This is a genomic window from Marinobacter profundi (assembly GCF_002744715.1).
In the GTDB taxonomy this organism is placed as follows: domain Bacteria; phylum Pseudomonadota; class Gammaproteobacteria; order Pseudomonadales; family Oleiphilaceae; genus Marinobacter; species Marinobacter profundi.
The window spans coordinates 173,014-403,699 of the sequence record NZ_KZ319367.1 but is presented as its reverse complement, the minus strand read 5'-3'; the positions used below and the strand labels follow the sequence as shown (position 1 = coordinate 403,699).

Sequence of the window (230,686 nt, the reverse complement as noted above, 5' to 3'; positions counted from 1 at the left end):
GCTATCTCTGCTATTCGCCGCATGCGGGACGCCCTCTATAAGCGCTGCGAACTGCCACGCACCCTGAAGGAAACCGGCAAGGTGCTGGAAAGCCAGCTGGACGACATCGCCCGCGCCGCACTGGATGACGGTGCCATCATGTTCAACCCGAAGGAGGTGAGCCTGGACGACGCCAAGGCCGTCCTGGCCCGCGCCTGGGCCTGATTTGCACCAATCCCGACCGCGGGGGCGATCACGATCGACCCCGCGGTTAACCAGGGCCAGCGGAATTAATCAAAAGGAGTTATTGAAAAGTATCATTAAACCGGTAACAATCCGGTGAAAGCGCTGGCAGGGAAGCGGCCGTTTCATCCATACGGTAACCGAGCTCAGAGCCCGTATCTATGCCCTTCTTGAACATCCGCCGCATGATCGGCGTATCCGCAATCCTCGCCCTGGCAGCCGCCTCCGGACTGACCCTGGCCTCCCCATCGGAGAATTCTCCGGCCGAATCCAGAACACTCAAGTTCAATGTCTCACCCAATGGCTATCCCCCTTACGTGATCGTGGGTGAGAACGACTACTCCGGCATCGTCTGGGACGTGGTTACCCACATCGCAGACCGGCTGGACTACAAGGTTGAACCCAGGAAGATTCCACGCAAACGGGTAGACCAGATGCTGCTCGATGGCTATATCGATGCCACACCGCGGGCTATCGAATGGACCGAAAACCCGGAGCAGTTTGTGTTTTCCGATCCGATCGTTCGGGTGCAGGAAGTCTTTTTTGTCCCGCTGGACTCCAGTTTCGAGTACAACTCGCCTGACGACCTGCGCTCAAAAACCCTGGTAACCCACCTCGGTTACAAGTATCCGGTACTGGAGCCACTGTTGGAGTCCGGCGAACTGCAACGGTTTGATGTCTCCGAAGACAGCGACATGTTCGATTACCTGCTTCACGGCCGGCGCTTTGATGCCGCGGTGGCAGACCGGCTGCTGGGGCAATGGATCATCCGGCAGGAAAACCTCCAGGGTAAGGTTCGCTACACCACCAACAACATCAGCGACTACGGCTTCCGGCTGATGCTCCGACCGGAATGGCAGCCCTTTGTCGATCAATTCAACGAAGAACTGGCCGACCTCAGGGCCAGCGGTAAACTGGAGCACATTCTTTCCAGCTACCGCTGACCGGCGATCCACCCGGGCGGGCCGTCACTCCAGCCGCCGTAGCAGCAGCATGGGTGATACCCGCAACACCGGGGTCAATTGCCAGCGGCCAAATACCGCCAGCACCAGCGCGCTGACCAGCGGAATGGCGACAACAACCGGCCAGTGCCAGCGGAAGCCAGCCTCGAACATGCGGAACTGCAACGCCCAGACCGCTCCCTCGGCGGCGATCACCCCCAGCAGTCCCGCCACGAACCCCAGTACCGCAAACTCGATCATGGTAGCGCGCACCAGCAGAGACTGCCTTCCGCCGAGGGTCCGTAGCAGCGCCCCTTCCCGCTGCCGGTCCTGCAGCGTGGCACTGACCACCGCCGCCATCACCACCAGGGCCGCAGCCAGGATCAGGGCCAGAATGGCTTCAATCGCCTGGGTTACCTGGCGCACGATGTCCTGAATCCGCTCGATAATATGATCCACTTCGAGAATTGACACAGTCGGGAACTCCCTGGAAAAACCGTTCAACTCCGTCTTGCGCTCCCGGGTCAGATAGAAGCTGGTTATCCAGGTTGCCGGCATGTTATCCAGGGCGCCACCAGGCGGGAATGCCATGTAGAAATTGGGTTTCATGCTGTCCCACTGCACGGTGCGGATGCTGGTAACCGGTTCGGCGATGGTTTGCGAGCCGATGGTAAAACCCAGCACATCCCCCACCGTAACGCCCAGCCGTTCCGCCAGCTCTGCCTCAATGGATACGCCGGCGGTTTCACCGGCGCCAAACCACTGGCCGGCCACAATCCGGTTGTCCTCCGGCAGGCTGTCCATCCAGGTCAGGTTGAGCTCACGATTCAGCGCATTGATCCGTTCATCCTTGCTGACCGCCTCCAACACGGGCTGGCCGTTAAGTTCGGTCAGCCGGCCGCGCACCATCGGATAGAGCTGGTCCAGCGGCATGCCCCGCTGCTCCCAGTAGGTCGCCACGTCATCCACTGCGTCCGGCGCAATGTTAATCAGAAAGTGGTTGGGCGCATCGTCGGGAAGCTGCCCCTGCCAATCGTCCAGTAACGACGTGCGCACGAGGATAAGAGTCGCCGCAAGCATGAGGGTCATGGCGAATACGGCAATCTGGGACAGGCTGGCCCGACGGTGCCGGTAGAGGCCTACCAGAGCCAACCGAAGCGCACTGCCACCGCCTGACAACCGGCGCAACCCGGCAACCATTCCCCACCCGAGGGCCGCCAGCACCAGCAACAGCAGCGCCAGGCCGCCGATGAGGGCCACCACCAGGTACAAGTCCCGGGCGTACATCCAGACCAGTCCGAATACCGCAAGCAATGCAATCAGCAGATCCGGCAGGGCCTCGCGGCCCGACTCCCCGGGCTGGCTGCGCAGAACCCGCATGGCGGGAACATGGCGCAACCGCCGCACCGGCGGGTAGGCAAACGCAAACAGCGATACCAGTGCAGTCAACAGGGCCGGCGTCAGTGCTGCCGGGTCCACGCCGTAATCCACCGGCCGCTCCAGCGCCTCCGCCAGCAGGCCGGATAACAGCCAGTACAGGGGAATGGCCAGTGCCAGCCCACCGGCAACGCCGAGCAGCCCCCAAACCGCAAGCCGGCGCAGATAGAGTCGCCCGACCTGCTGCCCGGAGACACCGAGGGTTTTCAACAACGCCACGGTATCCCGCTGGGCCAGCGCATACTGGCGGCTGGCCACCGCCACCGCTACCGCGGCCAGCAATACCGCGAGACTACCTCCCAGCAGCAGGAAGCTTTCTGCCCGCTCCAGCGACTCGGAGAGGGTTTCGCCGTCGCGAATGCTCTCCCACTCATGGCTGGGCTGGAGCTGCGGCTGCAGCCACTTGTAGTAGGCGTCGAGCCGGGCTTCATCACCGGCAAACAGATAGACATATTCGACCCGGCTGCCCTCCTGGATGACCCCGGTCGCCGGTACGTCATCCACGTGCATCATGATGCGGGGCGCCAGCGCGCTCATGCGGAAACCACCATCCGGCTCCCGTACCAGCAAGCCCGTTACCCGCAATGCCAGACTTCCCACTTCAAGAGGATCACCGACCTGGAGGTCCAGTAACCGCAGCAGTCGCGGGGTTACCCAGACTTCCCCCGGGGCGGGGCCGCCGGATCGCATCTCGCGGGGCGCATCGGGGGTGGCCTGGTATTCGATCTCGCCACGAAGCGGATAGTCACCACTGACTGCCTTCACGGCCACCAGCTGGAACCCTTCACCACCAAACACCATGGTGGAAAACTCGATCATCTGTGCGGTTGCCAGCCCGCGGCTGGTGGCGCCGGCAACCCAGGCTTGCGGCACGGGCCGTCCGTTTTCGGCCTCCAGCTGCCGATCTGCAGCCAGGAACGCACTGGCCGAAGACACCAGCGTGCGCTGTAACTGGCTGGCGAACAGGGCAATGGTTGCAACGGTGGCAACCGCAATCACCAGTGCCGCCAGGACAACCCGGACATCCCGCTGCCGCAGATCACGTCCCGCAGACGCCAGTTTCTGTGAGGCTGCCATCAGGACAGGGCCTCCCGGCGACGCTCGGCACCTGCAGGTTCGGACAAAACGCCTGCTTCAATGGAAAACTGGCGCTGACAGCGCGTCGCCAGGTGCTCGTCGTGGGTGACCATCACCAGTGTGGTACCCTGTTCACTGTTGAGCGCCATCAACAGGTCGGAAATGGCCTGGCCGGTGCGGTTATCCAGATTACCGGTGGGCTCGTCGGCGAACAGGATTACCGGGTTGGAGGCAAAGGCGCGGGCAATGGCCACCCGTTGCTGCTCACCGCCGGAGAGCTGACGGGGAGTATGCTGCAGGCGCTGTCCCAGCCCCACCCGCTCGAGTAACTCGCGGGCCTTGCGTTCCGGGTGTTCAACACCTCCCAGTTCCAGCGGCAGCATCACATTCTCCAGGGCGGTGAGCGCCGGCAACAGCTGGAATGACTGGAAGACAAAGCCGACCCGCTGGGCCCGCAAGCGCGCCCGCTCATCCTCGTTCAGGTCACTGACCACCGCGCCGTCCAGCACCACCGATCCTTCCGACGGGGTATCAAGACCGGCAAGTAACCCCAGCAGCGTGGTCTTGCCGGAGCCGGAGCGACCGACAATGGCTACGGATTCTCCCCGATTGATTTCCAGGTTGACCCCCTGCAGGATCGTCAGCGTATCATTGCCCAGTTCAACCCGATGGGTCAGCTCGCTGACTTTCAGCATCGGCGTGCCGGCAGTGGTGGTGGGACGGTTCGGGTCGGTCACGGGATCTCCAGCTGTTTCGCTTGTTACCGGGTTACTATTTAAAGGGTTACATTTCACAGGATTACATTTCACAGGACTACTATGGATACGGTGTTTTTCCGTCTGAGATCAATCATCTTTCTGGTTATGGTGGTGATTGCCGGCACTTTGCAGGCAAGCCCGAACCCCATCAACCAGAGCACTACCGGCCAGAACGCTCTCAACCCGAACACCCTGCTGATCATGGGCGACAGCCTCAGCGCCGCTTATGGCGTGCAGACCGAGAACGGCTGGGTATCATTGCTCCGGAACCGTCTCGAGGATAACGGTCACGACTGGACCGTGGTCAATGCCAGTATCAGCGGCGAAACTACCGACGGCGGACTTCGCCGCCTGCCCGATTTGCTGTCCCGCCATGCCCCGGCAATTGTCATCATCGAACTGGGCGGCAACGACGGGCTCCGGGGCTTCCAGCCTTCCGTTATCGAACAGAATCTCGCACAGATGATCGAGCTGACCCGGGACGCCGGTGCTCGCCCCCTGCTTGTTGGCATGCAGATTCCACCGAACTACGGGCCGAGATACACCTCGATGTTCGCGGCGATTTACCCGAAACTGGCTGACAGCCATGACACCGGTCTGGTTCCGTTTTTCCTCGACGGAATCTATAACCAGAACGGCATGATGCAGGAAGATGGCATCCATCCCAGCAGCCAGGCCCAGCAAAAACTGCTCGACAACCTTTGGCCGGCGCTCGAGCCCATGCTCTCAGACAGCTGAAGCCAGCGTCCCGCCGTCAGGCCTCGAGTGTACCAAGGAAGCTCACCGCCCGTCGCTCCGACCAGTAGACACCATCACTGGTGCGTTCGACGAAGCCCACATGGCCGCCCCAGCGGGGCGCTTCCAGCCGGACATGATGACCGAGCAACGAGCGGGACTCGGGGAAACAGGCGGGAGACAGGAAGGGGTCGTCCGCAGCATTAACCATCAGTGCAGGCACCCGGATATCCCGCAGGTAATTGATGGCCGAACACTGCCGCCAGTAATCCTCCGCATCCCGGAACCCGTGCAGTGGTGCCGTATAGCGGTCGTCAAACTGGCGAAAATTCCGAATCTCGTCAAAACCGCTGACATCTATCACCTCGGGAAAACGCCGGGCCTTTTCGGTCATCTTGGCCTGCAAGTCCCTCAGGAAACGCTGCATGTAAATGCGCCTGCTGGGCCGGGCCAGCATTTCGGCGCTGCCGGCAAGGTCACAGGGCACCGAGTAGGTCACGGCACCACGGATCCGCGGGTCCAGCCGCTCCCCCTGCTGCCCCAGATACACCAGCGTCAGGTTGCCCCCCATGCTGAAGCCGGACAGGGAAATGGCATCGTAACCCCGGGTCAGGGCGTGACGGACCACCTGGTCGAGATCTTCGGTTGCACCACTGTGGTAAAACCGTGGCTGCCGGTTCATCACCCCGCCGCAGGAGCGAAAATTCCAGGCCAGCACATCCCAGCCTTCCCGCAGCAGCGCCCGGGTGAGTCCCAGCATGTAGGGCCGGCGGCTGTGCCCTTCCAGGCCATGGGACAGAACGGCGAGCCGCCGGTTGCCTTGGCGGTACCAGTCCAGGTGCAGCTCGTCGTCGTCCGGGGTGGCCAGTACCGCGGTCTCCGGCTCGTCGAGTTCAATGCGCCGGAACAGTGTCGGCCAGACCGACTGCAAGTGGCCGCTCCGCAGCCAGCGGGGAGGATGATACGAATTGTCCATTTTTTAACCTTGCAATTCAGGGGGTTGACCCGGAGAAATAAAGCCCTTAATATGCGCGCCACATTGATGCTGTTCCCCGATAGCTCAGTTGGTAGAGCAACGGACTGTTAATCCGTTTGTCCCTGGTTCGAGCCCAGGTCGGGGAGCCACTTATTCCGAAAAGCCGCTGCGCCAAAACGCCAGCGGCTTTTTTTATGACGTTTTTTATGGCACTGCCCGACGCCGGATGGCGGAGCGACCCGGCTCGGCCAGGCCACCCCTCCCGGACAATCAGTTAACCGCATCCCATTGCATGAATTCCCGCAACACCTGGTACAGAGTATAGCTGTCCCTGGTGCCGGTCATTTCCCGCACCGAGTGCATACCCAACTGGGGCACGCCAATATCCAGCGTGGTTACCCCCAGGTTGGCGGCGGTCAGCGGGCCAATCGTGCTGCCACATCCCATATCACTGCGTACCACAAAGGTCTGGCACGGCAGGCCCAACTCGTCACTGATGTGGCGATACAGGGCAGCGGAGCGACTGTTGGTGGCGTAGCGCTGGTTGTGGTTCACCTTGATCACCGGGCCCTGGTTGATCAGCGGACCGTGGTTCTCGTCGTGCTTGTCCATGAAGTTGGGGTGGATGCCATGGGCGTTATCCGCCGAGACCATCATCGAACGGGCAATTGCCCGGCCGCGGCCGGCACCGCACCAGCGCTCCAGCACCGCACCGAGGAACGGCCCCTGCGCGCCTTCAGCCGACATGCTGCCCACTTCCTCGTGGTCATTACACACCAACAGGGCCGGCTTCTGACCTGAGGTATCCAGCAGCGATCGCAGGCCGATGTAGCAGCTCAGCAGGTTATCCAGCCGCGCGGAGGCGATAAACTCCTCATTCAGACCTATCAGTGAGGCGGGCTGGGCATCGTAGAAGCTCAGCTCGTAGCCCAGCACCTTACGCACATCCACGTCGGGCTGCTGCTTGCGAAGCTGCTGGATAAGCAGCTCGTTGAGAGTGGTCTGGTCGTTTTCCGGAACCTGCATCATCACCGGTGGCAGGTCGGTCTGGGCATTCACCGAACGGTTGCTGTTGGCTTCACGGTCGAGGTGAATGGCCAGGCTGGGAATGAAGGCGACGGGGCGGGCAAAGTTCACCAGCAGGTCACGCACCTTGCCCTCGCCATCCAGGCAGGTTACCCGCCCGGCGAGTGACAGGTCGCGGTCGAACCAGGGGTTCAGCAAGACGCCGCCATACACCTCCACGCCCACCTGGAAAAACCCCTTGCGCCGGAGTTCCGGATTGGGCTTTACCTTGAGGCAGGGGCTGTCGGTGTGGGCACCGACCATGCGGATGCCAGCCCGGGCCGGATCGCCCTTGCCAGTCCGGAAGGCCACCAGCGAGGACCCATTGCGCACCACGTAATAGCCCTGCCCCTCGTCGAGATGCCACTCCTCACGCTCGTCAAGTGCCTGGAAGCCGGCAGCGTCCAGTTGGCGGGTCATCGCCTGAACGGCGTGCCAGGGCGTGGGTGATTCGTTGAGAAAGTCGAGCAGGTTCTGATTAAAATCCGCGTGTTCCATGATGTCCTTAATAAGCTGATAATCGTGGATCTAGTATGGCATGATGCCCCACGTCCGGATAAGACCGGAGTTACCGTTATTCTACGCCGCCGGCCCGCCAGGAGAACACTGTGCCCCTACCCCGCTTCATGGATATTGAGTACTGCCAGACTGACGATGCCCTGTTCCCCACGGCCATCGCCTGGTCACTGGCGGACGGCCGGATGAAAACCGTGGTTATCGCACCGGACGAGTCCTGGCTGCCGGATGGCGAGGAGCTTCCCGACGTCGACCTGTTCTACCTCGAGGAGCAGGGTGTGCCGCTGATCGAGCTGGCCCATGAGTTGCACCAGGACCTGCCGGACCAGACGGTATACGTGGACGGCCTGGATCCCGATGAGATTCTCGTCGACAAGATCTTTGACGCGGTCGGCATGGACGCGCCTTTCGAAGTGGCGCCGGTAACGGATCTGCTGCCGCAACTGGATTCCGATGATATCGAAGAGCGGCGCCGCGCCATTCTGTTCGAGCACGGACTTGAACCCCAGTTACCCGAGAACGGCGTCTATGCCCTGCTGATGCTGGCCCGGGAAGCCCACCTGACGGACCGCTGAGAGGCCGCCCGGCGTACGACGAACTGTGACCTGAGTCGACGTAACAATCCGTTACAGACGGCACAATTCCGTTGACTACGCCGCTTGGCATCCCCTCTCAAGGTCAGGAAATCACACAATAATGAACCAGGTGCTGCGAACCCTGCTGTTGCCCGGACTGGTGTCGGTAATCACCAGCACGCCCGTCACTGCGGCCGACGACGTTCCCCGCGAAGAACTCAACTATGTCGGTATACTCGCCACCGCCCTCGAACACCGGGGCGTGGGCACTGTCACCGAAGAAGAAGTCTGGAGCAGTGCCGCAACCCTGGTGGTCGGCGGCCACATCACCGACCTGTTCCACGCCGAACTCCGCGCCGGCGGCGGTTACAAGGACGCCACCGTAGAGGGCCTCGCCCTGTCGGTAGACTATTTCGCAAGCTGGTATCTCGGCATGCACTACCCGCTGACCGACTACGCCAACGTCTATGGCCAGTTCGGTTTTTCCTACATCAGCGGCGAAGCGGAACTGGCAAATCCGGACGCGGCCGAAAACCGCCAGTTCAGCTACCTGGAAGGCGATTATCCTGACAGCAGCTTCAGCGTGAGCTGGTTGGCGGGCATGGATGTGGAAATACTCAGTAACACCTACCTGGTGCTCGAGGGCGGCCGACTGTTCAAGGACACGGGTAGCGACGTGAACACCTTCCAGTTTTCCGGTGGCCTGCGTTACGAGTTCTGATCTCTTGCCAGCTCCACGCCGGCCGGCGAGCCACCGGGTTCAGCCCCGGTGGCGGATATGCCAGCAACGATGAATCTTCGGGTTACGCTGGAAATCGCGGTCGATGGTAGACGGCGACACCTCCTCAACCTGAAACATTTCCGCCAGTGATTCGTCCAGCTTGAAGCGACGGAAGTTGTTGGAGAAGATCAGCAATCCCTCCGAACTCAGGCGGGCCATGGCCTGCTCGATCATCCGGCCGTGGTCGCGCTGCACATCCAGCACCCCTTCCATCCGTGCCGAGTTGGAAAAGGTCGGCGGATCCATGAAGATCAGGTCAAACACCTCACCGGCTTTTGGCCGTGCCTCCAGCCAGGCCAGACAGTCAGCCTGCTCAACCTGATGATAGCGCGGCGACGCCCCGTTCAGGGCCAGGTTCTCCCGCGCCCAGTTCACGTAAGTCTTTGACATGTCCAGGCTGAGGGAACGGGTTGCGCCACCAACCGCGGCATGCACACTGGCCGCACCGGTATAGCAGAACAGATTCAGGAAACGCTTGCCGCGGGCATGGCGCTGGATCCAGTGGCGCACCGGACGATGGTCCAGAAACAGCCCGGTATCCAGGTAATCCCGCAGGTTGACCTTCAACACACAGCCGTGTTCATGGACATTGAAAAACTCACCGCTGGTGCCCTGCTTTTCGTATTGGCTGGTTCCGGTCTGGCGCTGGCGCTGCTTGCACACCATCACCGCACGGTCCATTTGCAGGGCATCGGGAATTACCGCCAGCGCCTCCGCCAACCGCTCGCGGGCCGAGCGGGCATCAACGGTTTTTGGAGCGGCGTATTCCTGGACGTGAATACGCCCTTCATAGATATCGATGGCCAGGGCATATTCCGGCATATCCGCATCGTAAACACGGTAACAGCCAATTCCCTGCTTGCGGGCCCACTGGCCAAGGGTCTTCATGTTCTTCTTCAGACGATTGGCCAGCATGGCGGCACGCTCCGGATTGGCAATCCGGGGCATGACCTCGCTGGGTTCACCGATCTCCTTCGGCGCCACTTCGCTGTCCTTGTCGACATTGAACAGCAACAACTGCGCCGGCAGCTTGCCGTTGAACAAGCGGTACTGCTTGTAGCTCCGCAGGCCCAATGACTTGCCAAACTCGGGGACGCCGGTAAAAACACCGAGTCGCCAGCCGGTCAGGTTCTCCCGCACCACCTCACCCAGGCGGTGATACAGCGTGCCAAGCTGCTTGCGATCGCTCAGCCGTTCGCCGTAGGGCGGATTGGTCAGCACTAGCCCCTGCACCGCCCAGTCGCCCTCAAGGGCAAACCGGTCCAGTTCCCGACACTCCACATGGACAACGCCCTCAAGCCCTGCCCGCTGCACGTTTCGCGCGGCAGTCGCAATCACATTGTGGTCCTGGTCGTAGCCGGCAATGCGCGGACACTGGCCCTGACGACCCTCGTGGGCGCGGCGTTCCGCTTCCTGACGCAACGCCAGCCACAAGTCCGGCTGATGGCCGAGCCAGCGCTGGAAACCAAAGCCCTCACGTTTGCGCCCGGGTGCCAGGTCCAGCGCCATCATCGCTGCCTCAATCAGCAGGGTACCAGAGCCACACATGGGATCGATGAAATCGCCACCCTGTGCCGCCAGCTCAGGCCATCCGGCCCGGATCAGCAGGGCAGCCGCGAGGTTCTCCTTGAGCGGAGCCGCACCCTGTTCGGTGCGGTAGCCGCGCTTGTGCAGACTGTCGCCGCTGAGGTCGATCCCCACTGCCAGGGTTCCCCGGTGCAGCCGGGCCGAAATGGTGACGTCAGGATCTTTCGGGTTCACCGACGGCCGCCGGCCATCACCGGTACGCAGCCGGTCGACAATACCGTCTTTCACCCGCTGGGCGCCGAACTGGGTATTGCGGATGGCTTCGTTCTGGCCGCTGAAACTTACCTTGAAGGTGCCGCTGACCGCCAGGTGGTCCTGCCAGTTGATGTCCTGTACCCCCTGGTAAAGCTCATCCCCGGTGGTGGCACTGACATCGGCCAGGTGCAGGATGACGCGGTTGGCCAGTCGCGACCACAGACAGGCCCGGTAACCCGCTTCCAGGGTGCCGCTGGCCCAGACTCCGGCCGGCGCGTTGCGGAAGGGCTCCATGCCGAATTCCTTCAGCTCATCGGCCAGAAGATACTCGATGCCCTTGGGGCAGGTTACAAAAAAGTTAAGTTCAGCCAAGTTGAGCTCCCGAAAGTGTAACGGCCGGCTAACAATGCGGATTCGCGTGGTTTCCTATGGTAACCCACCGCGTGTTATTTCACACAAACATAAGAAAGCTGACACATATATGAAATAAATAGTGTACATCGGCGCAACCTTCGACTTACCTTGTAGGTGACGCGTCGTTCCCGGGGCCGAAAAAAGGCCTCCGGACAAAGGATCCTGACTGTCCTGACTGGTATTGGCAAGTGAGCAAATACCCGGGTAGAAATCCCGGCCAACCCTGCTCAGCCGGTACGTTCAAGGCAGATGTGTACACTTTGTTCTGTTAATCCATCAGTGAGGAACGGCATGAAAAGACAGAAGAGAGACATGTACGCTCGTGCATTCAAACGGGGATACCTGGCTGGCGTGTCCGGTAAACCAAAAGACAGCTGCCCGCTCGAGCAACCGGAAGTGAGACAGGAGTGGTTAAACGGGTGGCGTGAAGGCCGTACAGATCAGTGGGAGGGCATGACCGGCGTTTCAGGCATTCACAAGATGGCGAATGTCACAGCCTGACCGGCAAGCAAGTACCTTTAACCTGGATCAGGACCCCGAAAGTTTACTCTGGTCTTTGAAGCAACAGATTAACTGAAACCACACAACAGGGAATTTTCAACAGAGCAACCCAAACGGGTCCTCCCGACCCGTACCATGCGATAACTCGCCACGGGGTTCGTTCCCCGCCAGGGCCCGCTTAGCGGGCCCATCTTTTTTGCGGTACAGATATTTATCGCACCCCTTATCGCACCCCTTATCGCACCCCTTATCGCACCCCTCGCCTGACACCTCACCGATCCTGTTGCAGGGCACGAATGGCCTCGACGGCTTCGCCGATCAGCGCAGGGCCCCGGTAGATAAAACCTGTGTAGATCTGGACCAGCTTCGCGCCGGCACGGATCTTTTCCGCGGCGCTGGCACCGTCGGTTATGCCACCCACACCGATGATCGGCAGGGTGTCACCCAGCTCGGCATACAGCCCTTCGATGACTCGTAATGACGGCTGCCGCACCGGCGCTCCGCTCAGACCTCCTGCTTCCTGTGCATGACAGTGTCCGGTGACGGCCTCACGAGCAATGGTGGTATTGGTCGCAATGACGCCATCCATACCACTGTCCCGCAAAGCGGCGGCCACAAAACGAATACCCTCATCGTCCATATCCGGCGCGATCTTGACGGCTATCGGAACGTACTTGCCGGTTTCCCGCTGCTGGATACCCTGCTCGTCCTTGATGGCTTCCAGCAGGCGCTTCAGGGAGTCGCCGAACTGCAGGTCCCGCAATCCCGGCGTATTGGGTGACGACACGTTGACCGTGATGTAGTCCGCGCGGGTGTAGACTGCGGCAATACCCTTGCGGTAATCGGATTCAGACTCCTCATTGGGAGTATCCTTGTTCTTGCCGACGTTGATACCGAGTACACCTTTGTACTTGCGCCGGTCAACGGCTGCCAGCAGGTGTTGCAGGCCTTCGTTGTTGAATCCCATGCGATTGATGATGGCCTGATGCTCGGGCAAACGGAACATCCGGGGTGCCGGGTTACCGGGCTGGGCCAGCGGAGTGACGGTGCCCACCTCGATAAAACCGAATCCCAGCGCCCCCAGCGCGTCCACATGGTCCGCATTCTTGTCGAGACCCGCCGCCAGGCCCACGGGGTTGGGAAAGTCCAGTCCCATCACCGTAACCGGCAAGGGCCGGACTGCCGGAACAAGCATTTTCAATACCCCGAGCTTCTCGGCCAGGTCCAGCCCCGTTAAAGTGACGTTATGAGCGCGTTCAGGCTCCAGTGTGAACAACAGGTTACGGAGAAGACCGTACATGTTATAACTCCTCGGGTGATTTGGCGGGGCCGATTTCTGTGCGCAGGAGTATACCGAAAGTTTTCCACAGACGCTTTCTGCATAATCCGATGACAGCTAAATGACTGTAAGGTTAAGGTGTTGTGACCTTTTCCACGGAATCTGTGGATAACTCTGTTGAAAATGCCTGACCATCGTTTGCGATCCCTTGGGAAGTGCGCCGCCCTACAGATTGATCATTTTTTAACCAGTTATTATTTGCTGTTAAATCATGAAGTTAAAAAGCCGGAAATGGTAATCTAACAGCCATGTAACGTCCGCTTTACACATCGCCTCTTATTTGGCATGTGCATAAAACGGACAAACGTACCAGATCGTCCATAATAGAGACTGCCTCTCCGACACACTGCCAGGATCCGCTTGCATGTCTGAAAACACGTCATCCGTTCACCCCAGGTACCACGGGCTCGACAAGGAACGGGATGCTGCCACCCGGGTCACCGTGATCGGTATGATCCTGGATGCAGCGCTCGGTATTATAAAATGTATTGTCGGTGCATTATTCCACTCCCAGGCGCTGATCGTGGACGGCATCCATTCCTTTACCGATGTCGCGTCAGACCTCGTGGTCATAGCGGTCATGAAGGTATCCCGCCAGGCCCCCGATGAGAATCATCCTTACGGCCATCAACGCATCGAAACCATTGGCACCATGGTGCTGGGCAGCATTCTGATCGCCGTCGGCGGTGCTCTGGCGTGGGACAACATCCTGCGCATGCTGGCCGGGGGCGTGACGGAAGCTCCGGAATGGCCGGTTCTGGCGGCGGCTGTCGTCTCGGTTATCGGCAAAGAGTGGATCTTCCGCTACACCCGCCACATCGGGCAACTTATCCGTTCCGACTTGATCATCGCCAATGCCTGGCACAGCCGGACCGACGCGTTTTCCTCCGTCATTGTGGTGCTATCCACCGTCGGGGCCATGCTGGGCTACATCTGGCTGGATGCCCTGGCCGCCATCATCATCGCCGTCATTGTTGGCCGGATCGGCTGGCAGTTTACCTGGGACAGCGTGAGGGAACTGGTCGACACCGGGCTGTCGCCGGAAGACACCAGCATGCTCACCGACACGGCGATGAAAACCGAAGGCGTACGCAATGTCCACGAACTGCGCAGCCGCCGTATGGGGCATGACATTCTGCTGGATATCCATCTGCAGGTCCGGCCGGAGATCAGCGTGTCAGAAGGCCACCATATTGGTATGCAAGTGGTGGAAGGGATGCGCAAACAACTGGATAACATCCGCGATATCAATTTCCACATTGATGCGGAGAATGATGAAGATGCGATGCCAACTTCCGAGCGGCTGCCAACCCGGGAGGAGATCCGCGCGCTGCTGGCGGACTATTGCGACGCCCTGCCCCCGCAGAGCCGGATTCGTCTGCATTATCTGCGCAACAAGGTGCACATTGAACTGATGTTCGAGCTTCCGTTCAGTGATTCCGCCCCCCGGGCTGCCGATATCGAAGCTGCGCTATCCGACTATGCCTGGTTTGGCAGCCTGCGGGTCTGGTACAGCGCGCCCCATTGAGCCGGGCCGCAGTCGCCCACTCAGCGCCTGCGGTTCTCCTCCATGCGTGACAGAAACTCCTGCATGATCAGGGTGTACAGCTCACCGCCGAGAAACTGATCCTCCACGCCGGAGTCGATGCTGGGGTTGTCGTTAACCTCGATCACCGCCACCCGGTTACCAGACTGTTTGATGTCGACACCATACAGACCATTGCCGATCAGCCGGGTGGCGTTCAGCGCTGCCTGAATCACGTTCCGCGGCACCTCATAGGTCGGCAGGGTTTCAAAGCCGCCGCTCTCGACCTGGGAGCCACCATGCTGGTAAATCTGCCAGTGACCTTTCACCATCATGTACTTGCACGCAAAAATAGCACGGCCACCCAGTACCCCGATGCGCCAGTCGTAATCTGTGTACAGGTACTCCTGCGCCAGCACCAGAGCAGATTGCCGGAACAATGCCTTCAGGCCTGCCCGCAAGGTTTTTTCGTCCTCAGCCTTGGTAACCCCGCGGGAAAAAGCACCATCAGGGATCTTGATTACAACCGGAAACCCCAGCTCACTGACCACCCGCTCCACGGCGTCCTTCTGGTCCTTCGAGAGAATCAGCGTCCTGGGTGTCGGTACCTTGTTGTTCTTCAGCAGGTCTGCCAGGAACACCTTGTTGGTACAACGCAGAATGGACACCGGATCGTCAATCACCACCAGGCCTTCTGCTTCCGCTTTGCGGGCAAAACGGTAGGTGTGATGATCGATAGCAGTGGTTTCCCGGATAAACAGGCCATCGTATTCCGGAATGCGCATGTAGTCGCGGCGGGTTATCTGCTCCACATTGATTCCCAGCTTGCGACCGGCTTTTTCAAAGCGGCCCAGGGCAACCTTGTCGCTGGGCGGCAACTCTTCGTCCGGGTTTACCAGTATGGCCAGGTCGAAACGGTAACGGCGCCGGGTCCGCGGTTTGCGCCAGACAATGCTGCTGAAGCGGTCCAGCGCCGCGGCAAACAGATCCTGCTCCGGCTCGCTCAGGTCCGCCGGAGATGCCGGTTTCATGGACTCGATCTGCCAGGTTTTACGGCGACGGAACACCACCTCCAGGATCGGGCACGGGAAACGCTCAAACAGCGCGCGGGCCACCGGCTTAAGGTCAGGGTGCTGGGCCTGGCCGAAATAGCTGCGGATACGCACCTCGTGAGTCGCGTTGCGATCATCACTGCCCGGCTCGATGGCGGAGCCGGAGGCTTCCAGCCACTGGATCACACTGGCGTCGAGTTCTTCAAGCTCCAGCGAAAACAGTCCCTTGCGACTGAGATCGTTGAGCGTCATCACCGACGGCACCACATGATGCCCCCGGGCTTCCGCCAGCAGCGAGCAATAGTAGCCCCTGCTCAGGTACCTGGCGCTCTGGCACAGATTGATAACCCGCACCCGACTCGCCGCTGGCGCGGAAAACTGGAGGTATTGGTCAAAGGTGAGAACGTCTTCGCTGGGGTAGTACGGAGCCCAGTCCTTGGCGCGATCGACAACGATCAACAGGCGAGACATAAATGGCATTCCTCCATTGCGGTGCGAGTCCTGAAAAGCGGAGAATACGCCGGCCCCGGAAGCGGTACAATCACTCGCCCATGAGTGCTTTTACGCATCCTCGCAGCCCTGCTGCTGCCTTTCAGCTTTACCTTCTCTCAACCATAATAGCGGACAACCCTACCCGCAATCTTCCACCCGGAAACGCCGGAGCCCTGCATTATGGCAAACCCTGAACTTCGCCTGGCGACCAGTCACGACCTGGACGCCCTGGTGGCACTGGAGAATCACACCTTCAGTGAAGACCGCATCTCCCGCCGCAGTTTCCGGCGGTTTCTGGAGATGCCGCGGGACCGGCTGATTGTCGCGCTGACCGACGGCGCGATTGCGGGTTATTGTCTGGTGCTGATGAATGCCGCCACCCGCCTGGCCCGGATCTACTCCATTGCCGTCTCGCCGGCCGCTAGGGGCCAGGGCATCGGGGAACAACTGGTGCGACGGGCTGAACAGGAGGCGGTCGGCGCGGATCGGATTGTCATGCGCCTGGAAGTCCGCGAAGACAACCACGGCGCCATCAACCTGTATCGCAGGCTGGGCTATCGCCAGTTCGGCACCTACCGGGACTACTACGAGGACCACGGCAATGCCCTGCGGTTCGAGCGCCGGATCCTGTTCTACGCGCCATCACAAAAGTTCCTGCCGGTGCCCTATTACCCTCAGACCACGGAGTTTTCCTGCGGCCCTGCAGCACTGATCATGGCCATGGCGGCAGTGGATGAGCAGCAGCCCCTTACCACCCTGGACGAACTGAAAATCTGGCGCGAAGCCACCACCATTTTCATGCTGGCGGGCCACGGCGGCTGCGGCCCCCACGGCCTCGCACTGGCAGCCTGGAACCGCGGCTTCCATGCGTCCGCTTACATCAGCAAGGAGGGAGCGCTGTTCAAGGACACGGTGAGAAATGACGACAAGAAACGAGTCCTGGAACTGGTGCACGAAGGCTTTATTCATGACATCGGGCAGACCGATATTCAGCTCCATCACGACCCATTGACCCTGGACGCCATGGAGAACGCCCTCAAAGAGGGCAAGATTCCGTTGATCCTGATCAGCACCTGGCAACTCAACCGCAGCCGCGTTCCCCACTGGGTGACCGTCTGTGCAATCGATGACCGGTTTGTGTACCTTCACGATCCGGAAATTGATACCGACGCCGGGGAAACCGTGGCCGACAAGCAGTATTTGCCCATCGACCGCCGGGTCTTCGAGAAAATGTCCCGCTATGGCGGCAGCCAGCCCTTACAGGCCGCCGTCATTGTCGGCCCGAAAAAATGACTGCTGCCGCGGCAGCATGGCTCGAGGCCCTGAGCCGGTCAGCCGGTCCGCAGGGCCGCTTCTTTCAAACCGGCAATCTCGTCCCGTAACCGCGCCGCCGTCTCGAAATCCAGTTCTGCGGCCGCCTTGTACATCTCATCCTCAAGCCGCGACACTTCCTTGAGCACTTCGTCCGGCGACCTGCCGCCGGCCTTCAGGCGATACTGCTCGGCCTCTTCCGCAGCCTTCTCGCCGGGACGCTCCCCGCGACGCCGGCCGCGCCCGCCACCGGCAGCCCCCTCCATGATGTCGGCAATCTTCTTGTTGAGCCCCGTCGGGGTGATGCCATGCTCCTCGTTGTACGCCATCTGTTTTGCCCGACGGCGCGCAGTTTCATCAATGGCCTTCTGCATGGAACCGGTAATCCGGTCGCCATAAAGGATCGCCTTGCCATGCACGTTGCGCGCCGCGCGACCGATTGTCTGGATCAGCGAGCGCTCTGAGCGGAGGAAACCTTCCTTGTCCGCATCAAGGATAGCAACCAGTGAAACCTCTGGCATATCAAGACCTTCGCGCAACAAGTTAATGCCAACCAGCACATCGAACTCACCCCGCCTCAGGTCACGAATGATCTCCACCCGCTCCACGGTGTCGATATCCGAATGCAGGTAACGCACCTTGATGTCGTGCTCCATCAGGAAGTCGGTCAGGTCTTCCGCCATCCGCTTGGTCAGGGTGGTTACCAGTACACGCTCCTGCACCGCAACCCGTGCATGGATCTCCGACAACAGATCATCCACCTGGGTGGACGCTGGCCGCACTTCGATTTCCGGATCCAGCAGCCCTGTGGGCCGCACCACCTGCTCGACGATCTGGCCAGCGTGTTCCGCCTCGTAGTTGGCGGGGGTAGCCGACACGAAGATCATCTGGGGGGCAATCCGCTCCCACTCGTCAAAGCGCATGGGCCGGTTATCGAGGGCGGACGGCAACCGGAAGCCATATTCCACCAGGGTTTCCTTGCGGGACCGGTCCCCCTTGTACATGGCGCCAATCTGCGGAATGGTCACATGGGATTCGTCCACCACCAGCAGGGCATTGGGCGGCAGGTAATCAAACAGCGTGGGCGGCGCCTCGCCCGGGCGACGGCCGGACAGGTAGCGGGAGTAGTTCTCGATACCGTTACAGTACCCCAGCTCCATCATCATCTCGATGTCGTACCGGGTCCGCTCCTCCAGACGCTGGGCTTCCACCAGGCGATTGTTATCCCGCAACTGCTGGAGACGTTCATCGAGCTCTACCTTGATTTTCTCAACCGCATCCAGCACCGTCTGGCGGGGCGTCACGTAGTGAGACTTGGGGTAGATGGTTACCCGGGGAACCCGCCGCAGAACCTCCCCGGTGAGCGGGTCGAAATAACTGAGATTCTCCACCTCGTCATCAAACAGTTCGATGCGGATGGCCTCCTTTTCGGATTCCGCCGGGAAGACATCGATGACCTCTCCGCGCACCCGGTAATTGGCCCGGTGAAACTCGATATCGTTCCGCGTGTATTGCAATTCAGCCAGCCGGCGAAGAATGTCCCGCTGGTCGATGTGGTCACCGCGATCGAGGTGCAGCATCATTTTCAGATAGGACTGGGGGTCACCCAGGCCGTAGATCGACGACACGGTTGCAACAATAATGGCGTCCGGGCGCTCCAGCAGTGCCTTGGTGGCAGACAGCCGCATCTGCTCGATGTGCTCGTTGATCGAGGCGTCTTTCTCGATGAACGTGTCAGAGGAGGGAACATAGGCCTCCGGCTGGTAGTAATCGTAGTAAGAGACAAAATACTCAACCGCATTGTCCGGGAAGAACTCACGGAATTCCCCGTACAGCTGGGCGGCCAGCGTCTTGTTGTGGGCCATGATGATGGTCGGACGCTGCACCCGCTCGATGACGTTGGCAATGGTAAAGGTCTTGCCTGAGCCGGTTACGCCCAGCAGGGTCTGATGTGCCAGGCCCGACTCGATGCCGTCCACCAGCCCTTCGATGGCTTTGGGCTGGTCGCCGGCGGGGGCGTAGGGTGAATCGACCCGGAAAACCCCTTCCTTTTTCGGTGCTGTGGAATCTGTAGTGGCCATAACTGGCAAAGAACCTCCGGAATAGCGCTGGCAGAGTGCAGAGAAACTTATCGTTGCGCGGGCTTCATGATAACATCAGGCCCATCGACGGATGCCCGAAAAGTGAACACCTCTCGCCGTTCACCGGGCAGACGGAGCCCATCAGACGCAGCTTTCAAGGAGCGCAAGTTTGGACCTTCAACTTTCCAGCCGAGTACAGGCGATCAAGCCCTCTCCCACCCTCGCAGTCACCAACAAGGCCGCAGAACTGCGTGCCGCAGGCCAGGACATTATTGGCCTGGGTGCCGGTGAGCCGGACTTCGACACCCCCGAACACATCAAACAAGCCGCGATCGAGGCCATCAACAACGGCCAGACCAAGTACACCGCGGTTGATGGTACGCCTGCGCTGAAAAAGGCGATCATCGCGAAGTTCAAACGGGACAACGGCCTGGATTACGAAGCCAACCAGATCCTGGTATCCAGTGGTGGCAAACAGAGCTTTTTCAACCTGGCCCTGGCCATCCTCAACCCGGGTGACGAAGCCATCATTCCTGCGCCTTACTGGGTATCATACCCGGATATGGTAATTGTTGCCGAAGGCAAGCCGGTCATCATTGAAACCTCCGCGGAAACCCGTTTCAAGATCACCCCGGAGCAGCTGGAGAACGCCATCACCGAGCGAACCCGTCTGTTCGTGATCAACAGCCCGTCCAACCCCAGTGGCATGGCCTACACCCTGGAAGAGCTCAAGGCCCTCGGCGAGGTTCTGAAGAAGCACCCGCAGGTCATGGTGGCAACGGACGACATGTATGAACCGATCCTGTGGACCGGCAAGCCGTTCTGCAACATCCTGAACGCCACCCCGGAACTGTATGACCGCACCTTCGTGCTCAACGGCGTTTCCAAGGCCTACTCAATGACTGGCTGGCGTATCGGGTACGCTGCCGGCCCGGCGCGGGTGATCGGCGCCATGAAGAAGATCCAGTCCCAGAGCACGTCCAACCCGGCGTCCGTGTCCCAGGCCGCGGCCCAGGCTGCACTGGACGGCCCGCAAGAGTGCGTAGGCGAAATGGTCAAGGCATTCAAGCAGCGTCACGACTGGCTGGTGGAGGCGCTCAACGGCCTGCCCGGAGTCGACTGCCTGTATGGTGACGGCACCTTCTATGTGTTCCCGAGCTTTCAGGGCGCCATCGACGCCGACGACAGCGTCAGCAACGACGTGGAGTTTGCCGAGAAATTGCTGACCGAAGCCGGGGTTGCCCTGGTTCCGGGCTCCGCCTTTGGCGCCCCGGGCCACATGCGCCTGAGCTTCGCCACCAGCATGGATAACCTGCAGAAGGCGGTCGAGCGCCTCCAGAAAGCACTTGGCTAAAATTTTTTAGCGAGGGGTTGACGGGGCGGTATAGCCAACTTAATATACGCGCCTCGTCACATGACGACGTTCCCCGATAGCTCAGTTGGTAGAGCAACGGACTGTTAATCCGTTTGTCCCTGGTTCGAGCCCAGGTCGGGGAGCCACTATTCCAGAAGCCCGCTGATTCACTGAGTCAGCGGGCTTTTTTTTGTTCTACAGGCGCTGACGTTCCGAGCCGGCAATGACGCCCCTTACAGGGCGCTCACCTCCCCATGAATCGCCTCCAGCGCCGCCAGAGGATCGGCAGCCCGGGTAATCGGCCGACCGATCACCAGGTAGTCACTGCCAGCCCGAATTGCCTCTGCCGGCGTCATGATGCGCTGCTGGTCGCCCTTATCTGCCGTCAGCGGCCGGATGCCCGGGGTAACCAGCTGGAAGCCGGCGCCCTGCTCAGCCTTCAGGCGGGGAGCCTCCTGTGCCGAACAAACCACGCCGTCCAGGCCACAATTACGAGTCAGCGAAGCCAGCCGGGACACCTGTGCCTCCGGTGAGTCGGTGATGCCGATACCCGCCAGATCCTCCGCGGACATACTGGTCAGCACCGTCACTGCAATCAGCAGCGGCCGATCACTGCCAAACGACTCCAGGCGTTCGCGACAGGCCACCATCATCTTTTCACCACCTGACGCATGCACATTCACCATCCACACCCCGAGGTCTGCCGCTGCAGCCACCGCTGCCGACGTGGTGTTGGGAATATCGTGGAATTTCAGATCCAGGAACACTTCGAAGCCACGATCCTGCAAGGTGCGAACCAGCTCCGGCCCGGAGCGGGTGAACAGCTCCTTGCCCACTTTGAGACGGCACTTGGCCGGATCCAGCTGATCCGCCAGGGCGAGCGCCGGATCTCCGGACGGAAAATCCAGGGCAACAATGATGCGGGGGTTGGTAACGATAGTCACAATACAGGTCCTGCAAAGACAAATGGATTAATAAGCGGTTTACTCGGCTTCCACGCCCTGGATAGGGCGCACCGTTTCCCAGTTCTTGCAACTGGGACACAGCCAGTGCAGCTGCTGCCCGGAAAAACCGCAGTTGACACAGCGATAGACCGGCCGGTTGGCCAGCAACAAGTGGCCGATACGGCTGACCAGGCGGCCTTCATCCGTCGTCATGCCCTTCTCGTAACCGGCCATTTCCACCAGGCGCAGCAAACCCCGGACACTGGGGCGCACCTCCAGCTCCATGCGAAGCAGGTCAATCGCCGCTGGCCGGCCAGATGCACGCTCCACCGAGTCCACCAGCGCCAGCAATAAACTGGTACTGGGCCAGGTGGCATAAAGCTTGCGCAACTTCTTCACCAGTCGACCGATATCGCCATGCTCCCGCTCCAGCTTCATCAGCCGGTCAATCGCCTCGGAGCCGAACTCCGGGTTCTGCTCGAAAACCTTCAGACTCTGGCTGGCGGCATCCCGGAAACTGCCCTGCCGGATCAGCATGGTCATCCCGATAAAGGTGGCACGCACACAGGAGCGATCATACTCCAGGGCCTCTTTCAACAGCTTCTGGGCACCCCAGCGATCATCATGCTTAAGGGCCTCATCGGCTAGCTCACAGGTGATATAGGCCAGGGTCTTTTCCAGTTCCGGATCAACACCATCCTTCATCAGGGTTCTCGCCACCTGACCGGCCTTGCCCCATTCCCGCTCCTGCTGGTAAAGATCAATCAGCTGACTTGCCGCGCGCCGCCCGTAATCACGATCCCCCATCAACTGGTGCATCAGGGCTTCCGCCCGGTCGAGCAACCCCGCGTTCAGGTAATCAAGTGCCAGCTCAAAAGTAACCTGCGGGCTGAAGCGGGCAGGCAGTTCCGGACGAGCCAGCAAATTCTGGTGAATGACAATGGCGCGGTCGGTTTCACCCTTGTGGCGAAAATGGGCACCAATAGAAAGGTGGAGACTGACTGTATCCCGGTTAACCGCCAGGGACTGGACAAAGTTTTCGACCGCCTGGTCGGAGTAATTGGTAAACAGGAACTGGAGACGGTCGCGAACTGAGGTTTCGTCACTGATCACGCGACGACTACGTTCCGGAGAGCGGGAAAAACGACCGGCAAGCCAACCAGCAGCTACCGCTGCCGTTAACAGTAGCCACTGAAACACTATATCCATCAAAGAGTCCGGTCGTTCTCGGCCCTGGATTGCTCCAACTGCCGCTCCGCATGCGAGAGCCGCTTTTGCAGGTTACGCCGGGAAACGGAAGTTTTCACGGTTGCCAGCATAGTGATAAGAATTCCAACCAGCGCACCGATCACGAAGGCCATGATAATCCACACCGCAACACCGTGTGGCTGGGTTTCAAAAAGCAGGAAATTGAGGGATACGGCCATCTGATTGTTCAGGGAGAACACCAGCGCAAGCAGCACCAGCACCAGCACAACCAGGATAATCAGCACCTTCTGCAAACCGGCCATAGATCTCCCACTCCTCTAGCCCTGCACAGGAGCCCACACCGAAGTCGGGCCCTTTCAATCGCCGCAGGGGATTCAGAATCCCTTTTTCATGCTGTCGTTGACCTGTTCGCGCAGCTCCTTGCCCGGCTTGAAGTGCGGTACGAACTTCGCGGGCAGCTGAACAGCTTCACCCGTCTTGGGATTGCGCCCGGTTCTTGCCGCACGATGGTGCAACGAAAAACTGCCGAATCCGCGGATCTCAATCCGGTGACCATCCGCCAGGGACTGAGACATGTGATCAATAATGGTTTTTACTGCCAGCTCAACATCTTTCACGGAAAGCTGTGTCTGCTTGGAAGCAATCAGCTCAACAAGTTCAGACTTCGTCATGAGGCTAATCCCTCTTTCATTATTATCGGAAAGCCGGTTGCCAGCTCCATGACCCTAGTTTAGCCAAACCTGAAAAAAACACAAAAAAAACGGGCTGTTACAGCCCGTTTTTTTCATACCAAAAGGAAACTTATTCCTTGTTGGCGTTTTGCTGCTGCATCTGCTCCTTGATGAGATCACCGATGGTGGTCGCACCAGAAGTTTCAGCTGCCTTGCTACGAACGTTCTCAAGCGCCTGCTTGTCGTCCTCAACATCTTTGGACTTCACAGACAGGTTGATGATGCGGTTCTTGCGATCGATGCTGATGATCTTGGCCTCAACCTCGTCGCCTTCCTTCAGCGCGTTACGTGCATCTTCAACACGGTCACGGCTGATTTCAGAAGCTTTCAGGACCGCTTCAACTTCGTCGTTCAGGGCGATGGTTGCCGCCTTGGCGTCAACTGCAGAAACAGTGCCCTTAACAATGGAGCCCTTGTCGTTCAGCTGTACAAACTCGGCAAACGGATCGCTTTCCAGCTGCTTGATGCCCAGGGAGATACGCTCACGCTCCGGGTCAACAGACAGAATAACGGTTTCAACTTCGTCACCCTTCTTGTACTCGCGAACGGCTTCTTCGCCAGTCTCGTTCCAGCTGATATCAGACAGGTGAACCAGACCGTCGATGCCACCGTCCAGACCGATGAAGATACCGAAGTCAGTGATTGACTTGATCTTACCGGAGATACGGTCGCCCTTGTTGAAGTTGCCGGAGAAATCTTCCCACGGGTTGGATACGCACTGCTTGATACCCAGGGAGATACGACGACGCTCCTCGTCGATATCCAGAATCATCACGTCCACCTCGTCGCCCACCTGGACAACTTTGGACGGATGGATGTTCTTGTTGGTCCAGTCCATTTCGGACACGTGTACCAGACCTTCAACGCCTTCTTCCAGCTCGGCAAAGCAGCCGTAGTCAGTCAGGTTGGTAACACGGGCCTTGACCTTGGAACCTTCCGGGTAACGACCTTTGATATCAACCCAGGGATCTTCGCCCAGCTGCTTCAGACCCAGGGATACGCGGTTACGCTCACGATCGAACTTCAGGACCTTGACGTTGATCTCGTCACCAACGTTCACGATCTCGCTCGGATGCTTGATGCGCTTCCAGGCCATGTCAGTGATGTGCAGCAGGCCGTCAACGCCGCCCAGATCAACGAATGCACCGTAATCGGTCAGGTTCTTGACGATACCCTTGATTTCCAGACCTTCGGTCAGGGTTTCGAGCAGCGCTTCACGCTCGGCACTGTTCTCGGCTTCCAGAACGGCACGACGGGAAACAACCACGTTGTTACGCTTCTGGTCCAGCTTGATAACCTTGAACTCAAGCTCTTTGTTCTCCAGATGCAGCGTATCGCGGACCGGACGAACATCTACCAGGGAACCCGGCAGGAAGGCACGGATACCAGCCAGGTCGACAGTGAAGCCGCCCTTGACCTTGCCGTTGATCACACCCTTGACCACTTCTTCTGCTTCGAAGGACTTCTCCAGAACCTTCCACGCTTCTGCCCGCTTGGCTTTCTCGCGGGACAGACGGGTTGCACCGAAGCCATCTTCAACAGCATCGAGAGCCACGTCGACAACGTCGCCGATCTGGATATCCAGCTCGCCCTTATCGTTAAGGAACTGGGAAGCCGGGATAACACCCTCGGACTTCAGGCCAGCGTTAACAGTAACCCAGTCGTTGTCGATATCAACCACGGTTCCCTGGACAATGGAACCCGGTTGCATGTCAATTTCTTTCAGGCTTTCTTCAAAAAGATCCGCAAAGCTCTCGCTCATTATGTGTCCTATGTGATCAACGCAAGTTTACTCCGTGCTACCAGCGACACGGTCTGTTAGTCATGTCCGGATGCAGCCAGGGGCTGGCCGATAACGCCACATCCGGAATTTCAACGATAAAAAGGTGTAGTCAGGCCTGACCTGCTGCGGCCATACACCTGCCCAACACCTCTTCAATGCTTAACCCGGTAGAATCAATGACTTGCGCATCATCTGCCGGCTTAAGCGGGGCGGCTGAACGGTTCATATCCCGTTCGTCACGCGCCCGAATCTCTTCTAAAAGGGCGTCAATGTTAACACTGACCCCGGCATCCTTCAACTGATTGTAGCGTCGTCTTGCCCTTTCCTCGGCACTCGCTGTCAGGAAGATCTTGACCGGGGCATCCGGGAACACCACGGTCCCCATATCACGGCCATCGGCCACCAGCCCCGGCGCTTTGCGGAAATCCCGCTGGCGCTGCAACAATGCCGCGCGGACCGCCGGAATAACCGCCACCCGGGAGGCGTTGTCGCCACACTTTTCGGTACGGATCTCGGCCGTCACATCGTCGCCATCCAGCAATACCCGAACCGGCTCGCCCGGTGCGGTCGGCATGAACGTGACATCCAGCTGGCCGGCCAGTCCAACCAGCGCAGCCTCGTCAGCCAGGTCCACGCCGTTGCGCTCTGCCGCGAGGGCAGTCAACCGGTAGAGCGCACCACTGTCCAGCAGGTGCCAGCCCAGCTTGCGGGCCAGCATCTGGGTAATGGTGCCTTTACCCGAACCACCGGGGCCGTCCACGGCAATTACGGGAATCTCGGTTACTGCCATACCTCAGCCTTCCTCTGCCGTGATCTGGATTCCGGTGCCCTGCGCCAGTTCGACAAACCCCGGGAAGGACGTTGCCACATTGGCACAATCGGTCACCACGATCGGTGCCGACGCCCGCAGGGAGGCCACCGCAAAGGACATGGCAATTCGATGGTCTCCGTGACTGTCCACGGTACCACCGCCAATGGCCTGGCCGCCGCGAATGATGATGCCGTCGGCCGTTACGGTGGTTTCAACACCGACTGCAGCCAGGCCGTCTGCCATCACCTGGATGCGGTCGCTCTCCTTGACCCGCAACTCTTCGGCGCCACGCAGGACGGTTTCGCCCTCGGCACACGTGGCAGCAATAAACAGTACCGGGAACTCATCAATAGCAAGCGGCACCTGCTCTTCGGGAATATCGATACCCCGGAGTTTTGCTGACCGCACCCGCAGGTCCGCAACCGGCTCACCGCCGATTACGCGCTCGTTCAGCACCTCGATATCAGCGCCCATCAGGCGAAGGATGTTGATCACCCCTACCCGGGTCGGGTTCATGCCCACATGACGCAGGGTCAAATCGGAACCCTCGGCAATGCTGGCCGCCACCAGAAAGAAGGCCGCCGACGATATATCGGCCGGCACATCGATGGCGGTTGCGCTGAGGCTTCCGCCACCGGTCACACTGGCGGTCGCGCCATCCCGGTGCACAGGGTAGCCAAAACCGGCCAGCATACGCTCGGTATGGTCGCGGGTCGGTGCCGGCTCGGTTACCGAGGTCACACCTTCTGCATACAACCCCGCCAACAGCAGGCACGACTTCACCTGGGCACTGGCTACCGGCATTTCATAGTGGATACCGGTGAGCTTCTGGCCGCCGCGAATCCTCAGCGGAGGGCGACCACCCTCCGCGGTATCAATCACCGCCCCCATGGCCCGCAGCGGATCGGCCACCCGCCCCATCGGCCGCTTGGAGAGACTGGCATCGCCGGTCAGTTCGGAGTCGAAAGGCTGGGCCGCCAGCAATCCGGCGAACAGGCGCATGGCGGTTCCGGAGTTGCCGAGATAGAGCGGGCCCCGGGGCGCCTGCAGGCCGTTGATCCCGACACCATGAATACGCACGAAGCCGGCGTCAGGCCCTTCGATGGTCACGCCCATGTCACGAAATGCCTGCAGGGTGGCAAGACTGTCCTCGCCCTCCAGGAAGCCCTTTACTTCGGTAACCCCGTCAGCCAGGGCACCGAGCATGATCGAGCGATGGGAAATGGACTTGTCACCGGGCACCCGGATATCACCGGCAATGCTGCCGCCGGGCTGGAGACGGAACGTTACCTGATTCTGACTGTTGTTTGTCACGTAAGCCTGTCCTGAAAGCATCTTGGAAAAATGTTCCCGCGCCGCCTTGGCACGGCTGAAAACCCGTAGCAGCGTCGCGCCGTCCTGGTTGGCAATGGCGCTGCGCAGCTGATCCAGATCGTGCGTAAAATGGTCGATTACCCGTAACACCGCGTCACGATTCGACAAAAAGATATCGTGCCACATCACCGGGTCACTGGCGGCAATTCGGGTAAAATCCCGGAAACCACCGGCTGCGTAGCGGAAGATATCGAGATTTTCGTCCTCTCCGGCGAGGGTGTCCACCAGCGAGAACGCAATAAGATGAGGCAGATGACTGGTGGCCGCCAACACTTCGTCATGGTACGCCACCGACATGGTCAATACCGTTGCACCGCAATGCTCCCAAAGGCCGCGAAGACGGGCGAGCTGCGCCTGATCGACGTTATCCGGCGGTGTCAGGATGACCTTGTGGTTGACGAACAGCTGCGGATTGGCGGCGCGAACCCCGCTTTTTTCCGACCCCGCGATGGGATGGCCGGGTATCACATTGGGGTACCAGCCACCGAATACCGCCTCGACATCCTGCACAAAACCGGTTTTGGTGCTGCCGACGTCCGTCAGCAGTGCATCGGCCTCCAGCCAGGGCCGGATCTCTTCCAGTACCGCCCGGGTCGCCCTGACGGGAACGGCCAGCACCACGAGGTCACTGCCGGTGACGGCGTCGGCCACCGATGCCGCCACTTCATCAATAATGCCCAGCTCAAGGCCAAGGGCGAGCTCATCGCTGCGCTTGTCGAAACCCACCACAACGGCGGCCACGCCGCTGTTCCGTATTGCCGATGCCAGCGATCCGCCAATCAGGCCCAGACCGATAATCGCGACACGCTGAAAAAGGGCGCCGTCAGTTGTCACCTCAGCGCCCCTGCCCCAGACTTTCAAGGGTCTGCTTCAGAGCTTCGACGAAACGGGCATTTTCCTCAGGCAGGCCGATAGACACCCGCAAATGACGCGGCATGCCATAACCGCCGACTGGACGCACGATAACCCCGCGTTGCAGCAGCCCCTGGTAAACATCACCTGCCCGCTCGCCCACTTCGACGGCAATGAAGTTACCGGACGACGGAATATAAGGCAGCGCCATTTCGGCAAAGGCTGTCTCTAGCTGCTTCATGCCGGCGGCATTAACATCGCAGGAGCGCTTCAGGTAATCCTCGTCTGCCAGCACCGCCGTTGCTGCCGCCAGCGCAATGCTGTCAACGTTGAACGGCTGCCGCACCCGGTTCAGGATATCGGCGATTTCCGGCGAACTGATGCTGTAGCCTACCCGCAGGGCGGCCAGCCCCCAGGCCTTGGAAAAGGTGCGGCAGACGATCAGGTTGGGGAAGCGGGACAGCAACTCGACGCCGTCGGCGTAACCGTCGCCCTGCAGGTATTCACAATAGGCTTCATCAAGCACCACCAGCACCCGCTCAGGCACTTTCTCGAGGAACGCCAGCATGGCATCGCCATGATGCACGGTGCCCGTCGGATTGTTCGGATTGGCGACAAAAATCAGCTTGGTGCGATCGGTGACCGCGGCCGCCATGGCATCCAGGTCATGCCCCCAGTCCCTGGCCGGAACGGCAACGCCCCGGGCGCCGATGGCCTGGGTAACCAGCGGATAGACTGCAAAGGCGTACTGGGAAAAGATCACTTCCGCGTCAGCATCGGCAAAACAGCGGGCGATCACCTCGAGGATGTCGTTGGAGCCATTACCCAGGGTGATCTGGCTCATCTCCACGCCGAAGCGCTTTGCCAATGCCTGCTTCAGCTCAAAACCGTTCCCATCCGGGTACAGGCACAGGTCCGCCAAGGCTTCCCGGGCTGCTGCCAGGGCTTTTTCGCTCGGCCCCAGCGGGTTCTCGTTACTGGCCAGCTTGATGATCGCTGCCGGATCCAGCCCGAGCTCCCGGGCCAACTCCTCAATGGGCTTACCCGGCTGATAAGGCGACAACGCCTGCACGCCCCTGACCGCCAGGCTCTGGTAATCAACTGCCATCTGACTGCTCCTCAGAGTACGCCGATCGGGTAAGACCCGAGTCGCTTGAGTTCCACCGCTTCATCGTCAATTTCGGCCAGTACTTTACTCACCTGCGGATCATCCATGTGGCCTTCGAAATCGATGTAGAACACATAGGCCCAGGTTCCACTCGGCGATGGCCGGGTTTCAATCCGGGTAAGGCTGATGCCGTGGCGATGGAAAGGCTCCAGCAACGTGTAGAGCGCCCCGGGTTTGTTGCGCATCGACACCAGGATGGATGACTTGTCGTGACCGCTGGCCGGCACCTCTTCCTTGCCAATGATCAGGAAGCGGGTGGTGTTATCCGGGCGATCCTCAATGCTGTTGGCCAGTTTCTCCAGGCCGTACAGCTCCGCTGCCATGTCACCGGCAATCGCCGCGGTACCCGGCTCCTCGGCCGCCCGCCGGGCGGCCTCGGCGTTACTGCTCACGGTAATCCGTTCGATACCGTAACGATGGGTATCGAGCCATTGCCGGCACTGGGCAAAGGATTGCTGATGGGAATAGATGCGGGTAATTTCCTGGTCCTTGTTGGCGGGCGACACCAGCAGATGATGATGGATCCGCAACTGGACCTCGCCACAAATCTTCAGGGGCGACGACATGAACATATCGAGCGTGTGATTGATCATCCCCTCGGTGGAATTTTCCACCGGCACTACCCCGTAATGGGCAGCACCGGATTCCACTTCGCGGAAAACCGCATCAATCGCCGGCAGCGGGACGCTGATCACCGAATGACCAAAGTGCTTGAGCGCTGCCGCCTGGGTGAACGTGCCCTTCGGCCCGAGAAAGGCGATGTGCATCGGTTTTTCGAGGGCCAGGCAGGCAGACATGATCTCGCGGAACAGTCGTGCCATCTCTTCAGCGGGCAGCGGCCCGGGATTCTGCTCCTTGATTCGACGCAGCACCTGGGCTTCCCGCTCCGGGCGATAGAAGAAAACGTCCTCACCAGGATTGGCGGCCATCTTGACGTGAGCCACTTCCTGGGCGCATCGGGCCCGGGCACTGATCAGGTCCATGACCTGCTGGTCAATCCGGTCGATTTCGTCCCTCAGCTCGCCCAGCCGGGTCTGCTCGTCGCTCATGGTCAACCCCGCTCCTTCGCAAACTTGGTCATGTAGTCAATCAGGGCATCCACCCCGGCTTCCGGCATCGCGTTGTAGATGCTGGCGCGCATGCCACCGACGGACCGGTGCCCCTTCAGGTTGAGCAGGCCACGGGCATCGGCACCCTTGAGGAACTCACCGTTGAGGGCGTCGTCCGCCAGGGTGAACGGCACGTTCATCCAGGAGCGGAAGCGCGGCTCGATCGGGTTGGCGTAGAAGTCGCTGGCGTCAATGAAGCCATACAGCTTGCTGGCCTTGCGCCGGTTCAGTTCACCCATGGCCTGAACACCACCCTGCTCTTTCAGCCATTTGAAAACCAGGCCGGACAGGTACCAGGAGTAGGTTGCCGGCGTGTTGTACATGGAATCATTATCCGCGATGACCTGGTAGTTCATCATCGTGGGTGTTTCCTTGCGCGCCTTGCCAAGCAGGTCCTTGCGAATAATCACCACCACCAGGCCGGAGGGCCCGATGTTCTTCTGGGCACCGGCGTAGATCAGCCCGAACTTCGAGACATCCACCGGCCGCGAAAGCATGGTGGAGGACATGTCGGCCACCAGCGGAACGCTGCCGCTGTCAGGCACAAAGTCAAACTCGAGGCCGCCAATGGTCTCATTCGGCGTGTAGTGCAGGTAAGCCGCGCCCGGATCGGTATTCCAGGTGTCCTGCCCGGGTACCGTGGTAAAGCTCTGGGCTGCACTGCTGGCAACCACATTGACCGCACCATAGCGGGAAGCCTCGGCAATGGCCTTCTCGGACCAGATTCCGGTATTCACATAATCCGCCGACGTCTTGTCGCCCAGCAGGTTCAGGGGAATGGTCGAGAACTGACTTGAAGCTCCACCCTGCATGAAAAGTACGGCGTAATCATCTGAAATACCTGCCAGTTCACGCAGATCTTTCTCTGCAGTTTCGGCAATTTCGACAAACTCGTCGCTGCGGTGACTCATTTCCATCACCGACATGCCGGTACCGCGCCAATCCAGCATTTCATCACGTGCCTGTTGCAACACGCTTTCCGGCAAGGTTGCCGGGCCTGCACAAAAGTTATACGCCCTGCTCATGGTCCAGTGATCTCTCAAGTCTTACCAAAACTGTCTGCGGAACCGCCGGCTTATTCGTCGCCGGCGCCCTCTTCCGTGCTGTCGTTGTCAGCCACGGGCCCTTCTTCTGTGCCTGCTGCGCGGTCAGTATCGTCCGCCACCTCGGCATCGTCATCGTCGGTTTCGGCAATCCGCTCGACGCCGACCAGGCGCTCGTCTTCCTGGCTGAGCTTGATCAGGCGCACACCCTGGGTGTTACGGCTCAGCACCGAGACTTCATCGGTGCGGGTTCTGACCAGTGTGCCCTTGTCGGAGATCAGCATCATCTCGTCGCCTTCGAACAACTGGAGCGCCGTCACCAGGTTACCGTTACGCTCGGAGCACTGCATGGCAATTACCCCCTGGCTGCCGCGACCGTAGGTCGGGAACTCGTCCAGGGCCGTACGCTTGCCATAGCCGTTCTCGCTGGCGGTCAGAATCACCCCGGCTTCCTGCGGAATGATCAGGGATACCACATGGTGACCTTCCGGCATGCGGATACCGCGGACACCGCGAGCGGTCCGGCTCATCGGGCGTACCGCCTCCTCACTGAAGCGTACCGCCTTGCCGGCACTGGAGAACAGCATCACCTCGGCGGCGCCGCGGGTGATGGCGGCGCCCACGAGGGTATCGCCCTCGTCCAGAGACAGCGCGATCAGACCGTTACTGCGCGGACGGGAGAAGTTCGGCAACGGGGTCTTTTTCACCACGCCGGCGGACGTCGCCATCAGCACAAACTGGTCTTCGGGGTAATCCCGCACCGGCAGGAAGGTGGTGATCCGCTCACCGTCTTCCAGCGGCAGGATATTGACCATGGGCCGGCCGCGGGACGCACGGCTGGCGCGGGGAATCTCGAATACCCGCAGCCAGTACACCTTGCCACGGTTGGAGAAACACAGAATGGTGTCATGGGAATTGGCCACCAGCAGCTTCTCGATAAAATCCTCTTCCTTCATCGAGGTGGCCGCCTTGCCACGTCCGCCTCGCCGCTGGGCCTGGTAATCCTCAACCGCCTGGGTCTTGGCATAGCCGCCATGGGAAATGGTGACCACCAGGTCTTCCTCATCAATGAGGTCGGCGATCGTGAGGTCACGGCGGGAGCTGGTGATCTCAGTGCGACGCTTGTCGCCGTAATCGCTGACGATCTCCTGCAACTCCTCCCGGATGACCTGCAACAGCCGCTCCGGATCGGCGAGAATCTCCAGCAGGCCGGCGATCTTCTCGAGGATTTCCTTGTACTCGTTCTGCAGCTTCTCGGTTTCCAAACCGGTCAGGCGATGCAGACGCATATCCAGGATGGCCTGGGTCTGCTCGGGTGACATGAAGTACAGGCCGTCGCGCAGGCCATAGATCTCGGGCAGGTCGTCCGGGCGACAGGCATCTTCACCGGCACGTTCCAGCATCGCCAGCACGTCACCCGGAGCCCAGCCCCGCTCCATCAGCTTTTCTTTGGCCTCAGCGGACGTCGGCGACGCCTTGATCAGCGCAATCATCTCATCGATGTTGGCCAGCGCCACCGTCAGGCCTTCGAGAATGTGGCCACGCTCACGGGCTTTGCGCAACTCATAGATGGTCCGGCGCGTCACCACTTCGCGGCGGTGGCGCAGGAACGCATCGAGCATTTCTTTCAGGTTCAGGGTCTTGGGCTCGCCATTGATCAGCGCCACCATGTTGATCCCGAACACCGTCTGCAGCTGGGTGTGGGCAAACAGATTGTTGATGACCACGTCCGGGTTTTCCCCCCGACGCAGTTCGATCACCACCCGGATGCCTTCCTTGTTGGACTCGTCCCGCAGCTCGGAGATGCCCTCAAGGCGCTTTTCCTTGACCAGTTCGGCAATCTTCTCGATCAGCTTCGCCTTGTTCAGCTGGTAAGGCAGCTCGGTAATGATTACCGCGTCGCGGTTGGTCTTGTTGTCATGCTCGATCTCATGACGGGCACGGATATAGATACGGCCACGACCGGTCCGGTAGGCCTCGACAATGCCGGCACGACCGTTGATGATGCCCTCGGTGGGGAAATCCGGGCCTGGAATGTATTCCATCAGTTCGTCGATGGACATGTCCGGGTTGTCAATCAGTGCCAGGCAGCCGTTAACCACTTCCGTCAGGTTATGGGGCGGAATGTTGGTGGCCATGCCTACGGCAATACCGGACGACCCGTTTACCAGCAGGTTGGGAACCCGGGTGGGCAGCACGTCGGGGATGCGCTCGGTGCCGTCGTAGTTGTCGACGAAGTCCACCGTTTCCTTGTCGAGATCCGCCAGCAGGGAGTGGGCAATCTTCTCCATGCGAATCTCGGTGTAACGCATGGCTGCTGCGCTGTCACCGTCGATGGAACCGAAGTTACCCTGGCCATCCACCAGCGGATAGCGCAGGGAGAACGGCTGGGCCATCCGGACGATGGTGTCGTAAACCGCAGAGTCACCGTGGGGGTGGTACTTACCGATAACATCACCCACCACACGGGCGGATTTCTTGTAGGCCTTGTTCCAGTCGTTGCCCAGCTCGGACATCGCGAACAGGACACGGCGATGTACCGGTTTGAGTCCGTCCCGGACATCCGGCAGTGCACGCCCGACAATGACGCTCATGGCGTAGTCCAGGTAGGACTGTTTGAGCTCGTCTTCGATATTGACCGGCAGTATCTCTTTGGCTAACTCACCCATCGAGAAAGGTTCCTTTGGATTAGCTGGAAGTCGTTGCAGGGGCCTTCAGACGGGCCCCGTCTTTATTCTTCAACAAGCCGGCAATACTACCACAGTCACCCGGTTTACGGGGCACTGGCAGCACCTTGCCAGCCAGGACAGTCAGTCGAATACCACTGTCTTGTTTTCGTAGGTGATCACCCGGTCCTCGATATGGGACCGCAGGCCCCGGGCCAGCACGTTCTTCTCCACGTCCTTGCCCAGGCGAACCATGTCGTCGATGGAGTCGCTGTGGCTGATCCGGATCACGTCCTGCTCGATGATCGGGCCTTCGTCCAGGTCCTGGGTTACATAGTGGCAGGTCGCACCGATCAGCTTGACACCACGGCTGTAGGCCTGGTGATAAGGACGCGCACCGGCGAACGACGGCAGGAAGCTGTGGTGGATATTGATCACCTTGCCGGCGTATTTTTCGCACAACCCGGCCGGGAGGATCTGCATGTAACGCGCCAGCACCACTACATCGGTGTCGTATCCTTCGATCAGGCCGTCAATTTCGGCAAACGCCTCGTCACGGTTGTCCCGGCTCACAGGAATATGGTGGTAGGGAATTTCGTGCCATTCCACCATCCGCCGCAGGTCATCATGGTTGGAGATGACTGCAACGATCTCGGCGTTGATTTCCTTGCTGTGCCAGCGATGCAGCAGGTCTGCCACACAGTGGGATTCCTTGCTGCACATCAGGATCACTTTTTTCGGCCGGGCGGAATCAGCAATGTGCCAGTTCATATTGAACTCGCGGGCGATCGGCTCGAAGGCGGCGCGGAACTGGTCCAGGCCAAAGGGAATCGAACTGGCCTTGATCTCGTGCCGCATGAAGAACCAGCCAGTCTGGGTATCCGAATGGTGGCTCGCCTCGGTAATCCAGCCGTTGTAGGTCGAGAGGAAGTTACTGACCTTGGCCACAATACCCACCCGGTCCGGGCAGGAAATCACAAGACGATAGGTATGCTCCATGGAAGCCTTTCCTTAATCAATTCCGGGAAAGCAGGCGCGTCGGGAATCGGCCGACTGAACACGGCTCCGTTACGCACCCGTAAAAATGACCGGCTATGATAGCCTATCTCAGCGCCAGAAACGAGGAAGAAGCACATGGACAGATACCTGCACAGGGGGCACCCGCATCGCCCCGCCAGTGGCCGCTCACCGGCCTCACGATGGATGGTAGCCTGCGCGCTGCTGGTCATCGCCGGCACAGCCCAGGCCCAGGCCATTCTGGAAGGCGCCCGCCATCACCCGGCAGAAGGCCGCTACGGCATGGTGGCCACCAGTCACCACCTCGCTACCGACGTGGCCGTAGAGGTGCTGCAACAGGGCGGCAATGCCGTGGATGCCGCGGTCACGGCCGGCTTCGCGCTTGCCGTCACCCAGCCCCGCTCCGGCAATATCGGCGGTGGCGGCTTCATGCTCTACGCCCCCGGCGACGGCAAACCGGTCGAGGCCATCGATTACCGGGAGAAGGCGCCCGCCGCAGCAACCGAAACCATGTTCCAGGACGAGAACGGCAACGTGGTACAGAACCGGAGCCGCTTCACCCACCTGGCGGCCGGCGTACCCGGCACCGTCGCGGGCCTTGCCATGGCCCTGGAACGCTACGGCACCCTGACGCTGAAACAGGCCCTGGAGCCGGCCATCCGGCTCGCGCGGGACGGCTTTGTTGTACCCCGGCGCTTTACCGAAGGCCTGGAGCAGGCAAAAGACCGGCTGCAGCGCTGGCCCGCCACGCGGCAAACCTTTTACAAGGAGGACGGCTCCCCCTGGCAGCCCGGCGAACGCTTCCGCCAGCCCGAGCTGGCCGCCACCCTGCAGCGGATTGCCGACCAGGGAACTGGTGACTTTTACGAGGGCGAAACCGCGCGACTGATTGTTGAGGAAATGACCCGCAATGGCGGCCTGATCACTCTCGACGATCTGAAAAGTTACCGACCGACCCTCCGTCAACCGGTCCATGGCACCTATCGCGGCCATGACATCTACTCCATGTCTCCGCCCTCCTCCGGTGGCACGCACATCGTGCAGATCCTCAACATCCTGGAAGGCTTCCCCATGGCGGACTTCGGCCACAACTCCGCGGCGGCCATCCACCACATGGCAGAAGCCATGAAACTGGCCTATGCCGATCGCTCCGAGTATCTGGGCGATACCGATTTTGTCGAGGTCCCGCTGGCAGGACTGACCGGCAAAACCTACGCGGACGAGCTGCGCAAAACCATCCGGCCGGATCTGGCCAGGCCCGCCAGCGAGATCCGGCCAGGAACTCCGGCCGCCTATGAAAGCCCGGAAACCACCCACTTTTCGGTGGTCGATCGCTGGGGCAATGCGGTGTCGAACACCTATACCATCAACTTCAGTTACGGCTCCGGCATCACCGTGGCCGGCGCTGGCTTCCTACTCAACAACGAGATGGACGACTTCAGCGCCAAGCCCGGGGTGCCGAACGCCTACGGCCTGCTTGGCGGTGCCGCCAACAAGGTGGAACCGGGCAAGCGGATGCTCAGCTCTATGTCTCCCACCATTGTGCGCAAGTCCGGCCGCAACTTTCTGGTTACCGGCAGCCCCGGCGGTTCGCGGATCATTACCACTACGCTGCAGGTACTGCTGAACGTCATCGACTACGGCATGAACATCCAGACGGCAGTCGATGCCCCGCGCATTCACCACCAGTGGTTGCCTGACCAGATCCGGATTGAACAGGGCATCAGCCCGGACACGATCCGACTGTTGCAGGGCGCGGGCCATACCGTGGTGACCGACGCGGCCATGGGTGCCATCCAGAGCATACTGATTGATGAGAATGGCACGCTTTACGGCGGCGCCGACCCGAGGCGCAGTACGTCCTCTGCGAAGGGCCTGTAAGACCGACAAAACTGCTTATTTTATCAACAGCTTGCCGCCAGCCTTTCAGGCAGCACCAGGCCCCTGGAAAAAGCCTGAAAATAATGCTGGCGCAGCCCCCGATGTCGTGATAAATATCGCGCGAATACGGAGGGATCCACCACCGTTTTCCAGGATAAGCCTCAAAGGAGCTACCGGACGCCGGTCTGTTGACCCGCACCCGTGGCCTTCCCTCAGCAGACCTGCACAACACCGCGTGCGTCCGGCACGCTTCATATCCATCCCTTTTCATTGAGGGACTACATCCAATGTTGAAGTTGTGTAAGCCAGCGGCACTCGCCGCCGCTATTGCTGTGTCTATGGGAGCATCCTCGGCCTTCGCCGCTGAGGAAGTGCGTGTCTATAACTGGTCCGACTACATCGCCGAGGACACTCTGGCAAAGTTCACGGAAGAAACCGGCATCAAGGTCATCTACGACGTCTACGACAGTAACGAAGTGCTTGAGGCCGCCCTGCTTTCCGGCCGTTCCGGCTATGACCTGGTGGTACCCTCCAATCACTATGTTGCCAAGCAGATTTCTGCCAAGGCGTTTGTCGCCCTGGACCACAGCAAGCTGCCCAATATGGTTAACCTGCACCCGGACCTGATGGCCAACCTGGAAGCGGTTGACCCCGGCAGCCAGTTCTCCATTCCCTATCTGTGGGGCACCAACGGCTACGGTTACAACGAAGGCCGTATCAGCGAGATTCTGGGTGACGGCGCGCCGACCGATTCCTGGGCCCTGGTTTTTGACCCGGCAGTGACGGCCAGGCTGGCCGAAGCCGGCTGCGGCATCAGCATGCTGGATTCCGGCGAGGAAATGCTGCGCGCCGCCATGGCCTACGCGGGCCTCGATCCGAACAGCAACGAGCCGGCAGACATTGCCAGGGGTGGCGAGGTGATCAAGGCGGTGCGCCCGCACATCACCTACTTCCACTCCTCCCGTTACATTGCCGACCTGGCCAACGGTGACCTGTGCGTGGCTGCCGGCTATTCCGGCGACATCCTGCAGGCTGCAGCCCGCGCCGAGGAAGCCGGCAACGGCAACGTCATCCGCTACACCATTCCGAAAGAGGGCGCGGTGCTGTGGTTCGACATGATGACCATTCCGGCCGGTGCACCAAACGTTGAGAACGCCCACAAGCTGATCAACTTCCTGCTCAAGCCGGACATCATCGCTGACGTCACCAACTACGTCTGGTACGCCAACCCCAACCAGGCGGCCAATGAGTTCGTGGATGCGGAAATCCTCAACGACACGTCGATCTACCCCACCGACGACGTCATGAAAAAGCTCTACGTCATGGAAGGCCGGCCCCAGGCAACCCAGCGCCTGGTGACCCGCACCTGGACCAGCGTCAAGTCCGGACGCTGAGCCTGACTCCGGGGGCCACGACCGCCCCCGGATCTTTCTTTACCTACGCAGTCACCGGAGAACCTGCCAATGCCTGGATCCACAGGCGCCCCCAGCCATCCCGCCAGCGAAACCGCTGATGCCGGGGTGTTGCTGCATATCAAGGGCGTGAGTAAAACCTTTGATACGGTGCTGGCCGTCGATGACGTCAGCCTGGACATCCACAAAGGCGAGATCTTTGCCCTGCTCGGCGGCTCCGGCTCGGGCAAGTCGACCTTGCTGCGCATGCTGGCCGGATTTGAATCTCCGGACAGTGGTCGCATCATCCTGGACGGCCAGGACATTACCGACCTGCCGCCCTACCTGCGCCCGACCAACATGATGTTCCAGTCCTATGCCCTGTTCCCCCACATGACGGTGGAACAGAACATTGCCATGGGCCTGAAACAGGACAAGCTGCCCCGGGACGAGATTCGCGAGCGGGTGGCGGCCATGCTCAGACTGGTCAAGATGGAGCCTTACGCCCGCCGCAAACCCCAGCAATTGTCCGGTGGCCAGCAGCAGCGCGTGGCCCTGGCCCGTTCCCTGGCCAAACGTCCGAAACTGCTGTTGCTGGACGAGCCGATGGGGGCGCTCGACAAGAAGCTGCGCACCGAAATGCAGCTGGAACTGGTGGATATCCTCAACAACGTGGGTGTCACCTGCCTGATGGTGACCCACGACCAGGAGGAGGCCATGACCATGGCCAACCGGATTGCCATCATGTCCCATGGCCGGATCGCCCAGATCGGCTCACCGGTGGATATCTATGAGAGCCCGAACAGCCGGATGACGGCAGAGTTTATCGGCTCGGTAAACATTTTCGAGGCGGTCATCGAGGAAGACAACTCCGACAGCGTGGTACTCAGCAGCCCGTTGCTGGATGCTCCGGTATTCATCGACCGCGGTGTGACCACGCCGGCTGAAACCACCGAAACCCTGGTGGCCCTGCGCCCGGAAAAGATCTACCTCACCACCGAGCCGCCAGCGGCAGAGTGCAACTGGAGCATGGGCGTGGTGGACAACATTGCCTACCTCGGCGACATCTCCTCGTACTATGTCAAGCTTGGCAGCGGCAAACGGGTGCAGGCCACCCTGGCCAACGTCGAGCGTCGTGGCGAGCGACCGACCTGGGGCGACACCGTGTACGTGTCGTGGGAAGCCTCCAGCCCTATCCTGTTGTGGAACTGACGCCGTGGCCAAAGACCTGATTCCGCTGGCGGTGAAAGAGCGGGTGCGCAACGTACTGTTCCACCGCAGGATCGTATTCGGCATTCCCTTTGTCTGGCTTTTGCTGTTCTTCCTGCTGCCCTTTGCCCTGGTACTGAAGATCAGCTTTTCGTCGGCGGTGATGGCAATCCCGCCTTACGAGCCGGTGTTCACCCTGGTCGACAACACCTTTTCGGTGGTGGTCAACTTTGGCAACTACCTGTTCCTGCTGTCTGACAGCCTGTACGTGGCGGCTTACTGGGGCTCCCTGAAGATTGCGTTCATGGCCACCCTGGTGTGCCTGCTGATCGGTTACCCCATGGCCTACGCCATGGCCCGGGCACCCCGGCACGTGCAACTGGTGCTCCTGCTGATGGTGATGCTGCCGTCCTGGACCTCATTCCTGATCCGGGTCTACGCCTGGATGGGCATTCTGGGCAACCAGGGCCTGCTCAACAGCCTGCTGCTCTGGCTGGGGCTGATTGATGAACCGCTGAGGATGCTCAATACCAACTTTGCGGTGGTACTGGGAGTTGTCTACGCCTATCTGCCCTTCATGGTACTGCCCATCTACACCAACCTGGTTAAGCTGGACATCCGCCTGCTGGAGGCCGCCTCGGACCTGGGCTGCCGCAGCCTGACGACCTTCTGGCGCATCACTCTGCCGCTGTCCCGGGGCGGGATTATCGCAGGGGCCATGCTGGTGTTTATCCCCGCCGTGGGCGAATTTGTGATTCCCGAACTGCTCGGCGGCCCGGATACCCTGATGATCGGCAAGGTGCTGTGGGAAGAGTTCTTCAACAACCGGGACTGGCCGGTCGCGTCCGCACTCGCCATCGTGATGCTGGCCCTGCTGTTGATTCCGATCATCCTGTTCCACCGTTTCCAGAGCCGGGAGATGGAAAAACATGGTTAACGCCCGCAAAGTCAGTTTTTCCAAAGTCATGCTGGTCCTGGGCCTGCTGTTTCTTTACCTGCCAATGTTCGTGCTGGTGGTTTACTCGTTCAACGCGTCCCGCCTGGTTTCGGTGTGGGCGGGCTTTTCGACCCAGTGGTACGGCGCCCTGTTCCAGGACCAGCAAATCCTGGCAGCGGTGTGGATGAGCCTGCGGATTGCCTTCTACGCCGCCACCATGGCGGTGTGTCTGGGCACCATGGCCGCATTCATCATCACCCGGTTCCGCCGTATGCGCGGGCGCACCCTGCTGTCGAGCATGGTTACTGCGCCGCTGGTGATGCCGGAGGTTATTACCGGCCTGTCGCTGCTGTTACTGTTCGTGCAGATGGCAGAACTGACCGGCTGGCCGGGAGACCGCGGCCTCGCCACCATCTGGATTGCCCACACCACCTTCTGCAGCGCCTACGTTGCCGTGGTGGTGGCGGCCCGGCTGCGTGAGGTGGACCGTTCCGTGGAAGAGGCCGCCATGGACCTGGGGGCGCCACCGCTGAAGACCTTCCTGATCATCACGCTGCCGGTCATTGCCCCGGCCCTGGTGTCAGGCTGGCTGCTGGCATTCACCCTGTCGCTGGATGACCTGGTGATTGCCAGTTTCGTCTCCGGACCGGGCGCCACAACCTTGCCGATGGTCGTGTTTTCGTCGGTGCGGCTGGGGGTGTCGCCGAAAATCAACGCCCTGGCCACGCTGATCATCCTGGCGGTGTCGCTGATCGCCTTTATCGCCTGGTTCCTGATGCGACGCAGCGACGAGAAACGCCTGAAGGGAAACGCCTGACCCCAGGCTGACCGGGACGATCAGGGCGTGATGGCGACCGGCAGGCTGAGGGCTTCGAGAAACTGCTCGATGCCCTGCTGGCGAAACAGCCAGTCCCGGCGACTGCATACCAGCAGCGCGCCGTTGACGTCCCGCAAGGCCCGCAGCACGGCACGGTGGTCGTTATCGGGCAGTCTCACCAGCTGCACGGGCACCTGCTGCTGCGCTATCCAGTCCCGCATTCGCGGGTCAAGGGAGGCCGCCGACTGCTGATGGAGCACCGTTACCGAACGCCGGTGCTGGCGGGCCAGCTCGGCGGCGGCGTTGAGTTTGCCGAGGCTATCGTCAAAACCATCCGCCAGCACCACGACACTGCCCCGGGGCCGGATCTGGCCGGAGGTCCACAGAATGACAGTACCGGGCGCCCGCTGGATCAGCCCACGCGCCGTCGACCCCAGGCGGAGGCCCGGCTGGGAGGCCCAGCCGGCACGACCGAGCACCAGGACATCTTCGGGGCCGGCCAGCTCCAGCACCTCGGCAACCACACTGCCGCGGCAGATATTCAGGGAATGCCGCCCGCCCCGCGCCGCCATTGCCTGGCCCAGTGCCCGCCGGGCCTGGTCCGCAAGTCGGCGCATACGCTGCTCCATCAAGGCGGTATTCAACGGTCGGCTGGTGCCCGAAATGGCACCCACCTCCCGGGCAAAACCGTAACCGGCACTGCGCAACAGGTTCAGCTCCTCGACGAAAACCCCCAGCACGTCGGCGCCACGGCCGGACGCAATATCCGCCGCCGCTTCAAGCGCAGCAAAACTCATCTGAGAGCCGTCCAGCAGCACCAGCACCCGGCCCGCGCCGGGTTGCTGCGGTGGGTTAGCCGGGGCGGCGGGTGCGGCGAGGTTGTCAACCATGGTCACCTGCCCTCCCCGTTACCCTTGTCTTTGCCATCGTCCTTGCCGTTCCTATCCTTGCCGTTGCTATCCTTGTCGTTGCTATCCTTGCCGTTATCGTCGTTATTCCGGCGAGCGTCCGCACCGTTGTCGTCATCCCGGGCATGGCTGACCCTGGCAAACTCAGCCAGCCGGTCCGCAACCTTGCGGTTGAAACTGCCCTCCGGAAAGACACCGTTATCGTCCGGATCGCCGGCTTCAAGTCCGGTCAGCAAGCCGATGGCTTCGTTAATGTCGGTAATCGGGAAAATACGGAAGTGTCCGGCTGCGATCGCCTCGCACACATCCTGCCTCAGCATCAGGTGCTCCACGTTGCTGGCCGGCAGCAGCACGCCACGACCGTCCACCTGGCCGGCCTGTTTGCAGACATCAAAGAAACCCTCGATCTTCTCGTTCACGCCGCCAACGGCCTGGACTTCACCATGCTGGTTCATCGAGCCAGTCACCGCGTAGAACTGGCGCAGCGGCACCCGGGAAATTGCCGACAGCAACACACAGGTTTCCGCCACCGAGGCCGAGTCTCCTTCCACGCCCCCGTAGGACTGCTCGAACGCCAGACTGGCCGACAGGGACAATTCGCCATCGCCGGCATAGCGGCTGGCAAGGAACCGTGACAGGATCATCACTGCCTTGCTGTGGATCGGGCCACCGAGCTTGGCTTCCCGCTCGATGTCCACCACCTGCCCCTTGCCCGGCCGCGCCGTGGCGGTAATCCGGGTCGGCTGGCCAAACATCGAGGCGCCCAGCTGCCATACCGAGAGGCCGTTCACCCGGGCAACCTGCTCGCCCTCGGTGGCGAGCAGCACAATACCGCGACTGAACTGTTCGAGACTGCGGTCACGAACCCGGCTGGCCCGGTAGATCCGCTCGTCTATGGCCTGCTGGATATGGCCGGCGGTGATCACGTCTTCGCCGGCAACGTCGGCCCAGTGGTCCGCTTCCGCAATCAGGTCCCGGATCACCCGGTCATGACCGGTCAGCTTGCGCTGGTCGTTGGCCAGGCGACTGGCGTGCTCGATCACCCGTGCCACGGCGGACCGGTCCAGCGCCCGCAATTCCGCCTCCCTTGCCATGGTGGCAACCATCCGGGCATAGGTGGTGTAACACTCGTTGTCACGGTCCAGATCATCGGCGAAATCCGCCTCCACCTTGAACAGGTCGAGGAAATCCGGATCGTAATGGGACAACAGGTAATACAGGATGCGATCCCCCAGCAGCACCACCTTGACCGACACCGGAATGGCCTCCGGCTGCAGGCTGACCGTACTCACCAGGCCATAGAGATGTTCGAGGGACTCGATACGGATTTCATGGGAGAACAGGACCCGCTTCAGGCTCTCCCAGGCCATCGGCTGGGTCAGCACGCGGCGGGCATCCAGGATCAGGTAACCGCCGTTGGCACGATGCAGCGCACCGCCGCGCACCAGGGAGAAATCGGTGTGCAGGGCGGCCTGGCGGACCCGGTGCTCAATCAGCCCGGTCAGATGCTGGTGGTTGGGCAGATCCTCGTAGATCACCGGAGCCCCTACCGTATCCGCGTTATCCACCAGCAGGTTGACCCGATAGCGTCCGAGCAAGCCGGCCGGTGTGCCGCTGCCGTCCTCGTCACGGAACGCTTCGGCGTGACCAACCACGTCCTCCCGGACGGCATCGAGAAACGCCACCACGGCGTCCGAGTGACGCCACTTCTCGCGCAATTCGCCGATAGGTCCTCCCAGGGTCAGCTGGGTCATCTCCTCATTGAGGGCGTGGACCCGCTCACGCACTTCCTTGCGCAGGCGGGGAACCTGCTGGATGGTCTGCTGCAGCTTCTTCTGCAGATCCTCCACCTTGGCTTCAATCAGGGTGCGCTCATCATCCGACAGCTTCTGATATTCCTCCGGGTCCATGACCTCGCCGTCCTTCATCGGCGCAAAGGTAAAGCCCGCCGGGGTAGCAATCATGGCGATGTTGCTGCGATTGGCCTCTTCCTGGATGGCAAACAGCCCCTTGTGCTGGCGCTTTGACATCTCTTCCTGCAGCTCCTGCAGCCGCCCCTGGTATTCCTCGCTTTCGAAGGTCGCCGGGATGGCGGTGCGCAACTCATCCGCCAGGGTATTCATATCCGCCTTGAACTGGCGGCCCTCGCCTGCCGGCAATTCAATGGCGGTTGGCCGGTCCGGAAACTCGAAGTTGAACACGTAACACCAGTCCGGGGGTGCTTTTTCCTTCGCCGCGTGTTGCTTCAGGAACTGCGCCACCAGTTCGTGCTTGCTCGCGCCTGAGGGGCCAAGCACAAACAGGTTGAAGCCCTGGTTCTTCATCCGTGCGCCGAATTCCAGCGCCCGGATGACCCGCTCCTGGCCGCAAGGAAGGTCTAGGGGCTCGAGGGAGGCGGTAGTATCGAAGTCGAACTGGTCCGACGGGCAACGGTGGTAAACCTGATCCACAGTTAATGGAAGGGGGGTTGTCATCAAGGGCTCCTGGCGGCTCGTTTATACAGCAAAGCATAGACTTTAAGTGCCGGTGGGCAAATGATGCAGCGCAAAGGTACCCTGCGCCCCGGAGCGCGTCGGGGCGTCGGGTAACGGTCGTTTCAGTCTCCGCCGCGGGCAATCAACCGACGGACCTGGGCCAGGTTGTCGTTGGCCGTCTCGTGATAGCTGGGGGACACTTTGGCCGCTTTTCGGAAGAATTCTTCGGCCTGCTTGTAGTCGCCTTCGCTCATGCGGATATAACCCATGGTGTTCCAGGCATCGGCCTCGTCCATTGCCTTGCTGAAAACATCCAGTGCCTCGTCGTAGCGCCCAAGCCGGGTATAGAGCTGGCCCAGGTTACGCCAGGCACGTTCGTGCCAAGGATCAATACTGAGAGCGGCGTGGTACTGGTACTCGGCCCGGTTGTAGTGGCCGACCAGATACAGGGAATAGCCGAGGTTGTTATGGATACGGGCATTGCGGGGTGAAATGCCGAGGGCCTTGTCATAGTAATCCCGGGCTTCCGGGAAATCACCCCGCAGGTCTGCCAGGATACCGAGGCCGTTATAGGCCTGCCAGCGGCGGTCATCGGCCGCCACGGCGGCTTCCAGCATACCCCGGGCCTGCTCGTAATCCCGCTGCTGCATCAGCATCAGCCCCATGCCTTCCAGCGCGCCCGGATGTTTCGCATCCTGCTCCAGCGCCAGCCGAAAGGCCGAAGCCGCCTTGGTATGCGCCTGCTTGTGCAGGTTGATGGCGCCGATTTTGTAGAACACCTCCGCATTGTCCGGTTTCAACTCCAGTGACCGGATGTACTCGAACACGGCCTGGTCCAGATTGCCGCTGCGATACGCCGCATCGCCACGGACAATCGCCTCCTCCGCCGAGCTCACCGGCATCAGGGTGGAGAATGCTAGCTCAGACTTGCCTTCATACAATTCTGAATAGGGATTTTCGGTTACCGCCTGAGGCCCGCTGGCACAGCCGGCGAGGGCCAGCGCGGTAAATACCGCCGCAAGTCCTGAAACTCTGCGGCGCAGTCCGGGTTTGCTTGGTGCAGTCATGGTCATTACTCCAGGTTATTGTTCTTTGCCAGCAGCCTATCCTTGCAGTTCAGCCCGGCCGTTCAGCGTTGGAAATGATCCAGTAGACCGATCACCGCCGGCCCGATGGCTACCACGAAGAAGGCCGGGAACATGCACAGCACCAGCGGGAACACCATCTTGGTGGAAATGGTGCCGGCTTCCTCTTCGGCGCGCTGCATGCGTTTGTCCCGGAATTCCTCGGAATAGATCCGCAGGGACTCGGCAATGCTGGTGCCAAACCGCAGGCTCTGGCTGAGCAAGGCAACCAGGCCGGCAATTTCGTCCAGACCGGTGCGCTCGGCAAGGTTCTTGAGGGCGTCGACCCGGTCAACCCCGGCGCGCATCTCACTGTTCACCAGCGCCAGCTCCTCCGACAGATCGGGGTGTCCTACCACCAGTTCGTCCGATACCCGCTGCAGCGCAGGTTTCAGGCCATAGCCTGCCTCCGTGCAGACCACCAGCAGGTCGAGGGCGTCGGGAAAGCCGTTGTAAAGCCGGCGCTTGCGTCGCTCAATCCGTTTGCCAAGCACATAGTTCGGACCAATGGCGCCAACCAGTACGGCAACCGCGGCGGCCTGCAACACCTGCAGTGAGGTAACCCCGGGTACCCAGCGCAGGCCGAAAAATACCGCCAGCGGCAAGCCGATAATAAGCAGCGTCTTGATGGCATAGAAATTGGCCAGGGCGTTTTCGCCCCGATAACCGGCGTGAACCAGCCGCGCCCGGGTCCGGTTCCGTTCCTTGTCCTTTTTCGGCACCAGATAAGGAGAAAGGGCCTTCACCGCAGGCGCGAAAGGCCCTTCCTTCGGGCTGTCGCCAGCGTCGGGGGCGACCACGCTGTGCAGGCGGTTACGGACCGGGTGAAACAGGGTCGACATCAGGAACATGCCCGCCAACGCCAGGCAGAACACGGCGACTGCCATCAGCGCAATAAAGGTCATCTGCACCATCTGGGGGTCGTGAAAAAGGTTGTTGAGCACTCCGATCAGATAATCCATGGTCGTTCTCCCTACACCTTGATATTGAGGATCTTCTTGATCCAGAAAACCCCGACCACAATCAACACCAGAGCCAGCAGGATGATATCGCCGCCCCGGGGGCTCTCGGTCAGCATCGGCATGTAGTCCGGGTTCACCAACGAGATCAGCACAAACAGCACAAACGGTGTCATGGTGAGTACCCATGCCGAGATCCGGCCTTCTGCGGACAGGGTCCGGACCCGGCGCTGGAAGCGGAAACGGCCACGAATGACCGAGGCGATTTTCTCCAGCACCTCAGCCAGGTTGCCGCCGGATTCCCGCTGCACCAGCACCGCCGTAATCAGCGCCATGACCAGTACACTGGGCACCCGCTGCAGCAATCCGAACAACGCAGCACGAACGTCGCCGCCGTAATTGATCTCGTTGAAGGTGGTCTGGAACTCCTCTCGCACCGGGCTGGGCATCTCGGTGGACACCAGGCGAATCGCCTCGATAAACGGGTGCCCCGCCCGCAGCGCGCGGATGATAACGTCGACCACATCCGGCAACTGCTCTTCGATTCTGGCAATCCGTTTGCTGCGTTTGCTGCGCAGGTAGAGGAACGGAATCATCGCGCCCATGGGAGCCAGTGCCAGCGGCGCCCACAACACCTTGGTCAGGTTGTAGCCGACAAAGCCCGCCAGCACGGCCAGGGCCGCTGACAGCAGCAGCACCCGATAAGCCCGGGTGCGGTAGCCGCTCTGGGCGATCAGCACCACCAGGGGTTGCAGCATCGACATTGATTCCAGTCGTTTCTCCAGCGGGGAGAGATCCCGCAAGTACTGTTCCTGCAGCAGGGATACCCGGTGCTGGTCACCGTCTGCACTCGCCAGGTTTTGCATTCGCTGGCTCAGCCGTTTGCGGGCACCCCGGCTTTCGCCGAAGACCGGAATCACCAGCCCCTGGGACAGCAGGAATACCGCCACAAAGACCAGAGCAAGAAAAATCCAGAGTTTGTCTCCCAGCACGTCCATGGCTCAGCCCTCGAAGTCCGGATCATAAAGCGACAATGGCAGCGGGATACCCCGTTGCTGCAGATGCTCCTGGAAGCGGGGCACGATGCCGGTGGCCCGGTAACTGCCCTGCACGCGCCCCTCCTCATCACGGCCACGGCGGCGGAAGGTGAAAATCTCCGACATGGTGATGACATCCCCTTCCATGCCGTTGATCTCCTGGACACTGACCAGCCGGCGGGTGCCGTCCTCCTGGCGCTCCACCTGCAGGACCACGTCAATGGCGGAGGCAACCTGGGAGCGGATGGCCTTGACCGGCATGGTAGTGCCACTCATCGACACCATGTTCTCGATGCGGATCAGCGCATCCCGTGGCGTGTTGGCATGGAGCGTGGTCATCGAGCCGTCGTGGCCGGTGTTCATCGCCTGCAGCATGTCCAGCGCCTCGGCACCGCGCACCTCCCCTACGATGATGCGGTCCGGACGCATCCTCAGGCTGTTACGGACCAGGTCCCGCTGGGTCACTTCACCCTTGTTCTCGATATTCGGTGGCCGGGTTTCCAGCCGTACCACATGAGGCTGCTGCAGCTGCAGTTCCGCCGAGTCTTCAATGGTGACGATGCGCTCGTCGTCCGGCACAAAGCCGGACAATACGTTGAGCAAGGTAGTCTTACCGGAGCCGGTACCACCCGAAATCAGCACATTCAGCCGGCCCCGGACAATGCCTGCCAGCAGGTCGGCAATCGACTGCGTCAGGGTGCCCTTTTCCATCAGCGCTTCCATCGACAGCCGGCCGATGGAAAATCGCCGGATCGACAGCAGCGGGCCATCCACCGCCAGCGGGGGAATGATTGCGTTGACCCGTGAACCGTCCTTGAGACGGGCATCCACCATCGGTGAGGATTCATCAATCCGACGCCCCACACTGGAAACAATACGGTCAATGATGTTCAGCAAATGGGTATCGCTGTGGAAGGTGATGTTGGCCTTCTCGAGCTTGCCATTGCGTTCCACATAGATACTGTCGTGACCATTCACCAGGATGTCGGAAATGGTTTTGTCTGCCAGCAACGGCTCCAGCGGCCCCAACCCCAGGATATCGTCCTGGATCTGGCGGATGATGCGCTGGCGGGCCGTCAGCGACAGCGGCACCGATTCCTCGGCGATCAGCCGCTGCCCGATATCCTGCAACTGCCGCTCAGCCTCTTCCCGCCCGAGGGTGCCAAGCAGCGACAGATCCAGCACCTTCATCAGCTTCTGATGAATTTTCTGTTTCCAGACCCGTTCCTGCTCTTCTTCCACCCGCAGGGCGGTTGTTCCCGCAGCCTGAACCAGGGGTGGTTCCGGCTCTGCCCGGTTAAATTCGCTCATTCTGCCCAGTGCCATGACTGCCTCCTCAGGCGCCTGCCAGTTTGCGCCAGACCCGACCGAAGCCGGACTGTGCGGTTACGGTTTTCTTGCCACTCAGATCTTCCGCCAGCCGCACCATACTGCGGCTGACCGGAGACGCCGGCGCCACCTCGAGCAACGGGATTCCCAGGTTGGCGCTTTCCGCGACCTTCGCAAAATCGTTGGGGATGCAGGTCACGCCATCAATCCCCAACGCCTTCTCAATGTCACCGATGGTAAGCGCCAGGCGCTTGTCCCAGCGGTTGACCACCACCCCGATTCGCTCGTCTGCAATGCCCATGTAATGCCTCATGTAATGGAGCATCCGGCGCGCATCCTGAACGTGACAGATGCTCTGCTGCAGAACCAGCAGCACCCGTTCGGAGGATTCCAGTAGCAGTCCGGTCACACCGTCGATCTGGCGAGGCAGATCCACCACGGTGTGCTCATAGCGGGAACGCAGCAACGCCAGCAGCTTGTGGAGCTGGTTTTCATCTATATCACCGGGCACCAGCAGCTGGTCCGAGCTGTTACCCAACAGATGGAGGCCGCTTTTGTGCTTCATCATGTGGCCCTCCAGCGCCAGCCGGTCCATGCTGTCGGCGCGGAGGATGGCATCCACCAGTCCCCCCGCTTCCGGCAGATCAAAGTAGGACGCGAGGTGACCGAATTGCAGGTCCATATCCAGCAGGGCAACCTGCTGGTCGATCTTTTCCACCAGGCTGTGGGCCAGGGTCGCCGCAACCGTGCTGGCGCCGGAGCCACCCTTGGCGTTGATGACCGAGATCAGGCCGCCAGCCTCGGTACTGGCCGGTTGTAGCTCCCGGGCGATACGGTCCAGGGAATCAACCAGCTCCTGCCGCGGCACCGGAAAGCTGAAATAGTCCCGTGCTCCCACCCTCATGGCTGTGCGCATGACCTGGGTATTGTCAGGCCCGGTGACGACCGTGGGGACGCGACCGGACGCCGGTCGCGCATCCAGCGAGCTCAATTCGTCTTCCCAGGCAACCGTGGTGCAGAAGATCAGCGCATCCGGCAGGTCCACGATGTTGTACAGCGGATCGGAATGTCCATTGGTAATCAGCCGCGTGCTGAGCCTGAGGTCGGTCTGGTGCTCAAGTATGCGCTCAAGCTCCTGCAACTCCTGGGCATTGCGCCCCGCAACCAATACATTCATGCGTGCTTTCATAGACTCCCCCTTCCTTGCGCCGTCAGCTGACCGATCCGAAACAGCCGGTTCCCTCAGGTGACACGCCGAGGCTTTCCCGGGGTAACACCGTGATAAATGGCGGCAGTTCAAATTGCTGGAAAAAGAACGGAATGATCAGCTGGTGCTGAAAACCGCTGACTTCACTGCGTACAAAGGCAATGTCCAGGAAGTCACCGACCGGGTCTGCCAGCTCGGCGCCGGTCATTGCCAGATAATCAATGTTGATGTGCACTTCATTCAGGCCTTTCAGCACGGGGCTTTCTCCTGCCGAAACCGGAGCGTCAAACATTGCCACCCGCCGGATGGCGCTGTGCTCGATAGGACAGACCACCGCCACCCGTGCCGCCCGGCGGCTGGTTTCGTCCAGGGTGTTCCAGACGAACATCAGACGGCCGAACTCAATGGCGGCAAACAGCAGGATGAAAAACATCGAGCCGACAATGGCAAACTCCACCGTATGTAACCCGGATTGCAGTCTGATATTCATAGCGCCCTCATCTGCACAGTGCTCTGCATTGAAAAGGCCATGCTGACAGGCTCCCCGCCGTAGAACGCAGGGATCTGGCCAACCAGCGGGACATAGTTATAGGTGGCATTCACGGTGACATGGGAAGGGTCGGGGCTGGAGACCGAGATATCGCCGGCGGACCAGCCGGGCAACAGGGGGTCGCCGGCACCCAGGGTATTGCCGTAGACAACCAGATTGCTGGCTTCCTGAACGACGGCGCTGCTGAGAAAGATAAACCCCATGCTGTTGTTTATGGCATGGGAGGCCAGGTGCCGGGCGCCATCCCGCGCCGCCCGGGTCATGGTGTGATACTGGTGAAAGGCCCAGCCCAGCTCGCTCACCGCAATAACCACCAGCAACAGGAAGGGTGCGGTCAGCAGAAATTCCAGTGCCGCGATGCCCTGTTGTCGTTTGCCTGTCAGTCGATGTCCGTTCATGTCAGTTCCTTCCTTGCCACTTCCTTGCATCCCACTTCGTGCGCTGCGGCCTTTATGGCTGTCAGCTGTCGAACGTATCCGGATCCTTGTAAAGCTGGATGATGTGGGGCCCGGGGCCGGCACCGGGGGTCGGCCCCGGCGTGCCACTGCCACCGCAGTCATCCTTGAACTGACCATAGAACACGGCCTGACCTTGCTGTGTCATTTCATCCACCATGTAGAAGCAACTGAACCCCAACAGTTCCACGGAGTCCTGACCGTTGGCCAGGCCGTCGCAGTTGCCCACCGGCAGGGTCAGGATGCGCCGGCCGGGGTAACCGCTGGGGGGAGAATTCGGGTCCACGGCGGCATACTGGGCCAGGTACCAGTCCAGGTCATAGGCCGGCACTGTCTGGTTCTGGTAATCGGTTTCTGTATAGGGTTCATGTTGGGAGAACCAGTCCGGTGGGTAATCCGCCGCATTAACCGGGCCGTTATAGATCCCCAGCCGGGTATTGATGCCCTGGGCAAACGGGCCCACGGTGTTGCCGGGCTCGGTCTCGATATTGCCGTCCTCCCCGGTGCTCAGGCAGGCATCGAACTTGCCGGCGGCGGCTTCCCGCAAATCCGCGCCACCGGCGCTGCCATCCAGGCGGATCAGGTAGAAATTGCCATTACCCACCTCGGAACTGGTGCCGGAGCCAATTTTCAGCTGCTCGATCTCCCCCCAGCTGTAACCGAAGGTGGTACCGGGCGGGCTTTCCTCCTGGGGGGTACCGCAGGCCATCATCGGCACCACGTTGCAGGCTTTTTGCAGCGAAGGGCTGGGGCCGGCAACGGCAGTGCCGGCAATGGCCAGGTCGTTAAACCCGAAGACCGGCGCAAACCATTCAGCAATCCCGTAGCTGGCCACGCTCGCCCGCACATACTGGGCCGGCGTGGTGCCGGCAATAAACGGATTGAGCGTGGAGGAGAATTCCAGGGTCAGACTCAGGGTGCCACTGGCCATCGCCTCTCCCAGCCCACTGTTGCCAGGGGCTGCGGCATTGGCAGAAAACGTTGTCTGGCCGGCGGCATCCGCCAGCCCGACATTGCCGGTCTGGTCCAGCACCTTGGCCGCACTCAGGGCCGCCGCATCCAGCGCGTTCTGCAAACGGGTCTTCTCAAGATGCGCATTGCTCATATCGAGGGCCAGGGCCGCCATGCCCAGAATCACCAACAGCGAAATGGCGACCAGCGGCAGAATGGCGCCCCGCTGACGGTTGTTTGTGCCGTTAACCTGTTCCATGGCCGGCCCTCCCCGTTACCGTTACTGTTGCAGTCCGAGCCCGGCGCCAGTGCTCATGGCCGGCGCCATGCGATCTGGTCTGCCGGTATCCTTGCGATAGCTGTTATAGCCGGCTTCGGCTTTCTGGCCATCCAGCATGGGCATACCCGTTGCTTCCTGCTGGGGTGGCACATACTTCTGGGCCGCAATCATCTGCCGTACCGAGTTGCCAAACTGGTCCTCGGAGCTGGGTGAGGCACAGCCAGTCAGCAGCAGTCCTGCCGCCATACCTGCCACAACCCCGGCCACAACCACCCGGATATTCCGTGTTATTGATTCCATGGTTCTCACCTCAGAGTTCGTGTCCGAATTGTCCCTTTACACTGCCCTGCTGCATGGGCGTTGCCCCTGAGCCGGGTTTTCTCCTGCCCTCGGTATAGCCGAGGAGATAGAACTCCAGGTCCGACGGTTCCACAAAGTGGTCGGTAGGCAGGCTGAACTGCTCACGCCCGACGGGTTTGGCAAAGTGGGGAGTCACCAGGATAACCAGTTCGGTCTTGCCCTTGATGTACTCTTGGCTGCGGAACAGGTTGCCGAGAACCGGCAGGTCGCCCAGGCCCGGGAACTTGTTGACCCGCTCCCGGAGGTTTTCATTGATCAGGCCGGCAACCCCGATGGTCTGGCCATTACCCAGTTCCACGGTAGACGAAGCACTGCGGCTGGTCAGGGCATTGATAAAGAAGGTCGCCGCGGTGTCGGGCACCTCAAGGGCAATGGAGTTCTGGTTGCTCAGCTCGCTCACCTTGATGTTCAGCTTGAGACTGATCATGCCGGAATCCAGCACCGTGGGCAGGAAACCGAGGCTGATACCGAATTCCTTGAATTCGATCTTGACGCCGTTATCCTGGCCACTGCCTACCGGGATCGGGAACTCACCGCCGGCATGGAAGGTGGCTTCCTGGCCGGTCAGGGTGGTGAGGGTAGGCTCGGCCAGCACCTTCGCCAGGTTGTTTTCCTGGGCCGCGTCGATCACCAGGTCAAACAGGGTGTCACCGTCGAGGAAGCTGGCGAACAGGCCGGTTGTCTCGAAGGTCATGGGCTCGCGCAGGATCTGGGTACCCGGCAGGTTGGGCGGCAGCAGACCGCCGGTGCCGCCACCCGGCAGCAGCAGGCCCGAAGGTGCGAGGGCAGTACCGTTGTTACCGGCACCTATGGTCAGCAATGAGTTGGCATTAATGGCCTCGAACTTGGCGCCAATACGCTTGAGGAAATCCCGCGATACCTCGGCCACCTGCACCTCCAGCATTACCTGCTGGGCGCCGCCTACCTGCATCATGTTGAGGACCGCGCCCGGCTCCTCGCCTCCCTGGAAGCTGCGAGCCAGGTCCAGGGCGGAAGCCATTCGCGCCGCACTGCTGACTTCACCGCTGAGAATGATGGCGCCCTGGGATGAGCGGACTTCAATCTCCTCCCCGGGGAGGATCTGGTGGAGCTTGGATTTCAGGCTTTCCAGATCATGAGTGACTTCAATACCGACAGCACTGACGACCTGGTTGTTGCTGTCCCACAAGGTCACGTTGGTGGATCCCAGCTTCTTGCCAACCACGTAGAGTTGCCGTGAGCGGAGGATCAGAATGTCTGCAATCTCCGGGTTACCCACGGAAATCTTGGCCACGGGCTGTTCAATGTACAGGATCTGGGACTGGTTCAGCGCCACTTCCACTACCTGCCGGTCCATGCCACTCGCGAGCATGACCTGTGCCGTAGCACCGGTCGGGATCGCGATCACACACAGCAGAGCCAGTCCGATCAGGTAGCCCTGCAGTGATGCTTTATGCGCTGTTATTGTCATGGTCACTCTCTCCCTGGGTTACTTCCTTATGGGCTACCGCACTCCTCTGGCAGCCGCTGCATCAAAACCTTCGTTAGCTTGTGCTATCCGCTACCAGCAAGCCTTCTACATGGAAACCTTCGAGGTGCTGACTTCGGTACCGCGAATGATGGTGACTTTCGGCGAGCTGGCTACCACCCGGCGGGGTTTCGGGGCGGGTGCCGGCTCAGCTTTCGCTACTACCGGCTCCTTGACAGGCTCGGGGACAACCTCCGCCACGGGTTCCGGCCGGAGGCTGTCATCCAGCGGGTTCCGCAGCGCCAACTGGATCATGCCTTCCTGGGTGGCCTTGACCAGCTCCTCGGCTTCATCCGAGCTCAGTTCCAGGGTGACCGCCCGCACAATCACCGGCTTGTCCTTTTCTGGCGAAGCCGTCTGGTCCACCGCCAGTACCTTGATGTTCTCCAGCAGCGTCTGCGACTCGTAGCGGCGGTTACCGTTGGGTTTCGCAGCCACGATATCGACCCGGTTGCCGGGCATCAGGAAGCCTGCGACGCCCACCACGTCATTGACCCGCACGGTGACCGCTCGCTTGTTAGGTGCAATCACCGCGGAAAGCGCGCTGCCACCGCCAAACGCGGCCACTTTTTCCTTGAGGAGAATTTCCCCCGGGTAGATGGTGGTGGTGGCGACGAAGCCTTCGATGGCAGAGGCTTCGTTATATGCATTCGACGGCACCATCGCCCGGGGCATGTTTGTTACCCTGAGATCGCTGGCCTCCACCTTCTTGCCGAAGGGAATCTGCAACGCCGCCACCACCACGGGCACACCGTCTTCGGTGGCCGGTGATGCAAAGCGGTCCAGCGCCCATCCCCTGGCGAGGAAGGCCGCAGCCAACCCCATGGCAAGGGCAAAAGTAAGCATGAGAATCGTTCTTGACTTGAACATAGCGGTCACCCCACGTTATCCAGCTGTACGAAGTAGTTTTGCCAGGCCCAGCGGATGGATTCGGTGCTGAGCCGGGCCGGTAACCCGCGGTACCGGCAATAGTCACTGACCAGCCCGAGCAGGTCCCGGGGATGACAGGGCAGCAGCAGGTTGCCCTGGGTCGGATAGAGTTCCGTCATCATGTACCGGGCAACCTCGGGATCATCTTCAATTCCCATGGTCTGGCAGACCTGGCGCCACAATCGCAGGAAGGGCTCGGGCGCCAGGGTTTTGAACCCCACCTTGTGGCCAATACGGCGAAGGAAGGCTTCATCTGCCAGTTCGAGGGGATTCAGGTTGGTCGAAAAAATCAGCAGCATGTCGAAGGGAACGGCAAAGTGCTGCCCTGCCCGGAGGTTGAGAAAGTCCCGCTTCTCCTCCATCGGCACAATCCAGCGGTTAAGCAGGTCCACATGGGACATCCGCTGCCGGCCCAGGTCATCAATCAGCAGCATGCCGTTACTGGCCTTGAGCTGCAGGGGTGCCTGGTACTGTTTGCGCTGTTCGTCGAATTTGAGATCCAGCATATCGAGGGTCAGCTCACCGCCGGTGGTGACCTCGGGACGGTGACAGAGCACATAGCGGGGATCGTGACCATGGGTCAGGTCAACCGGATCCTGTGCCTCGCCGTGAACCGGGTGATGGAACTCCGGATCAAACAGACTGATGACAGTGCCGCCCACCAGGATGGCATACGGCACGTAAACAGGCCCGTCGAGCAGTTTGACCAGCTGGCGGGTGATGTAGCTCTTGCCACTGCCGGCCGGACCATAGATGAACATGGCGCGCCCGGAGTGGACAGCTGGCCCCAACTGGGCCAGCAGGCCTTCGTCAATGACCGTATCCCGGAACAGGCGGTGAATATGTTCCTCGGTGACCACGCACTTTGACACCGACTGACGCCGGACCAGGCCTTCATAATCGGCAAGGAGAACGGGCGCCGGCCCGCAGTAGCCGTCCCGGGCCATGGCATCCAGTGCCGCCGCCCGCCCGCGATCGGTCAGGGCATAGCGCACGCCGCTGCCAGACAAGTCCGCGCTGCGGCTCTCCACCTTGGCTTCCTGGCGCAGCACGTTGACCACCGGCTCCAGTACTGCCCCCGGCAGTGCCAACTGGCGGGCCAGGTGGTGCAGGGTCTGGTTGCTCGCCAGGTTGAGGTGCTTGAGCAGCAGGTCTGCCACAAAGAAATGATCCAGGCCGGTTTCTTCAAGGCTGTGGGGCCTTGCCACACTGGCGGTGGCCGGGGGGTAGAGTTCCCTGTCCCTGGTGATCATGAGTTCGGCATCCATTGCGTACTCCTTTCATATTCCGGGCGATTTGATTCGCTAGATAATGGCCAGCGCGGTGCCGCAGGCGATGGCCAAGGCATAAGGGAAACGTAATCCGGCCGCCTCGCCGGGTGCCGGGGGAATGTATTGGGGCTGCTTGGCGGTCAATAACACGAACATGGAGCTATAGCGGCGAAGCATTGCCGGCAGACCACCCCGGACGGTGATATACACCAGTGCAATTACGCCACCGGCCAGGATGGTCATCAGGGCCGCAATCACAACGGTGCCGGGGCCGACAACCGTGCCTACGGCAGCCAGTAGCTTCACGTCTCCAGCGCCCATGGCCCCAAAAAGATGGAAAGGCAGGAAGCAGAGCAGCCCTGCCACCAGTCCGGTCGAGGCAAACATCAAACCTTCCCACTGGCCGAACCACGCATGCAGCACGGTGGCGACTAATACCATGCTGAAGGTTAATTTATTGGGAACCCTGGATGAGGAAAAATCACTGATGACCGCCGTCACGAGTCCAACAAAGAGAATTGTTACCGCCCAGTTATTCAGCTCCATGACTCCTCCGACCTGCATTCGAGGTTAAAAAGAGGGGGCAAAACCCCCTCTCAAAAGGACTATGGCGTGGGGGCAACAATTTTGTCCGCGATGCCAGTAATTACAGTGGTGATGTTTCCGCCCAAAAGAGTGAACGCACCCACCGTACCAAGTACGATCAAAGACCCAGCCACCGCATACTCCGACAGCTCCAAACCTTCCTCATCCCGTAGAAACTGGACCAGTTTTTCCTTGAAATTTTTCATCTCATAACTCCTGCAGTCATTAGAAATACTTCCATGCTTGTACAGCACCTGTTCCGTGCGCTGTATTAACGAAGATAGGCAAGGCGGGTATTCAACCGTTAGGAGAATTCCGGACGGAAACTAGGAGTATTTTGCAGAAGGTCAGATTTTGACGCGGGGGCCGGCGGAAAGCTGGAGTGGTACGGGTGCGCACTTTACTCTTGCGACCCTGTCGGCACTTTCGACCCTGTCGGCACCTTCGACACGCTCTCCCTGCCCCGTTCCCGTCGCCCCGGCCCTGCCGGCACGCCACTGCTGGCGATACTGGGAGGGAGTCAGGCCGGTCTGGCGCTGGAACATGCGGGAGAAGTGGGAAGCATCGTGAAAGCCGACGGCCCAGCACACATCAATGATGGCGGCACTGTTGTTGTGGAGCAGCTCGGCTGCCTTATCCAGGCGGCGCTGGACGATGTAATCCTGGAAGGTAATGCCATGCACCTTCTTGAAGGCACGGCTTAACTGATAGCTGTTGGTATCGCAGCGCTCGGCGATGTCCGCCTGCATCAGTTTGTCGGCCAGGTGCTGATCGATATAGGCGGCTGCGCACTCGACGATTTTTTCTTCGGCCCGGTGTTTCTGGAAGCGAGCATCTTCGGGGAGCGGTTGCTTCTGCAGGATGGTGTTGCGACTGGCCCGGCCGGACGAGCTAACCACCAGTTGCCCCAATCGGGTCAGCGATTCGATGACCGTTTCCGCATTCACCGGTTTGACAAAGTAATCCCAGACCCGCGTCCGCAAAGCCCAGACGGCCAGTGCCTCCGAGTGCTGTTCGGTGAACATCACCACCGGTACCGAAGTGAACCGCTGCTTGGTTTCACTCAGCATCGAGAGGCTGGAAATGTCCGGAAAATCAAACTCGAAACAGGTAATTACACGATCTTCCGTGTCATACACTGCTCCAAGATCGTCTGTCCTCGACACCGTTACAACCGGAAAATGACGCTCAATAACCCTGACGACTGCCGGATCCGCGCCGTACTGCGTGGCGTCGACCAGCACAATGGTCGCTTTCTCCATCCCGCCAACCCCTTCTTCTGTTTATTCGGGCATCCAGTTCCGTCTGAACCTGGGGGAAAAACATGGATTTTTGGTAATGTTTACTGTTTCACAGTTGAAACTAATAGGTAAGGCATGCCGACATGTCAAGAAAGGTGGGTAAAAACTGAGCAAATTTTGGCCTGGCAGGTCACATAGATCCTACCAGGGCCAAACTACAAACAAGTCCTACCAGGGCCCGACCACAAACCCGAGCTTGTCCGGCAGCCACAGGGCAATACCCGGTACCAGCATGACCAGCAACAGGCTGACGCCCATGGCAGCAATGAACACCAGGGCCCAGCCCAGGGTGTGTTCCAGGCGAATATTGGCTATCCGGGTGGTCACCATCAGGTTGACGGCAACCGGCGGGGTGAACTGGCCGATGGCAATGTTCATCGCCAGCAGGATGCCGAACCAGACCGGGTTCCAGCCGAAGTGGTTCATCAGCGGCAGCACAATGGGAATCAGGATAAGGTAGATGGACACCGCATCCAGCAGCATGCCGGCAATCAGCACCAGAACCATCACCAGGCCCAGCAACACCCAGCCGTTCTCGGACAGGGTCAGCAAAGCCTCGGCGAGATGGCGGAAGGTTCCCAGGGTGGTGCCCGCCCAGGCAAAGATGCCGGCCAGGGCAATGATCAGCATGACAACACCGGAAGTAACCGCGGCATCGGTCATCAGTTCAAACAGGCTGCGCAGGCTGAGGTTGCGATACACCAGGGTGCCAACAATCACCCCGTAGGTCACTGCAACAACTGCAGCTTCAGTCGGCGTAAACAGCCCCGAGCGCAGCCCCCCGAGGATAATCACCGGGGCGAACAGGGCCGGCAACGCGGCCCGGAAACTGGGCCAGAACGGCGGCCGCTCGGCGGTCTTGGGGTCTTCCCAGCCATATCTGCGCGCCAGGAACAGGGCGGGAACCAGCAGGGACAGCCCCGCCAGGATCCCCGGAAACAGCCCGGCGGCGAACAGCGCCCGCAGGTCGACGCCGGGCACCACAATCGAATAAAGAATCAGTGCAATGGATGGCGGAATCAGGATGGCAGTCGATGACGACGCGGCAATCAGGGTCGCAGAAAAAGGTTGTGGATAGCCCGCCTTGCGCATGCTTGGCAGCATCACCATGGCCACGGCCGCGGCATCCGCCGGTCCCGAACCGCTCATACCGCCCATGATCAGGCAGACCAGTACCGCAACCACGGTCAGGCCGCCGTGACGGGGGCCGATAATGGCCTGGGCAAAGCGGACCAGGCTGGCAGCCACCCCTGCCCGCTCGAAGATCAGGCCGGTCAGGATAAACAGCGGAATGGCAATCAGCGGGTACTTGGCCACGCTGTTGTAGGTGTTGGTGCCGAGGGTGGCCAGCATGTCAGGTGACAGCCCCGCCAGGATACCCACCACGCCACCAAGACCCAGCGCAATCGCCACCGGAACCCCCAGCAGCAGGGCCAGCAGGAAGCTGCCAATCAGCAGTAGGTCAGGACTCATGAATCACCTCCGGGTCCTTCTTGCCCCGCAGGCGATCGATCAGGTTCTGGGTCATGCGGATGATGATGGCAAGCGACATCAGCGGCAGCCAGATCACGTAGATCCAGTTGGGCAGCCCCAGCCCCGGAGACAGGGACTCCCACTGGTATTCCTCCCAGGCAAACTTTGCCCCGTACCAGGTAGTAATACCCAGCACAATGACGCCGGCCAGCCACTGCAACACAAACACCACCTTACGGGCCTGTGACGGCAGGTAATGCTCGATCAGTTCGATACGGATGTGCTGATTATGACGGGCCGCCACCGCAGCCCCCGCGAACGTCAGCAACACCAGCAGAAACACCGAGAACTCCTCCGTAAAGGCGAACGAGGCATCGGTTGCGTAGCGGACAATGACGTTCCCCAGGCTGATCACACAAATGGCAATCAGCGCCAGGGTTGCCAGCCAGGCTTCTGGCCGGAACTTCGGGGGTCGGGTTGGCATGGTTACTCCGGTTGAATGGTCGCCGCTTCAGGCTTACTGCTGACGCTCGGCAACGGCCTTCTGCGCCTGCTTGACCAGGTCCTCGCCAATGCGGGGCGTCCACTTCTCGTAGACCGACTGGGTTGCGGCCACAAAGGCGTCGTGCTGTTCCTGGGTCAGCTCGGTAACCTCAACACCGCGCTCCTTGATCGCGGCCAGGGTCGCGTCCAGCTCGGCACGGGATTTCTCGATTTCCCACTGGCCGGCATCAATGGCCGCCTGCTTCAGCAGTTCCTGGTCTTCCGGGCTGAACTGGCTCCAGACCCGGTTGCTGACCGCAAACACCAGCGGATCGGCCATGTAGTGCCAGAGGGTCAGATGGGTCTGGCCAACCTGATCAATCCGCGCCACGTCAAACACCGACAGCGGGTTTTCCTGGCCGTCCACCGCACCGGTGGTCAGTGCCGGCTTGGCATCGGCCCAGCTCATCTGGGTGGGGTTGGCCCCCAGTGCCGTGAAGGTATCCTGGAACAGCGGTGAACCCACAACGCGGATTTTCAGCCCGTCGAGGTCAGACGGCTGGCTGATGGTGCGCTTGGAATTGGACAGTTCGCGAAAGCCGTTCTCGCCCCAGGCCAGCGGCGTTACACCGCGCTTCTCGATGGCGGCAAAAACGGCCTTACCGGCTTCGCCCCGGGTAATCGCGTCAATAGCCGCGTTGTCCGGCATCAGGAACGGCAGGGAGAAGAGGTTCAGCTCCGGTACCTGCGGTGACCAGTTAATGGTGGAGCCCACCGCCATATCAATCAGCCCGGAACGCATTGCCGAGAACTCCTTGGTCTGGTCGCCGGACACCAGCTGGGAGTTGCTGTAAATCTTCATGTTAATGCGCCCTTCGGAGCGCTCTTTGACCAGCTCGACCCACTTGTCGGCAGCCTGGCCCCAGGGGAAGGCCGACGGCAATACGGTGGAGACGGTGTATTCATCCTTGTACTGGGCGTTGGCAACAGAACTGAATAACAAAGTTGCGGCAGCAGCAGCCATAAACGTTCTACGATTCAGCATCTCTTCTTCCTTTTGTTATGTTCATTCTTTGGCAGCTGCAGGACGGAAAAGCGGCTGCTGTGAGCGATTATAGGAGGGGGCCGCGGCAGGAGGCAAAAATAAAAAGTCTAAGCCAATGTTGCAGAAGAAAAATTTAACAATGTTCCCCCTGGTCTGGGCTGGCCCGCACAGCTCCGGTCACAGCCTCACCACAAACCCGCCACAACCCCGCGCAGCAGAGCGAAGGCGCTTCCGGGTAACCCGCCCCTTGAAATCGCTCCCTGATCGGAATACTGTATATTTAAACAGTATTCCGAGAAATTCCCATGAGTGAGCTACTGAACACGCTGATGCAGGATGCCCGCGTCTGGCAGGGGCACCGGCCTATTCAAACCAGCCAGCCAGCAGAGCCGACCGGCTACCAGGTGCTGGATAACCAGCTCGGCGGTATTGGCTGGCCCCGTGGTGCGCTCAGCGAATGCCTGCTGGATGCTCCCGGCATCGGTGAGCTGCACCTGCTGCTGCCACTGATGCAGCGGCTCACCCGGGCCGGCAAGACCGTCTTCTGGCTCAACCCGCCCCATATTCCCTATGCACCCGCCCTGGCCCGTGAGGGTGTTGACCTGGACCAGGTCATTCTGATCCATACCCGCGGCGAGGGTGATTTCCTGTGGACCCTGGAGAACTGCCTGCGCTCGCCGGTAACCGGCCTGGTCATGGCCTGGCCGGACAAGCTGGCCGCCCGCGAGGTCCGGCGCCTGCAACTGGCGGCCGAAGCCGGCAGCAATGTCTGCGTACTGTTCCGGGAGTGTCGTTACGCGGAACAGAACTCCCCGGCGGCCCTGCGCCTGGAGCTGGAACCCGGCGACCATCAGGACCTGAAAATCCATGTGCTCAAGCGCCGTGGCAGCTGGTCCGGACAGCGCTGCGCACTGGCAATGGCCCAGCGGGCGGACCTGGCCTTCCGGGAGGCTCCCCGGGTTGTCCATGGCCCCTGGGCAGGCTCCCGTCGCTAAAGGCTGTTTATGCTCTGGTTGTACCTGCACTTCCCTCACCTGTTGCTGGACCACATTCGCCGCTCCCGGGACAACGCCGGTGCCCTGGTGATTGTGGAGGGCTCCGGCCAGAAAGTTATCCAGGCCTGTCCGGAGGCGCGGGACCAGGGCATTAGGGCCGGCATGCGTCTGAAAACCGCCATCAGCCTGGTACCGGACCTTGGTATCGTGCGGGCAGACCACAAACAGGAAGCGCGCATCCTGGCCGACCAGGCCCTCTGGCTCTACCGCTACGCTGCCCACATCGTGCTGGTGCCACCGGATGGCGTGCTGGCCGAGGTTGGCAGCCTGCAACGGTTGTATGGCGGCTTGCCCGCAGCCTGGCAAACCGTAGAGCACGCCCTCAATGACCGGCAGCTGACGGCCTGGATGGCCATTGGCCATACTCCGCTGGCAGCGCGGCTGCTGGCCCGCAGTGGCAAGGGCGAATGTACCGCCGACCAGGGCCATATCCTGCGCAGCCTCGGGCAAATGCCGTTGCTGGCTGCGGGATTTGACGAGCGTACCTGCACGCGCCTGCAGCGGCTGGGCCTGAACACCCTGGGAGAAGTCTTTGACTTACCCCCGGCAGAGCTCGCCCGCCGGCTGTCACCGGAAACCCTGGCCCGCATCCAGAAAGTCCAGGGCACCAGGGCCGACCCGCAAATCCCCTGGCAGCCGCCCCACCACTTCCGCCAGCAGGCGGACTTTGTGCAGGAAATCGAGCACGCCCAGGGCCTGCTGTTCCCCCTGCAGCGAATGCTCGGCGAACTGGAAGAAGACCTGTGCTGGCGACAGCAGGATACCGACAGCCTGCTCCTGGTGCTGCACCACCGCCATCAGGAACCGGCCCGGTTACGGATCAGAACGTCCGGCCCGGAGCATCGGGCGGAAGCCTTTCTGAACCTGCTGCGCCTGCGTTTCGAGCAACAGCCCTTACAGGCACCGGTCATCGCCCTGGTGCTTTCGGTACGCCGCTTCATTGACCGGGAAGCACCCTCTGGCCAGGACCTGCTGGGAGAAACCCGCGACCTCAACGAAGCCTGGCACACCCTGGTCAGTCGCCTGCAGGCCCGCCTGGGGGCACAGGCGCTCCGGCGACTCTCGCCGCAGGCCGATCACCGCCCGGAACGGGCCTGGTCTGCCACCGAGGTGGCCCGGCAAACCCGCCCGGCCCGCACCGACCTGCAACAACTGCCCCGTCGCCCGTTGTGGTTGCTGCAAGGCCCCCAACCCCTCACCGAAGCCCCCCGGGCCTGGTTTGCCGGCCCGGAACGGGTCAGCGGTGGCTGGTGGGACGGCCAGCGGGTCCAGCGGGACTATTACATCGCCCAGCTGCACAGCGGCCAGCTGGCCTGGGTGTTCCGCGATGTGCGGGACGGCTGGTTTGTGCATGGCTGGTTTGGCTGATGTCTGCCCCGTCCTATGCCGAGCTGTTCTGTTTCAGCAACTTCACCTTCCTGACTGGTGCCTCCCATCCCCATGAACTGGCAACGCAGGCAGCGGAGCTGGGCTATACCGCGCTGGCCATCACCGACGCCTGCTCGGTAGCCGGAATCCCCCGCGCCTGGGCCGCCCTGAAGGACAGCCCGGTCAAACTCATCACCGGGAGCTGGTTCGAACTCAGCGATGCCCCGCCCGGCGCGGCGCTCCCCCGCTTTATCCTGCTCGCCCGTTCCCGTACCGGCTACGGCCAGCTGTGCCAGCTGATTACCACCGGGCGGCGCCGGGCCGAAAAAGGCAGTTACCGGTTGCTGTTCCGGGATCTCGAAACCCACGCCCTGGATGACTGCCAGTGCCTGTGGCTGCCGCCCGCGATTTCGCATGCCGGTGCCGACGAGGCCCTGGCCTGCGGCGAGTGGCTACAGCGCCTGTTCGAACCACGGCTGCGGATTGCCGCCAGCCGCACCCTGGAATCCGGCGAGGAGCAACTGCTGGCCCGGGTGCGCTGGCTGGCAGACCAGCTACGCTGCCCGGTGGTGGCAACCGGCGAGGTCCACATGCACAGCCGCGAGCGCCAGCCACTGCAGGACGTACTCACCGCCCTGCGCCACAACACCCCCCTGGAACAGGCCGGCCACCACCTGTTCCAGAACGGGGAGCGATACCTGCGACCACGAGCGGTGCTGCAGCGGTTGTTTCCGGAAGCCTGGCTGAACGAAACCCTCGCCATTGCCCGCCAGTGCACCTTCGAACCCGGCAGCCTGCGCTACGAATACCCGCCAGACCTGGTGCCAGACCACGAAACGCCCGCCGGCTACCTGAAGAAGCTCACCCGGGAAGGCGAGCGCCGCCGTTACCCGCAGGGCACCCCGCTCAGCGTCCAGCGCCTGATCCGCAAGGAGCTGGAGCTGATCTCGGAGATGAACTACGAACACTACTTCCTGACCATCCACGACATCGTCGCCTTTGCCCGCAGCCGCGGCATCCTGTGCCAGGGCCGCGGCTCCGCCGCCAACTCGGCGGTGTGCTACTGCCTGGGCATTACCGAGGTAAACCCGGTACGGGTCGAACTGCTGTTCGAGCGCTTCATCTCGAAAGACCGGGACGAACCGCCCGACATCGACGTGGACTTCGAGCACGAGCGGCGGGAGGAAGTCATCCAGTACATCTACCGGCGCTATTCCAGGGAACGGGCCGCCCTGGCCGCCACCGTCATCCGCTACCGCCCCCGCAGCGCCATCCGTGACGTGGCCCGGGCCCTGGGGTTTGATCCGGCATTGGTGGAACAGCTACTCGAAGGCATCGACTGGCGGGACAAAGCCACCAACTGGCGCCAGCAAATCCTCGACAAGCGGCTGACCCGCAATCCCCGGGTAGCGGACCAGTTCTTTACCCTGGTCAATACCCTGCTGGGCTTTCCCCGCCACCTGTCCCAGCACGTCGGTGGTTTTGTCATCAGCGCCGGCCCGCTGGCAGAACTGGTGCCGGTGGAGAACGCCGCCATGGCCGACCGCACCGTTATCCAGTGGGACAAGGACGACCTCGAAAGCCTGGGCCTGATGAAAGTCGACGTCCTGGCCCTGGGCATGCTCTCCGCCATCCGCAAGTCCCTGGCGCTGATCAGCGAAGAAAAAGGCCAGTCCTTCACCATGCAGGACATCCCCGGCGAGGACCGGGCGACCTATGCCATGCTGCAACAGGGCGACAGCATTGGCGTATTCCAGGTGGAATCCCGTGCCCAGATCAACATGCTGCCGCGGCTGAAACCGGCAACCTACTACGACCTGGTGATCGAGGTAGCCATCGTCCGCCCCGGCCCCATCCAGGGCGACATGGTGCACCCCTACCTGCGCCGCAAACACGGCCTGGAAGCGGTGGACTATCCCAACGACGCCATCCGCGGAGTCCTGGAGCGCACCCTCGGAGTACCCATCTTCCAGGAACAGGTCATCAAACTGGCCATGGTAGCCGCCGGCTTCTCCGCCGGAGAGGCCGACCAGCTGCGCCGCGCCATGGCGGCCTGGAAATCCCACGGCGACCTTACCCCATTCCGCGACAAACTCATCAGCGGCATGCTGGAGCGGGGCCACGATGCAGACTTTGCCGAGCGGCTGTATCAACAGATTTGCGGTTTCGGGGGTTACGGCTTCCCCGAGTCCCACGCCGCCAGTTTCGCCCTGCTGGTATACGTGTCGGCGTGGATCAAGCGGCACCATCCGGCTGCCTTCTACTGCGGCCTGCTCAACAGCCAGCCCATGGGTTTCTATTCGCCCTCCCAGCTGGTGCAGGACGCCCGCCGCCACCAGGTAACCGTACTGCCGCCGGATGTTAACCACAGCCAGTGGGACCACACCCTCGAAGGCCCCGACCGCCAGCTGCGCCTGGGCCTCAGAATCATCAACGGCCTGTCCGGCAGCAGCGCCGACCGCCTGTGCCAGCACCGCCCCGCCACCGGCTACCGCTCCGCCACCGAACTCCGCCGCCTGGCCGGCCTGAACCAGCGCGACATGGAACTGCTCGCCGGCGCCAACGCCATGCCCGGATTCAGCGCCAACCGGCACCAGGCCTACTGGCAACTGCTCGGCCATGAACAACCCACCGCCCTGTTCGCCGCAGAAGACCCGGACGACTACCAACCCGACCAGTGCGACCAGCTCCCCACCCCCACCGAAGGCCAGAACGTCGTCGCCGACTACGCCAGTCAGGGCCTCACCCTGCAACGCCACCCTCTGGCCCTGCTCCGGGAACAGGGCCACCTGCGGTTCTGCCTGACCGCCGAGCAACTGAAAACCACCAAAGCCGGCATCCCCGTCCAGGTCGCCGGCCTCGTCACCGGCCGCCAACGCCCAAGCTCCGCATCCGGCGTCACCTTTGTCACCCTTGAAGACGAAACCGGCAACGTAAACGTCGTAGTCTGGCTGGAAACCGCACGGCGGCAGCGGAAGCCATTGCTGACTGCCCGGTTGTTACATGTGAAAGGCGTACTGGAGAGAGAGGGCGATATCGTGCATGTGATGGCGGGAAAACTCTCGGACCTGAGCCATCTGATTAACTCGTTACCGGTCAGCTCTAGAGATTTTCATTAAATACTGAGTATTTCGACGAACTCCCTTCACAACAAGGGCAGGCAACCGTGAAGTCTGAAAGCATCGCTGTGCTCACCCGGAACCCGAACCCCTGAAACAAGAAAACCCCGCCCAAAGGCGAGGTCTTCTCAAAGCAGCGGAGAAAAATCAGCTCAACAGCTTGATCATCACACCCGCAGCCACCGCAGAGCCGATAACACCAGCCACGTTCGGGCCCATCGCGTGCATCAGCAGGAAGTTCTGCGGGTTAGCCTCAAGACCCACCTTGTTGGAGACCCGCGCCGCCATCGGCACCGCAGATACACCGGCAGAACCAATCAGCGGATTGATCGGATCCTTGGTGAACTTGTTCATCAGCTTCGCCATCAGAACACCTGACGCCGTACCAACACCAAAGGCAACAATACCCAGTGCCAGAATACCCAGGGTCTGACCATCCAGGAACTTGTCCGCCATCAGCTTGGAACCAACCGACAGCCCCAGGAAAATGGTCACAATGTTGATCAGCGCATTCTGGGCAGTATCACTCAGGCGCTCGACCACACCGCATTCACGCATCAGGTTACCGAAGCAGAACATACCCAGCAGCGGCGCCGCATCCGGCAGGAACAGCACCACGGCAATCAGTACGACCAGCGGGAAAATGATCTTTTCCTTTTTGCTGACCGGACGGAGCTGGGTCATCTTGATCTTACGCTCTTGCTCGGTCGTCAATGCCTTCATGATCGGCGGCTGGATCATTGGCACCATCGCCATGTAAGCGTAGGCCGATACTGCAATAGCACCCAGCAAGTGCGGCGCCAGAACGCTCGCCACATAGATGGAGGTCGGGCCATCAGCACCACCGATAATCCCGATGGCCGCTGCTTCCAGGATGGTAAAGTCCAGCACACCGGTCCAGTCCAGCAAAGCCGCACCCAGAACCGTACCGAAGATACCGAACTGGGCCGCTGCACCCAGCAGCAGAGTCTTCGGGTTGGCCAGCAACGGACCGAAGTCCGTCATCGCGCCCACGCCCATGAAAATGAGCAGCGGGCCGATGGTGCTGCCGATAACAACTGAGTAGAAGTTATACAGCATGCCATTGCCATAGCCAAAATCCTGGGCGATGGAGTTTGCCATCGCCATCTCGGAGTAACTGGCTTCCTTGACAGCCGCCTTGAAAGCTTCTTTCAACTCAGGCGTTACCGCCTGGCCGGCCTGATACGCCACATCCAGCGGCGCGGCCAGCGCAGCCAGAATCTGGGTCGCCTCGCTCTTGAGCGCGAAGTGAATGGCATTTTCCGCCGCAGTCAGGGCAAGCCCTGCCTCCGGAATGTTCGCCAGGATGCCACCGAAACCGATCGGTACCAGCAGCAGCGGCTCAAAGCCCTTGCGAATCGCAAGGAACAGCAGCAGAAGGCCAATGGCAATCATCACCACCTGGCCGAGCTCTATATTGAACAGGCCACTACCTGTCCACAATGTCATCAACTTATCCATGGAATGCTGGCCCTTATGCGATTGTCAGCATTTCATCATCAACAGCGACGGCATCACCGACCTTGATGAAGACTTCGCCGACAGTGCCGGCTTTGGGTGCGCGAATCTCGGTTTCCATCTTCATGGCTTCGAGAATGATCAGCACCTCACCTTCCTCAACGGTGTCACCCGGAGAGACCAGCACCTTGAAGATGTTGCCACCCAGCGGAGCCAGCACCGGTTCACCGTCACCGGCAGCCACGGCGGGAGCCGCCGCCGCAGCCGGTGCAGACGCGGCACCACCCTGGGCTTCGATCTGGCTGATCTCGCCACCTTCGCTGACGGCAACCACAAACTTCTTGCCGTTGACTTCCACGGTATAAGTCTCGGGACCCGCTGCCTTCTTCGCGGCCGGAGCCACGTCATCCGCGCTCGGGACCGGCTCGAACGCATCCGGATTACCGCGGTTTTCCAGGAACTTCAGGCCAATCTGCGGGAACAGGGCGTAGGTCAGAACATCGTCCACTTCCTGCTCGGCCAGCTTGATACCCTTCTCTTTGGCGATGTCTTTCAGCTCGGCGGTCAGCTTGTCCATTTCCGGTTCAAGCACATCCGCCGGACGACAGGTCATCACTTCCTTGCCATCCAGAACACGCTCCTGCAACTCTTTGTTCATGGGTGCCGGCGCTGCACCATACTCACCCTTCAGGATGGCAGCCGTTTCCTTGGAGATGGACTTGTAACGCTCACCGGTCAGCACGTTCAGTACTGCCTGGGTGCCCACAATCTGGGAAGTCGGAGTAACCAGCGGAATGAAGCCCAGATCTTCGCGAACCTTGGGAATTTCTTCCAGAACCTGGTCAAACTTGTCACTGGCGTTCTGCTCACGCAACTGGTTCTCCATGTTGGTCAGCATGCCACCCGGCACCTGGGCAATCAGGATACGGGAATCGGTGCCACGCAGGCTGCCTTCAAACTTGGCGTACTTCTTACGCACTTCGCGGAAGTAAGCGGCAATTTCCTCCAGCAGGTTCAGGTCCAGGCCGGTATCACGGTCGGTACCTTCCAGAATCGCGACGACCGCCTCCGTGGGCGAGTGACCGTAGGTCATACTCATGGAGGAGATGGCGGTATCCACGTTATCAATACCCGCTTCAGCGGCCTTGATAGCCGTTGCAGTGGACATGCCGGTGGTGGCATGGCACTGCATGTGGATCGGGATATCCAGCTCTTTCTTCAGACGACTGACCAGCTCATACGCTACGTAAGGCTTGAGAATGCCCGCCATGTCTTTGATCGCGATGGAATCGGCACCCATATCGGCAACTTCTTTCGCCAGCTCAACCCACATGTCGATGGTGTGCACCGGGCTGGTGGTATAGGCAATGGTACCCTGGGCATGCTTGCCGGTTTTACGTACCGCCTTGATGGCGCGGTCCATATTGCGGGGGTCGTTCATCGCGTCGAAGATACGGAACACGTCCACACCGTTTTCGGCGGCACGCTCACAGAAACGATCAACCACATCATCCGCGTAATGGCGATAGCCCAACAGGTTCTGACCACGCAACAGCATCTGCTGTTGGGTGTTGGGCATGACTTTTTTCAGCTCGCGGATACGCTCCCAGGGGTCTTCGCCCAGGTAACGGATACAGGAATCAAAGGTAGCTCCACCCCAGGACTCCAGAGACCAGAAACCGACTTTGTCGAGTTTCTCGGCAATGGGCAGCATGTCATCAAGCCGCATACGGGTGGCAAGCAGGGACTGGTGGGCGTCACGCAGGATAACGTCCGTAATCCCCAGCGGTTTCTTGGTGTCTGTCATCGTGTCAGCCTTCTGTTTAAAGGTTCTAATTCGTCAGCGCAGTCACTTCTTGTGGCGTGACCGGTATTGTGCAATCGCCTTCTTGATAGCCTCAGCAGTATCAGCGTCTACGGACGCAGGCGCCTTGGGCTTGGCACGTGGCGTTCTGGCCGGGGTCGCCGGCTCGGGCGGCGCAAACCGAACAATGATCTTGGACATGAGTCCGGTCGCAAACACCAGTACAACCAGGAATGCGAACACGAAACCCATACCAGCAATCATCAGATCGATGGCCTGTGACATCAGCTCATTCATAGCGAACAGCTACCTGTATTTAAGTTGCGTGATTTTCCCCGAAAACGCTGCGGAACCGTGGCCCGAAAAGCACTATTCGGGGGGCAAAATCCTGCGTAATTTACCGGTTTCCTTTTCCGGTAGCAAGCTGACGAAACTCCGCAATAAGGGGTTTCCGAGCGTCCTGACCCGAAATGACAGGCTCCGCCAACCGATACCGATTCTCGTTTCAGGCGAACCTTACCCGCATTTTACGCCCTTTGATCCGCCCGTTTTCCAGTCTTTTTAACGCCTCGTTGGCGAAGCCCGCCTCGATTGCAACAAAACACTGGTAATCGAACAGATCAATCTTGCCCACAGCGGTACCGGGTAATCCGGCATCACCGGTCAGCGCGCCCAGCACGTCGCCCGGCCGCACCTTCTCCTTGCGTCCGCTGCCAATACAGAGGGTCCGCATTGCCGGCTTCAGCGGCCGGACCGGCGTGGCCAGCAGCGCTGCGGTATCCCCCCAGAGCACCGGAGCGGAACGTCCTGCCTCCAGGCGATTGATCTTGTGGGCCTGGGCGGGTGTGCAAAAGGTGACGGCCAGGCCCTGCTCGCCGGCCCGACCGGTTCTTCCTACACGATGGGTATGCACTTCCGGATCCCTTGCCGGGTCCACATTGACCACCAGCGGCAGGGACTTGATATCCAGCCCGCGGGCAGCCACATCCGTGGCCACCAGCACCGGGCAGCTCTGGTTGGCAAAGCGGACCAGCACACTGTCGCGGTCTTTCTGCTCAAGGTCACCATGCAGCGCCAGCGCGGCAAAGCCCCGCTCGTTGAGGGCAGCGGCCATCTCATCACACTGCTGCTTGGTGCTGCAAAAAGCGATACAGGATGGCGGCTGCCGCTCGGATAACAGTGCCATAAGGGCCTCGGCCTGCTGGCCCGGCGCAATCTCGTAGAACAGCTCATGGATATCCGGTGCCGTTGCCTCGTCACTGACCCGCAGGTCCACCGGTTCGGCCTGGTAACGGGCACTCAGCTGACGGATGTTTTCCGGCCAGGTTGCGGAGAACATCAGCGTCTGCCGCTTTTGCGGGGTCTGGCTGATGATGTCTTCAACCGCTTCTTCGAAGCCCATTTCCAGCATGCGGTCGGCTTCATCCAGCACCAGGGCCTGCAGCCGGTCCAGCTGCAGCGTGCCCTTGCGAAGATGGTCCTGCACCCGACCGGGGGTACCTACCACCAGGTGGGCACCATGGCTGAGCGAGCCAATCTGCGGGCCGATCGGCACACCGCCACACAGGGTCAGCACCTTGACGTTGTCTTTGGCACGGGCCAGCGCACGCAACGACTTGGCCACCTGGTCCGCCAGCTCCCGGGTCGGACAGAGCACCAAGCCCTGCACCGCAAAGGTCTTTGGCCGCAGCCGCTCTACAAGGCCGATGCCGAACGCTGCCGTCTTGCCACTGCCGGTTTGCGCCAACGCAATCACATCCCGGCCCGCAAGTGCCGGGGGCACGGCCAGGGTCTGGATGGGGGTCGGCGTCTGATAACCGAGTTGCTGGAGATTGGCGAGCATAGCCGATGACAGACCAAGCTGGCTGAAAGAAGACATAAAGAGAAATTCCCGGGAATGAGTGAAGGCCGGCTTCGACCATGATTGCAGTGCGCGTATACTACCCTATTACCCCTTTATGAGTTGTCAAAAAATCACGGAGCAGTCATGGCATCCCTGCAGGAACAGCTTTTGAAAGCCGGCCTGGCCGACGAGAAGAAGGCCAAAGCGATACGGAATGAAAAGAAGAAGCAGCGCAAACAGCAACCTAAAGGCACCGTTCAGGTCAACGAAGCCGAAGTCCGCGCCCGCCAGGCCCGGGAGGAGAAAGCCGAAAGAGACCGCCAGCTGAATCTCCAGCGTCAGCAGGAAGCGGAAAAGAAAGCCATCAAGGCCCAGATCCGCCAGCTGGTAGCGTCCAACCGCCTCGACCGCTCACGGGGAGAAACCTCCTACCAGTTCGTCGACGGCAAGAAGATCAAAAAGATCTTTGTGAATGATGCCATGGTGGACCAGCTGTCCCGCGGCCGACTGGCCATCATCTGCGTGGATGACACCTACGAAATCGTGCCGGACAAGGTCGCCCGTAAAATCATGGAACGGGACGATCAGGCAGTTATTGTGCTGCACGACCGCAAGACCGACGATCAGGGCGACGATGATCCCTACGCTGGCTACGAAATCCCCGATGATCTGATGTGGTAAATCCGGGAGCGTTGACCTGCGTTTTAGAGAGAAGGCTGTTGGCGGACGCATAGGTACCAATCCCGACGCTCACACCTCCGGGGTGTGATCTACACTCAATGGATCACACCACACAAAGGAACATCGCCATGAACCTGAAAAAATCCCTTGCCCACACCGCCGGTGTTGCCATGCTCGCTTCCATGGCCAGCTTTCCACTGGCGGCACAGGAGGCCGAACCGGTGTTCGGCCAGCAACTGATGACCCAGCAGGAACTCCGTGAGCACCGCCAGGCCATGCAGAACCTGAATACCGACTCAGAACGTGCCCAATACCGCCAACTGCACCGGGAACGGATGCTGGAACGCGCCCGGGAACGGGGGGTGAACCTCGGCAATGGTAACGGGCAAGGTATGGGCCCGGGACAAGGTATGGGTTCCGGACAAGGCATGGGTTCCGGACAAGGTATGGGTTCCGGGCAAGGCATGGGTTCCGGCCAGGGCATGGGCTCCGGACAAGGAAACCGCCAGGGTATGGGATCCGGCCAGGGTAACAACTCCGGCATGGGCGCAGGCCAGGGCGGCAGCAAGAAACAACAGGGTAACGGCGGCGCCGGCGGTCAGGGCGGCAGCCAGGAATACCGGATGAAAGGTTCCGGTCAGGGCGGTGGCGGTAACAAGTAAAACCGCGCACCGGATCCTCCGGATAAAAAAAAGAGGGGCTGAAATTCAGCCCCTCTTTTCGTTTACACCTTTACCAGGCCTCGTATGACTCAGGCATCCGCCCTACGCTTGCGCGCCCACAGGCCAGCCAGCGCCAGCAGCACCATGCCCGGCAGTACCGGATCAATCGGCGCTCCCGGAGCACCAACGGTGCAACCGCTACCGTTGCCGATCAGACGGCTTTCGGGTTCGGTTGGCGCTTCCGGTTCGGTCGGAGTCGCCGGAATTGTCGGCTCAGCGACCGCGCTGTTCAGGCCGGTAACCCGCAGAGTGAAGGTACAGTTTGTCGCGGTACCGTCGCTCGTACAGGTCGGCCATGAGGAGGCGTCAGCGACACGGATGGATGTGTTGATATTGACGTTGGCCAGATCTTCAACAGGACCCTGTACGTAGCCGGGAACCCGCACGTACTCTGTTGGCGCACTGTTAATCAACGCGTTCACCTCATCCAGGGTGACAAATGAACCATCGACCAATTGGTACATGCCGTCGTCGCCTTCATCCGCGATCCAGGTGGCGTACAAGGTGGTGTCTGCATTCAAAACTTTAGGAGGACTGTCAACCCAGGTGTCGAATGCCGCAATTTCTATCGCCAAGCCGTCTATCAAGACGTTGAAGCCCGCACCCGTGCCTTCATAATCTGCAACATAAAGCGCTGACGCATCCAGTGGCGCAAGGGTGATTGCATCTGGGACCAATTGATCAGGGTCGCCCTCATCCAAGGTAGCGACTAACGGCGCTACATCCGACTCGTCGACATCTGGCACCGAGTTGAATAGAAGACTATTTGGATCCCAATTCGCCGCAGTCGTCTCTCCTGTTCCATCACCATCAACATCGACCAGAGCCAATTCGTCGAAATCCTTTCTGTACGTCTTCCAATCCTCCACATCTGTCGAAGGATCATCATAGGCCAGAAGAATGGAATCATTCGCCGGGTTACCATCATGGTCAATAAACCAACCTGTCGGCACACTGGCCAGCGCCAGCCAGTCCCCTCCAGACAAGTCAGAGTATTGGGTAGGTACCACACCATCGGTTTCCAGGACGTCCTGATTCAGAACTGATCCCGCACTCTCGGTAAACTCAGCAATACTCGTGCTGAAAAACGGCAAACCCTCTACCTTGCTGCCGCCGAACAGCCCGCCCGGATACTTGCCAACAGGTCCGATCGAGAGCTTGCCCGAATCATCTGCCAGGAATCCGAACGACAAACCATCCTCAGCCGAGGAGGCTGTAAATTCGTTACCAACACCAAAACCGGTTTCAAAGCGGAAAGCTTTCAGACCGCCGCCCACGGCGTTCGTGATGTCAGTAAGATTCGAAAACTTGCCGATTACCCTATAGAGCTTGGAGGCATCATCAGCGGATACATCGAATACCAGGTCAATCGCTCCATTGGTTTCTACTGTCTTCAACTTGAAACGCTTGCCCGAATCGCCCGGGGCCTGGCAATTCACCGCCAGATCAGGCTGCGCCATGATACAACCGGCAAACTGGTAAGGAACCTCATCAACGTTTCCGGTGAAAGCCTCGTTGTAGACGGCTATGCCAACACCAATAACACCGCTGTCATTAACCGGATCCAGCCAGCCAAAGCTCGCAGTCCCCACAGTATCGGTATAAACCAGCGTCTTCCCCTCAACCGGCGGAACAGCGAGGTTATCGGTATTTACGTTGTCGATCGTCGCCCCGAACGCGGCCGGAGCCACACCCAGAACTGAACACATAATCGCTGTCGCAAGGGGTTTCCTTGCAAATTTTATAGTTGTCTCTCTCATGGAACTTCCCTTGTAAAAACTGGTTGTCGAGCCTCTCACTCCACCCCCAACGTTAGGAAGGACCCTACGAATAATCAAATGCGATTTGGGAATAAGGCGGCCAGTGGTTCGACAACTCCGTTTGATGATAGTCAGCGGCAATATTCCGGTTGCCTGCTAACCTTTCAGGTAACTCACAGCAAAGCCTTACGGAGCCTGAGGTACCTGTGCCGGATGAGCGGATTGCCACTCCAACAGCAATAACCACGTGCCCTGCGGCTCCGCCCCGGCACCGGGGCGACCTGCGACAATACGTCGCACCCCTCACGCCAACCCGCGCCAGTCGGAAAGGAGCCGCGCCATGAGTAACAAGGGCAAAGCCGCAGCTGACCTGGGGCGCATCACTGCGGTAAGGGGGAACGTGGTGGACGTCTGTTTCACCGCCGCCCTGCCCTCCCGCAACGCCGAATTGCGAACCGGCAAGGACTGGCACGTGGTGCTGGAGGTGCAGACTCACCTCAATACCACTACCGTGCGCTGCATCGCCATGAACTCCACCCGGCGACTGGCCCGGGGTGAGCCGGTCCGACAGACCGGAGCGGGGCTCAAGGTACCGGTCGGCCCCTCGCTGCTGGGCCGCATGATCAATGTGTTCGGCAAACCGGTGGATGGCGGCCCGGCCATCGAAACCGCCGAGTACTGGCCCATCCACCGCCCCATGCTGCCACTCGCCGAGCGCACCACCAGTACCGAGATCTTTGAAACCGGCATCAAGGCCATCGATCTGCTCGCGCCCATGGAGCGCGGCGGCAAGTCCGGCATGTTCGGCGGCGCGGGCGTCGGCAAGACGGTGCTGATCAACGAGATGATCAACAACATGGCCGAGCAGTACGAGGGCATCAGCCTGTTCTGCGGCATTGGCGAGCGCATGCGCGAGGCCGAGGACATGTACAGCTCCATGATGGAATCCGGGGTGCTCGAAAAAGCCGTGCTGGTCTATGGCCAGATGAATGAGCCACCGGGCGCCCGGTTCCGGGTCGGCCATGCGGCATTGACCATCGCGGAGCACTTCCGGGATGTGCAGAAGCGGGATGTGCTGCTGTTGATCGACAACGTGTTCCGGTTCGTCCAGTCCGGCACCGAGGTGTCCGGCCTGATGGGACGGATTCCGTCCCGGGTGGGTTACCAGCCTACCCTGGCCACCGAACTGGCGGCCCTGGAGGAGCGGATCTGCAGCTCACGCAACGGCAGCATCACGTCGGTGCAGGCGGTCTATGTACCCGCGGATGACCTGACGGATCCTTCCGCCACCCATATTTTCTCGCACCTGACCGCCTCCATCGTGCTGTCCCGGAAACGGGCCAGTCAGGGCCTGTACCCCGCCGTGGACCCGCTGAAAACCGACTCGAAAATGTTGACTCCCACCATTGTTGGCCATCGCCATTATCGGGTGGCCCAGGCCGTGCGTAGCACCCTGGCGGAATACGAGGATCTCAAGGACATCATCTCCATGCTTGGAATGGAAGAATTGTCCCGGGAAGACCGGGCCACGGTCAGCAAGGCCCGAAGGCTGGAGCGTTTCCTGACCCAGCCCTTCTTCACCACCGGGCAGTTCACCGGCAAGGGCGGTCGGCTGGTGCCCCTGGAAAAAACCATCGCCGGCTGCGAGCGGATACTGGCCGGCGAGTTCGAACAGGTCAGCGAAAAGGCGCTGTACATGATTGGTGACATCGATGAAGTGGACATCCCGGAGGCCAGCCATGAGTCCTGATCAACCATCGCCCCCGGATTTCATGCACTTCCGCCTGTTGCTGCCAACGGAAGTTCTGCTGGAGCAGCCCGTTTCAAAAATCATTGCCGAGGCGGAAAACGGCGAGTTCTGCCTGTTACCCAGGCACATCGATTTCGTGGCGGCACTGGTACCGGGCGTCCTTTCCTTCTATACCGTGGAGGGGGAGGAACATTTTGCCGCCGTGGACCGGGGCATCCTGGTGAAGTGCGGGCGCGATGTATCCATCTCCACGCCCCAGGGCGTCACCGGAACGGACATCACTGAGTTGCAGGCACTGATCGAGGAACGCTTCCTGGAGCTGGACGAACACGAACGCAAGGCCCGCAGCGCCCTCGCCCGCCTTGAAGCCGGCGCCCTGCGGCGGTTTCTCGAGCTCAGGGAGCAGTTCCATGGCTGACAAACCCCACCGGCCACTGCCAGACAACACCTCCGAAGGCCTGGGGAGCGCCGTTGGACGCCGGGCAAGGCGTAAACAGAAAGCCCGGACAGAAGGTCGCCGATCTGCCTGGTTCGGGCTGGGCATGTTCGGGCTGGTGGGCTGGTCGGTGGCGGTTCCGACCCTGACCGGCATCGCCATCGGAGTCTGGGCCGACCGGCGCTGGCCCGGGGAGGTTTCCTGGACACTGACCCTGCTGATTATCGGCGTGGCACTGGGTTGCCTGAATGCCTGGTACTGGATCAAACAGGAGAGTGAGGATGACTGAAGGAGAAACCCTTGCCGGAGCCATGCTGGGCTATGGGGCCAGTTTTGCATTCGGTTGCCTGCTGGGTAGCGTCTTTCTCTGGGGACTGTGGCTGACCGTCCGCCGCTTGCCGACCGCTGACCATCCCGCCGTGCTGATGCTCGCCAGCCTGTTGGTCAGGTTTGGTATCACCCTCGCAGGATTCCTGTTGATTGCCCGGGTGGCCGGTTGGGAGTATCTGCTGGTGGCGGCAATCGGCTTCACCCTGCCCCGGCTGCTCATGAAGCACCGGCTTCAGGCCACCCTGGCCGGGGAGGATCCGCAGGCATGACCATCACGCCGGATAGTATTGTCTACTGGCAAGGGGGCGATTTCGCCCTGAACGCGACCATCGTGTTTACCTGGCTGGTCATGGCGCTGCTCACCCTGGGCTCCTGGCTGGTTACCCGGGGACTGGCCGAAGACCCCGAACTGTCGCGCTGGCAGAACCTGCTGGAGGTGCTGGTGGTCGGCATCCGGGACCAGATCGCCCAGGTCAGCCACCAGCAACCGGGGCCCTACCTGCCCTTCGTCGGCACCCTATTTTTGTTCATCGCCATGGCTAACCTGCTCAATGTGATTCCCGGTTACATGGCCCCCACGGGCTCCCTGTCGACCACCACGGCGCTGGCCATCTGCGTGTTTGTGGCGGTGCCGGTATTCGGCGTTGCCAGCAAGGGCGCCGGAGCCTACCTGCAGCATTACATCAAGCCGACCCCGCTGATGCTGCCGTTCAACGTGATTGGCGAGATTTCCCGCACCGTGGCCCTGGCTGTGCGCCTTTACGGCAACATCATGAGCGGTACGGTGATTGTCGCCATCCTGCTGAGTCTGACGCCCTATTTCTTTCCCGTGGTCATGCAGTTACTGGGGCTGCTCACCGGCATGATCCAGGCCTACATCTTTGCCATTCTCGCCATGGTCTACATCGCTTCGGCCACCACGGTCCATGAGCATGGCGAGCCCGATGAACATCAGCACAACAGACCCTCGGAACCCTAAAGGAGTTGCCTATGGACAGTATTTCCCTGATCGGCATGGTGTCGGTTATCACCGCCGGCCTCACCATCGCCATCGGCTCCATCGGACCGGCGTTCGGGGAAGCCCGCGCCGTGGCCCAGGCCCTGAGCGCCATTGCCCAGCAGCCGGATGAATCCGCCACGATCACCCGCACGCTGTTCGTGGGTCTGGCCATGATCGAATCAACCGCGATCTACTGCTTTGTGGTGGCGATGATCCTGATCTTCGCCAATCCGTTCTGGGATCACGTAACGGCCGCCGCCGGAGGCTGATCCATGGAGATCAACTGGATCACGGTCTCGGCCCAGGTCGTCAATTTCCTGATCCTGGTCTGGCTGCTCAAGCATTTCCTCTATCAGCCGGTGATCCGGGCCATGGACCGGCGTGATCAGAAAATCCGCAACCGCATGGATGAGGCGGACGGCCGTGAGCAGGAGGCGCTCAACGCGAAACAAAGCTACCAGCAGAAACTGGCCAGTTTCGAGAAGCAACGGGAGGAGTTGCTGGAAGAGACCCGCCAGGAAGCGCGGCAGACCCGCAGCCAGATGATCGATCAGGCCCGGGAGGAAACCGCCCGTGTTCGTAGCCACTGGATGCGGGAAGTCAGCGAGGAAAAGACGGCATTTATCGACGGGTTGCGGCACCAGTCCCTGGAGGTAGTCGAAACCGTTATCCGGAAGGCCCTGCAGGACCTGGCCGACGAACGCCTTGAGGAACGCATTGCCCATACCTTCATCCGCAAACTGCATGAGCTGGATGAGGAAACCCGCGAAGCCCTGGGACGTTCTTCAGAACCGGCCACCATTGCCACTTCCTTCGAGCTTGATCCGGGCCAGCGCAGCACCCTCACCCGCGCGATTCACGAACTGGTCGGCGCTGACCTGGCGGTGAACTACACGCGGGCACCGGAGCTGATCTGCGGCATCGAGCTGACCTGCGAAAGCCAACGGATCAGCTGGAACCTGTCCGACTACCTGGAAGAACTTACCGCCAGCATCGAGAAGGCGTTTGAGCCTCTCGAAACCACCGAGCCGGGAGTCTGACGCCATGCTGATGCAGATGCTGGACGACACCATGGCCACCATCCGGACCGTGGCCCGGGACAACCGGTTCACCCTGCACAGCCAGGAAACGGGGACGGTACTGCAGGTGGATGGCGGCATTGCCCGGGTGCGGGGTCTAGCCAGTGTTACCTCCGAAGAGCTGGTGCAGTTTCCCGATGGGGTTCTCGGGGTGGCCATCAACCTGGAGCCGGAGGAAGTGGGCATCATGCTGCTGGGCGACAGCGAAAAGCTCAGTGCCGGCATACGGGTGACCGCAACCGGCCGGGAAACCGATACCCCCGTGGGCGACGGGCTGCTGGGACGGGTGATTGATGCCACCGGTCGGGTACTGGATGGCGGCAAGCCACTGGAGTTCCATGAACGCCGCCCCATTGAACGGCCGGCACCGGAAATCATCGAGCGGGCGTCGGTGACCACGCCGCTGGAGACCGGCATCAAATCCATCGACGCCCTCATTCCCATTGGCCGGGGGCAGCGTGAACTGATCCTCGGTGACCGGCAGACCGGCAAGACCTCCATTGCCATCGACACCATCATCAACCAGCGTGACAAGGATGTGGTGTGCATCTACTGTGCGGTCGGCCAGCGCGCCACCTCAGTTGCCAAAGTGGTGGAAACGCTCCGCCAGAACAAGGCCATGGAGTACACCGTCGTGGTGGTGGCCTCGGACGACAATTCTCCCGGCCTTCGCTTCATCACACCCTACGCCGCCACCACCATGGCGGAATATTTCATGGAACAGGGCCAGGATGCCCTGATCATCTACGACGATCTGACCCGCCACGCCCGGGCCTACCGCGAGCTGTCACTGCTGCTGCGCAGGCCACCGGGCCGTGAAGCCTATCCGGGCGATATCTTCTACATCCATTCCCGGCTGCTGGAGCGCAGCACACACCTGCGTAGCGAGTTCGGCGGCGGATCGCTGACTGCCTTGCCCGTTATTGAAACCCAGGCCCAGGATATTTCCGCCTACATTCCCACCAACCTTATTTCCATTACCGACGGCCAGGTTTACCTGTCACCAACACTGTTCCAGAAAGGCCTTTTGCCCGCCATCGATGTGGGCAAATCCGTGTCACGGGTTGGCGGAAAAACCCAGCACCCGTCCTTGCGCAGCGTGGCCAGCGACCTGCGCCTGGCCTACTCCCAATTCGAGGAACTGGAAAACTTTGCCCGCTTTTCCACTCGCCTGGACAAGGACACCCGCGCAACCATCGAGCGTGGCCGGCGCGTCCGGGAAGTCCTGAAACAGAGCGAACACCGCCCTCTGCGGGCCTGCGAACAAGCGGTCATTCTCTTTGCGGTAAACGCCGGGATGCTGGATAACCTGCCAGCCGACAAGGTGGCGGAAGCGGAACAGGTCATTCAACAGCATTTGCTGGAGGCTTTGCCGGAGATCTGTGCGCAGATGGACAGCGGCAAAAAACTGGAGGACGAACAGTGGCTGTGGGTCACTGAAGCCATCGAAGCGGCACTGGCAGCATTCACCCCCACTGAGACGGACCAGGCCTGATATGGAATCTCTCGAGCATCTGCAGAATCAGCTGGACAGCCTTGGCGACCTTCGTGGCATCGTCAAGACCATGAAAGCGCTTTCCGCAGCCAACATCCACCAGTATGAACAGGCGGTCAGGGCACTGGCGGGCTACTACCGCACGGTGGAAATGGGGCTGCACGTGGTTCTGAAGGACTTTGATCCCGCGAGCTTTGCAGGAGGATCACCGAAGGCAAACCACCGCCTGGGCGCGGTCGTTTTCGGCTCGGACCACGGACTGTGCGGGCGCTTCAACGAGGACATCGTGGAGTATTCACTACAGCGCATGGACAGCATTCCGGCCGACCGGGACAGCCGCAGGATCCTGGCGGTGGGGGCCCGCGCCGCCGCCAGTCTCGAGCATGCCGGGCAACCTGTTGAGGCAGACTTTTCGGTACCAGGCTCGGCAAGCCAGATTACCAGGATGGTCGGCCAGATCCTTCTGAAGATTGACGAATGGCGGGAACAAGGCGGAGTGCACTATGTGTACCTGTTCTATAACCGCCACTCCAGCATGCAGAGTTATCGCCCCACAGGTATCGAACTGTTACCGGTGAACCTGAGACGCTTTCACCGGCTGGAAGAAGAGCCCTGGCCGTCACGGAGCCTGCCCACCTACACCATGGACCGGCAGGCGCTGTTCAGCCGCCTGCTGGACCAGTACCTTTTCGTGGTTATCTTCCGGGCCTGTGCAGAATCCCAGGCCAGCGAACATGGCGGACGCCTGGCCGCCATGCAGGCGGCTGAGCGCAACCTGGAGGAACGACTTGGTGACGTAACGATGGATTACCGGCGTGCCAGGCAAACCGTCATTACCTCGGAACTGCTGGACCTTGTCGCCGGATTCGAGGCTATTGAAACCGATGCCGGGCGGTCGCGTTAGCGTGGCGGTGCTTCGGTCGAACCTCTTTCGGTTCAAATCCTTTCAGACTCCGAGATCTGCAAATAAAAAACCCCGCGCGAGGCGGGGTTCTTTATTTGATATGGCGCGGCTGGGAGGATTCGAACCTCCGACCGCCTGGTTCGTAGCCAGGTACTCTATCCAGCTGAGCTACAGCCGCTTGAAACTTTGCATTGTTGGCTAACCAACTTTTTACTGAAATCAAGAGTATTTTGAATAAATGGCGCGGCTGGGAGGATTCGAACCTCCGACCGCCTGGTTCGTAGCCAGGTACTCTATCCAGCTGAGCTACAGCCGCGCATCAAAACTCTCATTTCGGACTTCTTCAGAAGTTGAGTGCTACCTCAACGGTTCTCTGCCTTCCGCAAATGGAAAATGGCGGAGAGGGAGGGATTCGAACCCTCGGTACGATTGCTCGTACGGTTCCTTAGCAGGGAACTGGTTTCAGCCACTCACCCACCTCTCCTTGAGAACGGGGCGTATACTACCATGATTTTTCAGTTTTCATAGGGTTGACAGAGGATTTTTTTCATCTGATTCAACACAAATAAAAAAAACCGTCCGGGTTTCCCTCGAACGGTTTTTTCTTGACCACTCAGCGGTTGCCTTCTTCCGGCTCGTCAGAGTCTTTTTCACTCTGAATGCGCTGATAAATCTCTTCCCGGTGAACAGCAACCTCTTTCGGTGCGTTCACTCCAATCCGTACCTGGTTCCCCTTAACCCCCAGTACGGTGACAGTCACTTCATCACCCACCATCAGGGTTTCGCCAACACGGCGAGTTAAAATCAACATGTCCTTTTACTCCCTTATACAGAGCTAGCTGTTCCGACGAAAAAACATACTTCAGTTTATAGTGGGGACACGCATTGTTCAAAAGGCGCACAATCACTTATACGTAATTGTCGCCCCTCCAGACCAATGAATGCCGCCCTTATGAGGAGACCCGGTTACGCTGGAAGAGTTTCGCGAAATCAGGCCTCGTTCTCGGGCTTCTGGTGCAGTTCAAAAGCACTATGAAGTGCGCGAACCGCAAGCTCAAGATACTTTTCATCAATCACCACGGAAATCTTGATTTCCGAAGTAGAGATCATCTGGATATTGATGCCCTCGTTGGACAGCGCCTCGAACATCTGGGTTGCCACACCGGCGTGGGAACGCATACCGACACCGACGATGCTGACCTTGGCAATCTTGCTGTCACCGCTGACTTCGCGGGCATGAAGCTCGTCCTTCACACGCTCCAGCACCTCGCGGGCACGCTTGAAGTCATTGCGGTGCACGGTAAAGGTGAAGTCCGTGCGGTTATCCGCACCCACGTTCTGGACGATCATGTCGACTTCAATATTAGCCTCACTGACCGGCTTCAGGATACGCAGGGCACTGCCCGGGGTATCCGGCACACCGGAAATCGTCAGCTTGGCTTCGTCGCGGTTAAAAGCGATACCGGAAACAACCGGTTGTTCCATGGCGTTGTCATCCTCAAGAGTGATCAGGGTGCCCTCGCCTTCTGCAAAGCTTGAGAGGACCCTCAGGGGAACATTGTATTTACCTGCAAACTCGACTGACCGGATCTGCAGCACCTTGGATCCAAGGCTTGCCATCTCGATCATTTCTTCAAAGGTGATGCGGTCCAGGCGACGGGCACTGTCAACAACCCGCGGGTCGGTGGTGTACACACCATCCACGTCGGTGTAAATCTGACACTCATCGGCTTTCAGCGCGGCGGCCAGTGCCACAGCGGTGGTGTCGGATCCACCCCGACCCAGGGTTGTGATGTTGCCGTTCTCATCAATGCCCTGGAAGCCGGCGACCACAACAACGCGGCCTGCGCTGAGATCTTCACGCATGCGCTGCTCGTCAATCTGGCGGATGCGGGCCTTGGTATGGCTACTGTCGGTCAGGATTCGGACCTGGGCGCCGGTGTAGGAACGCGCGTCACAACCACGTTTTTGCAATGCCATGGAAAGCAGCGCGATAGTGACCTGCTCGCCCGTGGACACCAGCACATCCATCTCACGGGGCGTCGGCTCTTCCATAATGGCATTGGCCAGGCCAATCAGCCGATTGGTCTCGCCACTCATTGCAGAGACAACCACTACTACATCATGACCTTCCTTGCGGAAGCGGCAGACCTTTTCGGCAACCGCTTCAATCCGGTCGGTGGTACCGACGGATGTACCGCCAAACTTCTGAACCAACAGTGCCATTGTCTTCCCAATACCTGATCAGGGATAAAAGGCGGGGCAGCACGCCCCGCCACTCAAAATCGAAACCGACGGATTATAAACATCCGCCGGCCGGCAAAACAGTTGCTCAAGCGATATTTTTCTCGACCCAGCCCGCAACGCCGGCCAGGGCCTCTGCCAGCTTCGAAGGATCGCTGCCGCCACCCTGGGCCATATCGGGACGACCACCGCCCTTGCCACCAACCTGTTCGGAAAGATGCTTCATCAGGTCACCCGCCTTGATCTTACCGGTGGCGGATTTGGTCACACCAGCAACCAGGGTGACCTTGCCATCTTCGACGCTGGCCAGCACCACCACGCCTTCACCCAGTTTGTTCTTGAGCTGATCGGTGGTATCCATCAGTGCCTTGCGATCGGCACCCTCCAGTTCCGCGGCAACCACTTTCAAGCCGCCAACCTCAACCGCCGAACCTGCCAGGTCGCTGCCGGCAGAGCTGGCCAGTTTTGACTTGAGGGCATCCACGTCCTTTTCCAGCTGACGATTGCGGTCAACCAGCTGCTGAACCTTCTCGACCAGGGACTCCCGGGAACCTTTCACCAGGCGGGCGGCTTCACGCAGGGTGGATTCGGTCTGTTCAACCCATTCCAGGGCGCCCATGCCGGTGACCGCCTCGATCCGGCGCACACCGGAAGAAATACCGCTTTCGGAGGTAATGCGGAACAGGCCGATATCGCCGGTGCGGCCCACGTGAGTACCACCACAAAGTTCCACGGAGTAGCGGTCGGTACCCATGCTGAGCACCCTAACCACATCACCGTACTTCTCTCCGAACAATGCCATGGCGCCCTTGGCCTGAGCCTGTTCCATATCGGTGATTTCGGTTTCCACTGCCGTATTGGCAAGGATCTGCTCGTTGACCTGGCGCTCGATTTCCCGCAGTTGCTCCGGCGTAACCGCCTCGAAATGGGAGAAGTCGAATCGCAGCTTGTCCGGATCCACCAGGGAGCCCTTCTGGCTGACGTGCTCACCGAGTACCTTGCGCAGGGCTGCGTGCATCAGGTGAGTCGCCGAGTGGTTCTTCCGGGTCCGCTCGCGGCGGGCGTGATCGATCCGGGCGTCCACTTCCAGGCCGGCAAACAGCTCGCCTTCAAGCACGGTGCCGATATGCAGGTGGTTATCACCTTCCTTGCGGGTATCGGTCACCTGAAAGCGGCCACCGCTCCAGGTCAGCAGCCCGGTATCCCCCACCTGACCGCCAGACTCGGCATAGAACGGGGTACGTGCCAGCACCACAATCGCCTCGTCACCGGCCTGGGCATTGCGTTCCTCGCCATCCACCAGCACGGTGCGGATGGTTTCGTGGCCATCAATATGCTCGTAACCGGTAAACTCGGTCTTGCCCTCGAGATTGAGGCCGCCAGCGTTGTAGTCGATACCGAACTTGCTGGCCGCACGAGCCCGCTCCCGCTGGGCTTCCATGGCCTTTTCATAGCCGTCGTAGTCGAGGGTCAGGCCACGCTCACGGGCAATGTCGTTGGTGAGATCCACCGGAAAGCCATAGGTGTCGTACAGCGTGAATACCGTCTCGCCCGGAATCTCACTGCCCTTGAGCTCCGCAATGTCCTGTTCCAGCAGGCGCAGGCCCTTGTCGAGGGTCTTGGCAAACTGCTCTTCTTCCTGCAACAGCACCTTCTCGATCTGCTTCTGGCTGCTGGCCAGCTGCGGAAAGGCTTCGCCCATCAGCTTCACCAGGGCACCGGTCAGCTTGTAGAAGAACGGCTGGGTGGCACCCAGTTTGTTACCGTGACGGGCCGCACGACGGATGATGCGGCGCAGCACGAACCCGCGCCCCTCATTGGAAGGCATGACACCATCCGCAATCAGGAAGGCACAGGAGCGGATATGATCGGCCACAACCCGCAGGGACGCTTCGGTGGTGGCAACGCCACCCAGAATGGCGGACGCCTCAGCGAGCAGATCCTGGAACAGGTCGATTTCATAGTTGCTGTGGACGCCCTGCAAGACCGCGGCAATCCGCTCCAGCCCCATGCCGGTATCCACGGACGGCTTGGGCAACTTCAGCATCTCGCCGTCGGCCGTACGGTTGTACTGCATGAATACGACGTTCCAGATCTCGATGTAGCGGTCGCCGTCCTCATCCGGGCTGCCGGGAGGGCCTCCGGCCACATCCGCGCCGTGGTCATAGAAGATTTCGGTACAGGGTCCGCAGGGGCCGGTATCGCCCATCTGCCAGAAGTTGTCGGAAGCGTACCGGCCACCCTTGTTGTCACCGATGCGGACGATACGCTCGGCCGGAACGCCGATTTCCTGGTTCCAGATGTCGTAGGCTTCGTCATCTTCCGCGTACACGGTGACCCAGAGTTTTTCCTGGGGCAGGTTCAGCCACTGCTCGCCGGTCAGGAAGGTCCAGGCGTAGTTGATGGCGTCACGCTTGAAATAGTCACCGAAGCTGAAGTTGCCGAGCATCTCGAAAAAGGTATGGTGACGGGCGGTGTAGCCGACGTTTTCCAGGTCGTTATGCTTGCCACCGGCGCGGACGCATTTCTGGGAACTGGTAGCCCGGGTGTAGTCGCGCTCTTCCCGGCCCAGGAACACGTCCTTGAACTGGTTCATTCCCGCGTTGGTAAACAGCAAGGTTGGATCGTCTGCCGGGACCAGGGAACTGCTCGGAACAATGGTATGGCCCTGCTGTTTAAAATACTCGAGAAACGCCTGTCGCAACTCTGCGGTTTTCATAGCCCTTTGATACCTTTCCAGAAACCCTCGGGAGACTCCGTCGGGTCCGCGATTGAATACGAATACTTACATGCGTGTGCAAATCCGCTACTCTAGCACACGCCGAGAACAGGAAAAACGTGAAACATCACAGGAGACTCCATGCCCCGACGCTTCCACGACGCCGAGGAACTTTTCCCGCCTGCCACCTTTGTCAAACGGGCACTCGCCATCATCTACGACGGCCTCATCAGCATTGCCGTCATGCTGGTGGCAACCTGGGTGTATACGATGATTGCCGGCTGGATTACCGGCTGGGAGCGCTATGAGCAGCTGGCGGAAGCAGGCCAACTGTCGGGGGATCCGGGGCTGACGTTCGTGCTGTTCCTGGTGCTCTACCTGTTCTTTGCCTACTTCTGGACCAGGATCGGCCAGACCCTGGGGATGCAGGTCTGGCGCATCCGCATCGAGAACCTGGATGGCACCTCGGTCAGCTGGAGCCAGGCGCTGCGGCGCTACCTGACGGCGGCGGCCGTGGTTTTCCTGGCCATGCTGGGGGGGTACTACCTGGGCAGCATTACCCTGCTTCTCACCTTGCCCGCCATCGCGGCACTGTTCCTTCCCATCAACGGCCTGTCGCTCACCGACCGGATGTCCGGCAGTATCGTGGTTCAGGTTCCGAAGCAAGCCAGGGCCAAGGGCTGACACGCAGCCTTGAGCGGGCCGCTAACCGGCCCGCCGCATCAGCAGCGCCCCGACCACCGCGTTGATCGCTATCGGCAACACAATCGCCAGTACCGGATTGAACCCGAACACCAGGCTCATGGGCCCGAGCAGGTCCTGCATGTACTTGAACAGCAGGCCTACGATCAGTCCGGTAAACACCCGGAAGCCCATGGTGACCGAGCGTAGCGGCCCGAAAATGAACGAAATGGCCACCAGCACCATGACCGCGGTACCTACCGGCATGAGCACCTTCTTCCAGAACGCCAGCCAGTAGGTGGCCGAACTGAGCCCCTGCTCATCCAGGTAACCGGCGTAGGTGTAAAGCCCCTCGATGGACAGGTTTTCCGGCTTGACGATCAAGACACTGAGCACCTCGGGCGACAACCCGGTGTCCCAGCGCAGGCTGTTGTGGCGCTCGCGGATGGTCTGTTCTTCACTCAGACGGGTCACTAACACATCCTGCAACAGCCAGTGATCGCCCTGGTGGATTGCCCGGCTGGCAAAGGTTGCCGACGCCATCCAGCGATTCTCATCAAAGCGGAACAGGGATACACCATGCATTACCCCGTTGGGCTGGATGGCATTCAGGTGCATGAAAGTATCGCCTTCCCGGTGCCAGACGCCGGAGGCGGATGCGATGTTCTGGCCGGCGCCCTGGGCAACCGCCTTCTGGCTCTGGGCCAGTCGCTCGAACGGCGGCGCCACATATTCACCAATCAGCACGCCCAGCACCACCACCACCAGCGCCGGCTTCATGGCGGACCAGACAATCCGCCGGATCGAAACCCCGGCAGCCCGGATCACCGTCAGTTCGGAAGAGCTGGCCATGGCCCCCAGCCCCACCAGGCACCCCATGAACGCACCCAGCGGCAGGTAATCGTAGATCCGCCGCGGCAGGGTCATGAACACATAGGCGAGCGCTTGCAGGGTCTGGTAATCGTTACGGGCGTCGTCCAGTTCCGCGATAAAACCGAAAATCAGATCCAGCGAAAGCACCACCACCATGACCAGGAACATCGCCCCGCCCACGGTCCGCATGACATAGTTATCAAGCTTGCGCATGCCGCTCCCCCTCCCTGGTGAGGCGCCGGCGGTAGAGCCAGGCCGGACCAAACTGCAGCCACAGCGCGAAGGCAAGGAACAGCGCGTGCACCCAGAGCATGCCGATCCATTCCGGCACCTTGCCGCTGGCCAGGGCATCCCGGGCGACAATCAGCAGGCCGAGGTAGGTGATGTAAACCAGCATGGCGGGCAACAGGTGGAAGAACCGGCCCTGGCGGGGATTGACCCGGCTCAGCCGCACCGCCAGCAGGGTCACAATCGGCACAATCAGCGGCAGGGAAAAACGCCAATGCAGCAAGGCACGAGCCTCGGGGTCATCGGATTTCATCAGCTCGAGGGTGCTGGCTGCTTCCTCCAGCTCACGGTCCCGGGCGCTGCCCGCCTGGATCTTCAGGCCATAGGCATCAAACTCGGTCACCTGGTAATCCAGATATCCTGGCACGCCCTCAAACCGGGCCCCGCCCTCAAGGATCAGGAAGCGACTTCCGGTTTTCTGGTCCAGCAACTGGGAACCGGTGTCGGCGGTGATAATGGTCACCCCCGGCTCATCACGGGAAAACTCGGCAATGAAGACGCCTCTCAGCTCCCGCTTGTCCTTACTGAGAGATTCGGTATAGGTCACGCGGCCGCCGGACGACAGATCCTGAAACCGGCCCGGCGCCAGCATCTCGAATTCCGTTGCCTTGCGCTGCTCGTTGAAGATCGCCTCCACCTGTTTCATACCCCAGGGCGAAACAAACAGGCTCATGGCGCCCACAATCAGCATCACCAGCAAGCTGCCGACCAGAGTCTGTCCCAGCACCTGGCGGTCACTGACACCGCAGGCAAACAGCACGGTCATCTCGCTTTCGAGGTACATCCTGCCGTACGCCAACAGCACGCCGATAAAGAAACCCAGCGGCAGAATCAGCTCCAGGAACCCCGGAAAGCGGTACGCCATGATCTGGAACAACACGTCGCCGGAAATCTCGCCCTCGGCAGCACTGGCCAGATACTTGATAAAACGACCGCTCATGAACACCATCAACAGAATGCCGGACACGGCAACCATGCTGATCAGCACCTGACGGGTAAGATATCGGAAAACGATGCTCAAAGCGGTTTCTCTCGGCCAGACCGGGCCGTTATCGATGTAAGTTCGGAATTGGCCGTATTCTATGTAACCTTGGGCACGAATGACAGACCAGCGGGTTGAGGATGGGACATTGCTTGATTAATTGCGCCCCAGCCCCAATGCTAATGACATTTGCGGCGCTCGCGATGCCTGAAGCTCGCAGCGATCTGCACCACCACCAGAACAAACCATGCCAGAACAGCCAACGGGAGTTGCCATGAATTTCACCCTCAGCAGTAAGCCCATCGTCAGTACCAAAGCCGATTGCCTGGTTATCGGATTACCGGAAAGCGGCGACTGGCCTCAAAGCACCCAGCAGGCCGATGAGGCACTGGGAGGGCTGATTGGCAAACTGAAAAAGAGCGGCGACCTGACCGGCAAGAACGGCGCAACCCAGCTCATTCCCCTGCAAGACCAGCCCTGGAGCCGCGTGCTGGTGGTCGGCACCGGCGCCGATAAGGACCGCAGCCCCGCCAGCTATCGCAAGGCTCTGGTGGCAGCCATTGGCGCCCTCAAGGACGGTCCGTCGAAGAACGCCCTGATCAGCCTGGCAGACACCCCGGTTAACGGAGACGAAGCCGTCAGTTCCGAGAGCACCAAACTGAATGTGACCGGTCGCATCCTGGAAGAACAGTTCTACAGCTTCCATCACTACAAGAGTGACAAGCCGGCAAGCCGCAAGCTGAACAAGGTTACCGTTGTCGCGTCCGGAGCTGGCAAGGCGCTGAAAGACGCTTTCAACCTGGGCCTGGCTACCGGGCGCGGCATGAACTTCACCCGCGACCTGGGCAACACCCCGCCCAACATCTGCCATCCCATCTGGCTGGCCGACCAGGCCAAGGCCCTCGCCAAGGAGTTTGACTGCATCAAGACCGAAGTACTTGATGAGAAGCAGATGGAAAAGCTGGGCATGAACACCATCCTCGCCGTCGGCAAAGGCAGTAGCCAGCCGCCACGCCTGATTGTTATGGAATACCGCGGGGGCAAAGCCAAGGACAAGCCCCACGTCCTCGTCGGCAAAGGCATCACCTTTGACACCGGCGGCATCAGCCTGAAGCCCGGCGAAGGCATGGATGAAATGAAGTACGACATGGGCGGCTCCGCCAGCGTCTTCGGTGCCATGCGAGTGCTGGCCGAAACCAGGCCGAAGATCAACGTGGTTGCCGTCATTGCTGCGGCCGAAAACATGCCGGACGGCGGCGCCTCACGGCCAGGTGATATCGTCACCACCCTGTCCGGCCAGACCGTCGAAATCCTCAACACCGACGCCGAAGGCCGCCTGGTGCTGTGCGACGCCCTCACCTACGTCAAGAAATTCAACCCGGCTGCCGTAATCGACCTGGCCACTCTCACCGGTGCCTGCATCATCGCCCTCGGCAACCACGCCACCGGCCTGCTCGCCAACAACGACGACCTCGCCAACGAACTGCTCGCAGCCGGCGAACGCACTGGCGACCGCGCCTGGCGCCTGCCCCTGTGGGACGAATACCAGAGCCAGCTGGACAGCAACTTTGCCGACATGCAGAACATCGGCGGCCGCCCGGCCGGCACCATCACCGCGGCCTGCTTCCTGTCCCGCTTCACCAAGGAGTACCGCTGGGCCCACCTGGACATCGCCGGCACCGCCTGGACCTCCGGTAAAGCCAAAGGTGCCACCGGTCGCCCCGTACCCCTGCTGGTTGACTACCTGATGTCCCACGCAGGCAAGTAATGCAGGACCAACCAGAGCACACATCAACCAACACCCCGGAGACCGGCAGCTCAGCTGCCGGCGCCTCCGGGCAGGACAAAAAAAACCAGCGTTACTGGTTCCACATCCTCGCCCAGAACACCCCCGCCGCCCGCAACCTCCACGCGGCCAAGCTGGTGGCCAAAGCCTGGCAGCAAGGTGACCGCGTCTGCATCGTGTGCGACACCGCCCGCCACGCTGAAGAACTGGACGACCTGCTGTGGAATTTCAGCCCCGATGCCTTCATCCCCCACAGCGTCGTGGCCGACTCTGCCACCACCTGCAGCGACCCGGTCGGCATCCTGCTGTGCCCGCCGGTCGCTGAAGACTGGGACACCGTCATCATCCTCTCCGCCACCCTGCCGGCCGACGCCGACCGGTTCAAGCGACTTGCCCTGGTGGCCCACAACGATCCGTCGGTACTCAACCAGGCCCGGTCGCATTTCAAACAGCTGCGGGCCCTGGGGATCGAGCCAAGAGTGCACGATCAGCGGAAACGCTGATACCCGATGCACCTCAATCATTCATCGATTGCATCACGAGCGAATTGCACGAAGTCTGTAAAGTGAATCTGGGAGATGCGTTCCAAAACCGTTGAGGGCCAGGGACGGCCCGAATCGAGCGCACATGGGTGAGGCCGAGCGTTTATGAAGCGCAGCTTCATGCGACAGCCGAACGACAGCAATCTGTGATTGCTGGCTGGACCCCGAAGGGGTGCTCGTAGCGTGTTTTGGAACGCATCTTCCAAATTCGCTCTCCACCGGGGCCCCAGTCCTGAAAAAGAAGCCAGTGGCAGAGTTCGCCGCAATCATGGCGACCATGTATAATCGGGCGTCTAATTTTCCCCTTGTGAATCAACCAAACGGTCACCAGCAGAAACCCATGGAAAAAACCTACCAGCCAGAAAACATCGAGCGCCAGTGGTACGAAAACTGGGAATCCAAAGGGTACTTCCGCCCCCGAGGAGAAAGCGCAGAGAGCGCTGAAGGCCAGTCCTACAGCATCGCCATCCCGCCGCCCAACGTCACCGGCAGCCTCCACATGGGCCATGCATTCCAGCACACCATCATGGACACCCTCACCCGCTATCGCCGCATGCAGGGCCGCAATGCCCTCTGGACCGTGGGCACCGACCATGCCGGTATCGCTACCCAGATGGTCGTCGAGCGCAAACTGGCCGCCGAAGAAGGCAAAACCCGCCACGACCTTGGCCGCGACGAATTCATCAAACGCATCTGGGAATGGAAAGAGCACTCCGGTGGCACCATTACCCGCCAGATGCGGCGCCTGGGTAACTCCGTGGACTGGAGCAACGAACGCTTCACCATGGACGACGGTTTCTACAAAGCCGTTCAGGAAGTCTTCATCCGCCTGTACGAGGATGGCCTGGTGTACCGGGGCAAACGGCTGGTGAACTGGGACCCGAAGCTGCACACCGCCATTTCCGACCTGGAAGTTGAAAACAAGGAAGAGAAGGGCTTTTTCTGGCACCTGCGCTACCCGCTGGCTGACGGCGAGCAGACCAAAGACGGCAAGGGCTACCTGGTGGTCGCCACCACCCGACCGGAAACCCTGCTCGGTGACACCGCCGTCGCCGTGCACCCGGATGACGAGCGCTATCAGCACCTGATCGGCAAGTTCGTCACCCTGCCGCTGGTCAACCGTCGCATCCCGATTGTGGCCGACCACCACGCCGACCCGGAAAAGGGTTCCGGCTGCGTCAAGATCACCCCGGCTCACGACTTCAACGATTATGCCGTTGGCAAACGCAACAACCTGCCGATGATCAACGTGATGACCCAGGACGCGAACATCCGTGAAGTGGCGGAAGTGTTCAACTCCGACGGCACCATCAATGAAGACATCAATGGCAGGATTCCCGCAGCCTACGCCGGCCTTAGCCGGGAAAAGGCCCGCGACCAGGTGGTCACCGACATGACCGTCAACGGCCTGCTCGAACGCGTAGAAGACCACGTGCTTAGCGTGCCCCGGGGTGACCGCTCCGGCCTGATCATCGAGCCCATGCTCACCGATCAGTGGTTCGCCGATGCCAAGACTCTGGCCAAGCCGGCCATCGAAGCAGTCGAGGACGGCCGTATCCAGTTTGTACCCAAGCAGTACGAAAACATGTACTTCTCCTGGATGCGTGACATCCAGGACTGGTGTATTTCCCGCCAACTGTGGTGGGGCCACCGGATTCCCGCCTGGTACGATGCCGACGGCAACATCTACGTGGGCCGCAACGAAGACGACGTGCGTCAGAAGCACAACCTGGCCGCCGATCTCGAGCTGAAGCAGGATGACGACGTACTCGACACCTGGTTCAGCTCCGCCCTGTGGACTTTCGGCACCCTCGGCTGGCCGGAAATCACCGAACGCCTGAAGACCTTCCACCCCACCGACGTGCTGGTGACCGGCTTCGACATCATCTTCTTCTGGGTCGCCCGGATGATCATGATGACCATGCACTTCATGAAAAACGAGGACGGCACCCCGCAGGTCCCGTTCAAGACCGTCTATGTTACCGGCCTTATCCGGGACGAGCACGGCGACAAGATGTCCAAGTCCAAGGGTAACGTGATCGACCCGCTGGACATGATTGACGGCATCAGCCTGGATGAGCTGCTGGAAAAGCGCACCGGCAACCTGATGCAACCGAAGCTGGCCGAAAAGATCGGCAAGCGCACCCAGAAGGAATTCCCGGAAGGCATTGCCGCCCATGGCACCGACGCCCTGCGTTTCACCCTGGCGTCCATGGCCACCACCGGCCGCGACATCAACTGGGACATGAAGCGACTGGAAGGCTACCGCAACTTCTGCAACAAGCTGTGGAACGCTGCCCGCTACGTGCTGATGAACACCGAAGGTGAAGATTGCGGGGTGAACAACGAGGCGGTGGAACTGTCCCTCGCCGATCGCTGGATTGTCAGTCAGCTGCAGACCTGCGAGCAGGAAGTCATCCGCCATCTCGACCAGTACCGCTTTGACCTGGCCGCCTACGCGCTCTACGAGTTCATCTGGAACGAATATTGCGACTGGTACCTCGAGCTGTCGAAGCCGGTCCTGAACGATGACAACGCCAGCGCCGAAGCCAAACGTGGCACCCGCCGCACCCTGGTCCGGGTACTGGAGGCTGTGCTGCGACTGGCCCACCCGATGATGCCGTTCATCACCGAGGAAATCTGGCAACGCATCGCTCCCCTGGCCGGCAAGAGTGGCGACAGCATCATGCTGCAGCCCTTCCCGCAACCGGACGCTGGCAAGCAGGATGCGACGGTGGCAGCCGACATCGAGTGGCTCAAGGGCGTGATCCTGGCAGTGCGCAACATTCGCGGGGAAATGAACATTTCGCCGGCGAAAAAGATTCCGGTACTGCTCCGGGGCGCCGATGCCGATGACCAGCGCCGGATGGACGAAAACCGCCAGTTCCTGGGCTCACTCGCAAAGCTGGAGAGCCTGGACTGGTTCACCGGTGACAAAGCCCCCATGTCCGCAACCCAGCTGGTTGGCGAGATGGAAGTACTGGTGCCCATGGCCGGCCTGATCGACAAAGAGGCCGAACTCAAGCGCCTCGACAAGGAGCTGGATCGTCTGCAGAAGGAAATCGGGCGCCTCGAAGGCAAGCTCGGCAACGAAAAGTTCACCGCCAAGGCGCCGGCCGACGTGGTCGAGAAAGAGCAGGAAAAACTGCGGGATGCCCAGGGCAGCCTGAAGCGACTGAGCGAACAGCGGTCCGAAATCGAGGCCATGTAACCCATGGCTGCCAGCGGGCTGGTACCCTCCAACCGCCCCGGGGATGGCACTGTTGCCATTCTCGGGGCGGGATCCCTGGGGCGCCTTTGGGCGGGCTATCTGCCCGCCGGCACCGCCTTGTTTGTGCCCCGTACCGACTCTCCTGACCAGTCGCGCTATCCTGTCAGCTACCAGCTTCTCTGCCCTGACGACACCGAGCGACCGGTCACCGTGGCCTGGTTCGATCCGGCCTGCCAGCTACCCGATCTTCTGCTGGTAACCACCAAGGCGCAGGATACCCTGGCTGCCCTCGAAACGGTCATGCCAATGCTGCCTGAACACACCCCTGTCGTGCTGTTCCAGAACGGCATGGGCAGCCAGCAGGCGGTAGCTGCCCGCTGGCCGGACCGTCCTGTGCTGGCGGCCAGCACCACCGAAGGCGCCAATCGCCCGGCAGCGGATATCACCGTTCATGCCGGCCGGGGCCAGACCTGGCTCGGCGCCCTCACTGCCAGCGCCAACCCGGTCATCACGAAGGTGACGGAAACCCTTGCCAGCACCGGCCTGGAGGTTATCCCAACAGCGGCGATCCTCCAGCGGCTGTGGGACAAACTGATCATCAATGCCGGCATCAATCCGTTTACCGCCCTGCTGGATTGCCCGAACGGCGACCTCCTCACCGCGCCATTATTCCTTGAGCATATTGATGCCCTCTGCAGGGAAATCAGCCAGCTGCTGGAGGCGGAGAAATTGCCGACGGCAAGCCCGCAGGCTCTCCGCCAGCGGATTGAACAGGTAGCCACCGCTACCGCCAGCAACACCTCGTCCATGCGAGCAGACGTACAGCACGGGCGTGCCACCGAGATCGACTACATCAATGGTTTTATGGTCAGCCGCGGGGCCAGGCTCGGACTGCCGATGCCGGTGAACCAAATGCTGACCGAGCAGGTAAAACAACTGTCTACGAATTACGGGCGATAACCAACGCCCCTACCGTCCACTACAGGCAACCGGAGTAATCCCATGGGTAATCGCCTTTCCAAGATCTACACCCGCACCGGTGACGATGGCTCGACCGGCCTGGCTGACGGCAATCGCATTGCCAAGAATGCCCAACGGGTTGAAGCAATGGGCACCGCTGACGAACTCAACTGCCACATTGGCATGCTGATCGAGTTCCTGGAAACCGATGACAAACTGGGGGATGTGCTGCGGCGGATCCAGCACCACCTGTTTGATCTCGGCGGCGAATTTGCCATCCCGGGGAGTCGGGTGATCGGAGACGAGCATATCCAGTGGCTGGAGACCACACTCGACGCCTATAACGAGGACTTGCCGCCGCTAAAGAACTTCATACTTCCGGGCGGCTCGCGGGCAGCCGCCCAGTGCCATCTGGCGCGAGCGGTATGCCGCCGGGCCGAACGGGTGGTGGTGGCCCTTGGTCACGAGGACTCCATCAACACCGCATCACGACACTACCTGAACCGACTGTCGGATCTGTTGTTTGTGATCGCGCGGGTACTGGCCCGCCGTAACGGCGGAGCAGAAATCCTCTGGGAACAGAAAACCTCCGGTCTCTGAAGCCCGGGTCAGGGCCCCGTCAGAGAATGCCGGCAATAACAAGCAAGGCGATGGCGCAGATCCAGATCAGCATGCTGCGGTTAAGCAGATCCCGCACTGCAATCACGCTACGGTCAGCAAACCGGCTGCATTCGTCCGGGTGAAGCTCGGCAAAACGGGCAGGATCCAGGGCATAGCCGGTCAGGGCGCTGTTGGCCCCGACGATCAGGGTCTGCTCGGTGCTGATCACCGATAACAGGGTGCTGCGCCCGCTGCGCAGCCAGCCGGACAAGTCGCCGGCAAGCCCGAAAGTACAGCTCAGCACCCGCGACGGCAGCCAGCTCACCAGCTCTGACCAGCGCTCGAACCGCTTCCGCGCGGCGACCTGTGGCCAGTGATCCCGCAAGGCAATGATACCGCGGGCCATCAGCGCAAAACCTATGCCGCCAACCACATACCAGAACGCCACCAGAAAGTAGCGCTCGAATACCGCCGCCAGGAACTGCCGCGACAACAACAGGTGCATAGCTTCCGGCGTTACCGCATCAGCCCGGTGCCGCTCCGGCAGGGAATCCCGGATATGGTGCCAGGCCCCCTGCATATCACCCCTGCCCCAGGCCATGGTGTAGGCTTCCAGATGCTGCCGCCAGCCCGGTACTCCCATCAGCACTACCAGCAGCACAAATTCGATGGGATACCCGAGGATCCGCCAGTGCGCTGCGGTCAGCAGATGGTCTCCGAGGACAAGCAGCAGCGCCGGGAGCCCCACCAGTAACAACCCCGGCCACACCCGGGATTCCTCGCCGGGAGTTGTCGTGCGACCACTACGGAACAGCCTCCGCCACAGACCGTCATGGTCCTGATGCGCCAGGTTATCCAGGCGACGGCGAAGCAGGTAGGCCAGCAGAAAAATCACGAATGCCATCAGGCAGACTCCTTCCGCTTGGTGGGGCCTGGCAACAGGCTCTGGTAGCGCGCCCAGTCAAACGCCGGACCCGGATCGGTCTTGCGGCCGGGGGCGATATCGCTGTGCCCGGTTATCCGGTCAGCGGTTATCTCCGGCCAGGCCTTCATCAGCAAGGCCGACAACTCCGCCAGGCTCCGGTATTGCCGACTGGTGTAGGGCACGTCGTCAGCGCCCTCCAGTTCGATTCCAATGGAGAAGTCATTGCACTCGTCCTCGCCGCAGAAACTGGAACGTCCGGCATGCCAGGCACGGTCCAGAAAACTGACAAACTGGACCACCGCCCCGTCGCGGCGTATCAGGGCATGGGCTGACACCTGCATGCCGGCAATTTCACAAAAATAGGGGTGAGCCGAGGGATCCAGTTCGTTACAGAAAAACTTTTCGATGCCGTCACCGCCAAAACGACCCGGTGGCAGGCTGATGTTATGGACTACCAGCAGCGAGATGGTGGCGCCATGCGGACGGACACCGAAATTGGGGGACGGACACCAGCGCGCCGACGCCAGTCTGCCTGTACTCCGCAGCCGGTCAATGGATTCGTGTTCAGGGGAGATGGGTTTGATAATGGCGTCCCGGTTCTTCTGGTTACGGAATGGGGAAATTGCCGGAAATTGAAGCACAAGTAGCCGGCGTTCGCCACACCCCGCCGGCCATCAGGCGATACCGGAACCCCTGCCGGCGTCAGTCGCGACGACTGCTGCGCAGGTTATCGATGATCGACTCCAGGGCACGGTCGAAGATCAGCCCGTCATCCAGCATGCTCAGTTCGCCACTTGCCAGCGCACTGGCGAGGTCCTCACGATAATATTCGGCCACCTTGGCGCCGTTGCGATTAACAAAGATGTATTTACCGGTGGCTTTGATAAACGCTGCCAGCTTGCAGCGAAGCTTACCCTTGTCGCTGGCAAGCTCGATCCAGGACCCCACCCTCAGGCTGTCTGCCCGGGCAAGCCACTCGGCGCGCGCAGCCAGCTCTTCCTGGTCTTCCTCGGCGACCGAACTCTCGGCACCGGCCACCGGAGCTGCCGGCTCGGCAATGACAGGCGCCGGCGCGGCCGGAACGGGCTGCGGCGGACGGTTGCGGGCAATCACCAGTTTCTGGAAGACGTCCACATGGGCCAGTTCCAGATCCCGGATCGCGCCGTCGGTGGCAAACGGATCCCAGGAAATATCCTGCAGGGCCTTACGCAGCTCATCCACAATTGTCGGGATCGCCCGCAACAGCTCAGTACGGGTGGTATCGGTAACCGGCTGGGGGTCAACACTCCAGACCAGCCGACCGGTCAGTTCGACCGCATGCTGCCAGCGAACACTGGTGTCACCCTCCCGCAGGAAAAGCCACTGGAGATACTTGCGCCAGGGTTCATTCAGCATCCCCTGGATCGGTACCGGTATATCCCGCCCCGCCGTGAGCTCCACGATCAGGTCGGTTACCGCCTGGGCAGCATATTCCTGGCGGGCGCGACCTTCCTCGGCATCACGCAGGCGCTGCTCCACCAGTTCCCGCCGGCGCCGGTCGAGATCCATGAAATGACCGAAATCCGCCAATAATTCGGCGAACATCTCGACGTTGTCGGTAAAATCATGCAGCAGACGCTCAACCACCTGCTCCACCTTCTCCCGTAATGGATCGCGCTGACCGGCCGGCTTTTCCGTCCAGCCTATGCCCGCCATCGCAAGTTCATTCAACAACTTGCGGGCCGGATGCCCGCCACGGTTGAAGAAGTTCTGGTCGCTCAGGGCCACTTTGAGTACCGGAATCTGCAGCCGGGCGATCAATGCTTTCATGACCGCCGGAAGTTGCCGGTCTTCGAGAATGAAATCGAACAACATGGAGACGAGGTTGATCACATCGCTGTCGACCTGGCGAACCGAATAGACCTTGCCACCCTCCGGCTGCAGTACCGGGCGTAACAGTTCAGCCAGCGGCACGACCCGATCGGTACCGCCACTGAGGGTGGAGATCTGCACTTCCCCCAGGCGGATCATCAGGGTACCGATATCCAGCTGCACAGCCCCCGCCGGGGCACCATCCTGCCCGGGCTTCCCTTGATGCAAAAGCTCGCTGAGCTCGGAAAACGTTGCCTGGCCGGACCCGCTGGCCTGACCGGGCGCTTGCGCCGCAGGCCCCGGGGCGCGCTGCCCGGGTTGCTGCTGGGCCTTGCCGGCGGCGGATTCTTTGGAGGCCTTCAGATCAGGCAGTACGCCTTCGCCAATCAGCAGGCGGTTGGCACCCTGGTAGAACTCGTCCAGGTTGGCGAACAACAACTTGTCGAAAAGCTTGAGGACCACCAGCTTGGCGCGGATATCAATGTCCAGATCACCGCAGGCCTCACCAAGGCCGGTGCAGAGAACTTCAGGGCTGAGTGGCATCTGCCGCTCCGCCAGCTTGACACCCGGCACCAGGTGCTCGACACGGGCCGTCAGCAATTTGATGGAATCGAGGTACCGGGTACGGAGCTTGGAAATGAGATTCTCGATTGCAACCTTCTGCTCAAGCTCGGCATGTCCGACCAGGCTGAGCGAATCGGGGCTGACATCTTCCAGTCCCGAACCGCCGAGGGCCGGATCAAACCGCCCCATTTCATTGAAGGCACGGCTGACGTACTGCAACACCGACACCGTCATGTTACGGCGCCGCAGCCGGAGCTCACGCATGGCATCGAAATAGGCCTTCTGGTCACCTTCCGAGCCGGCACGGTCGGCCATGTCAAACAGCGCATCGTCGGCATTATCGAAGAACTGCGACAACACCCGCCGCAACTCAGGGCCAGCTGTGTCACGCAGGCGGATCAGCGCAGACGGCATTGAAAAACGGTCAAACGACCCGTGCCTGTTCAGACTGACCACTTTTTGATCCTGTGCCATTCAGCTGCTCCGCTTGAAAAATCATGACCCTAGGGTTACATGATAGGCCTTTATGTCGTCACCTTGTGTCAGGTTTTGTCACTAATTGTGAACATCGGAACCATGCCACATTTTAGCTGAAAAATCACAGAGTAAGAGCCGATTCTTAAAATACTGACCACTATTTGCGCAACGGGGTGACGCAATACGTCACCCGTCACTTTCCAATCACCGCCCACCGGATTGACCAGGGCCGCATTCACCCTGATAACGGCGGCAAAGGTTGCAACTTCGTTACCGAAATGCCATTTGGACATTCCACGGCCAGGTAATAGAATCGCGGTTCTGTAGCGCGTTGAATTGCTTCGCCCTGGCTTACCTGACGACACCCGACAACGGAAACCTGCCTATGATCTGCCCTGAACTTCTCCGCCAGTCCCGTATTGAAACCGTCGCCCAGAGCCTGCGGGAAGACATTGGCAGCGGAGATATCACGGCCGCGCTGATTCCCGTCGAACGACGTACGTCGGGGCGGGTGATCACCAGGGAATCCGCGGTCATTGCCGGCACCGCGTGGGTCGACGAAGTATTCCGCCAGGTCGATCCCGCGGTCGCAGTAAACTGGCAGGTCCGTGATGGCGATCAGGTGTCACCTGACCAGGTGCTTTTCAGCCTTGAAGGCCCCGCCCGCAGCCTGCTGACCGGGGAGCGGACCGCACTGAACTGGCTGCAGACCCTGTCCGGTGTCGCAACCACCTGTCATCATTATGCCTCCCGGGTCGCCCATACCGGGGTCCGTCTGCTGGATACCCGCAAAACCCTGCCGGGCATGCGTCTGGCCCAGAAATACGCGGTGACCTGCGGCGGCTGCGACAATCACCGCATCGGCCTGTGGGATGCCTTCCTGATCAAGGAAAACCATATTGCGTCATGCGGATCGATCGCCGCAGCCGTTGCGGCGGCCCGCCAACTGGCCCCGGGGCGCCCGGTCGAAGTTGAAACCGAAAACCTCGACGAACTGTCCCAGGCCCTGGCGTGCGGCGCCGATATCATCATGCTGGATGAATTCTCGCTGGACGACATGAAAGCGGCAGTTGCACTCGCAGGGGGTCGGTCTAAACTTGAAGCATCCGGAGGAATAAATCCGGAAACGCTGGTTCCCATTGCCGAAACCGGTGTCGATTACATTTCCATCGGCGCGCTCACAAAGGACCTGAAAGCCGTTGACCTGTCCATGCGACTGGATCCGATTACCTGAGTGTTACCCAGGGTCGGCCATTCGCTGAGCGGACAGCATTGCCGGACCTCTCTGAGGCTGCCCGGAAATCAACACAAGGCTCGCAGTAGTCAGGCAGGATATCCTGATAGTGGCTGAAGATATTGGTTTCACATACAGCTGGCGTGATGCAGCCATTCGGCTGCTGATTTTTGCAGCGCTGACCCTGCTGGGAGAAGCGCTCAACATGCTGGCACCTTTTCCGGTGATCGCACTGCCGGCCGGTTACGGCCTGGCACTTCTGTACCGGCGCCAGGAGTCCGCCCTCCCCCTGGCACTGGGCGGCGCGGCCATTGCCGGTCTCGGCGCAGCACTGGTCCGCCAGCCTCCCGATGCCGTCGACATGCTCTGGCCAATGCTGAGCGGCTTCATCACTACCCTGACCCTGATGCTTGCCGGCTGGTGGAGTTATCGCAAATCCCGCGGACTTGCCTCACCGCTGTCCAGCTACCAGGCCTTTCTATGGTTTCTGGGCGCCCTGACCCTGGGCTGCCTGGTCGCCGTTCTTCCGGAACTGGCCATGTCACCGCAGCATCTCGCAGAGCTGAATCCCCCGGTTCTGAACCTGTGGCTTGCCAGCTTCCTCGGGGCGCTGGCAACCGCCGTCCCTACCTTGGCCCATGAGGGATACACCCCTACCCGCCAGGCCGCCAACCGCTCGGGTGAGGCGGTTCTCTGGCTGCTGACTCTGCTGTTTGCCCTCGCCATGATCTGGCACCAGCCACTTCAGGCACTGTTCATCCTGCTTCCGCTGATGACCTGGGCGGCAACCCGCTTCTCCCTCACCGATGCCATGTCCGGCATCTCGGTGGCCGGGCTTGGCGGGTTGCTGGCCGTGGTGGTGGGAGTGACCAGCGACAGTAATCCGGATACCGTGATACTGGCCCAGTCACTGATAACCATGATGGTGGCGATATCCTGCTATATCCGGATTTTGTTGCGGGACCGCGAGCGTATCGAAAATGGTCTGGAAGATATCGTGGAGCAGCGCACCCGCGAGCTTCAGCTGACCAATTACGAACTCAAGGATGAGATCTTCGTCCGCCAGCAAGCGGAAAAGTCCTTTCGCCGGTCATCGCAACATTTCCGGGCGCTGTTTGAAACTGCCAGCAATCCGATCATCGTGGTTGATGGCGACATTGTTATCCGGCAATGGAACAGCGCCGCCGAAATGCTGTTTGGTTACAGCCGTGACGAGGCCCTCGGCCGCAACCTCAGCACCGCATTCATCCCCCCGGAGCAAAGGGACGAGCTGGCCTGGAAGATACTCAAGCTGCTGAAGAGCGACCTGGGGCGCGACAGTCTTGAAACCGAAATTCACGGCTATGACGGCAGCCGACATCACGTCCTCTGGAACCTGAGCCGGCTGACCGAGGACGAAGACCCCGGGCGTCACCGGCTGATCATGGTTGGCCAGGACATCACCGAAATCCGCAAGACCCAGGCCCAACTGCATTATCTCGCCCATTACGATGCCCTGACCGACACCGCCAACAGGCGCCTGTTTGAGGACCGCTGCCGCCAGGCCATCACCAGTGCCCTGCGCTATGGGCACCAATGTGCGGTAATCGGGCTAGATGTCGATCACTTCAAACGGATTAACGACACCCTCGGTCACGATGCGGGAGACCAGCTGCTGCAGGAACTGGCCAGCCGTATTACCCGCTGCGTGAGGGAAGAAGACACGGTGGCACGCCTGGGCGGCGACGAGTTTGCCGTCATGCTGGCGAGAGTGAGCGGTGCCGAGGGATGTGAAAAGGTGGCACGCAACATCCTGGAGGAGATGACCCGCCCCATCCAGGTACCCGGGGGAGAGCTGGTTATCACCTCGAGCATCGGCATCACCCTCGCTCCCGCCGATGGCCGCGACTATGACCAGCTGATGAAAAATGCGGACATGGCGATGTATCGGGCCAAGAAGGCCGGGCGCAACAACATCCAGTTCTTCAGCGCCGAAATGAACGAAGAAATCCAGCGCCAGCAGGTACTGGAACAGGAATTGAGAGAAGCACTGGAACTGGGCCAGCTCGACCTGTACTACCAGCCGGTTTTTGATGCCCGCAATGGCCAAATTCAGGGGGTAGAAGCCCTGCTACGCTGGCGCCACCCCCAGCGGGGCCTGCTGGGCCCCGCCGATTTTCTAGACGTTGCTGAACAGAGCGGGCAACTGCAGGCCCTGGGGGAATGGGTCTGCCTGAATGCCTGCCTGCAAGCAAAGGCTATCCAGGCCATGAGCGGCTCACCCGTGGCCATCCGGATCAACCTGTCTTCGAGCCAGTACAATCACCCCCGCCTTGCCGGGCAACTGAGCCGGGTGATCCGCGAGACCCGACTCGACCCCACACTGCTTCTCATTGAAATCGATGAGAAAAATCTCACCCACCATCTGGACGAAGCCGGCAAGACGCTGCGACAACTCAAGAAGCTCGGCGTGGGACTGGTACTCGACCGGTTCGGCAGCGGCCTGTCATCGCTGCGCCTGTTGCGGGATCTGCCGTTCGACCAGGTCAAGATTGACCAGGATCTGCTGCAGCACGCGCCCTATGACGAAAGCGCCGGCGCGATTGTCCATACCCTGATCAACCTCGCGCGCCAGCTTTCCCTGACGGTGGCCGCGTCAGGTGTCGAAACTCCCGAACAGGATGCCTTCCTGCGTTCCGCGGGCTGCCATCAGTTACAGGGCCATCGCTTCTCGCCAGCCGTTCCCAGCCAGGAGCTGAGTGAATTGTTCCGGCGGGCCAATGCGGGGGAAATCCTGTTGCCGGAAATCCCCTTCAACTTCAGCTTTCACAATCCACCGACCAAGCCGGGAAGCTAGCGGGAAAGCAGGCGATCCATTTCTTCGAGCGCGCGCACCAGCCCGCGACCCGCCTGTTCGCGGCCGCGAAAATGTTCTTCCGCCATGGGCGCCATCCCCGAGACGGCCGGCAAAGGCTGACCGCTTTCTACCAGAATCTTCATCCGATGCAGAAACACGAACTGCAACCACTGGGTAAAATCCAGGGTATCGATGCAGAACGGCTGGGTACTCTGCAGTGCTTCCGGGGCTGGCGGCTCTGCACTCCAGGCATCAATCTCCCGGAGTTCAATTTCAATCCGGAGCAGGCTGTCAGCCACCCGCTCCAGATGTTTACTGTCCGCCATCTCATTTCCTCCGGGTTCAGTCTTCCAACTCAACCAATTCCACCTGCTCGCCGTGGAGAACCCGGAACAGGTCTTCGTACTGCCGGGTCAGGGCATGTTTGGGGGCCAGGTGAATCAGCGGTTGCCGGGCCTGATGGGATTCTTTCATCTTCACTGAGCTGGACAACCGCACCGGCAATACCGGAAGCCCCTCTTCGATCAGCTCACGCACCAGCTGGCGCGGCAGGCTGGCCCGCGGCTGGAACTGGTTGGCCACAATGCCTTCGACCACCAGGTCTTCATTATGATCTTCCTGCAGATCCCGTATCTCGTTCAGGATGTTGTACAGGGCCTGGCGGGAGAAATCGTCACAATCAAAGGGAATCAGGCAGCGTTGTGCGGCGATCAGTGCCGATCGGGTGTAGAAATTGAGCGCTGGCGCCGTATCGATGTAGATCGCATCGAAATTCTCGCCGAGTTTCTTCAACGCTTCCCGAAGCTTGTAGATCTTGTGCTTGGCTTCCAGCTTGCGTTCGAGAAAGTCCAGTTCAGGACTGGAAGGCATCACAAAGAGGTTGTCAAAGGGGGTGGCATGGACAAACTCGTCAGGGCGGCGATTGAACACCGTGAAAGCCACGGTCTGCTCCAGCATATCCGCGACGGTGTCCTTCAGGTCGGCCGCCGGCTTGCCCAGCAGGTAATGGGTAGAGTTTCCCTGGGGGTCCAGGTCTACCACGAGGGTACGTTTGCCTCTTGTCGCACTGATGGCCGCCAGATTACAGGTAATGCTGGACTTGCCCACACCGCCCTTCTGATTGAATACCACTCGTCTCATATCGCCCTCTGGCTGTTTCCCTGAGATTATTGTTGCGGCACACCGGGCCGCTGCTCTGGTTGTTACTGCCGTATCATTGTGGCTGATTACCGGCGCTTTCTACCGACCTGTGGCGCTATCGGCACTTTCCGGCATTATCGAAGCTCACCAGCCCATCACCGATTTGACAAAAGGGATGGTCAGCCTGCGTTGCGCCTGCAGAGAGTTTTCATCAAGCCGGTCCAGAATTGCCAACAGCTCCGCCAGCTTCCGAGGTGCCCGCCGGAGGATAAAGGACGCCACTTCGTCCGTCAGTACCAGCCCGCGCTGCTCCGCCCTGGCACTGAGAATCTTCAGGCGGTCATCATCACGATATACCCCGAGCTGCAGCACCAGGCCATGTTGCAGGCGCGATTTGAGATCCTGCAAGCCAAACGGGACGTTGACCGGCGTGTCCGATAGACTGATGAACAGGCGATGCCCCCGATCCAGTACCCGGTTATAGAGATGGAAAACCGCCTCTTCCCACTCCGGCTTGCCGGCAATCAGGTCGAGGTCATCCAACCCTGTCAGCTCCTGATTTTCAAGGCCGAGCAACGCTTCTGGCCCGAATGGCAACAATTCTCCCATGCTGACACACACGGCACTGCTGCCTTGCTGTTCGAGGAGGTGACAGGCAGCCTGCAACAGGTGACTCTTTCCGGTATCGGAATCCCCGCACAGAATCACCACAGGCATATCGGTATCGCCCTGACATACCGCTGCCAACTGCCTTGCCGCAGCGGCATTACGATCGCCGAGGAAGTTAACGAACCGAGCGTCATCCCTTAACCGGACGCCAAGGGTCAGCTGGGATCCACTCATTGCTTCTTGGCCCTCCAGGCCCGGCAGCCCCAAACAGCCGTGTAATGGCCACCACTGATGATCGCAGACACCGCGACCAGCCAGATGCCTGCCTCGAGTACCCAGCCCTGCATGGGCAAACCGGCCAGCAGCACAATTATGGCCAGTGCCACGACAATCTGAATAAGGGTGTTGAGTTTACCCGGAATGCTCGGCTCCATATCGAATTTGCCGATGCCGTAGTGAAAGGCCAGCCCGCCCGCCACAATCAGCAGATCGCGCCCCAGCACCAGCAAAAACAACCAGACCGGCAAAACGCCGGTCAGGGTGAGCATGAGATAGGCCGTAATAAGCAGCGCCTTGTCGGCTAGCGGGTCCGCTATTGCGCCCAGCCGGGTCCGCCAGTTGAAGTGACGCGCCAGGTACCCGTCAAAACCATCGGTAATGGCGGCCACGAAAAACACCGCCAGCGCCAGCCGGTAGCTCTCTGCCAGTAACGCGAGGGCGAACGGAATAATCAGCAGAATCCGCAGGAACGTCAGGGCATTCGGAATCCAGCGCCAGCGTTGCCTCATTTCGTGACTCCAGCCAACCGGTCGCTATTCTCCGGTCGGCCTGCCTGCGCCGGGCGCAGACTGCCAGCGGTAATGCAGCACCTGGTAGAGCGACTCGAAGGCCTGCTCAACTTCCTGCCCTTCCACCATCAATGGCTGATACTTGAACAGCGGATCGGCAACACCCGGACCGCCGGCAACGGCGGTGTCGCCGGTGGTCGCGACACTTTCAGACATTGCCGGGGCAGCAGCACCTGCAGCTGCAGCACCCTCTGTCGGGGAGCGTCCTGCCGCGGAATCAGTCGCAGCGGCTTCCGGCTGCTCTGCCCCGGACCGGGGTACGAAGCGCGCATCCAGTGCAATGTGCTCCTTGAGCTGGTCCAGCTCGCCGGAAAACGCCACACGAATAGTCGCACGTCGGCTGGTTACCCGCACCGGATCGACAGACTGGACCGGCGCCATGCCGTCAAGCGCGGCTTTCACCTCGGCGTAATCGTCAAGACTGGCGACCTGGTCAAGGACAATATCGACCTGGGGCAACTCACCGATCTCGCCAGCCGCCACCGCGTAGGTTGACGCCAGCAGATCCGCCCAGCGCCCTACCACCCGGGCCGCCAGCGCGTCCGGCGAATCCGCCGTTACCGAGGATTCGCTTTCGTCAAAACCTGCACCTTCATAGATCCAGGTGGCGCGCCACTGCCCGCCACTCCGACTCACCCGGACGGCGGCCAGCAAGTCGTGCTCGACATTTTCCGAGGCGGTTCGCAGGCGGCCCATGAACTGCCCCCAGATATCGGACATCAGATCCCGGTCACCGGAGAACCTGGCCGGTGGAAACGCAAGCGGTAACCCGCGGTCGGATGCCGCTTTGGTGAAAGCGCGGTGCCAGTCTGCGGACGAGCCTGCTGCGGATTCCACCAGCAGCTGCCGGCCACCGGTGCCCTCGACGGCAATCCAGCCCAGGCTGAGCGGGCGATTGGCGCCCCATACCGGAGCATCGAGAGAAGCCAGTGCCTGATTGACACCCACCGCCCCGAACGTCATCCGCAGGCGGTCGCGGGGATTGTCACTGTCGGCCCGCAGCAGCTGATAGGACTGCAGGAAGGTTTCGGCCCGGCCAAGAAGGTCGGCGGCCCCCTCGCGACCAAGCACGTCGTCACTGCCGGAAACCCGCAACAGGACGCGGCTGAGCCCTTCCTCATAGCCGGCCTGCAAATCTCCCGGCGCGGATCCCGCGACCGGAACCTCCACGGAATAGAGCCCGGTTACGGTAACCGCGCCCGCCGGCGCGATGAATGTTCCCACGAGAATCACGGCCAGCAACAACCGTTGAATCATTCGCGCTGCCTGCTTTGTCATTGGTCCGGAAAATGGCATGAAGCACCCTGCATATCGCTTGAATGGCGCATAGGATACACCAAGGCCACTTTACTGAGTAGCAAACCGCTCAATTGCATTTGGAGCGCTCCCCGGCACCTGTTAAAATCCGCGTCCTGACTCACTTGCCAAACGGTTGCACACACCATGAGCGAAAAAAAGCCCTCCCTAACCTATCGCGATGCGGGCGTTGATATCGATGCCGGCAATGAACTCGTAAACCGCATCAAGGAGACTGCCGCCCGCACCCGCCGGCCGGAAGTTCTCGGCGGCCTCGGGGGCTTTGGCGCCATGGTTGCGATTCCCGCCGGATATCAGGAGCCGCTGCTGGTATCCGGTACTGACGGCGTCGGCACCAAGCTGCGCCTGGCCATGCAAGTGGGCAAGCACGACACCATCGGGATCGACCTCGTCGCCATGTGCGTGAACGACCTGGTTGTCGGTGGTGCCGAGCCGCTGTTCTTCCTGGACTATTACGCCACCGGCAAACTCAATGTTGACGTGGCGGCCGAGGTTGTCGCCGGCATCGGTAAAGGTTGTGAACTTTCCGGTTGCGCCCTGGTGGGCGGCGAAACCGCCGAAATGCCCGGCATGTATGAAGGTGACGACTACGACCTGGCCGGGTTTTGCGTCGGGGTGGTGGAGCGAAGCAAGGTTATCGACGGCAGCCGCGTTCAGGAAGGCGATGCGCTGATCGCCCTCGCCTCGTCCGGCCCCCATTCCAACGGCTACTCGCTGATCCGCAAGATCCTTGAAGTCAGCAATGCCGACCTGGACCAGCCGATCGGCGACACCACGCTCGCCGCCGCGCTGATGGAGCCTACGCGGATCTACGTCAAGAACCTGTTGCAGCTGTTCCGCGAAGTTGACGTCCGCGCCCTGTCCCACATCACCGGTGGCGGTCTGCCGGAGAACATTCCCAGGGTTCTGCCCGACGGCGTTTGTGCGGCGATCGATACCGCCAGCTGGCAGCTGCCGCCGGTATTCCAATGGCTGAAAGACGCCGGCGGCGTCGCCGACAACGAAATGTACCGCACCTTTAACTGCGGCGTTGGCATGATTGTCTGCGTACCGGCCGACCAGCGCGAACTGGCCCTGGATACCCTGGCCGCGATGGGCGAACAGGCGTGGCAGATCGGCGTCATCGAACGCCAGCAGGACGCCGCGGCCGCGCCGCTTGTACGCTATGCTCCGGGGCTGCTGGGCCAATGATTGCAGCGGAAGTCACCCTGCCCCGCATTCTGGTGCTGGCCTCAGGCAGCGGCACCAATCTGCAAGCCCTGATCGAGGCTGCCCGCGAGCGGGATTTTCCCGGGCAGATTGTCGCCGTCGGCTGCAACCGGCCCGGCGCGTTTGCCCTGGAGCGCGCAGCTCAGGCCGGCATCGAGACCTTTACCGTCGACCATACCGGCTATGATTCCCGGGAGGCCTTCGATGCAGCCCTGCTGGCCGCCATAATGAAGTTCAATCCCGACGTGGTGGTACTGGCCGGATTTATGCGCATCCTGACGGCAGATTTTGTCCGTGCGCTGAAGGGCAAGATGCTCAATATCCATCCCTCTCTGCTGCCAAGGTACACCGGCCTGAACACCCATCAACGGGTGATTGATGCCGGTGACACCCTGCACGGCGTCTCCATCCACTTCGTCACCGAAGACCTTGACGGCGGGCCCGTCATTGCCCAGGCGGAAGTCCGGGTGGATCCTTCGGATACGGCAGCAACGCTGGCTGAGAAAGTACAACGCCAAGAGCATATCCTGTATCCGGTGGTGATCCGCTGGTTCTGCGAGGGTCGCATCCAGCTTGACGGCCACCAGGTCCTGTTTGACGGCGCGGCCCTTGAGGGTCCGATGCGCCTGGGCGCAGACGACTAGCCCCGGGGATTAACAGACGGTCACGGGACTGTGCGCAGCGAATGACTACACTACGGCTCTAACCTGAAACATTTGGCGGAGAGGAACCTGATGCAGCCCAGAACCGTGCCCCGGATCCTGACGTGCCTGGCGGCGGGCTTCCTGCTTGGCCTGCTGCTGGTACCGGTGAGCGCCACTGCCGTGGAGTCCGCGAATCCGGCGCAGCCACCCGTCAACGGCGAACAGGACACCGCCAGCCCGGCGGCGTCGACACCGGATCCGGTGCCACTGACGCCGCTGCGAGCCAGTTACTCGGCCTCGTTTGACAAAGGCATTTCCCTGAGCGGCAGCGCCACCCGCACCCTGAGCGCCCGCAATGACGGCACCTGGTTCTATGAGTTCCAGGTAACTTCCTTTCTCGCCGACATCAACGAGAGTCTGGTTCTGCGCTGGGAAAACGGCCAGGTCATTCCGCTCACCTACCGCTACGACCTGTCCGGCTTTTTTGTACCCACCCGCAAGCGTGCGCTCGATTTTGACTGGGACGAAGGTGTGGTCACCGGCTATTTCCGCGACAAGAAGGTCCGTATCGAGCTTAAGGAAGGCGCCCTGGATCCCCTCGGGTTCCAGTTGCAGCTGCACCAGGACATCAAGGCCGGCAAAACGGAAATGCACTACAGCGTGATCGACCGGAACGGTTACGACGAGGACCGCTTCGCCATCATCGGCGAAGAGCAACTGGAGACTGCATCCGGGCGGATTCGCACCGTCAAGGCCGAAAAGGTAAGGGACGCCGGCAGCAAACGGGAAACCCTGATGTGGTTCGCTCCGAACCAGGCGTACCTGCTGATGCGCCTGGTCCAGCTGGAACCGGATGGCACCCGCTACGAAATCAACATCGACGACGCAGAGATCAGGCGCTAGCCCAGATCGCTTTCACCTCGTCGGCAATGATCCGCAGGCCCTCGGCCACCCGGTCGTCCTCCTGGGAGTAGGTCACCCGCAGGCACTCCTGGCGGTGTCGCCAGCCGTCCTCCGGCAAGCCCGGGAAGAAGTAGTGGCCGGATACCACCAGCACCCCCCTGGCCTTCAGCCGCTGGTACAGTTCGAGACTGCTGACCGGCAGATCAGGGAACCACAACCAGAGGAACATGGCACCTTCCGGCTTGTGCACATACCACCGGCAGTCCTCGCCCATGGCCTCGCGGAACGCCGCCACAGCCCGCTCCATTTTTGCCTTGTAGAACGGACACACCACCTCGCGACTGAGCGAGAGGATTTCCCCGGAACGGACCAGCGGCTCGGCCAGCATGGCACCAAAGCTACCCGTGGCCAGGTTCATGATGGCATTGATCCCGGACAGCGCGCGGATGACCGGCTCGGCCGCAATCACAATCCCCGTCCGCGCCGCCGGCAACCCCAGCTTGGACAGGCTGAGGCAGAGAATGATCTGTTCGTTCCAGTGCGGCGTCGCCTCCACAAACAGCAGGCTGGGGAACGGCGTTCCGTAGGCACCGTCGACAATCAGCGGCACATCATGCGCCCTGGCCAGCGCTTCGAGGCGTGCCAACTCTTCGTCGGTAATCACATTACCGGTCGGATTGGTCGGGCGGGAAACACAGATGGCGCCGGTTTCGCCGGTTACCTCTACCGCATCGAAATCCACCCGATACTTGAACTCGTGCACGTCGGTAAAGGAGATATCCGGCCGCACTGCCCGGAACAACTCCGGCGCGATACCGGCGTCGGCATAACCAATGTACTCCGGCGCCAGTGGTAGCAGAATGTGCTTGCGCAGGCCGTCGCCATAGTCGCCGCCGAACATGTTGAACAACATGAAGAAGGCGGCCTGGCTGCCGTTGGTGAGCGCGATGTTTTCCGGCTTCAGCCCCCAGCCGTACTCCCGGTTCAGCAGGTCGGCCAGGCTGGCAATAAACTGCTTTTCGCCCTGGGGCGGGTCGTAGATGCCCACCAGCCGCCGCATGGACTCAGGACTCTGGCTGATGTCCGCGAGGATTTCCTGCAGCCGCTCCTGCACCTCGGGGATGTGTCCCGGATTGCCGCCCCCCATCATGATCATGTCATCACCGGACGCCAGGGCGTTGCCCAGGTCATCCATCAGGGAGGTAATGCCGGCTTCAGCAGTAAACTTACGGCCAAACGCAGAGAGTTTCATGATACCTGTCTGTCAAAATGTGGTCTCGGGGAAACACAGCTTACGGGAAGTGTAGAGGGTGGTCAGTCCGCGAGCGAAATGCCCAGGTTACTGACACCGTTATTGGCGGCCTGCTGGCGCAGTCCGTCAATGAACTGTTCGGTGGGGGTGCGGTGTCGCTTGAGGCTGAGCACCAGTTCGCGCTGGAAGGCCTTGTCTTCTTTCATCAGGGGATGATGATCGAGCAAACGCACCAGCTCATCTTCCGACAGGCCGTCCCCTTCCGACACTTCAATAAAATTCATCACCGTACCAGTCGCCCATTGCGAGGCTTCCGACGCCCGATGCCTGGCAGGATTGAGCCGGTTCAGCAGCGCCTGCTCCAGCAGCCGGCAGAAGTCGAACGCCGGGTGAACGCCGTACACATCGTAGGCCGCCACATCCGGCGACAGCGCCTCCAGCTTGGCAAGCATTTGCGGAAGGGCCGCATCGGATTCGGTCTCCTGCAACATGGCCCAGGCCAGATCCAACAGCTGCCGCATCTTGGCGCCGGTTTTCAGGCCAACTGCGTCGGCAAACAATGCGTAATTGGGAAACCCACGTTCGGCAAGGCCCAGCAGGAACGCACATTCCCGCCAGCCCTGTAATTGCTCCACAGCCTTCAAAAACTGATTGGCGTTCAACACCCTCTCCTCAGGCAAGCGAACAGGCCCGGACAGGCCTGCAGACCTGCCCCGTCAATCGCACTCATGTCTTGGGCAACGTGACGCCGGTCTGGCCAAGGTACTTGCCGCCACGATCCTTATAGCTGGTCTCGCACACCTCGTCGGACTCGAAGAACAGCATCTGCGCCACGCCTTCGTTGGCGTAGATCTTGGCCGGCAGGTTTGTGGTGTTGGAGAATTCCAGGGTCACCTGACCTTCCCACTCCGGCTCCAGTGGAGTCACGTTGACGATAATGCCGCAACGGGCATAGGTCGACTTTCCCAGACAGATCGTCAGCACGGTGCGGGGGATGCGGAAGTATTCCACGGTGCGCGCCAACGCAAAGGAGTTGGGCGGGATAATACACACGTCTCCGGTGTAATTGACGAAACTGTTCTCATCAAAATTTTTCGGATCCACCGTGGCCGAATGGACATTGGTGAAGATCTTGAATTCGTTGCTGCAGCGTACGTCATAGCCATAACTGGACGTGCCGTAGGAAATGACGCGCCCCTTCTGGGTTTCACGGACCTGACCTGGCTCGAAGGGCTCGATCATGCCGTGCTGCTCTGCCATCCGGCGAATCCACTTGTCGGATTTAATGCTCATTGATGAAATCTCGTGTCCGTCAGAAAAAACAGGCGGTAGTTTAACCGTTAACCCCCGGCCTGTCGAAAGATGCCGGGGGAATCGGGAGGCAGCGGGGAATCAGTCGTCAGTCATTGAAATGCTGGGAATCGGCGCACTCAGATTGCGGGCGCGCTGCGACAGCCGGGCACTGACCCGGCGGGCAATATCCCGGTACCGGCGGGCAACCTCCGAGTCCGGTTCGGCAATCACCGACGGGGTGCCGCTGTCGGTCTGCTCGCGAATGGTGAGATGCAGCGGCAACTGCCCGAGCAGTACGGTGTCATACTCTTCTGCAACCCGCTCGCCACCACCGTGGCCAAAGAGCGCCTCCTCGTGACCGCAATTGCTGCAGATGTGCATGCTCATGTTTTCCACCACGCCCAGTACCGGAATGTCGACCTTGCGGAACATTTCGATACCCTTCTTACAGTCCAGCAACGCGATGTCCTGCGGCGTGGTGACGATGACCGCACCGGTCACCGGCACTTTCTGGGCCAGGGTCAGCTGGATGTCACCGGTACCCGGCGGCATATCCACCACCAGGTAGTCCAGCTCATCCCACAGGGTCTGGGTCAGCAACTGCTGCACCGCACCGCTGACCATCGGTCCGCGCCAGACCATGGGCGTCTTGTCGGTAACCAGAAACGCCATGGACATGGCCTGGATGCCATGGGCACGCACCGGCAGGAAGTACTTGTTATCCCGGGTATCCGGCCGCTGACCTTCCGGAATACCCAACATCATGCCAATGCTCGGCCCATAGATATCGGCATCGAGGATGCCCACCCGGGCACCTTCGAGATGCAGCGCCAGCGCCAGGTTGACCGCCGTGGTGGATTTGCCGACCCCACCCTTGCCCGAGGCCACGGCAATGATGTTCTTCACCCCGCCAATGGACTGCAGGTCGCGCTGGGCCTGGTGGGCATGAATCCGCTGGCCGACACTGACCGTTACCGCAGTGACGCCCGGCACGTCTTCAAGGGCGTTGCCCACCAACTGCCTGAGGGCACCGGCAATGCCCTCGGAGGCATAACCCAATTCAACCTCCAGTACCACCCGCCCGTCCGCATCCGCTTGCAGGGTCCGGACGGCACCCAGATCGAACAGATCCTTTTCCAGGTAAGGGTCAAGGTACTGGCGTACGGCACTTTCGAGGGCTTGCTGGGAAATCTGCGTCATCAGGTTCTCCGGATCGTGACCAAACACCGCGCAGGGGGACTCCCGGGGCATCTGATCATAAGCTAATACGTAATTTAAACAGGCCTTGCGGATGAAAAAATACCGCTCGGAAGGTATCATCTGTGCCCGCTTCTGACCACAAGGACCCGTTGACCCCGGTCATCGGCCTTCCTGACACAAACTGAACAAGGTTCGGACATCAACATGACGCAAGCGAGTTCTCAGCAACAGCGCGATATCCTGGTAACCAGCGCCCTGCCTTACGCCAACGGCCCGATTCACCTGGGCCACCTGCTGGAATACATTCAGACCGACATCTGGGTGCGCTACCAGAAGATGCGTGGCCAGAACTGCTACTACGTTTGCGCCGACGATGCCCATGGCACTGCCATTATGCTACGTGCAGAGCGCGAAGGCATCACCTCCGAACAGCTGATCGACCGGATTCGCCAGGAGCACCAGCAGGACTTCAGCGACTTCCATATCCGCTTCGACAACTATTACTCGACCCACTCCGAGGAGAACCGTTACTTCTCCGAGTATATCTACCGCCAACTGCAGGAAAACGGCCACATCGCCACCCGCAAGATCACCCAGTTCTTCGATCCTGAAAAGCAGATGTTCCTGGCAGACCGCTTCATCAAGGGCACCTGCCCGAAGTGCAAAACCGAAGACCAGTACGGCGATAACTGCGAGGCCTGCGGCGCCACCTACACGCCGGCAGAACTGATCAACCCGCGCTCTGCCGTGTCTGGCGCCACTCCGGTGGAAAAAGAGTCCGAGCACTATTTCTTCAAACTGCCGGAGTTTCACGACTTCCTGAGTAAATGGACCCGCAGCGGCGCACTGCAGCCCCAGGTGGCCAACAAACTGGCAGAGTGGCTGGATGCGGGCCTGCAGGAGTGGGACATCAGCCGGGACGCGCCCTATTTCGGCTTCGAGATCCCCGACGCACCAGGCAAATACTTCTATGTCTGGCTGGATGCACCAATCGGCTACCTGGCCAGCTTCAAGAACCTGTGCAACCGGGAAAACATCGATTTCGAGCACTTCTGGAAGGCCGACTCCACGGCGGAGGTGTATCACTTCATCGGCAAGGACATCATTAACTTCCACGCGCTGTTCTGGCCATCCATGCTGCACGATGCCGGCTTCCGCACGCCTACCGCGGTCTGGGCCCACGGCTTTGTCACCGTCAATGGCAAGAAGATGTCGAAATCCCGCGGCACCTTCATCATGGCGCGCACGTTCCTGGACTACCTGGACCCGGAATACCTGCGCTACTACTTTGCTGCCAAGCTGACCAGCAGCGTGGATGACATGGACCTGAACCTGGAAGACTTCGCCGCCAGGGTCAACTCCGACCTGGTGGGCAAGGTGGTCAACATCGCCAGCCGCAGTGCCGGTTTCATCACCAAGCGCTTTGACGGCAGGCTCGGCAAGGTGACCGAGCAGGAGAAACTGAAGGAGTTCATTGATGCCGGTGAGCAGATTGCGGACTTCTACGAAGCCCGTGAGTTCGGCCGTGCGATGCGCCGCATCATGGAACTGGCAGACATTGCCAACCAGTACGTCAATGACGAGCAACCCTGGGTTATTGCCAAGCAGGAAGGCGAGGATGACAGGCTGCAGGCGATCTGCACCAACGCCATCAACATGTTCCGTCTGCTGATGACTTACCTGTCACCGGTCTTGCCGAAAACGGCCCAGGCCTCGGAGTCCTTCCTGAACGACCGTCTGAACTGGAACCAGCGGGCCAACCTGCTGGAGAACCACGCCATCGATAAGTTCAAACCGCTGATGAACCGCGTGGACATGACCCAGATCGAAAAGATGCTGGATGCCTCGAAAGAAGAGATGCCTGCCGCGACCGGTCAACCGGCCCCGGCCACCGATCTCGAACCGATAGCCGACGAGATCGAATTCGGCGACTTTGCCAAGGTCGACCTGCGGGTTGTGAAGATCGTCCGGGCCGAGCACGTGGAAGGCGCCGACAAGCTTCTTCGCCTGACTCTTGACGTGGGGCATGGCGAGCGCAACGTGTTTGCGGGTATAAAGTCGGCCTACAAGCCGGAAGATCTTGAAGGCCGGCTGACCGTGATGGTCGCCAACCTGAAACCCCGTAAAATGAAATTTGGCATGTCCGAAGGCATGGTGCTGGCAGCTGGTCCCGGTGGCAAGGAGATTTTCATCCTGTCGCCGGACTCCGGTGCCATACCCGGCATGCGAATCATGTAAATACCGCTGGAGCGCAGCCTGATGGCCGAATATCTGCTGATTCTGGTGAGCACCATCCTGGTGAACAACTTTGTCCTGGTCCAGTTTCTCGGGCTCTGCCCGTTCATGGGCGTATCGGGCAAGCTGGAAACCGCCATGGGCATGTCCCTGGCCACCACGTTTGTGCTTACCCTGGCCTCGGTCTGCAGCTACCTGGCCTACACCTACCTGCTTGCGCCCCTCGGGCTGGCCTTCCTGAAGACCATCACCTTCATCCTGGTCATTGCGGTGGTGGTCCAGTTCACCGAAATGGTGGTTCGCAAGACCAGCCCCCTGCTGTACCGGGTGCTCGGCATCTTCCTGCCGCTGATAACCACTAACTGTGCGGTGCTCGGGGTCGCACTCCTCAACCTGAACAAGAACAATAACTTCGTTGAATCGGTCCTGTACGGCTTTGGCGCTGCCGCCGGCTTTTCCCTGGTGCTGGTGCTGTTTGCTGCCATGCGCGAACGCATCGCGGTAGCTGACGTACCGGTTGCTTTCCGCGGCGCGGCCATCGGCATGATGACCGCCGGACTGATGTCACTGGCGTTCCTGGGCTTTACCGGCCTGGTCACCGTGTAACGGAGCAGTTGTTCTATGTGGACCAGTATCCTGATTGCCATTGCGGTTCTGCTCGCCCTCGCCGTCATTTTTGGCGGCCTGCTCGGCTTTGCCGCCGAACGGTTCCGGGTGGAGGGCAATCCCCTGGTGGACCAGATTGACGCCCTGCTGCCCCAGACCCAGTGCGGCCAGTGCGGATACCCCGGCTGCCGGCCCTACGCCGAATCCATTGCCCTCGGCGGCGCGATCAATAAATGCCCGCCGGGCGGCGAGACCACCATCAAGGCCCTGGCCGACCTGCTCGATGTGGACCCGGAACCCCTCGATGCCGAACACGGGGTCGAACAGGCCCGCAGAGTGGCGGTGATTCGCGAGGACGAGTGCATCGGCTGCACCAAGTGCATCCAGGCGTGCCCGGTGGATGCCATTCTTGGCGCCGCCAAACACATGCACACGGTTATCGAAAGTGAATGTACCGGCTGCGACCTGTGTGTCGAACCCTGCCCGGTCGACTGTATCGACATGGTGACCATTGAGCCGGACATTCGCAGCTGGACCTGGAACCCGCCGGCACCACACATCATTGCGACCGACCGGCAGGAGGCCCACGCCTGATGACCAAGCTTTGGGACTTCCACGGTGGCATTCACCCGCCGGAAAACAAGCAGCAGTCTACCTCCCGCCCCATCCGCAACGCCGGCATTCCCGAGCTGTTGGTGCTGCCCCTGCAACAGCACATCGGCCAGCCGGCAGAAACCTGCGTCACTGTTGGTGACCGGGTGCTCAAGGGCCAGCCCATAGCGGATGTGAGGGATGGCCTCGGGGTTCCGGTCCATGCCCCGACATCGGGCACTGTCGAGAGCATTGCCCGCCTCCCGGTTCCTCACCCTTCCGGGATGGACGACTGGTGCATCACCCTGCGACCGGATGGCAAGGATGAATGGATCGACCGGCAGCCCATCACCGATTACCGCCAGCAGGACCGGCAGGACATACTTGCCGTCATTCGCAATGCGGGGATTGCAGGACTTGGCGGAGCGGGCTTCCCGACCGATATCAAGCTACGGCCCCCCAAGGACCGGAAGGTCAGCACGCTGATACTCAATGGCGCTGAGTGCGAACCTTACATCACAGCCGATGACATGACGATGCGTGAGCGGGCGACGGAGATCCTCGACGGCCTGAAGGTCATGGCCTGGATCCTGCGCCCGGAACGCTGTGTGATTGCCATCGAAGACAACAAGCCCGAAGCCCTGGCCGCCATGCAGACGGCCGCCGCGGGCACCCAGACCGAAGTTGTCGCCATACCCACCAAATACCCGTCGGGCGGCGAGAAACAGCTGGTGCAGATTCTCACCGGCCTGGAGGTGCCTCACGGAGGCATTCCGGCCGACATCGGAGTGATGTGCCAGAACGTCGGCACCGCGGTTGCCGTCGGCCGGGCAATCTTCCGGGGTGAGCCACTGATCTCACGGGTGGTCACCATCACCGGCGAGGCCGTTACCGGGCCCGGCAATTTCGACACCCTGCTGGGCACCCCCGTAGATTACCTGCTGACGGCAGCGGGACTGCAACCGGACCGGCTCGACCGCCTCGTGCTGGGGGGGCCGATGATGGGCTATACCCTGCCCTCGCCTGACGTGCCAGTGGTGAAAACCAGCAACTGCATCATTGCAGCCAGTGTCAGCGAGCTGCCCGCCCCGCCGCCTGAACAGCCCTGCATTCGCTGTGGCATGTGCGCCGACGCCTGCCCCATGGAGCTGCTGCCCCAGCAGCTGCTCTGGCACTCCAGGGCCAGCGAGTTCGAGAAGGCCGAGCACCTCAACCTGTTTGACTGCATCGAGTGCGGCGCCTGCTCTTACGTCTGCCCCAGCTCGATTCCACTGGTGCAGTATTACCGGTTTGCCAAGGGAGAGATCCGCATCCAGCGTGCCGAACAGCTCAAGGCGGACCGGGCCCGCGAACGCTTCGAGGCCCGCCAGGCACGGCTGGAGCGGGAACAGGAAGAAAAAGAAGCCCGGCGCAAGGAACGCGCCCGCGCCGCCGCCGAGGCCCAGGCCCGCAAGAAGGCCGAGGCCGTGGAGACGCCAGCGCAAGCCGGCGAGGCCGATGCCGACCGTGCTGCCAAGGCCGCCCTGGTGCAGCAGGCCCTTGCCCGCAAGAAAGCGAAGGCTGCCCAGGATTCGGTTGCTCCGGTGGAGCCGGCCGGGCCAGCCCGACCCGCCGCGGAGGCACCCGATATCGAGGCGCTGGAAAAGCAGCTGGAACAGGCCCGGGGCAAACTGGACACCATGCAGTCAATGCTCGACGATGCCCGCGCGGCGGGCGCTGACAACGTGGAAAAGCTGGAGCGGGCGGTCGCCAAGAACCACGATCGTGTGCAGCGGGCCGGCCAGGCCCTCGAAGAAGCCCGCAAAAGCTTACAGGCCGCGGATTAAATCTACTCAGGCTCAGGACCACATGGCGCTCGTACAACAAAGCTCACCCCATACCCGACACGCACGTCCCACATCGCAGGTCATGCTGTGGGTCATCCTGGCAGCGCTGCCAGGTCTCGCCATGCAAACGGTGTTTTTCGGCTGGGGCAATCTGATTAATGTGATCTGGTGCATTGCTTTGGCGATTGCCGCTGAGGCCGCCATGCTGACCCTGCGCCGGCGCTCGCTCGGTTTCTTCCTGCGGGACAACACCGCCGCGGTCACCGGGTTACTGCTCGGGCTGTCACTGCCCCAGTTCGCCCCCTGGTGGGTATCCGCAGTGGCCGTAATTACTGCCATCGTGCTGGCCAAACAGCTTTATGGCGGGCTCGGCTCCAATCCGTTTAATCCGGCCATGGCGGGCTACGCCCTGGTGCTGATTTCATTCCCCGTTGCCATGACGACCAACTGGGCGCAGGCTGCCCTGCTCTGGGGGGATGCGCCCGGATTCGGGGAAACTCTGCGCATCATTGCCTCGGGCCAGCAAACAGTTGCCGATGCCTTCACCATGGCAACCCCCCTCGACGAATACAAACACAAGGTAGGCAGCCATACCGCCACCGAAATCCTCGCTCACCCGACCTTCGGCGACGGCATTGCCCGGGGCTGGGAGTGGGTTAACGGGGCGTTTCTGGCGGGTGGCCTGGTCCTGCTCGCCCTGCGAATTATCAGCTGGCACATTCCGGTGAGCATGCTGGGGGCCCTCGCCGTGATGAGCATTGCCTTTGGCAGCAATGCGGATCAGTACGCGCCACTGTCCCTGCATCTGCTGGCCGGGGGCACCATGCTGGGCGCTTTCTTCATCGCAACCGATCCGGTTTCCGCCGCCACCAGCCACCAGGGCAAGATTATCTACGGTGCCGGTATCGGCATCCTGCTTTACGTCATCCGCGCCTGGGGTAACTACCCGGATGCGGTGGCCTTCAGCGTGCTGCTGATGAACTTTGCGGTTCCCTTCATCGACCATTACACGCCCCCGCGCACTTACGGCCACCACAAGGCCCGCCGCGGGATTGCTAGCAAGACTTCGGGGTAATTCATGGCAGCTCTTGGTCAATCCATTCGACGCAGTGCCATTGGTCTTGGCCTGTTTGCCATCATCACCGGCGGCACCATCGCGGTTACCCAGGTGATGACGGCGGAGCGCATCGAACAGCAGGCAGCCCGTGCCGAGGCCCGTGCCCTGTTCGAGATCATTCCGCAGAGCGCCCACAACAATGACCTGCTATCCGACACCGTAACCTTGCCGGCAGACCCCCGCCTGGGTAGCCAGCAACCGGTAACCGGATGGGTGGCACGGCTGGATGGTGAACCGGTGGGCATCATCCTGCCGGTTACCGCCCCCGACGGCTATTCCGGTAACATTCGCCTGCTGGTAGGCATCGACCCCGAGGGCACCGTACTTGGCGTACGGGTGACCAGCCACCGAGAAACCCCGGGCCTCGGCGACAAGGTCGAGCTCAAGAAATCGGACTGGGTGCTGGACTTCACCGGCCGCTCACTGACCAACCCGGAACCAAAGCGCTGGAACGTTGCCAAGAATGGCGGTGTCTTCGACCAGTTTACCGGCGCAACGATCACCCCAAGGGCGGTGGTCAAGGCAGTCCAGCATGCACTGGTGTATGTCAGGCAGCACCGCTCAGACCTGCGACACGCCTTCCGTAATCCGCAACACGGGGAGAACAGCTGATGGCAACCAAGAGCAGCTCGGAAATCATCAGGGAAGGGCTCTGGAGCAACAACCCAGCGCTGGTTCAGGTATTGGGGCTGTGCCCCCTGCTAGCGGTCACCAGTACCGTGGTGAATGCCCTGGGACTCGGTCTGGCTACACTGATGGTGCTGATGGGCTCCAACCTCGCGGTGTCGCTGATCCGCAACTTTGTCGCCGACTCGGTTCGGCTACCGGCCTTCGTAATGATCATTGCCTCGTTTGTGACCTGCGCCGAGCTGCTGATGCAGGCTTTCACCTACGAGCTCTACCAGATTCTCGGCATCTTCATTCCGCTGATTGTTACCAACTGCGCCATTCTGGGCCGGGCAGATGCCTTTGCATCGAAGAACAGTCCGCTGCCCGCCTTGCTTGACGGCGCAATGATGGGGCTGGGTTTCCTGGCAGTTCTGGTGGTACTCGGCGGCATTCGCGAACTGGTTGGCCAGGGCACGCTGCTCGTTGATATGAACCTGCTGTTTGGCCCGGCGGCAGCCGACTGGGTGATTCGTCCCTTCGAACACTATCCGGATGTCCTGTTCATGGTTTTGCCCCCCGGTGCCTTTATCGGCCTGGGCCTGCTGATTGCCCTCAAGAACGGGATCGATAACCGGATCCGGGAACGTCGCAAGGCAAATGCTCCGGCCACCGTCACCAGCGGAAGCAAGCGCGTCAGGGTCACCGGGCAGATTTCCTGAGCCAGGACACACAAATGAACAAGCAGAAACGCACAGAAATATTTACCCGGTTGCGGGACGCCAACCCCAACCCGACCACCGAGCTTAACTATTCCTCGGCCTTTGAATTGCTGATTGCGGTGATTCTGTCCGCCCAGGCAACCGATGTCGGCGTCAACAAAGCCACCGACAAGCTGTTCCCGGTGGCCAATACCCCAGAGGCGATCTTTGCCCTCGGTGTTGACGGACTCAAGGAGTACATCAAGACCATTGGCCTGTTCAACAGCAAGGCCGAGAATGTTATCAAAACCTGCAAGATTCTGATCGAACAACATGGCAGCCAGGTTCCGGAGAGCCGCGAAGCCCTCGAGGCGCTGCCCGGGGTGGGCCGCAAGACTGCCAACGTGGTACTGAACACCGCTTTTGGCCACCTCGCCATGGCCGTCGACACGCATATCTTCCGGGTGTCCAACCGTACCGGAATTGCCCCTGGCAAAAATGTCCTTGAAGTGGAGCAACGACTGCTACGCCTGGTGCCCCGGGAGTTCCTGCTGGACGCCCATCATTGGCTGATCCTGCACGGACGCTACACCTGTACCGCACGCAAGCCGAGGTGCGGCAGCTGCATCATCGAAGATCTGTGTGAATTCAAGCAGAAGCGGGATTACCTGGAATAAGCCGGCCGGCGCCGAGAACGACGCCGAACTGCGCCCAAGGGGCCGGACACGGCAAGTGCCCGGCCCTGGAAGGTTAACGCTGACCCAGCATTTTCTCTTTCAGGTCCTGTTGCGCCGGCTTGTCTGAAAGCCAGATTCCGAACAGCGCCTTTTTGAACGCCAGGTTACCCACGGTATCCCGCAGTTCGCCGTTTTTCAGCACGCGAACCCCTTCGCCCGGGGCATAAACCAGGTCAAACACATCGCCTTCCCGGATCTCCTCGGAGAACACCGCAAGGAACTGTTCAACCTCCCCCTTGATGGCAGACAGGTCGCCTCCACTGGACTTTTCAAACCCCTCCATGGTTGCCGAGATCATCTTGTCACTGGTGATCATTCCGGAAATGATATGCAGGGTAATGGCCTGGGGCTCATCCGCATTGATAATGGAAGCGGCATCACTGCTGGCCTGGGGTACATAGAGACTCCCCACGTACAGGTCCATGAACCACTTGGAGCGGGTACCCGCGCCATTGAGCTTGAGCTCCGCTTGCGGTGCGGTGAAGGTCTCCGGAAGGTCAACACCTTCCACGGTCCTGGCTGACACCGGAGTTGCCAGCACAGCAGTCAGGAACAGCGAGGCAATGCCTGTTGATAGAGCCTTTTTCATTCGTCCTTTCCTTTTGCGTCGTTGTTATAAATGGTACCGATTACGCCCGGGTTTGACATCCTCATCCGCCACGGGCCAACCGATGATAACAGGGGCAAAACAGGCCAGACGTAACCTGGTTCTCATTTGGCATGGGAGCAGACAGCAAAAAGCCGACCCCCTTGCAAGGATCGGCTTTGCAGTACCGGCAGCCGCGCCGGAAGGATTTACTTGAACAACATGGCGCCGGAAAGCCCTTCCTTCTCCAGGATTTCCCGCAACCGGCGCAGCGCTTCGACCTGGATCTGCCGCACCCGCTCACGGGTCAGGCCGATCTCCTGGCCTACCTCTTCCAGCGTGCTGGTCGGATAACCCCGCAGGCCGAAGCGGCGGGACAGGACTTCCTGCTGCTTGTCACTGAGCTGGTCGATCCAGGCCTCGATGCAGGAACACATATTGTTGTCCTGCAGGAGGTCCGCAGGGTCGGAAGCACCCTCGTCGGCAACGGTATCCAGCAGGGACTTGTCACCACCGGTCCCAATCGGTGTATCAACCGATGCCACCCGCTCATTAAGACCAAGCATGCGCTTAACATCCGCCACCGGCTTGTCCACCATGCGGGCAATTTCTTCCGCAGAGGGTTCATGGTCCAGTTTCTGGGTAAGCTCGCGGGCGGCCCGCAGATAGAGATTGAGCTCCTTGACCACATGAATCGGCAGCCGGATAGTCCGGGTCTGGTTCATGATCGCCCGCTCAATGGTCTGGCGAATCCACCAGGTGGCGTAGGTGGAGAAACGGAAACCGCGCTCCGGGTCAAACTTCTCCACTGCTCGGATCAGGCCCAGGTTACCCTCTTCAATCAGATCAAGGAGGGTAAGCCCACGGTTGACGTAGCGACGGGCAATCTTGACCACCAGCCGCAAATTGCTTTCGATCATCCGCTTGCGGCCGGATTCCTCACCCTTACGGGCGAGTCGCGCGAAGTAAACTTCTTCTTCGGGCGTCAAAAGAGGAGAAAAGCCGATTTCGTTGAGGTACAGCTGAGTTGCATCCAGCTGTTTTGTGGAGGTGAAATACCGCCCCTGGGTCGGGAAATCATCCTTTGATATCACGTCGTCGTCTGAAGACGTTTCCTTGTCGTCTGCTTCCGCCGTCATCAGTTCTTCTTCCGAATCTTCTACGTCTGATACACGATCGATAAGGAGACCTTCATGTTCTGCTGACATAGCTCTTGCCCCGCCTTTCAATGACCCTGGATTATCCACTCACTACTTCTTGTTATTGCGAGTGCCTGCTGTGTATTCGTTTTTTTCAGGACATTTCTGTTGGCCGGTTACCACTGTAACCGCATTCTTGTTATTTTTTAATCACTGTTTCGTGCCAGTGCCGGAGACCGGTGCGGTAATCACCGTGGCGGGAGGTAGCGAGCAGGATCAACCGGATTACCATTTTTTCGGATCTCAAAATGCAACTTGGGTCTGTCTGCACTGCTGCTTCCCAGCTCTGCGATAACCTGTCCGGCTTTCACGTCCTCCCCTTCCTGCACCAGAATCTTCCGGTTGTGAGCGTAAGCGCTCAGGTAGTGCTCATTGTGGTTCACAATGATCAGGTTACCGTAACCAAGCAAACCACTGCCAGCGTACACCACATTACCACTCGCTGCAGCCCGGACCGGGTCCCCTATATTTCCAGCAATATCAATACCCTTGTTGACCTTGCCGGTATCTGAATAACCTGCAAGTACGGTGCCAACATGCGGCCAGCGCCAATCTATACTGGCTACCTTCTGGGTCTGGCTACCTATAGGTGCCTGCCGGTCCGGAGCCCGGGTAACCGCCGGAGGTGGTTGCTTCGACGGTTGCTGTGCCGGGCGGCGCACCGCCTGTGACGGAGCACTGGCAACCGGCGCAGAGCGGCCACCCGAAGCATTCTGCCCGGCTGATGTTACAGTTCCGCGACGATCCAGCCGGAGAACCTGGCCGGCACGGATGGTCCAGGGCGCGCTGATACCATTGGCGCTGCCGAGTTCGCGATAATCGCGACCGTAGCGCCAGGCAATGCGGTAGAGGGTCTCACCGGGTTTGACGACATGCTGCCCCCAGTACACGGGAGGATTGTAGAGGTTATCCTGATAGAGCGCGGGGGTATTGCAGGCGGCAAGCAGGAGTGCCATGAGCAGGATCACTGCGGCATTACGCCAGCGGCGATACAGGCAACAGCGTCTCATGGCGCCAGTATCCGGGTGCCGGAAGGGGGCTGCCGGAACAGCGTTGACAAGCGCGTGGGTCGAACTCACGACTATAAAAAGCACCCTGGTTAGGACAAATCCATCTTAAAAATACGGCATTTTCTCAACAGATTACAGTAACTTGCTAATTTATTGCACATTTCAGGCATGAATCCAAGTTACCCACCCGCCATGCCTGTTACTGTACGAAACACAACCAGTGAACAAAAAGTAACACCCGGATCTGGTCCGGAGCCTGGACTCCGGATCAGAATCCGTCAGGAATGCCGCTTGGCCGGGGCCAGTGGTCCGCTCGCCAGCCATTCAACAGCCAGAACCAGACCAAAGCCAAGCACGGCCGCAACCAGAGCCATCAACCAATCCGATGACAGGCCGGTAATTTCAGCATAGTGCACCGGGGAGACACTGACCTCGTTGAGCGGAACCTGTTCGCCGGCACTGTTGGTACGCCAGCTCAGGGTCTGCTTCCAGGGCCAGACCTTGTTGAGCGCACCGACCATCAAGCCGGTCAGCAGCGCCATCACCGGGTCGTGGTACCGGTGAAATGCCCAGCTGATCAGCCGGGCGATGGACAACAGTCCGATCGCACAACCGGCCATGAACAAGCCGAGGGAACCCAGCTCGAGATTGCGGATGGCATCCAGCACAGGTCCGTACATGCCGATCACCACGAGGATAAAACTGCCGGATATGCCGGGCAGGATCATGGCACAGATCGCCAGTGCCCCGGAGCCGAGGAACAGCCAGGGGGTCAGTTCCACCTGCCCTGCTGACAGCGTGGTAATCCACCAGGCGAAGACGGCTCCTGCCGTCAACGGCACCAGTAACATGCCACGCAATTCGCGGATCTGGCGGCCGACATGCCACACGGACGCCACTATGAGACCGAAGAAAAAGCTCCAGAGCAGGATGGGATAGTCCGTCAGGGCCTGGCTGATCAGCGATGCGAGGGTGAGGATGCTGGCCAGAATACCAGCCAGCAGGCTGACCAGGAAGGTCCCGTCAATCGCCGTCCAGAAGGCCGCGATGCGGCCACGGGCCAGCTCCCGGATAGCCGCCGGGGGCAGCGCATTGATCGCCGCCAGCAGCCGGAAATAGATACCGGTGATAAACGCGATGGTACCGCCGGATACGCCCGGTACGATATCGGCCGCGCCCATGGCAATGCCCCGCAGGAAAACACCCAGGGGGCTTTGCTGGCGCGCTTCTTCGCCCGGCGAACTGCCTTGCTGGTCGGTCAACGGATCACCCCGTGCAACAGGGGCACGAATCGTACCGGCTCAATCTCTCGGGTCTTGAATTTGTCGCCGTGGCGGGTGATCTCCACCAGCATCTGGGCTTCATCGCCCACCGGGGCAACCAGCACGCCGCCTTCCGCCAGCTGCTCCAGCAACTCTTCCGGCACCTCACGGGGAGCGGCCGTCACGATAATACCATCGAAGGGGCCCTTTTCCGGCCACCCCATTCCGCCATCCGCGTGTCTCAGCATCACGTTGCGAATACCAATCTGGCGTAGCCGTTCCCGCGCCCGGTCCTGCAGGGGCTTGATCCGTTCAACGCTGTACACCTCCGCCACCAACTGGGCGAGGATCGCCGTCTGGTAACCAGACCCGGTTCCGAGCTCCAGCACCTTGCGGGGCTGGTGCGCCATCAGCGTCTCCGTCATCTTTGCCACAATGTAGGGCTGGGACAGCGTCTGGCCATGGCCGATCGGCAACGAGGTGTCCTCGTAGGCCCGGTGCGCGAGCGCTTCATCCAGAAAGATATGGCGCGGAAGGTCACCCATCACGCCAAGCACCTGTTCATCCCGGATACCGGATTCCCGCAGCCGCTGGATCAACCGCATCCGGGTGCGCCGGGATGTCATCCCGATTCCCTGGAGTTCTGCCGCAACCATCAGTTCAGCCCCTCCATCCAGTCACGCAGGGGAGACAGCGCTTCGTGGCGCGTCATATCAACGTGGACCGGGGTAATTGACACGTAGTTTTCCCGCACCGCATGGAAGTCCGTGCCCGGGCCGGCGTCGCTACCTTCTCCGGCCGCACCGATCCAGTAGCGCGCCTTGCCTCGCGGGCAGGTCATGGGCACAGCACCCTCTGCCCTGCTGCGATGCCCGAGGCGGGTCACCCGGAAGCCGGCCAACTGTTCCCAGGGCACATCCGGTACATTGACGTTGAGAATGCAGCGCGGACCCAGCCCTGGAGGCGCCTTCTGTTCCAGCAGCGTTCTGATCACCCGGGCGGCGGTTTCATAATGGAAATGACCATCGTTGACCAACGAGACTGCAATGGCAGGCAAACCCAGATTGCGGCCCTCGGTCGCTGCAGCAACCGTACCGGAATAAATTATGTCGTCACCAAGATTGGCGTGGGTGTTAATACCCGATATCACCCGGTCAAAGGGCTCGTCAAACAGGCCATTGACCGCGAGATGGACACAGTCAGTCGGCGTCCCGTCCACCGAACGGAAGCCATTGCCATGCATCTCGACAGTCAGTGGCCGATTCAGTGTCAGTGCATTGCTGGCGCCACTGTGGTCCCGGTCAGGCGCCACCACCTCCAGTTCTGCAATGCCTTGCAATCCGTCGTAGAGCGCCTGAAGCCCGGGGGAATGAACACCGTCATCATTCGATAACAGAATACGCACAGTTATCTCCGCTAGCCTTTGCCGAATCGTCGTACTGTGCCCGCTCCCGGGAATCTGGCTGAGAAGCCGTTCTGGGGAACCAGACGGCCATCGCCGGCACGACGTTCAGTTATTGTAATTCGGGGTCTTGCTGCCCCTGAGTATCTGAAAACCCTATAATATGCCTTGTTCAGGCTTCATCTGCGAGCGCCGATTGATCTTTTGCCGGCTCTCGCAGTTCGAAAACATCTTCCAGCAACGCTGTTGCGTACTCACCGGGAGCCAGTCCGAATCTCAGGACCAGCCGGTCCGCTGCCAGCCATTGCCATGACAACCCGACGGGCTGCAGCACCAGTGGCCGCCGTTCCGGCGCCATGCGGGTAGACGCAAACACTGCGGCAATCAGCGGATGGCTGTTCACCACCTCGAACTCCAGCTCGCCCTGAGCGCCACTCGCCCTGGTGCCACCATCGCCCCACAATGGCCCGGTAGCCCCTGGCGGGGACGACGAGCCCGGCTCGCCCTCCAGTATCCGGTTCCAGCTACCGTCAACGACCCGGCGGGCCAACACCTCATTGAAAAGCCAGGAACGCGCCGCCGAAAAGTACATGGCATCCCGGGCCGCGTTGCGGTTACGGCCCCGTTTTTTGCGACTGGACAGCGTGCGGCTGGTCAGCCCAATGGCCCGTTCCAGGTTGGCGCCGCCGTGGCCAAACCGCTGGCGTCCGAAATAGTTGGGCACCCCTACAGCCGCCACTTCGTGGAGCGCTGCCTCAATCTCGGCGCGGTCACCCTGCACTTCCGTCAGGGTTATCTCGAAGCGGTTACCCTGGTGATCGCCTCGCCGCAGTTTTGCCCGGTCACGGCAGGCCGCGAGTACCGGCCATCGTGCACTGACCTGACCCACCAGTTCAGCATCTGCGGCTTCCATGCCCGGCCGGTAAAGACTGAACCACTGGGTCGTCACGGCATTGCGATCTTTAAGGCCGCAGAATCCGACGTCAAAATCCCGGCATCCCGCCAGGGCTGCAAGCTCCCGCGCCACATATTCGGTATTGTCGCCGGACTTCCGCAACCGCAGGCAAAGGTGCTCTCCGGCGCCGCTGACCTGGCCGTCCTTCCTGCCTGCGACGTTACCATCGTCAACCTCACTCTCATCTGCGAGCCGGTCCAGCACCTCGTCCACCCGGAAATCCTCCGGGCAGGCCTTGAGGACGGCTTGTCCAGGCCGGCGGCCACGGGAGCCAGGCCAGTCCATCCGCCATGATCGTAGCGCTTCGGTCATGGTTCGAGGGACTCCAGCAGGCAGATTGCCTGGCAGGCAATACCTTCGCCACGGCCAGTAAACCCGAGCTTCTCGGTGGTAGTCGCCTTGACACTGACCCGGCCTGCCGAAATGCCAAGATCCTCGGCAATGTTCAGCCGCATCGCCGTAATGTGGGGCGCCATCCTGGGGGCCTGGGCAATGATGGTGGCGTCTATGTTTACCACCGCAAAGCCTTCCGCGGTAACTCTGGCAACCACCTCGCGCAGCAGGTCACGACTGTCGGCGCCGGCCCACTGGTCACTGGTATCCGGAAACAGGTGACCGATATCGCCGAGCGCTGCCGCGCCCAGGAGAGCATCCGCAAGGGCATGAAGCAGCACATCGCCGTCGGAGTGGGCCAGCAAACCCTTGCTGAACGGAATGCGGACGCCGCCGAGGACCACATGGTCGCCGGGACAAAATGCATGAACATCAAAACCCTGGCCGATTCTCATCACTGATTCTCACTGTTGGGGACCGATGGACCGCCGCCGATCTGGCCGAGGATGAATCCGGCCAGTGCGAGGTCCGCAGGTAAGGTAATTTTAAGGTTGTCCGACCGGCCTTCAACCAGCTCCGGGATCAGTCCGGCATGCTCAACAGCGGAGGCTTCGTCGGTTACCGCAACACCCGCATCAAGTGCTTTCACCAGCGCCTCCGCCAGGATTTGATAACGGAACATCTGCGGCGTCAACGCCCGCCACAAGGAGCTGCGATCCACGGTGGCCTCGACCTCAAGGCTGCCCGGCCGGGTCCGCTTCAGGGTATCAGTTACCGGAGCCGCCAGCAGACCCCCGACCGCATGCCCCGACAAACGGGTAATGAGTCGGTCCAGGTCCCCCGGGTGAAGACAGGGGCGGGCAACATCATGCACCAGTACCCAGTCATCCGGGGCCGCCCGGGTTGCCAGCGCAGCCAGTGCGGCCAGGACCGAATCGGCCCGCTCACGACCGCCGGTGCAGGTATGGATTCGGGGATTGGTGCTGGCCAGGGTCCCGGGCCACCAGCTGTCCTCCGGGTGCAGAGCCACCATGCAACCACTGAAGCATGGATGCTGAAGCAGACGCGAAAGGGTGATATCAAGAATGTAACGGCCGTCAAGCCGCAGATATTGCTTGGGGCAGTCAGCCTGCATACGCTGGCCGATGCCTGCAGCCGGAACTACCAGCCAGTATCGGGACCTATTCATCAAAGAGAGTCATCACAGAGAGTCATGAGGGACGGTCATGGGGTGCTCATGGGCTGGTCATGGGCTGGTCATCAGGTGGCTATCGAGAGTTGACGGGACTGCTGACCTCAGTTTTCAACAACGAGGAAAAACGTTTCGTTCTGGCGAATCAGCCCCAGGTTCATCCGAGCACGTTCCTCGATGGCACCCTGCTCACTGCGCAGATTGCGAACCTCCGCATACAGTAGCTCGTTTCGCGCTGCGAGTTCGGCATTCTCCGCCCGCTGATCACTGATGGCTTCGTTCAGGCTCCAGACCTGGGCAAAGCTGCCTTCCCCCACCCACAAGCGCACCTGGAGGAGCAGAATCATCACGACCATGAAAGACCAGAGCAGTTTCATCCCGGAACCTGTATTCGCACAAAAGTTACCCAACCCGATTACATGTTAGAGCACTTTAACAACATTTTCCTCTAACTCTTTATGCAAAAAGGCCATCATGAAAGGAAATTCACTCCCCCTGCATGATGGCCCCGATCCTTCAGCCCGGAAAAGCCGGGCTGCGATCAGCCCTGGCCCTTGATTTCACTCAGGCCACGATAAGGTGCCTTGCCTTCCAGAGCCTCCTCGATGCGCAGCAACTGGTTGTACTTGGCAACACGGTCTGAACGGCACAGCGAACCGGTCTTGATCTGACCGGCACAGGTGGCTACTGCCAGGTCGGCGATGGTGGTGTCCTCGGTTTCACCGGAACGGTGTGAAATCACCGCAGTGTAACCCGCGTCCTGGGCCATCTTGATGGCATCCAGGGTTTCACTCAGGCTGCCGATCTGGTTGAACTTGATCAGGATGGAGTTACCAATGCCCTTGTCGATACCCTGCTTGAGGATCCGGGTATTGGTGACAAACAGGTCGTCCCCGACCAGCTGAACCTTGCTGCCAAGCTTGTCGGTCAGTACCTTCCAGCCTTCCCAGTCACTCTCGTCCATACCGTCTTCGATGGAAACGATCGGGTACCGCTCGCAAAGGCCGGCCAGGTAGTCAGCAAAACCAGCGGAATCAAACGACTTGCCTTCACCGGACAACTGGTACTGACCGTCCTTGTAGAACTCGGAGGAGGCACAGTCGAGTGCCAGGGTAACATCCTTGCCCAGCACATAGCCGGCCTGCTCTACCGCTTCCTGGATGACCGCCAGCGCCGCTTCATTGGAAGGCAGGTTGGGGGCAAAACCACCCTCATCACCTACCGCGGTGTTCAGGCCCTGGGCCTTGAGCACCTTCTTCAGGCTGTGGAAAATTTCCGCGCCGATGCGCAGGGCTTCTGCGAAGTTCGTCGCCGCAACCGGCTGTACCATGAACTCCTGGATATCGACGTTGTTGTCGGCGTGCTCGCCACCGTTGAGGATGTTCATCATCGGTACCGGCATGGAGAACTTGCCGGAGGTGCCGTTGATATCGGCAATATGTTCATACAGAGGCTTGCCGAGGGAGGCAGCGGCTGCCTTGGCGGCTGCCAGGGATACCGCCAAGATCGCATTGGCGCCCAGGTTGGCCTTGTTTTCGGTGCCGTCCAGCTCGAGCATGATGTTGTCCAGGCCACGCTGGTCAGCAGCATCCTTACCGACCAGGGCATCGCGGATCACGGTGTTGACGGCGTCAACGGCCTTGCGGACACCCTTGCCCAGGTAACGGGACGCGTCCTGATCACGAAGTTCCAGCGCCTCACGGGAACCGGTGGAGGCACCGGAAGGTGCACAGGCCCGGCCCAGGGTTCCGTCTTCCAGAACGACATCCGCCTCGACGGTGGGGTTCCCGCGGGAATCCAGCACTTCACGGGCTTTGATGTTGGCAATTTTGGTCATCCGTCTGATTCTCCGATTCTGTCAGTGTTCAGTTATTCAGGGTAAATAAGGGATTAGCCGTTTCGACGCCCGGCTCATGCCGTGTCGATGGGCGGGAAACCTTTGACCAGATCGTCAATGGCCTTGACCTGGCTCAGGAAGGCTTCCAGTTGGCTCAGGCGCAGGGCGCAAGGTCCATCACACATGGCTTTGTCCGGATCCGGATGGGCCTCCAGGAAAAGCCCGGCCAGCCCCTGGGACATGCCCGCACGGGCCAGCTCTGACACCTGGGCCCGGCGACCGCCGGCGGAGTCGGCACGACCACCCGGCATCTGCAGGGCGTGGGTCACGTCAAAGAATACCGGCACCTCCAGCGCTTTCATGATGCCAAATCCCAGCATGTCCACCACCAGGTTGTTATAGCCGAAGCTGGTGCCGCGTTCGCAGAGAATGACGCGGTCGTTACCGGCTTCCTCGCATTTGCGGATGATATGTTTCATCTCCTGGGGTGCCAGGAACTGGGCTTTCTTGATATTGATGACCGCGCCGGTACGGGCCATCGCCACCACCAGATCGGTCTGGCGGCTCAGAAAGGCCGGCAACTGGATGACATCACACACTTCCGCCGCAGGCGCCGCCTGATGGGGCTCGTGGATGTCGGAAATGATGGGCACGTTGAACCGGCTCTTGATATCCGCCAGGATCCGCAGCCCCTCATCCAGGCCGGGACCACGGAACGAATTAATCGACGACCGGTTGGCCTTGTCAAACGAGGCCTTGAAAACATAGGGAATGCCAAGCTTGCGGGTCACTTCCACATAGGCTTCCGCCACTTCGAAAGCCAGTTCCCGGGATTCAAGCACGTTCATGCCACCGAACAGGACAAAGGGCTTGTCGTTGGCAATCTGCAGGTCGGCGACCGAGACTTCTTTCTGTGCCATGGGCGTTTATTCCTGTCTGATTCCGGCGTGCCGCCGGTAAATCAAAACGCCGACAGGGTCTCCCCTACCGGCGCTGTGGTCGAGCTGTCAGCTCTTGTGGCGAGCCAGTGCCGCCTCAACGAAGCCGGTGAACAGCGGATGGCCGTCCCGGGGCGTCGATGTGAATTCCGGGTGGAACTGGCAGGCCACGAACCAGGGATGGTCCGGAACCTCAACCACCTCCACCAGCTTGCCATCGGTGGAGCGCCCGGAAATCTGGAGGCCGGCACCCTCGAGCTGCGGAAGGAAATGGTTGTTCACCTCAAAACGATGACGGTGACGCTCGCGAATAACCTTCTTGCCATAGCATGCGGCAATGGTAGAGCCCTCGGTCAGCACACAATCCTGGGCGCCCAGACGCATGGTGCCACCAAGATCCGACGTTTCGGTACGCTCCTCACGCTCACCGCTGGCATCCAGCCACTCGGTAATCAGGCCAACCACCGGCTCCGGCGTGTGCTCGCGGAACTCGGTGCTGTGGGCGCTCTTCAATCCGGCCACATTGCGGGCGTATTCAATAACCGCAACCTGCATGCCGAGACAGATACCCAGGTAAGGGACCTTGTTCTCACGGGCATACTGTACGGTGCGGATCTTGCCTTCAACGCCACGCTCGCCAAATCCACCCGGCACCAGAATGGCGTCGGCACTATCCAGCACACCGGTGCCGTCGCGTTCGATGTCTTCCGAGTCGATGTAGTTGATCGTGACCTTGGTGCGGGTCTTGATGCCTGCATGCAGCAGCGACTCGATCAGTGACTTGTAGGCATCCAGCAGTTCCATGTACTTGCCGACCATGGCAATGGTCACTTCCTGCTGCGGATTCATCAGGGACTCGACAACGCCGTCCCACTCGCTCAGATCCGCCGGCCGGGCGTCGAGACCGAAGCGCTCGATAACCAGCTGGTCGAGACCGTGCTCATGCAGCATCCGCGGAATGGCATAGATGGACCTGGCATCCTGCAACGGGATAACCGCGCGCTCTTCCACGTTGGTGAACAGCGCAATCTTGCGACGGGAACTGACATCAACCTCATGCTCGGAGCGGCACAGCAGGATATCCGGCTGCAGGCCTATGGAGCGCATTTCCTTCACTGAATGCTGGGTCGGCTTGGTCTTGATCTCGCCGGCCGTAGCGATGTACGGGACCAGAGTCAGGTGCATGAACAGCGCGCGCTGCGGCCCCACCTCCACTTTCAGCTGACGGCAGGCCTCGAGGAACGGCAGGGACTCGATGTCACCCACGGTGCCGCCGATTTCAATCAGTGCCACATCGGCACCGGCCGCACCTTCGATAACGCGGCGCTTGATTTCGTCGGTAATATGGGGAATCACCTGCACGGTGCCACCCAGGTAATCGCCGCGGCGCTCCTTGCGGATCACCTCTTCGTAGACGCGACCGGTAGTGAAGTTATTGCGGCGTGTCATCGGTGTGCGGATGAAACGCTCGTAATGGCCCAGGTCAAGGTCGGTTTCCGCGCCATCATCGGTGACAAAAACCTCACCATGCTGGAAGGGGCTCATGGTGCCGGGGTCCACGTTAATGTACGGGTCCAGCTTGAGAATTGTGACCTTCAGGCCGCGTGCCTCTAGGATCGCGGCCAGAGAGGCTGATGCGATTCCTTTCCCCAAGGAGGACACGACACCGCCGGTGACGAAAATATAACGCGTCATGCAGATTCCGTGATTTGTCTGGTTCGGTGAAGGAGGGAGATTGTCATCTCAAGATGGGACGCCAGACTACCAGAATCCCCGCCTCTACTCAATCACAATCCCGCTCCTGAACAATCCGCCAGCCGCTCTCCGGCGCCGCTCCGCTGAATGCCGGAGAGGTCCACAGGTGGCCCGCACCCACAAGCTCTTTTCCTTTTAAAAACAACGGCAAAATTTCCCGCTCCCAGGGCGGGACCTGTTGTTCCTGCAGCCATTTCTTGAGTGGCCGCGCGACACCATCCGGACTTGTCCGGATACGCTCACCACCACTGCGCACGCTCACCCGGATGTCCGGGGCCGCCGGAGGATTCTCCACCGCCGGTTCCAGCCGGAGGCGCCAGCCACCCCACGCCAGCCCAGCACCCGGAACCAGTCTCTCCTCCCCGGCCGGTACTGGCAGCGGATCAGCCACCAGATACAACGCTCCGCGAAACCGCCGCACAGCAAACCCCGCCCCCCGAAGCTCGGGGGCACCATCATCCGCAGCGCACAGCAATTCGTCGATCACCTGGTCCCAGTCCGCCAGCCCGGGCACCGGGTAATCGTGACTCCGGATCCACCAGCCCAGCAGGTTCTTCCGCTCAACCGGGGCCAGCCGGGCCAGCCCGGCCAGCATCAGGTTACCCTCACCATCATCGGTCTGTTGATAATGGATCAGGGCAAGACTCTGCGCCAGCGCATCGGCCTCCCGACAGGCCTGTGCCGTACTCGCCAATCGCCTCTCCAGGTACGGCCAGCGGGTTTTCAGCAACGGCAGAATGGTGTGGCGCAGGAAATTGCGGTCATGGCGTTCATCAATGTTGCTGGGATCTTCCACCCACGTCATCCCGGCGGCCCGTGCAACCTCCCGCAACCGTTCCCGGGTCAGCCCCAGCCACGGCCGAAATACCCTGCCCTGCGCCAGTGACCGGGCAGCCGGGATCCCCCCGAGGCCCAGCACCCCGGAACCACGGAGCAGACGAAAAAACACGGTCTCGGCCTGGTCATCGGCGTGGTGGGCCATCAGCAGCACATTCCCGGCCTCCAGGCCGCGGGCAAATGCCTGGTAGCGCGCCTGGCGGGCGGCTTCCTCAAGCCCTCCGCGGTCCCGGGTGACGGTCACCCGCTCTACGCGCAGCGGCACGCCGAGGTCGGCGCACAGATCACGACAGAAGGTTTCACAGGTAGCGGCGTTGGGCTGTAACTGGTGATTGACGTGCAGCGCGGTGAGCCCACCTTGCCGTAATTGCGGCAGGGTGGACGCGACATGGAGCAGAAGTACGGAATCGAGCCCGCCACTGAGGGCCACCCAGTAACGGGAAGCGGCGGGCACTGCTGCCAGGGGGGCAGTCAGGTCCGCCGGCCAGGAGAACTCTTTCGGGCGGGTGTCACCGCCCCGCATCATAGCGGGTCAGCCGCTCGTAACGACGGGAAATCAGCTCATCCATCGGCAAACGACTGAGGTCTGCGACACCTTTGGCGAGAAGTGTGTGCAGCGACTCGGCCATCTTCTCCGGATTGCGGTGGGCGCCCCCCAGCGGCTCGGGAATCACATTGTCAGCAACACCCAGCTCTTTCAGGCGATCGGCGGTCACGCCCATGGCCTCAGCGGCGACGGACGCATACTCGGCACTCTTCCACAGAATGGAAGCACAGCCTTCGGGAGAGATAACCGCATAGGTGGAATACTGCAGCATATTGAGCTGATCGCAGACACCAATGGCCAGGGCACCACCGGAACCACCCTCACCGATCACCGTAGAAATGATCGGCGTTTTCAGACGCGACATGACCGCAAGATTGAAGGCGATTGCCTCACTCTGGCCACGCTCTTCGGCACCGATGCCCGGGTAGGCACCTGGCGTATCAATAAAGGTCAGGATCGGCATCTTGAAACGCTCGGCCATCTCCATCAGACGCAGGGCCTTGCGGTAGCCCTCCGGACGCGGCATGCCGAAATTGCGCTTGACCTTGTCCCGCACTTCGCGGCCCTTCTGGTGACCGATGACCATCACCGGCTTGCCATCGAGGCGCGCGGTACCACCGACAATGGACAGGTCGTCGGCATAACGGCGATCACCGTGCAACTCATCGAAATCGTCAAAGATCATCTCGATATAATCGAGGGTATAGGGGCGACGCGGATGACGGGCCAGGCGGGCGACATCCCACGGTTTCAGGTCGGAGAAAATGCTTTCCGTCAGGTTGACGCTTTTGCTTTTCAGCCGGTTGATTTCGTCGGTGATGTTGATATCGGTGTCGTTACCCACCATCCGAAGCTCTTCAATCTTGGCTTCAAGGTCGGCAATCGGCTGTTCGAAATCCAGGTAATTAGGGTTCATGATGTTCCGTCATTTGCTTGCTGAGCGAGGGACTCGGCCTCACCAAACCAGAATTTGGGGTTAAAACCGTTAAGTTGCCTAAAGATAGCAGCGCCCGGTCAGGGGCTAAAGCGGACATTGGTATGAGTCCGCTTTCTGACAAAACTGTAATAATCGCGATATTTAATCATAGACCAGTTCGACGCCACGCTCCCCTACCAGATAACGCAACTCCACCAGCAGGTCGTCATTCGGCTGCACCCGCCAGCTCTCACCCAGCTCGATTCGGGTGCTGGCCTTGCCACTGCTGTATTCAATCCACACCGGGCTACCCTCGCAACGGAACGGCCGCAAGGTCGAATCCAGCTTGTCCAGCAGGCCATTCTGCAACTGGTCGGAGTGCAGACTCAGCTTCAGCCCGCGACTGAACTGCTGGCGCGCGGTTGCCACGTCCATCACCGAGCTGACCCGCATTTTCATCTGTCCCGAGTAATCGTCGTGGCTGACCACGCCCTCCAGCACAATGACCTGGTCACCCTGCAGCAGCTCCCGGTTCTCGAAAAAGGCCTCGGAAAACAGGGTCGCCTCGATCCGGGCACTGCGATCATCGAGGGTGATAAAACACATGGTGGAACCGGTACGGGTTTTCATGGTGCGCTGGGCAACGACCAGGCCCGCCACCCGCTGGGGTGACTTGTTCGGCTTGAGGTCTGCGATGGACGAGCGGACAAAACGCCGAACCTCCCGCTCGTACTCGTCGAACGGATGGCCGGTCAGATACAACCCCAGGGTATCCTTCTCGCCCTTCAGGCGTTCTTTCTCCGGCCACTCGCGAAGGTGCGCCACGTCCGCGTAGGCATCGCCATCCTCACCCGCTTCCAGCATGTCACCAAACATGTCGACCATGCCTACCGACTCGTTGCGGGACTGCTGGCCGGCCTGCTGCACGGCCTTGTCGATACTGGCCATGAGCTGCGCCCGGCCCGGGCCAAGCTTGTCCATGGCACCGGCGCGGATGACCGCCTCCATGGCCCGTTTGTTAACCTTTTTCAGATCTACCCGGCGGCAGAAGTCGAAAATGTCCTTGTAGGGCCCGGCTTCCCGGCGCCGCTCCACAATACTCTGGATCGGCCCCTCGCCCAGCCCCTTGATGGCGCCGAGACCATACACAATCTGGCCGTCGTCGTTCACCGTGAAGGTGTATTCCGAGGTACTGACGTCCGGCAGCACCAGGTCCAGCTTCATGTTGCGACACTCTTCCACCAGCGTCACCACCTTGTCGGTGTTCTGCATATCGGCAGTAAGTACCGCCGCCATGAACTCCGCAGGGTAATGGGCCTTCAGCCACAGCGTCTGGTAGGACACCAGGGCGTAGGCCGCCGAGTGCGACTTGTTGAAGCCGTAGCCGGCAAACTTCTCGACCAGGTCGAAGATGTTCTCCGCGAGGGTCTTGTCGATGCCATTATTCGCGCAGCCGTCCAGGAAGATCTGCTTCTGTTTGGCCATCTCCTCGGGCTTCTTCTTACCCATGGCCCGCCGCAGCATGTCGGCGCCACCGAGGGTATAGCCGGCCATCACCTGGGCGATCTGCATGACCTGCTCCTGGTACAGGATGACCCCGTAGGTGGGTTCCAGAACCGGCTTCAGGCCTTCGTACTGATAATCCGGGTGCGGGTAGGACAGCGGCTGGCGTCCGTGCTTCCGGTCAATGAAGTCATCCACCATGCCGGACTGCAGGGGGCCGGGTCGGAACAGCGCCACCAGGGCGATCATGTCTTCCAGCGAGTCCGGCTGCAGGCGGCGGATGAGGTCTTTCATGCCGCGGGATTCCAGCTGGAATACCGCGGTAGTCTCGGCTTTCTTGAGCATGTCGAACGACGGAATGTCGTCCAGCGGAATCTCGTTGATGTCGAGGGGTGGCAAACCGCGCTTTTCACGGCGCGGATTGATCATCTTCAGGGCCCAGTCAATGATGGTCAGGGTTCGCAGCCCGAGGAAGTCGAACTTCACCAGCCCGGCATCTTCCACGTCGCCCTTGTCGAACTGGGTAACCAGGCTGCCGCCTTCATCATCACAGTACAGCGGTGAAAAATCGGTGATCTTGGTGGGCGCAATAACCACGCCCCCCGCGTGCTTGCCGGCATTACGGCAAACACCCTCAAGCTTGAGCGCCATTTCCCAGATTTCCTGGGCCTCTTCATCCTGCTCGAGGAACTCCTTGAGCGTGGGCTCCTGCTCGATGGCCTTTGACAGGGTCATCCCGACTTCAAAGGGAATCATCTTGGACAGCTTGTCCGCCAGGCCATAGGACTTGCCCTGTACCCGGGCCACGTCCCGCACCACCGCCTTGGCCGCCATCGTACCAAAGGTAATGATCTGGGAGACCGCCTCGCGACCGTACTTTTCGGCGACATAGGCGATTACCCGATCGCGGCCTTCCATACAGAAGTCGACGTCGAAGTCGGGCATGGAAACCCGCTCCGGGTTGAGGAACCGTTCGAACAGCAGGTCGTATTCGAGCGGATCGAGGTCGGTGATCAGCTGGGCATAGGCCACCAGGGAGCCGGCACCGGAACCCCGGCCGGGGCCGACCGGCACACCGTTGTTCTTGGCCCACTTGATAAAGTCCATAACGATCAGGAAGTAGCCCGGGAACCCCATCTGGATGATGATGTCCAGTTCGAAGTTGAGGCGCTTGTAATAGGCTTCCCGCTTGACGTCGTACTCCGGATCATCCTTGCTCAGGGTTTTTGCCAGCCGCTCCTCAAGGCCTTCTTCCGACACCTTGCGGAAGTATTCATCCATGGTCATGCCGTCAGGCACCGGGTAGTTGGGCAGGAAGTATTCGCCCATCCGAACCTTGACTGAACAGCGGCGGGCAATTTCCACGGTGTTCTGCACCGCCTCGGGAATATCGGCAAACAGCTCGATCATTTCATCGGCGCTGCGCAGATACTGCTGGTCGCTGAACCGGCGGTCGCGGCGGGGATCGTCCAGGGTCCGGCTCTCGCCGATGCAGACCCGGGCTTCATGGGCCTCGAAGTCATCGGCGGTCAGGAAGTGAACATCGTTGGTGGCAACCACCGGACACTGCAACTCGTCCGCCAGTGCCACGCTCAGATGCAGGCAGTCTTCGTCTCCGGCCCGACCGGTACGTTGCAGCTCCAGGTAGTAGGACTCGGGGTACAGCGCCATCCAGTAGCGCGCCCGCTCCTGCGCCAGCTCGGGCTTGCCGGCCAGCAACGCCTTGCCGACATCCCCCATTTTGCCTCCGGACAGGGCGATCAGCCCGGCCGGACGGTCTTCGAGCCAACTGCGCTGCACAATGGGCTTGCCGAAGCGCTGGCCTTCGGTGTATCCGAGCGAAATGATCTCGGTGAGGTTGAGATAGCCCTCATTGTTGCGGGCCAGCAGGGTCAGGCGAAAGGGGTTTTCCGGCTCGTCCGGGTTATCGAGCCAGAGATCCGCTCCTATGATGGGTTTCACACCCGCGCCCAGCGCAGCCTTGTAGAAACGCACCAGGGAACACATGTTGGACTGTTCGGTAAGGCCCACCGCCGGCATGCCCAGCTCGGCAACCCGGCTGATCAGCGGTTTGACACGCACCAGGCCGTCTACCATGGAGTATTCGGAATGTACGCGCAGGTGTACAAAGGTCTGAGCCATAACGTCGCAAGAATCCAGCTTTTGAAGAGTGAGCAGTATGCAATTACGGGTGGGCCCTACAGGCCCATCAGTTCTTTCAGATCGTCTTCGGTCTGCGGACCGAACCGGGCCTCCAGCAGATTACCGTCGGGATCAACAACAAACGTGGCCGGCAAGGCAACGGGCAACTTCCAGCCGAATTCCGGACCAGGATCTTCCGCCAGCATCGGGAACCCGATTCCCATTCGCTCACCCAGCGCAACCAGGTCAACGCCCTGGATGCCGTCGAAGTTGACCCCCAGAACCGTCACCTGCGGATGCCCGTCAAGCGCGTTGAGCTCGGGAATTTCCTCCAGGCAGGGTTTGCACCATTCCGCCCAGTAATTCACCAACACCCATTCACCGCGCAGACTCTCCCATTCAAGGGTGGAACTGTCCGCTTTCTGGAAAGCTACCTGATCGCAACCGGCCAGCAACAGGGTAGCCAGCACCGGCACCAGCCGGAACCGTGACAATCGCTTTGCCGGGGAACTTGCAGGGTACTGCACAACCTGACCTCCTGTTAGACTAGCGCCCGGTAACGGATCGGCGCGGACCCCTGATTCGATAACTGGAACTGCCTCAGGAACGACAGAGAACCATGACAGAACCCACCCGAATTTACCACAACCCACGTTGCTCAAAATCCCGGCAAGCCCTGGCCCTGCTCGAAGAACACGGCGTCGTGCCGGAGATTATACGCTACCTGGAAACTCCGCCAACCGCCGTGGAACTTGCTGACCTGCTGGACAAGCTTGGCCTGCAGCCCCGCGATCTGATGCGCCAGAAAGAAGCCGAATACAAGGAGCTAGGGCTGGACAACCCGGAGCTCAGCAATGACGCACTGATTGCGGCCATGGTCGCACACCCGAAACTGATCGAACGACCAATTGTCGTCAAAGGCAGCAAAGCGGCCCTGGGCCGCCCGCCCGAAAGCGTCCTGACCCTTCTCTGACGCGCCCCTCCCAGCCCCCCAACCCCTGAAGGAGACCCTGATGGCTGACGCGACCCCCTACGTGCTGGTGCTGTATTACAGCCGCAGCGGCCAGACTGCCGAAATGGCAACTCAGATCGGCCGCGGCGTTGCCAGGGTGTCCGGCATCGAAGCGAGAATCCGCACCGTACCGGCGGTATCCCCCGACACCGAGGTGTCGCTGCCCCGAGTTCCGGATCACGGCGCCCCCTATGCCTCCCGGGATGACCTGGCCGGCTGTGCAGGACTCGCCCTGGGCAGCCCGACCCGGTTTGGCAACATGGCCGCGCCACTGAAGTACTTTCTCGACGGTACCGGAGACCTGTGGCTCAACGGCACCCTGGCCGGCAAGCCTGCCGGTGCCTTTACCTCTACCGGCAGCCTCCACGGCGGTCAGGAAAGTACCCTGCTGACCATGATGATGCCTCTGCTGCACCACGGCATGGTGCTGTGCGGGGTGCCCTACACGGAACAGGCACTCAGTGAGACGGCAACCGGCGGCACGCCCTACGGCCCCTCCCACTGGGCCGGAACCGGCGACATGGAACCGTTGTCGGAACATGAAAAAACCATTTGCCAGGCCTTTGGCGAGCGCCTGGCTACCCTGGCCCTGAAACTTCGCTGACCGCAGGACAACCCCATGCTTCGCAACCCCAAGGCCCGCATTACCGCGAACCTGACCATTGCTCTTTACCTGGCGCTACTGGCCACCCTGACAATTACCACCTTCTATCCGGTACAGATTGAAGGCGTGTCGGTACCGTTGATGCTGGGCATCAAGCTGCTGCCGCTGCTGGCCTTTGCTGTCCCGGTCTTCCGCGGTAACAACCGCGGTTATATCTGGCTGAGTTTTGTGGTGATTTTCTATTTTACCCGTTACGTGGTGTCAGCCTGGCTGAGCGAGGGCGCCGCGGCGCCGGTGATCCTGACCATCCTGTCCTTCCTGCTGTTCACCGTCGCGATGATTCATCTGAAGGTGAATCGCCCGGTGGCTTCCCACCCGCAATGACCTTGCGGCGTCCGGCGTCCTGGCCAAGTCAGGCGGCCGGACGCATACCACACTGCTCCAGTAACAGCTGCCAGCTCTCGATGTGCACCTGCATGGCGTGATCGAGCTGCATCCAGACACTGTCCGGATCATCCAGCGCCAGCATCCGCCGATACCAGTCGGCAAAGGCATCCGGCATCACCGGTGCCTGCTGCTTTGCCAACCGGTTCAGCGGCACCACCACCGCCTCCCTTACCCGTCGCACGTCCGCCATGTAGGGCTGTATTCGTTCGATGAAGACGCTGAAAAACATGTTACGAACAATGTCAGACTGATTATTGGGCTTACCTCGCAAACACAGCGGGCGACCGTCCAGGCGCTGTCGGATCAGCGCGCTGGCATCCCGCAGCCGGGTTGTCAGCAGCAACGCACTGTTGATGGCCTGCCCGGCCAGGTACTCTGCCTGCCAGCGCTGGTGCACACCGCCCAAATCCGCCAACGAATGGTCCAGATCCCCTGCCAGCAGCTTTGTCACGGCCTCGTTCAATCGCTCGATATCGATAGTCAGGTCAGTCACTGCATCCGCGGAAAGCGCAACCGGCAAAGGTCCTTTGGACAGGGTCAGCAAACTCTCGACTTCCTCCACGCCCCAGGTGGCATTCCACACCGCAAGGCGAAGGGAGGCCCGTTTATGCTCGGCCGCGATACGAAGGCTGTCCTGCAACGCCTCACTCTCGATGGTCGGCAAGCAGGCATTGGCGGCATCGATAAAGCGCAGTTCGTACCGCAGACGGTTCAGCGGCTGCATTACCCGCCCCATCACCGAGTTCTTCTCCCCCACCACATACTGCAGTTCACATCCGTAGAGCGAGAGAAAATCCAGCATACCCATATCAAGTTCGGGCAGCTCGAGCAGGCGATCCCGCCGGGACGGCATGACCACCCCGGGAGGGACATCAGAAAGGACCGGCTCAACCTCAAGCACGCGACCAACACGCTTCACGTACTCATCCATCATTGAGCCGGCTTCGGAAAACGGATTGCAGCCGCTTGTCATCAGTACGACCAGCAAACCCGCCAGCAGGCGGACACGGCCCATTACAGTCTCCCGCAGGTCAGGGACGCAGACCTCGGGCCGAAACCGGGGCTCAGCGCTGCATCAGCAGCTTGTCCACGTCCTCAAAGTTTCTCATTACAGGGCGCCCGGTCTCCGGCAGCTCGCCGTCCCGCACCAGCCAGGCAGTCCGGATACCGACCGCCTCGGCGGCTTCCAGCTCCGCTTCCACGTCCGACAGGAACAGTACGGTCTGTGGTTCCACACCCAACTCATCAATTATGTTGCGATAGGACGAGGCCTCGCGCTTGGCACCAATCCGGGTATCAAAATATCCGCTGAAAAACGGCGTCAGATCACCGGCCTCGCTGTAACCGAAGATCAGCTTCTGGGCCTTCACCGACCCCGACGAGTAGACAAACAGCCGCAGCCCCCGGTCGTGCCAGCGCTGCAGGTACTCTGCCGCATCAGGATAGACGTGGCCACGGAAGTCTCCCTGCTGGTAGCCGCGCTCCCAGAGCATGCCCTGCAGGGCCTTGAGTGCGGTTTCCTTACGGTCCTCGGCAATCCAGCTTTGCAGCACCGCGATCAGGCCTTCGATATCATCCGCAGGCAGCCCCGCGGCCTTGGCGACCGCGTCCAGCTGCTCGCGGATCGCCGGCGTGTCCCCGTGGCCGGCCCGGACAAAGTCGGCTATGTGCTTGCTGGCATAGGGAAACAGCACCTCATGGACGAACGAGATGGAACTGGTGGTGCCTTCTATGTCGGTCACAATCACCCGAATCATCAGGCGACTCCCGCCAACCGTTCATAGCGTGGCAGCCGGCTGGCAATGTCTTCCCCGGTGAAGCTGGCAACCCAGCCTTCGGGATTGCTGAACAGACGGATACAGGTAAATTCCGGCTCCGGCCCCATATCAAACCAGTGGCGGGTACCGTCAGGTACGCTGATCAGATCACTTTGCTGGCACATAACCGCATAGACACTGTCGCCCAGATGCAGATAGAACAAGCCCTGACCGCGGACAAAGAAACGGACTTCGTCCTCGCTGTGGGTATGCTCGTCAAGGAACTTCTGGCGAAATGCCTCCTTCTGCGGGTTATCCGGATTCAGGCTCACCACGTCAGCGGTCTGAAAACCACATTCCGCCTTGAGGGCAGCGACTTCCTCAGCGTAGGCTTCAAGGATCTGCGCCTCGGTTGCATCTGCCGGCAGATCACGGGTCTGCCACTGCTCAAACCGGATACCCTGCTCTGCCAGCAGGCGACGGATCTCCGCGGGATCCTCGGTGACGGACCGCGGCGACTGCGGCTGGTTCTGATCGAAAATGCTCAAGGTTGTCATCCACGGATCCTCATGGTTTCGAGTTCACATTCAAACAAAAATTCAAACGCTTCCACATGGCGCAGACAGTCCGCCATGGTGGCACCCCAGGTATACAGGCCATGACCACGAATCAGGTAGCCGGGCTGCTCCGGATGGCGGGCAAAGTGGTCACGGGTAAGCGCCGCCAGGGCCGCAATATCCTGGGTATTGTCGAACACCGGCACGACCAGCTCGGCGTCGTGGGTCTGCACTCCGGCGAACGCTTTTTGCAGTTCATAGCCCTCCAGGGTCAGCGGCTGACCCGCCGGTAGCAACCTGCTCAGTACCGTGGCCTTGGCCGAATGCGTATGCAGCACCGCCCCCACCCCCGGGAACGCCTGGTAAAGCACGGTGTGCAGCAGGGTTTCCGCCGATGACTTGCAATCGCTCTGGACAGGACGCCCCTGCAGATCGACGACCATGACATCCCCTGCGCCCAGCTGCCCTTTGTGGCGGCCGGAGACGGTGATAGCGATAGTGTCCGCATCAATGCGGGCGGAGTAGTTACTGCTGGTTGCCGGCGACCAGCCGCGATCGTACAGGAACCGTCCTGCCTCGATAATCGACTGGGCCGCAGTGGCGTAACGGGTTACATCAAACACGGAATTTCCCCTTAACAGGCAACGGAGCCCTTAAACCCGACATTATAGGGAGGTGGCGGCGGCCCGCAAATGGTGACGGGCCTCAATCAGTGCGGCTACTACGGAAATGGCGATTTCTGCGGGCGTTTTACTGGGAATATTAACTCCGACCGGCGCTTTCAGACGGCCCAGCCGGGACTCGCTGACACCGAGCTCGGCAAGTCGCAGGCGACGGCTCGCCGAGGTTCGGTGCGAGCCCATGGCACCAACATAGAACGCCTCGGAAGCCAGGGCCGCCAATAGCGCCATATCATCCACTCGGGGATCGTGGGCCAGCGCAAGTACCGCGCTGTGGCTGTCGCCAAATCGGCTCACCACCAGGTCGTCAGGTAACGCCCGCACCAGGGGAATATCCGATTCGGACCAGCCATCTGCGAAGGTGTCGCGGGGCTCGCAAAGGGTTACCCCGAAATCCGCCGCCGTAGCGAACCGGGCGACGTGGGCGGCCACCTCTCCGGCTCCCACCAGCAATAGCCGGCATTCCGGTACCAGGCGGTGATACATCGCATCAGCATCAATCTCGACGCCCGGGCCGCCGCTGCCCCGGACAAGCGTGGCCGCTGCGCCATTCAGGTCGACCCTGCGGCTAACACCCTGGCGCCGCTCCAGGTGACCGAGCAGGTCCTCCACGTGGCCCAGCCCCCACCCGGGCGCCAGTGGCTCGACCAGCAAGCGGATCGAACCACCGCAGGGCAGTCGATAATGTTCGCGGTCATGGTCGGTAACGCCATAATCGAGCATGTGCACGCGATCGGGGGCCTGCCGGGTACAGCGGCGGATCAGGTCCTCCTCAAGGCACCCGCCGGACACCGAACCGGACAGTTTGCCGGACTCGCTGAGCGCCAACCATGAGCCTACCGGACGGGGCGACGAGCCCCAGGTTGCCACCACGGTGCACAACCAGACTCGTTCACCCGCCGCCAGCCAGTCGCGGGCCCTGGCCAGTATCTCAACATGGGACGACGCCACCTCAGGCCCTTGCCACCAGCGGCAACTTGCGTTGACGGATGCCGGTCAGGGCGAAGAGGGCATTACCCAGTGCGGGTATCACCGGAGGTACACCAGGCTCGCCAACCCCGGTCGGGGTATCGGACGAAGCCATGATATCAACCCGGATTTCCGGAAGCGCGGTTATCCGCAGTAACGGATAGTCGTGGAAGTTACTCTGCACCACCGCGCCGTTCTCGAAGGTGATTTCACCGTAGAGCGCAGCCGTGAGCCCGAAGATAATGCCACCTTCAATCTGGTCCCGGACCACATCCGGATTGACCACCTCGCCACAATCCACTGCGCAGGATACCCGGTAGACCCGGATGTCACCGCCCTCGATACCTGCCTCGACAACCTGAGCCACATAGGTTCCGAAACTGCGGAACAGGGCAATGCCCCGTGCCCGGCCAGGGGCCGGTGGCGAATCCCAGTCTGCCATCGCGGCGGCCCGTTCCAGCACCGCCAGGTGCCTGGGTTCATGACGGATCAGCTCGCGCCGGAACTGGAACGGGTCACGCCCCAGCTCGCTGGCCAGCTCATCCATAAAGGTTTCCACGGCAAAGCCGTTATGGGAGTACCCAACCGAACGCCACCAGGATATGGGCACGCCGGCATCGGTATGGGTGTGGCGAATGTCCAGGTTGTCGACCCGATAGGGATAATCCACGGCCCCCTCAATGGCCGAGATATCCTTGGGCGTCGCAATCCCCTCTGCCATCAGCCCTACCTTGCCCAGGGTGTCGTAGAGAAATTTGGGCGCCCAGGGATACTGGGCGGGAGCGGCATTACGAACATACCAGTCAAGAATCTGCGGCCCGACGACCTGGTGCTGCCAACCTGTCACTCCGCCATCCTTCAGGGTTGCCTTCATCCGGTGCAACATGGCCGGGCGGTAGACATCGTGCCGGGTATCTTCCTCCCGCGACCAGATAAGCTTCACCGGCTTGCGGATCCTCGCAGCAACGGCTGCGACTTCTTCCACGTAATCCTGGGTCAACCGGCGACCAAAGCCACCTCCCAGGAACGTGGTATTCACCGCCACCTCGTCCGGCGACAGATCGGTAACCCTGGCCACAGCAATCCGGGCCAGATCGGGCGCCTGCGTCGGCGCCCAGATTTCCATGCGGCCACCGCGGTACCAGGCCGTGGCATTCATCGGTTCCAGGGTGGCATGTGCCAGGAATGGCTGCTCGTAGCTGGCTTCAATGACCCTGTCCGCGCTACGGACGCCAGCACCAAAGTCGCCCTCGCGACGCTCTTCCTCCCCGGGGTCGTCATCTGCTGCGCGATGGTAGTGTTCCATCACCGCGTCACCGGAAACTGCCAGCGCTTCCTCGGTGTTCCATTCAACAACCAGCTGCGCCTGGGCTTTTCGGGCCCGCCAGTATTTGTCTGCCACCACAGCGATACCCCGCTCAATGGCGAAGACATCCAGCACTCCGGGCATTGCCCGCACCGCGCTGTCATCAAAGCCTGCCACGCTGGCACCGTAGCGCGGCGGCCGCGTGACCACCGCATAGACCATGCCGGGCAATTCCACATCAATACCGTATTGCGCCGTCCCGGTGGCCTTGGCACGGGCATCAAGTCTGCCCCGCTCGCGACCGATATATTTCCACTGTTCGCGGGGTTTCAGTTCCGGGTTCTCCGGCGCCTTGCCGGCCGCAGCCAGCTTCGCCAGCTGGCCGTAGTTCAGCTCCCGGCCATCCGGGTGTAACACACGACCATTGTCGGTCCGGCAACTGGCGGGATCAATCTGCCACACTTCCGCGGCAGCGGCGACCAACATAAGGCGCGCGCTGGCACCGGCCCGGCGCAGCGGCTCCCAGCTGGTCGCCAGGCTGGTACTGCCGCCGGTCAACTGCAGCTTGTACAACGGATTACGATACTCCGGCGCGACCGGAGCGAACTTGGGCCGGATGACGCTCGGCTCGACATCCAACTCCTCGGCAATCAGGGTCGTCAGCCCGGTATAGGTGCCCTGCCCCATTTCCACCCGCGCCAGGGTGAAATAGATGGTGTTATCTAGGGTAATCTCCAGCCAGGCATCGGCAACCCAGCGGTCATCTTCTTCACGATAGCCGGTCTGAATACCGGAGCACCCGGAGAACGAAAGCGCCAGCACCAGACTGCCAGAGCCCGCGGCCGAAACCCTGAGGAAGTCCCTGCGACTAAGCGTCATCTCTGGCTTCTCCCTGCTGGTGCTTTGCCGCCACCGACTTCACGGCGGCGATGATCTTGCTGTAGGTCCCGCAACGGCACAGGTTACCGCTCATGGCTGCAACGATCTCATCGTCACCGGGGCTGGCGTTGTAGGCAAGCAGATGCGCCGCCGTCATGATCTGGCCAGACTGACAGTAACCACACTGGGGCACGCCATGATCAACCCACGCCTGCTGCAGAGGGTGCAGGCCTTCTGCAGGCGTTATACCCTCGATGGTGGTCACCGACCGGCCCGCCGCCATGCTCACCGGCGTAGAACAGGAGCGCACCGGAGCACCGTCCAGGTGAACGGTACAGGCACCACACAGGCCGGCGCCGCACCCGAACTTGGTGCCCTTGAGGCCAAGCTCGTCACGGATCACCCACAATAACGGGGTATCGTCTTCGATCGCCAAGGTGCGGGTGTGGCCGTTTACGGTCAGCGTCAGCGCCATGCGGAACACTCCTTGCTGCGGTGAGGATTATTTGATGACGGGATTACCGTTCGCATCGTTCCAGATGGTACGGGATCCGGAATCCAGCTTGCCGTTGGAATTCCACACTTCGCGGTTCTCCACCGAGGAGTCTACCTTGCCACTGTCTTCCCAGATGACTCGGTCCTTGCAGCCGGTCAGCGCGGCTGCAGCCATCAAAACGACTACCAGTTTCTTCATTGCAAACCTCCTCGAGTCCGGTACCCAACGGTCCGGACTGTGTCTGAAAAAGGCCTAACGGCCACCGTGAACTTCGCGGTTCTGCTGCTTCTGCCGGTCACCCTTGCGGATCATGACATAGGCCGCGCCGGTACCACCATGGTGTTTCTGGGCCGAATGAAAAGCGAGCACATCATCCAGCTCCGGCAGCCATTTGGCCAGGTAACTCTTGAGCTGGGCAATGCCATCCGGGTTCCGTTCCCCTTTGCCATGGAGGATGATCACCGAGCGCAAGCCGTAGCTAACGCAATCATTGATAAAGCTGAAAACTTCCTTGCGGGCCTCTTCTACTGTCATCCGGTGCAGGTCCAGCCGCGCCTCGATAGGGTACTGGCCCAGGCGGAGCTTACGGAACACGCCGTGCTGCACGCCAGGCCGCTGCCAGCTGAGGATATCGTGGGCGGTCAACGGGTCCACGATATCGGCGGTCAGCGGGTTGGCATCCCGTCGCGGCAGATCCACTGCGGCACGCTGTCGCTCCAGGTGCCCCGGGGTAAGCTCGACCGGCACCTTCACCTCGGCACGGTTGGGCTTGCGGATGCGCCTGACATCTTTCATCTCTTCGAGAAAACTCAGGCGTTCGTCTTTGCTGGTCATGGCTATCGTCAGTCAGCTTTGATGATGCCGGAACTTTACCACTGCCCCGGTCAACCATAAAGAACGCACTCCCCACCCGCCTCGATGCGACCAAAATCGAAAGGTCACCGTCAACACGGGTGGTCTACACTATGGCGAGCACCAAGGCGAACTCCAAACTGAATACGATAACAACAACGGACGGATCTATGGCCGCAGCTGCCGACACCTCACGCCCCCAGAACACCCGTGCAATCATGACATTCCTGCGTGAACACGCACCTTTCTCCAGCATGGATGACAGCCACCTGGCATTGTTTGCCGAGCATGCCACGCTGCAATTCCACGCGGATGGCGACGTGGTATTGGCACCGGAGGACGGTCCGGTTCAACGGTTCTACGTCGTCAAGCAGGGCCGCATCCGGGGTGAGCGGGAGAGTGGCAGGGACGGCAAAACCGAAACAACGTTCGAAATCAGCCAGGGCGAGTGCTTTCCATTGGCCGCACTGATCGGTGAGCGCCCGACCCGGACCCTGCACCGGGCTGCCGGCGATACCTTCTCCCTGAGCATCGGCCACAAGGACTTTGTCACCCTGCTCTCCGCCAGTGATCCGTTCCGGGATTTCTGCCTGCGGGGCGTCAGCAGCCTGCTGGACCAGGTCAACCAGCGCATCCAGTCCGGCGCCATGGCGTCCATCGGCTCCAGCAACTCACTGGATACCCCACTGGAACGCTACGCGCTGCGCAATCCCATCGTCTGCACCCCGGACCTGCCAGTGCGCAAGGCAGTCGCCCGCATGCACGAAAACAGCGTCGGCAGCATCATCATCACCGACGACCAGCGCCACCCCACCGGCATCTTTACCCTGCGGGACCTGCGCACCATGGTCGCGGAGGAAAAGGCATCGCTGGATACGCCGGTCAGCCAGGTAATGACTCCGGATCCCTGCTGCCTGAATGCCCGGCAAGATGCATTCCAGGCAGCGATGTTGATGGCCGAATACCATTTCGCCCACATTTGCGTGGTTGATGAAGAGGGCGAACTGATTGGCGTGGTATCCGAAAGAGACCTGTTCTCCCTGCAGCGAGTGGACCTGGTACACCTGGCCAGGACCATCGGCACCGCGCCCCACCTGCGCACACTCGTCAGCCTGCGCACTCAGGTTTCCCGGCTGGTCGACAGCATGCTGGCCCACGGCGCAGATTCCGGCCAGGTGGTCAAGATTATCACCACCCTCAATGACGTGACCGTTCGTCGCGTGCTGGAACTGAACATCAAGAAAAACGATCCGGGCATTCCGTTCACCTGGCTGACCTTCGGCAGCGAGGGCCGCCAGGAACAAACCCTGCTAACCGACCAGGACAACGGCATTCTGTTCCGGTCTCCGGACGGCATGACCCCGGACCAGGTCCGCGAACGACTGTTACCGTTTGCCGAAACGGTCAACAAGGAGCTGGCAGAATGCGGCTTTACCCTGTGCAAGGGCAATATCATGGCCAGCAACCCCAAACTGTGCCTGAGCGAACATGAATGGGACGACTGGTTTATCCGCTTTATTGATGCCTCCACGCCCCAGAACCTGGTCTACTCGTCAATTTTTCTCGATATGCGTGCGGTCTTCGGCCCCATGGAGCCCCTCCATGCCCTGCTGGAACGCGTGCTTGGGCGGATCCGCAAGAATGCGCTGTTCCAGAAAATGCTTGCCGGCAACGCTCTCCAGCGCAAGCCTCCACTGACCATGTTCCGCAACTTCCGCTACGCCCCGGACGGCGAGAAGCACACCCTGGACCTCAAGCGCCAGGGACTCGCTCCCTTTGTTGAAACGGTTCGGGTATTTGCCCTCGCCAATGGCGTCGAAGCCGCCAATACCCTCGAGCGGATGGATGAACTGGCCCGCAAGGGGATCTTCGACGCCAAGGATGCCAACGCCTGGAAGGAAGCCTACAGCCTGATCCAGGCCATCCGGATGCGTGCCCACCAGGAGATGCTCGAACGGGATGAACCCCTGAGCAATTACATCAATCCGGACGACCTGAACCCGCTCGACCGGCGAATCCTGCGGGAATCTTTCCGTCAGGCCCAACGTATCCAGCAAAAGCTGGAACTTGCCTACCAACTCTGAGAGCCAACCGCGCATCATGCTTGAGCAGATCAAAGACTGGATTCACCGGCGGCTCTCGGGTGCTACGGCACTCCATGACTTCGATAACCTGCCGAAACCGGCAACCGCCGCCAGCCAGCCGCTGGCGACAACCCGACTGATCGTGCTGGACCTGGAAACCACCGGGCTCAACCCGGCAAAGGACGAGGTGATCGCAATCGGCGCCGTCGCAATCGACGCCATGAAAATTCCCTTCGACGACCAGTTCGACCTGATTCTGCGTCGCCCGGAGCTGGATATCAGTGAAACCGTGCTGATTCACGGCATCGGCAACGAGGCACTCACCCGCGGACATGAAACGGAAGATGCCCTGCTGCACCTGCTTGAATGGATGGACGGTGATCCGGTGTTCGCCTTCCACGCCGCTTTTGACCAGAAATTCCTCGAAAAGACTCTCAAACAGACCCTCGGCTACTCCCAAAGCCACCTCTGGCTGGATGTCGCCGATATCCTGCCGGCATTTTTCCCCAATGCCGAAACCGGAGGCACCCGCCTCGATAACTGGTCAGACTACTTCGGTCTGGAAGTCAGCGAGCGACATCACGCCGCTGCCGATGCGCTGGCCACCGCAGAACTCATGCTTATCTGTCTCAATAAGGCACTTAAAAGCGGCGTAAATACGCTATCTGAATTGAACGATAAACTGCGTTATTACCGTCGTCTGAAAACCATTCAAAGGCTCTGACCCCACCTCCCGGCAAACCGAAAAAAGGGATAGCAATCAAGGTTTCAGGAGAAAAACCTCAAAATTAGACCTTTTGCCAATATCTATATATCGGTTGACCGGTAAAGTCGAAGAGGACAACAAGTCGGAGAAAAACTATATGAATAATAATTTCTCTATCCAAGACACCCCACCGAAAACCCAACAAAACTCAACAACAACAACACAGGAGTAATCCTATGTCAGGTCATAGCTACGACGCTGAGAAATACTGGAAGGCGAACCTTCGCCTGATATTTGGGAGCCTGATCGTCTGGGCCCTGGTATCCTACGGTTTTGCAATCCTGCTCCGCCCGATGTTGGCCGGAATCGCCGTCGGCGGTACCGACCTGGGCTTCTGGTTCGCCCAGCAAGGCTCAATTCTTACCTTCATTGCCCTCATCTTCTTCTACGCCTGGCGCATGAACAAGATCGATGAGCAATTCGGCGTACATGAGGAGTAAGACACGATGAGCCAATTTGCGATTAACCTGATTTTTGTAGGGGGCTCCTTCCTCCTCTATATCCTGATTGCTATCTGGGCCAAGGCCGGTAGCACCAAGGATTTCTACGTCGCCGGCGGTGGCGTACACCCGATCACCAACGGTATGGCGATCGGTGCGGACTGGATGTCGGCAGCCTCCTTCATCTCCATGGCGGGCCTGATTGCCGCCGGTGGCTACGCCAACTCCACCTTCCTGATGGGCTGGACCGGCGGTTACGTCCTGCTGGCCATGCTGCTGGCTCCGTACCTGCGGAAGTTCGGCAAATTCACGGTACCCGAGTTTATCGGTGACCGCTTCTACAGCAAGAACGCCCGCCTGGTAGCCGTTGTCTGTCTGATCGTGGCGTCGGTAACCTACGTAATCGGCCAGATGGCCGGTGCCGGTGTAGCCTTCTCCCGCTTCCTGGAAGTTGAGGCAACAACCGGTCTGATCATCGCGGCAGTGGTGGTTTTCATCTACGCTGTTCTCGGTGGCATGAAGGGCATCACCTACACCCAGGTCGCCCAGTACTGCGTACTGATCGTTGCCTACACCATTCCGGCCGTGTTCATCTCCATGCAACTGACCGGCAACGCCATTCCTCCGCTGGGCCTGTTCTCCACCCACGCTGATTCTGGCATGCCGATTCTCGACAAGCTGAACCAGGTCATCACCGACCTCGGCTTCAACGAGTACACCGCTGACATCGACAACAAACTGAACATGGTTCTGTTCACCCTGTCACTGATGATCGGTACTGCGGGTCTGCCCCACGTTATCATCCGCTTCTTCACTGTACCCAAGGTTGCTGACGCACGCTGGTCCGCCGGCTGGGCGCTGGTGTTCATCGCCCTGCTGTACCTGACCGCTCCGGCCGTTGCTTCCATGGCTCGTCTGAACCTGATGACCACCATCTATCCGGAAGGCACTGCGGCACAGCCGATCGAGTACGACGCTCGTCCTGGCTGGATCCAGACCTGGGAAGAAACCGGTCTGATCAAGTTTGAAGACAAGAACAGCGATGGTCGCATCCAGGTGTACAACGACAAGAACGAGCAGTTCGCATCCACTACCGCTCAGGAGCGTGGCTGGAACGGCAACGAACTGGTCGTTAACAATGACATCCTGGTTCTGGCCAACCCCGAAATTGCCAACCTGCCAGGCTGGGTTATCGGTCTGATTGCAGCGGGTGGTCTGGCAGCAGCACTGTCCACGGCAGCCGGTCTGTTGCTGGCGATCTCCTCGGCGGTCAGTCATGACCTGATCAAGGGCTCCATCAACCCGAACATCTCCGAGAAAGGTGAGCTGCTGGCAGCCCGTATCTCCATGGCTGTAGCAATCGTGGTTGCCACCTGGCTCGGTATCAATCCTCCGGGCTTCGCGGCACAGGTAGTAGCTCTGGCATTCGGTATTGCCGCTGCTTCCCTGTTCCCTGCCCTGATGATGGGTATCTTCTCCAAGCGGGTTAACAACATCGGCGCCATCGCCGGTATGCTGTCCGGTCTGATCTTCACCCTGGTGTACATCTTCATGTACAAAGGCTGGTTCTTCATTCCGGGTACCGCCAACCTGCCAGACAACGCTGCCAACTGGGTAATGGGTATCTCCCCGCTGTCCATCGGTGCAGTTGGTGCAATCGTCAACTTTGCGGTAGCCTTCGTGGTGTCCAACGTCACTGAAGAACCGCCCGTTGAGATTCAGGAGCTGGTTGAAAGCGTCCGTTACCCCCGCGGTGCCGGTCAGGCTCAAGACCACTAAGCAACACGTCAACTCTGCTCAGTCCATGTACTGACGGTTGACTCCGAACGGGCTTCCTCTTCGAGGGAGCCCGTTTTTTTTCGAGGAAACAATTTTATGTTCTGGACGTTTGTCGCCACCGTCTTCTGTGGCCTGGGTGCCGCCGGTATTGCCATGGGCATCCGTGCCGTCACCGCCAAGAAAGCTCCGAAATGGCTAATCCCGGTATTTGCCGGAGCCGGGATGCTGGCCTATCTGATCCAGGGTGAGTACACCTGGTATGACCACAAGCAGACACTGCTTCCCGATGGTGCCGTTGTGGTCAGTGCAGAACGGCAAACCATTCTGTGGCGCCCATGGACCTTCGTATTCCCTCACGTCACCGCCTTCTCGGTCGTCGACACCAACGGTATTGCCCGGGACACCGCCGATGAGAACATTGTCCGCTTCACTCTCTACCGCTTTGAACAGACGGTGACTGACGCTGTCTCCCATCGCATGCACATTCTCAACTGCACCACCCGGGAACTGGTTCCCATTGGCGCTGACGGAACTCCGCGCGTGGACCACATGAAAGTTCTGGAAGCTGGAGATGAGTTGCTTGAGGTTACCTGTGGCTGACGGACGCCGCGGGTGATATCTCACATGATTATGGCCGGATGAGAACGCGGATTTATGATTAGTGGCTGGCTGCTTGTATTAATTTCGATTTCCTACATTTCCGTGCTGTTCCTGATAGCCTGGGCCGGGGACCGCCATCCCGGCCTTTACCGCAAGCGGATGGCCAGAACACACATCTACGCGCTCTCGTTGGCCGTCTATTTCACCTCCTGGACATTTTACGGCGCGGTCGGCCGCGCCACCCAGGAGGGACTCGGCTTCCTGCCCATTTACCTCGGGCCACTACTGGTCTTTCTCTTTGGCGCGTCCCTGCTACGGCGCATCATCTATATCAGCAAACGCAACAACAGCACCTCCATTGCCGATTTCATTGCCTCCCGCTACGGCAAATCCCAGTCGCTGGCGGCGATGATTGCAGCGTTCGCCCTGATTGGCAGCGTGCCCTACATCGCACTGCAACTCAAAGCCATCTCCATGGGCTTTAATGTGCTTTCCGGAAGCGGCACTGGTCAGGGAGAGCTCGCGGTGGCCGCCTGGACCGATTCGGCGTGGTATATCACCCTCGCACTTGCCGTGTTTACGGTACTCTTCGGAACCCGTCACCTGGAATCCACCGAACACCACCGCGGCATGATCCAGGCGGTTGCCTTCGAATCCGTCATCAAGCTGGTGGCCTTCGTCGCGGTCGGCCTGTTTGTCGGCTATAGCCTGTATGGGGGCTTCGGAGACCTGTTCAGCCAGGTCAGCGCTGCCGGACTAACCGGCACCCTGACCACCGACGCACTGGAGGCGCCGGCCTTTATAACCCAGACGCTGGTCGCCATGCTGGCCATCATCTGCCTGCCGCGACAATTCCATGTCATGGTCGTTGAAAATACCGATCACAAAGACTTCGATACCGCGCGCTGGGCCATGCCAATCTACCTGGTTATCGCCAGTGCCTTTGTCATTCCCATTGCCGCTGCAGGCCTGCTGTCTTCGGACGCGGCAACTACCAATCCGGACATCCTGATCCTTAACCTGCCGATCCAGGCTGGCAAGGAGTGGCTGGCGGTGCTGGCCTTCCTCGGTGGCGGTTCGGCCGCGGCAGCCATGGTCATCGTGTCCTCTGTTGCCATCGCGACCATGGTGAGCAACGAAATCATCATGCCTGCCCTGCTGAAATTCTTCCGGCCAAGAATGAACCAGCGCGGAGACCTGAGTTATCTGCTGCTGAGTATCCGGCGGGTCGCCATCTTCGTCATCATGTTCACCGCATACGGCTTTTATCGGCTGGCGGGTGAGCAGTACAGTCTGACGTCATTCGGCCTGCTGTCCTTCGCCGCAGCGGCCCAGTTCGGCCCCGCCCTTGTGGGCGGCATCCTCTGGCGCCGGGGCAATCACACCGGTGCGGTCTGGGGCCTGGGACTGGGCTTCCTGCTGTGGTGCTATACCCTGCTCATTCCCGCGCTGGCCTCCACCGGCTGGCTGAACGATACCCTTATCAAGGAAGGACTGTTTGCCCTGCACTGGACCCGGCCAACAGCCCTGTTCGGACTGGAGCTTGACCATGTCAGCCATGGCATCATCTGGAGCCTGGGGGTCAACACCATCACTTACGTGGTACTTTCCATGCTCACCCGCCAACGGGTACGTGAAAAGATCCAGATCGCCTCCTTTTTCCACGATCCCCAGCCCCGTGGCGACACCCCCCAGCAACAGGCCTGGGAAGGCGAGGTGCTCACCGCCGATCTGCAGGCGCTGGCCGATCGTTTCATGGGCGAAGAACGCGCCGAAGCGTTATTCCGCAACTACGAACGTCGTAACGCAATCCGGCTGTCACCCCAGCGCCCTGCCTCCACCCACCTGATGAAGTACATCGAACGCCAACTGGCGTCGGTGATTGGCGCATCCACTGCCCGCGTAGTCCTGGAATCCACCCTCACCGGTCGGGATATGCAGATTGAAGACGTGGTCAGCATTGTCGACGAAGCCTCCCAGGCCATGACCTTCAGCCGGGAACTTCTCCAGTCGGCGATCGAAAACATCAGCCTGGGGGTGTCGGTGGTAAACCACCAACAGCAGCTCGTGGTGTGGAATCACCGCTACCTGGAGCTGTTCACCTATCCCAAGGGCTACGTGCGGGTAGGACGCCCCATCGAAGACCTGATGCGCTACAACCTGACCAGCTCGAACCTGCCGGCGCGAAAAATCGACGAGATCATTGCTGACCGTTGCAACAGCATGCGCGAGGGCAAACCCATGTCCTATGAGCGTCACCGGCCCGACGGAACCGTGCTGAAAATCGACGGCAGTCCAATACCCGGTGGCGGTTATGTGACCACCTTCCAGGACATCACAGCCATGCGCCGAACCGAGCAGGCGCTGAAAGAAACCAACATATACCTGGAGCAGCGCGTCAAGGAGCGCACCCAGGAATTGCAGGTGATCAACGAACAGATGCTCAAGGCCAAATCGGTCGCAGAACAGGCCAACCAGAGCAAAACCCGCTTCCTGGCCTCAGCCAGCCATGACCTGCTCCAGCCCCTCAACGCGGCACGACTGTTCACCTCGGCACTGTCCGGCAAGGCCCAGAGTGCCGAAGTCCGGGAACTGGTCGAGCACATCGACAGCTCCCTTGGTGCCGCCGAAGAAATTATCAGCACGCTGCTCGATATCTCCAAACTGGATGCCGGTGCCCTGGAGCCAAAGATTGCGGCTTTCCCGGTGAACGAAATGCTGCGTCATCTGGCCACGGACTTTTCCGCCATTGCCAAGGATCAGGGCCTGGAGCTCCACGTGGTACCCAGTAAGGCTTGGGTCCGCTCGGATGCCACGCTGCTGAGGCGAGTGGTACAGAACTTTCTCTCCAATGCGATTCGCTACACCCCGAAAGGAAAAATCCTGCTCGGCTGCCGGCGCCTGAAGGGCTACCTGCGCATCGAAGTGTGGGATACCGGCCCGGGCATCCCGGAAGATCAGCTGGCCCACATCTTTGAAGAGTTCCGCCGGCTTCAGCACGGCAGGGACAAAAAAGGCCTGGGACTGGGCCTGGCTATAGTTGATCGCATCAGTGGCATGCTCAATCATCCGGTCAACGTGCAGTCCATCCAGGGTCGCGGCAGCGTCTTCAGCATCACGGTCCCCCTCACCGCCCCCGTCCACACCGAGAAAACAGGCGACAACGCCCACCGGGCGACACGAGGCGTTTCGAGCCTGCGAGGGCTTCACGTACTGTGTATCGATAACGACTCCAACATCCTGCAGGGCATGGTTGCGCTGCTGGATAACTGGCAGTGCCAGGTCACGGCTGCCGAGAGCCTCGAAGACGCGACGGAGAAGCTGGATGGACGCGTTCCGGACATCATTCTTGCGGACTACCAGCTGGATGATGACCAAAACGGCCTGGATGCAATGGACCGGATCCGGGCCAGCCACGGCGCCGGCATTCCAGGTATCCTGATTACCGGCTATATGGCCCCGGAAGTGCGTGAGGACGCCCTCGCGAGGGGGTACCAGTTGCTTTACAAGCCAGTGAAACCCGCCGCCCTGAGGGCTCTGGTGAACAAGTTACTGAAGCAGAAGCGGGCCTGAGAACTCCCGGGAGCCGACCCGATGAGCCACCCCCAGGGGTGGTAGCGGGTATCAGGGCGACCCGCTACAGGCTGCGTACACCCATACCGCTGCAGGTTATCCCTTCCTTGCAGCCAGCGGTTTTTCAGTCGCCGGTTTTTAGCCGCCCAATAAAAAACCCCACNCAACTTAGTGCGTTAGCTGCGCCACTAAGACTTCAAGAGTCCCAACGGCTAGTTGACATCGTTTACGGCGTGGACTACCAGGGTATCTAATCCTGTTTGCTCCCCACGCTTTCGCACCTCAGTGTCAGTGTTGGTCCAGGTAGTCGCCTTCGCCACTGGTGTTCCTTCCTATATCTACGCATTTCACCGCTACACAGGAAATTCCACTACCCTCTACCACACTCTAGCCTGACAGTTCGAAATGCCGTTCCCAGGTTAAGCCCGGGGCTTTCACATCTCGCTTATCAAACCACCTACGCGCGCTTTACGCCCAGTAATTCCGATTAACGCTTGCACCCTCCGTATTACCGCGGCTGCTGGCACGGAGTTAGCCGGTGCTTCTTCTGTGAGTAACGTCAATCCTCAAGGGTATTAACCTTAAGGCCTTCCTCCTCACTGAAAGTGCTTTACAACCCGAAAGCCTTCTTCACACACGCGGCATGGCTGGATCAGGCTTGCGCCCATTGTCCAATATTCCCCACTGCTGCCTCCCGTAGGAGTTCGGGCCGTGTCTCAGTCCCGATGTGGCTGATCATCCTCTCAGACCAGCTACGGATCGTCGCCTTGGTAGGCCATTACCCTACCAACTAGCTAATCCGACTTAGGCTCATCCAATAGCGCAAGGTCCGAAGATCCCCTGCTTTCCCCCGTAGGGCGTATGCGGTATTAATCCGGGTTTCCCCGGGCTATCCCCCACTACCAGGCAGATTCCTAAGCATTACTCACCCGTCCGCCGCTCGTCAGCAGGGAGCAAGCTCCCCCTGTTACCGCTCGACTTGCATGTGTTAAGCCTGCCGCCAGCGTTCAATCTGAGCCATGATCAAACTCTTCAGTTTAAATCATACAAGAATCCGAAGATTCTCTATTCTTGCTCAAGACAAAACTCAATTTCGACGAGTCACTGTCCTGATATTTCGTATCCGAAATACCTCGGCCAGCGCCCACACGAATTACTTGGTTAACTTTTTAAAGAGCGTTTGAGCTGTTGCTCAATCAAGGCCGCGTATTCTACATCGTTCCGCTGCCCTGTCAACCGTTTATTTTCCGCCGCTTCCGTTCCGGAAACCGCCGAAAATACCTCGGCTTACTGCTTCAATCACGCTGTCGATTCTACACAGAATTGACAGCTTACACTAATAATAAAAAACCCCAACATCTTTCGATGCTGGGGTTTCGGTATTAAGAGCCTGACGATGACCTACTCTCGCATGGGCAGAAGCCACACTACCATCGGCGCAGGTCTGTTTCACTTCTGAGTTCGGGATGGGATCAGGTGGTTCCAGACCGCTATGGTCGTCAGGCAAAACAGTTGATCACTGGGAAGGACGAGATGGAACGTGATAGTGATTTCCGAGCCGGCTTTCGCATGGCCCTGGCGTTATCCGCAATTGTCTTGGGTGTTATATAGTCAAGCCGCACGAGCAATTAGTATCGGTTAGCTCAACGCCTCGCAGCGCTTACACACCCGACCTATCAACGTCCTGGTCTTGAACGGCTCTTCAGGGACCTCGAAGGTCCAGGGAGATCTCATCTTGGAAGGGGCTTCCCGCTTAGATGCTTTCAGCGGTTATCCTGTCCGAACATAGCTACCGGGCAATGCCACTGGCGTGACAACCCGAACACCAGAGGTTCGTCCACTCCGGTCCTCTCGTACTAGGAGCAGCTTTCCTCAAATCTCCAACGTCCACGGCAGATAGGGACCGAACTGTCTCACGACGTTCTAAACCCAGCTCGCGTACCACTTTAAATGGCGAACAGCCATACCCTTGGGACCGGCTTCAGCCCCAGGATGTGATGAGCCGACATCGAGGTGCCAAACACCGCCGTCGATGTGAACTCTTGGGCGGTATCAGCCTGTTATCCCCGGAGTACCTTTTATCCGTTGAGCGATGGCCCTTCCATACAGAACCACCGGATCACTATGACCTACTTTCGTACCTGCTCGACGTGTCTGTCTCGCAGTCAAGCGGGCTTGTGCCATTACACTAACCGCACGATGTCCGACCGTGCTTAGCCCACCTTTGTGCTCCTCCGTTACGCTTTGGGAGGAGACCGCCCCAGTCAAACTACCCACCACACAGTGTCCTCATCCCCGATCAGGGGACCAAGTTAGAACCTCAAACATGCCAGGCTGGTATTTCAAGGTTGGCTCCACGAGAACTGGCGTTCCCGCTTCAAAGCCTCCCAGCTATCCTACACAAGCATGCTCAAAGTTCACTGTGAAGCTATAGTAAAGGTTCACGGGGTCTTTCCGTCTAGCCGCGGATACACCGCATCTTCACGGCGATTTCAATTTCACTGAGTCTCGGGTAGAGACAGCGCCCCCATCGTTACGCCATTCGTGCAGGTCGGAACTTACCCGACAAGGAATTTCGCTACCTTAGGACCGTTATAGTTACGGCCGCCGTTTACCGGGGCTTCGATCAAGAGCTTCGCCGAAGCTAACCCCATCAATTAACCTTCCGGCACCGGGCAGGCGTCACACCCTATACGTCCACTTTCGTGTTTGCAGCGTGCTGTGTTTTTAATAAACAGTCGCAGGGGCCTGGTATCTTCGACCGGCTTCCGCTCCATCCGCAGGGACTTCACGTACACACCGGCGTGCCTTCTCCCGAAGTTACGGCACCATTTTGCCTAGTTCCTTTACCCGAGTTCTCTCAAGCGCCTTGGTATTCTCTACCTGACCACCTGTGTCGGTTTGGGGTACGGTCTCGAATAGCCTGAAGCTTAGAAGATTTTCCTGGAAGCAGGGCATCAATGACTTCGTGTCCGAGGACACTCGTCGTCACGTCTCAGGATTGTGGACCCGGATTTGCCTAAGTCCACTCCCTACTCGCTTAAACCGGGACAACCGTCGCCCGGCTCACCTAGCCTTCTCCGTCTCTCCATCGCAGCTATCCAAGGTACGGGAATATTAACCCGTTTCCCATCGACTACACCTTTCGGTCTCGCCTTAGGGGCCGACTCACCCTGCGCCGATTAGCGTTGCGCAGGAACCCTTGGTCTTCCGGCGTGCGGGTTTTTCACCCGCATTGTCGTTACTCATGTCAGCATTCGCACTTCTGATACCTCCAGCATGCTTTACAACACACCTTCGCAGGCTTACAGAACGCTCCCCTACCCCGTACACTTACGTGCACAGCCGCAGCTTCGGTGACCAGTTTGAGCCCCGTTACATCTTCCGCGCAGGCCGACTCGACTAGTGAGCTATTACGCTTTCTTTAAAGGGTGGCTGCTTCTAAGCCAACCTCCTAGCTGTCTGAGCCTTCCCACATCGTTTCCCACTTAACTGGTACTTGGGGACCTTAGCTGGCGGTCTGGGTTGTTTCCCTCTTCACGACGGACGTTAGCACCCGCCGTGTGTCTCCCGGATAGTACTCACTGGTATTCGGAGTTTGCATGGGGTTGGTAAGTCGAGATGACCCCCTAGCCCAAACAGTGCTCTACCCCCAGTGGTATTCGTCCGAGGCGCTACCTAAATAGCTTTCGGGGAGAACCAGCTATCTCCGGGCTTGATTAGCCTTTCACTCCGATCCACAAGTCATCCCCTGGCTTTTCAACGACAGTGGGTTCGGTCCTCCAGTGCCTGTTACGGCACCTTCAACCTGCTNTTGCTCAATCAAGGCCGCGTATTCTACATCGTTCCGCTGCCCTGTCAACCGTTTTCTGAAGAAATTTCAAACTCGTTTTCTTCAGTACTTTCAAACGGTTGCCTTTCGATTTCTGGCCCGCCTCAGTGGCTTGCCCCTCGAAGGAGATGCGCATTCTACAGACCCCAGCCGAGGTGTCAACGCCTGATCTGAAAAAAGTTCAAATCAGGCATTTCTTGCTCAAAAACTGACCTTGACTGCGGCTGCACCAGCGGTTGCTTTCGCTCTCGCCTCATCCAGGGACTCCCCTTTTGCCAGCGCAACGCCCATTCGCCGCCTTCCGGCAATCTCGGGCTTACCAAATAACCTTAACTGGGTATCAGGCTGCGACAACGCACTTTCAAGCCCGCTGTAGGCCGGTTGGTCTGAAGTGCCTTCCGGCAATACCACAGCCGATGCACAGGGTCCGTACTGGCGAATCACCGGCACCGGCAGACCAAGGATGGCGCGGGCATGCAGGGCGAACTCTGAAAGATCCTGGGAAATCAGTGTAACCAGGCCGGTATCGTGGGGCCGCGGCGACACCTCTGAAAACCAGACATCATCGCCACTCACAAACAGCTCCACACCATACACACCGTAACCACCGAGATTCGCGGTGACCGTTTCGGCAATGTCCCGGGAGCGCTCCAGCGCCTTAACACTCATAGGCTGGGGCTGCCAGGATTCGCGGTAATCGCCATCTTCCTGGCGGTGACCGATCGGATCGCAAAACGATACACCACCGGCGTGCCGCACGGTCAGCAGGGTGATTTCATAATCAAACTGCACAAAACCTTCAACAATCACCCTGCCACGGCCTGCGCGACCGCCCGTCTGGGCATATTCCCAGGCTGACTCAATTTCATCCGTTGTTTTTACCGTACTCTGTCCTTTGCCCGAAGAGCTCATGACCGGCTTTACTACCAGGGGCAGGCCGATTGCTTCAACTGCTTCGAGGTACTGGTCCCGGGACTCGGCAAACCGATACGGGGACGTAGGCAAACCCAGCTCTTCGGCGGCCAGCCGGCGAATGCCTTCACGGTTCATAGTGAGGTTCACGGCACGGGCCGTGGGCACCACGCGATATCCTTCTTCCTCCAGGCGAACCAGCTCCGGTGTAGCAATGGCCTCAATCTCCGGAACAATAAGGTCGGGCTTTTCTTTCTCGATCACCTTGCGCAGCGCGGCGCCGTCCAGCATGTCCACCACATGGGAGCGGTGGGCAACCTGCATAGCCGGTGCATGGTCATAGCGATCAACGGCGATCACCTCAACGCCAAAACGCTGCAACTCGATAACAACTTCCTTTCCCAGCTCCCCTGAGCCACAAAAAAGGACTTTAAAGGCATTACGCCGATACGGGGTACCAATCGTTACCCCTGCCTTGATCTCTGCCATGTCTATAAACCCTTTTCAGCCGTCCGCCCTCAGAGGGCTACCCGTTGTTCGCGCACAGCGACCTTCTTCAATACTTCCCGGCGCTGGTCATCCGTCATGGAGGTCCAGTGCAGAATTTCATCCCCGGTACGCTGGCATCCGACGCAAACATCATTCTCGTCCAGCGCGCAGACGCTGACGCAAGGCGACCGGACACGCCCCTCGGCGCGACTCACCTGGCAGCCTCCATGGCACGCAGTTGCTTGACGTACCGGGCAGCATTCTCCACGTAATGGGCGGCGCTGAGCTCGAGCATCTTTTTCTGCTGATCAGTCAGCTCGCGCTTCACCTTGCCGGGAGAGCCGACCACCATCGAACCGTCGGGTACCACCATCCCCTCGGGTATAAGGGTGTTAGCGCCAATCAGGCAGTGCTTGCCAATCTTTGCCCCGTTGAGCACTACAGCATTTATGCCAATCAGCGAGTAGTCGCCAACCTCGCAGCCATGCAGCATGGCCTTGTGCCCCACCGTAACACCCCGGCCAAGGGTGAGAGGGATACCGGCATCGGTATGCAGTACCGAGCCATCCTGAATATTAGTGTGGGGCCCGACGGTAATCAGATCGTTATCGCCGCGAATGACCACGTTAAACCAGATGCTGCTTTTCTCATCCAATACCACATTGCCGATAACCGTGGCATTGCCGGCAACAAACTGACCCTCGCCCCGCATCTCGGGAACCCGGTCACCCAGTTCATACAACATGTCAGCCTCCTTCAGGCGGTTCAAGCAGATCGATGCCGGCATCGTAGACGGCGTTCAGGAAATCAACCAGCACTACCGCTGAAAGCCCCCAGATCTGATAACGATCCCAGCGATAACACGGCACATAGAACGTGTGGTTGAGGAAATTCAGCGGATCAGTACGCTCCCGCCTGTCCTCAAGAAAAAACTCGATAGGCACCTTGAAGATGCTTTCAATCTCGGCCGGATTGGCAACAAAGGCATGCTCTTGCGGGATCACCCCGACGTAGGGAGTCACCAGGATTCCGTAACGGGACATCACCTGACTGAGTGGCCCGACGATACGAACCCGCTCCGGCGGCAAGCCAATTTCCTCATGAGTCTCTCGTAACGCTGTCGCGGCAAGGGACGGGTCAGAGACGTCGCGCTTGCCGCCGGGGAACGAAACCTGGCCTCGATGGGTCTTAAGGCTGGAGGAGCGCAGCGTGAAAAGCAGCTCGGGGCGACCGGGCGCGTCGGTAACCGGCACCAGCACTCCGGCCTCGGGATAATCCAGCGCCAGTTGTCGGGGGGCGTATCCAGCCAGGCGTTCGGTCAGAAGATCATGCAAAATACTGCTCCAACTCTTTTCTCAAAATCAGGATGAGACACCGGCAACGCAGACCGATACACTTGAGCCTGATCAATTTATCAAGTTTTTTAGTATACGGGGAAACGAATGAAATATTGCAGCTCCTGCGGCCAACCGGTCGAACTCAAGATCCCCCAGGGGGACAATCGCCACCGTTTTGTCTGCCCCAGCTGCGAGACAATCCATTACCAGAATCCCCGGATCGTGGCTGGCACAGTGCCGGTCTGGGAAGGTCGCATCCTGCTTTGCCGGCGAGCAATTGAACCCCGCTACGGATACTGGACGCTACCCGCAGGATTTATGGAAAACTCGGAAACCACCCAGGAAGCCGCTGCGCGGGAAACCCTTGAAGAGGCCCTTGCCGAGGTAACGATCGAAGACCTGTACACCATGATTCATGTTCCCCACATCGATCAGGTCCACATTTTCTACCGGGCCACCCTCACCAACGGCCAGTTCGGTGCCGGCGAGGAATCACTGGAGAGCCGCCTGTTCGGACTCCATGAGATACCCTGGGAGGAGATCTCCTTTCCAACGGTACGGCGCACTCTCGAACTGTTCATTGAGGACACCCGAACCGGCCAGTACCCGGTGCGAATCAGCGATATCCGCCCGCGGGACCGCAAGACAGCGGTCCGCTGATTATAACGACTCCAGCCGGTACACCTCATACGCCGGCTCCTCATAAGGATGGGACGCCCTGAGCGCTTTCACGGCGTCCCTGATCAGGCCATCCTCGCACACCAGTTCAACCTTGTACTCCTCCACAACCTCCAGGGTTCCCTGCTGCCCCAGAAACGGCCGACTGCCATCCAGGGGGCGAAACTGCCCCTGGCCGGGACACTGCCAGGCACAGCAATCATAATCGCCAATACGACCCGCTCCGGCCGCAAAAAGGGCCGTCTTGGTCTGTTCCAGATGAGTACTCGGGACAAAATAGCAAAGCTTGTACATTGCCGGCTTCCTCGCATTCTGTTCATTTCACCACCAACCAGCGCTTTCAATGCGGCTGTTTCGTGTACAGATAAAGCACTTACGGACTTACCCACAGAATCTGTGGATAACTCTGGGGATAGATTTTGAGTAGTCGCCTCTATCCCCCGTGATTGCTGCCTTCACCTTAAATTGGCGACAAATTCGCCTAATGCAATTTATCCTTAATTTTCAACACGTTAAATTTATAGATCAAAACTTGAACCAATAATCAGGGATTTGCTCAGTTAACGTGCAGGTGGGCACCGCTAGTGTGCATAAAACTAATGAGTCAAGACCAAAATCTCTTTTTTGACACGATTTTTCCCTTGTAATATGCCCTGAAAAGAGGCACAACTGCCATTCCTGCCGGCCCAAACTGACTATTTAGTAACCATCGGTGGATAACTGCTACTCCCCGTAACGCCCAACGGCTCGGCGTGTTACTGTGGCATCCACACAAGACCGAACTCAAGACACAAAAAAACCGGCTACAACTGATAACCCGAGTCATCAGTCATAGCCGGTTTCCGGACCGTTACCGGATCCGCCCGGTCAGCCTCAGCCGAACCAGCGACGGGCGTTGCGGAACATCCTCATCCATGGGGCATCTTCCTGCCACTCACGGGGGCGCCAGGAATACTGCGGAGCCCGGAAAACCCGCTCAGGGTGAGGCATCATAATGGTCACACGGCCATCACGGGTGGTCAGGCCGGTAATACCTGCCGGCGAGCCGTTCGGATTGAACGGGTATCGCTCGGTGGCCTGGCCATGGTTATCGACATATCGCACCGCTACCAGGCCCTGCTCGGCCAGTACAGCCGCCGAGTCGCCAGCGAACTCCGCGCGTCCCTCACCATGGGCAACCGCAACCGGCATCCGCGAACCGGCCATACCATCCAGGAAAGCAGACGGTGACGGCATCACTTCGGCCATAACAAAACGGGCCTCAAACTGCTCGGACTGGTTACGGACAAAGCGCGGCCAACCCTCACTGCCCGGAATCAGCTCATGCAGGTTTGACATCATCTGGCAGCCGTTACAGACCCCAAGCGCCAGAGTGTCCTGACGCTCGAAGAAACCGGCGAACTGGTCACGGACCCGGTCACTGAACAGGATCGACTTCGCCCAGCCCTCACCTGCACCCAGCACGTCGCCGTAAGAGAATCCACCACAGGCCACAATGCTGTTGAACCGGTCAAGCGTGATACGGCCAGACAGCAGGTCACTCATGTGAACGTCGACCGCCTCAAAACCTGCCCGATCGAAGGCTGCGGCCATTTCCACCTGGCCATTGACGCCCTGCTCGCGCATCACCGCTACCCGCGGACGGGCACCCTTATTGATGTAGGGAGCCGCCACATCCTCGTTTACATCGAAGGTGAGCTGGGCGGTGAGCCCGGGGTCGGCAACATCCAGCAGGTTATCAAACTCCTGGGCAGCGCAGTCGGCGTTATCGCGCAGCGACTGGATGCGATAGCTCGTCTCGGACCACAGCCGCTGGAGATCAGCCCGAGGCTCATTCACCACGTAATCACCGGCGAACGAATATCGGATACGATCTTCATCATTGAGCGTACCGATCACTGCGGTGTGCTCACCAAGCCCGGCAGCGGAGAACTGCTGCAATACAAACTCGGTATCGTCACGGCGCACCTGGATAACCGCACCCAACTCTTCATTGAACAGTTCACGGGCAAATTGGGCCGACTCCTCGGCCAGACCGTCCAGCTTGATCTCAATACCGCAATGGCCGGCAAAGCTCATCTCGGCCAGGGTGACAAACAGCCCGCCGTCGGAGCGGTCATGGTATGCCAGCAGCTTGTCATCGGTATTCAGGCCCTGGATCACGGCAAAGAACGCCTTGAGGTCTTCGGGATCATCCACATCGGGAGCCACTGCGCCGACCTGGCGGTATACCTGCGCCAGCGCGGAACCGCCGAGACGGTTCTGACCCGCCGCCAGATCCACCAGGATCAGGTCGGTTTCGCCGCAATCTGTCTGCAGCTGCGGCGTCAGGGTCTTACGGACATCGGTGACCGGCGCAAACCCGCTGATGATCAGTGACAGCGGCGCCGTTACACTCTTCTGCTCGCCGCTGTCCTCTTCCCAGACCGTCTTCATGGACATGGAATCCTTGCCCACCGGAATGGTAATACCCAGGCTCGGGCAAAGCTCCATGCCGACCGCGCGGACAGTTTCGTAGAGATTCTCGTCCTCACCCGGGTGGCCCGCTGCCGCCATCCAGTTCGCCGACAGGCGGATATCTGACAACTTCGCAATCGGTGCCGCAGCCATGTTGGTGATCACTTCACCCACCGCCATGCGGCCGGATGCCGGGGCATCAATGATGGCAACCGGGGTACGCTCACCCATCGCCATGGCTTCGCCGGTGGTCACATCAAAGGACGTCGCCGTTACGGCCACATCGCTGACCGGTACCTGCCAGGGACCTACCATCTGGTCACGGGCTACCAGGCCCGTGATGGTGCGATCACCAATGGTAATCAGGAAACTCTTGGAGCCTACCGAGGGCAGTCGCAGCACGCGCCGGATGGCCTCGTGGAGGTCAATCCGGGTCGAGTCGAAAATCGGCTTGGTAAACGAAGAACGGGAGACGCTGCGATGCATGCGCGGCGGCTTGCCGAACAACACCTCCATCGGCAGGTCGACCGGCTTATCGCCGTAGTAGGCGTCCGACAATTCCAGGTGATGGGCTTCGGTGGCTTCGCCGATAACCGCATAGGGACAACGCTCCCGGCGGCAGATCGCATCGAAGGTATCGAGGTTCTCGGCCGCCACCGCCATTACGTAGCGTTCCTGGGATTCATTGCACCAGATTTCCAGCGGAGACATGCCCGGCTCGTCACTGGGGATCTCCCGCAGTTCGAACTTGCCGCCGCGACCACCGTCCTTGACCAGTTCCGGCATGGCGTTGGACAGGCCGCCGGCACCCACATCATGGATAAAGGCAATCGGGTTGTGCTGCCCCATCTGCCAGCAACGGTCGATGACTTCCTGGCAACGACGCTCCATCTCGGGGTTGTCCCGCTGGACGGACGCAAAATCGAGATTTTCATGGCTGGTACCGGAATCCATTGAGGACGCAGCACCACCACCCAGACCGATCAGCATGGACGGACCACCCAGCACGATCAGCTTGGCGCCGACCGGGATGTTACCCTTTTCGACATGCTCGGCACGGATGTTGCCCAAGCCACCGGCAATCATGATGGGCTTGTGATACCCGCGCACTTCCTCACCCGCGGCACCGGGCACTTGCTCTTCAAAGGTGCGGAAGTAACCGGCCAGGTTTGGCCGGCCGAATTCGTTATTAAAGGCAGCACCGCCGATCGGCCCCTCGATCATGATGTCCAGCGCAGAGGCAATCCGGTCCGGCTTGCCGTACCCGCCTTCCCAGGGCTGCAGATCACCCGGCAGGTTGAGGTTGGACACGGTGAAGCCGGCAAGGCCGGCCTTCGGTTTGGAGCCACGGCCGGTGGCACCTTCGTCACGGATCTCGCCGCCGGAACCGGTCGCGGCGCCGGCAAAGGGCGAGATGGCGGTGGGATGGTTGTGGGTTTCCACCTTCATCAGGATATGGATGTCTTCCTGATGGTAGTCGTAGACACCGGTTTCCGGGTTCGGGAAGAACCGTCCGCCCCGGCTGCCACAAATGACGGCGGCATTATCCTTGTAGGCAGACAATACCCCTTCGCTGTTCATTTCATGGGTATTGCGAATCATCGCGAACAGCGATTTTTCCTGGCCTTCACCATCAATATCCCAGGACGCATTGAAAATCTTGTGGCGACAATGCTCAGAGTTCGCCTGGGCGAACATCATCAGCTCCACATCCGTAGGATCGCGCTGCAGATCGGTGAACGACTTCACCAGATAATCCACCTCGTCGTCCGCCAGCGCCAGGCCGAGGCGTTTGTTGGCGTCGACCAGCGCCTGACGACCACCGCCGATCACCGGCACCCGATCCAGCGGACGGGGTTCTTCCCGGTGGAACAGCAACTCGGCACCGCCCATCTCATGAAACACCTTCTGGGTCATCCGGTCGTGCAACAGCGCCGCGATACGTTCGCGCTGTTCCAGCCCGAGCTTGCCCTGTGCCCGGATGTAATAGGCAGTACCCCGTTCGATCCTGCGGATCTGGCGCAAGCCGCAGTTACGTGCGATGTCGGTCGCCTTGCTGGACCAGGGTGAAAGGGTGCCCGGGCGGGGCACCACCAGGAACAGAATACCGTCCGGCTCCTCAACCTGAACACTGGGCCCGTAGGTCAGCAAGCGATCCAGGACCGCCTGCTCCGCTTCGGACAGCGGAGCCTCCAGGTCCGAGAAATGCATGAATTCTGCATACACATGATCCACTTCCGGAACTTCGGAGCGGATCTGGGACAGGAGCTTTTGTGAACGGAAAGGCGAGAGTGCGGGAGCGCCGCGAAGTTCCAGCATGGTTTAAACCTGTATCGCGCGAAACTGAAAAGTCTGGATGAGCGCTCCCCCGGCACCTCTAGGGAGCTGGTATTAAAGGAGGCCACACCCGGCTATCTGAAAGCCCGCCATAATACTTTAAAGCGGCTCCGGGATACAGCATCAACACCTCGTGTAGGGAAATATACGTGGCCACCCGGACGCCGGCAGCAGGGGGGCTTCCGCTGCGCCGACAGCCTCCCGGCGGCAGCACAGCCAGTGCGAAACCTGGTCATCGAACATACAATTGGCCGGATTTTGTGCATTAAACCTATGGTTGGATTGACCAGGGGTCGCGGTCTGGGGGATTATCTAACCGGGCATGGATCGCTTTCCCTTCTACCTGAGGTGATATTCGGGACCGTAAAATCAACCCGTCCCTTGTCGGCAGTCACACTGAACAGGTGATCGGCTGGGCCTCAAAAACGTACACCTCAGGACCTGTTGTACGGGAGACTACGGATTTGGCAAAACAAACAAACCTGAAGGCACGAACAGGCGCTGGCCTGCTCGTTCTGGCGAGCCTGGCCCTCTTGGCAACCGGTTGTTCCCGGCCCACTACCCTGGAGGAAATCCGCTCCGAGGGCGTCCTGCATGTAATTACCCGTAATGCCCCTTCGGTCTACTACGAAGGACGCGACGGGCCGACCGGCTTCGAGTACGAGTTAGCCAAACGCTTCGCCGATGAAATCGGGGTCGAACTGCGGGTCCGGGTAGCCGAAGACAATGCAGAGATCCTGTCAGTGCTGGATCGAAATTATGCCCACATCGGGCTTGCCGGCCTGGTCGAGCGCCCGGGATTCAGTGACAACTACCGCATCCTGCCCAACGGCCTGGAGGCGCGCTCCGTGGTGGTCTACAACCGCGACGTCGAGCGCCCGGAAACCGTTGCCGACCTCAGGAATACGGCCATTCATCTGGTCGCCGAGAGTAACCACGAGCATTATCTGAACGCCCTGGCATCGGAATACCCGGAGCTGCAATGGCAGGTACATCCGGGACTTGACCCGGCAGGCCTGCTCGGACGCGTCGAATCCGGCGAATTCAAGGTGGCCGTGGTGGCGTCCAACGAACTCGACCTGAACCACGTGTTCTTCCCGGACGTCAAGGAAGCCTTCAGCCTCAATGAGCCTGAAAGCCTGAACTGGCTGTTCCCGATCGAACAGGACGAAACATTGCTGAATGCCGCCGCCGAGTTCCTCGACCGGCTCGCCAGTGATGGTACCCTCGCCCAGCTGACAGAACGTTTTTACGGTCACCTGGACCGCCTCAACTACGTCGGGGCGCGCACCTTTGTTCACCATGTCCGAAACCGGTTACCCCGTTACGAAACCCTGTTCCAGGACTATGGCAGCAAGCACGGCATTGACTGGCGACTGCTGGCAGCCATCGGGTATCAGGAATCCCACTGGCGGCCCAACGCCGTTTCGCCTACCGGGGTGCGCGGCCTGATGATGCTGACGCGCACAACCGCCAGCCAGATAGGAATTGAAAACCGGCTTGACCCGGAAGAGAGTATCCAGGGCGGTGCCCGCTACTTCACCCTGGTGAAAGAACAGATTCCCGAGCGCATTCCGGAACCGGACCGCACCTGGTTTGCCCTGGCCTCCTACAACGTCGGCTTCGGCCATTTGGAGGATGCCCGCCGGCTGACCGAGGACGCCGGCAAGAACCCGGACCGGTGGATGGACGTCAAGGAGTTCCTGCCCCTGCTGGCCCAGAAGGAATGGTATTCAAAAACCCGTTACGGCTATGCCCGCGGCCATGAACCGGTTATCTACGTACAGAATATCCGGCGCTACTACGACGTGCTGGCCTGGATGAAGGAGCCGCTGCAGGCCACCGAGCAAGTGGCCAGCCAGGAAGTGTTCCCGCAGGAAGTCACCGACGAGCCGATTGCCGACAAGAGCGACCCGGCCGAATCCGAGTTGCGGGCCATGTTGCCAAAAGAGCTGGGGCTCACCCCGCCCACGCTCTGACCCCTTCCGTTTGCGAGCAGGTGCCAGCGGCGCCCCTTCAGTCAACAAGCGTATCGGGCGCCGTGCAGTCCAGCGCCTGCTCGACCTGCTCTGCACTGAATCCCCGCTGCCCCAGAAACCTGGCCTGCCGCGCTTTCTCCGGCCAGTCGTCGCGGATATCCGCCAGACCGAATTTGCGCTCCCGTAAACGCACCGCGGTACGAACCCAGCTGGCATCGTCCACTTCTTTGAGAGCTTCCGGCAGAAACCGGATGCCCCGTTGCTGCAGCTCAGCCTGAATTCTCAGCGGGCCGTAGCCGAGATCCATGCGCTGCCTGGCGTAAACATCCGCAAAGCGGTCATCGCTCAGCCAGCCCTCGTGCTCGTATTCATCGAGAACTTCTTCGATCAGCCCGGGCTCGATTCCCCGCTGGCGAAGTTTCAGGACAAGCTCCAGCCGACTGTGCTCCCGCCGGGCCAGGAGGCGGAGCGCGCTGCTGCGGGCCTTTTGTGCGGGATCTTCCGGTTTTTTCTGTTTTCCCATTCTGACTCTTCCCGCAAGCGCGGACAAAACGATAGACTAGCGCGCATTCGTGGTAGTGCGTATCCGGCCTCCGGACATCCGGAGCAGCCGATGTTTGGTGACGGTATACTCTGCCGGACACCGGGAACTGGTTTCAAGACTCAAGGAATTCCTCATGGCCGCATTTCTCCAGAAACTGTTCAAGTCCCGCAAAAATACGGTGACACCGCCCCCGGCCCAGCTCCGTAATCCGCGCCTGCCCGACAAAGAGGAAGACCAGCGGCCGAACGAACAGGATGCCAGGAGGGAACAACAGCAAGCCTTGCTGGCCAACGGCGCCGATGAACTGCAACTGGAAGAACTGGCCTTGGCCGGTGTCACGGCCGAAATCCGGCTCAAGGCCGCGAATGGCCTGACGAACCGGGAGGCCCTGCAACGGGTTCAGAAAGCCGCCAAATCCCGCGACAAGGGTGTTTACCAGGTGGTCCGCCAGAAGCTGACCGTGATCCGGGAGGCCGAGGAGCAGCGCCAGCAAACCGTTGCCACCATCGAGCAGCTCGTCAAACAGGCCTCCGACCAGGCTGCCAGCGAGGACACCAAGCTGTTCCAGGCCCGTCTGGAAACGCTCCTGAAACAGTGGTCAGAGGTCGAGTCTGCTGCCAGCACAGCGCAGACCGCGGCGTTTCTGGAGGCCGTTCACAAATGCCGGGAACGTCTCCGGGACCTGCAGGCCGCTGCCGAGAAGTTGCAGCAGGACGAGCAGAAAACCGGCCAACGGGAAGAAACCCTCACCCTGCTGGCACAGACGCTGGATGAACTCAAGACCCACCCGGACGACGCGCTGCCGTCCCTCTCATCTCTTGACGCCCTGCAGAAGACCCAGGAAAACCGCTGGCTGGAAGCCACCCGGGATACCCAGGTCAGCCAGCAGGAACAGAAAGCCTACCAGAACCTGATGCTGCCCCTGCGCGCCTACATTACCGCTCTGCGGGCACTGGTACAGCATCGGGACGAGCTCACGGAACTGGCTTCTGCCGGCAATCCCGCTGATGAAACCTCGACCCAGCGAGCGGCAGAGCTGATCAAAGAGATCAACTGGCCGGTCGATTACGCCAAGCCCGCCCTGCTTAAGGCCCTGGCCCAGGCGGCCGGCAAGAAAAAACAACCAGCCCCGGCGACCCGAGCGGTCGTTGACCAGTCCAGCCAGGTCGCCGAACTGACGGCGGTCATTGGCAAGCTGGACCAAGCGCTGGAGGCAAAACAACTCAAGGAATCCCGCCAGCTGTTCAAAACCGCCCAGCAACAGCTGAAGGCCCTTGATCATCGCCACGGCAAGCCTTTCCAGGCGCGAATGCAGCTCCTCGGCGGCCAGTTACGGGAGCTGTCCGACTGGGCGGGTTTTGTTACCCAGCCCAAGCAGGTCGTTCTTTGTGAACAAATGGAGTATCTCGCGGAACAGCCCATGGAACCGGAAGCCAAGGCAACCCGCATCAAGGAGTTGCAGAATGAGTGGCGGGAGCTGGGCGGATCATCCGACCGGACGTTGTGGGCACGTTTCAAGCAGGCCTCCGATGCTGCCTACGAGCCCTGCAAGGAGTACTTCTCGGCGAAGTCCGGGCTGAAGCACGCCAACCTGCAGAAACGGGAGGCCATTTGCCGGGAGCTGGAGACGTTTGTCGGGCAGGCAGACTGGTCTGCCATCGACTGGAAAGCTGCAGAACGAATTCACCGAACCGCGCGGGACGAGTGGAAAGCCGCCTGGCCAGTCGAGTTCCGCGACAATCGCGGTGTCCAGAAGCAGTTCGATCACCTGCTGCGGCAAATCGAAGAGCCCCTGGATGCCGAGCGTACCCGTAATGAAGCGCTCAAATCAGACATCGTCCAGCGTGCCGAAGCGCTCATCAGTCACGAACCACTCAGCGAAGCGATGAACCTGGCCAAGTCACTGCAGGAGGAGTGGACCGCGGTGGGCATTACCCGCCACCGGGAAGATCGCAAACTGTGGCAGGCATTCCGCAAAGCCTGTGACGCCATCTTCGCCCGCCGCGAGGCGCAGCGGAACGAACAGCAAGAGGAAACCCGCCAGGCAGACCGCCAGCTTGAAGAACTCCTTGGCCGTACCGGCCAGTTGAACGAGCAGGCTCCACAGCAGGAGATTGCAGCCCAGCTGGAACAGCTGCGCGCTACCGCCGCCCTGCAAGTATCGAAAGCCCAGCGCGAACGGCGCACCCGCGAAGAACAGCGCCTGGCCGCGCTGGTTGACCAACAGCGTCAGGCCGCTCGCGTGCAGGAGTGGATTCACGCAGTACGGGGCCGGCTGGATGGCAGTCTGGAGCCAGGCAGCTTACCGAGTGACTGGCAAAAGCGCGCTGTCGCTCTGCAGGATCTGCCCACTGCCGAGCTGGTCATCCGTGCGGAGATTCACGCCGGCGTCCCCTCTCCGGATCAGGATCAGGGCCGCAGGATGGAAGTGCAGGTACAACGCTTGGCGGAAGGCCTGGGTAACCACGGCGGTCCGGAAACTGGTGATCCGCTGGAGGCTTTGGTCGCGGCCTGGTGCCTCGATGAAAGTCGCGACGACCTGAGCGAAGAGTTCGCCTCCCGTCTGATCCGGACACTGGAAGCCCCCCGCACCTGAAGCCGCTCGCCAACGGATCACGATCCCCCGCGGGCCGGACCTTACCGGCCCGCTCTTTTTACCTGGAGCAGACTCCCGGACCTGACTCGCGACGACCGCCGGAGTAACCGCCGGCGTAACCAACTGAGTAATCGCCAGAGTATCCGCCAGCCACCACGCCCTCGCGCTAGGTCCTCTGCGCCACTCCTATCCACTCCCTCCTCTTCCCAGCCAGCCGCGATTGAGCAGTTTCGCCAATCCGATTGGCAGCGCGCGTCATTACCCAAGTGGTACCCGAACCGCTATGGTTAACCCTGGTAATCCTGCTACCGCCACAATCACAATCAGAGGAAAAGAGATGACCACCGAGGCGTATATCTTCGATGCAGTCCGTACTCCGCGGGGCCGCGGCAAAAAAGACGGTGCCCTGCACAGCGTCAAACCCGTCACGCTGCTTACCACCGTGCTCCGGGCACTGCAGGAGAGAAATGGCCTGGATACCGCCCAGGTCGATGACATCGTCATGGGCTGCGTAACGCCGGTGGGCGACCAGGGTGCGGATATCGCCAAGACCGCTGCGCTGGCAGCAGACTGGGATGAAAAAGTGGCCGGTGTCACCCTCAACCGGTTCTGCGCCTCTGGCCTGGAGGCGGTCAATCTCGCCGCCATGAAAGTCCGTTCAGGCTGGGAAGACCTGGTAGTTGCCGGCGGTGTCGAGGCCATGTCACGGGTTCCCATGGGGTCCGACGGCGGCGCCTGGGCCCTCGACCCGGCGACCAATCTGCACACCGGGTTCATGCCCCAGGGCATAGGTGCCGACCTGATTGCGACCCTGGAGGGTTTCAGCCGCGAAGATGTCGACAACTTTGCCGTAAAATCCCAGCAAAAAGCCGCTAACGCCTGGGAGAAAGGGCACTTTTCCCGCTCGATCGTCCCGGTTACCGATCAAAATGGCGTGGTGATCCTCGACCGTGACGAGCATGTTCGTGGCAACACTACCCTTGAATCTCTCGCCGGCCTGAAACCGTCATTCCAGATGATGGGTGAACTGGGCTTTGACGGCGTGGCCCGGGAAAAATACCACTATGTGGAAAGAATCAACCACGTCCATCACGCTGGCAATTCGTCCGGCATCGTTGATGGAGCCACCGCCATGCTGATCGGTAGCGAGGCCAAGGGCAAGGCTCTGGGGCTGAAACCCCGGGCACGGATTGTAGCCACGGCCGTCACCAGCACCGACCCGACCATCATGCTGACCGGACCGGCCCCGGCCGCCCGCAAAGCGCTTGAAAAAGCCGGCATGACCGTGGACCAGATAGATCTGTTTGAAGTGAATGAAGCCTTCGCCTCGGTAGTGATGCGCTTCCAGCGGGAGCTGTCGGTGCCCGATGAAAAAGTGAACGTCAACGGCGGTGCAATCGCCATGGGCCACCCACTCGGGGCTACGGGCGCCATGATTGTCGGCACCCTGATGGATGAACTGGAGCGCCGCGAACTGCGCTACGGCCTCGCCACCCTCTGTGTGGGCGGCGGCATGGGTATTGCCACCATTATTGAACGCGTCTGAATCCGACACTTTTTCTGCAAGGAGAACCGATTATGAGTGCTATCCGTTACGAGCTGGATTCAGACCAGATCCTGACCCTGACCATCGACATGCCCGGGCAGTCCGCCAATACCATGAACGGCGCATTCCGCGAAGGCCTGAGCGAGACCGTCAACAGAGTGAAGACGGATCTCGACGCCATCCGAGGCATTATCGTTACCTCGGCCAAGAAGACCTTCTTTGCCGGCGGTGATCTGAACGAGCTGCACCGCGTTACCAGGGCGCAAGCCAGCGAGTTTGAAGCCATGGTGAACGGCCTCAAGGCCGACATGCGCTTCCTTGAGACCACCGGAAAACCCCTGGTCGCGGCGATTAATGGCACCGCACTCGGTGGCGGCCTGGAAATCGCGCTCGCCTGTCATCACCGGGTGGTAATGGACGATGACAGCATCCAGCTGGGCCTGCCGGAGGTCACCCTGGGACTGTTGCCCGGTGGCGGCGGTACCCAGCGGCTGCCGCGGATGATCGGCCTGGAGGCCGCCTTCCCGTTCCTGATGGAGGGCAAAAAGGTTACTCCCGGGGCGGCGCTGAAGGCAGGCATCGTGGATGAGCTGGCCGGATCCCCGGAGGAGCTGCTGAACAAGGCCAGAGCGTTCATTGACGCCAATCCGAAACGCCAGCAGCCCTGGGACCAGAAAGGCTTCAAACTCCCGGGCGGCGCGCCCCACCACCCCGCCATGGCCCAGAAGCTGGCCATCGCCCCGGCCATGCTGAGACAGAAAACCAAAGGCTGTTACCCGGCACCGGAGCGCATCCTGTCTGCCGCCGTGGAAGGTGCCCAGGTCGATTTCGACAATGGCAGCCTTATCGAAACCCGCTACTTCACCGAGCTCGTCACCGGCCAGGTCGCCAAGAACATGACCAGCACCTTCTGGTTCCAGCTTAATGCCATCAAGGCCGGCGGCAGCCGCCCCGAGGGGGTTGCCGGGGAAACGTTCCGCAAGGTGGGCGTACTGGGCGCCGGCATGATGGGAGCAGGAATTGCCTACGCCACCGCCAGTCGTGGCATCGAGGTCATCCTCAAGGATGTCTCGGTGGAAAACGCGGAAAAAGGAAAGAGCTACTCGGAGAAACTGCTGGCCAGGAAAGTCAGTCGCGGCCGCATGAGCGAAGACCAGAAAGCGGCGGTCCTCAGCCGTATCCGGGCAACAGACTCGGCCGCCGACCTCGAGGGCTGCGACCTGGTGATCGAGGCAGTCTTTGAGGACAGTGACCTCAAGGCCCGGGTTACCCGGGAGGCGGAGCCGAAGCTGGTGACCAACGGCATCTTTGCTTCCAACACCTCAACCATCCCCATCACCCAACTCGCCGACGCGTCTGCCAGGCCGGAAAATTTTATCGGCCTGCACTTCTTCTCGCCGGTCGACAAGATGCAACTGGTGGAGATCATTGTCGGCGCCCGAACCTCCGATGAAACCCTGGCCCGCGCCTTCGACTATGTTCAGCAAATCGGCAAGATTCCCATCGTGGTCAACGACAGCCGCGGGTTCTTCACGTCTCGGGTGTTCGGCACCTTCGTCAATGAAGGTATTTCGATGCTGGCCGAGGGTATTCACCCGGCCAGTATCGAAAATGCCGGGCTGCTCGCCGGCATGCCCGTCGGCCCGCTGGCCATCTCTGATGAAGTCAGTATGACCCTGATGCAGCATATTCGGGCCCAGAGCCGGAAAGATACCGAAGCCGCCGGCGGGACCTGGCGGCCTCATCCGGCCGAAGCGGTGATCGACCGGATGGTGGACGAGTTCGGTCGCAAGGGTAAGGCCGCCGGCGCAGGCTTTTATGACTACCCCGCCAATGGCAAAAAGCACCTGTGGGCCGATCTGGAAAGCCTGTTCGTGGACTCCGCCCGGGCACGCAATGTGGCGCTGCAGGACCTGAAGGACAGGATCCTGTTCATCCAGGCCATCGAGACCGTTCGCTGTCTTGAGGAAGGCGTGCTGCGAACTGTTGCCGACGCCAATATCGGCAGTATTTTCGGCATTGGCTATGCGCCCTGGACCGGCGGTGCCATCCAGTTCATCAACCAGTATGGAGTGCGCGCCTTTACCGCACGAGCCCACGCCCTGGCCGATCAGTATGGCGAGCGCTTCAATCCTCCGGCCCTGCTGCTGGAAAAAGCCGAATCAAATACTGACTTCGCCTGACCGGAGACCGGAGAGGCCTCTGGCCTCTCCGGTTCTCTCCTGTACCTCCCCACCCGCACGTGTTTCCCCAAGGGCTTGCCGCCCTAACCTGCCTTCACTAGCCCGGGGCCAAACCTGACACTATCATGGACAGATTGTCACATAGCGACACTCAATGGCTATGGCAACCAATCTGGCGCTTGCCTACAATGAATCAGACATGTCAATCTGATCGGATCCCGGCTCCGTAATCGTTAACTACGGTGCCATGCCCCAATTCCGGCGGCAGGATCATGACCAAATATCAGGTACCAACGCTTATGATGATCGCGGAACGCTTTAACGCCCGGACCCGAGCAACCTCACTCCCGGGAAGTCTCCGCCGAACGGGCCGCGCCCTTGTTCTCGGCCTGGCATTGCTGCCCGTCGGGCTGCACGCCGCCATCGATCGGGAAACCCTGCCCGCCTACGAGGCGGTCGCACCGACCGTCGATCAGGCACGGGCCAATATCCTGATTGCCCGGCAGCTGCAGTTTACCCACTTCCGCGATCGTGCCATTGACGACAGCCTGTCCAGCGATGTGTTTGATGCCTACCTGGATTATCTGGACGGCCAACGAATCTATCTGACCCAGCAGGACATCAACAGCCTGGACCAGGCCCGTTTCCGGCTCGGCTCGGCCCTGAAAACCGGTCAGCTGCAACCGGGCTTCGATATCTACAACATCGTCCAGCAGCGCATTATCGAGCGGCTGAACTTTGCGCTGTCCGTCATCGACCAGGGCATCGACAAGCTGGATTTCAGCACCAGCGAACAAATCCTGCTTGATCGCTCCGAAGCCGGCTGGGAATCGGATACCGCTGCGCTCAACAAGCTCTGGGTCAAGCGCATCAAGAATGCGGTGCTGGCCCAGCGCCTGAATGGTACCGACGACGAAGCCATTACCGACACCTTGCGCCGCCGCTATGAAGGCCAGCTCAAACGTGCCACCCAGGTGCGCAGTGAGGATGCCTTCCAGGCTTACATGAACGCCTTCACCGGCATGTGGGATCCCCACACCTCCTATTTTTCTCCGCGCACCTCGGAAAACTTCAACATCAACATGAGCCTGTCCCTCGAGGGCATTGGCGCAGTGTTGCAGTCCGACAACGAGTACACCAAGGTGGTCCGACTGGTGCCCGGCGGGCCCGCGTCCAAGCAGGGCCAGCTGCAACCGGCTGACCGGATTGTCTCGGTAACCCAGGAAGACGAGAAAAAGCCCGTCAATGTCATCGGCTGGCGCCTTGATGAGGTGGTGGACCTGATTCGCGGCCCCCGCGAGTCAGTGGTAACACTGGAAGTTATTCCGGCCAACGCCACGGACGAGACCGTCACCCGTACCATTGCCATCAAACGCGACAAGGTGAAACTGGAAGAACAGAGCGCCAGCAGCGATACCATCAATCTCGAACGCAAAGGCCGCGAGTACCGTATCGGCGTCATCCAGATTCCCACGTTCTATGCCGACTTCAAGGCCATGCAGCAGGGCGACCCCAATTACAAGAGCACCACCCGGGACGTTCGACGACTGATCGAAGGACTTGAAAAGGAGGGCGTGGAAGGCCTGGTGATCGACCTGCGCAATAACGGGGGCGGAGCCCTCCACGAAGCCAATGACCTCGTCGGGCTGTTCATCGACGAAGGTCCCACGGTACAGATCCGTAACTCCAGCAATGATGTCCAGGTACTCACCGACCAGGACCCGTCTGTGGTCTACGACGGCCCGCTGGTGGTACTGGTGAACCGGATGAGCGCCTCCGCATCGGAGATCTTCGCCGGCGCCATCCAGGACTATGGCCGCGGCCTGGTGGTGGGGTCCCAGACCTTCGGCAAGGGCACGGTACAAGCAGTCCGGCCGCTGAATCACGGTCAGCTGAAGATCACCCAGTCCAAGTTCTACCGGGTTTCCGGCGGTTCAACACAGCACAAGGGCGTGGTGCCGGATATCGAGATCCCGTCCCGGATCGACAAGACCCGCATAGGTGAAGATGCCCTCGACCACGCCCTGCCCTGGGACCGTATCGAGGCGGTCCTCCATGACCGTTACTTCGACTTCAGCGGCATTATTGACGAACTGCGCCGTCGCCATGACGAGCGCTTCAACGAGAATCCCGAGTTCCGCCTGCTGCAACAGGAAATCGATTTCCTCAATGAGCAGCGGGAAATGAATTACGTCAGCCTGAACATTGACGAACGCAAGGAATACCAGTCCCGCATCGAGCGGACGCGACTGACCATTGCCAATGCGCGGCGTGAGATCCGTGGAGAGGCCCCGTTCGAGACCTTGAAGCAGCTGGAAGACTGGGAAGATACCCAGGCGGCGGACCTCGACAACACGGACGAAGAACTGGACTTTGTCGTCCGCGAGGGTGGCCACATCATGGCGGACATGCTGGAACTGGACCAGCGCATGGCATCCATTGAAATGCCCCGCCCGATCACCGCCCAGGCCCAGTAAACGGGACCCATCGTTACCGGACTCACAACAGGCGGGCGGGCAGCACGGATGAGCGCGAAGGACGAGGACGACAAGCAACGGGCCCGGCGCATTGAAGGCATGCTGATGGATGCCCTCCATGCGATGAAATCCATGGACCAGGTGGCCGAGCTGGAAAAAACCTCCGGGGCTGACGGGGCGGTGCTTACGCCACCGGATCATACCCGCCCGGCGGAAGACGAGGAATCCCTGCTAGGCCGCATTGCCGGGCTTACCGAATCGGCGCTGAGGTTTGCTGCCCGGTCAACCGACACGTCGCTGAGGGTCGGACGGGCCCTGATCAACTCCCAGGACCAGCTGCGGATGATGCTGGCTGCCGGAAAATCCCTGAAGGACATCCGGGAAGTTGCCGGGCTCACCCTGACGGAAATGAGCGAAGCCCTGAACCTGCGGGACAAGACCATTCTTGAAGCCATCGAGAACGGCACCAGCACCCTGTCCTTTGAACTGATCCTGCGCCTTGCGGCGCTGATCGCCCGCAATGACCCGGTCCCGTTTATCCTGCGGACCACCCGGAACTACAACCCGGAAGTGTGGCAGATTCTCGACGACTGGGGCGTCGGACGGCTGCCGCTGCAGTTTGAGCGGGAGCGGGAATTCATCAACATCTTCCGCCGCCACGATGACGCCCGCAACCTGTCCGATGAAGGCTTTCGCAAGGTACTGGAGTTCACCCGCCAGAGCTTTGAGATGTCCCTGCACTTCATTGAAGAGCAAGAGCGGGAAACCGCAGACCTGAAAGCCCGCCTGGAACAGACGACCGGTCAGGCTCCGGAGCAGGCCAAATCGGGAACGTCCGCCAACAAGGCGTCACGGGCAACCCGGAAACCGCGCTGACCGGTTACCACCTTCTCCGGCTCAACCTTCGCCGACTCACCCTTCGCCAAACAGTTTCCGCATGCCGGTGATGTCGGGGTTCCTGACCACCCCCTGCTCGGTCACGATCACGTCGATCAGGCTCGCCGGCGTCACATCAAACACCGGATTGAACACATCCACGCCGTCGGGAGCCAGCGGAATGCCGCGGATCTGGCGCAGCTCGCTGCCTTCCCGCTCTTCAATGGGGATATCGGCGCCGGACGCCAGGCTCATGTCCACGGTGCTGGAGGGCGCCACCACCATGAAGCCAACCTTGTGATGCCGGGCGAGAACCGCCAGGCTGTAGGTCCCGATCTTGTTGGCCACATCCCCGTTGGCGGTGATCCGGTCCGCCCCGACGATCACCCAGCGCACGTCGCCTCGGGCGAGGATCCAGGCCGCCGCGCCATCAGCATTGAGAGTCACCGGGATACCGTCCCGGGCCAGTTCCCAGGCGGTCAGCCGGCTGCCCTGCAGCCAAGGGCGGGTCTCGTCGGCAAAAACCTGTTGCAGCCGTTTTTCCTCGTGGAGCCTCCGGATAACTCCGAGGGCCGTACCATAGCCGCCCGTCGCCAGCGCTCCGGTATTACAGTGGGTCAGCACCGAGAAAGTGCCGGATTCCTCCATCACGGCAACCGCATGGCCCGCCATCGCCAGGTTGGCCGCCAGGTCTTCCCGATGGATGGCCTCCGCCTCCGCCGCAAGCCTGTCAGTGGCTTCGGCCAGCGAGCCGCAGGCTGCGAACACCTTTTTCATGCGTTCCAGTGCCCAGAACAGGTTCACCGCGGTGGGGCGGGAGGCAGCCAGCTCGTCGATCGCCTGGCCGATTTCCGCCTTCCAGTCACCGCTGCCGGCGTGGCGAGCCGCCAGGGCCACCCCGTAGGCCGCGCTGATACCGATCGCCGGGGCACCGCGCACCACCATATCCCGGATGCTCTGGGCAACTCCGGACGCCCCATCATGGGTCAGCCAGTGTTCTTCGCCCGGCAGCAGCCGCTGATCCAGAAGGTCAAGGCTGTGGCCGTGCCAGCGAATGGCCACGGTACCGATGGAACGTGGTGAGGTCTTGGTCATTGCAATACTCCCGGAGGGGTGGAAAAAACCGCGTCAGTATACCCGTTTTGGCTGAAACCGCAGCCACAGGGTAGTCGCTAACCATGGCTCTCGTTATACTTTCCGGCTACATTCCCCATCCCGCCAACAAGCGGTAAAGGCAGACTGAATGGCAGCAGATACCATCATTGCCGCAGATACGCGCATCAACGCCCGCTGGGTAATTCCTGTCCAGCCGGCAGGCATTACTCTCGACCATCACGCTGTGATCATCCAGAGTGACCGCATTATCGCGGTGGTCCCCCAGCCGGAGGCCGACGCCCGGTTTCACGCCCGGGAAACCATCGACCTCAATAACCATGTGGTGCTGCCCGGGCTGATCAACATGCATGGTCACGCGGCCATGTCCCTGTTCCGCGGGATGGCCGACGACCTGCCGCTGATGGCCTGGCTCAGCGACCACATCTGGCCGGCGGAAGGCAAGTTCATCGACGCGGCATTTATCGCCGACGGCACCCAGCTGGCGATGGCAGAAATGCTGCGCACCGGCACCACCACGTTCTCCGACATGTACTTCTATCCCGAGGTGGTGGCGGAAGTCGCCCACGACACCGGCATGCGGGCCCAGGTGTGCTTCCCCCTGCTGGATCATCCCACGGTCTGGGGATCCGGCCCCGATGAATACTTCGCCAAGGGTACGGCGCTGATTGACCAGTGGCAGGGCGATCCCTGGATCATGCCCGCCATCGGTCCGCATGCCCCCTACACCGTCTCTGATGAACCGCTACTCCGTGCAGCAGAGCTGTCCAGGGCGCGGGACGTCAATTTGCAGGTCCACCTGCACGAAACCGCCTTCGAGGTCAGTGATTACATGGAGCGGGCCGGCAAACGACCAACAACCCGCCTGGCCGAACTCGGCGTGCTGGGGCCGCGCACCCAGTGTGTCCACATGACCCAGATTGACGCTACCGATATCGGTCACCTCCGCACCAGCGGTGCCCATGTCATCCACTGCCCCGAGTCCAACCTCAAGCTCGCCAGCGGCTTCTGCCCGGTGGAACAATTGCGGCGCGAGCACATCAATGTCGCGATCGGTACCGACGGCGCCGCCAGCAACAACGACCTGGACCTGTTTGGTGAACTGGGCACTGCCGCCCTGATGGCCAAGGCCGTCGCCGGCGATGCCGCGGCCCTGTCGGCCCACCAGGCGCTGGCCATGGCGACCCTTGACGGAGCCCGCGCCCTGGGCCGGCAAGACGACCTCGGGTCGCTGGAAGCCGGTAAACTGGCAGACATCATTGCCGTCGACCTGAGCGACCCATTCCTGCAACCGGTGTACGATCCGGCATCCCACTTGGTCTACAGCAATCACGGCCGCCAGGTGAGCCACAGCTGGATTGGCGGCGTACCCCAGGTACAGGAAGGCAGGCTGACCCGGATCGATGTGCCAGACCTGATGCTCCGCGTCAGGGCGTGGTCCGAGCGTATTCGCAGCAACTGAAGCAACCCATACAGGCAGAAGCAGGCCCATGAGCAACCAGAATGTAGATCACAACGAAATCGCCAAGTTCGAAGCCCTCGCCAGCCGCTGGTGGGATCCGACCAGCGAGTTCCGCCCGCTGCACGACATCAACCCGCTGCGCCTTAACTACATTGACGAGCGCGCGCCGCTGGCCGGCAAGCGTGTGCTGGACGTAGGTTGCGGTGGCGGCCTGCTGGCCGAGGGCATGGCCCGGCGCGGTGCCCATGTGACCGGCATCGACATGGGCGAGGCACCGCTGTCGGTGGCCCGCCTCCACGGCCTGGAAAGCGGCATCCAGGTGGACTACCGCCAGATAACCGTTGAGGAACTGGCGCGGGATCCGGAACACGCCGGCCAGTACGACGTGGTCACCTGCCTGGAAATGCTCGAGCACGTGCCCGATCCGGCGTCGGTCATCCAGGCCTGTGCCACCATGCTCAAGCCGGGCGGTCACCTGTTCGTGTCGACCCTCAACCGCAATCCGAAGTCGTTCCTGTTTGCCATCGTGGGCGCCGAATATGTCCTCGGCCTGCTGCCCAAAGGCACTCACGAATGGCGCAAGTTCATCCGCCCGTCCGAGATGTCTGACTTCCTGCGCCAGGCCGGGCTGGAAATCCGCGACCTGACCGGCATGACCTACAATCCGCTCACCAAAATCTATCGCCTGGGCCGGGACGTAGACGTCAATTACATGATGCACGCCGCCGATGATCGCGGCCAGGCAGAAGCCTCGTGAGCACGCCCCCGAGCACGGTGCTGTTCGATCTGGATGGCACCCTGATCGACACCGCACCGGACTTCATCCGCTGCCTTAACCTGTTACGGGGCGAATTCGGCCTTGCCGCCCTGCCCGCCGAGCAGATTCGCCGCTCGGTTTCCAACGGCGCGCGGGCGATGATCGAGGTGGGTTTCGGCCTGTTGCCCGAACACCCGGACTACGCCGGACGTCACGCCGCCTTCCTCGACCTCTACGAGGCTGGCGTGGCGGAAGAGACCCGGCTGTTCCCCGGTATGGAGGACGTGCTGTTCGACCTGGAGCAACGCAACATCCCCTGGGGCATCGTCACCAATAAACCGGAACGTTTCACCACGCCGCTGCTGGCCGCCCTGAACCTGGCATCCCGCTGCGCCGCGGTGGTGTGCCCCGATCATGTCCGCGTCCGCAAGCCGGACCCGGGAGCCCTGCTGCTGGCCTGCCACCAGATTGGCGCTGACCCTGCCGACGGCATTTACGTAGGCGACCACGTGCGTGACATCGAGGCTGGCCGTAACGCCGGCATGACAACGGTTGCGGTACGCTATGGCTATATCGAGGAACCGGAATCGGTTGATTTATGGCAAGCCGACCTCATTGTTGACAGCGTCACCGAACTGGCAAAGCTGTTACAATGCCGGCCTACAAATTCCTGACTGTTTCCCAGACCGGAGACGTTTTTATGCAAGATTACCAAGCGCCGTCCGATCTCCTTAAGGACAGAATCATCCTGGTGACCGGTGCCGGCAGCGGTATTGGCCGCGCCGCCGCCAAGGCCTATGCCGCTCACGGAGCCACTGTGGTTCTGGTCGGCAGAACCCTGGCCAAGCTGGAGTCGGTGTACGACGAGATCGAGGCCGCGGGACATCCGAAGCCCGCCATCGTGCCGATGAATTTCGAAGGTGCCGCAGTCAAGGATTACGAGGAGCTGGCCATGACCCTCGAAGACAATTTCGGCCAGCTCGACGGCGTGCTCCACAACGCAGCCATTCTGGGTGACCGCAGCCCGGTGGAATTGTACGACCCGGAAACCTGGAACAAGGTCATGCACGTCAATGCTACCGCCCCGTTCCTGCTCAGCCGCGCGCTGATTCCGCTGCTGCGCAAATCCGGCGATGCGTCGGTGATCTTCACCTCATCCGGTGTTGGCCGTCGGGCCAAGGCCTACTGGGGTGCCTATGCGGTATCCAAGTTTGCCGTTGAAGGCCTCAGCCAGCTGCTGGCCGACGAGCTGGACGATGAGCGCAACAACATCCGCGTGAACAGCCTGAACCCGGGTGCTACACGCACCAATATGCGGGCCCATGCCTACCCGGCAGAAAACCCGCAGCAGAACCCCGCCCCCGAAGAGCTGATGCCCATATACCTGTACCTGATGGGACCAGACAGCAAAGGGGTGAACGGCCAGCAACTGGACGCTCAGCCGAAGTAATGGAACTGGTTTTCTACACCACATCCCAGTGCCATTTGTGCGAGCTGGCCGAAGCCCTGCTTGTCAGCACGCCCATGCAGGAACCCATTCCGGTGGATGCCATAGACATCGCCCAGTCGACAGAACTGGTAGAACGTTATGGCACCCGCATTCCGGTATTACGCCGGAATGATACCGGGGCCGAACTGGACTGGCCGTTTGACCGCGACCAGCTGCTGGATTTTCTGCAGCCCTGATCCTGAATTGTTGAATGAGGTATGCCCGACATGCTGATGGTAGTTTCACCAGCCAAGACGCTGGACTATGAAAGCCCGCTGGCGACGGAGCGCTACACCCAGCCGGATTATCTGGATGATGCCTGCGAGTTGATCGACCAGCTCAAGGAGCTTGAGCCGCACCAGATCAGTAACCTGATGAGCATCAGCGACAAGCTCGGCCAACTCAACGCCGACCGTTTTCGCAACTGGCATACCCCATTCAGCCCGGCAAACGCCCGCCAGGCGGTGCTGGCGTTCAAAGGCGATGTCTACACCGGGCTGGAGGCAGAGACTTTCAGCGACCAGGACTTCGAGTTTGCCCAGCAACACCTGCGCATCCTTTCCGGGCTGTACGGCCTGCTGCGCCCGCTGGACCTGATGCAGCCCTATCGCCTGGAGATGGGTACCCGCTTCGAGAACCGTCGTGGCAAGGATCTCTACGCCTTCTGGGGCAGCAAGATCACCGACGAACTCAACCGCCTGCTGGCCAGCGACGACGGTGTGCTGGTCAACCTGGCCTCCAACGAGTACTTCCGGAGTGTTCGCAAGAAAGACCTGAACGCCCGACTGGTCACCCCCCAGTTCAAGGACTGGAAAAACGGCCAGTACAAAATGATCAGTTTCTATGCCAAGAAAGCCCGCGGCCTGATGTGTCGCTACGCCATCCAGAACGGCATTACCCAGGCAGATGACCTCAAGGGCTTTGACCTTGAGGGCTACCGTTTCAGCGCAGAAGATTCCGACCGGGATAACTGGGTTTTCCTGCGGGACCAGGCGTAACGGTTCACCGTTTGCCATCGATGGGCACCCTTTTCCAATTGCTATTTTTCCGGAGTAACCAATGAACGAAGCAGTATTTTCCCAGGTTGCCATGCTGGTCTTCCTGACCGGCCTGATTGTCTGGATGGGCTTTATTGTCTGGGACCTGGCCAAGAAATCCCAGGCCGGCAAGTTCGGCACCATTGCCCTGTTTACCGTGCTTGGCGCCGGCGTCGTCGGCTTTATCGTCAAGACCGTGTTGGTCGAGATCATGCAGATCTGACCTGTCGCCAGACCGACCCTTTACGGCTACCAGCGGTGGCCGTATCATCCCCCCTCCTTTCTGATCCCAATCTACTCCACTCCGAGAACAAGGACTGACCGCCATGTGGTTCCGTAACGCCCGGGTTTTCCGTTTTACCAAGCCCTTTGACATCACCGCAGAAGCGCTCGAAGAAAAGCTCCTGGCCGATGCCTTCAAGCCCTGTGGACCTCAGGAAACCTACCGTCAGGGCTGGGTACCACCGCTGGGTAAGCGCGGTGAGCAACTGGTTCACAGCGCCGGTGGCTACCACCTGATTGCCCTGCGCAAGGAAGAGAAGATCATCCCCGGCGCGGTGGTCAAGGAACTGGTGGAAGAGCGTGCCGAAGCAATTGAGGCGGAACAGGGCCGCAAGGTGCGCAAGAAGGAAAAAGACGAGATCAAGGAACAGGTCATGCTGGAAATGCTGCCCCAGGCGTTCTCCAAGAATCGCCGCAGCTTTGCTTACCTGGCCCCGCAAGACGGAGTGCTGGTGGTGGATGCCGGGTCAGCAAAGCAGGCCGAAGACCTCGCCTCGACCCTGCGCAAGAGCTTGGGCTCACTGCCGGTACGGCCACCCGCCGTGGAGCAGGCCCCGGCGTTCACCTTTACCGGCTGGCTGAACGAAACCATTGATCTGCCCGCTGCCATCACCCTCGGCAACGAGTGCGAGCTGAAAGACCCTTCGGAAGATGGCGGAGTGGTACGCTGCAAAGGCCTCGACCTGCACTGCGACGAGATCCGCAACCACCTGGCGGCGGGTATGCAGGTGACCAAGCTCGCGGTGACCTGGGATGACAACGTATCCTTTATGCTGGATGAGGAGCTCGGCATCCGCCGGCTGAAATTCGGCGAAACCCTGCAGGACCAACTGGATGATGTCGAAGCGGACGATGCCATCGCCCGCTTTGATGCCGCCTTCACCCTGATGACCCTTGAGCTGTCACGGCTGATTCCCGGCCTGCTGGAGGCTCTCGGCGGCGAAGACCGCTCGGCCATCATCGACGAGGCCTGACCCCCGCCGAAAATCCGGTTGCCGGCCAGCAGCTGTGCAGGTCGGCAACCGGCGCCCGGCCGGCGCTTACAGGCTCAGTGGGATGAGCGGCTCAGCCGCTCTCTCTGCCAGTCCTTTTCCGGTTCATTCAGCACCAGGCGCAAATCCATTACCTCCTCATCCGGGTTGTAATGGATCTCGAAGCCCAGGTGCTCCGCCAACTGCAACATCGGCCGGTTATCCGGCAACACGTTACCCACCATCTCCTTGGTGCCCTTGGCGCGGCAGTAATCGATCATTTTCTGCATCAGGGCGACGCCCAGCCCCTCGTGCTTCATCTTGTCGTGCACCATCACCGCAAACTCGCAACGCAGGTTATCGGCATCGGTCCAGGTGCGCACGGTACCCAGGGTTTCCTCCCCTTCGCCGTCTTCCCGCGGCGCATTGGCAATAAACACCATCTCCCGGTCGTAGTCGATCTGCACCATCTGCGCGACGTCCTCGCGGGAGAAGTGCTTGCGGTACTGGAAGAAACGGTAACGGATGGACTCCGGCGACTGCAGTTCGTGGAACACCCGGTGGGCCGGCTCATCTTCCGCCAGCACCGGCCGGATGATCACCCGGCGCCCGGACTTGGGCAGCACAATCCACTCCTCCAGCTCCCGCGGATAGGGCTGGATGATGGGTCTGCCAGGCTTGTCCGACAGGTCGATGGCCACATTGACCGCCACCGAACCATTCTCGTTGAACAGCAACGGCGAGATCTCCAGGCCCTTGATCTCCGGAATATCAATCACGATCTGGGACAGGGTAACCAGGGTTTCCGAAACCGCCCGGATATCCTCCTCCGGATGGTAGCTGTTTTCCTTCAGCAGCTTATACATATAGGTACGACGCAACAGCTCCCGCGCCAGCACCATGTTCAGCGGCGGCAAGGCAATCTGGCGATCGGTGATCACGTTGATCTGGGCACCGGCGGCACCGCAAACCACCAGCGGGCCAAAGACCGGGTCCCGGGTAATACCCACGCTGAACTCGATACCCCCCACATGCTGGTAGGAACGCTGCACGGCAAAGCCATGAAACCCGCTGTCCGGATGATGCTCCAGATACTCTTCCATGAGGATCCGGCAGGAGTCGATGATGGCAGCTTCGCTGTTGAGGTTCTGGATCGTCGAGGTCACCCGCTTGCGGCCCGAGCCGAGCTCGCGGAACGGATGGCAGTAATCCTCATGAATCAGCGTCACATCCACCGGCCGGCGTTCCACCGCGAAGGCTTCCAGAACCTCCTCGATGTCGTCACAGTAAATGGTCTCAATGGTGTTGATCCCGTAATCCCGGATCACGTCACGGGCTTCCCGGTTGGTCAGGTGCTTGCGCTCGCTCCGCAGGGCGCCGAGTACCAGCCGCTGCGCCAGCGTACGGTCGGCAAAGTGGTCGGTGAAGGATTCCGGGGTTTCGGTGAGCAGGCGCTGCACCCGCTGGTGGCGGACATGCTGCATGAACGCGGTGACTGCCTTCTCCGGCGAGAAAAACGACGGCAGGCCGGCACGGTAAAACTCGTCCCGCGCCTCCATCACCGTGCTCTGCCCCAGCCAGCAGGTAAATACATTCAACCGGGTACCCTTGACCGCCTGCACCACCGCGTCGGCAATCTGCACGCTGTCCTCAGTCAGGCTGGGGGCGTACATCACCAGGATATTGGCCACTTCGGGGTCTTTCGCCAGCACCTTGATGGCCTTGGCGTAGAGCTCCGGCGAGGCATCGTAGTTCAGGTCGATCGGGTTCTTGCGGGACCAGTAGGGAGGCAACAGCTCGGCCAGGGCCTCGATACTGGTCTCCGACAATTGCGCCAGTTCACCGCCCAGATGGGCAAGCCGGTCCACCGCCATCACCCCGGGGCCGACGCCGTTCGCCATGATGGCAAGAGACTCGCGCCGCAGCGGACGCATCCGGGTGAGGGTTTCGAGGGCATCAAACATCTGCCCGAGTCCGTCCACCCGCAACACCCCCGCGCGCTGCAGCATGGCATCGTAGATCGGGTCGCTGCGGGTCAGGCCGGCTGGCAGGTCATGGGGAAACCATTCGGACTCGGGCACCCGCCCGCTCTTGACCGCAATCACCGGCTTGGTGCGGGACGCCACCCGCACCGCCGACATGAAACGCCGGGGGTTGGGAATATTCTCCATGTGCAGCAGGATGGCCCGGGTCTGGGTATCCTGGGCCAGGTAGTCGATCAGGTCGTCATGGTCGATATCCATGCCGTCCCCGAGGGTGAGAAAGTAGGAAAAACCCACCCCGCGGGCGAAGGCCCAGTCAATCACCGAGCTGGCAATGGTGCCGGACTGGCCGACAAACGCGACCTTGCCCGGAATCGCGCCCATGTGGGCATAGGTGGCGTTCAGGCCGCGGGCCGGCACCATCAGCCCGATGGTGTTGGGGCCCAGCACCCGAATGCCCACCTCCCGGGCCGCATCGCGGACCGAGTACATCAGCGGCTGTCCGGTCTTGCTGTGGGCACGGGACATACCCCCGGTCATCACAATGGCCGTTCGCACCCCGGCCTCGCCCAGCCGTCGCACCATTTTCGGCACCGTATCCGGCGGCGTACAGACAATGGCCAGCTCCGGGCTGAAGCCCATCCGCGACACTTTCTTTACGCAGGGCACGCCATGGACGTTCTCATAGTCGCTCTGGTTCACCACCAGCAACTTGCCGGGATACCCTCCCCCCAGCAGGTTACGCAGCACCATCCCCCCCAGGTTATCGGCCCGCTCCGAGGCGCCCACCACCACAATTGAACCGGGATTAAACAGGCTTTCCAGATACCGGGTACCCAAAGGGGCCTCCTTGTGTTTCAAAATCAGGCGTTTCTGTTACACCTATCTTAGGCGCTCAGCGGTTGATGTAAAACGACTATTCCCGTTATAAGACCAAAGAAACGCGGCAGCCCCCGGGTATCCCTGATACCATTGACGAAAATAACAGCAGCACGGGGATTCAAGGCACACCATGACCACCGCGTTTTTCTCCCACGATGATTGCATGAAGCACCAGATGGGGCCGGAACACCCGGAGTCTCCGGAGCGTCTCGCAGCGATCATCAGCTACCTTGCCGACACCGAGCTCGAAGAGAAACTGGACTGGATCCGGCCTGACGAAATCACCCGCGACCAGTTACTGATGGTGCACCCCGAGCGTTACCTGCAGCAGCTCGACATGATGCAGCCGACCCGTGGCCGCGTATTCACCGACCCCGACACCGCGATGATGCCAGACACCCTGCGGGCCGCGCGGCTGGCGGCCGGCGCCAACGTACAGGCGGTCGACATGGTGCTCAGCAGCCAGGTAACCAACGCATTTATCTGTGCCCGGCCACCGGGCCATCACGCCGAACGCACCAAATCCATGGGTTTCTGCTTCTATAACAACATCGCCCTGGCCGCCATGCGGGCGCTGAACTTCCATCACCTGGAGCGGGTCGCCATCGTGGATTTTGATGTCCACCAGGGCAATGGCACGGTGGATATCGTCAGCGGAGATGAGCGCATCCTGATGTGCTCGAGCTTCCAGCATCCGTTCTACCCCCATTCCCACGTCTATCAGCAGGCGGACAACATCGTCAATGCGCTGATCCCGGCCAACGCAACGGCCGCAGAGTATCGCGAGGCGGTGGAAGCGAGCTGGCTGAAACGACTGCAGGCGTTCAAACCGCAACTGGTGCTGGTTTCAGCCGGCTTCGACGGCCACCGCCTCGACCCGATGGCCGAGCTCAACCTGGAAGCGGACGATTACCGCTGGCTGACGGAAATGCTAACGGAAGTGGCCCGGGAATATGCCAACGATCGCCTCGTCTCCACCCTGGAAGGCGGCTACCATCTGAAAGCCCTGGCGGAAAGCGTGGCCGCCCACCTTGAGGTGCTGACCTCGGTGTAGCTGATCAGGGCATAGTTGGTCCGGAGGGAAAGGGACGCCGGCCGGCAACAAACGGATTCTGCATCTGATATACTCTCGCCGTTTATTCTAATGGCCATCACCTGCAATGGAATTCCGCCGCCCATGACCGATCAACTGACCATCACTCGCCCTGATGACTGGCACCTGCACGTTCGCGACGGCGCCATCATGGCGGATGTCGTGCCTGCGTCCGCCCGCTGCTTCGGACGCGCCATCATCATGCCGAACCTGGTGCCGCCGGTCACCACCCGGGACCAGGCCCTGGCCTATCGCGAGCGGATTCTGGCCGCGGCCGGCGATACCGCGTTCAACCCGCTGATGACCCTGTACCTCACCGAGAGCACCACACCGGAGCAGATTCGCGAGGCGAAAGCGGCCGGTGTGATAGCGGCCAAACTCTACCCGGCAGGCGCCACCACCAACTCGGATTCCGGCGTTACCGACATCCGCAACATCGCCCCGGTGCTGGAAGCGATGGCGGACTGCGGCATGCTGCTGCTGGTTCACGGCGAAGTCACCGACGCGGAGATTGATATTTTCGACCGGGAGAGCGAATTCCTGAAGCGGGTGCTGACCCCGACCCTGAAGAACTTTCCCACCCTGAAGGTGGTGCTCGAACATATCACCACCGCGGAATCCGCGGAGTTTGTCCGTAACCACACAGGCGACAACCTGGGCGCCACCCTGACGCCGCAACACCTGATGTATAACCGCAACCACATGCTGGTGGGCGGTATCCGGCCGCATCTGTACTGCCTGCCGATCCTCAAACGCAACCGCCACCAGCAGGCATTGCAGGAAGCGGTGAGCAGTGGCGACCGCCGCTTCTTCCTCGGTACCGATTCGGCGCCCCACGCCAGGGACCGCAAAGAGGCGGCCTGTGGCTGTGCCGGATGCTACTCCGCGTTTGGAGCCATCGAGCTGTACACCGAAATCTTCGACAGCCTGGGCATCCTCGACAAACTGGAAGCCTTTGCCAGTTTCAACGGGGCCGACTTCTACGGCCTGCCCCGCAATACCGATACCATTACCCTGATCCGGGAACCCTGGACCATGCCCGAGTCGCTGCCGCTGGCAGACGGCACCATTGTTCCCCTGCGCGCCGGCGAGACCCTCGCCTGGCGCCTGCAAACCGCGCGATAATCAAGGAGCCCGAGTGACTGAAGAAAATACCCCCCACCCCATGTCCAGACGCTTCCGCGGTTACCTGCCGGTGGTGGTGGATGTGGAGACCGGAGGCTTCAATCCCCGGACCGACGCCCTGCTGGAGATAGCTGCGGTACTGCTGACCATGGATGAGGACGGCCGCCTGCGCCGCGCCGAGACGGTGGTGCAGCACATTGACCCGTTCGAAGGCGCCAACCTGGAGCAATCTGCCCTGGATTTTACCGGCATTGATCCGTGGAGCCCGGACCGGGAAGCCGTTCCCGAGCGCGAGGGCCTGAGCGAAATCTTCAGCCCGATCCGCAAGGCGGTCAAAGCCCACGACTGCAAACGGGCCGTGCTGGTGGGCCACAATGCCACCTTCGACCACAGCTTTGTGTTCGCGGCAGCCATGCGCGCCGACATCAAGCGCAACCCATTCCACCCGTTCTCAACCTTCGACACCGCCACCCTGGCCGGTCTGGCGTACGGCCATACCGTGCTGGCCCAGGCCTGCAAGCTGGCGGGCATACCGTTCAGCAACAAGGAAGCCCATTCCGCCGCCTACGATGCCGAGAAAACCGCAGACCTGTTCTGCGGCATCGTGAACCGCTGGCAGGAACTGGGCGGCTTTCCGCCGCCAGCACTGGCGGAAGACGACGACTGCTGACCTGGATCAGATAACAAAAAACCCCCGCCAAGGCGGGGGTTTTTTGTATGGCCTGTACCCCGGCAACTTCCCTACCAGTAAATACCCCGCATGATCGCCGCAAAGGCAACCTGCTCGGTAGACACCTTCGGCTTCTCGCCGGACTTGGAGCCCGCCGCTGCCGGGGAATCGGGGAACATCCGGTAACCGGTATTCATGATGATCTCACCCATTTTCGGTGCCAGCGAGTGCAGCACGGAAGCAAACACACCCAGGCGGGTAGCAATCCGCTTCGGCCGGTACACAATGGCATCCGCCACCATTTGCGCGGCTTCTTCCGGCGTCAGCGTCGGAACCGAGTCATAGATCTTGGTGGGCGCAATCATCGGGGTCTTCACCAGCGGCATGTTGATGGTGGTGAAGGTCACGTTGCGGTCGGACCACTCGGCCGCAGCACAACGGCTGAACGCATCAAGGGCGGACTTGGACGCCACGTAGGCGGAGAACCGCGGCGCGTTGGTCAGTACCCCGATGGAGGAGATGTTGATCACATGACCGCGACGGCGCTCCAGCATCGCCGGGGCGAAACCCATGATGAGCCGGACCGAGCCGAAGTAGTTCAGCTGCATGGTGCGCTCAAAGTCATGGAAGCGGTCAAACGACAGCGCCAGTGAGCGGCGGATGGAACGGCCGGCGTTGTTCACCAGCACATCCACATGGCCGTGGTTATCCAGCACGGTTTTCACAAAACGGTCGCAGTCTTCCATGTCGGCGAAGTCACACTGATAGGCGTGGACGTTGCCGCCCTTGGCCTCCAGGCTGGCTGCTACTTCATCCAGGGTTTCCCGGGTACGGGCGCCGATCACCAGAATGGCACCCGCTTCCGCCAGTTTTTCAGCGGTCGCCAGGCCAATACCGGAGGTGGCGCCGGTCACCACGCAGACCTTGCCTTCAACGGTGCCGCGCAGGGTGCGGTCCTTGAACAGGTCGGGGTCCAGGTTACGCTCCCAGTAGTCCCAGATCACCGGGGCGTAATCCGGCAGCCGTGGCACACGGATACCGGAGTCCTTCAGCACCCGCTCCGTCTCACGGGCGTCAAACCGGGTGGGATAGTTGATGAACGACAGCACTGACGGCGGAATACCCATGTCGTCCAGCACCGCCGAGGTCAGCCGCTTGACCGGAGGCAGGTTCTTGATGCTCTGGCGAATGAACGGCGGAATGAAGCCAAACATGCGGGAATCCACCCGCATGGCCATCCGAGGGGCATGGCCGGCATCGGAGAAGATGTTGAGAATCTCCCCCACCTTGTAGGGGTCGGAATCCACCAGGTGGAAACACTGACCGTCCTCGCCCTCAAGATGGGCAATGTGATCCATGGCATCCACCACGAAATCCACCGGCACAATATTGAGACGGCCACCCTCGATACCGATGGTCGGCACCCACTGGGGCAGCGCGTGGCGGATCTTCTGGATCATCTTGAAGAAGTAGTAAGGCCCGTCCACCTTGTCCATTTCACCAGTGCGGGAATGGCCGATCACCATGCCGGGACGGTAAATACGGAAGGGTACCTTGCACTCCTCCCGCACCACCTTTTCGGATTCGTGCTTGGTCAACAGGTAGGGATGATCGAGCTTCTCCGCTTCCTCAAACATGTCTTCCCGGAAGGTGCCCTTGAACAGGCCGGCGGCAGCAATGGACGAGACATGATGGAAGCGGGTTGCCTGCATCGCGGCGGCAGCGTTACAGGCATTGCGGGTGCCTTCGATGTTGGCGACCTTTTGCGCGTCTTCGTCGGCGCCCATGTCGTAGACGGCCGCCAGGTGGAAGAAATGGTCAATGTTTCCTTTCAGGCCCGCCAGGGTGTCATTGTCGATACCGAGGTTCGGACTGGAGAGGTCACCGATCACCGCCCTGACCCGGGATTCATCAGCACCCCAGCGCTCACGGAGGGCGGCCAGTTTGTCCTGCGATTGCTCACGGACCAGGACATGCACGGTACCACCTCGTGCCAGCAACTTGTCTATCAGAAAACGACCGATAAAACCGGTTCCACCCGTCAGAAAATAATTCATTGATCATCCATCCTGCTTATTGCTCGATTGTTATCTCCATTGCTCCGGGACCCTGCCAGCCGCAACCCCAACCGGGATTAGACTAAAGTCTTAGATCACCGAAACGCCGGCATTGTACATATTTGCAAATCACAAGTATTGAACTTTATTAGAGCATTTACTCTTTAAGTCATTGTTTTGTATAGAGCAAATACTCTAATGCGCCGCACGCTGGCGATTGCCCGCACCCACCATACTCGGCGGGCCGCGCCCCCCAGGCCCGCGGTTCCTGTGCTCCGGAGCGACACATTGCTTGAGACTAGCACACCGCAGCCCGGACCGACCGACACTGGCCCGGCAACATTAAATTCAGGACGGAAAAACCCGGCGCGGGGTTGCAATCCGTTGATCTGTTATCATTACTCCCCAGAGAAACACACTCCTTGCTGCGGAAGCTACATCATGTCCAGAAAAGACCCCAACGCCGAACGTTACATCGCCATTGCCCGCGCCTGCCTCAAGGCCATCAACGACACGGCAGCAGACCGCGGCTCGCGGGAAGACAAGATCCAGGCCGTGTATAACGCCATTGATACCGCTTTTCAGCAGGAATTTGCCGAGTACCAGCAATCCGTTGCCGTGATGGCGACCGTACTGGAGAGAATCGCCTCCGGGGAACTGGATGCCAATGCTGCTGTCAGTCTTGCCCGTAAGACCCTTGATCAGCAGCCTGCAGCAACCCGCCAGGCGATCATGCACTGAGCACTGCACTCACTACGGCAATACGAGGACACGCTATGCGACCCGGCACTCCTGTCTCCGCCAGATCGTCCTGGCTGGTAAGGCCACTGATCGTTTTGTGGCTTCTGGTTTTCAGCACCCTGACGCTGGCCGCCGGGTCCCCCGTCAAAAGTCCGAACGACAGCAATGACTACCGTTACCTGACCCTCGACAACGGGCTGCGGGTACTGCTGGTGTCCTCCCCCGGAGCCGACCGGGCCGCCGCGTCGGTGAACGTGGCGGTGGGTAGCGGCGATGATCCCGCTGACCGGGAAGGCCTGGCCCACTTCCTGGAGCACATGCTGTTCCTCGGTACCGAGAAATACCCGGACCCCGGTGAATACCAGCAGTTCATCAAAAGCCATGGCGGCAGCCACAATGCCTTTACCGCGTTCCAGGACACCAACTACTTTTTCGACATCCAGGCCGACTACCTGGAGCCCGCGCTGGACCGTTTTGCCCAGCAGTTTGCCGCCCCCCTCTTCACCGCCGACCTGGTCGACCGGGAACGCCAGGCGGTGCATTCCGAGTACAGCGCCAAGCAGAAAGAGGATGGCCGACGCTTTTATTCGGTCAAGAAAGCCATCGCCAACCCGGACCACAGTTTCAGCCAGTTTGCGGTGGGCAACCTGGCCACCCTCGCCAACACCGAGGAGCGCCCGCTGCGGCCTGACCTGATCCGATTCTGGCGCAATCACTATTCCGCCAACCTGATGACCCTCGCGGTCACCGGTCCACAATCCCTCGATCAGCTCGAAGCCATGGTTCGCGGACGCTTTGCCGCCATCGAGAATCGCGGGCTGCAGCCCCGCCACTATTCGACCCCGCTGTATCCGGAGGAGCTGCTGCCCGCCAAGGTGACCGCCGAAGCGCTGAAGGATGTCCGCAACCTGACCCTGAGCTTTCCGATCCCGTCCCAGCGAGACGAATACCGCAACAAACCGGCCAGCTATGTCGCCAACCTGCTGGGCCACGAAGGCCCGGGCAGCCTGTTTGACGTGCTCAAGCGCGCCGGCTTGGTCGACAGTCTGTCCGCTGGCAGCGGCATGGATGACGGCCAACAGGCAACCCTTGAAATCAGCATGGCCCTCACCCCCGCGGGCCTGGACCGCCAGCAGGACATACTCAAGCTCACCTTTGATTACATCAACCTGGTGCGTGAAGCCGGCGTCACCCGGCAGCGCTTTGATGAAGCACGCCGCCTCTCTCAGATTGACTTCCGCTTCCGGGAAAAATCCGATCCGGTCCATGACGTCATGCGGCTCTCCGGACAGCTTCAGCATGTGGCTCCCGAAGACGTGCTGCAGTCCCCATGGATGATGGAAAGCTACAGCCCGGAGGCCTATCAGGCGATTCTCGACCGGCTGACTGAAGACAATGTTCTGGTCTCCCTGCTGGTACCCCAGCCCGAACTGGCCACGCCCCGGTTGACCCGCTGGTATGAGGCGGCCTTTGAAGTCACACCGCTGGATCCCCGGGCACTCGAAGGTGACACACCGCTGACCTCGCAACTGGCCCTGCCGGAGCCAAACCCGTTCATCCCGGATGACCTGGAGATGGTAGCCGGCCGCACCATGGCGCAGCCGGAACGGCTGGGCGAAGACGGTGGCATGGCGCTCTGGTACGCCCGGGACACCCGTTTCGGAACCCCCAAGGCCAATGTCTATGTCAGCCTGCGTTCCCCGGAAACCCGGGCCTCCGCCCGCAACAATGTGCTGACCCAGCTGCTGGTGGATGCCGTCAACACCAACCTGAATGCCTGGGCGTACCCGGCCCAGCTGGCCGGCTTGGACTACTCGGTGTACACCCACCTGCGGGGCATCACCATCCGGGTCGGCGGCTACAGCGACAAACTGCACACCCTGATGACCCGTATCCTGGGCCAGCTCGCCAACCCGGACATTTCCGAGCAGCGCTTTGCCATTGCCCGCCAGAACCTGATCGACAGCCTGCGCAACAAATCCCACGAGCGGCCGGTGGCACAGACCTCCGAGTTCATCCAGAACGCACTGATTGAAGGCGCCTGGCAGACCGATGCCCGGCTCAAGGCGGCCAGCAGCATCACCCTGGAAGAGCTGCGCACGTTCGCCCAGGCGTTTACCCGGCAACTGGACCCGGTCATGCTGGCCCACGGCAACCTGACCGAGGCCTCTGCCCTGAACATTGCCCGCCAGGTCGAAGCCGTGGTGTTGCGCAACAGCGAGCGGGTTGAAGTTGCCCGCAGCGGAGTGCGGGAACTGCCGCCCGGCGAGACCGACGTGCTGCTGGATGTGGATCACCCGGACACCGGATATTCCCTGTACATGCAGGGCCGCGATACCGGTTTTGCCGAACGTGCCGCCTACCGCCTGCTTGGCCAGATCATCAGCAGCCCGTTCTACGAAGAAATCCGCACCCGCCGGCAGCTGGGCTACATCGTGTACGCCACACCCTTCGAAATGCTGGAAACCCCCGCGCTGGGCTTTATTGTCCAGTCACCGGGCGCCTCCGCCGCCGAAATCGACGCCGCCGTACGGGACTTCAGCCAACAGTTTGAAAAGACCCTGAGCAGCCTGGACGATGCCGCGCTGACCCGGGAAAAGCAGGCAGTGATCAGCCAGCTGCTGGAACAGGATCGCCGGCTGGGCGATATTTCCGGGCGTTACTGGAGGGAGATTGATCGCTCGGCGACTGACTTCTCATCCCGTGAGAAACTGGCCGAAGCGGTAAAACGGGTGAGTGCGAAGGACCTGCTGGCCACCTTCCGCCGCAGCGTTCTGGAACGGGACCGCTCCCTGAAAGTGACCACCTCCCGTGAGGCCGAAGGCAATGAAGAGGTCGTGCGGCAGCTGACTGGCCGCGAGACGGTATCCAGTAGCTAAGCTGCCAGACCCCGGACTCAGGCCGGCGACTGAAGCAGCGCCAGGTAGCGCTGCCAGTCGCCCGGCTCGTCCACATCCCAGCGCGGCTCCAGCAGGTGAACGCTGAGGCCGCAGCCCGCTAGCCGCTCGCAGGTACGCTCCAGCACCTCGGGGGTGCCCCAGGCAATCCCTTCCAGCATACCAGGCACCACCCGTCGCACACCGATTAGCACGTACCCCCCATCGTCTGAAGGCCCCAGAACCACATCATGGTCTGTCAGGGCCCGGAAGGCGGCCGCCACATAAGCCGGATCCACCGACGGGCAATCACTGCCGACAATCATCGCGCGAGGATAGCGCTGCAGCCCCTCGGCCAGTGCCGACGTCATCCGCAGCCCGAGATCCGCACCCTGCTGAACGCCCTGGCCGACCCCGTAATCCTGCAGTTTCGACAGAATCGGAGCGGCCTCAGCCGGCACCTCGGGACGCTCACGGTCCCACCAGAACTGCACCTGCCGGCCACTGGCAACCAGGTTGTCCAGCACCTGAGCGGTCAGCTCCAGATGGGCATTCATCGCACCTTCCGCCCCCAGCAACGGCATCAGCCGGGTTTTCACCCTGCCCGCCTCCGGCCACTTGGCGAACTGGATCACCAACTCACAATCAGGATTGGCTTGTCGGACGTCGGACATCTGCGCGGTACACCTTTGCCAGAGATTCCGGGGATTCTCCCCGCCAATAGCGCCATCGCAGGCGCCACATCAGCCAGATGGTGCGCCAGGCACCCTGCTGCTCCCAGCGGCGGCTGTCGGTAACCACCGGGTCATCAATACAATAGGGCGGCGAGGCGGTGCGCAACCGGGACGACAACTCCACATCCTCCATCAGGGCAATCGGCCGGAAACCCTGCAAGGCTTCGAAGACCGAACGCCGGACAAACATCGCCTGATCCCCCGTCGCAATACCCGTCAGCCGCGATCGCCGGTTCATGAACCAGGCAATCACCCGATAGATAAGGCGATGACCGCTGAGCCGGACGTCAAACCGGCCCCATTGGCGATTACTGACGGCGAAATCCCGCAAATGCTCCAGGGCCGCGAACGGCAGCCGGGTGTCCGCATGAAGAAACAACAGAATGTCCCCCCTTGCCTCCCCGGCCCCGGCATTCATCTGCACCGCCCGGCCCCGACCGGACACAATCACCCGATCGCACAGGGGCTCTGCCAGCCGCACGGTGCCGTCATCACTGCCGGCATCCACCACCAGCACCTCAACCCCCGCCACCCGCAGTGGCGTCAGGGCCTGCAGGCTGGCCTGAATGGTGGCAGCCTCCCGCCAGACCGGAATTATCACACTGACCAGACAGGGCTCAGACAACAATAAACTCCGCAGCTATTACACGTGAAATCAGGCGAGCCTTGAGAGACGCCGCCGGGCCCGCTATTATACCGGCCTTCACAGCGCAATGCCCCCGTAGCTCATCTGGATAGAGCGTCCCCCTCCTAAGGGGAAGGTAGCAGGTTCGAGTCCTGCCGGGGGCACCATTGCCCCCTGTCAGCTACCCGCCCGCCCCAAGCGATACCACCCAATCCCCAACACGCCCGCAAGCAACAGCAGCAAACTGGAAGGCTCTGGCACCTTGGCCGGCAGTACTTTCTCCAGACGGCCGGTCAGCGAGTAATGCGTTCCGGAGTCCAGATTGGCAACGTACGCGCCCTCAAACGGCGCGGTTAGGTCCAGGTGGTCAAAAATATCCGCACCGGCTTCCAGGTAAAACAGGTCAAGAAACAGGAAGAACTCGAAATTGTCCACCACGAACGGTTCGAAACCATTCTCGTAAAGAGCGCCGGTATCCGACACCGGTTGGTCGTACATCAACGGCACCAGCCCGGTCCAGCTGAAGGTTACGGGGGCACTGGTAAACTGGACAGAGACCAGGCCACGCAGCACCGAATCCACCTCGATTGTCGCGGTCGCATTGTGACTCTCATACTGGTTCGCGATGGGATGATCGTAGCTGTAGGTAATCAAGGCGGCGTTCGCAGCCGGCGCCAGACAAGCAAGCATTAGTATAAGAAGGTTCTTCACGCGGTCCGTCCCTCAGTATGCCGATGATCCGTCAACGGGGAACCAAGCAATTATCGAACCATGGCCCGTATTGCTGAGGTTGCGGGGAACCGGCAGGGCCAGGCCTCACACAAGTGTAAAATATCCTGACAGTACACCTGATTATCAAAGCCGCTGACGCTACCCCAGGGGGAACCGCCGATGACGCTGCCAAGGACACCCGCAACCGCACTCGCAACCCCAAACCCGGGCAACCGATCACGCTAGCCGCGACATCAAGGCCAGGCGAATGCCGAACCCGATCAGAACCGAAGCGAACAACAACCGTTGGGCGACCTGAACTGCGGGATGACCCCGCATCCACCGCCCGAGCGCCAGGCCCAGGGCTCCGTAGACCGCGTCGAAGATGAATCCCATCGCGACCAGTATCAGGCCTAATACCAGGAACTGAACACCGACGGGCCCGGCGTCGAGGAGTATGAACTGGGGTAACAGGACTGAACAGAACAGCAGTGCCTTCGGGTTGCTGATGTTGGTGACGAATCCCCGCATAAAGGACTGGCGATAGGACCAGCTCGGGGCCCCACCAGCCGCGGGTTCGGTACCCGGAATCCAGGAGGGGGAACGGGCGATCCGGAGCCCCAGCCAGATCAGGTAAGCCACCCCGATCCACCGGACCAGGTCGAATGCCAGCACCGAGGTGGCAAGAACCGCAGCAAGCCCCGCGGCCGCCAGGGCCACATGGGCCCCTCTCGCCAACGCTAACCCGACCGCCACGGCCATTGCCTGGGCTCGCCCCAGGGAACTGGATACCTGGAGCACCAGCACCAGGTCCGGCCCGGGCACCATGTACGCGATGGCCAGGGTGCCCAGGTACACCTCAAGATTGTTCATGACTCCGCCACCTTACGCTCAGACATCCCGGTAACTAGCGTAAGGCAATCGACAATTATCAGGATTGCGTAATCACCATGGATTTCAGAGAAACTTGGTATATTCTTTCACTCTGAGTCGCCAAAAGTGATAACTAATGCCAAACAAGAAACTCGACAATCTCGACCGACGAATTCTGGCAGCCCTTCAGCGGGACGGGCGCCTCAGTAATGTGGAACTTGCAGAAGAGGTCGGGCTCTCGCCCTCGCCCTGCCTGCGCAGGGTACGTCTTCTCGAACAGGCGGGGATCATTCGGGGGTATCACGCCGAGTTGGATCGGGCCGGCGTTGGGCTGGAGATGACGGTTTTCGTCGGAATCAAGGTCGAACGGCATGATGACAAAGTCGACCAGGCCTTCCGGGAAGCCGTGGTGAACCTGCCCGAGGTGATCTCCTGCCATCTGGTCTCTGGCGAGTCAGATTTTCTGCTACAGGTTACCGTGCCGGATCTCGCCGGCTATGAAGCTTTCTTGCAGAAGACGTTGCTGAAACTCCCCGGTGTCAGCGACATTCGCAGCAACTTTGCCATCTCCACCGTCAAGCCACCCTCCGCCCTGCCCTTGATGCATCTGCCGCGGCCGCGACCATAACCGCAGCTCAGTGATTGGCGGTTGCAAAGCTTCCCTGCTCGCCCTCCATGGGAGCAGGGACCTGGCCGTGTGCGTTTATCCCTTCTGGGCGGTGTAGCTTTGGATCAGATTGGCGTATTGAGGCAGATGCTTGGCCAGGATGCCGCCAAACCCTTCAATATCGTTGCGCCAGTCACGGTGCAGCTCACAACCTACACTGAACCAGTTCATCAGTTGGGCTCCGGCCTGTTCCATTCGACTCCAGGCCGCATCCCGCGTGGTCAGGTTGAACGTGCCTGAGGCGTCGGTAACCACAAATACTTCATACCCCTCCGCCAGGGCAGACAGTGTCGGGAAAGCAACACAGACATCTGTGACCACACCCGCGATCAGTATCTGCTTTTTGCCGGTGGCTTTTACGGCTTTGACAAAGTCCTCATTATCCCAGCAGTTAATCTGACCCGGGCGGGCAAAATAAGGCGCGTCAGGAAACATCTCCTTCAGCTCCGGCACCATAGGCCCGTTGGGGCCATCCTCGAAACTGGTGGTCAGGATCGACGGGATATCGAAGAATTTGGCGATATCGGCCAGGGCCAACACATTGTTCCTGAAATCATCCGGGCTAAAGTCACGAACCAGGGACAGCAGCCCGGATTGGTGGTCCACCATCAGCAGCACAACATCGTCTTTATCCAGTCGATTGTAGTTGAATGACATGTTCTTTCTCCCTGTGGTTGATTGTCCAACTAGCTTAGGAAAAAAGCTGTGACACGTGTAGGCGGCAAAATTTATACTCACCGTTCTATAAACAGGACAATTTTTAATGCAGGACCTGAACGATCTCTATTACTTCGTCCAAGTGGTTGACCACAGCGGATTTGCCCCGGCGGGTCGGGCAATGGGTGTACCAAAGTCCAAACTGAGCCGTCGGATTGCGATTCTGGAAGATCGTCTGGATACCCGCCTGATCAACCGCTCAACCCGGCGATTTACCGTCACGGAGTTAGGCCAGGAGTACTACCGTCACTGTGTTGCAATGCTGGTGGAGGCTGAAGCCGCCCAAGAAGTTATAGACCGCTCCAGGGCCGAGCCAAGAGGCGTGGTTCGTTTGAGTTGCCCGCCCGGCCTAATCTATTTTCATGTCGGGAAACTGCTGGTCCAGTTCATGGAACGATACCCTCAGGTTAAAGTCGAGATCGACGCGACAAGCCGACGCGTGGATGTCATCCGGGAGGGCTTTGACCTGGCACTGAGAGTCCGGTTTCCACCCTTGGAGGACAGCGGCCTGACGATGAAGGTGCTATGCCAGAGTCCACAGTGCCTGATGGCATCCCCGGACTTCATGAGGCAGTACCCGCATCCGAATGACCCGGCAGAACTGGCCACGATGCCCAGCCTCGATTTCGAACCGGCGGATGGGCAGCATATCTGGTGGCTGGACGGTCCGGATGGAGATTCCGCCCGGGTGCGTCACGACCCCCGCCTGGTGACTGACGATGTTTTCACCTTGCGTGAGGCCGCTATCGCCGGATTGGATGTAGTCCGCATGCCTTTGATTGTTGCCGGCCGCGATCTGGTAGAGGGCCGGTTGGTAAACGTGATTCCCGGCTGGCAACCAAGGGGCGGCATCCTACATGCGGTGTTTCCGTCCCGGCGAGGCCTGGTGCCCGCAGTCCGAACCCTGCTGGACTTTCTTGCCGACGCAATGGACGACGTAGATTTTATCCTGCCGGATCCGCCTGTCAGGAAAGACTGACCGGCCCGTTATCAATCGCCGACAGTGCCTCATTCACGCCGAATACCTTGCCATTGACGTGCGGTATGCCAAAACCCATCAGCCTCGCGGTATGTTTTTCCAGGTAGGCGCGGGCGCTTGCTTCATCCTCGAAAAGGTAAATGCCGCCGGCTTCCTGAGTGTCCGGGTTTTCGGTCCAGACTTTCCAGATGAAACCCGGCTCCTGTGCGATGGATTCGGCCAGTTCTTTCATGGCGGTGGTCATCTCGTCCCCGAAGGGGCCGGTGTATGGGAAATCGACCTGTAGCAGGGTTTTCATGGCAGTCTCCTGTCTGGATGGAATAATCGCGGCGGTTGCCGCGGGCCCGCAGCTGATCCGGGGCAGAGGTCCGTATCATAGCAGAGCAGGACAGACCGGAGGCCTGCCCTGCTCTTCCAGGCTTTACCTTGGGGACTGTTCGAGTCCCGGGGACAGACCCGAGGTCTGTCCCCTTGCATCACAAGTCTGTCCCCATCCGTCAGGTCATTGCCGTTGCCAGTCGTCGGTGCCGGCGGCGAAGCGCCAGCTTCGCCGCGACCACTGCAGGGATGATCAGCATGGCGCTGATCATACTCAGCTCGATATTGGACAGCGGCACCGGCCCGCCGCCCGGGATGGCCAGGAGAAGCCCCCCGAAAATGAGGGCCAGGCGGATTGGCCACTGCAGCAGGCGGCTGGCGGACAGGTCACCAATGCCCAGCAGGTAGCCCTGCATGGCACCGGCAATCAACAGTACGCCCAGCAGCGCCTGACCAATCACGATGGTGACCTCACTCCAGGTGCCCTGGAAAATCAGTGCCGGATTGAGTACGAAGAGGAATGGAATGAAGTAGATCACGCTGCCCAGCCGCATCGCCTGCAGCCCGGTTTCCATGGGTCGGGAACCGGCGATGGTCGAGGCCGCGAAGGCGCCCAGCGCAACCGGCGGGGTGATGAAACTCAGCATGCCCCAGTACAGGATAAACAGGTGCACCGCCAGCGGATCCATGCCGCCACCAGTGATCAGGGCCGGCGCCAGCGCCACCGCCAGGAAGATGTAGGCCGCGGTCACCGTCATGCCAATTCCGAGGATGAAGCTGGTCAGGGCACCCATCATCAGCAGCACCAGCGTGTTGCCACCGGCGAGGTAGATGAGGTCGTTGGCGATGGTTCCCGACAATCCGGTAACCGACAGCGCGCCGACCAGAAGCCCCACCCCGGTCAGGATGGCAATCAGTTCGGCAAACAGCTTGCCGGAGCTGGAGAAGAAATCCTTCACCTGCTGCCAGCCCCAACGCTGATACGGCAGGATCTGGTTGATCACCAGCAGCAACGCGGTGGCGTAAAAGGGTGCGGTCGCTTCCTGACGCAGGAAGAACAGCAGCCAGATCAGTAAACCAAACACAAAGATGAAGTACCAGCCTTCCTTGAGGGTCTGCTTCAGGGAGGGCAGTTCGCTCGCCGGCAGGCCTTTCAGGTCATGACGGGCCGCATAGGCGTCAATCTGGATGAACAACCCAAGGAAATACAGAAATGATGGCACGACTGCCGCCAGCGCAATGGTGCCATAGGGGATATTGAGGAAGGCGGCCATGACAAACGCGGTCGCCCCCATTACCGGCGGCATCAGCACGCCCCCGGTGGACGCACAGGCTTCGACCCCGGCGGCGTGGGACTTACTGAAGCCAACCCGGCGCATGGCCGGTATGGAGAGCACACCCGTGGTGAGTACGTTGGTAATCACACTGCCGCTCATGGATCCCATCAGGCCACTGGAGAACACCGCCACCTTGGCCGGCCCGCCGCGCACATGGCCCAGCAAGGCAAACGCCAGGTTGATGAAGAACTTGCCGCCACCGGTTTGCTGCAACGCCACACCAAACAGCAGGAAGCCAACCACCAGATTGGCGAACGCCTGCAGCGGAATGCCCATCACACTTTCCCGGCTCATGGCGTGGTAGATCGCCGTCTGGTCCGGGGAGGACGGGAAGCCCTGAATGGGACCCGGCACCAGGTCGGCAAAGATCGGGTAGATACTGGCAATGGCCACGATCACCGCAATGGGCAGGCCCCCGGCACGGCGCACCGCTTCCACCACGGTGGCCCAGAACAGGAAGCTCACCACGATGGCGTAATCCGGCGCGGCATACTCCCAGCCCCGGTCAAGAATCTGCTCAGCGTTGTACACAAAAAAGCCGCATACCCCGGCCGTCGCCAGGAACAGGATGACGTCGTACCAAGGCACCCGGTCCCGGGCCGCGTGCCGGTTCATCGGCCACAGCACATAGACCAGCGGCAACATCAACGCCACCAGGGTGTAGAAAAACTGGCTTTCGACCTTGGTGATGAAATTGATGAGCTGGAGGTTGAACAGGTAATCGATGGTGAAGAGGGTCAACACAACGGTGGCAATACGTGGCACCCAAAGCCAGAATCCGCTGAGTTGGCGGATACCGGAGACATTCTCCGGCGGACTGGAAGTATCCTTGCGGTCATTCATGGGTTACTGGACTCCGAATTCGGGACAGGACTGGGCAGGAGCACACGGGGAGCGCCGCAGGGCAGCTCCCCGTGACAGGCGAATCAGCAGATCAACGGAACACCGGATTCATACCGGCCGCTTCCAGGGCCTTGGCCCGGGCTTCCATCCATCCGCTACGGAAGGCGTCCTCGTCTTTCGGCGGGTTGCTGCCGGTGTACTGCTTCCAGGTGTCCATCAGGATGCGCTGGCGCTCGACCAGCATGTCCTGATGCGCCTGCATTTCATCGGTCCAGTGGCCGATTTCCTTGTAGTAGTCCACCACTGCATCGTGGAAGGGAATGACCCACTGCATGTTCTGCTGGCTCAGACTGTAACCGGCGTTACCCGGCGCGGCGTCCTTGTACTTGTCGTAGTCTTCGGTGAACACCCGGATCAGGCTGCTGGCCAGTTTCGGATCGGAATCGGCGTTCGCCACCAGGATCGGGTACGGGTAGCTGGCACCCTGCCAGGGGTTGTCCTTGCTGTAATCGCCGGCGGCGGAGGTCACCTTGTGGGGCTGGAAATACGGTGCCACCGCTTGCAGTCTCGCCCAGCCTTCACTATCGCCCGGATCCAGCTCGGGCCACACCAGGCCCCGCGGGCTGGCGGCCAGTTGCTGGGCAGGCGGCGCCACACTCATGGTGAAGGCGACATCGGCCTGATCCGCGACAATGCCGTCGAACGCCCGGCCATAGCCCGGGAATTCCACTTTCTCAACGTCATCCCAGGTCAGGTCACCAAACGCCAGAAATGCCTCGGTGCCCAGGTTGAGCGCATCGTCGCCGCGAATCCAGGACACCCGCTTGCCCTTCAGGTCGTATGGGGTCTTCACATCCACATCACCGGCGATGGCGATGCCGAGCCCAAAGCTGGCGATGGAGGTAGTGATGACGCGAATGGGTTGCGGCCCCCAGTCCGGGCCGGCGAACATCAGTACGCCCTCGGAGCCGTAATAGCTGGCGATACCGCAGGCGCAGAGCGGTACCCGATTGGTTTTCAGCGGCGTCATCCGCGAAACATCGTTTTCACCGGGCAGGATACGCACCGAGGTGCCGTATTCGTTCTGCAAGAGGTTGCCAATCGCCACCATCTGGCTGTAACCGGCCGAGCCGGTGCCATAAGCCGTCATGGCCAGGGTATTGGGCAATTCCACTTTGTCCGCCGCCAAAGTGATTGCCGGAGCGGCGGCGATAGCCATCGCCACCAGGGATCTTTTAAGTGCAAACATGACTTTATCCTTCTTGCTTGTAATTGTAATTTCGCCAGGCGAAATCATGTTCTGTCTTCGCAATACCAATTTAGCGAGTGAAAGAATGATGTGTCAACAAACCATTGATTCGGAATTGCAGCTTTTCTTGTCATGGGCTGGTTTCCCGCAGTAACCTCCAACATCGGGGACTGGCCTACGTTCTGTCCCCTCATGTCTTATTCAGGATTTGGGCAACAATGATGATGAAGTACCGCATTATTCCGGTCACGCCGTTCCAGCAGAACTGCACGCTGATCTGGTGTGACGAAACCCGCAAGGCGGCGGTGGTGGATCCGGGCGGGGATCTGGAGCGCATCAAGGCGGTGATCGCCGAAGAAGGTGTGACGGTTGAGAAGATCCTGCTTACGCATGCCCACATCGATCACGCCGGCGGTACCGCCGCACTGGCGGAGGACCTTAACCTGACCATTGAGGGCCCCCAGCAAGAGGACAACTTCTGGATTCAGGGCCTGCCCCAGCAGAGCCAGATGTTCGGCTTCCCGAAAGCGGAAATCTTTACGCCAGACCGCTGGCTGGAGGATGGTGACCGGGTAACCGTGGGCAAGGTGGAACTGCAGGTTATCCACTGCCCCGGCCACACCCCCGGCCACGTCGTGTTCTACCAGCCGGAAGCCGCAATCGCCCTGGTCGGAGACGTGTTGTTCCACGGCTCCATCGGCCGTACCGACTTCCCCAAGGGCGACCACGCCACCCTGATCCGCTCCATCCGGGAAAAGCTGTTCCCGCTCGGGGATGACATCCGTTTCATCCCCGGCCATGGACCGATGTCCACCTTTGGCCAGGAGCGGGCCAGCAATCCGTTCGTCGGCGGCCAGTGGGGCTGAGCCCCCGCCGCCACACTCAGGCCGCCAGGGTGTTCAGCCGCTCCATCTGGGCCAGCAGCTCGGCGGTTTTCTCCCGCATCAGCTCCACATCACCGCGGGCCTCAACATTGAGCCGGACAACCGGTTCGGTATTGGACATCCGCAGGTTGAAGCGCCAGCGGGAGAACTCCATGCTGAGACCATCGACATAGCTGATGCGCTCCGCTTTGTTGCGGTAGAGATGCTCGATAGCCTCGATCACCGCAGCAGGCCGGTCAATGGTGCGGTTGATTTCACCGCTGGCCGGATAGGCATCGATACGGGCGTCGATCAGTGAGGACAGGGTCTGGCCGGACTGGCAAAGCCGCTCCGCCACCAACAGCCAGGGAATCATGCCACTGTCACAGTAGGCAAAATCCCGGAAGTAGTGGTGGGCGCTCATTTCACCACCATAGATGGCATCCTCGTCCCGCATCCGCTGCTTAATGAAAGCGTGACCGGTTTTACTCTCCACCGGTTCACCACCCGCCTGGCGCACCAGGTCGAGGGTATTCCAGGTCAGCCGCGGATCGTGGATGACCTTGCCGCCACCGGCCTTACGGAGGAACTGGTCCGCCAGCAGGCCAACAATATAGTAGCCTTCGATAAAGCGGCCGGTTTCGTCGAAGAAGAAGCAGCGGTCGTAGTCACCATCCCAGGCAATCCCCATGGCTGCCTGCTCCCGAACTACCGCCTGCGCCGTTACCGCACGGTTTTCCTCCAGCAGCGGGTTGGGCACACCATTGGGGAACTCGCCATCCGGCTGATGGTGCAACCTTACAAACTCGAACGGCAAATGTGGCTCGAGGGCATCAATCACCGCCCCGGCGCCACCATTACCGGCATTGACGACCAGTTTCATCGGCCTGAGTGCGGCAGCATCGATGTACCCCAGCAAGTGCTGGACATAGTCCTGCGCCACCGCCAGGTGCTTGACCCGCCCTAACACCGGCGCATCCTGGAAGGGCTCACGCACCCGGTCCCGGATCGCATTGAGACCGGTGTCGGAGCTGATCGGCCGGGACTCCGGGCCCACCAGTTTCATGCCGTTGTGGTCTTTCGGGTTGTGACTTGCGGTCACCATGATGCCACCGTCCATGCCGTAGTGGCTGGTGGCAAAATACACCTGCTCCGTACCACACAGCCCGATATCGAACACATCGGCACCGGCAGCAATCAGCCCGGCACGGAGTGCCTCGGCAATGTCCGGGCTAGACAGCCGGATGTCGTAGCCCACCACCACATTCTTCGCTCCGGTCACGTCCACATAGGCGCGACCAATCAGGTTGGCGAGTTCCGGATCAAGCTGGTCCGGCACCCGGCCTCGCAGGTCATAAGCTTTAAAACATGAAAGATCCATTGCAGTCTCCTTGCAGTTTCCGTGCTCGGGGTGTTCCGTCCCAACTTAAACCGGCTCTGACACTACCGGTATCAGCTCCTCGGTGGTTGCGGCGTCAGTGCGACCATAGCGGTCTTCCAGCCGCTCGATGTCGTCCTCGCCAAGATAGGCACCCGACTGCACTTCGATCAGTTCCAGCGGAATCTTGCCGGGGTTGGTCAGCCGGTGAACCGCACCGATGGGGATATAGGTGGACTCGTTCTCCGAAAGCAGGAAGGTCTCATGGTCCCGGGTAACCTCCGCGGTCCCCTTGACCACAATCCAGTGCTCGGCGCGGTGATGGTGTTTCTGCAGCGACAGTCGCTCACCGGGTTTGACACTGATCCGCTTGACCTGGAAGCGGTTACCCATGTCGATGCTGTCGTAACTGCCCCAGGGCCGGAACACTTCGCGGTGGTTGATGGCCTCGGAACGATGCTTGTCGTTGAGCAGATTGACCAGCTTCTTGACGTCCTGTACCCGGTCACGGTGCGCCACCATGAGGGCGTCCTTGGTATCGACCACCACCAGGTCCTGTACGCCCAGCATGGCGACGAGCTTGTCACCGGCATGCACCAGGCAGCCCTGGCTGTCTTCCAGGCAAACATCCCCTACCACCGCATTGGCACGCTCATCCTTCTGCCGTGTCTCCCAGATGGCAGACCACGACCCCACATCGCTCCAGCCCGCGTCCATCGGCACCAGTAACGCGTTGCGGGTTTTCTCCATGACCGCATAGTCGATGGACTCGTCCGGGCAGTGGGCAAAGATTTCGGCCGGAATCCGGCTGAACTCCATATCCCGGGTCAGGGATCGGGAGGCCAGCATGCAGGTGTCGTAGATATCCCGGTGGTGTTTCTGCAGTTCCTGCAGGTAGGCATCGGCACGGAACATGAACATGCCGCTGTTCCAGTAATAACCGCCTTCCTCCAGCAAGCGCACCGCGGTCGCCGCATCCGGTTTTTCAATGAACTGGCGAACCGGACGGGCAGCACCGGGCGCGGCGTCCTGGCTACGGGCAGCAATGTAGCCGTAGCCGGTTTCCGGGCGGTCCGGGGTGATGCCGAACAGCACCAGGCCACCGCTTCTGGCTACTTCCTCGGCCCGTAGCACTGCACTGCGGAAGGCATCGGTGTCGTCAATGGCATGATCCGCCGGTAACACCAGCATGATGGCTTTCGGGTCCTTGCGGGCGACCTCGATGGCGGCCATAGCAACCGCCGGTGCGGTATTGCGGCCGAAGGGCTCCAGTACAATCGCCAGCGGTTCGCTGCCGATGGCATCGAGCTGTTCCTTGACGATAAATCGATGCTCGTCGTTGGCCACCACCACCGGAGCCTCAACTCCGTCAATGGGCAGCCTCGCCAGGGTTTGCTGCAGCATGCTCTGGTCTCCGACCAGCGGCAAAAACTGTTTGGGATAGGCCTTCCGGGACAGCGGCCAAAGCCGGGATCCATTTCCACCTGAAAGTATGACTGGAATCATCGTCCTGCTCCTTTTCTCTGATTGAACGCCGCGGACTATTCCGCAGACGTTTTCCTGCAGGGTTGGTCTGGACCGACCAGACGCCCCTTACCCTGAAAAATCCCGTAACTGGATGTCCCCCGGTGGCAATGGCTGAGTGCCCACCGACCAGGTCGGATCAATCCGGTACAAGTAGGAAATATCGCCACCCAGCCGGGTGGACTTCATGGGCCGGTGTTTCTCAAGAAACTCCGGCATGCCCGCCATGGGCCCCCAGGTCTTCTGCCAGGGTTCCATCCAGGCCAGGCCCCAAGCGGTGTAGAGTCCATCGGTAATCTGTTCGTAACCGGTCACCGCGGCGATGCGCCCGGGCGACTCAAGGCCAGCCACCACATTCCCGGTGAGCTTGCGGAATTTCTCCCGATAGCGCTCGTACACCGACTCACCGTTCACCTCGGCGAACACGGCAATCAGTGTCAGCGGCTGCATGGCGTAATTGAGATACTCCAGCGCCCGGTCTTCGCGGCTGAGCTCCTTGGGCAGGTAACCCTCTTCGGTGATCTGCCCCATGGCTTCATCGAACTTGGCCAGCGCCCAGCCCCAGTCATCACAGTCACCGGTGGCGACTGCTGCCGAGATCACCGCGAAGGCGGCCCAGTAATCGTGGTTGTTGACCTTACGGAGGGGCCGGTCGGTGTAATAGTTGCGGACACCGTCCACAAGTTGCCGGAACCAGGCTTCAATCCGTTCGCTCTGCTCCGGGTCCAGGGAACCCTCGGGCGCCGCCGACTTGACCCGCAAATAGGCATTGGCCGAAGCTGCCAGCGCCCACTTGCGGACCGCCTCACCCACATGATTGACCTCCTCATGAAGCAGTGCGCCGGCCGAGGCCCATTGGTCGAGGTTGTCCATCACGCAATCCCGGGCGGCGGCTCCGTCTCCATCCACCTGGTAGTCGTCGGCCGCCGCCACCACGGTTTTCTCAAAGGTGCGGATCTTCTCGGAGGCCTCTTTATAGGCGGCCAGCGCCTCTTCATTCAGCTCGTTACGGGCACTGTCACTGCCCTCGTACTTGCTGGTGAACGACAGTGAGCCCACATGGGGCGCGACCGTGTCACAGTCGTAATCCCCGGCATTCTTGCGCAGCTCCGGAATCTGGTAGTAACCGGCCGGCGCCTGTAGCGCGCCGACCTGGCACTCGCTGGCATAGACTCCGGATACCCCTACACTCGCGGCCAGGGTGGCGGTCGCGAGCCAGCGGCGTGCCGGCAGGCCGTCAGAAACTCTTCGGCTTGGCATGGCATCGTCTCCTTTGGCTGGATATGGCATGGGGTCAGATATCCTGGCGCTTGCACAGCCTGGTGGTGACCGTGAGGCCGTCACTGACCTGTTCGGGTTTGAGTTCCAGGTCGAGGGACATGAACAGTTCGTCCCGCCAGCCCTCGCCGTCCTGCAGTTCGAACATGAAGCGTCCGGTGGTTTCCACCCGCGAGCCGTATTCCAGGTCAACCCGGTCCTTGCGGCCGAACACGTACCAGATGAGCGCGTCTACCTCCTTGACCCCGGGATCACTGAACTGCAGGTCCACCACGTAGCGACCGCTTGGCAGTTCGTGGAACTGGCCGCCGCCGTTGTAGAGCACTTCGGTAATACCCGCCTTCACCGGTGCGGTCTTTTCCAGCACCACGTCCGAGGCTTCACAGCCGCCGTTCACCATCGGCCGGACCTGGCGATAAAACTCATTGCTGTCCAGGTTGTGATAGGCCGGAACCTCCCAGATCAGGATGCGCGGTGGTGACTGGCGGAAGTTGTCCGACATCAGGTACTCGAACATGGATCCGTCGTAGCTTCCCCCGGCCACTGCCGCGTTGAGCACCTCGACACCGAGAAATTCCTGCAGCGCACCGGCAAAGTTGTAGTCCTGGGCCCCCATACTGTTACTGGTACCCACCAGGGTGATCGGCGGCATGCTCTCGTCACCAAACAGGGCGCCTGCCTCACTGGCGGAGCCACCGCCCACCGCCTCGGTCCGGAACTCATCCACGTACTGGGAGGGATAGGCAAAACCGCAGATCCTGCGGGCCGCATCCTGCAGCGAGCCATCCTTGCGCATCAGCCCGGTGCGGCTGGTGACAAATTCCTGCTGCTCCAGTTCGCTGAACACCGGCATCTGCCGGATGCGGTCGGCGACCAGTTTCGCAGTGCGACGGGCACCGTAAGGCGTCCAGTGGTGATCGCGTTTGAAATAGAAAGCGTCCTCGCGGTCCTCCTCCTGCAGCAGCGGGGTCAGGTCCGGCACCACCAGCCCCGCGCTGCGGAACCGGTCCAGGGTGGCCACATAATTGGCGCGGGCGAAAGACCAGGAGAACGGCACCGGCGAGGTATCCGGTATCTTGTCCGGATGCACCAGGCCCTTGGTGGGCTGGTAGACCAGCACCATTTCGGTACCGGTGGTTTGCTTCAGATGGCGAGCAAAGCGCTCAAACTGGCGCATGCCTTCCGGGCTGGGGCCAAACTGCTGCGGCAGCTCCGCGTCCGAGCGGAACAGCCAGCCATCTTCACCCTGCACCAGCATCAGGAAGTTCTTCAGATAACTGGTGTCATAACTGGCCGCATCGGCCGCAAACGGGCACAGGTCGCAACAGTTCTGTACGTCGTATCTGGGCGGCTCCGCGGCAGTGGCCTGGCTGTTCCATGCCAGGGTTGCCAGCAATGCCAGGCTCCGAAGTTGCAGCTTCCGGAGCCCTGCACCCCACTCTGAGCGTCTGCCGAGGTAATTCACTGAGACCTTCTCCATGACGTTCATCGGGATTCTGTTACCTCACTGGTAAAGGTTGACCTCAGGCCGAGGTATCAACACGGTTCTCGGCGACGACCAGGCGCGGCTGCCCACCCACTTCAATGGCGAAGAAGCTGAACACTTTGCCGCGCTGCAGGTTAACCTCGCTGGTTTTGGCCAGCGCCTGGTCCTTGCTGAAGGCACCCATGGCCACCTTGACGGCATTGATCTCGCGATTGGCCATCTGCATCGGCGCCACCGGATCGGTCACGGCCACCTTGCCGTCCGCCGTTTTGAGGGTGACGGTTGCGGAGTCGGTCAGGTTGTAGAACGACACCAGGGCCTTGCGGGGGTTATCAAAGTCGGCGTCTTCGAGCACTTTCAGCTCGCCGGTCCCGGTGACAACTGCGGTATAGAAGCGGTTACTGGCCATGGTTACGGCCTCGCTCTTGCCGCCCACCGACAGCTCATAACTGCCTTCCGGAAGATAGATATAGGCACTCGCCTCGAGCGGCTCGACGTCCTTGATTGCCTTGCCACCTATGCGCCCCTCGGCAATCCCGCCGCCGGTGTTGGCGTTGATGATACGGATAAAGGCGGCGCCATCCGGGGCCTCTGCGGCGTACAAGGCTTCCTCGCCGGCCTGGGCCGCCGCCACCGGCAGCAGCAGAAGCAGACTGAACAGAAAAACAAGACGGTTACGGATTGGTGTTTGCATGGTGCTTTCCTCACGGGTTGGTTGCGGATTCGATACCGGGCCGCTGGGCGTACAGCGCGCCCGCCTGGCGGAACCAGGCAGTGACCTGCTCCGATTCCACCGGCCGGGCCAGGTAACGTTCAGGGAATTCCCAGATCACCAGCTCGGGCGGGTGATCGCGGAAGTCGGAAGACTGCAGGTACTCCACCATCGGCACGATCGGGCCCTTGCCCTCTTCGGCCACATTGATCAGGTCCCGGCCAAGGTACTTGCGCAGAGCACCGGGGAAGTCCCACAACGGGTTGGCGCTGTAACTGGTACCCACCAGCACAGTGCCGGTGTCGGCCTCGCCAAACAGCGACTCGCTGGCATCTGACGTGCTGTTACCGGCTGCGGTGGTTCGCGGTGAGAACATGTCCGGAGCCGGGCCAAGCCCGCTGAACAGCGGGTCAACCGGAATGTAATTGAGCAGGTCGCCACGGTGACGAATGGGTTCTTCCTGGGTGGTGAAGAAGGTCTGCTCGCCCCAGGGCTGGTCGTCAAACACATCACGGATGTGGGTGGCCGCCTGGCGGGCAAACAAGTCTGCCCCCACCGGAGACCAGTGGGTATCGGTGCGCAGGAACACCTGGGTGCCCTCGGCGGCAGCTTCATCCAGCTCATCCGCCAGTGCGGGGGCCGGCACACCGGCAATGTCGAGGGTGGCCAGCAGGCGGTTGTACAGTGACGCCATTTCCCTGGCAGGCTGCTCCCCGGCAAGCTTGTCCTCATAGATGCGGGCCTTTGCCGGCACCACCAGGACGACCAGAGGAATGCCCTGGCGGCGCAGGTGCTGGCTGATGACCTTCACCCGCTCCAGATTGGTGTCCACCAGACCGGGCTCGGCGGCCTCGGGATAGAACTCTTCAGAGCTGAACAGCCAGCCATGCTGGCCCACAATAACGCCGGGCCGGCCTTCCCTGAACAGCACAAAGTTGATAGCCGCCCAAAGGTTAGTGCCCAGGTCCCGCACCGGGAAGCGCTCATCGTAATGGGACTCCAGTTTGCGTGCCCACTCCCCGGTCAGGGCGTCCAGCTCCCCGGAGGCCTCGTACTCGGTAAGTGGCTTCAGGGACAGCAGCCCAAGCCCGATCACCATCACAATGAACAGGTAAGCGGTCAGTCGTGCAGAAGTCGCAGTCATTGCGGTTCCCCTCAGAACTGGAAGTAAAGGAAGGGTGAGAAGCTTTCGGCAGAGAGCTTCAGCACCGCCAGGGCAAATACCGGCACCAGCAACGGGGCCGCTACCGACCGCCAGCCGGGCCCGGTCACCCGGATACCCTGCTGATGGAGACGGTCCCGCAGGCCCATCGCCGCAATGACGCCATAGGCCAGCACCAGGATGGCAATGTTCAGGTCACGGATGCCCTGCAGATAAGCCGCACTCAGCCCGCTGCCATCCAGGGTGAACATCGCCTGGTAGAACGCGAACGCCTCGCCAATACTGCTGGCCCGGAAAGTGACCCAGCCGATCACCACCAACAGCAGCGTCAGGGCCCAGCGCAGTACCCGAAAGCCCTGCGGATTGGCCGACACCCCGAGCCAGCGTTCAATGGCCAGTATCCCGCCGTGCCAGGCGCCCCACAGCAGGAAGGTCCAGTTGGCACCATGCCAGAGACCACCTAACAACATGGTGAGCATCAGATTACGGTAGGTTTTGAAAGTGCCCTTGCGGTTGCCACCCAGTGGCACATAGAGATAGTCACGCAACCACGACGACAGGCTGATGTGCCAGCGCCGCCAGAACTCGGTAATACTCTGGCTGACATAAGGCTGGTTGAAGTTTTCGTTGAACCGGAAGCCCATCATCAGGCCCAGACCAATGGCCATGTCCGAGTATCCGGAGAAGTCGAAATACAGTTGGGCGGTGTAAGCCAGCGCCCCCAGCCAGGCGTCGGCGGTGGTCGGATCAGCCAGGGCAAAGGCGTTGTCCGCCAGAGGCGCAATCGAGTCGGCTATGAAGACTTTTTTGACAAAGCCCTGCATGAACCGGACGGCGCCCTCCCCGAACTTCTCCATGGTATGGGTACGGTAGGCAAACTGGTCCGCCAGGTCCTTGTAGCGCAGCACCGGGCCGGCAATCAGCTGGGGGAACAGTGCAATGAACGCGGCGAAATCTACAAACCGGCGAGTCGGCTCAGTGTCACCGCGATAGACATCGACCACATAGGAAATCGCCTGGAAGATATAGAACGAGATCCCGATGGGCAGGATGATGTGGGCCAGTTCCAGCGGCTGACTGCCCGCGGAGACCAGCAGGCTGTTCAGGCTATCGACCCCGAAGTTGGCGTACTTGAAGTACCCCAGGGTTGCCAGGTCACCAGCGACCCCCACAGCAACCCATTTACGGGCCAGTGCTGTTCCGGTACCGGCGCGATGGATACCCAGGCCGATCAGGTAATTCCACAGGGTGACGGCGAAGAACAGCAGCACGAAGTCCACCCGCCACCAGGCATAGAACGCATAGCTGCCGATCAGGATGACCCAGGACCGGTGCCGGAACGGCGTCAGGTAGTACAGCCCCAGAAACGCCGGCAAGAACAGAAACAGGAATATGTTGGACGAGAAAACCATGATATCTCCCTATATAACCCGCGGGGCCCGGACGCTCACCGCATGGAGAGCGGCTGCAGCAGTACCGCCCGGTCCTGGTTCATCAGCGCGTCGAAAATCTGCATCTGGTGCTCACCCAGTACGCCACTGAAATGGATACCCGCCTTCGACCGGGGGAAACGCATGTCCACCCCATAGAGCGCGATGTACTGGGGGTTGTCGGTATTGATCGGGCCACTGGCGTTGGAGGCCAGTTCACCGCCGACCACCGTCATCGACACCGCGTAGTCGTAGAAGTCTTCCTCGAAATCCCGGTCGGTCGCGGACAGATCCTTGAGCTGACCGAGGATCCCCCAGGTGCCGTTGAACACCGCCACGTTGTGGTACACGCCGACATCGGTGCTGTTGCGCACGCGGATGCCGTTGCGCAGGTTGTTCATCAGCCGGTTGCCCCACAGCAGGTTATCCGGGGACTCGTACAGGCCAATGCCATCACCGTTGTTGTCGTACACCACATTGTCGGCGACCACGTTGCGGCGGCTTTGGCGGTCCAGCACGATGCCCGACAAGCCATTGCGGTAGCTGCGGTTGCCGATGATCCAGCTGTCGTTGACCTCGCGGGAAATGATGATTCCGTGCTTCTCGCGGGTGCCGTACACCTCGTTACCGGCAATGATCAGGTTGCTGGAGTAGTCGTGGGGGTCGATGCCGTACACGATGTTGTCGTGATAGACGTTGTTGACGATGGCCACGTCTTCCGCCTCATAGCAGTAGAAGCCGTAGTAGATTTCGTGGAAGGTGGACTCCACCAGCCAGGCATGGGGTGCGCTCCGCTTCAGACGGGCGTTGTCGAACTCCGAGTACTGGGCCACGGAGAAGCCATAGGACTTACTCTGGTTGTAGCCGAGATAGGCCATTTCGGTACCGAGGATAAACGTCTCGCTGCCCCCCCAGCTGACAAAGAACGGGCGGAAGTCCGCCGCCTTGCGGAATACGGCCGGACCATTTTCCTTTTCCCGCCAGCCAAGGATCTTGCTGTCGATGGCAAACATCCAGCCATCATTGGCAATGAAGGAACCCCGCTCTTCAGACAGCAACAGGGTGTCATCCCGCAGCACCAGCGTGGCATCCTGGCGGATCGCCAGGGGCAGGCGGACGATGTAGGCGCCGTCCTCCCGCTTCTCGACATATCGCTTGTCGTTGACCAGGCGGTGAACATCCTCAAGGGTGACCTTGCCACTGTTCACCAGAATGGCCTGCGGGTGGGAGAACTGGCGAACCACCCACTCCCGGGCACGACCTTCGTCGACAAAGTCACCCAGTGCCGCCACATCGGCTATCCGCTGTACCACCACCTGGGGAGGTCCGTCCGGACGACCGTTCAGCCGGGCCTCAACACCCTCGCGGGTGTAGCCGGAAAGATCCGGCAACTCCGGCTTGTCACGGACCACCGCCTCGCTGGACTGCACCTCCATCCCGTAATCTTCGAGCGCGGGCGCGGTCACCACCGGTGGTGTGGCGGTACTGCCACGAATGGCACCGTGCCGGCTACCGGCACCGTGGGCAGGTGAAATACTCACCAGCACCAGTGCCACGAGCGCAAAGCAATTGATTGCGGCCTTCATGACTGCCCCCTAGAAGCGCTTCGCCAGATCGAGAACCACCCGGTGGCGGACATCGTCTGCCTGATCGCCATAGGCGTCACCGGGCAGGAACACGCCACCGCGGAACACCACATCGAACGCTGCCCAGGAGGTTCGCGAACTGTCCCCGTAATAGCCGATTACCAGGTCTACCGATTCACCCAGATCATCGCTGGCACCGGTAAAGCCGGGCTCCACCAGGTCGGAGTACACGGCACCGTTCTTGTCCTCCAGCCAGTAGCGGTGATACAGCAGGTTGGCGTCCCACACGTCGCGATCAGAAATCGCGGTATACAGGGTGGCAACCGTGAGGTTGCTCCACTCCGGCTGGATGGCCTCGCCGAAGCGCTGCACCTGGGAGCGGGTACCGGTGAAACGGGACCGGTTGCTCTCCAGGCTGGTCTGGCGGAAGGCATCGCTGTCGTCGGCATCGCCACCGCCGGACGCCATGGCACCGTGGGCACCGATCACCCAGCGAGGGGTGTCGGTAAGCTGCGCCCGCAACCCGAGATCGGCGGCCCAGCCGTTGACATCCCGCTCACGGGCGCTGTAACCGCTTGCCGCAGTGGCATCGGCGACGCTGACCGACTCGCTGCCGGTCACCGCGCCCACCGAGGCGAAGTACTGCCAGGTGTTATGGGACTGCCAGTCGAAGTAGTCACGATCCGCACTCACCCCGGCCCAGGTCAGGGAGCCGTCGCGCCCCTCGTCCAGGGGTTCACCCCGGGCCGCCAGTTCTTCAACCTGGTCGCCGTAGCCCTCACCATGGGTGACCAGGAAGCCGAGGTAATGATCCTTGCGCCACTGCCAGCGGGTATTGGCGAAGAACCGGGCAATATCCTGTTCCTCTTCCGGCAGCTCATTGGCATCCGTGCGCAGCTCGGCAAGCTTCTGGGCGACCCCGACCGTGGCGTCCAGCAGCGTGGTATCGAAAATCCAGCGGGTCAGGGTGATATCGTCGTCCCACCACAGACCGGAATCTTCCTTCAGCCGCTCGCGGCCAAAGCGGATGGATTCGCCGGGGTAATCGGTCAGCCCGTTGTAATCCAGCCAGGCCTCCCGCAATGCGACAAATCCATCGGTGGTGGTTCCGCCAACTTCGTCACTCACATCCACCTGGCCGGTGGCGGCAAAGGCCTGCAGGCGGAGTTTGGAACGCCAGTGGGGCGACAGTTGCCACACCCACTCGGGTTTGATGTCGATACCCACCTCATCAGAGCTGATCTCGTTTCCGGGGGTCAGGCCCAGCCGGCGATCCCCCTCGCTGATCACGCTGAACTTGGAACTGATATTCTGCTCAAGCAAGCGAGGGTAGCTCTGCTCCTGCAGGGGCTCCTCCTCCGCCAGCAGCGGCGAAGCAGTCATCGATGCCAGGCAACCAACAGATACCGTCAGCCTGGTAAGACGGTTGATTTTCGGGAACTGCATGGAAGTTATCCTCCTTGAGAATCGGTGGTTGCGGACTTGCCGGTACGAGAGGCCAGCATTTGCCGGCGCGCCGCCCGCTCCTGCCTGAACAGCTCTTCTGCCGCAAGCTCGACATGGCGCGGCAGCGACGGGAGCATCTCCTTCATCAGATCCCGCGCACGCTCCACGCCGCCGGCCAGGGCCAGCATTGCAAAGGACCAGGCATACTGACGGTTGACCGCCAGGCCCTTGCCCTCCCAGTACATTTCGGCGAGGGCATAATCCGCTTTCGGGAACCCCCTGCGAGCCGCCTTGAGCAGGTAATGCAGGGCCTGCTCCGGATCGGCTTCGCCCAGATAGCCCTTCTTGTAAATGCGACCCAACAGGTAGTCCGCAGACGGGTAGCGCTCCCGCACTTCCTTCGCCAGCTCAATGGCCTTGTCCGGCTGCGCCGGCACGATGCGGCCGCGCTCATAGGCTCGCGCCAGGGCGAGGGTGGCCTTCTGGTCGCCCTTTGCCCTCGCTTCTTCGAGCATTTCGATCACGGCCTCCGGGTTGGCCAGGTAGTTATGCTCCATGATCAGCCGGGCCCTGGCGGTCAGCGCCGGCACATAATCCGGCGTCAGCTGCAGGTACAGCTCATTGGTGGTGCCCACCTGAGCGCGGGGCGACTCGTCACCGGACAGCCAGCGGGCAAACAGGTACAGGTCGCGGTCTTCCAGCTGGCCGGACTCCCACGCCCCCTGCGCCCGCTGAACCAGCGCCCGGAACTCGTCATCCCGCTGCTGGCTGAGGTAGACACCCGCCAGCAGCTGGAAGCACTTGGGCTGCGCTTCGGCAATGGGCGTACACAGGGCTTCGATATCGCCTGCCCGCTGTTCACCCTGGCCACTGAGCACGTAGTACCGGGCCAGGGCATAGTCGCCGGCCGGGTCGCCGGCGGCCCTCGCCCGCTCGATCAATGCAACCGGATCCTCGTTCGGGAACTCCTGCGGATACTCGAGGTAGAGGTTGACCAGGGGGATCACCGCCGAGTCATCGCCCGCTGCAAGGGCCTTGCGCAGGTATCGGGCGCCGTAGGCCCTTTCCTTTGCCGTACGGCCATCCCGGGCAAACATCTTGCCGAGCCGGAGCGACGCCCGCTTACTGCCCTGGGCCTCGGCCTTGCGGTACCAGGCCAGGGCCTGCTTGCGCGACTCGTCCGAATCTTCGTCGGCATAGAGGTCGCCCAGCTCCACCTGGGCCTCCGGCAGGCCAAATCGTGCCAGCTCCTCAAGCTGCGCCCGGGCCTCGGCCACGTTGCCGGCAGCGGCCGTCTGTTCGGCCCGGCCAATGTCCGGCAGGCTGCCACAGCCGGCCAGACCGGCCACTAACAGGCTGATCGTGCACGCTACTCGGTACATGTCGCGGCGCTCCCTCACTGGTTACCGGTGACCTTGCCGGCCACCTTTTCCAGGTCACCGATCGGGTCCAGGTCACCGATCTGACCCAAAGTACCGAACTGGAACGTATCCACCGTCACGCCAATGGGGCGCCCAACAGCGGCCAGCGGCAGCGGCTCCTCGGCGCGGATCAGGGCACTGATGGCAGTGCCGGGACGGTTAGGCTGCTCGGCATCCACAAACAGGGACTCGATCCGGCCCGCCTGGGTATCACCGCCAGGCAGGCGGAGGGTGACCGACTGGCCCTCTTCCAGCGACTCACCATCTTCAAAGCTGAAGCGGGCGGTAACGTGGGCGGAGGCATCCAGCGGGGCAACCACCGCCAGTTGTTCGCCGCGGCTCATGTACTGCTGCTGGGCCGGTAGCAGATTCAGCACCTTGCAGTCACAAGGGCTGGTCAGGGTGCCGCGAATGCTCTGCCCCATCAGCTCCTCGATCTGTTCGATGCTGTAGTTACCCTCACCCACCAGCTCGTTGACATACGCCAGCATCGGCGCATCAAAAGTGGCAATGGCCTCGCCAGCCTTGACCTGCTGCCCGGCGGTGACCAGCGTGGTGACCTTGGCGTCTTTGGGAACATGAACCGGGATCTGCTCGGCGGCCACCATGGCGGACTCCGCCCGGGTGACGAAGTAGATCTCCCATAACTGCCAGGCCACGACGGAGGCGGCAATCAGGCCGATACCGAGAAAAATCAGGCTACCCACCGTCGCCCGCACCTTGCCCAGGAAACCCAGGGCGGCACTGCCCTTGGTTTTGCGGGCCTTGGCAAAGTTGTCCCGGGACAGCGTGTTGAGCACGTCCCCCATGGAAACCAGCTCGCCGCTGAGGAACGACGTGATCAGATAGCGCAGGGCCGAGACCTCGCTCGCCCCCAGGTTCTGGAATTCACAACCACAGCGGTCCTGGCTGGCACTGACGTTGCGTGGAACGAAGCCCACCTCCACCGCCATGTCGAAACCGTCAACCTTGAAAATCAACCGGCCCTGGTACAGCCGCCCGGTGCGCAGCGGCTGATTGCCGGTGTTGATGCTGAAACCACCCGCCGAAATATCCTCAACGGGAAACTTGTAAGTGGTGCCATCCAGGCTGACAAACAGCTTGGCCGGTATCCTGACCCGTGCGTACTGGCGCTGAGCCTCGGATTCGTGAACAAATTGCGGTGCAACTGCTGCCGTATTCATTGTTCTAGCCCTTGAGTGTGTTGATTCCTTGGTGATTGTTCGCGGGATGTCATCCCGCCTCCTGTCACACGATGATCATGACCAGCGCCAGGAAAACACTGGCGGCAGAGAAGGTCATCGCTCGTGACGACCAGCGGTTCAGCTGCTGCTGAAACGAAGCCGCGTCGGCACTGAAACTGGTTTTCTGGCGTGTCCACGACTGGCGGTCCAGCCGGAAGAACACATAGATTTTCACTAGCGATCCGAAGATCTGGTTGAAGTACAGGATGACCGGGTACACCGGCCCCACCGGGTGGCCTGTGGCGATCAGCAGGATCGTCAGTACCAGCCGGGTCAGACCGATCCACAGCAGGTAAGCCACCAGGATCACGAACGAGTACTTCATGGCAGCCACGATGGCAGCGGTCAGCCCGAGAATGCTGGTCCACATGGAGATCCGCTGATCCCACAGGACATACCAGGTGAACCATCCCAGCCGTCCCGGCCCGAGCTTGGTGGCCCGGGAGTTCTGCCGCAGGGAGTTGCCATACCAGCGGAACATCAGTTGCCGGGCCGAGCGGATAAAGCTGGGATCGGGCGGATGTTCCACCGTGCTGATGGAGGCGTCCGGCACATAAAAGGTGTCGTACCCCAGCCGCATCATGCTGAACCAGCTGGACTTGTCGTCACCGGTAAGAAAGCGGAACTCACCCAGGCGCCAGTGCCGCAGGGAGTCGTATTCGACATCCGAAATGAACTCGGGACGGGTCACCACGCTGGCGCGAAAGACCGACATCCGCCCGGTCAGGGTCAGCACCCGGCGAGACAGCCCCATGGAGCACATGTTGAGGTGGCGCTGGGCGAACCGCAGCTTGTGCCACTCGGACATCAGGTAGCTGCCCCGCACCTCGCAGAACTCGTTGGTGGTCAGCGCACCCATCTTCGGCATCAGCCGGAAGTACGGCGCCGTCGCCTTCACCACACCCGGGTTCAGCACGGTGTCGCCATCCACCACCGCAACGATGGCGTTGTCATCCGGCAGGTCCCGGGAGATGGCCCGGAAGCCATAAGCCAGGCCGTCACGCTTGCCGGTGCCGGGAATCCGCACCAGCTTGAGTTGCACGTGGGAGGGTGGCGCATGCTTGCGCCAGAGGCTGCGCATGATCATTTCATCGGACAGTTCCACCACCGACGCCACCACCGTCGTTGGCCAGCCACATTCCATGGCTTCGCGAATGATGGAGTCATACACCATCGCCGTGGTGTGGGCATCGATGCGGAAGCTGGTCACCATCAGGTAGACATGGGAGGGGGCCGCCTGGTCTCCGAGTTGCCGGGCCTGGCTGCGCAGGCGCGGATAAGCCACATGGAGAAAGTACATGCCGCGGACAAAATGAATAATGCCCACGGAGTACCGCCACATTCCGATCCCGCCGATCACCAGGATGAAGTGGGCGCCGCCCGGCACGACGAACGAGCTGGGCAGCGATGCCGCCAGAGCGCCCAGTGCCGCCAGGTACAGGCACCATCCTCCGGCACGGGTCAGTACATTGTCAGTAAGCAGAGCCATTGCTGGGCATCCTTTGCTTGAACAAACTCACGTGGAGACTTCCGTTCACTGTTAGCAAGGCGTGCCGGCCGGGCACCCGCAA

197 protein-coding genes, 6 tRNA genes, 2 rRNA genes, 1 pseudogene and 1 other annotated feature (1 of these 207 cut by a window edge) are annotated in these 230,686 nt (G+C 60.6%); of the genes and pseudogenes, 82 read left to right on the top strand and 124 right to left on the bottom strand.

Features of this window, described 5'->3' with window-relative positions:
• Together CLH61_RS01765 and CLH61_RS01760 are read left to right on the top strand one after the other, a co-directional pair.
• On the top strand, nucleotides 1–204 hold the end of the coding sequence (locus CLH61_RS01765; RefSeq protein ID WP_099612980.1) for an iron-containing alcohol dehydrogenase. 984 nt of this gene lie to the left of the window's left edge; only the last 204 of its 1,188 coding nucleotides appear in the window; its start codon lies beyond the left edge, outside the window; its stop codon occupies nucleotides 202–204.
• Between the two features lie 179 nt (nucleotides 205–383).
• The gene (locus tag CLH61_RS01760) at nucleotides 384–1,166 is read left to right on the top strand and encodes a substrate-binding periplasmic protein (protein WP_228152495.1); all 783 of its coding nucleotides are present in this window, start codon (nucleotides 384–386) and stop codon (nucleotides 1,164–1,166) included.
• Between the two features lie 24 nt (nucleotides 1,167–1,190).
• Here the strand turns inward: CLH61_RS01760 and CLH61_RS01755 are convergent, their stop codons facing one another.
• Both CLH61_RS01755 and CLH61_RS01750 read right to left on the bottom strand, forming a co-directional pair.
• Complete coding sequence (locus CLH61_RS01755) at nucleotides 1,191–3,677, bottom strand: ABC transporter permease (RefSeq protein WP_099612979.1); 2,487 nt, start codon at nucleotides 3,675–3,677, stop codon at nucleotides 1,191–1,193.
• Nucleotides 3,677–4,372 carry an ABC transporter ATP-binding protein gene (locus CLH61_RS01750; protein ID WP_099613219.1) on the bottom strand — a complete coding sequence of 232 codons (696 nt, stop codon included), beginning with the start codon at nucleotides 4,370–4,372 and terminating at the stop codon, nucleotides 3,677–3,679. The genes CLH61_RS01755 and CLH61_RS01750 overlap by 1 nt, the downstream gene beginning before the upstream one ends.
• Before the next feature lie 123 nt (nucleotides 4,373–4,495).
• Here CLH61_RS01750 and CLH61_RS01745 point away from each other — a divergent pair, with 123 nt between their 5' ends.
• A complete protein-coding gene (locus tag CLH61_RS01745; protein WP_228152494.1) occupies nucleotides 4,496–5,173 on the top strand; it encodes an arylesterase in 678 nt (225 codons plus the stop codon).
• 16 nt (nucleotides 5,174–5,189) lie between these two features.
• Here the strand turns inward: CLH61_RS01745 and CLH61_RS01740 are convergent, their stop codons facing one another.
• On the bottom strand, nucleotides 5,190–6,146 hold the full coding sequence (locus tag CLH61_RS01740; protein ID WP_099612978.1) for a YheT family hydrolase: 957 nt from the start codon (nucleotides 6,144–6,146) through the stop codon (nucleotides 5,190–5,192).
• 73 nt (nucleotides 6,147–6,219) lie between these two features.
• On the opposite strand from CLH61_RS01740, the gene CLH61_RS01735 reads away from it, so the two are divergent.
• Nucleotides 6,220–6,295, top strand: a tRNA-Asn gene (locus tag CLH61_RS01735).
• A gap of 121 nt (nucleotides 6,296–6,416) precedes the next feature.
• Here the strand turns inward: CLH61_RS01735 and CLH61_RS01730 are convergent.
• Nucleotides 6,417–7,709: a M18 family aminopeptidase gene (locus CLH61_RS01730; protein ID WP_099612977.1), complete on the bottom strand. Its 1,293-nt coding sequence runs from the start codon at nucleotides 7,707–7,709 to the stop codon at nucleotides 6,417–6,419.
• A 110-nt stretch (nucleotides 7,710–7,819) separates the two neighbouring features.
• On the opposite strand from CLH61_RS01730, the gene CLH61_RS01725 reads away from it, so the two are divergent.
• Together CLH61_RS01725 and CLH61_RS01720 are read left to right on the top strand one after the other, a co-directional pair.
• Nucleotides 7,820–8,302, top strand: a complete 483-nt coding sequence (locus CLH61_RS01725) for a hypothetical protein (protein WP_099612976.1) — start codon at nucleotides 7,820–7,822, stop codon at nucleotides 8,300–8,302.
• A gap of 121 nt (nucleotides 8,303–8,423) precedes the next feature.
• Nucleotides 8,424–9,023 (top strand): outer membrane beta-barrel protein, encoded by a 600-nt coding sequence (locus CLH61_RS01720; RefSeq protein ID WP_099612975.1) that lies wholly within the window; start codon nucleotides 8,424–8,426, stop codon nucleotides 9,021–9,023.
• A gap of 39 nt (nucleotides 9,024–9,062) precedes the next feature.
• On the opposite strand, the gene rlmKL is transcribed toward CLH61_RS01720, so the two are convergent.
• The gene (gene rlmKL, locus CLH61_RS01715) at nucleotides 9,063–11,237 is read right to left on the bottom strand and encodes a bifunctional 23S rRNA (guanine(2069)-N(7))-methyltransferase RlmK/23S rRNA (guanine(2445)-N(2))-methyltransferase RlmL (RefSeq protein ID WP_099612974.1); all 2,175 of its coding nucleotides are present in this window, start codon (nucleotides 11,235–11,237) and stop codon (nucleotides 9,063–9,065) included.
• A gap of 333 nt (nucleotides 11,238–11,570) precedes the next feature.
• Between rlmKL and rmf the strand changes: the two genes are divergently transcribed.
• The gene (gene rmf / locus CLH61_RS01710; RefSeq protein ID WP_099612973.1) at nucleotides 11,571–11,780 is read left to right on the top strand and encodes a ribosome modulation factor; all 210 of its coding nucleotides are present in this window, start codon (nucleotides 11,571–11,573) and stop codon (nucleotides 11,778–11,780) included.
• Between the two features lie 271 nt (nucleotides 11,781–12,051).
• Here the strand turns inward: rmf and CLH61_RS01705 are convergent, their stop codons facing one another.
• Nucleotides 12,052–13,080 (bottom strand): quinone-dependent dihydroorotate dehydrogenase, encoded by a 1,029-nt coding sequence (locus tag CLH61_RS01705; protein WP_099612972.1) that lies wholly within the window; start codon nucleotides 13,078–13,080, stop codon nucleotides 12,052–12,054.
• A gap of 403 nt (nucleotides 13,081–13,483) precedes the next feature.
• Between CLH61_RS01705 and CLH61_RS01700 the strand changes: the two genes are divergently transcribed.
• A complete protein-coding gene (locus CLH61_RS01700; RefSeq protein ID WP_099612971.1) occupies nucleotides 13,484–14,647 on the top strand; it encodes a cation diffusion facilitator family transporter in 1,164 nt (387 codons plus the stop codon).
• A 20-nt stretch (nucleotides 14,648–14,667) separates the two neighbouring features.
• Here CLH61_RS01700 and CLH61_RS01695 read toward each other — a convergent pair whose 3' ends face one another.
• Complete coding sequence (locus tag CLH61_RS01695) at nucleotides 14,668–16,167, bottom strand: RimK family protein (RefSeq protein WP_099612970.1); 1,500 nt, start codon at nucleotides 16,165–16,167, stop codon at nucleotides 14,668–14,670.
• 201 nt (nucleotides 16,168–16,368) lie between these two features.
• Here CLH61_RS01695 and rimI point away from each other — a divergent pair, with 201 nt between their 5' ends.
• Nucleotides 16,369–17,481, top strand: a complete 1,113-nt coding sequence (gene rimI, locus CLH61_RS01690) for a ribosomal protein S18-alanine N-acetyltransferase (protein WP_099612969.1) — start codon at nucleotides 16,369–16,371, stop codon at nucleotides 17,479–17,481.
• A gap of 38 nt (nucleotides 17,482–17,519) precedes the next feature.
• Here rimI and uvrB read toward each other — a convergent pair whose 3' ends face one another.
• Entirely contained in the window at nucleotides 17,520–19,580 is a 2,061-nt protein-coding gene (gene uvrB, locus CLH61_RS01685; RefSeq protein ID WP_099612968.1) for an excinuclease ABC subunit UvrB, read from the bottom strand.
• A 169-nt stretch (nucleotides 19,581–19,749) separates the two neighbouring features.
• On the opposite strand from uvrB, the gene CLH61_RS01680 reads away from it, so the two are divergent.
• Together CLH61_RS01680 and CLH61_RS01675 are read left to right on the top strand one after the other, a co-directional pair.
• On the top strand, nucleotides 19,750–20,934 hold the full coding sequence (locus tag CLH61_RS01680) for a pyridoxal phosphate-dependent aminotransferase (protein ID WP_099612967.1): 1,185 nt from the start codon (nucleotides 19,750–19,752) through the stop codon (nucleotides 20,932–20,934).
• A gap of 70 nt (nucleotides 20,935–21,004) precedes the next feature.
• Nucleotides 21,005–21,080 (top strand) — tRNA-Asn (locus tag CLH61_RS01675).
• Nucleotides 21,081–21,167: 87 nt separating this feature from the next.
• Here CLH61_RS01675 and pyrF read toward each other — a convergent pair.
• From pyrF to purU, 12 genes are all read right to left on the bottom strand, one after another.
• The gene (pyrF, locus tag CLH61_RS01670; protein ID WP_407657548.1) at nucleotides 21,168–21,872 is read right to left on the bottom strand and encodes an orotidine-5'-phosphate decarboxylase; all 705 of its coding nucleotides are present in this window, start codon (nucleotides 21,870–21,872) and stop codon (nucleotides 21,168–21,170) included.
• A 45-nt stretch (nucleotides 21,873–21,917) separates the two neighbouring features.
• Nucleotides 21,918–23,087: a lipopolysaccharide assembly protein LapB gene (gene lapB / locus CLH61_RS01665; RefSeq protein ID WP_099612965.1), complete on the bottom strand. Its 1,170-nt coding sequence runs from the start codon at nucleotides 23,085–23,087 to the stop codon at nucleotides 21,918–21,920.
• Complete coding sequence (locus tag CLH61_RS01660) at nucleotides 23,087–23,389, bottom strand: LapA family protein (protein ID WP_099612964.1); 303 nt, start codon at nucleotides 23,387–23,389, stop codon at nucleotides 23,087–23,089. The genes lapB and CLH61_RS01660 overlap by 1 nt, the downstream gene beginning before the upstream one ends.
• A 72-nt stretch (nucleotides 23,390–23,461) precedes the next feature.
• On the bottom strand, nucleotides 23,462–23,758 hold the full coding sequence (locus CLH61_RS01655; protein WP_099612963.1) for an integration host factor subunit beta: 297 nt from the start codon (nucleotides 23,756–23,758) through the stop codon (nucleotides 23,462–23,464).
• A 130-nt stretch (nucleotides 23,759–23,888) separates the two neighbouring features.
• Nucleotides 23,889–25,580 carry a 30S ribosomal protein S1 gene (gene rpsA, locus CLH61_RS01650; RefSeq protein ID WP_099612962.1) on the bottom strand — a complete coding sequence of 564 codons (1,692 nt, stop codon included), beginning with the start codon at nucleotides 25,578–25,580 and terminating at the stop codon, nucleotides 23,889–23,891.
• 130 nt (nucleotides 25,581–25,710) lie between these two features.
• Entirely contained in the window at nucleotides 25,711–26,391 is a 681-nt protein-coding gene (cmk, locus tag CLH61_RS01645; RefSeq protein ID WP_099612961.1) for a (d)CMP kinase, read from the bottom strand.
• Nucleotides 26,392–26,394: 3 nt separating this feature from the next.
• Nucleotides 26,395–28,620 (bottom strand): bifunctional prephenate dehydrogenase/3-phosphoshikimate 1-carboxyvinyltransferase, encoded by a 2,226-nt coding sequence (locus CLH61_RS01640; protein ID WP_099612960.1) that lies wholly within the window; start codon nucleotides 28,618–28,620, stop codon nucleotides 26,395–26,397.
• Between the two features lies 1 nt (nucleotide 28,621).
• Nucleotides 28,622–29,746, bottom strand: coding sequence for a histidinol-phosphate transaminase (gene hisC / locus CLH61_RS01635; RefSeq protein WP_099612959.1), 1,125 nt, complete (start codon nucleotides 29,744–29,746; stop codon nucleotides 28,622–28,624).
• Nucleotides 29,747–29,757: 11 nt separating this feature from the next.
• Nucleotides 29,758–30,855 carry a prephenate dehydratase gene (gene pheA / locus CLH61_RS01630; RefSeq protein WP_099612958.1) on the bottom strand — a complete coding sequence of 366 codons (1,098 nt, stop codon included), beginning with the start codon at nucleotides 30,853–30,855 and terminating at the stop codon, nucleotides 29,758–29,760.
• Between the two features lie 2 nt (nucleotides 30,856–30,857).
• The gene (gene serC / locus CLH61_RS01625) at nucleotides 30,858–31,940 is read right to left on the bottom strand and encodes a 3-phosphoserine/phosphohydroxythreonine transaminase (protein WP_099612957.1); all 1,083 of its coding nucleotides are present in this window, start codon (nucleotides 31,938–31,940) and stop codon (nucleotides 30,858–30,860) included.
• Nucleotides 31,941–31,990: 50 nt separating this feature from the next.
• Nucleotides 31,991–34,627 carry a DNA gyrase subunit A gene (gene gyrA, locus CLH61_RS01620; RefSeq protein ID WP_099612956.1) on the bottom strand — a complete coding sequence of 879 codons (2,637 nt, stop codon included), beginning with the start codon at nucleotides 34,625–34,627 and terminating at the stop codon, nucleotides 31,991–31,993.
• Nucleotides 34,628–34,768: 141 nt separating this feature from the next.
• Complete coding sequence (gene purU, locus CLH61_RS01615; protein WP_099612955.1) at nucleotides 34,769–35,623, bottom strand: formyltetrahydrofolate deformylase; 855 nt, start codon at nucleotides 35,621–35,623, stop codon at nucleotides 34,769–34,771.
• A 204-nt stretch (nucleotides 35,624–35,827) separates the two neighbouring features.
• Here purU and ggt point away from each other — a divergent pair, with 204 nt between their 5' ends.
• The 5 genes from ggt to CLH61_RS01590 all read left to right on the top strand — a co-directional run bounded on the left by ggt (nucleotide 35,828) and on the right by CLH61_RS01590 (nucleotide 41,876).
• On the top strand, nucleotides 35,828–37,522 hold the full coding sequence (gene ggt, locus CLH61_RS01610; protein ID WP_099612954.1) for a gamma-glutamyltransferase: 1,695 nt from the start codon (nucleotides 35,828–35,830) through the stop codon (nucleotides 37,520–37,522).
• A 287-nt stretch (nucleotides 37,523–37,809) separates the two neighbouring features.
• Nucleotides 37,810–38,916, top strand: coding sequence for a polyamine ABC transporter substrate-binding protein (locus CLH61_RS01605; protein ID WP_099612953.1), 1,107 nt, complete (start codon nucleotides 37,810–37,812; stop codon nucleotides 38,914–38,916).
• Nucleotides 38,917–38,985: 69 nt separating this feature from the next.
• Entirely contained in the window at nucleotides 38,986–40,125 is a 1,140-nt protein-coding gene (gene potA, locus CLH61_RS01600; protein WP_099612952.1) for a polyamine ABC transporter ATP-binding protein, read from the top strand.
• Between the two features lie 4 nt (nucleotides 40,126–40,129).
• Nucleotides 40,130–41,059 (top strand): ABC transporter permease subunit, encoded by a 930-nt coding sequence (locus tag CLH61_RS01595; protein ID WP_099612951.1) that lies wholly within the window; start codon nucleotides 40,130–40,132, stop codon nucleotides 41,057–41,059.
• Nucleotides 41,052–41,876: an ABC transporter permease subunit gene (locus tag CLH61_RS01590; RefSeq protein WP_099612950.1), complete on the top strand. Its 825-nt coding sequence runs from the start codon at nucleotides 41,052–41,054 to the stop codon at nucleotides 41,874–41,876. Before CLH61_RS01595 ends, CLH61_RS01590 begins: the two co-directional genes overlap by 8 nt.
• Nucleotides 41,877–41,896: 20 nt before the next feature.
• Here the strand turns inward: CLH61_RS01590 and CLH61_RS01585 are convergent, their stop codons facing one another.
• The 20 genes from CLH61_RS01585 to CLH61_RS01490 all read right to left on the bottom strand — a co-directional run bounded on the left by CLH61_RS01585 (nucleotide 41,897) and on the right by CLH61_RS01490 (nucleotide 62,105).
• A complete protein-coding gene (locus CLH61_RS01585) occupies nucleotides 41,897–42,766 on the bottom strand; it encodes a universal stress protein (RefSeq protein WP_099612949.1) in 870 nt (289 codons plus the stop codon).
• Nucleotides 42,767–42,768: 2 nt separating this feature from the next.
• A complete protein-coding gene (locus tag CLH61_RS01580) occupies nucleotides 42,769–45,258 on the bottom strand; it encodes a Lon protease family protein (protein WP_099612948.1) in 2,490 nt (829 codons plus the stop codon).
• 122 nt (nucleotides 45,259–45,380) lie between these two features.
• Nucleotides 45,381–46,325 (bottom strand): tetratricopeptide repeat protein, encoded by a 945-nt coding sequence (locus CLH61_RS01575; protein ID WP_170003562.1) that lies wholly within the window; start codon nucleotides 46,323–46,325, stop codon nucleotides 45,381–45,383.
• Nucleotides 46,326–46,387: 62 nt separating this feature from the next.
• A complete protein-coding gene (locus tag CLH61_RS01570; RefSeq protein WP_099612946.1) occupies nucleotides 46,388–47,344 on the bottom strand; it encodes a type II secretion system F family protein in 957 nt (318 codons plus the stop codon).
• Between the two features lie 11 nt (nucleotides 47,345–47,355).
• Nucleotides 47,356–48,339: a type II secretion system F family protein gene (locus CLH61_RS01565; RefSeq protein WP_099612945.1), complete on the bottom strand. Its 984-nt coding sequence runs from the start codon at nucleotides 48,337–48,339 to the stop codon at nucleotides 47,356–47,358.
• 3 nt (nucleotides 48,340–48,342) lie between these two features.
• On the bottom strand, nucleotides 48,343–49,704 hold the full coding sequence (locus tag CLH61_RS01560) for a TadA family conjugal transfer-associated ATPase (RefSeq protein ID WP_099612944.1): 1,362 nt from the start codon (nucleotides 49,702–49,704) through the stop codon (nucleotides 48,343–48,345).
• A gap of 10 nt (nucleotides 49,705–49,714) precedes the next feature.
• Nucleotides 49,715–50,896 carry a CpaE/TadZ family protein gene (locus CLH61_RS01555; RefSeq protein WP_099612943.1) on the bottom strand — a complete coding sequence of 394 codons (1,182 nt, stop codon included), beginning with the start codon at nucleotides 50,894–50,896 and terminating at the stop codon, nucleotides 49,715–49,717.
• A 22-nt stretch (nucleotides 50,897–50,918) separates the two neighbouring features.
• Nucleotides 50,919–51,404 (bottom strand): TadE/TadG family type IV pilus assembly protein, encoded by a 486-nt coding sequence (locus CLH61_RS01550; protein ID WP_099612942.1) that lies wholly within the window; start codon nucleotides 51,402–51,404, stop codon nucleotides 50,919–50,921.
• The gene (locus tag CLH61_RS01545; RefSeq protein WP_170003559.1) at nucleotides 51,401–51,862 is read right to left on the bottom strand and encodes a TadE/TadG family type IV pilus assembly protein; all 462 of its coding nucleotides are present in this window, start codon (nucleotides 51,860–51,862) and stop codon (nucleotides 51,401–51,403) included. The genes CLH61_RS01550 and CLH61_RS01545 overlap by 4 nt, the downstream gene beginning before the upstream one ends.
• Nucleotides 51,863–51,923: 61 nt before the next feature.
• The gene (locus tag CLH61_RS01540) at nucleotides 51,924–53,129 is read right to left on the bottom strand and encodes a pilus assembly protein TadG-related protein (protein WP_099612940.1); all 1,206 of its coding nucleotides are present in this window, start codon (nucleotides 53,127–53,129) and stop codon (nucleotides 51,924–51,926) included.
• A 21-nt stretch (nucleotides 53,130–53,150) separates the two neighbouring features.
• Nucleotides 53,151–53,450: a hypothetical protein gene (locus CLH61_RS01535; RefSeq protein WP_143752055.1), complete on the bottom strand. Its 300-nt coding sequence runs from the start codon at nucleotides 53,448–53,450 to the stop codon at nucleotides 53,151–53,153.
• Nucleotides 53,451–53,460: 10 nt separating this feature from the next.
• Nucleotides 53,461–54,960: a type II and III secretion system protein family protein gene (locus CLH61_RS01530; RefSeq protein ID WP_099612938.1), complete on the bottom strand. Its 1,500-nt coding sequence runs from the start codon at nucleotides 54,958–54,960 to the stop codon at nucleotides 53,461–53,463.
• Nucleotides 54,961–55,065: 105 nt separating this feature from the next.
• Nucleotides 55,066–55,887 carry a Flp pilus assembly protein CpaB gene (cpaB, locus tag CLH61_RS01525; protein ID WP_211289045.1) on the bottom strand — a complete coding sequence of 274 codons (822 nt, stop codon included), beginning with the start codon at nucleotides 55,885–55,887 and terminating at the stop codon, nucleotides 55,066–55,068.
• 5 nt (nucleotides 55,888–55,892) lie between these two features.
• Nucleotides 55,893–57,215 carry an ATP-binding protein gene (locus tag CLH61_RS01520; RefSeq protein WP_099612936.1) on the bottom strand — a complete coding sequence of 441 codons (1,323 nt, stop codon included), beginning with the start codon at nucleotides 57,213–57,215 and terminating at the stop codon, nucleotides 55,893–55,895.
• Between the two features lie 36 nt (nucleotides 57,216–57,251).
• On the bottom strand, nucleotides 57,252–57,764 hold the full coding sequence (locus CLH61_RS01515; RefSeq protein WP_170003556.1) for an A24 family peptidase: 513 nt from the start codon (nucleotides 57,762–57,764) through the stop codon (nucleotides 57,252–57,254).
• Between the two features lie 59 nt (nucleotides 57,765–57,823).
• Nucleotides 57,824–58,009, bottom strand: a complete 186-nt coding sequence (locus CLH61_RS01510) for a Flp family type IVb pilin (RefSeq protein ID WP_099612934.1) — start codon at nucleotides 58,007–58,009, stop codon at nucleotides 57,824–57,826.
• A 141-nt stretch (nucleotides 58,010–58,150) separates the two neighbouring features.
• Entirely contained in the window at nucleotides 58,151–59,065 is a 915-nt protein-coding gene (locus CLH61_RS01505) for a helix-turn-helix domain-containing protein (protein ID WP_099612933.1), read from the bottom strand.
• Nucleotides 59,066–59,272: 207 nt separating this feature from the next.
• The gene (locus CLH61_RS01500) at nucleotides 59,273–60,577 is read right to left on the bottom strand and encodes a TRAP transporter large permease (RefSeq protein ID WP_099612932.1); all 1,305 of its coding nucleotides are present in this window, start codon (nucleotides 60,575–60,577) and stop codon (nucleotides 59,273–59,275) included.
• Nucleotides 60,567–61,061, bottom strand: a complete 495-nt coding sequence (locus CLH61_RS01495) for a TRAP transporter small permease (protein ID WP_099612931.1) — start codon at nucleotides 61,059–61,061, stop codon at nucleotides 60,567–60,569. Before CLH61_RS01495 ends, CLH61_RS01500 begins: the two co-directional genes overlap by 11 nt.
• A gap of 33 nt (nucleotides 61,062–61,094) precedes the next feature.
• A complete protein-coding gene (locus CLH61_RS01490) occupies nucleotides 61,095–62,105 on the bottom strand; it encodes a DctP family TRAP transporter solute-binding subunit (protein ID WP_099612930.1) in 1,011 nt (336 codons plus the stop codon).
• A 305-nt stretch (nucleotides 62,106–62,410) separates the two neighbouring features.
• On the opposite strand from CLH61_RS01490, the gene imuA reads away from it, so the two are divergent.
• The 3 genes from imuA to CLH61_RS01475 are packed head-to-tail and all read left to right on the top strand — an operon-like array spanning nucleotide 62,411 to nucleotide 67,647.
• On the top strand, nucleotides 62,411–63,100 hold the full coding sequence (gene imuA / locus CLH61_RS01485) for a translesion DNA synthesis-associated protein ImuA (protein WP_099612929.1): 690 nt from the start codon (nucleotides 62,411–62,413) through the stop codon (nucleotides 63,098–63,100).
• 9 nt (nucleotides 63,101–63,109) lie between these two features.
• Complete coding sequence (locus CLH61_RS01480; protein ID WP_099612928.1) at nucleotides 63,110–64,528, top strand: Y-family DNA polymerase; 1,419 nt, start codon at nucleotides 63,110–63,112, stop codon at nucleotides 64,526–64,528.
• Entirely contained in the window at nucleotides 64,528–67,647 is a 3,120-nt protein-coding gene (locus CLH61_RS01475; protein ID WP_099612927.1) for an error-prone DNA polymerase, read from the top strand. Before CLH61_RS01480 ends, CLH61_RS01475 begins: the two co-directional genes overlap by 1 nt.
• Before the next feature lie 147 nt (nucleotides 67,648–67,794).
• Here CLH61_RS01475 and CLH61_RS01470 read toward each other — a convergent pair whose 3' ends face one another.
• From CLH61_RS01470 to dbpA, 4 genes are all read right to left on the bottom strand, one after another.
• A complete protein-coding gene (locus CLH61_RS01470; RefSeq protein WP_099612926.1) occupies nucleotides 67,795–69,129 on the bottom strand; it encodes a sodium ion-translocating decarboxylase subunit beta in 1,335 nt (444 codons plus the stop codon).
• A gap of 13 nt (nucleotides 69,130–69,142) precedes the next feature.
• On the bottom strand, nucleotides 69,143–70,933 hold the full coding sequence (gene oadA / locus CLH61_RS01465) for a sodium-extruding oxaloacetate decarboxylase subunit alpha (protein ID WP_099612925.1): 1,791 nt from the start codon (nucleotides 70,931–70,933) through the stop codon (nucleotides 69,143–69,145).
• A 42-nt stretch (nucleotides 70,934–70,975) separates the two neighbouring features.
• Complete coding sequence (locus CLH61_RS01460; protein ID WP_099612924.1) at nucleotides 70,976–71,227, bottom strand: OadG family protein; 252 nt, start codon at nucleotides 71,225–71,227, stop codon at nucleotides 70,976–70,978.
• A 208-nt stretch (nucleotides 71,228–71,435) separates the two neighbouring features.
• Nucleotides 71,436–72,809, bottom strand: coding sequence for an ATP-dependent RNA helicase DbpA (gene dbpA, locus CLH61_RS01455; RefSeq protein WP_099612923.1), 1,374 nt, complete (start codon nucleotides 72,807–72,809; stop codon nucleotides 71,436–71,438).
• A 108-nt stretch (nucleotides 72,810–72,917) separates the two neighbouring features.
• On the opposite strand from dbpA, the gene CLH61_RS01450 reads away from it, so the two are divergent.
• Both CLH61_RS01450 and CLH61_RS01445 read left to right on the top strand, forming a co-directional pair.
• Nucleotides 72,918–73,454 carry a DUF2058 domain-containing protein gene (locus CLH61_RS01450; RefSeq protein ID WP_099612922.1) on the top strand — a complete coding sequence of 179 codons (537 nt, stop codon included), beginning with the start codon at nucleotides 72,918–72,920 and terminating at the stop codon, nucleotides 73,452–73,454.
• 128 nt (nucleotides 73,455–73,582) lie between these two features.
• Entirely contained in the window at nucleotides 73,583–74,116 is a 534-nt protein-coding gene (locus tag CLH61_RS01445; RefSeq protein WP_211289043.1) for a hypothetical protein, read from the top strand.
• Nucleotides 74,117–74,205: 89 nt separating this feature from the next.
• On the opposite strand, the gene CLH61_RS01440 is transcribed toward CLH61_RS01445, so the two are convergent.
• Nucleotides 74,206–75,936 carry a choice-of-anchor F family protein gene (locus tag CLH61_RS01440; RefSeq protein WP_143752054.1) on the bottom strand — a complete coding sequence of 577 codons (1,731 nt, stop codon included), beginning with the start codon at nucleotides 75,934–75,936 and terminating at the stop codon, nucleotides 74,206–74,208.
• 340 nt (nucleotides 75,937–76,276) lie between these two features.
• On the opposite strand from CLH61_RS01440, the gene atpD reads away from it, so the two are divergent.
• The 9 genes from atpD to CLH61_RS01395 are packed head-to-tail and all read left to right on the top strand — an operon-like array spanning nucleotide 76,277 to nucleotide 82,930.
• Entirely contained in the window at nucleotides 76,277–77,686 is a 1,410-nt protein-coding gene (gene atpD, locus CLH61_RS01435; protein ID WP_099612920.1) for a F0F1 ATP synthase subunit beta, read from the top strand.
• A complete protein-coding gene (locus tag CLH61_RS01430) occupies nucleotides 77,676–78,104 on the top strand; it encodes a F0F1 ATP synthase subunit epsilon (RefSeq protein ID WP_228152493.1) in 429 nt (142 codons plus the stop codon). Before atpD ends, CLH61_RS01430 begins: the two co-directional genes overlap by 11 nt.
• Complete coding sequence (locus tag CLH61_RS01425) at nucleotides 78,097–78,411, top strand: AtpZ/AtpI family protein (protein ID WP_099612918.1); 315 nt, start codon at nucleotides 78,097–78,099, stop codon at nucleotides 78,409–78,411. The genes CLH61_RS01430 and CLH61_RS01425 overlap by 8 nt, the downstream gene beginning before the upstream one ends.
• The gene (locus tag CLH61_RS01420) at nucleotides 78,404–78,721 is read left to right on the top strand and encodes an ATP synthase subunit I (protein ID WP_170003553.1); all 318 of its coding nucleotides are present in this window, start codon (nucleotides 78,404–78,406) and stop codon (nucleotides 78,719–78,721) included. The genes CLH61_RS01425 and CLH61_RS01420 overlap by 8 nt, the downstream gene beginning before the upstream one ends.
• A complete protein-coding gene (locus CLH61_RS01415; RefSeq protein WP_099612916.1) occupies nucleotides 78,718–79,431 on the top strand; it encodes a F0F1 ATP synthase subunit A in 714 nt (237 codons plus the stop codon). The genes CLH61_RS01420 and CLH61_RS01415 overlap by 4 nt, the downstream gene beginning before the upstream one ends.
• 11 nt (nucleotides 79,432–79,442) lie before the next feature.
• Nucleotides 79,443–79,721: a F0F1 ATP synthase subunit C gene (locus CLH61_RS01410; protein WP_092002893.1), complete on the top strand. Its 279-nt coding sequence runs from the start codon at nucleotides 79,443–79,445 to the stop codon at nucleotides 79,719–79,721.
• 3 nt (nucleotides 79,722–79,724) lie between these two features.
• On the top strand, nucleotides 79,725–80,492 hold the full coding sequence (atpF, locus tag CLH61_RS01405) for a F0F1 ATP synthase subunit B (protein ID WP_099612915.1): 768 nt from the start codon (nucleotides 79,725–79,727) through the stop codon (nucleotides 80,490–80,492).
• A 4-nt stretch (nucleotides 80,493–80,496) separates the two neighbouring features.
• Nucleotides 80,497–82,026 (top strand): alternate F1F0 ATPase, F1 subunit alpha, encoded by a 1,530-nt coding sequence (locus CLH61_RS01400; protein WP_099612914.1) that lies wholly within the window; start codon nucleotides 80,497–80,499, stop codon nucleotides 82,024–82,026.
• Nucleotide 82,027: 1 nt separating this feature from the next.
• Complete coding sequence (locus tag CLH61_RS01395) at nucleotides 82,028–82,930, top strand: F0F1 ATP synthase subunit gamma (protein ID WP_099612913.1); 903 nt, start codon at nucleotides 82,028–82,030, stop codon at nucleotides 82,928–82,930.
• Between the two features lie 101 nt (nucleotides 82,931–83,031).
• Here the strand turns inward: CLH61_RS01395 and CLH61_RS01390 are convergent.
• The 6 genes from CLH61_RS01390 to alaS all read right to left on the bottom strand — a co-directional run bounded on the left by CLH61_RS01390 (nucleotide 83,032) and on the right by alaS (nucleotide 87,893).
• A tRNA-Arg gene (locus CLH61_RS01390) sits at nucleotides 83,032–83,108 on the bottom strand.
• Nucleotides 83,109–83,169: 61 nt separating this feature from the next.
• Nucleotides 83,170–83,246 (bottom strand) — tRNA-Arg (locus tag CLH61_RS01385).
• A 78-nt stretch (nucleotides 83,247–83,324) separates the two neighbouring features.
• Nucleotides 83,325–83,414: transfer RNA gene (locus CLH61_RS01380), tRNA-Ser, on the bottom strand.
• Nucleotides 83,415–83,543: 129 nt separating this feature from the next.
• Nucleotides 83,544–83,741, bottom strand: a complete 198-nt coding sequence (gene csrA / locus CLH61_RS01375; RefSeq protein WP_099612912.1) for a carbon storage regulator CsrA — start codon at nucleotides 83,739–83,741, stop codon at nucleotides 83,544–83,546.
• A 179-nt stretch (nucleotides 83,742–83,920) separates the two neighbouring features.
• Entirely contained in the window at nucleotides 83,921–85,156 is a 1,236-nt protein-coding gene (locus tag CLH61_RS01370) for an aspartate kinase (protein ID WP_099612911.1), read from the bottom strand.
• A gap of 106 nt (nucleotides 85,157–85,262) precedes the next feature.
• Nucleotides 85,263–87,893, bottom strand: a complete 2,631-nt coding sequence (gene alaS, locus CLH61_RS01365; RefSeq protein WP_099612910.1) for an alanine--tRNA ligase — start codon at nucleotides 87,891–87,893, stop codon at nucleotides 85,263–85,265.
• Between the two features lie 141 nt (nucleotides 87,894–88,034).
• On the opposite strand from alaS, the gene CLH61_RS01360 reads away from it, so the two are divergent.
• On the top strand, nucleotides 88,035–88,577 hold the full coding sequence (locus CLH61_RS01360; protein WP_099612909.1) for an RDD family protein: 543 nt from the start codon (nucleotides 88,035–88,037) through the stop codon (nucleotides 88,575–88,577).
• Between the two features lie 21 nt (nucleotides 88,578–88,598).
• Here CLH61_RS01360 and lptG read toward each other — a convergent pair whose 3' ends face one another.
• Together lptG and lptF are read right to left on the bottom strand one after the other, a co-directional pair.
• Complete coding sequence (lptG, locus tag CLH61_RS01355; RefSeq protein ID WP_099612908.1) at nucleotides 88,599–89,660, bottom strand: LPS export ABC transporter permease LptG; 1,062 nt, start codon at nucleotides 89,658–89,660, stop codon at nucleotides 88,599–88,601.
• Nucleotides 89,647–90,756 (bottom strand): LPS export ABC transporter permease LptF, encoded by a 1,110-nt coding sequence (gene lptF / locus CLH61_RS01350; protein ID WP_099612907.1) that lies wholly within the window; start codon nucleotides 90,754–90,756, stop codon nucleotides 89,647–89,649. The genes lptG and lptF overlap by 14 nt, the downstream gene beginning before the upstream one ends.
• Before the next feature lie 235 nt (nucleotides 90,757–90,991).
• On the opposite strand from lptF, the gene CLH61_RS01345 reads away from it, so the two are divergent.
• The 5 genes from CLH61_RS01345 to CLH61_RS01325 all read left to right on the top strand — a co-directional run bounded on the left by CLH61_RS01345 (nucleotide 90,992) and on the right by CLH61_RS01325 (nucleotide 97,816).
• Complete coding sequence (locus CLH61_RS01345) at nucleotides 90,992–92,485, top strand: leucyl aminopeptidase (protein WP_099612906.1); 1,494 nt, start codon at nucleotides 90,992–90,994, stop codon at nucleotides 92,483–92,485.
• Complete coding sequence (locus CLH61_RS01340) at nucleotides 92,485–93,006, top strand: DNA polymerase III subunit chi (protein ID WP_099612905.1); 522 nt, start codon at nucleotides 92,485–92,487, stop codon at nucleotides 93,004–93,006. The genes CLH61_RS01345 and CLH61_RS01340 overlap by 1 nt, the downstream gene beginning before the upstream one ends.
• 379 nt (nucleotides 93,007–93,385) lie before the next feature.
• On the top strand, nucleotides 93,386–96,256 hold the full coding sequence (locus CLH61_RS01335) for a valine--tRNA ligase (RefSeq protein WP_099612904.1): 2,871 nt from the start codon (nucleotides 93,386–93,388) through the stop codon (nucleotides 96,254–96,256).
• A 3-nt stretch (nucleotides 96,257–96,259) separates the two neighbouring features.
• Nucleotides 96,260–97,216, top strand: coding sequence for a ketopantoate reductase family protein (locus tag CLH61_RS01330; protein ID WP_099612903.1), 957 nt, complete (start codon nucleotides 96,260–96,262; stop codon nucleotides 97,214–97,216).
• Nucleotides 97,217–97,258: 42 nt separating this feature from the next.
• Nucleotides 97,259–97,816, top strand: a complete 558-nt coding sequence (locus CLH61_RS01325; protein WP_099612902.1) for a cob(I)yrinic acid a,c-diamide adenosyltransferase — start codon at nucleotides 97,259–97,261, stop codon at nucleotides 97,814–97,816.
• 19 nt (nucleotides 97,817–97,835) lie between these two features.
• Here CLH61_RS01325 and CLH61_RS01320 read toward each other — a convergent pair whose 3' ends face one another.
• From CLH61_RS01320 to CLH61_RS18275, 4 genes are all read right to left on the bottom strand, one after another.
• Nucleotides 97,836–98,720, bottom strand: coding sequence for a histidine kinase (locus tag CLH61_RS01320; protein WP_099612901.1), 885 nt, complete (start codon nucleotides 98,718–98,720; stop codon nucleotides 97,836–97,838).
• Nucleotides 98,720–99,295 carry a 1,6-anhydro-N-acetylmuramyl-L-alanine amidase AmpD gene (gene ampD, locus CLH61_RS01315; protein ID WP_228152509.1) on the bottom strand — a complete coding sequence of 192 codons (576 nt, stop codon included), beginning with the start codon at nucleotides 99,293–99,295 and terminating at the stop codon, nucleotides 98,720–98,722. Before ampD ends, CLH61_RS01320 begins: the two co-directional genes overlap by 1 nt.
• A 148-nt stretch (nucleotides 99,296–99,443) precedes the next feature.
• Nucleotides 99,444–101,630, bottom strand: a complete 2,187-nt coding sequence (locus tag CLH61_RS01310; protein ID WP_099612900.1) for a DUF1631 domain-containing protein — start codon at nucleotides 101,628–101,630, stop codon at nucleotides 99,444–99,446.
• 68 nt (nucleotides 101,631–101,698) lie between these two features.
• Entirely contained in the window at nucleotides 101,699–101,926 is a 228-nt protein-coding gene (locus CLH61_RS18275) for a hypothetical protein (protein ID WP_143752052.1), read from the bottom strand.
• A gap of 92 nt (nucleotides 101,927–102,018) precedes the next feature.
• On the opposite strand from CLH61_RS18275, the gene nadC reads away from it, so the two are divergent.
• Both nadC and CLH61_RS01300 read left to right on the top strand, forming a co-directional pair.
• On the top strand, nucleotides 102,019–102,867 hold the full coding sequence (gene nadC / locus CLH61_RS01305) for a carboxylating nicotinate-nucleotide diphosphorylase (RefSeq protein ID WP_099612899.1): 849 nt from the start codon (nucleotides 102,019–102,021) through the stop codon (nucleotides 102,865–102,867).
• A gap of 109 nt (nucleotides 102,868–102,976) precedes the next feature.
• Nucleotides 102,977–105,703, top strand: coding sequence for a putative bifunctional diguanylate cyclase/phosphodiesterase (locus tag CLH61_RS01300; protein ID WP_099612898.1), 2,727 nt, complete (start codon nucleotides 102,977–102,979; stop codon nucleotides 105,701–105,703).
• On the opposite strand, the gene CLH61_RS01295 is transcribed toward CLH61_RS01300, so the two are convergent.
• The 5 genes from CLH61_RS01295 to CLH61_RS01275 all read right to left on the bottom strand — a co-directional run bounded on the left by CLH61_RS01295 (nucleotide 105,700) and on the right by CLH61_RS01275 (nucleotide 109,557).
• Nucleotides 105,700–106,029 carry a YqcC family protein gene (locus CLH61_RS01295; protein WP_099612897.1) on the bottom strand — a complete coding sequence of 110 codons (330 nt, stop codon included), beginning with the start codon at nucleotides 106,027–106,029 and terminating at the stop codon, nucleotides 105,700–105,702. The genes CLH61_RS01300 and CLH61_RS01295 overlap by 4 nt on opposite strands.
• 16 nt (nucleotides 106,030–106,045) lie before the next feature.
• On the bottom strand, nucleotides 106,046–106,843 hold the full coding sequence (locus CLH61_RS01290) for a ParA family protein (protein ID WP_099612896.1): 798 nt from the start codon (nucleotides 106,841–106,843) through the stop codon (nucleotides 106,046–106,048).
• A gap of 144 nt (nucleotides 106,844–106,987) precedes the next feature.
• Nucleotides 106,988–107,686 carry a DnaA regulatory inactivator Hda gene (hda, locus tag CLH61_RS01285; RefSeq protein ID WP_099612895.1) on the bottom strand — a complete coding sequence of 233 codons (699 nt, stop codon included), beginning with the start codon at nucleotides 107,684–107,686 and terminating at the stop codon, nucleotides 106,988–106,990.
• On the bottom strand, nucleotides 107,683–108,240 hold the full coding sequence (locus tag CLH61_RS01280; RefSeq protein ID WP_099612894.1) for a CDP-alcohol phosphatidyltransferase family protein: 558 nt from the start codon (nucleotides 108,238–108,240) through the stop codon (nucleotides 107,683–107,685). Before CLH61_RS01280 ends, hda begins: the two co-directional genes overlap by 4 nt.
• A 24-nt stretch (nucleotides 108,241–108,264) precedes the next feature.
• The gene (locus CLH61_RS01275; RefSeq protein WP_228152492.1) at nucleotides 108,265–109,557 is read right to left on the bottom strand and encodes a DUF2066 domain-containing protein; all 1,293 of its coding nucleotides are present in this window, start codon (nucleotides 109,555–109,557) and stop codon (nucleotides 108,265–108,267) included.
• Between the two features lie 186 nt (nucleotides 109,558–109,743).
• On the opposite strand from CLH61_RS01275, the gene purM reads away from it, so the two are divergent.
• The 3 genes from purM (at nucleotide 109,744) to CLH61_RS01260 (ending at nucleotide 112,373) form a co-directional block, all read left to right on the top strand.
• Entirely contained in the window at nucleotides 109,744–110,808 is a 1,065-nt protein-coding gene (gene purM / locus CLH61_RS01270) for a phosphoribosylformylglycinamidine cyclo-ligase (protein WP_099612892.1), read from the top strand.
• Nucleotides 110,805–111,470 (top strand): phosphoribosylglycinamide formyltransferase, encoded by a 666-nt coding sequence (purN, locus tag CLH61_RS01265; protein WP_099612891.1) that lies wholly within the window; start codon nucleotides 110,805–110,807, stop codon nucleotides 111,468–111,470. Before purM ends, purN begins: the two co-directional genes overlap by 4 nt.
• A gap of 90 nt (nucleotides 111,471–111,560) precedes the next feature.
• Nucleotides 111,561–112,373, top strand: a complete 813-nt coding sequence (locus CLH61_RS01260; protein WP_099612890.1) for a DUF3108 domain-containing protein — start codon at nucleotides 111,561–111,563, stop codon at nucleotides 112,371–112,373.
• On the opposite strand, the gene CLH61_RS01255 is transcribed toward CLH61_RS01260, so the two are convergent.
• The 4 genes from CLH61_RS01255 to apbC all read right to left on the bottom strand — a co-directional run bounded on the left by CLH61_RS01255 (nucleotide 112,363) and on the right by apbC (nucleotide 116,118).
• Nucleotides 112,363–113,625 (bottom strand): valine--pyruvate transaminase, encoded by a 1,263-nt coding sequence (locus CLH61_RS01255; RefSeq protein WP_099612889.1) that lies wholly within the window; start codon nucleotides 113,623–113,625, stop codon nucleotides 112,363–112,365. The two genes, CLH61_RS01260 and CLH61_RS01255, sit on opposite strands and share 11 nt — an antisense overlap.
• A 62-nt stretch (nucleotides 113,626–113,687) precedes the next feature.
• Nucleotides 113,688–114,287 carry a YjaG family protein gene (locus tag CLH61_RS01250; RefSeq protein ID WP_099612888.1) on the bottom strand — a complete coding sequence of 200 codons (600 nt, stop codon included), beginning with the start codon at nucleotides 114,285–114,287 and terminating at the stop codon, nucleotides 113,688–113,690.
• Nucleotides 114,288–114,351: 64 nt separating this feature from the next.
• Nucleotides 114,352–114,918: a dCTP deaminase gene (gene dcd, locus CLH61_RS01245; RefSeq protein ID WP_099612887.1), complete on the bottom strand. Its 567-nt coding sequence runs from the start codon at nucleotides 114,916–114,918 to the stop codon at nucleotides 114,352–114,354.
• A gap of 99 nt (nucleotides 114,919–115,017) precedes the next feature.
• Complete coding sequence (gene apbC / locus CLH61_RS01240; protein ID WP_099612886.1) at nucleotides 115,018–116,118, bottom strand: iron-sulfur cluster carrier protein ApbC; 1,101 nt, start codon at nucleotides 116,116–116,118, stop codon at nucleotides 115,018–115,020.
• Nucleotides 116,119–116,322: 204 nt separating this feature from the next.
• Between apbC and metG the strand changes: the two genes are divergently transcribed.
• From metG to nth, 8 genes are read left to right on the top strand one after another with little or no spacing between them, the layout of a single operon-like run.
• Nucleotides 116,323–118,356 (top strand): methionine--tRNA ligase, encoded by a 2,034-nt coding sequence (gene metG, locus CLH61_RS01235; protein ID WP_099612885.1) that lies wholly within the window; start codon nucleotides 116,323–116,325, stop codon nucleotides 118,354–118,356.
• Between the two features lie 21 nt (nucleotides 118,357–118,377).
• Nucleotides 118,378–118,959: an electron transport complex subunit RsxA gene (rsxA, locus tag CLH61_RS01230; protein ID WP_099612884.1), complete on the top strand. Its 582-nt coding sequence runs from the start codon at nucleotides 118,378–118,380 to the stop codon at nucleotides 118,957–118,959.
• 15 nt (nucleotides 118,960–118,974) lie between these two features.
• Entirely contained in the window at nucleotides 118,975–119,553 is a 579-nt protein-coding gene (gene rsxB / locus CLH61_RS01225) for an electron transport complex subunit RsxB (protein ID WP_099612883.1), read from the top strand.
• Complete coding sequence (gene rsxC / locus CLH61_RS01220) at nucleotides 119,553–121,376, top strand: electron transport complex subunit RsxC (RefSeq protein ID WP_099612882.1); 1,824 nt, start codon at nucleotides 119,553–119,555, stop codon at nucleotides 121,374–121,376. Before rsxB ends, rsxC begins: the two co-directional genes overlap by 1 nt.
• Before the next feature lie 22 nt (nucleotides 121,377–121,398).
• Nucleotides 121,399–122,451: an electron transport complex subunit RsxD gene (rsxD, locus tag CLH61_RS01215; protein ID WP_099612881.1), complete on the top strand. Its 1,053-nt coding sequence runs from the start codon at nucleotides 121,399–121,401 to the stop codon at nucleotides 122,449–122,451.
• 3 nt (nucleotides 122,452–122,454) lie between these two features.
• On the top strand, nucleotides 122,455–123,105 hold the full coding sequence (gene rsxG, locus CLH61_RS01210) for an electron transport complex subunit RsxG (RefSeq protein WP_099612880.1): 651 nt from the start codon (nucleotides 122,455–122,457) through the stop codon (nucleotides 123,103–123,105).
• Nucleotides 123,105–123,821 carry an electron transport complex subunit E gene (locus tag CLH61_RS01205; RefSeq protein ID WP_099612879.1) on the top strand — a complete coding sequence of 239 codons (717 nt, stop codon included), beginning with the start codon at nucleotides 123,105–123,107 and terminating at the stop codon, nucleotides 123,819–123,821. The genes rsxG and CLH61_RS01205 overlap by 1 nt, the downstream gene beginning before the upstream one ends.
• 14 nt (nucleotides 123,822–123,835) lie before the next feature.
• Entirely contained in the window at nucleotides 123,836–124,477 is a 642-nt protein-coding gene (gene nth, locus CLH61_RS01200; RefSeq protein WP_099612878.1) for an endonuclease III, read from the top strand.
• Nucleotides 124,478–124,550: 73 nt separating this feature from the next.
• Here the strand turns inward: nth and CLH61_RS01195 are convergent, their stop codons facing one another.
• From CLH61_RS01195 to CLH61_RS01115, 17 genes are all read right to left on the bottom strand, one after another.
• Nucleotides 124,551–125,126: a chalcone isomerase family protein gene (locus tag CLH61_RS01195; RefSeq protein WP_099612877.1), complete on the bottom strand. Its 576-nt coding sequence runs from the start codon at nucleotides 125,124–125,126 to the stop codon at nucleotides 124,551–124,553.
• Nucleotides 125,127–125,332: 206 nt separating this feature from the next.
• On the bottom strand, nucleotides 125,333–126,331 hold the full coding sequence (gene rpoS / locus CLH61_RS01190; RefSeq protein WP_099612876.1) for an RNA polymerase sigma factor RpoS: 999 nt from the start codon (nucleotides 126,329–126,331) through the stop codon (nucleotides 125,333–125,335).
• Nucleotides 126,332–126,510: 179 nt separating this feature from the next.
• Nucleotides 126,511–127,278, bottom strand: coding sequence for a peptidoglycan DD-metalloendopeptidase family protein (locus tag CLH61_RS01185; protein ID WP_407657547.1), 768 nt, complete (start codon nucleotides 127,276–127,278; stop codon nucleotides 126,511–126,513).
• Nucleotides 127,279–127,610: 332 nt separating this feature from the next.
• Nucleotides 127,611–128,513, bottom strand: a complete 903-nt coding sequence (locus CLH61_RS01180) for a DUF368 domain-containing protein (protein WP_099613216.1) — start codon at nucleotides 128,511–128,513, stop codon at nucleotides 127,611–127,613.
• Between the two features lie 77 nt (nucleotides 128,514–128,590).
• Nucleotides 128,591–129,250: a protein-L-isoaspartate(D-aspartate) O-methyltransferase gene (locus CLH61_RS01175; RefSeq protein WP_099612874.1), complete on the bottom strand. Its 660-nt coding sequence runs from the start codon at nucleotides 129,248–129,250 to the stop codon at nucleotides 128,591–128,593.
• Nucleotides 129,250–129,999 (bottom strand): 5'/3'-nucleotidase SurE, encoded by a 750-nt coding sequence (gene surE, locus CLH61_RS01170; protein WP_099612873.1) that lies wholly within the window; start codon nucleotides 129,997–129,999, stop codon nucleotides 129,250–129,252. The genes CLH61_RS01175 and surE overlap by 1 nt, the downstream gene beginning before the upstream one ends.
• A gap of 169 nt (nucleotides 130,000–130,168) precedes the next feature.
• Complete coding sequence (gene truD / locus CLH61_RS01165; protein ID WP_099612872.1) at nucleotides 130,169–131,263, bottom strand: tRNA pseudouridine(13) synthase TruD; 1,095 nt, start codon at nucleotides 131,261–131,263, stop codon at nucleotides 130,169–130,171.
• Nucleotides 131,260–131,739: a 2-C-methyl-D-erythritol 2,4-cyclodiphosphate synthase gene (gene ispF / locus CLH61_RS01160; protein ID WP_099612871.1), complete on the bottom strand. Its 480-nt coding sequence runs from the start codon at nucleotides 131,737–131,739 to the stop codon at nucleotides 131,260–131,262. Before ispF ends, truD begins: the two co-directional genes overlap by 4 nt.
• On the bottom strand, nucleotides 131,739–132,473 hold the full coding sequence (gene ispD / locus CLH61_RS01155) for a 2-C-methyl-D-erythritol 4-phosphate cytidylyltransferase (protein ID WP_099612870.1): 735 nt from the start codon (nucleotides 132,471–132,473) through the stop codon (nucleotides 131,739–131,741). The genes ispF and ispD overlap by 1 nt, the downstream gene beginning before the upstream one ends.
• Before the next feature lie 107 nt (nucleotides 132,474–132,580).
• Nucleotides 132,581–132,853: a septum formation initiator family protein gene (locus tag CLH61_RS01150; RefSeq protein WP_099612869.1), complete on the bottom strand. Its 273-nt coding sequence runs from the start codon at nucleotides 132,851–132,853 to the stop codon at nucleotides 132,581–132,583.
• 164 nt (nucleotides 132,854–133,017) lie between these two features.
• On the bottom strand, nucleotides 133,018–134,313 hold the full coding sequence (gene eno, locus CLH61_RS01145; RefSeq protein WP_099612868.1) for a phosphopyruvate hydratase: 1,296 nt from the start codon (nucleotides 134,311–134,313) through the stop codon (nucleotides 133,018–133,020).
• A 74-nt stretch (nucleotides 134,314–134,387) separates the two neighbouring features.
• Nucleotides 134,388–135,233 (bottom strand): 3-deoxy-8-phosphooctulonate synthase, encoded by an 846-nt coding sequence (gene kdsA / locus CLH61_RS01140; protein WP_099612867.1) that lies wholly within the window; start codon nucleotides 135,231–135,233, stop codon nucleotides 134,388–134,390.
• Nucleotides 135,234–135,320: 87 nt separating this feature from the next.
• Entirely contained in the window at nucleotides 135,321–136,946 is a 1,626-nt protein-coding gene (locus CLH61_RS01135; protein WP_099612866.1) for a CTP synthase, read from the bottom strand.
• Between the two features lie 88 nt (nucleotides 136,947–137,034).
• On the bottom strand, nucleotides 137,035–138,369 hold the full coding sequence (gene tilS / locus CLH61_RS01130; protein WP_099612865.1) for a tRNA lysidine(34) synthetase TilS: 1,335 nt from the start codon (nucleotides 138,367–138,369) through the stop codon (nucleotides 137,035–137,037).
• Nucleotides 138,353–139,306: an acetyl-CoA carboxylase carboxyl transferase subunit alpha gene (gene accA, locus CLH61_RS01125; RefSeq protein ID WP_099612864.1), complete on the bottom strand. Its 954-nt coding sequence runs from the start codon at nucleotides 139,304–139,306 to the stop codon at nucleotides 138,353–138,355. The genes tilS and accA overlap by 17 nt, the downstream gene beginning before the upstream one ends.
• Before the next feature lie 162 nt (nucleotides 139,307–139,468).
• The gene (dnaE, locus tag CLH61_RS01120) at nucleotides 139,469–142,951 is read right to left on the bottom strand and encodes a DNA polymerase III subunit alpha (protein WP_099612863.1); all 3,483 of its coding nucleotides are present in this window, start codon (nucleotides 142,949–142,951) and stop codon (nucleotides 139,469–139,471) included.
• A 56-nt stretch (nucleotides 142,952–143,007) separates the two neighbouring features.
• Nucleotides 143,008–143,478: a TlpA family protein disulfide reductase gene (locus CLH61_RS01115; protein WP_228152491.1), complete on the bottom strand. Its 471-nt coding sequence runs from the start codon at nucleotides 143,476–143,478 to the stop codon at nucleotides 143,008–143,010.
• A gap of 92 nt (nucleotides 143,479–143,570) precedes the next feature.
• On the opposite strand from CLH61_RS01115, the gene arsC reads away from it, so the two are divergent.
• Genes arsC through CLH61_RS01100 form a run of 3 tightly spaced genes read left to right on the top strand, consistent with a single transcriptional unit; the run spans nucleotide 143,571 to nucleotide 144,951 of the window.
• A complete protein-coding gene (gene arsC, locus CLH61_RS01110; protein ID WP_099612862.1) occupies nucleotides 143,571–143,924 on the top strand; it encodes an arsenate reductase (glutaredoxin) in 354 nt (117 codons plus the stop codon).
• Nucleotides 143,925–143,964: 40 nt separating this feature from the next.
• Nucleotides 143,965–144,567, top strand: a complete 603-nt coding sequence (gene wrbA, locus CLH61_RS01105) for an NAD(P)H:quinone oxidoreductase (protein WP_099612861.1) — start codon at nucleotides 143,965–143,967, stop codon at nucleotides 144,565–144,567.
• Nucleotides 144,568–144,582: 15 nt separating this feature from the next.
• Complete coding sequence (locus CLH61_RS01100; RefSeq protein WP_099612860.1) at nucleotides 144,583–144,951, top strand: DUF2069 domain-containing protein; 369 nt, start codon at nucleotides 144,583–144,585, stop codon at nucleotides 144,949–144,951.
• Nucleotides 144,952–144,979: 28 nt separating this feature from the next.
• Here the strand turns inward: CLH61_RS01100 and CLH61_RS01095 are convergent, their stop codons facing one another.
• Genes CLH61_RS01095 through smrA form a run of 9 tightly spaced genes read right to left on the bottom strand, consistent with a single transcriptional unit; the run spans nucleotide 144,980 to nucleotide 152,492 of the window.
• Nucleotides 144,980–146,029 carry a DUF3080 domain-containing protein gene (locus CLH61_RS01095; RefSeq protein ID WP_228152490.1) on the bottom strand — a complete coding sequence of 350 codons (1,050 nt, stop codon included), beginning with the start codon at nucleotides 146,027–146,029 and terminating at the stop codon, nucleotides 144,980–144,982.
• Nucleotides 146,030–146,078: 49 nt separating this feature from the next.
• Nucleotides 146,079–146,771, bottom strand: coding sequence for an acireductone synthase (gene mtnC / locus CLH61_RS01090; RefSeq protein WP_099612859.1), 693 nt, complete (start codon nucleotides 146,769–146,771; stop codon nucleotides 146,079–146,081).
• Nucleotides 146,771–147,328: a 1,2-dihydroxy-3-keto-5-methylthiopentene dioxygenase gene (locus CLH61_RS01085; RefSeq protein WP_099612858.1), complete on the bottom strand. Its 558-nt coding sequence runs from the start codon at nucleotides 147,326–147,328 to the stop codon at nucleotides 146,771–146,773. The genes mtnC and CLH61_RS01085 overlap by 1 nt, the downstream gene beginning before the upstream one ends.
• Complete coding sequence (locus CLH61_RS01080) at nucleotides 147,325–147,951, bottom strand: methylthioribulose 1-phosphate dehydratase (protein ID WP_099612857.1); 627 nt, start codon at nucleotides 147,949–147,951, stop codon at nucleotides 147,325–147,327. The genes CLH61_RS01085 and CLH61_RS01080 overlap by 4 nt, the downstream gene beginning before the upstream one ends.
• Before the next feature lie 42 nt (nucleotides 147,952–147,993).
• On the bottom strand, nucleotides 147,994–148,959 hold the full coding sequence (locus CLH61_RS01075; protein WP_211289042.1) for an XdhC family protein: 966 nt from the start codon (nucleotides 148,957–148,959) through the stop codon (nucleotides 147,994–147,996).
• Nucleotide 148,960: 1 nt separating this feature from the next.
• Entirely contained in the window at nucleotides 148,961–151,162 is a 2,202-nt protein-coding gene (locus CLH61_RS01070) for a xanthine dehydrogenase family protein molybdopterin-binding subunit (protein WP_099612856.1), read from the bottom strand.
• Entirely contained in the window at nucleotides 151,152–151,637 is a 486-nt protein-coding gene (locus tag CLH61_RS01065; protein WP_099612855.1) for a (2Fe-2S)-binding protein, read from the bottom strand. The genes CLH61_RS01070 and CLH61_RS01065 overlap by 11 nt, the downstream gene beginning before the upstream one ends.
• A gap of 27 nt (nucleotides 151,638–151,664) precedes the next feature.
• Nucleotides 151,665–151,856, bottom strand: coding sequence for a membrane lipoprotein lipid attachment site-containing protein (locus CLH61_RS01060; RefSeq protein ID WP_099612854.1), 192 nt, complete (start codon nucleotides 151,854–151,856; stop codon nucleotides 151,665–151,667).
• Nucleotides 151,857–151,910: 54 nt separating this feature from the next.
• A complete protein-coding gene (gene smrA / locus CLH61_RS01055) occupies nucleotides 151,911–152,492 on the bottom strand; it encodes a DNA endonuclease SmrA (protein WP_099612853.1) in 582 nt (193 codons plus the stop codon).
• 188 nt (nucleotides 152,493–152,680) lie between these two features.
• On the opposite strand from smrA, the gene CLH61_RS01050 reads away from it, so the two are divergent.
• The 6 genes from CLH61_RS01050 to CLH61_RS01025 all read left to right on the top strand — a co-directional run bounded on the left by CLH61_RS01050 (nucleotide 152,681) and on the right by CLH61_RS01025 (nucleotide 161,752).
• Nucleotides 152,681–154,594 carry a putative nucleotidyltransferase substrate binding domain-containing protein gene (locus tag CLH61_RS01050; RefSeq protein WP_099612852.1) on the top strand — a complete coding sequence of 638 codons (1,914 nt, stop codon included), beginning with the start codon at nucleotides 152,681–152,683 and terminating at the stop codon, nucleotides 154,592–154,594.
• Between the two features lie 16 nt (nucleotides 154,595–154,610).
• Nucleotides 154,611–155,318: a 3'-5' exonuclease gene (locus CLH61_RS01045; RefSeq protein ID WP_099612851.1), complete on the top strand. Its 708-nt coding sequence runs from the start codon at nucleotides 154,611–154,613 to the stop codon at nucleotides 155,316–155,318.
• A 218-nt stretch (nucleotides 155,319–155,536) separates the two neighbouring features.
• Entirely contained in the window at nucleotides 155,537–155,800 is a 264-nt protein-coding gene (locus CLH61_RS01040) for a DUF4212 domain-containing protein (protein ID WP_099612850.1), read from the top strand.
• Nucleotides 155,801–155,806: 6 nt separating this feature from the next.
• Entirely contained in the window at nucleotides 155,807–157,579 is a 1,773-nt protein-coding gene (locus CLH61_RS01035; protein ID WP_099612849.1) for a sodium:solute symporter family protein, read from the top strand.
• 96 nt (nucleotides 157,580–157,675) lie between these two features.
• On the top strand, nucleotides 157,676–158,179 hold the full coding sequence (locus CLH61_RS01030; protein ID WP_099612848.1) for a hypothetical protein: 504 nt from the start codon (nucleotides 157,676–157,678) through the stop codon (nucleotides 158,177–158,179).
• Nucleotides 158,180–158,233: 54 nt separating this feature from the next.
• Nucleotides 158,234–161,752, top strand: a complete 3,519-nt coding sequence (locus CLH61_RS01025; protein ID WP_099612847.1) for a hybrid sensor histidine kinase/response regulator — start codon at nucleotides 158,234–158,236, stop codon at nucleotides 161,750–161,752.
• A gap of 147 nt (nucleotides 161,753–161,899) precedes the next feature.
• Nucleotides 161,900–162,791: a sequence feature (16S ribosomal RNA rRNA prediction is too short), on the bottom strand.
• Nucleotides 162,792–163,140: 349 nt separating this feature from the next.
• Here CLH61_RS01025 and rrf read toward each other — a convergent pair.
• The 6 genes and pseudogenes from rrf to CLH61_RS00995 all read right to left on the bottom strand — a co-directional run bounded on the left by rrf (nucleotide 163,141) and on the right by CLH61_RS00995 (nucleotide 168,319).
• Nucleotides 163,141–163,256: ribosomal RNA gene (gene rrf, locus CLH61_RS01020) — 5S ribosomal RNA — on the bottom strand.
• A gap of 103 nt (nucleotides 163,257–163,359) precedes the next feature.
• Nucleotides 163,360–165,804 (bottom strand): 23S ribosomal RNA (locus CLH61_RS01015).
• Nucleotides 165,795–166,985, bottom strand: a pseudogene (purT, locus tag CLH61_RS01010) (formate-dependent phosphoribosylglycinamide formyltransferase); the annotation flags it as partial. The pseudogene purT and the gene CLH61_RS01015, both read right to left, overlap by 10 nt.
• A gap of 29 nt (nucleotides 166,986–167,014) precedes the next feature.
• Nucleotides 167,015–167,200, bottom strand: a complete 186-nt coding sequence (locus tag CLH61_RS01005) for a DUF1289 domain-containing protein (protein WP_099612845.1) — start codon at nucleotides 167,198–167,200, stop codon at nucleotides 167,015–167,017.
• Nucleotides 167,197–167,730, bottom strand: coding sequence for a gamma carbonic anhydrase family protein (locus tag CLH61_RS01000; protein ID WP_099612844.1), 534 nt, complete (start codon nucleotides 167,728–167,730; stop codon nucleotides 167,197–167,199). Before CLH61_RS01000 ends, CLH61_RS01005 begins: the two co-directional genes overlap by 4 nt.
• Nucleotide 167,731: 1 nt before the next feature.
• A complete protein-coding gene (locus tag CLH61_RS00995; protein ID WP_099612843.1) occupies nucleotides 167,732–168,319 on the bottom strand; it encodes an NUDIX hydrolase in 588 nt (195 codons plus the stop codon).
• Nucleotides 168,320–168,427: 108 nt separating this feature from the next.
• Between CLH61_RS00995 and CLH61_RS00990 the strand changes: the two genes are divergently transcribed.
• Nucleotides 168,428–168,982, top strand: a complete 555-nt coding sequence (locus CLH61_RS00990) for an NUDIX hydrolase (protein ID WP_099612842.1) — start codon at nucleotides 168,428–168,430, stop codon at nucleotides 168,980–168,982.
• Here CLH61_RS00990 and CLH61_RS00985 read toward each other — a convergent pair whose 3' ends face one another.
• Together CLH61_RS00985 and purL are read right to left on the bottom strand one after the other, a co-directional pair.
• Entirely contained in the window at nucleotides 168,983–169,294 is a 312-nt protein-coding gene (locus tag CLH61_RS00985; RefSeq protein WP_099612841.1) for a YqfO family protein, read from the bottom strand.
• A gap of 579 nt (nucleotides 169,295–169,873) precedes the next feature.
• Nucleotides 169,874–173,776 (bottom strand): phosphoribosylformylglycinamidine synthase, encoded by a 3,903-nt coding sequence (gene purL / locus CLH61_RS00980; protein ID WP_099612840.1) that lies wholly within the window; start codon nucleotides 173,774–173,776, stop codon nucleotides 169,874–169,876.
• Nucleotides 173,777–174,258: 482 nt separating this feature from the next.
• On the opposite strand from purL, the gene mltF reads away from it, so the two are divergent.
• Nucleotides 174,259–175,773 carry a membrane-bound lytic murein transglycosylase MltF gene (mltF, locus tag CLH61_RS00975; RefSeq protein ID WP_407657531.1) on the top strand — a complete coding sequence of 505 codons (1,515 nt, stop codon included), beginning with the start codon at nucleotides 174,259–174,261 and terminating at the stop codon, nucleotides 175,771–175,773.
• Nucleotides 175,774–175,810: 37 nt separating this feature from the next.
• On the opposite strand, the gene CLH61_RS00970 is transcribed toward mltF, so the two are convergent.
• Nucleotides 175,811–176,296 carry a regulatory protein RecX gene (locus CLH61_RS00970; RefSeq protein WP_099612839.1) on the bottom strand — a complete coding sequence of 162 codons (486 nt, stop codon included), beginning with the start codon at nucleotides 176,294–176,296 and terminating at the stop codon, nucleotides 175,811–175,813.
• A gap of 154 nt (nucleotides 176,297–176,450) precedes the next feature.
• On the opposite strand from CLH61_RS00970, the gene CLH61_RS00965 reads away from it, so the two are divergent.
• The 5 genes from CLH61_RS00965 (at nucleotide 176,451) to CLH61_RS00945 (ending at nucleotide 185,995) form a co-directional block, all read left to right on the top strand.
• Nucleotides 176,451–178,913 (top strand): DUF349 domain-containing protein, encoded by a 2,463-nt coding sequence (locus CLH61_RS00965; RefSeq protein WP_099612838.1) that lies wholly within the window; start codon nucleotides 176,451–176,453, stop codon nucleotides 178,911–178,913.
• Between the two features lie 337 nt (nucleotides 178,914–179,250).
• On the top strand, nucleotides 179,251–180,459 hold the full coding sequence (locus tag CLH61_RS00960; RefSeq protein ID WP_099612837.1) for an acetyl-CoA C-acetyltransferase: 1,209 nt from the start codon (nucleotides 179,251–179,253) through the stop codon (nucleotides 180,457–180,459).
• Nucleotides 180,460–180,491: 32 nt separating this feature from the next.
• On the top strand, nucleotides 180,492–182,642 hold the full coding sequence (locus CLH61_RS00955; protein WP_099612836.1) for a 3-hydroxyacyl-CoA dehydrogenase NAD-binding domain-containing protein: 2,151 nt from the start codon (nucleotides 180,492–180,494) through the stop codon (nucleotides 182,640–182,642).
• 299 nt (nucleotides 182,643–182,941) lie between these two features.
• Nucleotides 182,942–185,119, top strand: coding sequence for a carboxy terminal-processing peptidase (locus CLH61_RS00950; RefSeq protein WP_099612835.1), 2,178 nt, complete (start codon nucleotides 182,942–182,944; stop codon nucleotides 185,117–185,119).
• A gap of 48 nt (nucleotides 185,120–185,167) precedes the next feature.
• Entirely contained in the window at nucleotides 185,168–185,995 is an 828-nt protein-coding gene (locus CLH61_RS00945; protein ID WP_099612834.1) for a helix-turn-helix transcriptional regulator, read from the top strand.
• A gap of 36 nt (nucleotides 185,996–186,031) precedes the next feature.
• Here the strand turns inward: CLH61_RS00945 and mtnA are convergent, their stop codons facing one another.
• Nucleotides 186,032–187,090 carry an S-methyl-5-thioribose-1-phosphate isomerase gene (gene mtnA / locus CLH61_RS00940; RefSeq protein WP_099612833.1) on the bottom strand — a complete coding sequence of 353 codons (1,059 nt, stop codon included), beginning with the start codon at nucleotides 187,088–187,090 and terminating at the stop codon, nucleotides 186,032–186,034.
• A 148-nt stretch (nucleotides 187,091–187,238) separates the two neighbouring features.
• Between mtnA and CLH61_RS00935 the strand changes: the two genes are divergently transcribed.
• From CLH61_RS00935 to rdgC, 8 genes are all read left to right on the top strand, one after another.
• On the top strand, nucleotides 187,239–188,570 hold the full coding sequence (locus CLH61_RS00935) for a TRZ/ATZ family hydrolase (RefSeq protein ID WP_099612832.1): 1,332 nt from the start codon (nucleotides 187,239–187,241) through the stop codon (nucleotides 188,568–188,570).
• A 28-nt stretch (nucleotides 188,571–188,598) separates the two neighbouring features.
• Nucleotides 188,599–189,327, top strand: coding sequence for a bifunctional 2-polyprenyl-6-hydroxyphenol methylase/3-demethylubiquinol 3-O-methyltransferase UbiG (gene ubiG, locus CLH61_RS00930; protein WP_099612831.1), 729 nt, complete (start codon nucleotides 188,599–188,601; stop codon nucleotides 189,325–189,327).
• Nucleotides 189,324–190,001: an HAD family hydrolase gene (locus tag CLH61_RS00925; RefSeq protein ID WP_099612830.1), complete on the top strand. Its 678-nt coding sequence runs from the start codon at nucleotides 189,324–189,326 to the stop codon at nucleotides 189,999–190,001. The genes ubiG and CLH61_RS00925 overlap by 4 nt, the downstream gene beginning before the upstream one ends.
• 26 nt (nucleotides 190,002–190,027) lie before the next feature.
• Entirely contained in the window at nucleotides 190,028–190,777 is a 750-nt protein-coding gene (locus CLH61_RS00920; RefSeq protein ID WP_099612829.1) for a YciK family oxidoreductase, read from the top strand.
• Complete coding sequence (locus tag CLH61_RS00915) at nucleotides 190,777–191,013, top strand: glutaredoxin family protein (protein ID WP_099612828.1); 237 nt, start codon at nucleotides 190,777–190,779, stop codon at nucleotides 191,011–191,013. Before CLH61_RS00920 ends, CLH61_RS00915 begins: the two co-directional genes overlap by 1 nt.
• Nucleotides 191,014–191,043: 30 nt before the next feature.
• Entirely contained in the window at nucleotides 191,044–191,814 is a 771-nt protein-coding gene (yaaA, locus tag CLH61_RS00910; RefSeq protein WP_099613211.1) for a peroxide stress protein YaaA, read from the top strand.
• Between the two features lie 61 nt (nucleotides 191,815–191,875).
• Entirely contained in the window at nucleotides 191,876–192,076 is a 201-nt protein-coding gene (locus tag CLH61_RS00905) for a DUF2788 domain-containing protein (protein ID WP_099612827.1), read from the top strand.
• Nucleotides 192,077–192,179: 103 nt separating this feature from the next.
• On the top strand, nucleotides 192,180–193,109 hold the full coding sequence (gene rdgC, locus CLH61_RS00900) for a recombination-associated protein RdgC (protein ID WP_099612826.1): 930 nt from the start codon (nucleotides 192,180–192,182) through the stop codon (nucleotides 193,107–193,109).
• Between the two features lie 74 nt (nucleotides 193,110–193,183).
• Here rdgC and CLH61_RS00895 read toward each other — a convergent pair whose 3' ends face one another.
• The gene (locus CLH61_RS00895; RefSeq protein WP_099612825.1) at nucleotides 193,184–195,928 is read right to left on the bottom strand and encodes a bifunctional acetate--CoA ligase family protein/GNAT family N-acetyltransferase; all 2,745 of its coding nucleotides are present in this window, start codon (nucleotides 195,926–195,928) and stop codon (nucleotides 193,184–193,186) included.
• Nucleotides 195,929–196,100: 172 nt separating this feature from the next.
• Between CLH61_RS00895 and CLH61_RS00890 the strand changes: the two genes are divergently transcribed.
• From CLH61_RS00890 to rnt, 3 genes are all read left to right on the top strand, one after another.
• Nucleotides 196,101–197,024, top strand: a complete 924-nt coding sequence (locus CLH61_RS00890) for a histone deacetylase family protein (protein WP_099612824.1) — start codon at nucleotides 196,101–196,103, stop codon at nucleotides 197,022–197,024.
• A 123-nt stretch (nucleotides 197,025–197,147) separates the two neighbouring features.
• Nucleotides 197,148–198,188, top strand: coding sequence for a dihydroorotase (gene pyrC, locus CLH61_RS00885; protein ID WP_099613210.1), 1,041 nt, complete (start codon nucleotides 197,148–197,150; stop codon nucleotides 198,186–198,188).
• 40 nt (nucleotides 198,189–198,228) lie between these two features.
• Nucleotides 198,229–198,858 carry a ribonuclease T gene (gene rnt, locus CLH61_RS00880; RefSeq protein WP_273167657.1) on the top strand — a complete coding sequence of 210 codons (630 nt, stop codon included), beginning with the start codon at nucleotides 198,229–198,231 and terminating at the stop codon, nucleotides 198,856–198,858.
• A 71-nt stretch (nucleotides 198,859–198,929) separates the two neighbouring features.
• Here rnt and CLH61_RS00875 read toward each other — a convergent pair whose 3' ends face one another.
• The gene (locus CLH61_RS00875; protein ID WP_099612822.1) at nucleotides 198,930–200,915 is read right to left on the bottom strand and encodes an SDR family oxidoreductase; all 1,986 of its coding nucleotides are present in this window, start codon (nucleotides 200,913–200,915) and stop codon (nucleotides 198,930–198,932) included.
• A 441-nt stretch (nucleotides 200,916–201,356) separates the two neighbouring features.
• Between CLH61_RS00875 and CLH61_RS00870 the strand changes: the two genes are divergently transcribed.
• Complete coding sequence (locus CLH61_RS00870) at nucleotides 201,357–201,656, top strand: hypothetical protein (RefSeq protein WP_099612821.1); 300 nt, start codon at nucleotides 201,357–201,359, stop codon at nucleotides 201,654–201,656.
• Between the two features lie 35 nt (nucleotides 201,657–201,691).
• Entirely contained in the window at nucleotides 201,692–204,535 is a 2,844-nt protein-coding gene (locus tag CLH61_RS00865) for an insulinase family protein (RefSeq protein ID WP_099612820.1), read from the top strand.
• 17 nt (nucleotides 204,536–204,552) lie between these two features.
• Here CLH61_RS00865 and CLH61_RS00860 read toward each other — a convergent pair whose 3' ends face one another.
• A complete protein-coding gene (locus CLH61_RS00860) occupies nucleotides 204,553–205,206 on the bottom strand; it encodes a TIGR04282 family arsenosugar biosynthesis glycosyltransferase (protein ID WP_099612819.1) in 654 nt (217 codons plus the stop codon).
• Nucleotides 205,178–205,891: a TIGR04283 family arsenosugar biosynthesis glycosyltransferase gene (locus CLH61_RS00855; protein ID WP_099612818.1), complete on the bottom strand. Its 714-nt coding sequence runs from the start codon at nucleotides 205,889–205,891 to the stop codon at nucleotides 205,178–205,180. The genes CLH61_RS00860 and CLH61_RS00855 overlap by 29 nt, the downstream gene beginning before the upstream one ends.
• Nucleotides 205,892–205,981: 90 nt before the next feature.
• On the opposite strand from CLH61_RS00855, the gene CLH61_RS00850 reads away from it, so the two are divergent.
• Nucleotides 205,982–206,058, top strand: a tRNA-Arg gene (locus tag CLH61_RS00850).
• Nucleotides 206,059–206,068: 10 nt separating this feature from the next.
• Here CLH61_RS00850 and CLH61_RS00845 read toward each other — a convergent pair.
• Both CLH61_RS00845 and CLH61_RS00840 read right to left on the bottom strand, forming a co-directional pair.
• Nucleotides 206,069–206,581 carry a PEP-CTERM sorting domain-containing protein gene (locus tag CLH61_RS00845; RefSeq protein WP_099612817.1) on the bottom strand — a complete coding sequence of 171 codons (513 nt, stop codon included), beginning with the start codon at nucleotides 206,579–206,581 and terminating at the stop codon, nucleotides 206,069–206,071.
• A 258-nt stretch (nucleotides 206,582–206,839) separates the two neighbouring features.
• Nucleotides 206,840–207,475 carry a LysE family translocator gene (locus CLH61_RS00840; protein WP_099612816.1) on the bottom strand — a complete coding sequence of 212 codons (636 nt, stop codon included), beginning with the start codon at nucleotides 207,473–207,475 and terminating at the stop codon, nucleotides 206,840–206,842.
• Between the two features lie 136 nt (nucleotides 207,476–207,611).
• Between CLH61_RS00840 and CLH61_RS00835 the strand changes: the two genes are divergently transcribed.
• Nucleotides 207,612–208,103, top strand: a complete 492-nt coding sequence (locus tag CLH61_RS00835) for an Lrp/AsnC family transcriptional regulator (RefSeq protein WP_099612815.1) — start codon at nucleotides 207,612–207,614, stop codon at nucleotides 208,101–208,103.
• Nucleotides 208,104–208,178: 75 nt separating this feature from the next.
• On the opposite strand, the gene ycaC is transcribed toward CLH61_RS00835, so the two are convergent.
• Nucleotides 208,179–208,799 carry an isochorismate family cysteine hydrolase YcaC gene (ycaC, locus tag CLH61_RS00830; protein ID WP_099612814.1) on the bottom strand — a complete coding sequence of 207 codons (621 nt, stop codon included), beginning with the start codon at nucleotides 208,797–208,799 and terminating at the stop codon, nucleotides 208,179–208,181.
• Between the two features lie 106 nt (nucleotides 208,800–208,905).
• Between ycaC and CLH61_RS00825 the strand changes: the two genes are divergently transcribed.
• The gene (locus CLH61_RS00825) at nucleotides 208,906–209,838 is read left to right on the top strand and encodes a LysR substrate-binding domain-containing protein (RefSeq protein WP_099612813.1); all 933 of its coding nucleotides are present in this window, start codon (nucleotides 208,906–208,908) and stop codon (nucleotides 209,836–209,838) included.
• Here CLH61_RS00825 and CLH61_RS00820 read toward each other — a convergent pair.
• The 3 genes from CLH61_RS00820 to CLH61_RS00810 form a co-directional block, all read right to left on the bottom strand.
• Nucleotides 209,825–210,136 carry a monooxygenase gene (locus CLH61_RS00820; protein WP_099612812.1) on the bottom strand — a complete coding sequence of 104 codons (312 nt, stop codon included), beginning with the start codon at nucleotides 210,134–210,136 and terminating at the stop codon, nucleotides 209,825–209,827. The two genes, CLH61_RS00825 and CLH61_RS00820, sit on opposite strands and share 14 nt — an antisense overlap.
• Nucleotides 210,137–210,335: 199 nt before the next feature.
• Nucleotides 210,336–212,336: a TRAP transporter permease gene (locus CLH61_RS00815; protein WP_099612811.1), complete on the bottom strand. Its 2,001-nt coding sequence runs from the start codon at nucleotides 212,334–212,336 to the stop codon at nucleotides 210,336–210,338.
• Between the two features lie 91 nt (nucleotides 212,337–212,427).
• Nucleotides 212,428–213,585, bottom strand: a complete 1,158-nt coding sequence (locus tag CLH61_RS00810; RefSeq protein ID WP_099612810.1) for a TAXI family TRAP transporter solute-binding subunit — start codon at nucleotides 213,583–213,585, stop codon at nucleotides 212,428–212,430.
• A 218-nt stretch (nucleotides 213,586–213,803) separates the two neighbouring features.
• Between CLH61_RS00810 and CLH61_RS00805 the strand changes: the two genes are divergently transcribed.
• Nucleotides 213,804–214,451, top strand: a complete 648-nt coding sequence (locus CLH61_RS00805; RefSeq protein WP_099612809.1) for an MBL fold metallo-hydrolase — start codon at nucleotides 213,804–213,806, stop codon at nucleotides 214,449–214,451.
• A 16-nt stretch (nucleotides 214,452–214,467) separates the two neighbouring features.
• Here CLH61_RS00805 and CLH61_RS00800 read toward each other — a convergent pair whose 3' ends face one another.
• The 12 genes from CLH61_RS00800 to CLH61_RS00745 all read right to left on the bottom strand — a co-directional run bounded on the left by CLH61_RS00800 (nucleotide 214,468) and on the right by CLH61_RS00745 (nucleotide 230,604).
• Nucleotides 214,468–215,829 carry a phosphohexomutase domain-containing protein gene (locus CLH61_RS00800; RefSeq protein ID WP_099612808.1) on the bottom strand — a complete coding sequence of 454 codons (1,362 nt, stop codon included), beginning with the start codon at nucleotides 215,827–215,829 and terminating at the stop codon, nucleotides 214,468–214,470.
• A 45-nt stretch (nucleotides 215,830–215,874) separates the two neighbouring features.
• Nucleotides 215,875–217,332 (bottom strand): mannose-1-phosphate guanylyltransferase/mannose-6-phosphate isomerase, encoded by a 1,458-nt coding sequence (locus CLH61_RS00795; RefSeq protein WP_099612807.1) that lies wholly within the window; start codon nucleotides 217,330–217,332, stop codon nucleotides 215,875–215,877.
• Between the two features lie 87 nt (nucleotides 217,333–217,419).
• On the bottom strand, nucleotides 217,420–218,610 hold the full coding sequence (locus CLH61_RS00790) for an alginate lyase family protein (protein ID WP_170003547.1): 1,191 nt from the start codon (nucleotides 218,608–218,610) through the stop codon (nucleotides 217,420–217,422).
• 34 nt (nucleotides 218,611–218,644) lie between these two features.
• Nucleotides 218,645–220,108, bottom strand: a complete 1,464-nt coding sequence (locus CLH61_RS00785) for an alginate O-acetyltransferase AlgX-related protein (protein ID WP_099613209.1) — start codon at nucleotides 220,106–220,108, stop codon at nucleotides 218,645–218,647.
• A gap of 43 nt (nucleotides 220,109–220,151) precedes the next feature.
• Nucleotides 220,152–220,808: an alginate O-acetyltransferase AlgF gene (locus tag CLH61_RS00780; protein ID WP_099612805.1), complete on the bottom strand. Its 657-nt coding sequence runs from the start codon at nucleotides 220,806–220,808 to the stop codon at nucleotides 220,152–220,154.
• A gap of 10 nt (nucleotides 220,809–220,818) precedes the next feature.
• Entirely contained in the window at nucleotides 220,819–221,970 is a 1,152-nt protein-coding gene (locus CLH61_RS00775; RefSeq protein ID WP_099612804.1) for an alginate O-acetyltransferase, read from the bottom strand.
• A gap of 11 nt (nucleotides 221,971–221,981) precedes the next feature.
• A complete protein-coding gene (locus tag CLH61_RS00770) occupies nucleotides 221,982–223,400 on the bottom strand; it encodes an MBOAT family O-acyltransferase (protein ID WP_099612803.1) in 1,419 nt (472 codons plus the stop codon).
• Between the two features lie 35 nt (nucleotides 223,401–223,435).
• Nucleotides 223,436–225,004, bottom strand: coding sequence for a NosD domain-containing protein (locus CLH61_RS00765; RefSeq protein WP_099612802.1), 1,569 nt, complete (start codon nucleotides 225,002–225,004; stop codon nucleotides 223,436–223,438).
• 9 nt (nucleotides 225,005–225,013) lie between these two features.
• Nucleotides 225,014–226,450: an alginate export family protein gene (locus tag CLH61_RS00760; RefSeq protein ID WP_099612801.1), complete on the bottom strand. Its 1,437-nt coding sequence runs from the start codon at nucleotides 226,448–226,450 to the stop codon at nucleotides 225,014–225,016.
• Nucleotides 226,451–226,455: 5 nt separating this feature from the next.
• The gene (locus CLH61_RS00755) at nucleotides 226,456–227,832 is read right to left on the bottom strand and encodes a tetratricopeptide repeat protein (protein ID WP_099612800.1); all 1,377 of its coding nucleotides are present in this window, start codon (nucleotides 227,830–227,832) and stop codon (nucleotides 226,456–226,458) included.
• A gap of 14 nt (nucleotides 227,833–227,846) precedes the next feature.
• Nucleotides 227,847–229,055 carry a PilZ domain-containing protein gene (locus CLH61_RS00750; protein WP_099612799.1) on the bottom strand — a complete coding sequence of 403 codons (1,209 nt, stop codon included), beginning with the start codon at nucleotides 229,053–229,055 and terminating at the stop codon, nucleotides 227,847–227,849.
• Nucleotides 229,056–229,119: 64 nt separating this feature from the next.
• A complete protein-coding gene (locus CLH61_RS00745) occupies nucleotides 229,120–230,604 on the bottom strand; it encodes a glycosyltransferase family 2 protein (RefSeq protein ID WP_099612798.1) in 1,485 nt (494 codons plus the stop codon).
• Between the last annotated feature and the right edge of the window lie 82 nt (nucleotides 230,605–230,686).

What these genes read in the sequence shown, in the direction of transcription:
- truD (WP_099612872.1), bottom strand. Translation starts at nt 131,263, where the DNA reads ATGACCGAAGCGCTACGATCATGGCGGATGGACTGGCCTGGCTCCCGT.
- CLH61_RS01040 (WP_099612850.1), top strand. Translation starts at nt 155,537, where the DNA reads ATGTCAGGTCATAGCTACGACGCTGAGAAATACTGGAAGGCGAACCTT.
- CLH61_RS01335 (WP_099612904.1), top strand. Translation starts at nt 93,386, where the DNA reads ATGGAAAAAACCTACCAGCCAGAAAACATCGAGCGCCAGTGGTACGAA.
- rpsA (WP_099612962.1), bottom strand. Translation starts at nt 25,580, where the DNA reads ATGAGCGAGAGCTTTGCGGATCTTTTTGAAGAAAGCCTGAAAGAAATT.
- CLH61_RS00805 (WP_099612809.1), top strand. Translation starts at nt 213,804, where the DNA reads ATGATGATGAAGTACCGCATTATTCCGGTCACGCCGTTCCAGCAGAAC.
- CLH61_RS01150 (WP_099612869.1), bottom strand. Translation starts at nt 132,853, where the DNA reads ATGAAACTGCTCTGGTCTTTCATGGTCGTGATGATTCTGCTCCTCCAG.
- CLH61_RS00770 (WP_099612803.1), bottom strand. Translation starts at nt 223,400, where the DNA reads ATGGTTTTCTCGTCCAACATATTCCTGTTTCTGTTCTTGCCGGCGTTT.
- CLH61_RS01460 (WP_099612924.1), bottom strand. Translation starts at nt 71,227, where the DNA reads ATGAATGAGCTGATGTCACAGGCCATCGATCTGATGATTGCTGGTATG.
- CLH61_RS01695 (WP_099612970.1), bottom strand. Translation starts at nt 16,167, where the DNA reads ATGTCTCGCCTGTTGATCGTTGTCGATCGCGCCAAGGACTGGGCTCCG.
- CLH61_RS01205 (WP_099612879.1), top strand. Translation starts at nt 123,105, where the DNA reads ATGGCAACCAAGAGCAGCTCGGAAATCATCAGGGAAGGGCTCTGGAGC.
- accA (WP_099612864.1), bottom strand. Translation starts at nt 139,306, where the DNA reads ATGAACCCTAATTACCTGGATTTCGAACAGCCGATTGCCGACCTTGAA.
- nth (WP_099612878.1), top strand. Translation starts at nt 123,836, where the DNA reads ATGAACAAGCAGAAACGCACAGAAATATTTACCCGGTTGCGGGACGCC.
- CLH61_RS01095 (WP_228152490.1), bottom strand. Translation starts at nt 146,029, where the DNA reads ATGGGCCGTGTCCGCCTGCTGGCGGGTTTGCTGGTCGTACTGATGACA.
- CLH61_RS01100 (WP_099612860.1), top strand. Translation starts at nt 144,583, where the DNA reads ATGCTTCGCAACCCCAAGGCCCGCATTACCGCGAACCTGACCATTGCT.
- CLH61_RS01060 (WP_099612854.1), bottom strand. Translation starts at nt 151,856, where the DNA reads ATGAAGAAACTGGTAGTCGTTTTGATGGCTGCAGCCGCGCTGACCGGC.
- CLH61_RS00960 (WP_099612837.1), top strand. Translation starts at nt 179,251, where the DNA reads ATGACCACCGAGGCGTATATCTTCGATGCAGTCCGTACTCCGCGGGGC.
- rimI (WP_099612969.1), top strand. Translation starts at nt 16,369, where the DNA reads ATGGCAAACCCTGAACTTCGCCTGGCGACCAGTCACGACCTGGACGCC.
- CLH61_RS01410 (WP_092002893.1), top strand. Translation starts at nt 79,443, where the DNA reads ATGGACAGTATTTCCCTGATCGGCATGGTGTCGGTTATCACCGCCGGC.
- CLH61_RS01740 (WP_099612978.1), bottom strand. Translation starts at nt 6,146, where the DNA reads ATGGACAATTCGTATCATCCTCCCCGCTGGCTGCGGAGCGGCCACTTG.
- CLH61_RS01180 (WP_099613216.1), bottom strand. Translation starts at nt 128,513, where the DNA reads ATGGGCGCGGCCGATATCGTACCGGGCGTATCCGGCGGTACCATCGCG.
- CLH61_RS01065 (WP_099612855.1), bottom strand. Translation starts at nt 151,637, where the DNA reads ATGGCGCTGACGCTGACCGTAAACGGCCACACCCGCACCTTGGCGATC.
- CLH61_RS01345 (WP_099612906.1), top strand. Translation starts at nt 90,992, where the DNA reads ATGAATTTCACCCTCAGCAGTAAGCCCATCGTCAGTACCAAAGCCGAT.
- CLH61_RS00890 (WP_099612824.1), top strand. Translation starts at nt 196,101, where the DNA reads ATGACCACCGCGTTTTTCTCCCACGATGATTGCATGAAGCACCAGATG.
- CLH61_RS01295 (WP_099612897.1), bottom strand. Translation starts at nt 106,029, where the DNA reads ATGGCGGACAGTAAACATCTGGAGCGGGTGGCTGACAGCCTGCTCCGG.
- CLH61_RS00875 (WP_099612822.1), bottom strand. Translation starts at nt 200,915, where the DNA reads ATGAATTATTTTCTGACGGGTGGAACCGGTTTTATCGGTCGTTTTCTG.
- CLH61_RS01535 (WP_143752055.1), bottom strand. Translation starts at nt 53,450, where the DNA reads ATGGAATCAATAACACGGAATATCCGGGTGGTTGTGGCCGGGGTTGTG.
- CLH61_RS01720 (WP_099612975.1), top strand. Translation starts at nt 8,424, where the DNA reads ATGAACCAGGTGCTGCGAACCCTGCTGTTGCCCGGACTGGTGTCGGTA.
- CLH61_RS01025 (WP_099612847.1), top strand. Translation starts at nt 158,234, where the DNA reads ATGATTAGTGGCTGGCTGCTTGTATTAATTTCGATTTCCTACATTTCC.
- CLH61_RS01330 (WP_099612903.1), top strand. Translation starts at nt 96,260, where the DNA reads ATGGCTGCCAGCGGGCTGGTACCCTCCAACCGCCCCGGGGATGGCACT.
- CLH61_RS00760 (WP_099612801.1), bottom strand. Translation starts at nt 226,450, where the DNA reads ATGCAGTTCCCGAAAATCAACCGTCTTACCAGGCTGACGGTATCTGTT.
- csrA (WP_099612912.1), bottom strand. Translation starts at nt 83,741, where the DNA reads ATGTTGATTTTAACTCGCCGTGTTGGCGAAACCCTGATGGTGGGTGAT.
- purM (WP_099612892.1), top strand. Translation starts at nt 109,744, where the DNA reads ATGAGCGAAAAAAAGCCCTCCCTAACCTATCGCGATGCGGGCGTTGAT.
- CLH61_RS01480 (WP_099612928.1), top strand. Translation starts at nt 63,110, where the DNA reads ATGCTCTGGTTGTACCTGCACTTCCCTCACCTGTTGCTGGACCACATT.
- CLH61_RS01730 (WP_099612977.1), bottom strand. Translation starts at nt 7,709, where the DNA reads ATGGAACACGCGGATTTTAATCAGAACCTGCTCGACTTTCTCAACGAA.
- alaS (WP_099612910.1), bottom strand. Translation starts at nt 87,893, where the DNA reads ATGAAAACCGCAGAGTTGCGACAGGCGTTTCTCGAGTATTTTAAACAG.
- CLH61_RS01660 (WP_099612964.1), bottom strand. Translation starts at nt 23,389, where the DNA reads ATGGCCGGTTTGCAGAAGGTGCTGATTATCCTGGTTGTGCTGGTGCTG.
- CLH61_RS01490 (WP_099612930.1), bottom strand. Translation starts at nt 62,105, where the DNA reads ATGCTGAATCGTAGAACGTTTATGGCTGCTGCTGCCGCAACTTTGTTA.
- CLH61_RS01255 (WP_099612889.1), bottom strand. Translation starts at nt 113,625, where the DNA reads ATGAAACTCTCTGCGTTTGGCCGTAAGTTTACTGCTGAAGCCGGCATT.
- CLH61_RS00935 (WP_099612832.1), top strand. Translation starts at nt 187,239, where the DNA reads ATGGCAGCAGATACCATCATTGCCGCAGATACGCGCATCAACGCCCGC.
- CLH61_RS00915 (WP_099612828.1), top strand. Translation starts at nt 190,777, where the DNA reads ATGGAACTGGTTTTCTACACCACATCCCAGTGCCATTTGTGCGAGCTG.
- CLH61_RS00790 (WP_170003547.1), bottom strand. Translation starts at nt 218,610, where the DNA reads ATGCCAAGCCGAAGAGTTTCTGACGGCCTGCCGGCACGCCGCTGGCTC.
- rsxD (WP_099612881.1), top strand. Translation starts at nt 121,399, where the DNA reads ATGGCGCTCGTACAACAAAGCTCACCCCATACCCGACACGCACGTCCC.
- CLH61_RS01450 (WP_099612922.1), top strand. Translation starts at nt 72,918, where the DNA reads ATGGCATCCCTGCAGGAACAGCTTTTGAAAGCCGGCCTGGCCGACGAG.
- yaaA (WP_099613211.1), top strand. Translation starts at nt 191,044, where the DNA reads ATGCTGATGGTAGTTTCACCAGCCAAGACGCTGGACTATGAAAGCCCG.
- CLH61_RS01495 (WP_099612931.1), bottom strand. Translation starts at nt 61,061, where the DNA reads ATGCCAACCCGACCCCCGAAGTTCCGGCCAGAAGCCTGGCTGGCAACC.
- CLH61_RS01565 (WP_099612945.1), bottom strand. Translation starts at nt 48,339, where the DNA reads ATGGACGTGCTGGGAGACAAACTCTGGATTTTTCTTGCTCTGGTCTTT.
- rdgC (WP_099612826.1), top strand. Translation starts at nt 192,180, where the DNA reads ATGTGGTTCCGTAACGCCCGGGTTTTCCGTTTTACCAAGCCCTTTGAC.
- uvrB (WP_099612968.1), bottom strand. Translation starts at nt 19,580, where the DNA reads ATGGCCACTACAGATTCCACAGCACCGAAAAAGGAAGGGGTTTTCCGG.
- rsxB (WP_099612883.1), top strand. Translation starts at nt 118,975, where the DNA reads ATGTGGACCAGTATCCTGATTGCCATTGCGGTTCTGCTCGCCCTCGCC.
- CLH61_RS00820 (WP_099612812.1), bottom strand. Translation starts at nt 210,136, where the DNA reads ATGAAAACCCTGCTACAGGTCGATTTCCCATACACCGGCCCCTTCGGG.
- pheA (WP_099612958.1), bottom strand. Translation starts at nt 30,855, where the DNA reads ATGAGCGACGAGCAGACCCGGCTGGGCGAGCTGAGGGACGAAATCGAC.
- CLH61_RS01605 (WP_099612953.1), top strand. Translation starts at nt 37,810, where the DNA reads ATGTTGAAGTTGTGTAAGCCAGCGGCACTCGCCGCCGCTATTGCTGTG.
- CLH61_RS00990 (WP_099612842.1), top strand. Translation starts at nt 168,428, where the DNA reads ATGAAATATTGCAGCTCCTGCGGCCAACCGGTCGAACTCAAGATCCCC.
- CLH61_RS00860 (WP_099612819.1), bottom strand. Translation starts at nt 205,206, where the DNA reads ATGTCCGACGTCCGACAAGCCAATCCTGATTGTGAGTTGGTGATCCAG.
- CLH61_RS01135 (WP_099612866.1), bottom strand. Translation starts at nt 136,946, where the DNA reads ATGACGCGTTATATTTTCGTCACCGGCGGTGTCGTGTCCTCCTTGGGG.
- CLH61_RS01750 (WP_099613219.1), bottom strand. Translation starts at nt 4,372, where the DNA reads ATGCTGAAAGTCAGCGAGCTGACCCATCGGGTTGAACTGGGCAATGAT.
- CLH61_RS01195 (WP_099612877.1), bottom strand. Translation starts at nt 125,126, where the DNA reads ATGAAAAAGGCTCTATCAACAGGCATTGCCTCGCTGTTCCTGACTGCT.
- CLH61_RS00840 (WP_099612816.1), bottom strand. Translation starts at nt 207,475, where the DNA reads ATGAACAATCTTGAGGTGTACCTGGGCACCCTGGCCATCGCGTACATG.
- wrbA (WP_099612861.1), top strand. Translation starts at nt 143,965, where the DNA reads ATGGCTGACGCGACCCCCTACGTGCTGGTGCTGTATTACAGCCGCAGC.
- CLH61_RS00965 (WP_099612838.1), top strand. Translation starts at nt 176,451, where the DNA reads ATGGCCGCATTTCTCCAGAAACTGTTCAAGTCCCGCAAAAATACGGTG.
- purU (WP_099612955.1), bottom strand. Translation starts at nt 35,623, where the DNA reads ATGGAGCATACCTATCGTCTTGTGATTTCCTGCCCGGACCGGGTGGGT.
- CLH61_RS00765 (WP_099612802.1), bottom strand. Translation starts at nt 225,004, where the DNA reads ATGAAGGCCGCAATCAATTGCTTTGCGCTCGTGGCACTGGTGCTGGTG.
- CLH61_RS00775 (WP_099612804.1), bottom strand. Translation starts at nt 221,970, where the DNA reads ATGACTGCGACTTCTGCACGACTGACCGCTTACCTGTTCATTGTGATG.
- CLH61_RS00755 (WP_099612800.1), bottom strand. Translation starts at nt 227,832, where the DNA reads ATGTACCGAGTAGCGTGCACGATCAGCCTGTTAGTGGCCGGTCTGGCC.
- CLH61_RS01415 (WP_099612916.1), top strand. Translation starts at nt 78,718, where the DNA reads ATGACCATCACGCCGGATAGTATTGTCTACTGGCAAGGGGGCGATTTC.
- ispF (WP_099612871.1), bottom strand. Translation starts at nt 131,739, where the DNA reads ATGAGAATCGGCCAGGGTTTTGATGTTCATGCATTTTGTCCCGGCGAC.
- CLH61_RS00845 (WP_099612817.1), bottom strand. Translation starts at nt 206,581, where the DNA reads ATGCTTGCTTGTCTGGCGCCGGCTGCGAACGCCGCCTTGATTACCTAC.
- CLH61_RS01760 (WP_228152495.1), top strand. Translation starts at nt 384, where the DNA reads ATGCCCTTCTTGAACATCCGCCGCATGATCGGCGTATCCGCAATCCTC.
- CLH61_RS00945 (WP_099612834.1), top strand. Translation starts at nt 185,168, where the DNA reads ATGAGCGCGAAGGACGAGGACGACAAGCAACGGGCCCGGCGCATTGAA.
- atpD (WP_099612920.1), top strand. Translation starts at nt 76,277, where the DNA reads ATGAGTAACAAGGGCAAAGCCGCAGCTGACCTGGGGCGCATCACTGCG.
- CLH61_RS00865 (WP_099612820.1), top strand. Translation starts at nt 201,692, where the DNA reads ATGCGACCCGGCACTCCTGTCTCCGCCAGATCGTCCTGGCTGGTAAGG.
- ispD (WP_099612870.1), bottom strand. Translation starts at nt 132,473, where the DNA reads ATGAATAGGTCCCGATACTGGCTGGTAGTTCCGGCTGCAGGCATCGGC.
- CLH61_RS01505 (WP_099612933.1), bottom strand. Translation starts at nt 59,065, where the DNA reads ATGGAGAAAGCGACCATTGTGCTGGTCGACGCCACGCAGTACGGCGCG.
- CLH61_RS01035 (WP_099612849.1), top strand. Translation starts at nt 155,807, where the DNA reads ATGAGCCAATTTGCGATTAACCTGATTTTTGTAGGGGGCTCCTTCCTC.
- eno (WP_099612868.1), bottom strand. Translation starts at nt 134,313, where the DNA reads ATGACCAAAATTGCCAACATCAAAGCCCGTGAAGTGCTGGATTCCCGC.
- CLH61_RS00870 (WP_099612821.1), top strand. Translation starts at nt 201,357, where the DNA reads ATGTCCAGAAAAGACCCCAACGCCGAACGTTACATCGCCATTGCCCGC.
- CLH61_RS01370 (WP_099612911.1), bottom strand. Translation starts at nt 85,156, where the DNA reads ATGGCACTGTTGGTTCAGAAGTTTGGCGGTACATCCGTCGGTACCACC.
- CLH61_RS00800 (WP_099612808.1), bottom strand. Translation starts at nt 215,829, where the DNA reads ATGGATCTTTCATGTTTTAAAGCTTATGACCTGCGAGGCCGGGTGCCG.
- rpoS (WP_099612876.1), bottom strand. Translation starts at nt 126,331, where the DNA reads ATGTCAGCAGAACATGAAGGTCTCCTTATCGATCGTGTATCAGACGTA.
- CLH61_RS00815 (WP_099612811.1), bottom strand. Translation starts at nt 212,336, where the DNA reads ATGAATGACCGCAAGGATACTTCCAGTCCGCCGGAGAATGTCTCCGGT.
- CLH61_RS01540 (WP_099612940.1), bottom strand. Translation starts at nt 53,129, where the DNA reads ATGGAACAGGTTAACGGCACAAACAACCGTCAGCGGGGCGCCATTCTG.
- CLH61_RS01275 (WP_228152492.1), bottom strand. Translation starts at nt 109,557, where the DNA reads ATGATTCAACGGTTGTTGCTGGCCGTGATTCTCGTGGGAACATTCATC.
- oadA (WP_099612925.1), bottom strand. Translation starts at nt 70,933, where the DNA reads ATGACAGACACCAAGAAACCGCTGGGGATTACGGACGTTATCCTGCGT.
- CLH61_RS01185 (WP_407657547.1), bottom strand. Translation starts at nt 127,278, where the DNA reads ATGGCACTCCTGCTTGCCGCCTGCAATACCCCCGCGCTCTATCAGGAT.
- CLH61_RS01755 (WP_099612979.1), bottom strand. Translation starts at nt 3,677, where the DNA reads ATGGCAGCCTCACAGAAACTGGCGTCTGCGGGACGTGATCTGCGGCAG.
- nadC (WP_099612899.1), top strand. Translation starts at nt 102,019, where the DNA reads ATGATCTGCCCTGAACTTCTCCGCCAGTCCCGTATTGAAACCGTCGCC.
- CLH61_RS00905 (WP_099612827.1), top strand. Translation starts at nt 191,876, where the DNA reads ATGAACGAAGCAGTATTTTCCCAGGTTGCCATGCTGGTCTTCCTGACC.
- CLH61_RS01510 (WP_099612934.1), bottom strand. Translation starts at nt 58,009, where the DNA reads ATGAAAAATTTCAAGGAAAAACTGGTCCAGTTTCTACGGGATGAGGAA.
- CLH61_RS01515 (WP_170003556.1), bottom strand. Translation starts at nt 57,764, where the DNA reads ATGGAGCTGAATAACTGGGCGGTAACAATTCTCTTTGTTGGACTCGTG.
- rnt (WP_273167657.1), top strand. Translation starts at nt 198,229, where the DNA reads ATGTCCAGACGCTTCCGCGGTTACCTGCCGGTGGTGGTGGATGTGGAG.
- CLH61_RS01085 (WP_099612858.1), bottom strand. Translation starts at nt 147,328, where the DNA reads ATGACAACCTTGAGCATTTTCGATCAGAACCAGCCGCAGTCGCCGCGG.
- CLH61_RS01310 (WP_099612900.1), bottom strand. Translation starts at nt 101,630, where the DNA reads ATGGCACAGGATCAAAAAGTGGTCAGTCTGAACAGGCACGGGTCGTTT.
- ycaC (WP_099612814.1), bottom strand. Translation starts at nt 208,799, where the DNA reads ATGTCATTCAACTACAATCGACTGGATAAAGACGATGTTGTGCTGCTG.
- CLH61_RS01705 (WP_099612972.1), bottom strand. Translation starts at nt 13,080, where the DNA reads ATGTACGGTCTTCTCCGTAACCTGTTGTTCACACTGGAGCCTGAACGC.
- CLH61_RS00835 (WP_099612815.1), top strand. Translation starts at nt 207,612, where the DNA reads ATGCCAAACAAGAAACTCGACAATCTCGACCGACGAATTCTGGCAGCC.
- CLH61_RS01475 (WP_099612927.1), top strand. Translation starts at nt 64,528, where the DNA reads ATGTCTGCCCCGTCCTATGCCGAGCTGTTCTGTTTCAGCAACTTCACC.
- rmf (WP_099612973.1), top strand. Translation starts at nt 11,571, where the DNA reads ATGAAAAGACAGAAGAGAGACATGTACGCTCGTGCATTCAAACGGGGA.
- CLH61_RS01360 (WP_099612909.1), top strand. Translation starts at nt 88,035, where the DNA reads ATGCCCCGACGCTTCCACGACGCCGAGGAACTTTTCCCGCCTGCCACC.
- mtnA (WP_099612833.1), bottom strand. Translation starts at nt 187,090, where the DNA reads ATGACCAAGACCTCACCACGTTCCATCGGTACCGTGGCCATTCGCTGG.
- CLH61_RS00810 (WP_099612810.1), bottom strand. Translation starts at nt 213,585, where the DNA reads ATGTTTGCACTTAAAAGATCCCTGGTGGCGATGGCTATCGCCGCCGCT.
- CLH61_RS01430 (WP_228152493.1), top strand. Translation starts at nt 77,676, where the DNA reads ATGAGTCCTGATCAACCATCGCCCCCGGATTTCATGCACTTCCGCCTG.
- CLH61_RS01545 (WP_170003559.1), bottom strand. Translation starts at nt 51,862, where the DNA reads ATGAACGGACATCGACTGACAGGCAAACGACAACAGGGCATCGCGGCA.
- lapB (WP_099612965.1), bottom strand. Translation starts at nt 23,087, where the DNA reads ATGGATATAGTGTTTCAGTGGCTACTGTTAACGGCAGCGGTAGCTGCT.
- CLH61_RS00955 (WP_099612836.1), top strand. Translation starts at nt 180,492, where the DNA reads ATGAGTGCTATCCGTTACGAGCTGGATTCAGACCAGATCCTGACCCTG.
- CLH61_RS01440 (WP_143752054.1), bottom strand. Translation starts at nt 75,936, where the DNA reads ATGAGAGAGACAACTATAAAATTTGCAAGGAAACCCCTTGCGACAGCG.
- CLH61_RS01395 (WP_099612913.1), top strand. Translation starts at nt 82,028, where the DNA reads ATGGAATCTCTCGAGCATCTGCAGAATCAGCTGGACAGCCTTGGCGAC.
- mtnC (WP_099612859.1), bottom strand. Translation starts at nt 146,771, where the DNA reads ATGATTCGGGTGATTGTGACCGACATAGAAGGCACCACCAGTTCCATC.
- CLH61_RS01280 (WP_099612894.1), bottom strand. Translation starts at nt 108,240, where the DNA reads ATGAGGCAACGCTGGCGCTGGATTCCGAATGCCCTGACGTTCCTGCGG.
- hda (WP_099612895.1), bottom strand. Translation starts at nt 107,686, where the DNA reads ATGAGTGGATCCCAGCTGACCCTTGGCGTCCGGTTAAGGGATGACGCT.
- CLH61_RS00950 (WP_099612835.1), top strand. Translation starts at nt 182,942, where the DNA reads ATGATGATCGCGGAACGCTTTAACGCCCGGACCCGAGCAACCTCACTC.
- atpF (WP_099612915.1), top strand. Translation starts at nt 79,725, where the DNA reads ATGGAGATCAACTGGATCACGGTCTCGGCCCAGGTCGTCAATTTCCTG.
- CLH61_RS01470 (WP_099612926.1), bottom strand. Translation starts at nt 69,129, where the DNA reads ATGGATAAGTTGATGACATTGTGGACAGGTAGTGGCCTGTTCAATATA.
- CLH61_RS01175 (WP_099612874.1), bottom strand. Translation starts at nt 129,250, where the DNA reads ATGGTTGCGGCAGAACTCCAGGGAATCGGGATGACATCCCGGCGCACC.
- CLH61_RS01580 (WP_099612948.1), bottom strand. Translation starts at nt 45,258, where the DNA reads ATGACAACCCCCCTTCCATTAACTGTGGATCAGGTTTACCACCGTTGC.
- CLH61_RS01420 (WP_170003553.1), top strand. Translation starts at nt 78,404, where the DNA reads ATGACTGAAGGAGAAACCCTTGCCGGAGCCATGCTGGGCTATGGGGCC.
- CLH61_RS01590 (WP_099612950.1), top strand. Translation starts at nt 41,052, where the DNA reads ATGGTTAACGCCCGCAAAGTCAGTTTTTCCAAAGTCATGCTGGTCCTG.
- rsxC (WP_099612882.1), top strand. Translation starts at nt 119,553, where the DNA reads ATGACCAAGCTTTGGGACTTCCACGGTGGCATTCACCCGCCGGAAAAC.
- CLH61_RS01575 (WP_170003562.1), bottom strand. Translation starts at nt 46,325, where the DNA reads ATGACTGCACCAAGCAAACCCGGACTGCGCCGCAGAGTTTCAGGACTT.
- CLH61_RS01560 (WP_099612944.1), bottom strand. Translation starts at nt 49,704, where the DNA reads ATGGCACTGGGCAGAATGAGCGAATTTAACCGGGCAGAGCCGGAACCA.
- CLH61_RS01700 (WP_099612971.1), top strand. Translation starts at nt 13,484, where the DNA reads ATGTCTGAAAACACGTCATCCGTTCACCCCAGGTACCACGGGCTCGAC.
- CLH61_RS01050 (WP_099612852.1), top strand. Translation starts at nt 152,681, where the DNA reads ATGGCCGCAGCTGCCGACACCTCACGCCCCCAGAACACCCGTGCAATC.
- gyrA (WP_099612956.1), bottom strand. Translation starts at nt 34,627, where the DNA reads ATGGGTGAGTTAGCCAAAGAGATACTGCCGGTCAATATCGAAGACGAG.
- dcd (WP_099612887.1), bottom strand. Translation starts at nt 114,918, where the DNA reads ATGAGCATTAAATCCGACAAGTGGATTCGCCGGATGGCAGAGCAGCAC.
- CLH61_RS01425 (WP_099612918.1), top strand. Translation starts at nt 78,097, where the DNA reads ATGGCTGACAAACCCCACCGGCCACTGCCAGACAACACCTCCGAAGGC.
- CLH61_RS01320 (WP_099612901.1), bottom strand. Translation starts at nt 98,720, where the DNA reads ATGGCATTCGTGATTTTTCTGCTGGCCTACCTGCTTCGCCGTCGCCTG.
- CLH61_RS00780 (WP_099612805.1), bottom strand. Translation starts at nt 220,808, where the DNA reads ATGCAAACACCAATCCGTAACCGTCTTGTTTTTCTGTTCAGTCTGCTT.
- ubiG (WP_099612831.1), top strand. Translation starts at nt 188,599, where the DNA reads ATGAGCAACCAGAATGTAGATCACAACGAAATCGCCAAGTTCGAAGCC.
- pyrC (WP_099613210.1), top strand. Translation starts at nt 197,148, where the DNA reads ATGACCGATCAACTGACCATCACTCGCCCTGATGACTGGCACCTGCAC.
- dbpA (WP_099612923.1), bottom strand. Translation starts at nt 72,809, where the DNA reads ATGTCTTCTTTCAGCCAGCTTGGTCTGTCATCGGCTATGCTCGCCAAT.
- CLH61_RS18275 (WP_143752052.1), bottom strand. Translation starts at nt 101,926, where the DNA reads ATGTCCAAATGGCATTTCGGTAACGAAGTTGCAACCTTTGCCGCCGTT.
- CLH61_RS01570 (WP_099612946.1), bottom strand. Translation starts at nt 47,344, where the DNA reads ATGGATTATCTGATCGGAGTGCTCAACAACCTTTTTCACGACCCCCAG.
- CLH61_RS00745 (WP_099612798.1), bottom strand. Translation starts at nt 230,604, where the DNA reads ATGGCTCTGCTTACTGACAATGTACTGACCCGTGCCGGAGGATGGTGC.
- arsC (WP_099612862.1), top strand. Translation starts at nt 143,571, where the DNA reads ATGACAGAACCCACCCGAATTTACCACAACCCACGTTGCTCAAAATCC.
- CLH61_RS01045 (WP_099612851.1), top strand. Translation starts at nt 154,611, where the DNA reads ATGCTTGAGCAGATCAAAGACTGGATTCACCGGCGGCTCTCGGGTGCT.
- CLH61_RS01745 (WP_228152494.1), top strand. Translation starts at nt 4,496, where the DNA reads ATGGATACGGTGTTTTTCCGTCTGAGATCAATCATCTTTCTGGTTATG.
- CLH61_RS01325 (WP_099612902.1), top strand. Translation starts at nt 97,259, where the DNA reads ATGGGTAATCGCCTTTCCAAGATCTACACCCGCACCGGTGACGATGGC.
- apbC (WP_099612886.1), bottom strand. Translation starts at nt 116,118, where the DNA reads ATGACGCAGATTTCCCAGCAAGCCCTCGAAAGTGCCGTACGCCAGTAC.
- smrA (WP_099612853.1), bottom strand. Translation starts at nt 152,492, where the DNA reads ATGACCAGCAAAGACGAACGCCTGAGTTTTCTCGAAGAGATGAAAGAT.
- CLH61_RS01550 (WP_099612942.1), bottom strand. Translation starts at nt 51,404, where the DNA reads ATGAATATCAGACTGCAATCCGGGTTACATACGGTGGAGTTTGCCATT.
- CLH61_RS01030 (WP_099612848.1), top strand. Translation starts at nt 157,676, where the DNA reads ATGTTCTGGACGTTTGTCGCCACCGTCTTCTGTGGCCTGGGTGCCGCC.
- ggt (WP_099612954.1), top strand. Translation starts at nt 35,828, where the DNA reads ATGGTAGCCTGCGCGCTGCTGGTCATCGCCGGCACAGCCCAGGCCCAG.
- CLH61_RS01070 (WP_099612856.1), bottom strand. Translation starts at nt 151,162, where the DNA reads ATGACGCTTAGTCGCAGGGACTTCCTCAGGGTTTCGGCCGCGGGCTCT.
- tilS (WP_099612865.1), bottom strand. Translation starts at nt 138,369, where the DNA reads ATGATGCGGGGCGGTGACACCCGCCCGAAAGAGTTCTCCTGGCCGGCG.
- CLH61_RS01520 (WP_099612936.1), bottom strand. Translation starts at nt 57,215, where the DNA reads ATGGATGCCGAACTCATGATCACCAGGGACAGGGAACTCTACCCCCCG.
- purL (WP_099612840.1), bottom strand. Translation starts at nt 173,776, where the DNA reads ATGCTGGAACTTCGCGGCGCTCCCGCACTCTCGCCTTTCCGTTCACAA.
- CLH61_RS01260 (WP_099612890.1), top strand. Translation starts at nt 111,561, where the DNA reads ATGCAGCCCAGAACCGTGCCCCGGATCCTGACGTGCCTGGCGGCGGGC.
- CLH61_RS01500 (WP_099612932.1), bottom strand. Translation starts at nt 60,577, where the DNA reads ATGAGTCCTGACCTACTGCTGATTGGCAGCTTCCTGCTGGCCCTGCTG.
- CLH61_RS01400 (WP_099612914.1), top strand. Translation starts at nt 80,497, where the DNA reads ATGCTGATGCAGATGCTGGACGACACCATGGCCACCATCCGGACCGTG.
- CLH61_RS00750 (WP_099612799.1), bottom strand. Translation starts at nt 229,055, where the DNA reads ATGAATACGGCAGCAGTTGCACCGCAATTTGTTCACGAATCCGAGGCT.
- CLH61_RS01555 (WP_099612943.1), bottom strand. Translation starts at nt 50,896, where the DNA reads ATGAAAGCACGCATGAATGTATTGGTTGCGGGGCGCAATGCCCAGGAG.
- CLH61_RS00985 (WP_099612841.1), bottom strand. Translation starts at nt 169,294, where the DNA reads ATGTACAAGCTTTGCTATTTTGTCCCGAGTACTCATCTGGAACAGACC.
- CLH61_RS00825 (WP_099612813.1), top strand. Translation starts at nt 208,906, where the DNA reads ATGCAGGACCTGAACGATCTCTATTACTTCGTCCAAGTGGTTGACCAC.
- CLH61_RS01530 (WP_099612938.1), bottom strand. Translation starts at nt 54,960, where the DNA reads ATGACAATAACAGCGCATAAAGCATCACTGCAGGGCTACCTGATCGGA.
- CLH61_RS01340 (WP_099612905.1), top strand. Translation starts at nt 92,485, where the DNA reads ATGCAGGACCAACCAGAGCACACATCAACCAACACCCCGGAGACCGGC.
- purN (WP_099612891.1), top strand. Translation starts at nt 110,805, where the DNA reads ATGATTGCAGCGGAAGTCACCCTGCCCCGCATTCTGGTGCTGGCCTCA.
- CLH61_RS01585 (WP_099612949.1), bottom strand. Translation starts at nt 42,766, where the DNA reads ATGGTTGACAACCTCGCCGCACCCGCCGCCCCGGCTAACCCACCGCAG.
- hisC (WP_099612959.1), bottom strand. Translation starts at nt 29,746, where the DNA reads ATGGCAGTTGATTACCAGAGCCTGGCGGTCAGGGGCGTGCAGGCGTTG.
- dnaE (WP_099612863.1), bottom strand. Translation starts at nt 142,951, where the DNA reads ATGGCTCAGACCTTTGTACACCTGCGCGTACATTCCGAATACTCCATG.
- CLH61_RS00785 (WP_099613209.1), bottom strand. Translation starts at nt 220,108, where the DNA reads ATGGAGAAGGTCTCAGTGAATTACCTCGGCAGACGCTCAGAGTGGGGT.
- imuA (WP_099612929.1), top strand. Translation starts at nt 62,411, where the DNA reads ATGAGTGAGCTACTGAACACGCTGATGCAGGATGCCCGCGTCTGGCAG.
- kdsA (WP_099612867.1), bottom strand. Translation starts at nt 135,233, where the DNA reads ATGGCACAGAAAGAAGTCTCGGTCGCCGACCTGCAGATTGCCAACGAC.
- CLH61_RS01445 (WP_211289043.1), top strand. Translation starts at nt 73,583, where the DNA reads ATGAACCTGAAAAAATCCCTTGCCCACACCGCCGGTGTTGCCATGCTC.
- CLH61_RS00970 (WP_099612839.1), bottom strand. Translation starts at nt 176,296, where the DNA reads ATGGGAAAACAGAAAAAACCGGAAGATCCCGCACAAAAGGCCCGCAGC.
- serC (WP_099612957.1), bottom strand. Translation starts at nt 31,940, where the DNA reads ATGAGCAGGGCGTATAACTTTTGTGCAGGCCCGGCAACCTTGCCGGAA.
- metG (WP_099612885.1), top strand. Translation starts at nt 116,323, where the DNA reads ATGACGCAAGCGAGTTCTCAGCAACAGCGCGATATCCTGGTAACCAGC.
- rsxG (WP_099612880.1), top strand. Translation starts at nt 122,455, where the DNA reads ATGGCAGCTCTTGGTCAATCCATTCGACGCAGTGCCATTGGTCTTGGC.
- CLH61_RS01000 (WP_099612844.1), bottom strand. Translation starts at nt 167,730, where the DNA reads ATGTTGTATGAACTGGGTGACCGGGTTCCCGAGATGCGGGGCGAGGGT.
- CLH61_RS01655 (WP_099612963.1), bottom strand. Translation starts at nt 23,758, where the DNA reads ATGACGAAGTCTGAACTTGTTGAGCTGATTGCTTCCAAGCAGACACAG.
- potA (WP_099612952.1), top strand. Translation starts at nt 38,986, where the DNA reads ATGCCTGGATCCACAGGCGCCCCCAGCCATCCCGCCAGCGAAACCGCT.
- cpaB (WP_211289045.1), bottom strand. Translation starts at nt 55,887, where the DNA reads ATGTTCAAGTCAAGAACGATTCTCATGCTTACTTTTGCCCTTGCCATG.
- rsxA (WP_099612884.1), top strand. Translation starts at nt 118,378, where the DNA reads ATGGCCGAATATCTGCTGATTCTGGTGAGCACCATCCTGGTGAACAAC.
- CLH61_RS00795 (WP_099612807.1), bottom strand. Translation starts at nt 217,332, where the DNA reads ATGATTCCAGTCATACTTTCAGGTGGAAATGGATCCCGGCTTTGGCCG.
- CLH61_RS01290 (WP_099612896.1), bottom strand. Translation starts at nt 106,843, where the DNA reads ATGAGACGAGTGGTATTCAATCAGAAGGGCGGTGTGGGCAAGTCCAGC.
- lptG (WP_099612908.1), bottom strand. Translation starts at nt 89,660, where the DNA reads ATGCGCAAGCTTGATAACTATGTCATGCGGACCGTGGGCGGGGCGATG.
- CLH61_RS00920 (WP_099612829.1), top strand. Translation starts at nt 190,028, where the DNA reads ATGCAAGATTACCAAGCGCCGTCCGATCTCCTTAAGGACAGAATCATC.
- cmk (WP_099612961.1), bottom strand. Translation starts at nt 26,391, where the DNA reads ATGGCAGTAACCGAGATTCCCGTAATTGCCGTGGACGGCCCCGGTGGT.